At 66.5% G+C, this 226208-nt stretch carries 212 protein-coding genes, 1 tRNA gene, 3 pseudogenes and 2 riboswitches (2 of these 218 running past the window's edge); of the genes and pseudogenes, 93 read left to right on the forward strand and 123 right to left on the reverse strand.

Annotated features, from left to right (window positions below; translation table 11 throughout):
- Nucleotides 1-53, reverse strand: partial view of an MFS transporter gene (locus BWQ92_RS05080; protein ID WP_076798575.1) — the start only. It extends 1462 nt beyond the left edge of the window; the window shows 53 of its 1515 coding nt (coding positions 1-53); its start codon is at nucleotides 51-53; its stop codon lies beyond the left edge, outside the window.
- A gap of 340 nt (nucleotides 54-393) precedes the next feature.
- Here BWQ92_RS05080 and BWQ92_RS05085 point away from each other — a divergent pair, with 340 nt between their 5' ends.
- Both BWQ92_RS05085 and BWQ92_RS05090 read left to right on the forward strand, forming a co-directional pair.
- Nucleotides 394-1032, forward strand: coding sequence for a hypothetical protein (locus tag BWQ92_RS05085; RefSeq protein WP_076798576.1), 639 nt, complete (start codon nucleotides 394-396; stop codon nucleotides 1030-1032).
- Nucleotides 1033-1039: 7 nt separating this feature from the next.
- A complete protein-coding gene (locus BWQ92_RS05090) occupies nucleotides 1040-1363 on the forward strand; it encodes a hypothetical protein (RefSeq protein WP_076798577.1) in 324 nt (107 codons plus the stop codon).
- A 161-nt stretch (nucleotides 1364-1524) separates the two neighbouring features.
- On the opposite strand, the gene BWQ92_RS05095 is transcribed toward BWQ92_RS05090, so the two are convergent.
- Complete coding sequence (locus BWQ92_RS05095) at nucleotides 1525-2289, reverse strand: excalibur calcium-binding domain-containing protein (RefSeq protein WP_076798578.1); 765 nt, start codon at nucleotides 2287-2289, stop codon at nucleotides 1525-1527.
- Between the two features lie 47 nt (nucleotides 2290-2336).
- The gene (locus tag BWQ92_RS05100; RefSeq protein ID WP_335633099.1) at nucleotides 2337-3593 is read right to left on the reverse strand and encodes a GmrSD restriction endonuclease domain-containing protein; all 1257 of its coding nucleotides are present in this window, start codon (nucleotides 3591-3593) and stop codon (nucleotides 2337-2339) included.
- Nucleotides 3594-4056: 463 nt separating this feature from the next.
- Between BWQ92_RS05100 and BWQ92_RS05110 the strand changes: the two genes are divergently transcribed.
- Nucleotides 4057-4935, forward strand: coding sequence for a hypothetical protein (locus tag BWQ92_RS05110; RefSeq protein WP_157365105.1), 879 nt, complete (start codon nucleotides 4057-4059; stop codon nucleotides 4933-4935).
- A gap of 23 nt (nucleotides 4936-4958) precedes the next feature.
- Here the strand turns inward: BWQ92_RS05110 and BWQ92_RS05115 are convergent, their stop codons facing one another.
- Nucleotides 4959-6344 (reverse strand): MFS transporter, encoded by a 1386-nt coding sequence (locus BWQ92_RS05115; protein ID WP_076798582.1) that lies wholly within the window; start codon nucleotides 6342-6344, stop codon nucleotides 4959-4961.
- Between the two features lie 176 nt (nucleotides 6345-6520).
- On the opposite strand from BWQ92_RS05115, the gene BWQ92_RS23465 reads away from it, so the two are divergent.
- Nucleotides 6521-7150, forward strand: coding sequence for a hypothetical protein (locus BWQ92_RS23465; RefSeq protein ID WP_157365106.1), 630 nt, complete (start codon nucleotides 6521-6523; stop codon nucleotides 7148-7150).
- Between the two features lie 73 nt (nucleotides 7151-7223).
- Here the strand turns inward: BWQ92_RS23465 and BWQ92_RS05125 are convergent, their stop codons facing one another.
- From BWQ92_RS05125 to BWQ92_RS05135, 3 genes are read right to left on the reverse strand one after another with little or no spacing between them, the layout of a single operon-like run.
- Nucleotides 7224-8006 carry a carbon-nitrogen hydrolase family protein gene (locus tag BWQ92_RS05125; protein WP_076798584.1) on the reverse strand — a complete coding sequence of 261 codons (783 nt, stop codon included), beginning with the start codon at nucleotides 8004-8006 and terminating at the stop codon, nucleotides 7224-7226.
- Between the two features lie 37 nt (nucleotides 8007-8043).
- Complete coding sequence (locus BWQ92_RS05130; protein WP_216639971.1) at nucleotides 8044-9396, reverse strand: APC family permease; 1353 nt, start codon at nucleotides 9394-9396, stop codon at nucleotides 8044-8046.
- A 10-nt stretch (nucleotides 9397-9406) separates the two neighbouring features.
- The gene (locus tag BWQ92_RS05135; protein WP_172804250.1) at nucleotides 9407-10285 is read right to left on the reverse strand and encodes a carbon-nitrogen hydrolase family protein; all 879 of its coding nucleotides are present in this window, start codon (nucleotides 10283-10285) and stop codon (nucleotides 9407-9409) included.
- Between the two features lie 95 nt (nucleotides 10286-10380).
- Between BWQ92_RS05135 and BWQ92_RS05140 the strand changes: the two genes are divergently transcribed.
- Nucleotides 10381-11157: a FadR/GntR family transcriptional regulator gene (locus BWQ92_RS05140; RefSeq protein WP_076798586.1), complete on the forward strand. Its 777-nt coding sequence runs from the start codon at nucleotides 10381-10383 to the stop codon at nucleotides 11155-11157.
- On the opposite strand, the gene BWQ92_RS05145 is transcribed toward BWQ92_RS05140, so the two are convergent.
- Complete coding sequence (locus BWQ92_RS05145; protein WP_076798587.1) at nucleotides 11158-11913, reverse strand: TetR/AcrR family transcriptional regulator; 756 nt, start codon at nucleotides 11911-11913, stop codon at nucleotides 11158-11160.
- Nucleotides 11914-12023: 110 nt separating this feature from the next.
- Here BWQ92_RS05145 and BWQ92_RS05150 point away from each other — a divergent pair, with 110 nt between their 5' ends.
- The 3 genes from BWQ92_RS05150 (at nucleotide 12024) to BWQ92_RS05160 (ending at nucleotide 14871) form a co-directional block, all read left to right on the forward strand.
- Nucleotides 12024-13085, forward strand: a complete 1062-nt coding sequence (locus tag BWQ92_RS05150) for an NAD(P)-dependent alcohol dehydrogenase (RefSeq protein WP_083706218.1) — start codon at nucleotides 12024-12026, stop codon at nucleotides 13083-13085.
- Between the two features lie 9 nt (nucleotides 13086-13094).
- The gene (locus BWQ92_RS05155) at nucleotides 13095-13841 is read left to right on the forward strand and encodes a DUF2306 domain-containing protein (RefSeq protein WP_083706219.1); all 747 of its coding nucleotides are present in this window, start codon (nucleotides 13095-13097) and stop codon (nucleotides 13839-13841) included.
- 100 nt (nucleotides 13842-13941) lie between these two features.
- Complete coding sequence (locus tag BWQ92_RS05160; protein WP_076798588.1) at nucleotides 13942-14871, forward strand: NADP-dependent oxidoreductase; 930 nt, start codon at nucleotides 13942-13944, stop codon at nucleotides 14869-14871.
- A gap of 90 nt (nucleotides 14872-14961) precedes the next feature.
- On the opposite strand, the gene BWQ92_RS05165 is transcribed toward BWQ92_RS05160, so the two are convergent.
- Nucleotides 14962-16056 (reverse strand): TerC family protein, encoded by a 1095-nt coding sequence (locus BWQ92_RS05165; RefSeq protein WP_076798589.1) that lies wholly within the window; start codon nucleotides 16054-16056, stop codon nucleotides 14962-14964.
- A gap of 188 nt (nucleotides 16057-16244) precedes the next feature.
- Between BWQ92_RS05165 and BWQ92_RS24695 the strand changes: the two are divergent.
- A pseudogene (locus tag BWQ92_RS24695) lies at nucleotides 16245-16989 on the forward strand (CNNM domain-containing protein); the annotation flags it as partial.
- 38 nt (nucleotides 16990-17027) lie between these two features.
- On the opposite strand, the gene BWQ92_RS05180 reads toward BWQ92_RS24695, so the two are convergent.
- Nucleotides 17028-19382, reverse strand: a complete 2355-nt coding sequence (locus BWQ92_RS05180; protein WP_076798592.1) for a chromosome segregation ATPase — start codon at nucleotides 19380-19382, stop codon at nucleotides 17028-17030.
- 339 nt (nucleotides 19383-19721) lie between these two features.
- Here BWQ92_RS05180 and BWQ92_RS05185 point away from each other — a divergent pair, with 339 nt between their 5' ends.
- Complete coding sequence (locus tag BWQ92_RS05185; protein WP_076798593.1) at nucleotides 19722-20192, forward strand: DUF4383 domain-containing protein; 471 nt, start codon at nucleotides 19722-19724, stop codon at nucleotides 20190-20192.
- Between the two features lie 125 nt (nucleotides 20193-20317).
- On the opposite strand, the gene BWQ92_RS05190 is transcribed toward BWQ92_RS05185, so the two are convergent.
- Nucleotides 20318-20638: a GYD domain-containing protein gene (locus BWQ92_RS05190; protein ID WP_076798594.1), complete on the reverse strand. Its 321-nt coding sequence runs from the start codon at nucleotides 20636-20638 to the stop codon at nucleotides 20318-20320.
- Nucleotides 20639-20939: 301 nt separating this feature from the next.
- Between BWQ92_RS05190 and BWQ92_RS05195 the strand changes: the two genes are divergently transcribed.
- The 3 genes from BWQ92_RS05195 (at nucleotide 20940) to BWQ92_RS05205 (ending at nucleotide 24179) form a co-directional block, all read left to right on the forward strand.
- Complete coding sequence (locus tag BWQ92_RS05195) at nucleotides 20940-22613, forward strand: helix-turn-helix domain-containing protein (protein ID WP_076798595.1); 1674 nt, start codon at nucleotides 20940-20942, stop codon at nucleotides 22611-22613.
- Between the two features lie 119 nt (nucleotides 22614-22732).
- Entirely contained in the window at nucleotides 22733-23056 is a 324-nt protein-coding gene (locus BWQ92_RS05200) for a hypothetical protein (RefSeq protein ID WP_076798596.1), read from the forward strand.
- Nucleotides 23034-24179 carry a flavin-containing monooxygenase gene (locus tag BWQ92_RS05205; RefSeq protein WP_076798597.1) on the forward strand — a complete coding sequence of 382 codons (1146 nt, stop codon included), beginning with the start codon at nucleotides 23034-23036 and terminating at the stop codon, nucleotides 24177-24179. Before BWQ92_RS05200 ends, BWQ92_RS05205 begins: the two co-directional genes overlap by 23 nt.
- A gap of 15 nt (nucleotides 24180-24194) precedes the next feature.
- Here BWQ92_RS05205 and BWQ92_RS05210 read toward each other — a convergent pair whose 3' ends face one another.
- Complete coding sequence (locus BWQ92_RS05210; RefSeq protein WP_076803519.1) at nucleotides 24195-25031, reverse strand: oxidoreductase; 837 nt, start codon at nucleotides 25029-25031, stop codon at nucleotides 24195-24197.
- 118 nt (nucleotides 25032-25149) lie between these two features.
- Between BWQ92_RS05210 and BWQ92_RS05215 the strand changes: the two genes are divergently transcribed.
- On the forward strand, nucleotides 25150-25827 hold the full coding sequence (locus BWQ92_RS05215) for a TetR/AcrR family transcriptional regulator (protein WP_076798598.1): 678 nt from the start codon (nucleotides 25150-25152) through the stop codon (nucleotides 25825-25827).
- Between the two features lie 92 nt (nucleotides 25828-25919).
- Here the strand turns inward: BWQ92_RS05215 and BWQ92_RS05220 are convergent, their stop codons facing one another.
- From BWQ92_RS05220 to BWQ92_RS05230, 3 genes are all read right to left on the reverse strand, one after another.
- On the reverse strand, nucleotides 25920-26204 hold the full coding sequence (locus tag BWQ92_RS05220) for a DUF1540 domain-containing protein (RefSeq protein WP_076798599.1): 285 nt from the start codon (nucleotides 26202-26204) through the stop codon (nucleotides 25920-25922).
- A 129-nt stretch (nucleotides 26205-26333) separates the two neighbouring features.
- Complete coding sequence (locus BWQ92_RS05225) at nucleotides 26334-27266, reverse strand: siderophore-interacting protein (protein ID WP_076798600.1); 933 nt, start codon at nucleotides 27264-27266, stop codon at nucleotides 26334-26336.
- A gap of 146 nt (nucleotides 27267-27412) precedes the next feature.
- The gene (locus BWQ92_RS05230) at nucleotides 27413-28417 is read right to left on the reverse strand and encodes an ABC transporter substrate-binding protein (protein WP_076798601.1); all 1005 of its coding nucleotides are present in this window, start codon (nucleotides 28415-28417) and stop codon (nucleotides 27413-27415) included.
- Between the two features lie 127 nt (nucleotides 28418-28544).
- On the opposite strand from BWQ92_RS05230, the gene BWQ92_RS05235 reads away from it, so the two are divergent.
- Genes BWQ92_RS05235 through BWQ92_RS05245 form a run of 3 tightly spaced genes read left to right on the forward strand, consistent with a single transcriptional unit; the run spans nucleotide 28545 to nucleotide 31509 of the window.
- Entirely contained in the window at nucleotides 28545-29612 is a 1068-nt protein-coding gene (locus tag BWQ92_RS05235) for a FecCD family ABC transporter permease (RefSeq protein ID WP_076798602.1), read from the forward strand.
- On the forward strand, nucleotides 29609-30700 hold the full coding sequence (locus BWQ92_RS05240; RefSeq protein ID WP_076798603.1) for a FecCD family ABC transporter permease: 1092 nt from the start codon (nucleotides 29609-29611) through the stop codon (nucleotides 30698-30700). The genes BWQ92_RS05235 and BWQ92_RS05240 overlap by 4 nt, the downstream gene beginning before the upstream one ends.
- Complete coding sequence (locus BWQ92_RS05245; RefSeq protein ID WP_076798604.1) at nucleotides 30697-31509, forward strand: ABC transporter ATP-binding protein; 813 nt, start codon at nucleotides 30697-30699, stop codon at nucleotides 31507-31509. Before BWQ92_RS05240 ends, BWQ92_RS05245 begins: the two co-directional genes overlap by 4 nt.
- An 11-nt stretch (nucleotides 31510-31520) precedes the next feature.
- On the opposite strand, the gene BWQ92_RS05250 is transcribed toward BWQ92_RS05245, so the two are convergent.
- On the reverse strand, nucleotides 31521-32459 hold the full coding sequence (locus BWQ92_RS05250; protein WP_076798605.1) for a LysR family transcriptional regulator: 939 nt from the start codon (nucleotides 32457-32459) through the stop codon (nucleotides 31521-31523).
- 241 nt (nucleotides 32460-32700) lie between these two features.
- Between BWQ92_RS05250 and BWQ92_RS05255 the strand changes: the two genes are divergently transcribed.
- The 4 genes from BWQ92_RS05255 to BWQ92_RS05270 all read left to right on the forward strand — a co-directional run bounded on the left by BWQ92_RS05255 (nucleotide 32701) and on the right by BWQ92_RS05270 (nucleotide 37772).
- Nucleotides 32701-33819, forward strand: a complete 1119-nt coding sequence (locus BWQ92_RS05255; RefSeq protein ID WP_076798606.1) for a PrpF domain-containing protein — start codon at nucleotides 32701-32703, stop codon at nucleotides 33817-33819.
- Between the two features lie 29 nt (nucleotides 33820-33848).
- The gene (locus tag BWQ92_RS05260; RefSeq protein ID WP_076798607.1) at nucleotides 33849-35294 is read left to right on the forward strand and encodes an SLC13 family permease; all 1446 of its coding nucleotides are present in this window, start codon (nucleotides 33849-33851) and stop codon (nucleotides 35292-35294) included.
- Nucleotides 35295-35748: 454 nt separating this feature from the next.
- On the forward strand, nucleotides 35749-36663 hold the full coding sequence (locus BWQ92_RS05265) for a GmrSD restriction endonuclease domain-containing protein (protein ID WP_076798608.1): 915 nt from the start codon (nucleotides 35749-35751) through the stop codon (nucleotides 36661-36663).
- A gap of 29 nt (nucleotides 36664-36692) precedes the next feature.
- Nucleotides 36693-37772, forward strand: coding sequence for a hypothetical protein (locus BWQ92_RS05270; protein ID WP_076798609.1), 1080 nt, complete (start codon nucleotides 36693-36695; stop codon nucleotides 37770-37772).
- A 47-nt stretch (nucleotides 37773-37819) separates the two neighbouring features.
- On the opposite strand, the gene BWQ92_RS05275 is transcribed toward BWQ92_RS05270, so the two are convergent.
- The 3 genes from BWQ92_RS05275 to BWQ92_RS05285 all read right to left on the reverse strand — a co-directional run bounded on the left by BWQ92_RS05275 (nucleotide 37820) and on the right by BWQ92_RS05285 (nucleotide 39801).
- Complete coding sequence (locus BWQ92_RS05275; protein WP_076798610.1) at nucleotides 37820-38620, reverse strand: DUF2182 domain-containing protein; 801 nt, start codon at nucleotides 38618-38620, stop codon at nucleotides 37820-37822.
- The gene (locus tag BWQ92_RS05280; RefSeq protein WP_076798611.1) at nucleotides 38598-39215 is read right to left on the reverse strand and encodes a DUF1326 domain-containing protein; all 618 of its coding nucleotides are present in this window, start codon (nucleotides 39213-39215) and stop codon (nucleotides 38598-38600) included. The genes BWQ92_RS05275 and BWQ92_RS05280 overlap by 23 nt, the downstream gene beginning before the upstream one ends.
- 187 nt (nucleotides 39216-39402) lie before the next feature.
- Entirely contained in the window at nucleotides 39403-39801 is a 399-nt protein-coding gene (locus tag BWQ92_RS05285) for a DUF1304 domain-containing protein (protein ID WP_076798612.1), read from the reverse strand.
- Nucleotides 39802-40002: 201 nt separating this feature from the next.
- On the opposite strand from BWQ92_RS05285, the gene BWQ92_RS05290 reads away from it, so the two are divergent.
- The 5 genes from BWQ92_RS05290 to BWQ92_RS05305 all read left to right on the forward strand — a co-directional run bounded on the left by BWQ92_RS05290 (nucleotide 40003) and on the right by BWQ92_RS05305 (nucleotide 44061).
- On the forward strand, nucleotides 40003-41040 hold the full coding sequence (locus BWQ92_RS05290) for a helix-turn-helix transcriptional regulator (RefSeq protein ID WP_076798613.1): 1038 nt from the start codon (nucleotides 40003-40005) through the stop codon (nucleotides 41038-41040).
- Nucleotides 41041-41070: 30 nt separating this feature from the next.
- A complete protein-coding gene (locus BWQ92_RS05295; protein ID WP_236783110.1) occupies nucleotides 41071-41808 on the forward strand; it encodes a potassium channel family protein in 738 nt (245 codons plus the stop codon).
- Nucleotides 41809-41901: 93 nt separating this feature from the next.
- Nucleotides 41902-42765: a sugar phosphate isomerase/epimerase family protein gene (locus BWQ92_RS05300; RefSeq protein ID WP_076798614.1), complete on the forward strand. Its 864-nt coding sequence runs from the start codon at nucleotides 41902-41904 to the stop codon at nucleotides 42763-42765.
- A 143-nt stretch (nucleotides 42766-42908) separates the two neighbouring features.
- Nucleotides 42909-43058, forward strand: coding sequence for a hypothetical protein (locus BWQ92_RS23470; protein ID WP_157365107.1), 150 nt, complete (start codon nucleotides 42909-42911; stop codon nucleotides 43056-43058).
- Between the two features lie 52 nt (nucleotides 43059-43110).
- Nucleotides 43111-44061 (forward strand): SAM-dependent methyltransferase, encoded by a 951-nt coding sequence (locus BWQ92_RS05305; protein WP_076798615.1) that lies wholly within the window; start codon nucleotides 43111-43113, stop codon nucleotides 44059-44061.
- A 19-nt stretch (nucleotides 44062-44080) separates the two neighbouring features.
- Here the strand turns inward: BWQ92_RS05305 and BWQ92_RS05310 are convergent, their stop codons facing one another.
- The 5 genes and pseudogenes from BWQ92_RS05310 to BWQ92_RS24700 all read right to left on the reverse strand — a co-directional run.
- Nucleotides 44081-44614, reverse strand: a complete 534-nt coding sequence (locus tag BWQ92_RS05310) for a flavodoxin domain-containing protein (RefSeq protein ID WP_076798616.1) — start codon at nucleotides 44612-44614, stop codon at nucleotides 44081-44083.
- A 409-nt stretch (nucleotides 44615-45023) separates the two neighbouring features.
- Nucleotides 45024-46580, reverse strand: coding sequence for an IS1182 family transposase (locus tag BWQ92_RS05315; protein WP_076798510.1), 1557 nt, complete (start codon nucleotides 46578-46580; stop codon nucleotides 45024-45026).
- A gap of 482 nt (nucleotides 46581-47062) precedes the next feature.
- Entirely contained in the window at nucleotides 47063-47416 is a 354-nt protein-coding gene (locus tag BWQ92_RS05320; RefSeq protein ID WP_236783111.1) for a metal-sulfur cluster assembly factor, read from the reverse strand.
- A 350-nt stretch (nucleotides 47417-47766) separates the two neighbouring features.
- Nucleotides 47767-48090: a transposase gene (locus tag BWQ92_RS23955; RefSeq protein ID WP_236783112.1), complete on the reverse strand. Its 324-nt coding sequence runs from the start codon at nucleotides 48088-48090 to the stop codon at nucleotides 47767-47769.
- 10 nt (nucleotides 48091-48100) lie between these two features.
- Nucleotides 48101-48181 (reverse strand): annotated as a pseudogene (locus BWQ92_RS24700) (hypothetical protein); the annotation flags it as partial.
- 401 nt (nucleotides 48182-48582) lie between these two features.
- Here BWQ92_RS24700 and BWQ92_RS24705 point away from each other — a divergent pair.
- From BWQ92_RS24705 to BWQ92_RS05360, 6 genes are all read left to right on the forward strand, one after another.
- Nucleotides 48583-48786 carry a (2Fe-2S)-binding protein gene (locus BWQ92_RS24705; protein WP_076798617.1) on the forward strand — a complete coding sequence of 68 codons (204 nt, stop codon included), beginning with the start codon at nucleotides 48583-48585 and terminating at the stop codon, nucleotides 48784-48786.
- Nucleotides 48773-49264 carry a bacterioferritin gene (bfr, locus tag BWQ92_RS05335; RefSeq protein ID WP_076798618.1) on the forward strand — a complete coding sequence of 164 codons (492 nt, stop codon included), beginning with the start codon at nucleotides 48773-48775 and terminating at the stop codon, nucleotides 49262-49264. The genes BWQ92_RS24705 and bfr overlap by 14 nt, the downstream gene beginning before the upstream one ends.
- Before the next feature lie 136 nt (nucleotides 49265-49400).
- Entirely contained in the window at nucleotides 49401-49772 is a 372-nt protein-coding gene (locus tag BWQ92_RS24570; RefSeq protein WP_335633101.1) for a glycerophosphodiester phosphodiesterase, read from the forward strand.
- 821 nt (nucleotides 49773-50593) lie between these two features.
- Nucleotides 50594-52165 carry a serine hydrolase domain-containing protein gene (locus BWQ92_RS05350; protein ID WP_076798619.1) on the forward strand — a complete coding sequence of 524 codons (1572 nt, stop codon included), beginning with the start codon at nucleotides 50594-50596 and terminating at the stop codon, nucleotides 52163-52165.
- 77 nt (nucleotides 52166-52242) lie between these two features.
- Complete coding sequence (locus tag BWQ92_RS05355; protein ID WP_076798620.1) at nucleotides 52243-52674, forward strand: DUF3592 domain-containing protein; 432 nt, start codon at nucleotides 52243-52245, stop codon at nucleotides 52672-52674.
- 155 nt (nucleotides 52675-52829) lie between these two features.
- Nucleotides 52830-53498, forward strand: coding sequence for a hypothetical protein (locus BWQ92_RS05360; protein ID WP_442856746.1), 669 nt, complete (start codon nucleotides 52830-52832; stop codon nucleotides 53496-53498).
- Between the two features lie 28 nt (nucleotides 53499-53526).
- Here BWQ92_RS05360 and BWQ92_RS05365 read toward each other — a convergent pair whose 3' ends face one another.
- Together BWQ92_RS05365 and BWQ92_RS05370 are read right to left on the reverse strand one after the other, a co-directional pair.
- A complete protein-coding gene (locus BWQ92_RS05365) occupies nucleotides 53527-53862 on the reverse strand; it encodes a LuxR family transcriptional regulator (RefSeq protein WP_236783113.1) in 336 nt (111 codons plus the stop codon).
- 230 nt (nucleotides 53863-54092) lie between these two features.
- The gene (locus BWQ92_RS05370) at nucleotides 54093-55043 is read right to left on the reverse strand and encodes a 2-hydroxyacid dehydrogenase (protein WP_076798622.1); all 951 of its coding nucleotides are present in this window, start codon (nucleotides 55041-55043) and stop codon (nucleotides 54093-54095) included.
- A gap of 142 nt (nucleotides 55044-55185) precedes the next feature.
- On the opposite strand from BWQ92_RS05370, the gene BWQ92_RS05375 reads away from it, so the two are divergent.
- From BWQ92_RS05375 to BWQ92_RS05420, 10 genes are all read left to right on the forward strand, one after another.
- Entirely contained in the window at nucleotides 55186-55731 is a 546-nt protein-coding gene (locus BWQ92_RS05375; RefSeq protein WP_076798623.1) for a gluconokinase, read from the forward strand.
- A gap of 158 nt (nucleotides 55732-55889) precedes the next feature.
- Nucleotides 55890-56522 (forward strand): RraA family protein, encoded by a 633-nt coding sequence (locus tag BWQ92_RS05380; RefSeq protein WP_076798624.1) that lies wholly within the window; start codon nucleotides 55890-55892, stop codon nucleotides 56520-56522.
- Between the two features lie 48 nt (nucleotides 56523-56570).
- Entirely contained in the window at nucleotides 56571-57920 is a 1350-nt protein-coding gene (locus BWQ92_RS05385) for an MFS transporter (RefSeq protein ID WP_076798625.1), read from the forward strand.
- Nucleotides 57921-58021: 101 nt separating this feature from the next.
- Nucleotides 58022-58825 carry a LamB/YcsF family protein gene (locus BWQ92_RS05390; RefSeq protein ID WP_076798626.1) on the forward strand — a complete coding sequence of 268 codons (804 nt, stop codon included), beginning with the start codon at nucleotides 58022-58024 and terminating at the stop codon, nucleotides 58823-58825.
- A 45-nt stretch (nucleotides 58826-58870) separates the two neighbouring features.
- On the forward strand, nucleotides 58871-59659 hold the full coding sequence (locus BWQ92_RS05395; RefSeq protein WP_076798627.1) for a carboxyltransferase domain-containing protein: 789 nt from the start codon (nucleotides 58871-58873) through the stop codon (nucleotides 59657-59659).
- A complete protein-coding gene (locus BWQ92_RS05400) occupies nucleotides 59646-60674 on the forward strand; it encodes a biotin-dependent carboxyltransferase family protein (protein ID WP_076798628.1) in 1029 nt (342 codons plus the stop codon). Before BWQ92_RS05395 ends, BWQ92_RS05400 begins: the two co-directional genes overlap by 14 nt.
- Nucleotides 60675-60766: 92 nt before the next feature.
- Nucleotides 60767-61564 carry an SDR family oxidoreductase gene (locus BWQ92_RS05405; RefSeq protein WP_076798629.1) on the forward strand — a complete coding sequence of 266 codons (798 nt, stop codon included), beginning with the start codon at nucleotides 60767-60769 and terminating at the stop codon, nucleotides 61562-61564.
- Nucleotides 61565-61689: 125 nt separating this feature from the next.
- Nucleotides 61690-62862, forward strand: coding sequence for a pyridoxal phosphate-dependent aminotransferase (locus tag BWQ92_RS05410; RefSeq protein ID WP_157365108.1), 1173 nt, complete (start codon nucleotides 61690-61692; stop codon nucleotides 62860-62862).
- A 5-nt stretch (nucleotides 62863-62867) separates the two neighbouring features.
- The gene (locus BWQ92_RS05415) at nucleotides 62868-63503 is read left to right on the forward strand and encodes a TetR/AcrR family transcriptional regulator (protein ID WP_076798630.1); all 636 of its coding nucleotides are present in this window, start codon (nucleotides 62868-62870) and stop codon (nucleotides 63501-63503) included.
- Between the two features lie 25 nt (nucleotides 63504-63528).
- The gene (locus BWQ92_RS05420) at nucleotides 63529-64134 is read left to right on the forward strand and encodes a TetR/AcrR family transcriptional regulator (RefSeq protein ID WP_076798631.1); all 606 of its coding nucleotides are present in this window, start codon (nucleotides 63529-63531) and stop codon (nucleotides 64132-64134) included.
- Between the two features lie 23 nt (nucleotides 64135-64157).
- On the opposite strand, the gene BWQ92_RS05425 is transcribed toward BWQ92_RS05420, so the two are convergent.
- From BWQ92_RS05425 to BWQ92_RS05455, 7 genes are all read right to left on the reverse strand, one after another.
- The gene (locus tag BWQ92_RS05425) at nucleotides 64158-64706 is read right to left on the reverse strand and encodes a hypothetical protein (protein WP_076798632.1); all 549 of its coding nucleotides are present in this window, start codon (nucleotides 64704-64706) and stop codon (nucleotides 64158-64160) included.
- Nucleotides 64690-64911: a hypothetical protein gene (locus BWQ92_RS05430; RefSeq protein WP_076798633.1), complete on the reverse strand. Its 222-nt coding sequence runs from the start codon at nucleotides 64909-64911 to the stop codon at nucleotides 64690-64692. Before BWQ92_RS05430 ends, BWQ92_RS05425 begins: the two co-directional genes overlap by 17 nt.
- Complete coding sequence (locus BWQ92_RS05435; protein ID WP_076798634.1) at nucleotides 64911-66026, reverse strand: L-idonate 5-dehydrogenase; 1116 nt, start codon at nucleotides 66024-66026, stop codon at nucleotides 64911-64913. Before BWQ92_RS05435 ends, BWQ92_RS05430 begins: the two co-directional genes overlap by 1 nt.
- Nucleotide 66027: 1 nt before the next feature.
- Complete coding sequence (locus tag BWQ92_RS05440) at nucleotides 66028-66801, reverse strand: SDR family oxidoreductase (RefSeq protein ID WP_076798635.1); 774 nt, start codon at nucleotides 66799-66801, stop codon at nucleotides 66028-66030.
- Nucleotides 66802-67287: 486 nt separating this feature from the next.
- On the reverse strand, nucleotides 67288-69786 hold the full coding sequence (locus tag BWQ92_RS05445; RefSeq protein ID WP_172804251.1) for a hypothetical protein: 2499 nt from the start codon (nucleotides 69784-69786) through the stop codon (nucleotides 67288-67290).
- A 201-nt stretch (nucleotides 69787-69987) separates the two neighbouring features.
- Nucleotides 69988-71061, reverse strand: coding sequence for a TM2 domain-containing protein (locus BWQ92_RS05450; protein ID WP_076798637.1), 1074 nt, complete (start codon nucleotides 71059-71061; stop codon nucleotides 69988-69990).
- Nucleotides 71062-71461: 400 nt separating this feature from the next.
- Nucleotides 71462-71878, reverse strand: a complete 417-nt coding sequence (locus BWQ92_RS05455; RefSeq protein WP_076798638.1) for an ester cyclase — start codon at nucleotides 71876-71878, stop codon at nucleotides 71462-71464.
- 164 nt (nucleotides 71879-72042) lie between these two features.
- Between BWQ92_RS05455 and BWQ92_RS05460 the strand changes: the two genes are divergently transcribed.
- The 4 genes from BWQ92_RS05460 (at nucleotide 72043) to BWQ92_RS05475 (ending at nucleotide 76593) form a co-directional block, all read left to right on the forward strand.
- The gene (locus BWQ92_RS05460) at nucleotides 72043-72363 is read left to right on the forward strand and encodes a YegP family protein (RefSeq protein WP_076798639.1); all 321 of its coding nucleotides are present in this window, start codon (nucleotides 72043-72045) and stop codon (nucleotides 72361-72363) included.
- A gap of 180 nt (nucleotides 72364-72543) precedes the next feature.
- A complete protein-coding gene (locus BWQ92_RS05465; protein ID WP_083706221.1) occupies nucleotides 72544-74328 on the forward strand; it encodes a RecQ family ATP-dependent DNA helicase in 1785 nt (594 codons plus the stop codon).
- Between the two features lie 168 nt (nucleotides 74329-74496).
- Nucleotides 74497-75249, forward strand: a complete 753-nt coding sequence (locus BWQ92_RS05470; protein ID WP_076803524.1) for an ArsR/SmtB family transcription factor — start codon at nucleotides 74497-74499, stop codon at nucleotides 75247-75249.
- Between the two features lie 147 nt (nucleotides 75250-75396).
- Complete coding sequence (locus BWQ92_RS05475; protein WP_076798640.1) at nucleotides 75397-76593, forward strand: TerC family protein; 1197 nt, start codon at nucleotides 75397-75399, stop codon at nucleotides 76591-76593.
- A 109-nt stretch (nucleotides 76594-76702) separates the two neighbouring features.
- Here BWQ92_RS05475 and BWQ92_RS05480 read toward each other — a convergent pair whose 3' ends face one another.
- From BWQ92_RS05480 to BWQ92_RS05490, 3 genes are all read right to left on the reverse strand, one after another.
- Nucleotides 76703-77773, reverse strand: a complete 1071-nt coding sequence (locus BWQ92_RS05480; protein WP_236783114.1) for a serine hydrolase domain-containing protein — start codon at nucleotides 77771-77773, stop codon at nucleotides 76703-76705.
- A 35-nt stretch (nucleotides 77774-77808) separates the two neighbouring features.
- On the reverse strand, nucleotides 77809-78006 hold the full coding sequence (locus BWQ92_RS05485) for a hypothetical protein (RefSeq protein ID WP_076798641.1): 198 nt from the start codon (nucleotides 78004-78006) through the stop codon (nucleotides 77809-77811).
- Between the two features lie 231 nt (nucleotides 78007-78237).
- The gene (locus tag BWQ92_RS05490) at nucleotides 78238-78783 is read right to left on the reverse strand and encodes a YceI family protein (protein WP_076798642.1); all 546 of its coding nucleotides are present in this window, start codon (nucleotides 78781-78783) and stop codon (nucleotides 78238-78240) included.
- A 336-nt stretch (nucleotides 78784-79119) separates the two neighbouring features.
- On the opposite strand from BWQ92_RS05490, the gene BWQ92_RS05495 reads away from it, so the two are divergent.
- Nucleotides 79120-79854: an HNH endonuclease family protein gene (locus BWQ92_RS05495; RefSeq protein WP_076798643.1), complete on the forward strand. Its 735-nt coding sequence runs from the start codon at nucleotides 79120-79122 to the stop codon at nucleotides 79852-79854.
- Nucleotides 79855-79879: 25 nt separating this feature from the next.
- Here BWQ92_RS05495 and BWQ92_RS05500 read toward each other — a convergent pair whose 3' ends face one another.
- Nucleotides 79880-80176: a hypothetical protein gene (locus BWQ92_RS05500; RefSeq protein WP_076798644.1), complete on the reverse strand. Its 297-nt coding sequence runs from the start codon at nucleotides 80174-80176 to the stop codon at nucleotides 79880-79882.
- 142 nt (nucleotides 80177-80318) lie between these two features.
- Nucleotides 80319-81530 carry a formaldehyde dehydrogenase, glutathione-independent gene (gene fdhA, locus BWQ92_RS05505; RefSeq protein ID WP_076798645.1) on the reverse strand — a complete coding sequence of 404 codons (1212 nt, stop codon included), beginning with the start codon at nucleotides 81528-81530 and terminating at the stop codon, nucleotides 80319-80321.
- Between the two features lie 330 nt (nucleotides 81531-81860).
- Between fdhA and BWQ92_RS05510 the strand changes: the two genes are divergently transcribed.
- The gene (locus BWQ92_RS05510) at nucleotides 81861-82163 is read left to right on the forward strand and encodes a DUF1540 domain-containing protein (RefSeq protein WP_076798646.1); all 303 of its coding nucleotides are present in this window, start codon (nucleotides 81861-81863) and stop codon (nucleotides 82161-82163) included.
- A gap of 134 nt (nucleotides 82164-82297) precedes the next feature.
- Nucleotides 82298-86083 carry a TM0106 family RecB-like putative nuclease gene (locus BWQ92_RS05515; RefSeq protein ID WP_076798647.1) on the forward strand — a complete coding sequence of 1262 codons (3786 nt, stop codon included), beginning with the start codon at nucleotides 82298-82300 and terminating at the stop codon, nucleotides 86081-86083.
- A gap of 30 nt (nucleotides 86084-86113) precedes the next feature.
- On the opposite strand, the gene BWQ92_RS05520 is transcribed toward BWQ92_RS05515, so the two are convergent.
- Entirely contained in the window at nucleotides 86114-86416 is a 303-nt protein-coding gene (locus tag BWQ92_RS05520; protein ID WP_076798648.1) for an acylphosphatase, read from the reverse strand.
- Nucleotides 86417-86513: 97 nt separating this feature from the next.
- Nucleotides 86514-87281: a hypothetical protein gene (locus tag BWQ92_RS05525; protein WP_236783115.1), complete on the reverse strand. Its 768-nt coding sequence runs from the start codon at nucleotides 87279-87281 to the stop codon at nucleotides 86514-86516.
- Nucleotides 87282-87505: 224 nt separating this feature from the next.
- Here BWQ92_RS05525 and BWQ92_RS05530 point away from each other — a divergent pair, with 224 nt between their 5' ends.
- Complete coding sequence (locus BWQ92_RS05530) at nucleotides 87506-88702, forward strand: mechanosensitive ion channel family protein (protein ID WP_076798650.1); 1197 nt, start codon at nucleotides 87506-87508, stop codon at nucleotides 88700-88702.
- A 73-nt stretch (nucleotides 88703-88775) separates the two neighbouring features.
- Here BWQ92_RS05530 and BWQ92_RS05535 read toward each other — a convergent pair whose 3' ends face one another.
- Nucleotides 88776-89651: a pullulanase X25 domain-containing protein gene (locus BWQ92_RS05535; protein ID WP_076798651.1), complete on the reverse strand. Its 876-nt coding sequence runs from the start codon at nucleotides 89649-89651 to the stop codon at nucleotides 88776-88778.
- A gap of 271 nt (nucleotides 89652-89922) precedes the next feature.
- On the opposite strand from BWQ92_RS05535, the gene BWQ92_RS05540 reads away from it, so the two are divergent.
- On the forward strand, nucleotides 89923-90222 hold the full coding sequence (locus tag BWQ92_RS05540; protein WP_076798652.1) for a hypothetical protein: 300 nt from the start codon (nucleotides 89923-89925) through the stop codon (nucleotides 90220-90222).
- 119 nt (nucleotides 90223-90341) lie between these two features.
- On the opposite strand, the gene BWQ92_RS05545 is transcribed toward BWQ92_RS05540, so the two are convergent.
- A complete protein-coding gene (locus BWQ92_RS05545) occupies nucleotides 90342-90623 on the reverse strand; it encodes a DUF2630 family protein (protein WP_076798653.1) in 282 nt (93 codons plus the stop codon).
- A 299-nt stretch (nucleotides 90624-90922) separates the two neighbouring features.
- Here BWQ92_RS05545 and BWQ92_RS05550 point away from each other — a divergent pair, with 299 nt between their 5' ends.
- Complete coding sequence (locus tag BWQ92_RS05550) at nucleotides 90923-91816, forward strand: glucose 1-dehydrogenase (RefSeq protein WP_076798654.1); 894 nt, start codon at nucleotides 90923-90925, stop codon at nucleotides 91814-91816.
- A 188-nt stretch (nucleotides 91817-92004) separates the two neighbouring features.
- Here BWQ92_RS05550 and BWQ92_RS05555 read toward each other — a convergent pair whose 3' ends face one another.
- Nucleotides 92005-93027: an adenosine deaminase gene (locus BWQ92_RS05555; RefSeq protein WP_076798655.1), complete on the reverse strand. Its 1023-nt coding sequence runs from the start codon at nucleotides 93025-93027 to the stop codon at nucleotides 92005-92007.
- Between the two features lie 150 nt (nucleotides 93028-93177).
- Between BWQ92_RS05555 and BWQ92_RS05560 the strand changes: the two genes are divergently transcribed.
- On the forward strand, nucleotides 93178-95859 hold the full coding sequence (locus tag BWQ92_RS05560) for an excinuclease ABC subunit UvrA (RefSeq protein ID WP_076798656.1): 2682 nt from the start codon (nucleotides 93178-93180) through the stop codon (nucleotides 95857-95859).
- Between the two features lie 226 nt (nucleotides 95860-96085).
- Nucleotides 96086-96754 (forward strand): transglycosylase family protein, encoded by a 669-nt coding sequence (locus tag BWQ92_RS05565; RefSeq protein WP_076798657.1) that lies wholly within the window; start codon nucleotides 96086-96088, stop codon nucleotides 96752-96754.
- A 237-nt stretch (nucleotides 96755-96991) separates the two neighbouring features.
- Here BWQ92_RS05565 and BWQ92_RS05570 read toward each other — a convergent pair whose 3' ends face one another.
- Nucleotides 96992-97618: a hypothetical protein gene (locus tag BWQ92_RS05570; RefSeq protein WP_076798658.1), complete on the reverse strand. Its 627-nt coding sequence runs from the start codon at nucleotides 97616-97618 to the stop codon at nucleotides 96992-96994.
- Nucleotides 97619-97784: 166 nt separating this feature from the next.
- Here BWQ92_RS05570 and BWQ92_RS05575 point away from each other — a divergent pair, with 166 nt between their 5' ends.
- From BWQ92_RS05575 to BWQ92_RS05585, 3 genes are all read left to right on the forward strand, one after another.
- Nucleotides 97785-98762, forward strand: coding sequence for an MSMEG_6728 family protein (locus BWQ92_RS05575; RefSeq protein ID WP_076798659.1), 978 nt, complete (start codon nucleotides 97785-97787; stop codon nucleotides 98760-98762).
- Between the two features lie 134 nt (nucleotides 98763-98896).
- Nucleotides 98897-99781: a nuclease-related domain-containing protein gene (locus tag BWQ92_RS05580; RefSeq protein WP_076798660.1), complete on the forward strand. Its 885-nt coding sequence runs from the start codon at nucleotides 98897-98899 to the stop codon at nucleotides 99779-99781.
- A 48-nt stretch (nucleotides 99782-99829) separates the two neighbouring features.
- Complete coding sequence (locus tag BWQ92_RS05585) at nucleotides 99830-100690, forward strand: SDR family oxidoreductase (protein WP_076798661.1); 861 nt, start codon at nucleotides 99830-99832, stop codon at nucleotides 100688-100690.
- 542 nt (nucleotides 100691-101232) lie between these two features.
- Here the strand turns inward: BWQ92_RS05585 and BWQ92_RS24190 are convergent.
- Nucleotides 101233-102259, reverse strand: a pseudogene (locus tag BWQ92_RS24190) (IS110 family transposase); the annotation flags it as partial.
- An 826-nt stretch (nucleotides 102260-103085) separates the two neighbouring features.
- On the opposite strand from BWQ92_RS24190, the gene BWQ92_RS24195 reads away from it, so the two are divergent.
- On the forward strand, nucleotides 103086-104705 hold the full coding sequence (locus tag BWQ92_RS24195) for a DUF222 domain-containing protein (RefSeq protein ID WP_236783118.1): 1620 nt from the start codon (nucleotides 103086-103088) through the stop codon (nucleotides 104703-104705).
- A 132-nt stretch (nucleotides 104706-104837) separates the two neighbouring features.
- Here the strand turns inward: BWQ92_RS24195 and BWQ92_RS05605 are convergent, their stop codons facing one another.
- From BWQ92_RS05605 to BWQ92_RS05615, 3 genes are all read right to left on the reverse strand, one after another.
- On the reverse strand, nucleotides 104838-105158 hold the full coding sequence (locus BWQ92_RS05605; protein ID WP_076798662.1) for a hypothetical protein: 321 nt from the start codon (nucleotides 105156-105158) through the stop codon (nucleotides 104838-104840).
- Nucleotides 105159-105283: 125 nt separating this feature from the next.
- Entirely contained in the window at nucleotides 105284-107191 is a 1908-nt protein-coding gene (locus BWQ92_RS05610) for a gamma-glutamyltransferase family protein (RefSeq protein ID WP_076798663.1), read from the reverse strand.
- Nucleotides 107192-107288: 97 nt separating this feature from the next.
- The gene (locus BWQ92_RS05615; RefSeq protein WP_442856762.1) at nucleotides 107289-109985 is read right to left on the reverse strand and encodes a Tex family protein; all 2697 of its coding nucleotides are present in this window, start codon (nucleotides 109983-109985) and stop codon (nucleotides 107289-107291) included.
- 170 nt (nucleotides 109986-110155) lie between these two features.
- Here BWQ92_RS05615 and BWQ92_RS05620 point away from each other — a divergent pair, with 170 nt between their 5' ends.
- From BWQ92_RS05620 to BWQ92_RS23480, 3 genes are all read left to right on the forward strand, one after another.
- The gene (locus tag BWQ92_RS05620; protein ID WP_076798665.1) at nucleotides 110156-110452 is read left to right on the forward strand and encodes a hypothetical protein; all 297 of its coding nucleotides are present in this window, start codon (nucleotides 110156-110158) and stop codon (nucleotides 110450-110452) included.
- 90 nt (nucleotides 110453-110542) lie between these two features.
- Nucleotides 110543-111514, forward strand: coding sequence for a hypothetical protein (locus tag BWQ92_RS05625; RefSeq protein ID WP_157365109.1), 972 nt, complete (start codon nucleotides 110543-110545; stop codon nucleotides 111512-111514).
- Nucleotides 111511-112191 (forward strand): hypothetical protein, encoded by a 681-nt coding sequence (locus tag BWQ92_RS23480; RefSeq protein ID WP_157365110.1) that lies wholly within the window; start codon nucleotides 111511-111513, stop codon nucleotides 112189-112191. Before BWQ92_RS05625 ends, BWQ92_RS23480 begins: the two co-directional genes overlap by 4 nt.
- Nucleotides 112192-112227: 36 nt before the next feature.
- On the opposite strand, the gene BWQ92_RS05635 is transcribed toward BWQ92_RS23480, so the two are convergent.
- From BWQ92_RS05635 to BWQ92_RS23485, 15 genes are all read right to left on the reverse strand, one after another.
- Nucleotides 112228-113070 carry a triose-phosphate isomerase family protein gene (locus tag BWQ92_RS05635; protein WP_076798668.1) on the reverse strand — a complete coding sequence of 281 codons (843 nt, stop codon included), beginning with the start codon at nucleotides 113068-113070 and terminating at the stop codon, nucleotides 112228-112230.
- Nucleotides 113071-113127: 57 nt separating this feature from the next.
- A complete protein-coding gene (locus tag BWQ92_RS05640; RefSeq protein WP_076798669.1) occupies nucleotides 113128-114531 on the reverse strand; it encodes an MFS transporter in 1404 nt (467 codons plus the stop codon).
- Between the two features lie 209 nt (nucleotides 114532-114740).
- A complete protein-coding gene (locus BWQ92_RS05645) occupies nucleotides 114741-115508 on the reverse strand; it encodes an SDR family NAD(P)-dependent oxidoreductase (RefSeq protein WP_076798670.1) in 768 nt (255 codons plus the stop codon).
- Nucleotides 115509-115662: 154 nt separating this feature from the next.
- A complete protein-coding gene (locus BWQ92_RS05650; protein ID WP_076798671.1) occupies nucleotides 115663-116631 on the reverse strand; it encodes a 3-hydroxyacyl-CoA dehydrogenase family protein in 969 nt (322 codons plus the stop codon).
- A gap of 2 nt (nucleotides 116632-116633) precedes the next feature.
- Nucleotides 116634-117116 carry a ribose-5-phosphate isomerase gene (locus BWQ92_RS05655; RefSeq protein WP_076798672.1) on the reverse strand — a complete coding sequence of 161 codons (483 nt, stop codon included), beginning with the start codon at nucleotides 117114-117116 and terminating at the stop codon, nucleotides 116634-116636.
- On the reverse strand, nucleotides 117113-118882 hold the full coding sequence (gene dhaL / locus BWQ92_RS05660) for a dihydroxyacetone kinase subunit DhaL (RefSeq protein WP_076798673.1): 1770 nt from the start codon (nucleotides 118880-118882) through the stop codon (nucleotides 117113-117115). The genes BWQ92_RS05655 and dhaL overlap by 4 nt, the downstream gene beginning before the upstream one ends.
- Before the next feature lie 52 nt (nucleotides 118883-118934).
- Entirely contained in the window at nucleotides 118935-119930 is a 996-nt protein-coding gene (locus BWQ92_RS05665; protein WP_076798674.1) for a sugar phosphate isomerase/epimerase family protein, read from the reverse strand.
- 293 nt (nucleotides 119931-120223) lie between these two features.
- A complete protein-coding gene (locus tag BWQ92_RS05670) occupies nucleotides 120224-120955 on the reverse strand; it encodes a GntR family transcriptional regulator (RefSeq protein ID WP_172804252.1) in 732 nt (243 codons plus the stop codon).
- 52 nt (nucleotides 120956-121007) lie between these two features.
- Entirely contained in the window at nucleotides 121008-121484 is a 477-nt protein-coding gene (locus BWQ92_RS05675) for a hypothetical protein (protein ID WP_076798675.1), read from the reverse strand.
- Nucleotides 121481-122128, reverse strand: a complete 648-nt coding sequence (locus tag BWQ92_RS05680) for a signal peptidase I (protein WP_076798676.1) — start codon at nucleotides 122126-122128, stop codon at nucleotides 121481-121483. The genes BWQ92_RS05675 and BWQ92_RS05680 overlap by 4 nt, the downstream gene beginning before the upstream one ends.
- Nucleotides 122115-122717: a hypothetical protein gene (locus BWQ92_RS05685; protein ID WP_076798677.1), complete on the reverse strand. Its 603-nt coding sequence runs from the start codon at nucleotides 122715-122717 to the stop codon at nucleotides 122115-122117. Before BWQ92_RS05685 ends, BWQ92_RS05680 begins: the two co-directional genes overlap by 14 nt.
- A gap of 74 nt (nucleotides 122718-122791) precedes the next feature.
- Nucleotides 122792-123331 (reverse strand): alternate-type signal peptide domain-containing protein, encoded by a 540-nt coding sequence (locus BWQ92_RS05690; RefSeq protein WP_076798678.1) that lies wholly within the window; start codon nucleotides 123329-123331, stop codon nucleotides 122792-122794.
- Between the two features lie 185 nt (nucleotides 123332-123516).
- Nucleotides 123517-124590: an alkene reductase gene (locus BWQ92_RS05695; RefSeq protein WP_076798679.1), complete on the reverse strand. Its 1074-nt coding sequence runs from the start codon at nucleotides 124588-124590 to the stop codon at nucleotides 123517-123519.
- A gap of 79 nt (nucleotides 124591-124669) precedes the next feature.
- Nucleotides 124670-125599, reverse strand: coding sequence for a PKD domain-containing protein (locus BWQ92_RS24200; protein WP_236783119.1), 930 nt, complete (start codon nucleotides 125597-125599; stop codon nucleotides 124670-124672).
- 11 nt (nucleotides 125600-125610) lie between these two features.
- Nucleotides 125611-126285 carry a DUF6318 family protein gene (locus BWQ92_RS23485; RefSeq protein WP_076798680.1) on the reverse strand — a complete coding sequence of 225 codons (675 nt, stop codon included), beginning with the start codon at nucleotides 126283-126285 and terminating at the stop codon, nucleotides 125611-125613.
- A gap of 182 nt (nucleotides 126286-126467) precedes the next feature.
- Here BWQ92_RS23485 and BWQ92_RS05710 point away from each other — a divergent pair, with 182 nt between their 5' ends.
- Together BWQ92_RS05710 and BWQ92_RS05715 are read left to right on the forward strand one after the other, a co-directional pair.
- On the forward strand, nucleotides 126468-126902 hold the full coding sequence (locus BWQ92_RS05710) for a pyridoxamine 5'-phosphate oxidase family protein (protein ID WP_076798681.1): 435 nt from the start codon (nucleotides 126468-126470) through the stop codon (nucleotides 126900-126902).
- Nucleotides 126903-126928: 26 nt separating this feature from the next.
- Nucleotides 126929-127354, forward strand: a complete 426-nt coding sequence (locus BWQ92_RS05715; RefSeq protein WP_076798682.1) for a very short patch repair endonuclease — start codon at nucleotides 126929-126931, stop codon at nucleotides 127352-127354.
- A 21-nt stretch (nucleotides 127355-127375) separates the two neighbouring features.
- Here the strand turns inward: BWQ92_RS05715 and BWQ92_RS05720 are convergent, their stop codons facing one another.
- A complete protein-coding gene (locus tag BWQ92_RS05720; protein ID WP_076798683.1) occupies nucleotides 127376-128131 on the reverse strand; it encodes a response regulator transcription factor in 756 nt (251 codons plus the stop codon).
- Between the two features lie 101 nt (nucleotides 128132-128232).
- Between BWQ92_RS05720 and BWQ92_RS05725 the strand changes: the two genes are divergently transcribed.
- Nucleotides 128233-129900 (forward strand): sensor histidine kinase, encoded by a 1668-nt coding sequence (locus BWQ92_RS05725; RefSeq protein WP_076798684.1) that lies wholly within the window; start codon nucleotides 128233-128235, stop codon nucleotides 129898-129900.
- Between the two features lie 54 nt (nucleotides 129901-129954).
- Here BWQ92_RS05725 and BWQ92_RS05730 read toward each other — a convergent pair whose 3' ends face one another.
- Nucleotides 129955-130503, reverse strand: coding sequence for a TetR/AcrR family transcriptional regulator (locus tag BWQ92_RS05730; protein WP_076803528.1), 549 nt, complete (start codon nucleotides 130501-130503; stop codon nucleotides 129955-129957).
- A 347-nt stretch (nucleotides 130504-130850) separates the two neighbouring features.
- Between BWQ92_RS05730 and BWQ92_RS05735 the strand changes: the two genes are divergently transcribed.
- Nucleotides 130851-131270 (forward strand): hypothetical protein, encoded by a 420-nt coding sequence (locus BWQ92_RS05735; protein WP_076798685.1) that lies wholly within the window; start codon nucleotides 130851-130853, stop codon nucleotides 131268-131270.
- Here BWQ92_RS05735 and BWQ92_RS05740 read toward each other — a convergent pair.
- The 11 genes from BWQ92_RS05740 to BWQ92_RS05790 form a co-directional block, all read right to left on the reverse strand.
- On the reverse strand, nucleotides 131267-132463 hold the full coding sequence (locus BWQ92_RS05740; RefSeq protein WP_076803529.1) for a 5-methylcytosine restriction system specificity protein McrC: 1197 nt from the start codon (nucleotides 132461-132463) through the stop codon (nucleotides 131267-131269). The two genes, BWQ92_RS05735 and BWQ92_RS05740, sit on opposite strands and share 4 nt — an antisense overlap.
- Nucleotides 132464-132638: 175 nt before the next feature.
- Nucleotides 132639-134870, reverse strand: a complete 2232-nt coding sequence (locus tag BWQ92_RS05745; RefSeq protein ID WP_076798686.1) for an McrB family protein — start codon at nucleotides 134868-134870, stop codon at nucleotides 132639-132641.
- Between the two features lie 54 nt (nucleotides 134871-134924).
- Complete coding sequence (locus BWQ92_RS05750) at nucleotides 134925-135197, reverse strand: hypothetical protein (protein WP_335633102.1); 273 nt, start codon at nucleotides 135195-135197, stop codon at nucleotides 134925-134927.
- A gap of 2 nt (nucleotides 135198-135199) precedes the next feature.
- Nucleotides 135200-135628, reverse strand: a complete 429-nt coding sequence (locus BWQ92_RS05755) for an acyl-CoA thioesterase (protein WP_076803530.1) — start codon at nucleotides 135626-135628, stop codon at nucleotides 135200-135202.
- Between the two features lie 56 nt (nucleotides 135629-135684).
- Nucleotides 135685-137745, reverse strand: a complete 2061-nt coding sequence (locus tag BWQ92_RS05760; protein WP_076798687.1) for an ABC transporter ATP-binding protein — start codon at nucleotides 137743-137745, stop codon at nucleotides 135685-135687.
- Nucleotides 137742-139475 carry an ABC transporter ATP-binding protein gene (locus tag BWQ92_RS05765; RefSeq protein ID WP_076798688.1) on the reverse strand — a complete coding sequence of 578 codons (1734 nt, stop codon included), beginning with the start codon at nucleotides 139473-139475 and terminating at the stop codon, nucleotides 137742-137744. The genes BWQ92_RS05760 and BWQ92_RS05765 overlap by 4 nt, the downstream gene beginning before the upstream one ends.
- 242 nt (nucleotides 139476-139717) lie before the next feature.
- Nucleotides 139718-141796, reverse strand: a complete 2079-nt coding sequence (locus tag BWQ92_RS05770; RefSeq protein ID WP_076798689.1) for an MDR family MFS transporter — start codon at nucleotides 141794-141796, stop codon at nucleotides 139718-139720.
- On the reverse strand, nucleotides 141789-142283 hold the full coding sequence (locus tag BWQ92_RS05775) for a MarR family winged helix-turn-helix transcriptional regulator (protein WP_076798690.1): 495 nt from the start codon (nucleotides 142281-142283) through the stop codon (nucleotides 141789-141791). Before BWQ92_RS05775 ends, BWQ92_RS05770 begins: the two co-directional genes overlap by 8 nt.
- A gap of 197 nt (nucleotides 142284-142480) precedes the next feature.
- Nucleotides 142481-144187 (reverse strand): thiamine pyrophosphate-binding protein, encoded by a 1707-nt coding sequence (locus tag BWQ92_RS05780; protein WP_076798691.1) that lies wholly within the window; start codon nucleotides 144185-144187, stop codon nucleotides 142481-142483.
- Nucleotides 144184-145290: an agmatinase gene (gene speB / locus BWQ92_RS05785; protein WP_076798692.1), complete on the reverse strand. Its 1107-nt coding sequence runs from the start codon at nucleotides 145288-145290 to the stop codon at nucleotides 144184-144186. The genes BWQ92_RS05780 and speB overlap by 4 nt, the downstream gene beginning before the upstream one ends.
- A 168-nt stretch (nucleotides 145291-145458) precedes the next feature.
- Nucleotides 145459-146034, reverse strand: a complete 576-nt coding sequence (locus BWQ92_RS05790; protein ID WP_076798693.1) for a helix-turn-helix domain-containing protein — start codon at nucleotides 146032-146034, stop codon at nucleotides 145459-145461.
- Nucleotides 146035-146327: 293 nt separating this feature from the next.
- Here BWQ92_RS05790 and BWQ92_RS05795 point away from each other — a divergent pair, with 293 nt between their 5' ends.
- A complete protein-coding gene (locus BWQ92_RS05795) occupies nucleotides 146328-147851 on the forward strand; it encodes a sodium:solute symporter (protein WP_076798694.1) in 1524 nt (507 codons plus the stop codon).
- Between the two features lie 138 nt (nucleotides 147852-147989).
- Here BWQ92_RS05795 and BWQ92_RS05800 read toward each other — a convergent pair whose 3' ends face one another.
- Entirely contained in the window at nucleotides 147990-148217 is a 228-nt protein-coding gene (locus BWQ92_RS05800; protein ID WP_076798695.1) for a hypothetical protein, read from the reverse strand.
- A gap of 249 nt (nucleotides 148218-148466) precedes the next feature.
- Here BWQ92_RS05800 and BWQ92_RS05805 point away from each other — a divergent pair, with 249 nt between their 5' ends.
- The gene (locus BWQ92_RS05805) at nucleotides 148467-149639 is read left to right on the forward strand and encodes a VIT1/CCC1 transporter family protein (RefSeq protein WP_076798696.1); all 1173 of its coding nucleotides are present in this window, start codon (nucleotides 148467-148469) and stop codon (nucleotides 149637-149639) included.
- Nucleotides 149640-149780: 141 nt separating this feature from the next.
- A complete protein-coding gene (locus BWQ92_RS05810) occupies nucleotides 149781-150833 on the forward strand; it encodes a matrixin family metalloprotease (RefSeq protein WP_076798697.1) in 1053 nt (350 codons plus the stop codon).
- A 32-nt stretch (nucleotides 150834-150865) separates the two neighbouring features.
- On the opposite strand, the gene BWQ92_RS05815 is transcribed toward BWQ92_RS05810, so the two are convergent.
- The 4 genes from BWQ92_RS05815 to BWQ92_RS05830 all read right to left on the reverse strand — a co-directional run bounded on the left by BWQ92_RS05815 (nucleotide 150866) and on the right by BWQ92_RS05830 (nucleotide 155258).
- Nucleotides 150866-151999 carry an LOG family protein gene (locus tag BWQ92_RS05815; protein WP_076798698.1) on the reverse strand — a complete coding sequence of 378 codons (1134 nt, stop codon included), beginning with the start codon at nucleotides 151997-151999 and terminating at the stop codon, nucleotides 150866-150868.
- Between the two features lie 108 nt (nucleotides 152000-152107).
- Nucleotides 152108-152884 (reverse strand): SDR family NAD(P)-dependent oxidoreductase, encoded by a 777-nt coding sequence (locus tag BWQ92_RS05820; RefSeq protein WP_076798699.1) that lies wholly within the window; start codon nucleotides 152882-152884, stop codon nucleotides 152108-152110.
- A 36-nt stretch (nucleotides 152885-152920) separates the two neighbouring features.
- Entirely contained in the window at nucleotides 152921-154288 is a 1368-nt protein-coding gene (locus BWQ92_RS05825; RefSeq protein ID WP_442856747.1) for an MFS transporter, read from the reverse strand.
- Between the two features lie 262 nt (nucleotides 154289-154550).
- Nucleotides 154551-155258 carry a FadR/GntR family transcriptional regulator gene (locus BWQ92_RS05830; RefSeq protein ID WP_076798700.1) on the reverse strand — a complete coding sequence of 236 codons (708 nt, stop codon included), beginning with the start codon at nucleotides 155256-155258 and terminating at the stop codon, nucleotides 154551-154553.
- A 94-nt stretch (nucleotides 155259-155352) separates the two neighbouring features.
- Here BWQ92_RS05830 and BWQ92_RS05835 point away from each other — a divergent pair, with 94 nt between their 5' ends.
- The 3 genes from BWQ92_RS05835 to iolB all read left to right on the forward strand — a co-directional run bounded on the left by BWQ92_RS05835 (nucleotide 155353) and on the right by iolB (nucleotide 158297).
- Nucleotides 155353-156348, forward strand: coding sequence for a gamma-glutamyl-gamma-aminobutyrate hydrolase family protein (locus BWQ92_RS05835; protein ID WP_083706224.1), 996 nt, complete (start codon nucleotides 155353-155355; stop codon nucleotides 156346-156348).
- 158 nt (nucleotides 156349-156506) lie between these two features.
- Nucleotides 156507-157247, forward strand: coding sequence for a GntR family transcriptional regulator (locus BWQ92_RS05840; RefSeq protein ID WP_076798701.1), 741 nt, complete (start codon nucleotides 156507-156509; stop codon nucleotides 157245-157247).
- Nucleotides 157248-157379: 132 nt separating this feature from the next.
- On the forward strand, nucleotides 157380-158297 hold the full coding sequence (gene iolB, locus BWQ92_RS05845) for a 5-deoxy-glucuronate isomerase (protein WP_076798702.1): 918 nt from the start codon (nucleotides 157380-157382) through the stop codon (nucleotides 158295-158297).
- Between the two features lie 6 nt (nucleotides 158298-158303).
- On the opposite strand, the gene BWQ92_RS05850 is transcribed toward iolB, so the two are convergent.
- Nucleotides 158304-159569, reverse strand: a complete 1266-nt coding sequence (locus BWQ92_RS05850; protein WP_076798703.1) for an MFS transporter — start codon at nucleotides 159567-159569, stop codon at nucleotides 158304-158306.
- Nucleotides 159570-159740: 171 nt separating this feature from the next.
- Between BWQ92_RS05850 and BWQ92_RS05855 the strand changes: the two genes are divergently transcribed.
- Nucleotides 159741-160190, forward strand: a complete 450-nt coding sequence (locus BWQ92_RS05855) for a MarR family winged helix-turn-helix transcriptional regulator (protein WP_076798704.1) — start codon at nucleotides 159741-159743, stop codon at nucleotides 160188-160190.
- Between the two features lie 87 nt (nucleotides 160191-160277).
- Here BWQ92_RS05855 and BWQ92_RS05860 read toward each other — a convergent pair whose 3' ends face one another.
- The 15 genes from BWQ92_RS05860 to BWQ92_RS05930 all read right to left on the reverse strand — a co-directional run bounded on the left by BWQ92_RS05860 (nucleotide 160278) and on the right by BWQ92_RS05930 (nucleotide 178311).
- Complete coding sequence (locus BWQ92_RS05860; protein ID WP_076798705.1) at nucleotides 160278-161756, reverse strand: sugar porter family MFS transporter; 1479 nt, start codon at nucleotides 161754-161756, stop codon at nucleotides 160278-160280.
- Entirely contained in the window at nucleotides 161753-162628 is an 876-nt protein-coding gene (locus BWQ92_RS05865; protein ID WP_076798706.1) for a sugar phosphate isomerase/epimerase family protein, read from the reverse strand. The genes BWQ92_RS05860 and BWQ92_RS05865 overlap by 4 nt, the downstream gene beginning before the upstream one ends.
- Nucleotides 162629-162742: 114 nt before the next feature.
- A complete protein-coding gene (locus BWQ92_RS05870) occupies nucleotides 162743-163756 on the reverse strand; it encodes a Gfo/Idh/MocA family protein (RefSeq protein ID WP_076798707.1) in 1014 nt (337 codons plus the stop codon).
- Nucleotides 163757-163807: 51 nt separating this feature from the next.
- Complete coding sequence (locus BWQ92_RS05875) at nucleotides 163808-164719, reverse strand: sugar phosphate isomerase/epimerase family protein (protein ID WP_076798708.1); 912 nt, start codon at nucleotides 164717-164719, stop codon at nucleotides 163808-163810.
- Nucleotides 164720-164806: 87 nt separating this feature from the next.
- Nucleotides 164807-166318, reverse strand: a complete 1512-nt coding sequence (locus BWQ92_RS05880) for a CoA-acylating methylmalonate-semialdehyde dehydrogenase (protein WP_076798709.1) — start codon at nucleotides 166316-166318, stop codon at nucleotides 164807-164809.
- Nucleotides 166319-166361: 43 nt separating this feature from the next.
- Nucleotides 166362-168311: a 3D-(3,5/4)-trihydroxycyclohexane-1,2-dione acylhydrolase (decyclizing) gene (iolD, locus tag BWQ92_RS05885; protein WP_172804253.1), complete on the reverse strand. Its 1950-nt coding sequence runs from the start codon at nucleotides 168309-168311 to the stop codon at nucleotides 166362-166364.
- A gap of 3 nt (nucleotides 168312-168314) precedes the next feature.
- A complete protein-coding gene (locus tag BWQ92_RS05890; protein WP_076798711.1) occupies nucleotides 168315-169250 on the reverse strand; it encodes a Cgl0159 family (beta/alpha)8-fold protein in 936 nt (311 codons plus the stop codon).
- Complete coding sequence (iolC, locus tag BWQ92_RS05895) at nucleotides 169247-170278, reverse strand: 5-dehydro-2-deoxygluconokinase (protein ID WP_076798712.1); 1032 nt, start codon at nucleotides 170276-170278, stop codon at nucleotides 169247-169249. Before iolC ends, BWQ92_RS05890 begins: the two co-directional genes overlap by 4 nt.
- A 218-nt stretch (nucleotides 170279-170496) precedes the next feature.
- Nucleotides 170497-170901 (reverse strand): tautomerase family protein, encoded by a 405-nt coding sequence (locus BWQ92_RS05900; protein WP_076798713.1) that lies wholly within the window; start codon nucleotides 170899-170901, stop codon nucleotides 170497-170499.
- Between the two features lie 222 nt (nucleotides 170902-171123).
- Nucleotides 171124-171597 (reverse strand): SRPBCC domain-containing protein, encoded by a 474-nt coding sequence (locus BWQ92_RS05905; protein ID WP_076798714.1) that lies wholly within the window; start codon nucleotides 171595-171597, stop codon nucleotides 171124-171126.
- Nucleotides 171598-171739: 142 nt separating this feature from the next.
- On the reverse strand, nucleotides 171740-172642 hold the full coding sequence (gene sucD, locus BWQ92_RS05910; RefSeq protein ID WP_076798715.1) for a succinate--CoA ligase subunit alpha: 903 nt from the start codon (nucleotides 172640-172642) through the stop codon (nucleotides 171740-171742).
- 30 nt (nucleotides 172643-172672) lie between these two features.
- Nucleotides 172673-173839 carry an ADP-forming succinate--CoA ligase subunit beta gene (sucC, locus tag BWQ92_RS05915; RefSeq protein WP_076798716.1) on the reverse strand — a complete coding sequence of 389 codons (1167 nt, stop codon included), beginning with the start codon at nucleotides 173837-173839 and terminating at the stop codon, nucleotides 172673-172675.
- Between the two features lie 224 nt (nucleotides 173840-174063).
- Complete coding sequence (locus BWQ92_RS05920; protein WP_437177192.1) at nucleotides 174064-174822, reverse strand: hypothetical protein; 759 nt, start codon at nucleotides 174820-174822, stop codon at nucleotides 174064-174066.
- A 2-nt stretch (nucleotides 174823-174824) separates the two neighbouring features.
- The gene (gene pcrA, locus BWQ92_RS05925; protein WP_076798717.1) at nucleotides 174825-177353 is read right to left on the reverse strand and encodes a DNA helicase PcrA; all 2529 of its coding nucleotides are present in this window, start codon (nucleotides 177351-177353) and stop codon (nucleotides 174825-174827) included.
- A gap of 109 nt (nucleotides 177354-177462) precedes the next feature.
- On the reverse strand, nucleotides 177463-178311 hold the full coding sequence (locus BWQ92_RS05930) for an inositol monophosphatase family protein (protein WP_172804254.1): 849 nt from the start codon (nucleotides 178309-178311) through the stop codon (nucleotides 177463-177465).
- An 88-nt stretch (nucleotides 178312-178399) separates the two neighbouring features.
- Here BWQ92_RS05930 and BWQ92_RS05935 point away from each other — a divergent pair, with 88 nt between their 5' ends.
- Entirely contained in the window at nucleotides 178400-179044 is a 645-nt protein-coding gene (locus BWQ92_RS05935) for a hypothetical protein (RefSeq protein WP_076798718.1), read from the forward strand.
- On the opposite strand, the gene BWQ92_RS05940 is transcribed toward BWQ92_RS05935, so the two are convergent.
- Entirely contained in the window at nucleotides 179041-179826 is a 786-nt protein-coding gene (locus tag BWQ92_RS05940; protein WP_076798719.1) for a DUF998 domain-containing protein, read from the reverse strand. The genes BWQ92_RS05935 and BWQ92_RS05940 overlap by 4 nt on opposite strands.
- An 87-nt stretch (nucleotides 179827-179913) precedes the next feature.
- Here BWQ92_RS05940 and BWQ92_RS05945 point away from each other — a divergent pair.
- From BWQ92_RS05945 to BWQ92_RS05955, 3 genes are all read left to right on the forward strand, one after another.
- Nucleotides 179914-179986: transfer RNA gene (locus BWQ92_RS05945), tRNA-Arg, on the forward strand.
- Between the two features lies 1 nt (nucleotide 179987).
- Nucleotides 179988-180542, forward strand: coding sequence for a DUF6314 family protein (locus tag BWQ92_RS05950; protein WP_076798720.1), 555 nt, complete (start codon nucleotides 179988-179990; stop codon nucleotides 180540-180542).
- Complete coding sequence (locus BWQ92_RS05955; protein WP_076798721.1) at nucleotides 180539-180943, forward strand: NUDIX hydrolase; 405 nt, start codon at nucleotides 180539-180541, stop codon at nucleotides 180941-180943. The genes BWQ92_RS05950 and BWQ92_RS05955 overlap by 4 nt, the downstream gene beginning before the upstream one ends.
- A 10-nt stretch (nucleotides 180944-180953) precedes the next feature.
- On the opposite strand, the gene BWQ92_RS05960 is transcribed toward BWQ92_RS05955, so the two are convergent.
- Nucleotides 180954-182867, reverse strand: a complete 1914-nt coding sequence (locus BWQ92_RS05960; RefSeq protein ID WP_076798722.1) for an ABC transporter ATP-binding protein — start codon at nucleotides 182865-182867, stop codon at nucleotides 180954-180956.
- Nucleotides 182864-184528, reverse strand: a complete 1665-nt coding sequence (locus BWQ92_RS05965) for an ABC-F family ATP-binding cassette domain-containing protein (RefSeq protein WP_076798723.1) — start codon at nucleotides 184526-184528, stop codon at nucleotides 182864-182866. Before BWQ92_RS05965 ends, BWQ92_RS05960 begins: the two co-directional genes overlap by 4 nt.
- Nucleotides 184529-184726: 198 nt before the next feature.
- On the opposite strand from BWQ92_RS05965, the gene BWQ92_RS05970 reads away from it, so the two are divergent.
- The 7 genes from BWQ92_RS05970 to BWQ92_RS06000 all read left to right on the forward strand — a co-directional run bounded on the left by BWQ92_RS05970 (nucleotide 184727) and on the right by BWQ92_RS06000 (nucleotide 190313).
- Nucleotides 184727-185464 (forward strand): hypothetical protein, encoded by a 738-nt coding sequence (locus tag BWQ92_RS05970; protein ID WP_076798724.1) that lies wholly within the window; start codon nucleotides 184727-184729, stop codon nucleotides 185462-185464.
- Nucleotides 185461-186195: a hypothetical protein gene (locus BWQ92_RS05975; RefSeq protein ID WP_076798725.1), complete on the forward strand. Its 735-nt coding sequence runs from the start codon at nucleotides 185461-185463 to the stop codon at nucleotides 186193-186195. The genes BWQ92_RS05970 and BWQ92_RS05975 overlap by 4 nt, the downstream gene beginning before the upstream one ends.
- Before the next feature lie 36 nt (nucleotides 186196-186231).
- On the forward strand, nucleotides 186232-186963 hold the full coding sequence (locus tag BWQ92_RS05980; protein WP_076798726.1) for a hypothetical protein: 732 nt from the start codon (nucleotides 186232-186234) through the stop codon (nucleotides 186961-186963).
- Entirely contained in the window at nucleotides 186960-187697 is a 738-nt protein-coding gene (locus BWQ92_RS05985) for a hypothetical protein (RefSeq protein ID WP_076798727.1), read from the forward strand. Before BWQ92_RS05980 ends, BWQ92_RS05985 begins: the two co-directional genes overlap by 4 nt.
- Nucleotides 187698-188005: 308 nt before the next feature.
- The gene (locus tag BWQ92_RS05990) at nucleotides 188006-188842 is read left to right on the forward strand and encodes an amino acid ABC transporter substrate-binding protein (RefSeq protein WP_076798728.1); all 837 of its coding nucleotides are present in this window, start codon (nucleotides 188006-188008) and stop codon (nucleotides 188840-188842) included.
- A complete protein-coding gene (locus BWQ92_RS05995; RefSeq protein WP_076798729.1) occupies nucleotides 188843-189508 on the forward strand; it encodes an amino acid ABC transporter permease in 666 nt (221 codons plus the stop codon).
- Nucleotides 189495-190313 (forward strand): amino acid ABC transporter ATP-binding protein, encoded by an 819-nt coding sequence (locus tag BWQ92_RS06000; RefSeq protein ID WP_076798730.1) that lies wholly within the window; start codon nucleotides 189495-189497, stop codon nucleotides 190311-190313. Before BWQ92_RS05995 ends, BWQ92_RS06000 begins: the two co-directional genes overlap by 14 nt.
- A 289-nt stretch (nucleotides 190314-190602) precedes the next feature.
- Here the strand turns inward: BWQ92_RS06000 and BWQ92_RS06005 are convergent, their stop codons facing one another.
- The 10 genes from BWQ92_RS06005 to BWQ92_RS06050 form a co-directional block, all read right to left on the reverse strand.
- On the reverse strand, nucleotides 190603-193629 hold the full coding sequence (locus tag BWQ92_RS06005; RefSeq protein WP_076798731.1) for an alpha-mannosidase: 3027 nt from the start codon (nucleotides 193627-193629) through the stop codon (nucleotides 190603-190605).
- A gap of 168 nt (nucleotides 193630-193797) precedes the next feature.
- Nucleotides 193798-194670, reverse strand: coding sequence for a formate dehydrogenase accessory sulfurtransferase FdhD (gene fdhD / locus BWQ92_RS06010; protein ID WP_076798732.1), 873 nt, complete (start codon nucleotides 194668-194670; stop codon nucleotides 193798-193800).
- 59 nt (nucleotides 194671-194729) lie between these two features.
- Nucleotides 194730-196331, reverse strand: coding sequence for a molybdopterin molybdotransferase MoeA (locus BWQ92_RS06015; RefSeq protein WP_083706226.1), 1602 nt, complete (start codon nucleotides 196329-196331; stop codon nucleotides 194730-194732).
- Entirely contained in the window at nucleotides 196328-196675 is a 348-nt protein-coding gene (locus BWQ92_RS06020; RefSeq protein WP_076803537.1) for a DUF6457 domain-containing protein, read from the reverse strand. The genes BWQ92_RS06015 and BWQ92_RS06020 overlap by 4 nt, the downstream gene beginning before the upstream one ends.
- A 36-nt stretch (nucleotides 196676-196711) precedes the next feature.
- On the reverse strand, nucleotides 196712-197305 hold the full coding sequence (gene mobA / locus BWQ92_RS06025; RefSeq protein ID WP_076798733.1) for a molybdenum cofactor guanylyltransferase: 594 nt from the start codon (nucleotides 197303-197305) through the stop codon (nucleotides 196712-196714).
- 35 nt (nucleotides 197306-197340) lie between these two features.
- On the reverse strand, nucleotides 197341-197841 hold the full coding sequence (locus tag BWQ92_RS06030; protein ID WP_076798734.1) for an HNH endonuclease: 501 nt from the start codon (nucleotides 197839-197841) through the stop codon (nucleotides 197341-197343).
- Nucleotides 197842-198061: 220 nt separating this feature from the next.
- Nucleotides 198062-198874 (reverse strand): NlpC/P60 family protein, encoded by an 813-nt coding sequence (locus BWQ92_RS06035; RefSeq protein ID WP_076798735.1) that lies wholly within the window; start codon nucleotides 198872-198874, stop codon nucleotides 198062-198064.
- A gap of 101 nt (nucleotides 198875-198975) precedes the next feature.
- Nucleotides 198976-199686, reverse strand: a complete 711-nt coding sequence (locus tag BWQ92_RS06040; protein ID WP_236783120.1) for a C40 family peptidase — start codon at nucleotides 199684-199686, stop codon at nucleotides 198976-198978.
- Nucleotides 199687-199738: 52 nt separating this feature from the next.
- Nucleotides 199739-199908, reverse strand: a riboswitch (cyclic di-AMP (ydaO/yuaA leader).
- Nucleotides 199909-200044: 136 nt separating this feature from the next.
- A complete protein-coding gene (locus tag BWQ92_RS06045; RefSeq protein WP_083706436.1) occupies nucleotides 200045-200872 on the reverse strand; it encodes a M23 family metallopeptidase in 828 nt (275 codons plus the stop codon).
- A gap of 11 nt (nucleotides 200873-200883) precedes the next feature.
- A riboswitch (cyclic di-AMP (ydaO/yuaA leader) is annotated at nucleotides 200884-201127 on the reverse strand.
- 148 nt (nucleotides 201128-201275) lie between these two features.
- Nucleotides 201276-201971, reverse strand: a complete 696-nt coding sequence (locus BWQ92_RS06050) for a metal-dependent transcriptional regulator (RefSeq protein WP_076798736.1) — start codon at nucleotides 201969-201971, stop codon at nucleotides 201276-201278.
- 345 nt (nucleotides 201972-202316) lie between these two features.
- Here BWQ92_RS06050 and serC point away from each other — a divergent pair, with 345 nt between their 5' ends.
- Complete coding sequence (gene serC, locus BWQ92_RS06055) at nucleotides 202317-203447, forward strand: phosphoserine transaminase (RefSeq protein WP_076798737.1); 1131 nt, start codon at nucleotides 202317-202319, stop codon at nucleotides 203445-203447.
- Between the two features lie 185 nt (nucleotides 203448-203632).
- Here serC and BWQ92_RS06060 read toward each other — a convergent pair whose 3' ends face one another.
- Together BWQ92_RS06060 and BWQ92_RS06065 are read right to left on the reverse strand one after the other, a co-directional pair.
- The gene (locus BWQ92_RS06060) at nucleotides 203633-204283 is read right to left on the reverse strand and encodes a DUF3027 domain-containing protein (protein WP_083706227.1); all 651 of its coding nucleotides are present in this window, start codon (nucleotides 204281-204283) and stop codon (nucleotides 203633-203635) included.
- A gap of 8 nt (nucleotides 204284-204291) precedes the next feature.
- Nucleotides 204292-204675: a cold-shock protein gene (locus tag BWQ92_RS06065; RefSeq protein ID WP_076798738.1), complete on the reverse strand. Its 384-nt coding sequence runs from the start codon at nucleotides 204673-204675 to the stop codon at nucleotides 204292-204294.
- A gap of 183 nt (nucleotides 204676-204858) precedes the next feature.
- On the opposite strand from BWQ92_RS06065, the gene BWQ92_RS06070 reads away from it, so the two are divergent.
- The 6 genes from BWQ92_RS06070 to BWQ92_RS06095 all read left to right on the forward strand — a co-directional run bounded on the left by BWQ92_RS06070 (nucleotide 204859) and on the right by BWQ92_RS06095 (nucleotide 212043).
- Nucleotides 204859-205092 carry a hypothetical protein gene (locus tag BWQ92_RS06070; RefSeq protein WP_076798739.1) on the forward strand — a complete coding sequence of 78 codons (234 nt, stop codon included), beginning with the start codon at nucleotides 204859-204861 and terminating at the stop codon, nucleotides 205090-205092.
- Nucleotides 205093-205102: 10 nt separating this feature from the next.
- Nucleotides 205103-207595: a helicase-associated domain-containing protein gene (locus tag BWQ92_RS06075; protein WP_076798740.1), complete on the forward strand. Its 2493-nt coding sequence runs from the start codon at nucleotides 205103-205105 to the stop codon at nucleotides 207593-207595.
- A 13-nt stretch (nucleotides 207596-207608) separates the two neighbouring features.
- The gene (locus BWQ92_RS06080) at nucleotides 207609-209252 is read left to right on the forward strand and encodes a DNA repair helicase XPB (RefSeq protein WP_076798741.1); all 1644 of its coding nucleotides are present in this window, start codon (nucleotides 207609-207611) and stop codon (nucleotides 209250-209252) included.
- A 61-nt stretch (nucleotides 209253-209313) separates the two neighbouring features.
- The gene (locus tag BWQ92_RS06085; protein ID WP_076798742.1) at nucleotides 209314-210027 is read left to right on the forward strand and encodes a response regulator transcription factor; all 714 of its coding nucleotides are present in this window, start codon (nucleotides 209314-209316) and stop codon (nucleotides 210025-210027) included.
- Between the two features lie 2 nt (nucleotides 210028-210029).
- Nucleotides 210030-211628 carry a sensor histidine kinase gene (locus BWQ92_RS06090; protein WP_076798743.1) on the forward strand — a complete coding sequence of 533 codons (1599 nt, stop codon included), beginning with the start codon at nucleotides 210030-210032 and terminating at the stop codon, nucleotides 211626-211628.
- A gap of 127 nt (nucleotides 211629-211755) precedes the next feature.
- On the forward strand, nucleotides 211756-212043 hold the full coding sequence (locus BWQ92_RS06095; protein ID WP_076798744.1) for a WXG100 family type VII secretion target: 288 nt from the start codon (nucleotides 211756-211758) through the stop codon (nucleotides 212041-212043).
- A gap of 27 nt (nucleotides 212044-212070) precedes the next feature.
- Here BWQ92_RS06095 and BWQ92_RS06100 read toward each other — a convergent pair whose 3' ends face one another.
- The 6 genes from BWQ92_RS06100 to BWQ92_RS06125 form a co-directional block, all read right to left on the reverse strand.
- A complete protein-coding gene (locus BWQ92_RS06100) occupies nucleotides 212071-213057 on the reverse strand; it encodes a ribonuclease HI family protein (RefSeq protein WP_076798745.1) in 987 nt (328 codons plus the stop codon).
- 107 nt (nucleotides 213058-213164) lie between these two features.
- Nucleotides 213165-214793, reverse strand: a complete 1629-nt coding sequence (groL, locus tag BWQ92_RS06105; RefSeq protein ID WP_076798746.1) for a chaperonin GroEL — start codon at nucleotides 214791-214793, stop codon at nucleotides 213165-213167.
- Between the two features lie 290 nt (nucleotides 214794-215083).
- Entirely contained in the window at nucleotides 215084-216373 is a 1290-nt protein-coding gene (locus tag BWQ92_RS06110; protein ID WP_076798747.1) for an ABC transporter substrate-binding protein, read from the reverse strand.
- Nucleotides 216373-216576, reverse strand: coding sequence for a cold-shock protein (locus tag BWQ92_RS06115; protein ID WP_140416381.1), 204 nt, complete (start codon nucleotides 216574-216576; stop codon nucleotides 216373-216375). Before BWQ92_RS06115 ends, BWQ92_RS06110 begins: the two co-directional genes overlap by 1 nt.
- A 158-nt stretch (nucleotides 216577-216734) precedes the next feature.
- Nucleotides 216735-217373, reverse strand: a complete 639-nt coding sequence (locus BWQ92_RS06120) for a LytR C-terminal domain-containing protein (protein ID WP_076798749.1) — start codon at nucleotides 217371-217373, stop codon at nucleotides 216735-216737.
- Between the two features lie 49 nt (nucleotides 217374-217422).
- Nucleotides 217423-217809, reverse strand: coding sequence for a DUF3263 domain-containing protein (locus tag BWQ92_RS06125; RefSeq protein WP_377957347.1), 387 nt, complete (start codon nucleotides 217807-217809; stop codon nucleotides 217423-217425).
- Nucleotides 217810-217972: 163 nt separating this feature from the next.
- On the opposite strand from BWQ92_RS06125, the gene BWQ92_RS06130 reads away from it, so the two are divergent.
- Nucleotides 217973-218740: a uracil-DNA glycosylase gene (locus tag BWQ92_RS06130; protein ID WP_076803541.1), complete on the forward strand. Its 768-nt coding sequence runs from the start codon at nucleotides 217973-217975 to the stop codon at nucleotides 218738-218740.
- 24 nt (nucleotides 218741-218764) lie between these two features.
- Entirely contained in the window at nucleotides 218765-219604 is an 840-nt protein-coding gene (locus BWQ92_RS06135) for a siderophore-interacting protein (RefSeq protein WP_076798750.1), read from the forward strand.
- Nucleotides 219605-219640: 36 nt separating this feature from the next.
- Here the strand turns inward: BWQ92_RS06135 and BWQ92_RS06140 are convergent, their stop codons facing one another.
- Together BWQ92_RS06140 and BWQ92_RS06145 are read right to left on the reverse strand one after the other, a co-directional pair.
- Nucleotides 219641-221137: a threonine/serine ThrE exporter family protein gene (locus BWQ92_RS06140; RefSeq protein WP_076798751.1), complete on the reverse strand. Its 1497-nt coding sequence runs from the start codon at nucleotides 221135-221137 to the stop codon at nucleotides 219641-219643.
- 60 nt (nucleotides 221138-221197) lie between these two features.
- Nucleotides 221198-222271, reverse strand: a complete 1074-nt coding sequence (locus BWQ92_RS06145; RefSeq protein ID WP_076798752.1) for a lipid II:glycine glycyltransferase FemX — start codon at nucleotides 222269-222271, stop codon at nucleotides 221198-221200.
- 151 nt (nucleotides 222272-222422) lie between these two features.
- On the opposite strand from BWQ92_RS06145, the gene BWQ92_RS06150 reads away from it, so the two are divergent.
- A complete protein-coding gene (locus BWQ92_RS06150) occupies nucleotides 222423-222995 on the forward strand; it encodes a TspO/MBR family protein (protein WP_076798753.1) in 573 nt (190 codons plus the stop codon).
- Nucleotides 222996-223017: 22 nt separating this feature from the next.
- Here BWQ92_RS06150 and BWQ92_RS06155 read toward each other — a convergent pair whose 3' ends face one another.
- The 3 genes from BWQ92_RS06155 to gcvH all read right to left on the reverse strand — a co-directional run.
- A complete protein-coding gene (locus tag BWQ92_RS06155) occupies nucleotides 223018-224430 on the reverse strand; it encodes an L-serine ammonia-lyase (protein WP_076798754.1) in 1413 nt (470 codons plus the stop codon).
- Nucleotides 224431-224546: 116 nt separating this feature from the next.
- Nucleotides 224547-225881, reverse strand: coding sequence for a serine hydroxymethyltransferase (gene glyA, locus BWQ92_RS06160; RefSeq protein WP_076798755.1), 1335 nt, complete (start codon nucleotides 225879-225881; stop codon nucleotides 224547-224549).
- Nucleotides 225878-226208: the 3' portion of a glycine cleavage system protein GcvH gene (gene gcvH / locus BWQ92_RS06165; RefSeq protein WP_076798756.1), read on the reverse strand. It continues 53 nt past the right edge of the window; 331 of the gene's 384 nt are visible here — the last part of the coding sequence; its start codon lies off the right edge, out of view; it ends in the stop codon at nucleotides 225878-225880. Before gcvH ends, glyA begins: the two co-directional genes overlap by 4 nt.

Raw genomic sequence — 226208 nt, forward strand, 5'->3', positions numbered from 1 at the left:
ACGTTCACGTCGGATACGCGCAGTCGCCGTTGCTTTAAAGGGTGCTCTGTCATGGCTCGGTCACCGTCCCTGTCTGTTCGGACTGGACACGCGCCGCCGTTCTGCCGGCACCCCCTCTTAGTGCCCAACTCCCCACCATCTTCCCACCGGCCAACTGACACAACAACGAAAACCGCAGCCTATTCACACGACTCTCGCTGCCGCCGTCGTCCGTTCCCCGTCTTATCCCTGTTCACGCGGCGGGCGGCCTAAAGACGCCAAGATCAGTTGGCCGCAACGACGGCGTCACTGGTGCGTGATTGGGCAGCGACTGGGATAAGCTCGCTTGCGGCCTGAGCAGACATCAGCATCAGCCATGAGGGGACGGGGAATCCTTTGGATCTACTGGGCGGCATGAGCCGCGACCAACTCAGCATCACTACTTGGGTTGCGGCCGCCGTCTTCGCGCTTGCGGTGGGTGTTTGGCGGCCCCGGAAGCTTCATTGGACTGTGCTTGGTGCCGTCCTGCTCTTCGCGGCCCTCAATGCCGGCGCCGGGATCTACGTTATGAACCACGTCGGTGACCCGCGCTGGTCTGCAGGGGAACAGCCGTTGAGCGCACCGTCGTTTTCCGGGACGCCCATGGTGGGGCAGTTTTTGGGTCCCCTGGACTCGGCCCTTAACTCAGTGGTTGGGCAAGTGAACACGTTCCTGGCATTCAAACAGGCACTGCCCGTAGCGCTGGGCTTCCTTGGCACATCCGGCTGGGCCCTGCTGGTGTCGTTCCCGCTCGGCATCCTCGCCGCCGTCGTCAGCTACATCCAGGAGAGGCGCCGAAAGGCCGAGTTCGACAGATACCGGGCCACCGTTGACCAACTCAAGGTGGAGCTTGAGCAGATCAAGCGGCAGATCTCGTCAGGGAACGCCGACAGCACGGCTCTCCCTGCAAGCGAGGGCGGCCCTGATACGCGGCCTCGCGCTGACTCGAATAGGACGGTGACAGGGTCCAATAGGGGATTGGGCACAGAGCAGGCGCCCCACGGCGCGGGATAATAGAAGCATGACCGACCGCGATCACGACGAGGATTTGTGGCAGGAGTTCGACCGGCTCCCGCCCGCAGGTCACGACCGCGTCCAGGGACTGCCCGGCGGACTGCCGCAGGGCTTTGGCTTCCGCACCGGCGTGCGCAGCGCAAAGGTGGCCCTCGGATTCGCCGTGTACGCCCTGGCCCTTGGGACCGTGTTGGTCCTCACCGGCGCGATCGTGTTCATCAGCCAGGGGCAGTGGCTGATGCTCGGATTGATGGTGCTGATCGAGGTCGTGTTCGTCTTTGCGTTTAGGCGGCTAGCGCGTCTGGCCCGCCTCCGTCGCGCCGCCCAGTAGCTGGCGGGAGGCACAAACTCCGGTTGGCGGACTTCCCGTGGTCAGCCCGTGATCGCCACGCGGACGGCCGCCCCGCCGTTGAAGCTCGCGACGAGCAAGCGTGAAAGCCGTGGATACCTTCGAAATGAGAGTATCCACGGCCTTGTAGTCAGCGATTACTACTACTCGCAGGCCACGCCGTCGCGATCACGGTCAAGACTGGTGCTGTAGCCAGCCTGCCCCGAATACAAGGGTGCGGCACCTGCAGCCCGGGCGGCAGCACAGTTGGGGTAGTACGCGGCCGCCGGCGGTGCAGCGGGTGCGACAGGAGCGATCTGTGCAGGGGCTTGCTGCGCTGCTGCCTGTTCGGCCGCCTGTTTCGCAGCAGCGGCATTTGCAGCGGCCTTCTTGGCTGCCGCAGCTTTGTCAGCGGCCGCCTTATCTGCAGCGGCCTTCTTGGCTGCCGCAGCTTTGTCCGCAGCGGCCTTCTTGGCTGCCGCAGCTTTGTCCGCAGCAGCCTTCTTGGCTGCAGCGGCCTTTACCGCCGCAGCTTTGTCAGCCGCTGCCTTGTCGGCGGCCGCCTTTTCCTCCGCCAGCTTTTCCAGGGACTTGACGCCGAGGTGAATGGTGGAGCCCTTTGCCACCTGGGCACCTCCCGCGGCCTCCTGGGACACCACCTGCCAGTTCTGCTTCAGGACGATCGTTTTGCCGTCGAGGATGTCCACGGAGTCGACCTCGAACCCGAAATCTTCCAGTTGATCCGTGGCCTTATCCAGGGTCAGGCTGATCACGCCTGGAACAATCGCCATCTCTGGAGTGGCCGTAGCCGTAGCGGTTTCCGCCGGCTGCGGTGCCGCCTGCGCTGCCGCCTGTTTCTCCGCCTGCTGGCCACCGCATCCAGTGAGCATGAGGCCTGCCAGCGCGAGGAGTGTCAGTGTCTTTTTCATTTTTCCCCCTTGGAAAGATTTTGAAACTGTGGAGTGATGGGATGGGTCTAGCGTTCGCAAGCAATGCCGTCGGAGTCTCGGTCCAGCGCTGGCCGGTAGCCCGGTGACCCGACGTACAGCGGCGCGGCACCTGCGGCCTTCGCCGCCGAGCAGTTGGCGTAGTAGGCAGCTGCCGGCGCGGCGGAAAGCGGTGCAGGCATCACAGGTGCGGAAACTACAGGAGCCGGGGCCGGCGCAGCGGCGGCCGGAGCGGGCGCTACCGGGGCAGGCGCGGCAACGACGGGTTCAGGTTGAGCGACTGCAGGTGCCGGTGCCGCGACCACCGGCGCCTTCTCGTTTGGTGACGCCAGTTGCCCCGAGCAGTTGGCCAGAATCCTCGCCATGGCGTCGTGTTCCGCATGGGTAACCCACAGGCTGTACGTCGCCTTCACCGTGATCTGCCGGGAAACATATTCGCACCGAAAGCCCTTGTTCGGCGGCAGCCAGGTGGCCGCGTCGCCGTCGCCCTTTTGCATGTTGGTGGGACCGTCCGTCGCCTGGAGATTCAGCGGATCGTTGGCGAACGCCCTCCGCTGTTCCGCGGTCAGCTGCTGTGCGCCCTTCTGCCAGGCGTCGCTGAGGGCAACAACGTGGTCGATCTGCACGGCGCTGCTGGTGGCGCTCCCCCGCAAGAAGTTGATGGCGGTGCCGGTGTACGGGTCCGCCAGTGTCCCGGACCGCACCTTACAGGGCACGCTGTTTGTGTAGCTGATGGCTGTCAGGTCACGCTTGAGGATGTCGTTCCGCGTGTCGCAGCCGTTGCGGTCAACGTCAGCCCACGTCTGTCCGAACATTGCCCGGTCATAGCCTGTCTTGGGCGCGCGGCCCTTGACGGGAAGGGCCGCCAGCAGGTCGATGGCCTTGGTTGCGTAGGCAGGCTGCAACTTCGGCGCTGCTACGTCGGCGCCCTGCGCCACGAGATCGGGGCTGTCCGGATCCAGAGGAGCGCCTGTCTCCTGCGCGGTTGGTGCGGCCGACGGCGTCGGCGTCACTTTGGCAGTTGTGCTGGCTTCGGCCGGGGCTGGCGAGGCAGCATTCCCCGCCGAGGCGGCCTCACGGGTTCCCGTACTGGTCCGCGGCAACGCGGCAGCACCGCCTATAAAGAGAGCAAAGGAGACGGCAAGGGCGATGGCCCCCGCTCTCCTCCTCGCCGGGAGCCACGCCCAGGAACGGCGGCCGGTCGCCAAGACATAGAGACCGGTCAAGGCCACCGTGATGGCCAGGAAGACTAGTGCGCCACCAAGGCCGCCGCTGAACGCCCCCATGACCATGAATATCGCGGTACTGCTTCCAACAATGAAGGTGGAAGCGCGTGGCTTTTTGGGCGGTCTCGGGCCCGGTGCCGTACCGGTTGGCCCTGACCGGAAAAGGGTCTCGTGCATTGTCATTCCCCATGAATAAAGGCCCGGCGAGTCGCCGGGCCCTTTGCTAAGCCGAAATCTTGCTAGTGAAAAGCCTATTTCTCGGCAGCGCAGGAAAACGAAAACTTCGTCGATCTTGGGACAACGCTGATGGAGTCTTGAGCCGATCTTGAGGGTGCTCGACACAATGGAGTTTCATTGCTTAACGCGATACCGAGCTGGGTGCTTGGTGGACAGGTCTGCTGGAAGTCGCTGCTTCCTTGGACCATTACCAGCAGCCAGCCATCCCCGCGCTGGAGGGGTGAGCACGGTGCTAATCTAACTGCGTCGCAGCAGCGGCCATAACTTTTTCCTGGGGGAAATACCAATGACTCATGATCCAAACCAGCCGCCTGCGCAGCGCCCTGACCAGCAGCACTGGCACCCGCCGCAGTTCGGCCAATATCCACAGCAAGGTGCATTCGGTTCCAACCAGCCGTACCCACCGCAGCAGGCTAAGCAGCCCCATTTTGCTCCTCCCGGATTTCCTCCCCCGCCAGCTGGGCTGTCGCACCCCCGAAAAGGCCCGTTCGGGGCTTCATTCTGGATTGTCTCCACGCTGCTTGCGGTGTTGGTTCTGGTCAACATGATGCTGGGCCGTGGCGAGGCGATTCTGATCATTTTGGGCATTGCGGCTGCTTTGACGGGGCTAATCTCAATGGGGTCTGAGCGACGGACGTGGGCAAACCTCCCGAACCGGAAATTCGCGATGAGCGTCTGCCTCGCCGGCGTTGCTTCCGTGCTGGTCGGCAGCGTGGCTGCAGGCACAGACGCCTCCCACGATGCACGGATAGTCCGTGAGGCTCAGCCCGCGACGAGTGCCGAACTGGAAGCAGCAGCGGCCGCCAAATTGAAGGCTCGCGAGGACGCGCTAGCCAAATCGGAGGCCGAATCTGCTGCGAAATTGAAAGCTCGTGAAGACGCGGTCACTGCCCGGGAGACTGCTGCCCGCACCGCCGAATCCAAAGCCGCAGTCAAGTCCTTCGGCCAGGGAGTCTGGACCGTGGGCAAGGACATCGAGCCTGGCGACTATAAGACAACGAAAACCGTTGTTGGTGACTGCTCTTGGAAGATCACGCGCACAGGGAGCAACGGCGGCGACTACATCGATTACGACTTTTCGGTCTCTGGGGGTCGCCCCATGGTTTCACTGGTGGAGGGCCAGACATTTGACTCCGACGGGTGCGGCGACTGGGCTAAACAGTAGCCACTCTGCGAGCCACGGGATCTTCATACTTTCCGTTCCTGCCACAGCAGCGACACCACGAACGTAAGCGCGGAGAGCGCCAGCATCACCAGCACCACGCGGCCCCAGTTGTCCTGGTTCACGCCGGTGCCGTAGAAGATGCCTATCATCACCGTGGCACTGATGGCCCCGACGTACCGGCAGGTCTGGAAGATCCCGGCGGCCACCCCCCTTTCCTCCGGTGCCGCAGAAAGGTACAGCCCTTGATTGTAAGCGATGCTGACCGACCCGTACGGCACGCCCATCAGGGCGGTCAGCAGCAGCACCAGTGGGGGGAAGAACGACGCGGTCAGGAGCCAGAGTGCCGCTGCCGCAATGCCAAGAAGGACCACGCCGGCCAGCAGCACCCGCCGCACGCCGAACCGGTCGATCGCACGGACGGCGAGCGGCGTGACGACGACGGACATGGCCGCCAGCGGCAGCATCAGCGCACCGACCAGTCCGGGGTTGTAGCCGCCGGCCTCCTGCAGCAACTGGGGCAGGCCGAAGAACGCGAAGTAGTAGACGCCGCTGAACACGGTAAAGCCGAGGTAGACCATCAGCAGGGGCCGGTTCCTGCCGAGCAGCCGCAGGTCCAGGAACGGCCGGTCGAAGCGCAGCTCGCGCCAGGCGAACAGGACAGCCAGGACCATCGCCCCGCCGAGCAGCCACCAGCGGTAGCCGGGCAGCGCGTTCAGCAGGCCCATGAGCAGCAGCACCAGGCCGCCGGTGAAGGCGAGGATGCCGGGAATGTCCGAGTCGCGGAGCAGGGTGGCGACGCTGCCCTGCTCCTTGTGCTCGTCCGGCGGGGCGACCTTCCGCACGATGAGCAGCGCGGCGAGGGCCAGCGGCACGTTGATCAGGAACAGGGCCTGCCAGCCGACCAGGCTCACCAGCAGCCCGCCAACTACCGGGCCCACCGCTGCCCCCGACGTGTTGGCCATCTGGATGCGGCCGAGCGGCCTCGTTGAAGTGGTGTCCGCCAGCCGCGCCAGGGTGCCGACCATGACCACGGCACTCGGGTACGCCGTCGCCGTTCCGAGCGCCATGAGGGCACGGGCGATACAGACGAACACGAAGTTGGGCGAGAAGGGCGCCAGCGCGCAAGACACCGCCACCAACCCCATGCCGAGCATGAACAGTTTCCGCGGCCCGAACCGGTCGGCGAGACGACCCATCAGCGGCTGGCCAGCCGCCGAGGTGATGTAGAAGGCGGTGATCACCCAGGTCACGGTGGCGACGTCGAGGCTGAAGTCCTCGCGCAGCACCACGAGCGCTACGGCGATCATCGACGAGTTAAGCGGATTCAGCGCGGTGCCGAGACTGAGACCAGCCACAGCAAGGCCGGTGCGCTGGCGAGTTCTGTTGCCTGTGCGGGGAGAGTTGCTCACGGCAACAGTCTTCCGTATCAAATGCTGGTCCAGCGAAAAATTGATGCGAAGAGTGTGCACATGGAAGTTAGACGGGCTGCTACGCCGTAACCATTGCGTCTTCAACGATTATTGTCCGACTCGTCCCATATGCTGACTGAGCAATTCCGTTCGTACTCACCCAATGGGGAACACCAATGAATAAGAAAATCACCGCGGCACTGTCGCTGTCGGTACTGCCGCTGTTGCTTGCCGCCTGCGGAAGCTCACCGCAAGCGGCCCCCACAGCACCCACGGTCGAACCTGCGACAGGCAGTCAGTCCGCTTCAGCCAGTGCTACCGCATCCCCGACGGCTACGGCGGAAAGCACGAAGTCTAGCAGGGGAAACCTGGTTAAGAAGGTCGGGGAAGGCGCATCAGTGACCGACAACGGCAAAACTGTGGCAAGCTTCGTCATCAAGTCCATTCAGGTGGACCCCAAGTGCACTAACCCCTCAGCAATGCCATCGAAGAACGGGCACTTCGTAGCGTTGGAGGTTTCTATGCAAACTGATGCCGCCCTTGCGGAGTCTGTGAACCCGCAGTTCGGTCTGGCCGGATATGCATGGAAAGCAATCGCCGCCAATGGGACAACGTTCAACGGTGATCTGATGAGCTTCGAATCGATCATGTGCCTGCCAGAGGCTGAGAACTTTCCCTCAGCGCTCGGCCCCGGAGAAAAGGCAACCGGAAAGATCATCCTGGACGTCCCCACTCCGACAGGCGTCCTTGTCCACAAACAGGGTTTCATGCCCACCGGCTGGGAATGGCAGTACCCGGCTAAGTAAAGACGAAATGAGCGGCCCCTCGTATGCAAGTTGAGCCGGGGGGTTGCTCGTTCGTACGATTTTCTCCGCAGCCCTACCCCAGCCGCCGCTGCCGGAACATCGGAAACTGCTCCCGCACCCGCGCCACGGTAGAGAGCGACACCTCCACCGCCCGCACCCCCGGCGCCAGCCCGAGGTCGGCCTCGACGTACCCCATCGGATCCACCAGCAGGCTCCGCCCCACGGAGACCGGCGGGGCCTGGCAAACGCCGACGACGTAGACGCTGTTCTCGATCGCCCGGGCCGCGTTCAAAGCCAGCCACTGCTCCGTCTTGTGTGTGCCCGGCACCCAGGACGAGCAGACCAGCAAAACCTGCGCGCCGGCGTCGGCCAGGGACCTGGCCAGCTCCGGGAACCGCAGGTCATAGCAGGTCATCAGCCCGAACCGCGCTCCCCCGGCCTCGAAGACCACGGGCTCGGTGGACGGCCCCGGCTTGATGTACGTCGACTCCCCGAAGCCCTGAGCGTCGAACAGGTGGATCTTCCGGTACACGGCCAGCCGCTCACCGGAAGGACCATAGGCCACCAGCGTGTTGTACGCCCGGCCCTCCTCGTCGGACGTCTCCACCACGCCCGCCACCAGCGTGATGCCGTGGCGGGCCGCGGTGGCCGCAAGTTCCCGGCAGACGGGGCCGTACAGCGGCTCTGCCATCGCCGGGAACGAGGCGTCCACGATCTTTTTCTCGTAGGTGGCGTATTCCGGGAAGGCCACCAGCGTGGCGCCATCAGCAGCAGCGGACGCGGCGAACCCGTCGATCGCGGCCAGGTTCGCCCGGATGTCCGTGCCGGACTCCAGCTGCCCGAGCGCTATCCTCACGCGCGTCCCTCCAGTTTCCTAGAAAGCCAGTAAAACCCTAGGCCGCGGCCTCCACGGTGGCCTTCTCCGTCGTCGTCATTTCCGGCGGAGCGGCGCGGAAGCCGCGGGTGATCAGCGCCAGGACCACCACGCCCAGTGCCAGCCAGGACAGTCCCAGCGTAATGGCGTTGCTGTCCAGCTGGGAGAGCAGGTACGCGCAGATGATGGCGCCCACCGCAGGGACCACCACGTACGAAACAAAGTTCAGCTGCTCCCCCGCCCGGCGCCGGCGCACGTAGTGAAACACCACGGCAACGTTGACCAGCGTGAAGGCGGTGAAGGCGCCGAAGTTGATGAACGACGTCGACGTCGCCACGTCCAGGAAGATCGCGATCAGGCCGACGGCGCCCGTGACCACCAGGTTCACCACCGGGGTGTGGAACTTCGCGTTCAGCCGGCCGAACACGGCCTTGGGCAGCACCGAGTCGCGGCCCATGGCGTAGACCAGGCGGGAGGCGCTGGCCTGCGCGGCGAGGCCCGAGGCGAACTGCGCCACCACCAGCCCGGCGAGGAACACCGCGCCGAAGAGCTGCCCGCCGATCTGCAGCGCGATGGCGCTGGCCGCGGACGCCGAGTCCTCGAACACGCCGCCGGGGTGCACCAGCTGGGTGACGTAGGAGACGGCCACGAAAATGCCGCCGCCGATCAGCGCGATGAGCATGATCGCCCGGGGGACGTTGCGGCGCGGGTCCACGGTTTCCTCGGTGAGGGTGGTGACGGCGTCGAACCCCAGGAACGAGTATGCCGCGATGGCCGCCCCGGCGGAGATGGTGGCGAAGCTGGAGGTGCCGTTGAAGAACGGCTCCGTGCTGGCCAGGCCGCCGGCGCCGGAGGCGGACACCACGCTGCCGATGGCCAGCGCTACGAAGATCACGATCACCAGCAGCTGGAACGCCATCAGCACGTAGTTGGCCTTGTCCGCCACCTTGATGCCCAGGATGTTCAGCACCGTGGTGATGAGGATGAAGCACACAATCCACAGCCACATGGGCACGCCCGGGAACTGCGCGTTCAGGTACGAGCTGCCGATCAGCCAGATCACCATGGGCAGGAACAGGTAGTCCAGCAGGATCGCCCAGCCCACCAGGAACCCCATCCGGGAATCGATCGACTTCCGCACGTACGTGTAGGCGGAGCCGGCCACCGGGTAGGCCACCGCCATCCGGCCGTAGCTGTGCGCGGTGAACAGCATGGCCAGCATCGCCACGAGGTAGGCCGACGGCGCCGCCCCGCCCGTGGTCTCGGCGATGAGGCCGAAGATGGCCAGGACGATCAGCGGGGTCAGGTACGCCAGGCCGAACAGCACCAGCGAGGGCAGCTTCAGCGTGCGGGTCAGGGTTGGTGTGGTCACGTGGGTTTCCTTAGGCATTGAAAGTGGGGGGCGTCCAGGTCAGCGGATTGATCCGCCCCTGGTAGACGGGAAGTTCGACGGCGGCCTCGCCGTCCCGGAACTGGGACCAGGGACGGTTGAGGTTCTCCGTCCCGTGGGTGCGGACGTGCCCGACGGCGGCCAGGTCCAGGTCCGCTGTCAGCAGCACCTCTGCGTCGCCGTCGGCTTCCGTGATGGTGTTGCCCTCGGGGTCGACGATGAGGCTTTTCCCTTGGCCGGTGGGGCCGGCGCAGTTGACGCTGACCACGAACACCTGGTTCACGATGGCGTTCGCCTTGGCCAGCACCAGCTCCTGCCGCCGGTCCGGGGTGGTGGTCTTGACGACGTTGAGGATCACCTCGGCGCCCATCCAGGCGAGCTGGCGGGACACCTCCGGGTACCAGGCGTCGTAGCAGATGTTCAGGCCCACCCGGCCGATCCCGGCCAGGTCCACGGTGGTGAACCGATCACCGGGGTCGTACGGCTCGAACGGGCGCCAGGGGAAGATCTTCCGGTAGTAGCCGGCCAGCTCCCCCTCCGGGGACAGCACCAGCTGGGTGTTGAACAGCTGGCCTCCCGGGCCACGCTCGCAGACGCTGCCCGGCACCAGCCAGATGCCCAGGTCGGCGGCGAGCTCCTTCAGCTCCTTGACTCTTGGTCCGTCCAGCGGTTCAGCCGAATCCTGCAGCGCCTCAGTGCGCTGCCGGTCCGGGTTGCCGTCGCCGAAGAGATGGAGCTCCGGGAAAACCACCAGCCTGCTGTCCGGCTTGGTGTCCAGGGCTGCCGCGACCTCGTCCGCGAAGGCCGAAACGGGTTCGCCGATCAGCCGCGGCCGGGCCTGGGCAGCAATGAGGGGAAGGATGCGTTGCATGGGTTTACTCCAGAACTGGGGTGTGATCTGGAATATATTAGATCAGAATGATCGAATTATGGGAAGGGGTGCCGATGGGCCGTAAAGTAGCGGATATGACCCGACAGCTGGAGGACGCCCCCCCCCCCGCCGGCGCTTCCTCCGCCATCGGTGGCGGCGCCCTGGCCGGCATCGACCGCCGCAGTGCCATCGATGCCGTCCGGCTGCGCATCGGCATGGCCATTTCGCTCGGGCTGCTCAAACCCGGCGAGCGCCTGCCCGATCAGGAGGACGTGGCGCTGGGCCTGTCCGTCAGCCCGATCACCGCCCGCCGTGCGCTGGCAAGCCTGGCGGACCAGGGCGTGGTGGTGCGCCGCCGCGGCCGGGCCGGCGGGACGTTCGTGGCGGACGAGCCGCCGCGGGACGTGCTGGCGGAGCTCACGGCATCACCGGCAGAGTCGCAGGCGGTGAACCGGCTGGTGGACCGGCGGCTCCTGTTCGAGTGCGCGGTGACGCACTATGCGGCTGTGAATGCTTCCGGCGAGCAGTTGGACGAGCTGGAGCGGCTGACCCGGGAGATGGCGGAGTCCACGGACTGGTCGGCGTACCACCTGGCGGACGAGCAGTTCCACCAGCTGGTGGGCACGGCGTCCTGCCTGGGGACCGCCGTCGGGGTTTATCACGAGACGCTGGCCGAGCTCTACGCCTATTTCATCCCCTACCCCATCGAGCTGCTGCACAAATCCAACCGCGACCACATCGCACTGGTGGCGGCGCTGCGCGCCGGAGACGGGGACACCGCCGTCGAGATCTCCCGGAAGCACGTGGACATCCTGCACCGGACGATGTTCATGGGCCTGGCGGAGGGCGGTCCGGGGTCACCGCCCGGGTAATCAACTCCCCTTAGGCCGGTTCTTTTTGGCTTGCCGTGATGTCCAACCCTGCCGGTGGAGCCTTTCGAAGCCGTCCAGGAGCAGGTCAAGCGCAAACTCAAACTCGAACTGGTCGTCGCAGCCATGGCCCACCACGGAACCTTCGTCATGGCTCGCGGCGGTGGCCACCTGGAGGATATTCGGGTAGCGCGCCGCCATCTCCTCGAAGACCGCGGCCTGCGCCTCGGGCGACATCCCGCCGCCCGCTCCCCCGCCGGGGCCGACAGAGTCATCGAACAGCTCCTGGGTGAAACCCCAGATGCGGCTGCCCATGGCGTGCATGACGTGGTGCGTGAGATCCACCGAGAAGCCGCCGGCCAGGAACATGGCGATGAAGGAGTCCATGTACCCCAGGACGGCCGGGGTCTGGTTGGTCCGTGATTCCAGAACCTGCCGGGCCCACCGGTGCCGCTGGAGCACGGCCCTGGCCGACAGCACCCTCAGCCTGACTGCCTCCTTCCAGCCTTCGCCGCCCGCCGCCGGGTCAATCACTGCCGGGTCGATCTCGGAGATGATCACCTCGACCATGCCGTCGAGAAGCTCCTCCTTGTTGGCCACATGCTTGTAAAGCGCCATTGGCACGACGCCCAGTTCCTGCCCCAGCCTTCGCATGCTGAGCTCGTCGATGCCGGCCTCGTCGGCCAGCGAGACGGCAGCCTGCAGCACGCGCTGCCGGTTCAGGCGTCCGCGCCGATGCTCTTCAGTCTGCTGGGCCATGAACCCTCCCTTTCGCAGATTCAAATCTACGCCATTGACAGGTGTACGCCGTACACCTAACCTGCTTCCATAAGGTGTACGCCGTACACCAATCGGTGGAGGAGCTTCCCATGAAGACTCAACAGGCAACAGCAGACTTGGACCGGCGTCCGGCGCGGACAGGCGGCCACGGCAACCCGGGCAGCACCATGCGGGCTGCAACCTACCGCCGGTTCGGCCCGCCGGACGTGGTCCGCGTGGAAGAAGTCCCCAAACTGGCACCGCGGCCGGATGAGGTCCTCATCAGAGTCCACGCCAGCACGCTCAGCGCCGCCGACCACCGCGCCCGCAGCCGCATCGTCCCCTCCGGCCTGAAAATCCTCACAGCTCTGGGACTGGGCATCGTCAGGCCACGGCACCGTGTTTTGGGCATGGACGTCGCCGGCGTGGTCGAGGCTATCGGCTCGGACGTGGACCGGTTCGGCGTCGGCGACGAAGTGGTCGCCATGCTCGGGGCTAACTTCGGCGGCCACGCCGAGTACGTGACGGTATCCCAGAGCTCAGCCATCACCGCCAAACCGCGCACCATGGGTTTCCAGGAGGCCGGCACGCTCGTTTTCGGCGGCCTGACAGCCCGCGGTTTCCTGGCCCGGGCCGGTATCAGGGCCGGTGACGCCGTCCTCATCAACGGCGCCTCCGGCGCGGTGGGCACGGCAGCGGTGCAGCTGGCCAAGAACCTGGGCGCCCACGTCACCGCCGTCTGCAGCAGCGGAAACCGGGAACTCGTGACCGCCCTGGGCGCGGACCGGGTAATTGACTACACCATGGAGGACTTCGCCGCCGGGGACCGCACCTACGACGTGATCTTGGATTGCGTGGGCAACGCCCCCTTTAGCCGGGTATCCAGCCGACTGAACCCGGGCGGAAAACTGCTCCTCGTCGTCGCCGATCTGAAAGGGATCCTCCTGGCCTCCGCACACACCCGCAGAAGCGGAAACCTCGTCACCGCCGGCAACCTGAAGCTCCGGTACACCGCCGAAGACCTCGCATCGCTCGTCCGCCTCGCGGAAGCGGGCCGCTACCGGGCCGTCATCGGCCGGACCTACACCCTCCCCGACATCGCCGAAGCGCACCGTTACGTGGATGCCGGACGCAAGAGGGGAAACGTCGTCATCCAGGTCTTCGGCGAGTAGGAGACTCCCGTGAACACCACCAGAAATGCCACACAGGTTTCCGGTCAAACCATCACCTCCCGGCCCGGCTCCCAACGACGACGGCGGCACGGCTGGCTGGTGCCGGCCGGCCTGATCTTCCTCACCCTCATCCCGGCGCTTGCCGGAGCGGCACGTCTCACCGAACTGACCGGCGGCGCTGCCATCACGCCGCGGAACGAGAGGTTCTTCACCTCCCCCGTCCCAGTGGTCGCGCACATTATCAGCGCCACGGTCTACTCCCTCCTGGGAGCCTTCCAGTTCAGCCCTTCCCTCCGCCGGGGCAGGCGCAACTGGCACCGGGCGGCGGGACGCATCCTCATACCCGCCGGTTTCCTCGTGGCCCTGTCCGGCGTGTGGATGACCCTGTTCTACGAACTTCCGCCCAGCGACGGGTTCCTTCTGCTCATCCTCCGGCTGGTCTTCGGCAGCGCCATGCTGGTGAGTCTCATCCTGGGAGTCCTTGCCCTCTGCCGGAGGGACTTCGCCCAGCACGGCGCCTGGATGACCCGCGCCTACGCCATCGGAATTGCGGCCGGAACACAAGCACTCATCCTCATCATCCCGGAGCTCCTCACGGGCCCGCCCGACGTGACAACCCGCGCCCTCCTCATGGGGGCTGCCTGGCTCATCAACCTGACGGTGGCCGAGTACGTCGTCCGCCGCCGCACCCGGCGCAACAGGAAGGCACCGCCAACCCGCGCCGACCGGACGCCGACAACCTTCCCGGAGCGATAGATACCTCCGCAAATACCTGCGAGCGCGAGCTGCCGGTGCGATACAACACTTCATGTCCACATCCGGAATAGCGAAGTCCGGCCACGCGGTTGTGGCAAACATGAAGGCAATCACCTACAGCACATACGGAAATCCGGACGTCCTCGAATACGGCGACCAGCCGATGCCTAAAGTCGGGCCCGGAATGGTCCTGGTCAAGGTCAGGGCAGCCGCTGTGAACCCGGTGGACTGGAAGATCATGGCCGGCTACCTGGACGCAGCAATGGACCTGGAGTTCCCCGCGATCCCCGGATGGGACGTGGCGGGGGTCGTGGAGTCGGTAGGCATCGATGCCCGGCAGTTCAAGCCCGGCGACGAGGTCATCGCCTATGGCCGCAAGGACTACGTCCATGGCGGAAGTTTTGCCGAGTACATCGCGCTGCCGGAGCGGGTCCTGGCGCGGAAGCCTGCCTCGCTGGGATGGAATGAAGCGGCTGGCCTGCCCCTGGCCGGGCTGACCGCCTACCAGGTCCTCAACCGGTTGGGCGTGAAAGCGGGCGAAACTGTTCTGATCCACGGTGGTTCCGGGGGCGTGGGGGTGCTTGGCATCCAGATCGCCGTAGCCATGGGCGCCCGTGTCATTGCCACCGCCTCGGAGAAGAACCACGACTTCCTCCGCTCACTGGGTGCCGAGCCGGTTGCCTACGGGGACGGACTCGCAGACCGCGTGCGCGCGCTGCGCCCTGACGGCGTGGACGTCGTTGCCGATTTCGTGGGCGGAAACCTTGAAGCAACGCTGGCGGTGCTGGCGGAAGGGGGCCGGCATGCTTCGATCGCCGACAGTGAAGCGGAGAAGCATGGCGGCACCTGGATGTGGGTCAGCCCCGTAGGTGCCGACTTGCAGGAACTGGCCGACCTGGTGGACAGCCGGAAACTCCATGTTGAAGTTGCCGAAGTCTTCCCGCTGGAAAAGGCCGCGGATGCCTTCCGGTCCAACATGGAGGGACATACCCGCGGCAAGATCATCGTTGCCGTGGACCAGAATTCCTGATCCCGCAGCTGGGGACCGGCACGCCGGCGACGGCGGCACCCAAGCCTTGGTGCCGCCGTCGTGCGTCCTGCAGGGGTAGCCAGCCGGGGCCTACCGCCTGCTGCGGGCCGTGGAGTCCGTGTCCTCATCCACGCCAGCGTCCGCATCGTGGTGTGCGGCCGCCGCGGAGGTGCGGTCATGGACCACACTGTCACCGCGGGCACCCTCGCCGCCGTCGCCAACCCGGCCGCTGCGGGTCTTGACCAGGCTGGCCACCGTGGCCACCAGGATGGTGGCAGCGATGAAGAGCAGTGAGAACCAGATGGGGATCTCAGGCACCCACAGGAGCGGCTGGCCACCGTTGATGAAGGACACCTCGTTGACGTGCAGGGCGTGGAAGACCAGCTTCACACCGATGAACGCCAGGATGACCGCCAGGCCCTGCGCGAGGTACACCAGGCGTTCCAACAGTCCTCCGATGAGGAAGAACAGCTGCCGCAGGCCCATCAGGGCGAAAGCGTTGGCGGTGACGACGATATACGCCTCGCCCGTCAGGCCGTAGATTGCGGGAATCGAGTCGACCGCGAAGATCAGGTCCACGAAGCCGATGGCAATGATGGTGAGCAGCATCGGCGTCACGAACCGCTTGCCGTCCAGGTTCACAGTGAGCCTGTCCCGATGGTAGTCCGGGGTGACCGGCAGGACGCGGCGCACGAATTTCATGAACCTGCCATCGGCCGGGTTGCTGTCATGGCCGCCGAAGGCCTGCCGGTACGCGAGGAACAGCAGCAGGGCGCCGAAGATGTAGAACACCCAGGAGAAGTTCTCAATCAGCGCGGCCCCGATGGCGATGAAGCCGCCGCGCAGGATAAGGGCGATGATGATGCCCACCATCAGCACCTTCTGCTGGTACTTCTTGGGGACAGCGAACCCTGTCATCACGATGAGGAAGACGAACAGGTTGTCGACGGACAGGGCCTTTTCGGTGAGGTAGCCGGCGAAGTACTCGCCGCCGAACGTCCAGCCCGAGACCATTCCGATCCCGACGCCGAATAGCAGCGCGAGTCCGATGTAAAACGCCGACCAGCGCGCCGATTCGCCGATTGACGGTTCGTGGGGTTTGCGGACGTGCGCGAAGAACTCGTAGACGAAGAACAGGATGGTCACGGCTATGGTGACGATCCAGACCAGAGGGGTTGCCTGCATGGTGGGTACTCCAAAGGGGTAGGCGCTGACATGTACGCCAAGGTCTCCTCCGCCCGGTAGAACCGGCGCCGGTAGCCCGGGATGCACCGCTGCATCCGTATTGACGGGCCACTCACAGACGGGAGTACTCCCCTTGATGGGTTAATCCTAACTGATCAACGGGCGACGGCGGCTGCCGTTTCGGCGGTGCATTCGTTTCCCTGCGCGAGAGCCAGGTACAGAGGATGGAAAAGGCAGGAAAACACGGAGCCAAGATTGCAGCCCTGGCCGGGAATCCCAACCTTTTCTCTCCACTGTCCAGATCGGCGTGACGCTCTCCGGCTTTTTCTCGGCCGCCTACGGCGCCTCCACTATCTCGCCTGACGTTGCGCCCCTCCTCGAGGCCGCGGGCATGGGCCCCGCGGCCGAGACTGTGGCTTTCGTTGGCATGACGGTGCTGGTGTCCTATCTGTCCCTGGTGCTGGGTGAGCTGGTGCCCAAGAGGCTGGCCATGCAAAGCGCTGCCGGGTTCGCCAAAGTCCTGGCCCCGCCCCTGTTCGCTCTCTCACAAATCATGCGGCCGGCCGTCTGGCTGCTGTCGGTGTCCACGGGATCGTCACCGTGGAGGACCTGCTGGAGGAACTCGTGGGCGAGATCTACGACGAGTACGACACCTCGGCTGAGCCCGAGGACCGCGTCACCATGGAAGACGGGGCGGTGGAGGTCGACGGCGGACTGATCCTGCAGGAATTCGAGTCGGCGGCAGGCATAGCGCTACCCGAGGGTCCCTATGAAACGGTGGCCGGCTTCGTCATTGACCAACTGGGCCGTCTGCCCCGCGCGGGCGACCGGGTGGAGGTGTCCGGGCACGTGCTGACGGTGACGGCGATGAACCGGCTGCGTATCGCACGCATTCGGGTGACTCCCTCGGGCACGAAGGCGGCGGCAGAATAGGTGCTGGCCATATCTCCCAGCCCGCCTGCCAACGCCGGTCACGCGACGCAGCCGCCCAGGATGATCTGGCCGTCGATGGCCTTGATCTTGTTCCGGACAGCGCCGAGCTGGTCTTCGAGTCCCAGGACGGTTGCCCGCTGGGCCGTGACGGCCAGCTTGTTCTGCTTCTTCTGCGACTCAAGCCCGCGAAGCACGATTTGGGCGTCGGTGAGCTGCTCGTCGAGCGTCGTCAGTTGCGCCTGCAGCGTTTTCATTAGGGCTTCGGTCGCGCTGATCTGATCGTTCAAGCTGGCCAACTGGGCCAGGAGCGGGGCAACCCGGTTCTGAAGGTCGAGGACTTCGGCCTCCTTGGCGGAAATCTGGGAGTTGAGTCCGGTGAGTGTGGCGACCAAGGCATCCAGCTCCGAAGTCAGGCCGGCGATTTCGGCCTTTTTCGCGTCAACCGCAGCGTTCGCGGTCGACACGGCTTCCTCCAGCCCGGGAAGCTCGGCGTTCAGCGCGGCGATGTCGGCTTTCTTCGCGTCCACCGCCTGGTTGGCCTGCGTGAGTGCGGACTGGGCCTGTACCAGCTCAGCATGAAGTCCGGCAAGCACCGTCTTCTGGTCGGTTATGGCCTTTTCGGCCGCGGCTACGCCGTCCGTGAGGCCCGGCAGCGCCGCCTCCAGGTCGCTGATCACCTTTTCCTGCGCGGCCACCGCCTGATCGGCGCTGGCGACGGCGGCCTGCAGGGCTGGAAGTTGGCCCTGCAGGTTTGCCAGCTCGCCTTGTTTGGCGGTGACGGCGGAGTCCGCAGCAGTCACCGCGTCCTGTAGCGCGGGAAGCTGGCCCTGCAGGGTGGCGATTTCGGCTTCCTTCGCCGCCACTAAATTGTTCGTGGCGGTCAGGGACGCCTGGAGTGGGGCCGCCTGCTGCTGCAGCGCGCTGCTTTCCTGCTGCTTGGCCAGGAGTTGGGTGTTCAAAGTATTGACTTGTGCCTGGAGCGTGGTGAGGTCGCCGGACAGAGTTGCAATCAGCGTGTTCTTGTCCGTGATCTGGGCGTTCACCGTATTGAGTTGGCCCTGCTTCGCGTCCCGTTCGGCGACGAGGTCACGCTTCAGCCTTGAGTTGCCGTTGATGTCGGCGATCCGGGCATCAAGTTCGGCAATAAGGCTGGCGAATGTCGCCTGCTGCGACTGCAAGGCAGCAAAGTCGCCTTGGGCCGCGGTCAGGGCCGCCTGCTTGGCCGTGATCTGCGTGTTGAGGTCATTGATTTGGGACTCGAGTCCGGCAATGTCTGCCGCCGCATCGTCAATGGCGGCGGCGTTCGCCGTAACGGCCTCGGCAGCCGCCGTGGCATTCGTCTGCAGCGTTACCAATTCGGCCTGCGCCTGGCTGATCTGCGCGTTCTTGGCCGCCAGCGCGTCAGCCGCCTGGGTGGCCGCCGACTGCAGCGCCGCCAGCTCGCCCTCGGCCTGGGTGACCTCGGCATTCTTGGCGGCCAGCGCCGTGGCAGCCTGATCCGCCTCCGACTGCAGGCCGGCGAGCAGGGCCTTGGCTTCGGCCACCTTCTCCTTTTGGGCGTCGAGCTCGGCCTGCGCTGCCAAACCGGCAGCCTGCAACCGCGCCAGCTCCGCCTCGGCGTCGCTGACAGCCTGGGCCGCAGACGAGGCCGCCGCCGCTGCAGCTGTTGCAGCGTCGGTAAGCGCTGCAAGATCGGCGTCCGCCTGGGAGATCTCGGCCTTCTTTACCTCAAGGTCATCGGAAGCGGCCTCCGCGGCGGCCTCCAGCGCCGACTGTTCTTCCTGGGCGGCCTTGATCCGGTCTTCCTGAGCCGAGATGTCCCCCTGAACGGCCTGGGCCTGGGCGGTCAAATGCTTGAGGTCGGCCTGCGCAGCCGACAGCTGGTCCAGGAGAGGCGCCAGCCGGTTCTCGATGTCGTTCCGCTGCTCCTCCAGGTCTGTCAACTGCGCGGAGGTATCAGCCGCAGCAGCAGCGGTGGACGCTTTCGTGGCTTCAAGGGCGGCAAAGGCATCCGCAGCGGCCTTGAGGTCGCCGTCGAGCTTCGCCTCTTCCGCTTCCATTGCCGCGATGGCGGCGTTATCCGCATTGATTTGCTGCTGGAGATCCGCCGAGGTGTCCTGCAGGGCTGTCCGTTCAGCTTTGAGCGAGGCGATCAGCTCGGCGTTCTTGCGGGCGGCGGCCTTGAGCAGGTTCTCCTGCACCGTGCCCCGGTGGGCGGTCTGGTTCACCACGCCGTTGCAGATGGCGGCCGGTGCGGGAGCGGTGTCGGCACTGGCCGGCGGAGCGAAGACCAGCATTCCCGTGATGATTCCCGGAATGACGACGGCGGCCGCGAGCCGGCCCGCGCGGACAAACGAATGTGTGCGGACAACGGAAGAACGTGCACTGCGCATTAGGACCCCAGCGAGTAGATGTGTGGAGGTGGTCGAAGTCGACCGCCGCGGAAGGCCAATGTATCGGCCGTCCTACTGGGAAGGCACCGGGGGCAGATACCCGACTTTTGCCGCGCATCCACCTGTTTTCCCGACGAAAGGACCGTTGCTACTCGGGTACCCCTTCCAGGGACAGAATGCGAACATGTCCCCCGCCCGGAATGCTCTGGCAAGCGCTTTTTCCCTGCACACGCGCGGTTTTCAGGAGTAGGCTGTGGACGTCGGCAGGTTTCCTGCGACTCCTGCCGCGAGGCCGGTTCTCCACCCGGAGAGCCGGTAACCCGCGTGAAAGGGAGACTAATGACTACCGCTTCACCTCACGCGCACCACCACGCCATGGGGTTGTCCCTTCACAACACCGCCATGGGTCTTGGTGCGGTTTTCCTGCTGGTTGGCGTCCTCGGGTTCATCCCGGGAATCACCACCAACTACGGCGCCATGAACTTTGCCGGGCATGAGTCCGGGGCCATGCTGCTCGGCGTGTTCCAGGTGTCCGTGCTGCACAACATTGTCCACCTGCTGTTCGGGGCGGCCGGCATTGCCATGGCCCGGACAGACCGGATGGCACGCATGTTCCTGCTGGGCGGCGGCGCCGTCTACCTGGTGCTGTGGATCTATGGCCTCATCATCGACTGGAATACGGCAGCCAACTTCGTCCCGTTCAACAGTGCCGATAACTGGCTTCATCTGATCCTCGGCCTCGCCATGGTCGGCCTAGGCGTGTGGCTCGGCAGGGATGTAACGGACCGGACGCGCGGAACCGTTCCATAGCGCGACCCACAGTTCGGGAAAAACCAGTTCACGGAAAACCAACGACGGCGGCCGTCACCCGGGCAGGAAATCTGCTCAGGGGGCGGCCTCCGTCATTTACTCCAACAAACAATCGCGCCCTGATCCTATTTACCGGGAGCCCTGTACGACGGCGTCTTCTTGGATGCTTCGTCAATCTCTTCGGGCGTCAGGAGCGGCTTCAGGCGCACGTATACATTGCCCGACGAATTGATCATCAGCGCAAGGGCTGCCGCGCTGGCCGTGTCCGGGACATCGAAGACACCCAGGACATCGGTGCTCCCGAAGGCGTAGTAGAAACTCTCGAGTGAGCCGCCCACGGAGCTGAGGGCCTCCTCCAGCGCGGCACGCCGCTGGGTGCCGCCTTCACGCAAGAGCCCCTTGATTCCGTCTCCCACATAATTGGCTTCAAACAGGTACTTGGTCATGGTTTTTCCTGTCCATTGCAATCCAGGACGCGGGCACCCGAGGACATGCCTGACACCCAGGGCGAAGGGTCCTGGAACGGTCCCCCAAATGGGGCTGTGCGCACAGCGTAGGCCCACATCCCTGCACTGACAACGGCCCCCTGACAACGGCCAGGGCAAACTCCGCGGAGGGAGTACCAGCCGGGCCTGACGGAAAGCGGAGCCCGGCGGTAGCCTGAAGGGAAAATACGGGCCGCGGCCGCCGGCACAAGCCCGGCAACGCACTCCGGTTGCGGTCCATCACCCGGGACGGGAGACGCCGGTGTTTTCACTCGCAGAGGGACGGGAAGCCTACGCCGAACGGCGCTGGCCGGACGCCGTCGGGCAGTACACGGCAGCCGAGCGCGACACCGAACTGCCGGCCACCGACCTGGAACAGCTGGCCACCTCCGTCATCCTCGCCGGCGGGCCTGCTGAGGGCACGGAAATTCTGGCCCGGGCGCACCTGAGGTACCTTGCCGACGGCGACTACGACGCCGCCGCCCGGTGCGCGGCCTGGACCGGGCTGAACCTCATGCTGCAGGGAGAACCGGCGCGCGGCGCAGGCTGGTTTGCCCGGGCCCGGCGGATCGTCGAGGACCTGCCCGCGCCCTGCCGCTTCGAGGGCCTGCTGTTCGTCCCCGTCGGGCTGGGCGCCCTGTACCAGGGAGACGGACAAGCCGCCGCGGAAGCCTTCGCCCGTGCAGGTGAACTCGGACGGCAGCGTGGCGATCCGGATGCTGCAGCGCTCGGCGTGCTGGGCCTTGGCCAGGCAACCATCCTGCTCGGCCGGTTCGAGGAAGGCCTGGCCCTGCTGGACGAGGCCATGGTGGCCGCGACCGTCGGGGAAGTGTCCCCGTTCCCCGCCGGGATCATCTACTGCGCCGTGATTGAGACCTGCCGCCTCGCCTTCGACCTGCACCGGGCGCAGGAGTGGACCCGCGCGCTGGACCGGTGGTGCCAGGCACAGCAGCACCTGGTGTTCTTCAGCGGTCAGTGCCAGATGCACCGTGCCGAACTCTACCGGCTGCACGGCGCCTGGTCCGAGGCACTGGACGCCGCCACAACCGCCCAGGATCTTGCCGTCCGCGGGGATCCGATGGCCATCTACGGCAGCTTCTATGAGCAGGGCGAAATCCACCGGCTGCGCGGCAACTTTGACGACGCCGAGGCCTGCTACCTGCACGCCCTCGAGACCGGCTTTCCGCCGCAGCCCGGGCTGGCGCTCCTGCGTCTGGCCCAGGGCAGGCCGGCCCAGGCCCAGACCCTGCTGCGGCAGGCCATGACCGGAGTCGGGCCCGACTACCGCCGCCGGATGCTCGCTGCCTGTGTCGACATCGAACTCGCCGCCGGCGATGCGGAGGCGGCACGGGCCGCCGCCGACGAGCTGGCCTCGCTGTCCGGCGCGCTTGACATGCCCATGCTGCATGCCCTGGCCGACCAGTCCCGGGCCGCCCTGCTCCTCCACGACGGCGACGCCGCGGCCGCCCTCGTGCTGATCCGCCGCGCCTGGTCCCGCTGGTTCAGCCTCGACGTGCCGTTCGAAGCAGCCCGCTGCCGCGCCCTGATGGCCAGCGTCTGTGCCGCGCTCGGCGATGAGGAATCCGCAAGGCTGGAGCGTGCGGCGGCACGGGCCGTCTTTGCCGAGCTAGGCGCGGCGCCGGCACTCTCGGAGCTCGAGGAGCCGACGCCGGTTGGCCGGGCAGTGGCGGCCGGGGCAGCGGCTGCCGGAGCAGCCGCCGTGCCATCCACCGATATCGACGCCGGGCCGCTCACCACGCGCGAAACCGAAGTTCTGCACCTGGTCTCCACCGGACTGAGCAACCGGGACATCGCCGCCGAGCTGTTCATCAGCGAGAAGACGGTGGCGCGGCACCTGAGCAACATCTTCACCAAGCTGGGACTGACCTCCCGGGCCGCGGCCACGGCCTACGCCTACCAGCACGGACTGGCCTGAACCGCCCCCGCACAGAAACCCCTGCGCAGAAATACCCATTCTCCGCCACCCGAATTCCGCCGCGGAAATGGGTAATTCGCCCGATTCGCCGACAGGCTGCGAAAAATAGCGTTAGTGGCATGAACGCTTCAGTGCTCGCAGGAACGGTTTCCAGCATCCTCTTCGCGGTGAGCTACCTGCCCATGCTGCTCAAGGCCCTCCGCACGAGGGATCTCGACTCCTACAGCCTCGGCTACCTCGCGCTGAGCAACGTCGCCAATGCAGTGCACTCCGTCTACGTCTTCAGCCTTCCGCCGGGACCGATCTGGCTGCTGCATTGCTTCTACGCCGCCGCCTCCGCGCTGCTGCTCATCTGGTTCCTGCAGTTCCACAGCGTTCATACCCGCCCAACCGCACCTGCAACATCAAGGAGGAACCACCATGAACACCACCTCAGCAACTGACACCGGCGGCACCGCCAGCACCACCGCCGTCGACACCGTCATCATCGGCGCCGGACAGGCCGGCCTGGCGCTGGGCTACTACCTGACCCGGCAGCACCGGAACTTTGTGATTCTCGACGGCGGCACGCGGGTCGGCGACGCATGGCGCACCCGCTGGGATTCCCTGCGCCTGTTCACGCCGGCCAAGTACAACGGGCTGCCCGGCCTGCCCTTCCCCGGCGATCCGCTCGCCTTTCCCACCAAGGACGAGCAGGCGGACTATCTGGAGGACTATGCCGCCAGGTTCCACCTGCCGGTCCGGCCCAACACCGCAGTCACCCGGGTGAGCCACGACGGGCAGCGGTTCCATGTCGCGGCGGGGGCGCGGCGCTGGACGGCCGCCAACGTGGTCCTCGCCACCGGCGCCTGCCATCTGCCCAGGATCCCGGGCTTTGCGGCGGACCTGCCGTCCGACGTCGTGCAGCTGCACTCGAGTGCGTATAAGAACCCGGCCCAGCTCCGGCCCGGCCCTGTCCTGGTGGTGGGCTTGGGCAACTCCGGAGCGGAGATCGCGCTGGAGACCAGCAGGTCGCACGAGACCTGGCTGGCCGGCACGGCCCGTGGAGCGGTCCCGTTCCGGCACGGCCGGACCGCGGCCCGGTTCTTTATCCCGGCGGTCCGCTTCGCCGGACTCCACGTGCTGAACAGGAATACTCCGGTGGGGCGCAAGGTGCTGCCCAAGCTGGCCGCCATGGGCAGGCCGCTGATCCGCACCAAGGTCCCGGACCTCATCGCGGCCGGGGTCCAGCTGGTGCCCCGGGTTTCCGGGGTGCGGGACGGCGAGATAGTGCTCGACGACGGGCGGCGGCTATCCGCGGCGAACGTCATTTGGTGCACCGGCTTCCGGGAGGACTACTCGTGGCTGGATCTTCCGGCCCTGCCGGCGGACTGGCGGGCGCAGCAGCACCGCGGGATCGTGGATGCACTGCCGGGCCTGTACCTGCTGGGAAACGACCTCCTCTTCGCCGCAGCCTCCGAAACCCTGCCCGGTGTGTGCCGGGACGCCGGGTACCTGGCGAAGCACCTAGCCACCGCGCGGGAACCGCGGAAGGACGCTGCCGTTCGGGCCGGGCTGGCCGCCTGACCGTCGTCGGGCTTCTCAGGCACGTACGCCGGCGAAGCGCTTGATAAGCGAGTCGAACGTGCGGTCGGGCAGGGTCCGGCTGAGCCAGATCAAGGGGGTTGCCCCGATGCCGACGCTGTAGCGGGTGCGCGGCTTGCGGGCGGTGGCCGCCTTTACGATAGCGCGGCCCACGACCTCGGGCGGCGACGCTAGCCGGTAGCCCGGCTCCGAGCTCGCGGAGAGCGTCTTACTCATGGCCTCCGCCTGCACTCGGTACGGTCCGTGTCCGGAGGTGGCGCGCAGCTTGCCGGCGGCGATGGCACCCCATTCGCTGCGGGTCCCGCCGGCCTGGATGACGACGACGTCGATGCCAAACTGCGCCAACTCCAGGCGCAGCGCGTCGCTGAGGCCCTCCACCGCGTACTTGCTGGCGTTGTACCAGGCACCTAGCGGCGTGGCGAACCGGCCGCCCATCGAGCTGATATTGATGATCGTGCCGCTCTTCTGGGTCCGCATGTGGGGCACCACCAGCTGCGTCAGCCGCGCGAGCCCGAGCACGTTGACGTCCAGCTGGGCCTGCGCCTCGGCGAGCGGGGCTTCCTCCAGGGAGCCGTAGGAGCCGTAGCCGGCATTGTTCACGAGGACGTCGATGCGCCCCTCGTCCGTAATGATGCGCTCGACGGCGGCCCGTGCCGACGCGTCGTCCGTGACGTCGAGCGAGAGCGTCCGGATGCCCGCCTGCTCGAGGGCTGCCATCCGGTCCGCCCGCCGCGCTGCCGCGTACACCGTGAAGCCGGCGTCCTTGAGCTGGCGCGCGGCGACCTCGCCGATTCCTGACGAACCGCCGGTGACGAGTGCAACCTTCTTGTCCATGTCCATTCCCAATCCCTTGTCCTGGCTGACTCCGGCCCACCCCTAAAGGACCGCTGGTCTCTAACATAAGAGACCGCTGTTCTACAGTCAAGAGACCTCCGGTCTGTAAAATGTGGGCATGAGTACTTTTCAGCGCGCCAGAAGCGAGGACCAGCGGGAGGCCAGGCGCCAGGCCATCCTGCAGACGGCGGCGGGGATGCTGGCCGAGATGCCGGTCTCTGCGGTCAGCCTCAACGAGCTCAGCCGCCGGGTGGGGCTGGCGAAGTCGAACGTGCTGCGGTACTTCGATTCCCGCGAGGCGGTGCTGCTCGACCTGCTCGTGCAGCTCGCAGGAGACTTCTTCACGCAGGTCGGGCAACAGTTGCCCGAGGCCGTCGAGGCGCATGGTCCGGTTCGGGCACGGGCCGAAGGCGTAGCCGCGGCACTGTCAGCGACGCTCGCGGCGCATCCGACGCTGTGCGAGCTGCTCAGCGTCCAGGCGGGCGTCCTCGAGCACAACGTCTCCGCGGAGACGGTGGCGAAGTACAAGCGGGACGGCTACAACAGCCTCGCCGGATTCACGGGCGTACTTCGCCAGGTCCTCCCGGAGTTCAGCGAGGAGGAGGCCGCCGAAGCAACGAGGACCATCGTGGTGTTTGCCGGCGCGCTGTGGACGCACGCCAATCCACCCCGGAGCGTCCGGGACGCGTATGCCGCCGACCCGTCCCTCGTCTTCCTGCCCGAGGGTTTCGCGGGGTCCCTGGAGCGGACCATCAGCATCGTCCTCATGGGGCTGCTGGCGGACAAAGCGGAATAGCCGCCGGGACATTGAGATGTCCCGGCGGCAGCTCTGCTTACCCGGCCCAACTGCTTATCGGCAGGGGCGGTGGCTACTGGGCCCTGTGCGGATTACCGGTGGGCGTAGGTCAGGCAGTCGGCGTTGTCCTTGCCCGGGCCCACGTGGACTTCGGGGGCCTGGCACATCAGGTGGTCGTTGTGGACGCACTCAGTGCGCTGGCAGGCTCCGACGTCGGCCAGCACCTTGGGCAGCCCGCCATGGCTGCCGGTGTCGATGAAGGTTGCACAGTGGGCGTGGTCTTCGGCCCCGCCGACCGTGATGGCTGCGGCGTTGCAGTTGGTGTGGTCGTTGAAGGAACAGTTGGTTACGCTACAGTCCGCGACGTGCGATGTCATGTTCGGATCCTCCGTACTCCGGCGCCCGGTCTGGCCGCTCGTTGTTCCTAACGTAGGCCTGCTGGCGCCCATCAAAAAGACCCAATTGTTTGACGTAATTGCGGTGCCGGCCCTAGCCGGCGACGCCCGTCAGCGGCTGCAGAGCTCCGGTCCCGCCACCGGTGTCCCGTTGACTCCGGATCCAGCCTTGCCCAGGCTCCAGTAGCCGCGGAATTCAGACATTTTGGGGTTCAGGCCGACGCGGTCCACCAGGTACCGGCGGAGTGTTTTGACCGTTCCGGCTTCTGCCCCAATCCATGCGTACAGAGTGCCCGGATCCGTTCCGGTCTGCTCCGTAGCGGCAGGGAGGGTGTGCTGGACGGCGTCGAACAGCAGGTCCCCACGCTGTGCCTGCACGGGTGTGCGAGGCAGCCACGCCACTTCGATGCCGGAGTTGGTGGCGATGTCCTGGATGTCCGCCGCGTCCGGGACTTCCAGGAACGCGTGGCCGCTGATGCCGGCGGGAAGTGCTTCCAGCACGGAGCAGATAGCCGGGACGGCGGTTTCATCGCCCGCCAGGAAAACCCGGCGGGCTTCCTGCGGCGCCCATCTGATTCCGGTTTCGGACGGCAGCCGGGCCGGGACGGTGGCATCGGGTCCGATGAGCAGGGCAGGCTGTCCCGGAGCGGCGCCTGCCGCCCAGTCGGAGCCCGGCCCGCTGCCGCCGCCGTGGGCATGGAGGACAAAGTCAACGTCCAGTTCCGTGCCGCTTGGACTGGTTCGTTTGGTCCGCACGGTGTAGCTGCGGATGAAGCCGCGCGCGGGCTGTTCCATCCTCAGCCAGTCCTGGTACCAGCCTTCGTAAAGGGTGCCGTCCGGCGCCCCCGGCCTGGACAGGGTGTGGCCGGGCACCGGCAGCAGCAGCTTGATTCTCAAATCCAGCGTGGGTCCCGGGACGCCAAAGCGCTGCAGGGACGGCCCCGTGAAGGTGATGCGCCGAAAGGTCGCGGAGATGTCCTGCACCCTGCTGACGGTTACATCGAAAACCCGTGCCGGGTAGCAGGCCGGTAATGCGGCGGTCATCAGGTACTCCTTTTCCGGGCGGTCGGTCCGGGCAGGCCGGTCGAAATGGTGCAACGACAGGGCGGGCGGGCCGGCCGAAACGGTGCAGGGACGCGGCAGCCGGGCCAGGTGTGTGGTTCCTGGCCCGGCCGCTGCGTTCGGCGGGGCTACGGCAGGTGGGGGTCCACGCCGTAGTGCTCTGCCAGATCGGTGATTACCGCGTGGGCGCCCTGAATGCTCACGGACGCGAGGAAGGTGGCGTCCTCAACAGGCTTAACCTCACCCTGCAGCTTCTTCCACAGAGGGTTGGACTGGAACTTCTCCTGCTGGGCGCGGGCTTTGTCCCCTTCTTCGCCCGGCGGGGTGAAGGCGCTGACCATGACCAGGCCGGCGTCGCCCTTCAGGATCTGCTCCGAGGACAGCGGGACGAAGATTTCGGACTCGCTGTCCGGGGCATCCTTCGGGCGCGGGATGCGCATATCGGCCATGATCTCGCCGATGAAGGAGTTGGAGGAGTACAGGCGGGCGGTGTCCCCACCGGTGAACCGGATCAGGGAGTACGTTGCGTCAGGCTTCTTGGCGAGGATTTCGGCCCCAACCTTCTGGGCCCGCTCCTCATAGGCCTTCACCAGCTCCTCGGCCTTGGCCTTCTTTCCGAGGGCCTCCCCGAGGAAGACGACGTTCTCCTTCCAGGTGGGGCCCGTGCTGACGGAGAAGATGGTGGGGGCGATCTTGGACAGCTGGGGGTAGAGCGCCTCATGCCGGACCTTGGCGGAGACGATCAGATCCGGCTGCAGTTCGAGGATCTTTTCCAGGTTGGGTTCTGCCAGCGTGCCCACGTTGACGGCATCCTTGGTGGCCTCGGCAACGTCGCCGAGGTACGGGGCGAAGGGGGCCTTCGGGTCCTGGCGGTACTGCACGTAGCCCACCAGGTCGGCTTCGAGCAGGAGGGCGGCATCGATGTAGCTCGGGTCAAGCGCAACGACGCGCTTGGGGGCCGCGTCGATGGTGGTTGAGCCCATGGTGTGTTCCATGGTCAGCGGGTAGCCGGCGGCTTCTGCCGCCTGGGTCGTGGGCTGGGTGGACGCCGCCGGGGCGCCGCAGCCTGCAATGGCAAGCAGGGCCAGGGCGGCAGTGGCAGCACCGAGCTGCTTGAGGATGCGTGTTTTCACAGGGTTACTTTCGAAACGGTGTGTCGGGGATGAGACATCTTAGGAGAGGCTTACCTATGTCTGCCGTAGACTGTAGCAGGCTTTGGGGATTTAGCTCACACATTAGTGACCTAATTAGAAGGATGACGTGAAGACAGTCGAGACAGCGGCGACGGCGGCTGCCACAGCGCAGCGCACTGCCGCTCCCCCGGTCGGCCGGGGCGCCCGGAAACGCGGCGCCTGGTGGCTGGCCATCACCGGTGCAGCCTTTGCCGCCGCAGTGATCCTGAGTATCTGCATCGGCGGCCAGCCGTCGTCGTTGCAGGATGCCTGGCACGCGGTAGTGACCCCCGACGGCAGCGTCATGGACCTCACCATCCGTGAATTGCGGTGGCCCCGGACCCTCCTGGCCGTCGTTGCCGGAATCTGCCTGGGCCTGGCCGGAACCCTGGTCCAGGGCCATACCCGGAACCCCGTGGCAGACCCCGGATTGCTGGGCATCAACCAGGGCGCGGCGCTGCTGATCGTCGCGGCGACGGCCCTGGCAGGTGAGTTGCCGGCACTGACCCAGGCCGGGCTGGCGTTTGCCGGCGCCCTGGCGGCGAGCGTCCTGGTGTTCGCCATCGGCTCGGCCGCCCGCCACGGGTCCACACCGGTCACCCTGGTGCTCGCCGGGGCCGCCGTCACCGCCCTCTGCTCCGGACTAGTGGCGGGAATCGTCCTGCTCAACGACCAGGCCCTGGACACGCTCCGGTTCTGGCAGGTCGGCTCCCTCGTGGGGCACAGCGGCGTAATCGTGGTGATTTGGCCCTTCGTGCTGGCGGGAGCCGTGCTCGCTGTCCTGAACATCCGCCCGCTGAACGCCCTCGCGCTCGGGGCGGACACCGCCGTCTCGCTCGGGATCTCGGTCTTCAAGGCGCGTGCCACGGGGATCGCGGCCATCACCCTCCTGGCGGGGTCGGCCGTAACCATGGCGGGCCCCATCGCGTTCGCAGGGCTGCTGGTCCCGCATCTCACCCGCGCCCTCACCGGACCGGATTACCGCGTCTTGCTCCCCGTCTCGGCCGTCACCGGCGCCACCCTGCTGCTGCTGGCAGATACCGCGGGCAGGGTCATCGCCCGGCCCGGCGAACTCTCTGTCGGCGTGGTCCTGGCGGTCATCGGGGCGCCGTTCTTCATCCACCTGGCCCGCCGACGCAGACTGGCGACAGTATGACCGCCACGGAAACCGCGCCGCGCAAGGGCACACTGCCCATCAGGGCCGTGCGGATCGGCCGGGTGTCCTTTCGACTCAACCTTCGGGTCGTCGTCGTTGCCGCTGTCATGGCGGCGGCCCTTCTTGGAGCGATGGCCCTGCACGTTGCGTTCGGCGGAACTCCCCTGCCGTACCCCGATGTCCTCAGGGCGCTGCTGGGCGACACCACCAATCCCCGCACCCATCTGGCGGTCACCGAATTCCGGGCCCCGCGGATGGTGGCGGCCGTGGTGGTGGGCGCATCCCTGGCCGCGGCAGGAGCCATCACCCAGACCGTGGCCCGCAATCCCCTCGCCAGCCCGGACCTGCTGGGGGTCACCGCCGGGGCGTCCCTCGGGGCCGTGACTGTCCTCGTCATTGCCGGCGGCGGGCATGCCGGACTCAGCGGGATCGCTGCCACCGTGGGAATGCCTGCAGCCGCCTTCGCCGCCGGGATCGTCAGCGGCGTTGCCGTGTACCTGCTCGCCTACCGCCGGGGCCTGGACAGCTACCGGCTCGTCCTCGCAGGGCTCGGCATCACCGGCCTCGCCACAAGCCTGACCACCTGGATCCTTACCCTGGGCGACGTCACCAGCGCCGCGCAGGCGCTGACCTGGATGACCGGCTCACTGAACGGCAAAGACTGGGCGACCGTCCAGCCCATGGCGATTGCCGCCGTCGTTCTCATCCTTGCCGCCGTTGCCAGAGGCCGCTGGCTGCTGCTGACCGGCTTCGGTGAGGACACCGTCGTCGGACTCGGTGTACGGATCGGTGCCGTGCGCCTCACAGTCCTGACCATTGCGGTGCTGCTGGCCTCGATTGCCACTGTCACCGCCGGTCCCGTTGCCTTCGTGGCCCTTGCCAGCCCGCAGATTGCACGGTCGCTGACCGCCGGTGTCACGCCGCCTGTGGGGGTATCGGCCCTGGTCGGCGCGGTGTTCGTCCTGCTCGCAGACACCGTCTCGGCCAACGCGCTGGCCGTGCCGCTGCCGGTGGGCGTTGCCACCGCCGTCCTCGGCGCGCCGTTCCTGATCCACCTGCTCCTGAAGTACCAGCGGAGGCTGAGTTGAACACCACCACCACGGGCCAGGCCGGCCTGAAAGCCGATAACCTGAGCCTCGGATACGACGGCCCCGCCATCATCCGGGACCTGACCCTGAACATCCCGCATGCCCAGGTGACCTCCATCATCGGACCCAACGGGTGCGGCAAATCCACACTGCTCCGCGGACTCGGCCGGCTCCTTCCGCCGCGTTCCGGGGACGTCCTCCTGGACGGTACCTCCCTTGCCGCGCACTCCACCCGGCACGTTGCCACCCGGATCAGCGTCCTCCCCCAGGCGCCGTCCGCGCCCTCGGGACTGACCGTGGCCGACCTGGTGTCCAGGGGCAGGCACCCGCGGCAAAAGTGGTACCAGCAGTTTTCCCTCGCGGACCAGGGCATCGTCGAAGGCGCGCTGGAAGCCACCGACATCCGCGAACTGGCAGATACGCCGCTGGAGGACCTCTCAGGCGGGCAGCGCCAACGGGCCTGGATTTCCATGACGCTTGCCCAGGAAACCGGCATACTCCTCCTGGACGAGCCCACCACGTACCTGGATCTCGCGCACCAGGTGGACGTGCTGGAACTCGTCCGCCGGCTGAACCGCCGGCACAACAGGACCGTGGTGATGGTGCTCCACGACATCTCGCTGGCGGCCCGCTACTCGGACCACATCGTTGCCATGAAGGACGGCCGGATCATTACCCAGGGCGCACCGGCCGACGTGATCACCCCCGAGCTGCTCCGGGAAGTCTTTGACCTCCATGCCCACGTGGTCAACGAGCCCACGGAGGGCCGGCCGCATGTCATCCCGCTCGGCCACCCGGCGCCGGCCTGATTTACCCCTTACTACAGGTAGTCACCGGCCCGTTCGCGGGCAATCTCCAGCAGGGTGGAGTGGAAGGCAACCTCTGCCGGAGCGTAGACCTTGTCCTGGCGCTGCGCGAGCAGAACCCGACGCAGGGGGGCGGCGGAGCCGAGGCTGACCACCCGGACGTCGGGGTGCTGCAGGGCCACGGCGGTCTTCGGCACCATGGCCACGCCCATCCCGACACTGACCATCGCCTGCGCTTCCTGGTAATCGTTGGCCAGGAACCCGATCGTGGGTTCGAACCCGGCCTCATGGGCGGAGCGCTGCAGCACCTCCACCACCGGATGGGCCTCCGCCCGCACGATCCATGACTCCTTGCGGAGCTCTTCCATCCGGATCTCTTCACGGTCGGCAAGCGGGTGCCCGCGGGACACCAGCAGGACGGTGCTTTCCTGGAAGACCTCCGTGATCCGGATGGAATCGTCATGGAAGCGGTTCCAGGGGTAGTCCCAGAGCAGACAAAGCCCGGTCACGCCGGACTGCAGGTCCGCCACAAGCTCATCAAAGCGTGCGCTCCGCAGGGACAGACCAATGGCCGGGTACCTCTTCTTGAAGGCCCTGATGACAACCGGCAGGAATGATCCGGCGAGAGTCGGAAACGTCCCGACTGTCAGGGAGCCGCGTTTGAGCCCGGCGATCTGGTCCAGGTCGGCCTGGGCAGCCCGCATTTGCCCGATGATCTTCCGGGCATGGCCGGCGAGCACCTGCCCGGCTTCGGTGGGCACCACCCCGCGGGAGCGACGGTTGAGGAGGGGCTGGCCGACTTCCTGCTCGAGCTTGCGCAGCTGCTGCGAGACGGCCGAGGGCGTGTACAGCATCAGATCGGCAGCCGCGGTGATCGATCCCTGCTCGACGACCTCCACCAGCAGGGCAAGCCTCCGGATATCGAATAATTCCTGGGCTTCATCGTTAAGCATCCGTTCACCCTTCTCCTTTAATGGTTCATTCTATGCAGGCGGCAGTGGCGGTGCAGGACTTGGGGACCCTCCGGGGTTTAGCATACGCAATCTGAAGTGGCATTCGTCGGCTCTACCTCAGTGAATGAAGAAGCACTACATAGGACGACAGAAATCCAACATTGTCTTCATTTGTGATGTGGCTCATTCTCGAATCAACCCCCTTGAACACGTCGGGGCGGAAAAGAAGCAAGGACGGACCATGAAGATCGAAGCGGAGTGGATGCGCGGAGGCACCAGCAAATGCTGGGTGTTCGAAACGGAACAGCTGGGTGAGACCGGAACGAGCCCGGATGTGCTGCTTCCCCGGCTGTTCGGCAGCCCCGACCACCGGCAGATCGACGGTGTGGGCGGGGCGACGTCCACCACCAGCAAAGCGATGATCCTTCACCGTCCCGCCGGCGAGGATGTCGACGTCGAGTTCACTTTCGCCCAGGTCGGCATCGAAGAGGCCGTCGTGGACTGGGGCAGCAACTGCGGCAACTGCTCCGCCGTCGTTGGTCTTTACGCCATCGAAAAAGGCTGGGTAGTGCCCACCGGCGACGTCACCCGGATCATCACCCGGAACACCAACACCGGCCAGATCATCATCCAGCGGGTATCCACGCCTTCCGGCGCGCTACCGATCGTCCCGGAGGCGGAGATGCCGGGCGTACCGTTCCCCGGATACCGGGTGGGCCTCGGCTTCCAAGACCCTGCCGGCAAAACCACCGGCAGGTTGCTTCCCACAGGATCAGCCTCAGACGCCGTCACTGCAGACGGAACACCCTGGACTGTCTCCATGGTCGACGCCGGAGCGCCGGTGGTGATCCTGCGTGCTGAAGACCTTGGCCTTGACCCGGAGCGCTACGACAACTGGTTCGCCGGGGCTGAGCTGCAGCTGGAGACGCTGGAACACATCCGGCGCCAGGCCGCAGTACGCATGGGGCTCGCAGCGACCCCCGCCGAGGCGGCCCGCGCCGTCCCGAAGGTCGCAATCGTGGCTGCACCGGCCCAGGCCGACGTGGAAAGCGACGTCAGCGTCATGATGCTCTCGATGGGCAAGCCGCACCCGGCGCTGGCCATCACCGGAAGCATCGCACTGACCCTGGCCGCCCGCACCCCGGGCACCGTACTGCACGACATCACCGGCGGCACGGTCCGGCCCACCCTGCGGCTGCGCACTCCGGCCGGGGTCATCGAAACCTGGAGTGAGGAGCGGGACGGATCGCTGCTCGTCGGCGTCGACCGGACAGCCCGCACCCTCGCCACCACCACCATCCACCTCCCCGAGGCCCTCGGCAGCGCCGTCGACGCCTCCCTCGCCAGCGCCACCAACTGACCAGCGCCACTCAATGAGGAGACAGCATCATGACTAAAACGGCAGAACGAACCGCACCCCTGGATACGGACACCCGCGACGATCTCCCCCAACGCCCCGTCCGTCGACGCCGCATCCTGCTGATGACGGTGGTCGCCACAGCTATTCTGGGTCTGGCCGCCCTCCTGTTTGGGGGTGTCTTGTTCAACCCCGCGGCCGCCTCGGAATCGGAGCCGACCATGACCGCCACCCAGATCATCCCGCTCGTCATCCTCGTGGTGATGTTCGTCGTCGCCACCAAATGGCCACTGAACATCGGAGTGATGGGGCTGGTGGCGTCCTTCGGCGTCGGCTACTTCATGCTGGGAATGACGGACAAGCAAATCCTCGAGGAGTTTCCGGCCAGCATCGTCCTGACGATCATCGGCGTCACCTACTTCTTCAGCATGGCCCAAAGGAACGGGTCCATTGACATCATCGTCCAGGCCTGCGTGCGGCTGGTCAGGGGCAAAACCGCGCTCCTCCCGTGGGTGTTCTTCCTGATGGCTGCCGCCCTGACGGCACTGGGCACCTTCTCCCCCGCCGCCGTCGCACTGCTGGCCCCGGCCGCCCTCGGACTTGCCTACGAGTCACGCATCCACCCGGTGGTCATGGGGGCGTTCGTCATCAACGGAGCCCATGCCGGCGGCTTCTCGCCGCTCTCGGTCGCCGGGGTCCTGGTGCACGACATCGCCGGGAAGAACGGCTTCCCCATCTCCCAGGGCGTCCTTTTCTCGGCCAGCTTCGCCCTCAATTTCATCCTTTCAGCGCTGACCATCGTGCTGTTCGCCCTCCTGGGCAAGCTCCGCGAGAAGCACGCCAACGAGTACGTCGGTCTGGACACCCCTCGCATCGGACGGCCCCACGGCCAGCAGATCCTAACGCTGGCACTGATCGTCGCGATTCTCGTGTGCACCCTGGGCTTCCACATGCCCATCGGATTCGTCGCACTGTCCGCCGGCCTCCTCCTGGCCTTCGTGAACATCAAGGAACACAAGACGTTCATCGGCGGTGTTTCCTGGTCCACTGTCCTGCTGGTGGCGGGCATGATCACCTACGTCTCCCTGCTCCAGCACGTCGGCGTCATCGACACCCTCGCCGAGCAGGCCCTCGCACTGGGTGCACCGCTCCTGATCGCCCTCGTTCTCTGCTATGTCATCGGCGTCGGATCCGCCTTCGCGTCCTCCACCGCATTGCTGACCGCCTTCATCCCCATGGCCGGACCGCTGCTGGCCACCAGCACGCTGAGCGCTTCCGGAACCGTTGCGGCGCTTGCCATCGCGGCCACCGTGGTGGACGTCTCCCCGTTCTCCACCGACGGCGCCCTCGTCGTCGCCAACGCCCGGGACAACGACCGCCAGCGCGTCTACAAGCAGCTGATGATGTACGCCGGCGGAGTGGTCCTGGTGGCCCCGGCCCTGGCCTGGGCACTGCTGGTACCCACCGGCATCATGTGATCCGCCCCAGGCGGAACCCAAAAGGGTTGCTGCCTGCCGGTGACCGCCGGCAGGCAGGATGCCGGATCCGCATCCGGCAGGCGGACGGGACCGCAACCCTGCATTCCCATCGCAACAGGTAGCCCGAAAGCCGGGCGCAGGAACGGACCCGTACGCACCAATGGCAGGGCGGCTTTCACAGCCGCCCTGCCTTTTGCGGTTCAAGCCACCAGGTGCCATGGATTCATTATTAAGGGCTATTGCAGCCAGCTGTGGCGGAGTAGGATCCGGGCACAATCATGACGCGCAAAGGGCCGGGCACTGCGATGAAGCGAGCTGTGAAGCACTGCACAACATTGGTAGCGGCCAGCCTCTTGGCGCTCTGCGGCAGCGGCGCTTCCAATCCAGCCGGGCAGTTTCCGGAGTCGGCTGGCAGTCAAAGCGTGGTCTCGCCGAACCGGTACCCTTCGAGGGCGTGACCACAGGCAAGGCGCTGCTGAACACCCTGGTCCGGCAGGCGCCGCGAGGTCCCGAATTCGATGAGTCCGCCTTCGAATACCCGACCGTCGGGCCTGACGGCTGCACCACCCGCCAAAGGGTGATTATCGACGGGGCCAGCGAGAATACGCTCGCCTCTCGCTGCACCGTGCGCTATCCGCAGTGGGTGTCCGTATGGGACGCGAACGTCCTGGTGGACCCGGACGATGTGGACGTCGCGCACATGGTCCCGCTGGAAGAAGCCTGGTACTCCGGGGCCTGGGCGTGGACCGCGAAACAGCGCCGCGACTTCGCCAACGACCTGTCCAACAGCTACTCGCTGAGGGTCCTGACCGCGAGCACGAACGCGGAGCGGGGGTCCTCGGACCCGGCCCGCTGGTGGCCAACAATTGACGGCTACCGCTGCAATTACGCCGCGGAATGGGTGTGGGTGAAAGCCCGGTGGAATCTCACCGTTGATTCCGCCGAGTACGAGGCGCTCATGACCGAACTCGACGAGGCCGACTCTAACTACTGCCGCGACAAGCCCGTCTATGTCCCGGACCTCGACCTGAGCCCTGGCCGAGGTCCGGCATCCATCATCGGAGGCATCGGCGCGCCGTCCGGCACGCTGTACAGCCTGGTGGGGGTGCAGGCCTACGACGCAAGCCATGCACTGGTCCGGGAAACCCGCGTCCGGGTGGAGGGGAATTACGAACTGACCGGGCTGCCGCCAGGCAACTACACCGTCAAGTTCCTCGGCGGCAGTAGCGGCACATCGGACCAGTGGTACAGCGACCTACCTGGCGGCCCGCGCACGGTGATCTCGCTGAAGGCCGGGAGCATCGCCAGCGGCATCACGGTGGGGATGATCGCCGCGCCGGGCTCAGAACCGCCGGTTCCAGCGCGGTGACAGAATAGGTTCCGTGGAGGTGGGCAACGATGCTCGAAACTGCGCACAACACCAGGACAGATAACCGCCGCGACCTGGTCACCGAATTCCTGGGGCTGTGGCTGGTGCTGGCCGTTTTCCTCGACGGCTGGGCGCACATCAACCTACCGGGCCTGGAGACGTTCTTCACGCCCTGGCACGCCGCCCTTTACTCCGGCATGCTGGCCACGGCGGCGTGGACCGCCGTCGTGATCTGGCGCAACCGGACTCCCGGGCAGCCGCTGCTGCAGGCAATCCCGCCGGGCTACCGCGGGACCGCGGCGGGCGTCATCCTGTTCGCCACCGCCGGCGCCCTGGACCTGCTGTGGCACGAGATCCTGGGCATCGAGGTCTCGCTGGACGCCCTGGTCAGCCCCACGCACCTGCTCCTCGGCTTCAGCCAGTTCCTCATCCTCGGAACGGCCGTGCGGAGCGCCCGTGCGGCCGGCCTGTCAGGAGAACTGAAGCACACCGGGAACCGCAGCCTGACCCCGGCGGCGATTTTCGCCGTCGTCCTCATGACCGGGCTGGGGGCGTTCTTCCTGGTCTACTGCTCTGCGTTCGTCCGGCCGGGGCCGACGGCGCTGTTCGTGCCGGCGCCGGTGGGCACGCCCGGCCGCATCCAGTCGGAACTGCCGGTGGTCATCACCCTGACGAGCTACTTCCTGACCACCGCGCTGATCATCGCGCCGTTCCTCTTAACGCTTTCCGCTGCCCGGCGCCCGGTCCGCGGCATCGTCACCCTGCTGGTGGTGGCGGCGTCGTGGCTGCCGGTGGTGATGGTGGGCCTGCACCCCTACTCGATTTCCGGCGCCGCGGGGGCAACCATCGCCGCCGTCGTTGCCGATGTGCTGCTGGCCCGGGTGCCCGGCGCGTGGCTGGGCCGTCCGCTGCCCGCCGTCACCGCCGGCATCACGGTGCTGCTTTGGACGGGCCAGCTCGTCGCCTTCGCCGTGACGGACGCGATCCGCTGGCCGGTCTCGCTCTGGCTGGGCGCCGTGGTGCTGAGCGCCGCGGTGGCGGCGGGCCTCGCGCTGCTCAGTTCGTGTGGGCCGGTTCAGGCCCGCGGGACCGCCGCGTCCGGCGCCTGACGGCGCCGGTGCCGTCGTCAAGTGAGGCCCCGTCGTAAACTGAGGGCTTACATCGTCATGCCCGGCGCCGCCGCCCCGGGCACCAGCACGATGCCCACTGCAATGAGCACCAGCGCCGCCGACACCGACCGGTTGGCCAGCCGCTTCCACGGCAGCATCTTCTCCGCCGCTATGAACGCGCCTACCAGCGCCATCCATCCGATGCTCATCATGCCCAGCGCAAACAGCGCCACCATCAGCGCCCAGCAGCAGCCGACGCACCAGGCGCCGTGCTCCATTCCCATGCGCAGCGCCCCGCCGAGCCCCGGCCGCATCCGGTGCAGGATGAAGTCCAGCGGCGTGCGGCACTTGGTCAGGCAGACGTTCTTCGCCGGGGTCAGCTGGTACACCGCTGCCGCCAGGATCACCCCGGCTGCGGCGTAACGTCCGCCGGCATCAGCGGCGAACGCCGCCGGCGCCAGCTGCAGAACGGCCTGGTAGAGCCCGTACGCCACAAGCCCGAACGCCGTCCAGGACAGCAGGTAGCCGGCCACGAACAGCGAGGTGGAACCGCGCGGGGCGTATCGTCCGCTTTCCCGACGGCGGCGGCTGATTTTCGCGTACGCCGTCACCATGGGCGCAACCGACGGAAACATCATCGCGGCCAGCATCACCACCCAGGTGGTGAGGAAGAAGTCCAGCGGCCCGGGGTGCGTCCAGCCGCCCATGTCCATCCCGCTCATCCGCTCGGCGGTGAACCACCAGCCCGCCGCCGCGAGGATGAGCAGGACTGCGATCAGCCCGGCCTCCCGCGCGTCGATGGCGCGCAGGGTGTGCTGCCGGGGCTCAGGCGCGGCCTTTGGGTGCACCTTCAGCCATCTCGCTTGAGAAGGTGTAGTCCGCCGACTCAGCGTAGACCGACTGGTAGTCGAGGCCGAAGAAGTCCGAGCCGCCCTTGCCCTTGCCGATCACGAACTCGGGGGCGAATCCGTACATCGCGTTCTTGACGGTGGTGACTCCCCCGTCCGGGCCGGCGAGCGGTTCGATTGCCAGGTTGATGCGCCCGTCCACCGAAGCCGACGGTGTGTCGCTGTCGGAGAAGGTGACGTTCCCGCGCTCGACGCCGAGCCATTCGCCGTAGAGCGCGGCGAAGTCGGCAAACGGTCCGCCCTCGTCGCCATGGAGGATCCGCTCCAGGGCCTGCGCCTGGCCGTCGGAGGCGCCGCTGTCGACGACGATGCCCACCTTCCAGTTGCCGGCGGTGAGGTTTGACGGGAAGAAGTTGCAGAAGGCGAAATCAACACCGGAAAGGTCGGTGTCATCGAGCCGGCCGCTGGCGATGTGGAAGACCGCCGCACCCCGGCATTCCCCGTTCTTACCGGTGGGTGGGCCGTCCATTGCGCAGGCGCAAATCAACTGGCAGTCGCAGTTGGCGACATATTTGCCCGAAATTTCCCATGACATTGAGGACTCTCCTTGCTGGCGCCATTGCCAGGCAGAAGCGGCGATGGCGCCGAAACTACTGGAAAAACAGGGCGAAAGGGTCCTGCTAAGGAGGAGATTACTCAGCGCGGATTGCGTGTCAATAAGCTGTTGCTTCGGCCAAAACCGCCGGCCACCGGATCGTCCCAACGCCTGCTCAGAACGGTGGTCAGAACGCCAGGGCGACCAGCGCGATCAGGGCCGGCACGGTCGAGGCAAGGGTTCCCGGCACGCTGTCGCCCTTCTTCGGATAGTGCCCCAGCCAGTCCGCCAGCCCCATGGTGGCGCCGCTGAGCACCATGTTCGCGCAGCAGTAAATAACCAGCGTGTGCCCCACCACCGTGTGCCCCATGTTCGCTGCCACCACCCCTGCGACCGCGCCGAGGCCGATGAGGAGGTTCCGGAACCCGGTGGGGATGGCCCACATCATCACCGCCGGGACGTTCTGCGCCGGCGTGCTCAGGAACTTCTGCACCGCGGGATGGCGCATGAGGAAGCTCTCCAGCGGGAACACCAGAATGTAGATGAGCGCCGAAAGCAGCGCGAAGACCTGCGCCGCGGCGTTCATGGCCTGTTCCTGGTGATGTACGGACTGAAGCGGAGCATGTTCGCCTCCCGGCTGGTACTGGACGCCAGGCTTGGCGCCTCTGAACAAAAAGTACGACGGCGGTGCGAGGGCTTCCCATCCCCGGCGCCGGGGTTTGGGCTGCTGGCCGATATCCCCCGGGAAGGGGATTGCGCCCGTGCGGGCCGAACGGATACTGGACGTATGTGGGAGGAACGCGCGGAGCGCGTCCGGCGTGAGATTGCGGCGCTGGCCGCCAGCGGTTTGGGCGTGAGCGAACTGCATGCCGCGGCACAGGCTGCGGTGCAGCAGTCGGTGCCTTTCGAGCAGGCCTGCTGGGCCGGCGTCGACCCCGGCACAATGGCGATGACGTCCGTGACCAACTGGCAGGAGTGGCCGGTGCCGGAGGAGTACGCGCTCCGGTTCGCCGAGTCCGAGTACACGGGCTCGGAACCGAACACGTTCGCCCAGCTGGTTCTCCGCCCGCGTCCGGTGGCCCGGATCTCCGACGCCGCGCACCGGGACGTGGTCCGGAGCGTACGCCTCAACGACCTGCTGCGGCCGCAGGGCCTGGAGCACGAACTGCGCGCGGCCTTCCGGGTGGACGAGGCCTGCTGGGGTGTGGGCAGCCTGTTCCGCGGGCAGGGCCAGGACTTCACCGACCGCGAGGTGGAGTTCCTCGGTGCGCTCACCGCGACCCTGGCTGCGGCCAGCCGGATTGCGGTGCGGGCCGGGCACCGGGCTCAGCGGAGTGCTGAGGGTCCGGTGATCGTGCTGGTGGGGCCGCATGGCGAGCTGCGCGCGGGCACCTCGGCGGCGGCTTCCTGGCTGGCGGAGCTTGAGGACGCGGCGCCGGGCCGGTTCAGCATGGTCCTGTACGGCGTGGTGGCGGGAGCCAGGGCGGCGCCCTCCGGCACGGCGCGCGGGAGGATGCGCGACGCCGGCAACAACTGGGTGGTGCTGCAGGCCAGCCGCCTCATCACCGGGGACGACCCCGGGCAGATGGTGGTCACTGTGGAGCCGCTCACCACGCATGACCTGGTGAGCCTGCTGCTCGCCGCGTATGGCGCCACCGCCCGCGAGCGCGATGTGTGTTTGGAAGTCATCGCCGGGGCGACGACGGCGGAGATGGCCAGCCGACTGTTCATCTCCCCCTACACAGTGCATGACCACCTGAAGTCGCTGTTCGAGAAGGTGGGCGTGGGCAGCCGCGGGGAGCTGGTGGCGAAGCTGCTTGCCTGAGTCCTCTTTGGGTCCGGTGCCCGGGGCGGCGTGCCGGAATCCGAAGATGAGGCCATGGACTTCTGGGACGTCTTGTGGACCGTGACGGGGGCCGGGCTAATCCTGCTGATGCTCGTCAACGTCTTCTACACGCTGCTTTACCCGCACGGTTCCGGCCCGGTGTGCAGGACCATCATGCGCGGCTGCTGGCATCTGTCCAAGCTGACCCGCGGCGGCGCCTCGTCGATCGCGGCTCCCGTGGCCATGGCATCCGTCATCGGCGCCTGGGCCACCATGGCTGTCCTGGGATGGGCGCTGCTCTACCTCCCGCATCTGCCGGAGCATTTCATCTACGGTGACGGCGTTCCCCGGCAGGCCGATTTCCTCGAAGCCGCATACATCTCCATGGTGACTCTATCCACCGTCGGGTTCGGGGAGGTCGTGGCAGGCCATCCCCTGCTCAGGCTCGCCTCCGCGGCCCAGGCAGTCACCGGGTTCGGCCTGCTGACGGCCACCGTCTCCTGGATCCTCCAGATGTATCCCGCCCTGAACCGCCGCCGCGCCCTGGCCGCCACGGTCACCTACGCCCAGGAACTTGCTTCGGAAGCCAAGGCCAGCGACCACCCCGATCTGCAGTTTGCCGGGCGGATGCTGGAGGCCGCGCTCGAGGATCTCGCCAGGGATCTGCAGGGCAGGTTCGGGCATGCCGGGACCACATCGTCCGAGGTGTTCGAACACTATTCCACGCACCACAGGCACCGCCGGGACCGGGAGTCGAATACCCGCTAGCTAAGCTCCATTGACACCCTTGATATGTACTGACAAACTAACAAAGTTGCGACGCGCCTCGCGCACCTGGTCACGCACTCCTGAAGGGTAAACATGAAGATCTCCATGAATTCGACGGCGGCGTTCCACGGGACCACCATCCGGGACATTGCGGTGGCAAAGGCGGCCGGTTATGACGCCGTCGAACTCCAGACGCCCAAGCTGTTCCGGTTCCTCGACGCCGGCTACACGGGACATGATCTGGTGCCGCTGCTGGACGGATTCCCGGTCTCGGGTGTCGGCGCCATCCAGGAGGCCCCGGACGAGCAGTTCAAGCGCGACGCCATCCGGCTGTCCGAGGTCGCAAGCATCGTCGGAGCCCCGTTCGTGCAGATGTGCACCGGCCCGGTGGACGTGCGGGTGGTGAAGGAGTTCCGCGCCGGCTCACTCGGCGACGATGACCTGCGCTTCCGCGGTGCCCTGGGCATGGCTGACAAGGAAGCGCTCGCCGAGACCGCACAGCGGGTCGCCCTGGCCGCGGACATCGCCGCCGACCACGGCGTCAGCCTCTATCTGGAGCCGCTGGCCTGGTCGCCTATAAACCGCCTCAGCCAGGCACTGCAGATTTTCGAAGCCATCGACCGCCCCAACGCGAAGCTGTGCGTCGACTTCTGGCACTTCTGGGCCTCCGGCGACACCCCCGAGGACATCGCTGCCTTGCCGGCGGACCTGATCGCGGCCGTCCACGTGTGCGACGGCCTGCACGTGCCCCCGGGTGAGATCCCTGACCAGTCAATCTCCCGGAACGTCTGGACGGGTGCAGGCAACATCCCGCTGCAGGAGTGGATCGACGCGTGCAAGGCCACCGGCTACGACGGCTGGTACTGCCCGGAAATCTTCTGCGACAAGGTGGCCGAACTCGAGGACACCTTGGTTGCCTCCACGCTGCGCAACACGGTCCGGATGCTTTTGGCCTGACCATTCTGCAAGGGTTCTGCATTGCCGTGTGAGTAGACGGATACAAAAGCGAAACGTTGGATCGACGCCACGAAACATGCCGTGGCTACGCTAATTCCTACCTAAGAGCGGTTCATCCGCAGGTCACTTGAAAGGAACTAGCCATGCTTTGGAATACCTTGAACCTGTTTTTTACCGCGCGCATTGACGGCAACTCCTCTTATGCGGAAGCCGGACCGAGTAGTGATTTTCCGCAGGGCAAGCTCACTTCCGCGCCTTGGGAAGGTTGGTGGGACAGCGCCACGCAGGCCTGACGGGCCGGCGGAGTAAGCTCGCCAACACGGTCCGACAGGCGGAAGGGCAACCATGGCAGAGCTCGGCAGCAGCGCAGCACTCGAGGACGAGGGGCTGCCGCTGACGGCACTTGCGGTGGCTGCGGGCCGTGCCGTCGAAACGTCGCGGCCCGACCCGCTCGTGAGCGATCCCTTCGCTTCAGCCCTGGTGGTGGCCGCCCGCTCCCACCTGGACCTGCCCACGCTCTGGCCCGCCGACCCGGCGGCCGCTCCCCCGCTGCAGCAGCCGCTCCTGCTGGCATCCGTCTACATCGGGATGCGGACCAGGTTCATCGACGATTTCCTGCAGTCTGGATCACCTCCGGCGCAGACCGTGGTTCTCGGCGCGGGCCTCGACACCCGGGCCTTCCGGCTTGAGTGGCCGGCGGGGTCCAGGATCATTGAGGTCGACAACGCCAACGTCCTGGAATTCAAGTCACACGTGCTGGCCCGCCTTTCCGCGCAGCCTGCATGCGATCTGATCTCCCTGCCCGCCGATCTCTCCCTGCCGTGGCGGGAGCCGCTTCTGGCCGCCGGCTTTGATCAGCAGGAGCCCGCCACCTGGGTTCTTGAGGGCCTCCTGCCGTACCTCGACGCCGCCGCCCAACATGCGGCGCTGGGGGAGGTTGCAGCCTTGTCGGCGCCGCGGTCCCGGGCTGTGATCGAGCGGGCCGTGCCCCTGCCGAAGACTGACGACATCGAGGCCAAGCTGCGCGAGTTCAGTGAGCAGACGGGCCTGCCGATGAGTCAGTTGCTGGCGCGGGCTGATCCGCCGGACCCCGTTGAGTTGCTTGAAGCAGCCGGCTGGCGCTGCACCGGGCACAGCGTGGCGGACCTGTGTTCGAGATACGGCAGGGTGCTGTCGCTGGATCCCGCCGTTGGCTCCGCAGATGGTGTTCGCGAGACAGGGCAGTCCGGCTCGGCTCCGGATCCCCAGGGCCAGGACCAGTCCCGGGGCGGCTTCGTGACCGCCTGGCTGCCGTAGCCCGCGCTGCTTTGCCGGGTCATGCCTCAGGGCGGGGCGATGCGGGTTTGGCGAGTTCAGCTGTGATCCCGTCCGTCCAGTCATCGATGGCCGCCCAGTCGCGCAGATCCCCGAACCGGCCGCCGGCGAGGCGGAACAGTGCCCGGAGCGGGGCCGACAACTGGCTTGCCTCGTAGACACCCGAAAACAGACCGTGGCCGCGAAGCGGAACTGCCTGGAACTGCGTTTGTTCCAGGCGCTGCTGCTGCAGGACCGCGCCACGACCCCGGAACAGTTTCGGCAGACCCTCGGACATCCCCACACTGAAGGCCCAAACAGGCCGTTTGGCCAACTCGGGTCCATGCTGTGCGAGGAATTCCAGGGCTGGGGGCAGCCACGCCTGGTTATGGATGGCGCTGCCGACCACGACTGCTCCGTAGCCGGAGACGGAATCGACCTCGTCCACGGACCGGCACTCGACGCCGGCCCGTGCAGCCTCCATGCGTGAGGCAATGTGTTGGGCTATCTCGCGGGTGGAACCCAGCGCACTTGCATAGGCAACAAGAACAGTCATGGCGGGCCTCCTGCTTCTCCTACCCCCATTGTGATTGGAAGATGCGCCGGCAGGAACCGGACATTGGCCCCTCGATGCAGTTAACCTCGCCGCCACCTTCCCGCAGGCGGCAGGCCACCTGGCCTCCCTAGGGTGAACGGGTCGGCGGCTCAGCGCCGACCACCGATTTCCGGGAGGAACCAAAACCATGCGCAAAGTCCTGACCGCAGCGGCCGCCCCGGCCATCTAGGAGACTGCTGAACTAGGGGCTTTTTGAGGGGTTGGGCGGGTGCGTGAGCGCTTTGCCCGGCTTCTCAGGCATGTGCGGGTGGTCGGAGCGGATTCTTTTGGAGGCCAGTCGTCGGTTCGGGCCCGTGTATCCGACCCAGGAAGAGCCTTTCCGGGTCCTTCCCGGGGTCCAGTGTGTCCCTCATGCGATGGCCCATGATCCTTTGTCGTTGGTGAGACCGAGGTTCAGGAGGCGTTTGAGGTTTACTGCGGCGATGCGCAGCTGCCACCAGGCGTGGTTCTTTGTCGTACCGCGGTAGCGCAGGCGCCGGTTGTCTTTCACGAGCCAGGCGATGGAGCGTTCGACCATGGGGCGGTGGCGTGTGTAGTCGGCGTGGAACCCCTCCGCACGTGATGCGGCGCGGTGTTCGCGCATCAGCGCGTGCTCCGGGTGCAGTTCGATCTTCCGGCCCCGGGTTGCGGTCGTGCAGCGGGAGCGCAGCGGGCAACCGGCGCAGCCTGCACCGAACGTGACATAGCCCTTCGCGGTGATCGTTCGGACCAGCCCGTTGGGGCAGGTCAGCGTCCCGGCCAGCTGATCGTAGGCGAAATCATCGATCGTGAACCCGCCCTCGACAGCCCTGGCCAAGGGCTTGGGCTTGATCAACGCGGTGTGTCCGGCCGCGGCGAGGGTCCTGAGCAGTTCCCCGGTCCCGTAGGCAGAGTCCGCCAACACCTGGACGTCTGAGGTGACCGTCCCGTCCTGGCCCAGCAGCATCGCCCCGGCGTCCGCATCGGACGTGCCCTCGCCCGCGGCCTTCGTGATCATCGCGGCGGTCACCAGACCGGTATCGGGTTCGATCACGATGTGGGCCTTGTATCCGTCCCGGCGCTCTTCCCGGGTCTTGTGGGCATGCCTGGAATCGGGGTCCACCGTCGAGATCACCCGGTCGGGGGCGACCCTGCGCGCGATCCGCCACCGCCCATCGGTCCCGTCCGAATCCTCGGCCGGTTCCACGTCCTGCCCGGCTACCAGGGCCAGTAGCGCGTACGCATCAGCCGCCTTGCCCTCGAGCGTTTCGGGATCGACCGCGGCCAGCAGCGCCAGCGCGTCCGTGACCAGCGCCGAGACCAGCCCGTCCCTGGCGTCCTGATCATCCCAGGCGATGTCAGGTTTGCCGGTGCGCGTGTAGTCATACCCGGTGCCGTGGGCCGCGATCAGGTCCTTGCCACCGGGCACGTCCCGGCCGAAGCGGCGGATCCCGGCGATCAGCTGAGTGACCGTGTCCTGCCGGGCCACCGCATCATCGAGGACCGTAGAATCCAATGCCCGGCGGCGCTTGCCTTTCAGGATTCCGGTCTCCGCGACGACCTCCGCGATCGCTTCCATGACCCGGTGAGGATTCCCCGACGCGGCCAGCCGCCGGCGCCAATACGTCAACGTGCTCGGATGGAACGCGGCCTGGTTCAGCCCGTACCCGCAGGCGGCTTTCCACCGCAGGTCAAACGTCAACGCCTCCGCGGTCTCGCGGTCCGAGAGCCCCTGCAACGCCTGCAGCACCAGAACCGAGCCGATCACCGGCGCCGGCACCGACGGACGCCCCCGCCCGGAGGGGAACAGATCCTCCATTATCGAATCCGGGAACAACCTCCCCCGATGTTCTGCCAAAAACGCGAAAACGCTGCCCGGGGCCAACAACTCCCCGGCCAGCGCTTCCACATCCAAATACCCACGCTGAGCATCCTCGCGACCCTGCATGACACCAGCATTAATCACCGGCCCCGAAAACCCGGCAGGCACGCCAGACCGTGACGATATATTCAGCGCGCTCCTAGGCCAATGGCCCTCCGTCATATCCCGCCTCGAACGAGGCCTGATCCGCAATGATGACCTCGCGACGACATACCGGCAATGGCTGACCCAGCAATCCACGCAAGATGAGAGCTAACGCCAAGGCGCCTCCCAGAGGAGAGCGCTCCACGCTTGTCGACACAGATTTCTGCAAAAAGGAGCTGCGGCTGACATGCTTTCCGCATAACGTTTGACGTTGAAAAAGTGCAGGAGGCGATGTCGCCCCGCTGGGGTGCGGTTACGTCCGGCTGAGTGGTGGAGTCCGCCACCCAGCCCCGCATGGATCAATCAACCACGGCAAACCACCGAAGAGAAGCAGCCCAACTCCCGTTGGTAGCGTCCAGCCTGAAAAATCCCGCCCTCAAACCCCGGGAGCTTGTACCGGGATCCTAGAGTTTGAAGCCAAAGGTACGCATCTGTTCTCGGCCTTCTTCGGTGATTCGATCCGGTCCCCAGGGCGGCATCCAGACCCAGTTTAAACGCCATTCCTGGACAACGCCGTTCAGCGCTCTGCCAACCTGCTCCTCGATGACCTCGGCCAAAGGGCAGGCCGCCGAGGTCAACGTCATTGTGATCACCACTATGCTGCCCTGCCCATACTCAAGACTGTAAAGGAACCCGAGATCGACGACATTGGCTCCCAGTTCCGGGTCAAAAACCTCCTTGAGGGCTTCCTCCACATCCTCAAGGGGCGTCGGGACGGAGTTTGCTGCAGTTCTCGGGCTGATCTCTGCCTCAGACACTGTTCCTTCTTATGCCGTGGCACGCTGCTACCGCGTAGCGGCCGCAGCCCGGCGGGTACCCAAGGCGCCGGCCGTCCACTTCTGCAGTTTCTGCAGTCTGAACCTGAAATTGAGCAACTCCCAGCAGGGTGTCGCCCCGCGAGATTCGGCTGCACGTCGGGGACAAGATCCGCGTCGAGTGTCTACAAACAGGCTCTTCCATTACGTCATGCGCTTGTCATGTAGCTCAAACACTCCTGCTACAGTCTACTGCGAAGCAAGGTAAGCCTAACCTAAGCGACCACCATCCTGTGATCATAGTTTAAAAGCGGCTCCTTGAAAACACGCGTCCTCGGCACTGCTGTCCGGGGTCAGACGAGGGTGTCGCGTACCCGTAGCGGCCGGTAGCCGGTGGGGCCGAGTTGGGCCAGGTCGCCTTCGATGTCGCCTTCGATGTCGACGTCGACGTCGGCGTCGACGTCGACGGCGCCGAAGAAGTCGATGTTCTCGCTGTGTGCCGGAGAGATGTGGGCAAGCACCTCTTCATCGATGCGCCGCCCGGTCCGGCGCATCGATTCCACTGCCAGGCCGTAGTATCCCGTTGTAAAGGTCACCACGGCGTTCGTGACAAGCGTGAGGCACCACTGCCTGTTCGGTTTGTTGTTCGAGGTGACGGGCCCGGATAGTGCCTTCATGGGCGTAGAGCAGATCCCGTTTCAGGGCGTGCAGTGACTCTCCTTTATTCAGTTGCAGCGAGATCTTGCGCCGGTAGGCCGGGTCGGCCAACCAACCTCGTGCGCGAGGGCCACGACATCGTGCTCGTCGCCGAACTCATGGGCCACGCCCGGCCGGAGACCACCCGCCGCCACACAAAACCATCCGAAACCGACCGCCAAACTCCATCAACACCCTCCCCACCGACCGATAAGTGCGGCGGGCACGGCAGGTTTCAGGCGTATCTGGATCCCATCCCTACTACATTCGCGTTTATGGGGCCCGGCCGCGTCGTCGGTAATGGTGTCGCCGGGCGGTCTGTTGATGTCTTCGTCGCCAGCGTGAGCGGCACAGGGCGTGCGGAGATGGCCCACAAGAGACCGACGGCTGCCCCACCGGGCGCATGCCGCATCCCCGAATGGACAAATAGGTAAGGCTTCCCTAACCTTGGAACCCGGAGGAAGGAGGGCACCGTGATCGTCTGTCACTGCAAGGTCGTCAGCGACCGTGACATCCAGGCTGCCCTCGCTGACTGCGCCGGCTCGCTCGGGGCCGTCTGCCGCAGCACCGGGGCCGCCCAGGATTGCGGTTCCTGCATCTTTACGGTGAAGGCACTGCTGTGCCAGTATCGGGAGCAAGAACAAGCATTCCTGGAGGTCGACGGTGCAGCCAGCTAGCCCACGGGTCACAGAGCTCCTCAACGACGCGCTCACCTTGGAGCTCACCGTCACGAACACCTACTTCCTCCACGCCCGGATGCTCGACAACTGGGCCCTCAGCACACTCGGCAAGGTTTTCTATGACCTGTCCATCGACGAGATGCGCGACGCCGACGACCTGATCAAACGGATCCTCCTGTTCGACGGCCATCCCAACCTACAGAAGCTGGGAGCCATCACCGTCGGAGAGACGGCGCAAGAGATGCTCTCCCTCGGGCTCGCCAGCGAGAAGGCGGCCGTTAAGCAGTTCAACGCCTCGGCGAAGGAGTGCCACGAGCTCGGTGACCATGGCACCGCCGCGGTTTTCGAGGAGATGGTCCGCGACGAGGAGAAGCACGTGGACTGGTTCGAGGGGCAGCTCGACGCGATCGAACGCGTCGGCGTCGAGGCGTACCTCGCCCAGCACATCGCGGCCGGCACCGGCCCGGAGGGCTGACCCGGCCGGCTGCCGGTCAGTCGATGCGGGAAGCGGCGCGACGTTAAGACCAAGATCGAGAAGACGGTTCCGAGACGACGGTCTGGACCGGGATACGAGCGTTCTTCATGCGTTGAGGCTTTTTGTCGGAGACGATTTGACTCCCATAGGAGCATCCGGACAGCGGTCGTCGAACGCTACCGGAACGACGACGCCCACGGCGAAAGAAACTGCCATCAAGACCAACGAGAGCAACGGCTCGTTCGACCTGCAGTCGCACCGCGGCGGCCGCGGCGAGTGGACGGAGGAGTCGCTGGAGGCCCACGTTCCGCTCCGTCACCCGCAGATGATCGCCGAAGCCCACGAGTTCGGCCTGCCGGTGATCCCGTGGACCGTGAACACCACCGCGGACATGGCCAAGCTGATGGACCTCGGCGTGGACGGCATCATCATCACCGACTACCCCACCCGCCTGCGCACCCTCATGGCGGAACGCGGGTACAAGCTGCCGAAGGCTTACTCGCTGTAGCTTCCAGCCAGAACGTACGACGGCGGGCTGTTCCCTTATGGGGGCGGCCCGCACTCTGCGGGCGGGCCGGGAAGCAGTCCCGGAACAGGTCAGTGTTGGTCAGCTGAGTGTTGGCCGGCGCCGACAGGTCCGCCGGTCGAGACCCAGGAGCCGAGGGGCTGAACGTCGACGTCCTGGTCCTCGTCTTCCGCACCGACGATAACGAGGCCCCTGGCCTGGTAGTTGGCGAGGGCAGCTGGTCCGTCGAGGGTGCAGGTGTGGACCCAAACCCTGGTGACCGGCGGAAGTTCGAACCGTTCCGAAAGTGACCAGGCCGCCTGAATCCCGTGTTCCAGGAGGCGTCCGCCGAGGCCGGGCCGATGGCTTGTTCCGTCAGGCCGAAGTAGCGGATCTCGATGTCCGTGCCCTGGTGGGCGGGCGTTGGGTGCAGGTGCACGTAGCCGAGGGGAACGCCTTCGCCGTAGAGGATCCAGAATTCAGCACCGGGGACACCTAGCTCGTCGGCCCATTGCTGCCTGGACCACTCGAGCCGGTCAGTCCAGTGCCATGGACCCCCGACCAGCCCGTAGAGGAACCGCGCGTACTCCGGGGACACGGCGACTGCCCGGTCCAACCGGACTTCCTCGGGAAAGGCCCGCGCCTCCTGTGTCGGCGGGGCAAGCGTTTCGAGCGTGGTCGTGGTGACTCTCATCGGGTCTTCTGTCTCCTGAAGGTTCGGGGTTGCTTGGTGCAGCAGGCAATATGCGCTGTTTCCACTTATTGTCTTCTACCCGGGCTGGCCCTACCGTGAAGTCACGGACAGCCCAAGGGCAGGTGCGGCCATGCGAATTCTTCAGAGGTCATCGCGCCGCTGGCTGGTGTGCCTGCTGGCTTCAGGGCTGCTCACCGGCTCCGGCCTGCTGGCGCCGGTGCCTCCCGTGCCGCCGGAGCCTCCGCCGGTGGCAAGCGACGAGTCCTTCGCTTTGGTGGACGCCTTTCTGCAGGACCGGATTGATTCCATCGGGATTCCCGGTGCCGCGGTGGTCGTGGTCAGGGACGGCCGGCAGGTGCACGCCGCGGCTCTGGGCCGCGCCGATGACTCGGGGCGCGCGATGACTATCCAGTCGCCGGTGCTGCTCGCCTCTACCAGCAAGACCCTCACCACCATTGCCGTGATGCAGCAGGTGGAGGCCGGCAGGCTGCGGCTGGACGAGCCGGTGCGGACCTACCTGCCCTGGTTCATCTTGAAGGACAGCCGTTCAGCCGCGATCACCGTCCGCCATCTGCTGCACCAGACCAGCGGCATGGCGTCCACGGACACGGCATTCGAAGCCTCCAGCGCCCAGGGCCCGGCGGCCCTCGAGGACAGCGTGCGCGCCCTGTCGGATTCCGCTCTGGCCGGAACCCCCGGTGAATCGTTCCGCTATGCGAGCGCGAACTACAACATCCTTGGCCTCCTGGTGCAGACGGTAACCAACCAGCCGTTCGGGGAGTACATGGAGGAGAATGTCTTCGGGCCGCTGGCCATGGCGCACAGCCACACCGCGCGGTCAGCTGCCGAGGCGGACAACATGGCGGCCGGACATTCGCTGTGGTTTGGTTCTTTCTGGCGCCAGACCGATGTGCCTGCGCCCGCCGCCGGCGTACCCTCCAGCACCATGTACGCCTCGGCGGAGGACCTCGGGCGGGAGCTGATCGCACTCCTGAACAAGGGCCGGACCGGCAACGGCCGCATCCTCCGGCCGGAGAGTGTGGACGCCCTGCTCGAGCGGCGGACACGGGTTGATGATTTCACGGGGTACGCCATGGGCTGGTACACCCTCTCGCTGTCGGGATCCGCCGGGCCGGCTAATGGGGCGCTGCCGATGGTGGAGCACCAGGGCGAATGGGGCAACTCGCACACCTACGTGGCCATGGTCCCGTCCTCCGGCATCGGATTCGCCCTGGTCATCAACGGCAATGACACCTCCGCCCCCTCGCGTCTGCGGGCAATAGATGCCAACGTCCTCCGGATACTCCACGGGCTTCCTCCGGAGCCTGCCGTGCTGGAGGAGGACTGGCTGCAGCGCTACAGCTGGGCGGTGGCGCTGGCGCTGCTGCTGGCGGAGCTGCTGAGCCTGTACCTGGCGCTCGCCGTCCTGCGGCGCCGGTCCGCAGCGGCCCGTCGCCCGTGCCGGCCCCTGGCCGGAGCAGTCGCCGCGCTCGCCCTCGACGCGTTCGTGCTGTGGCTGTGCTTCATCTATGCCCCGGCCCGGTTCGATACCAAGCTGCCCGTCATTGTCTACCAGTTTCCCGACGTCGGAATCACCCTGGTGCCGGCGCTCGCCCTGGCCCTCACCTGGCCGCTCGCGCGGACGGTCTGGCTGCTGTCCGAGGTGCGTGCCCGCTCACTGTCCCGATCGGCTGCTCCATAACGGCCGTTTTGCGACGCCATAACGGCAATTTCGGAGCAGCCGATGAACATATACTGCTGGGTGAGCTTGGGGGTCTCTTGAAAATCGTGCTGTACGTTATCTGGGCACTGTTCGTTGCCGGCGCCGCTTACTCCATCGTCCACACGGTCAGAAAGACCAGGCGCCACGAACTGCGGACCGCTGACTGGCCCCGTGTGCAGGCCACCGTCACCGGCAGCCGGGACGGCTGGAGCGGCGGCACCGGCAACATGACGCGGAACCGCCGTTTCTGGCCCAGGTACCAGTTCATCGGCCCGCACGGAACGCCCTTCACCGGTGAATCCGAGGTCTCGTTTGCCGAGCAGCCCGTGCCGGGATCCCCGATAGAGGTGGCCTACAACCCGGCCAACCCCAACGAGTCATTCCACGTCTCCTCCCAGACGAGAACCACACTGGGCTGCCTGATAGCGTTCTTCGCAGTCTTCGCCGTCGTCCTGTTCTGGTTCATTGGCGTCTTTCCGCTGGGCTGACCCTCTTCCCGCCACCCACCACAGAGAACCCGGAGCAACTTTGTGAAAAAGATTCCTCGCCGCCATATCTGGAGAGCTAAAAGGTCTCTTTGCCGCCCTGAGCCTCCTCGCCATTGACCACTCGGCGGCAGATGACACAGCAACAGGGGGATTTTGTGAGTAGCACGGCACGTCTCAACTCCAGGCAATACCGGGCTGGCGGTCGCCGACAGAACATTCCGGTCGTTGCCGCTCTGCTGGCGGCCGGCCTTCTCCTGAGCGGCTGCACCGTGACGAGCGGGCCGAGGACGCCCACAACGACGGCGACCCTTGCCCCGGGTGCCTTCTCAACTCTCGATGAGGCCGGCGTGGAACAGATCAAGGCGAGCAAGACTGCGCGGCTGGACATGCGCTCCGGGACCTTGGAGAAGTCCGCCGTCAAGGTGGGCGCAGGCGAAGTTTTTGGGCCCGAGGTCAACACCAAGGGCGCAGGCAAGATCGATCTCACGATTGTGGGACCGACCGGGGAGATCACCGCGCAGACGGACAGGCTCCGCTTTCTTTCCGGGAAAACCCGGACGGACTTCAGTTCCGTCACGTACTTCCTGACCGCCGGATCCGCGGAGGAGCTCTCCGAGCTCATCCGTGACGGGGTCAAGCGCTACGGCATTGATAATGAATCCGCCGAAAACTGGATCACCTCCACCGAGCGGGATCCTGGCGGCAAGAGCGACTTCTCCATTCAGCCGGGCTACGCCACGGGCCTGTTGGTGAACTACGACCTTCGCTACGACGGTTCCAAGGACGTGCAGGTCATCATCGTCCACGTCATGCCGGTCCCCTGAACCGGGGCCTTCTGAACCCCGACTCCTCTTATCGGCTTTCGTAGGCTCCGGTTCCGGCGTCGGTCTTGCCCACCGTGAAGAGGAATGCGGAGTCCTCCTCGGCTTCGACGCTGTACAGTCCGTCCGGGACGATCAGCAGGTCCCCGGGCTTTCCCTGCCACGATGCTTCGTCGGACAGGAGCCGGATGCATCCGTGGAGGACGAAGAGGGTTGCCTCCCCGGGGTTCAGGTGCTCGCTGTGCTGGACGCCGGCCTTCATGGCAATCACTGTTTGGCGGAGTACCTTCTCATGACCGCCGAAGACGGTGTCTGCCGCCCGCCCGTTGGGAGAGGCGACGGCGGCCTCGAGCTGCTGCCTTGCCAAGGCGTCGATCGATAATCTTCTGCATGAAGTTACGGTACCCAGATGCCGTTCTAGTAAACGGTCTTGCCAGAACGGTATCCGGTGGCTTCCGCCGGAGCCACTGAACCTCGGCGCCGGTTTACCAAAAACGGCCGCCTGATTGCGTCTCCAGCGGCCATTTTTGGCGATTCGTCGCGCGGCGGAGCCTGGCTTTCGGCAGGCTCAACCAGCGGGACCCGGTTTCGACAAGCTCAGCCGGCGGCGAAGGGGCCTTCCTGGACCAGGTTTGCCGGGCGTTTGCCTGCGGCGAGGGCTTCGAACTGGCTGGCCAGGAGCTTGACGATCCGCGGTTCGAACGCAGAGGCGTTGCCGCCGACGTGGGGTGTGATCAGCGCGTTCTCGGACCTCCACAGCGGGTGGTCACTGGGCAGCGGCTCCGGGTCCACGACGTCGAGCGCGCAGTGCAGCCGCCCGGAAAGCACCTCCGCGGTCAGGGCTTCGGTGTCCACCACGGGCCCGCGCCCCACGTTCACCACCAGGGCGCCGTCCGGCATAGCAGCCAGGACTTCGGCGTTGACCAGCTTGTGCGTCGCGTCCCTCAGCGGCGTCACGGCCACCAAGACATCATGCGTCGCGGCCAGGGAAACAAGGTCCGCGGCGGCGTGAACCTGGCCGTACTCGTCCGAGCGGGCACTGCTGCCCACCCTCGTCAGCTCCACCTCGAACGGCGACAGGCGCTTGGCGATTTCGTGCCCAATCCCGCCGACGCCGAGGAGCAGCACCCGGCGGTCCGCCAGGGATGGGCGGCGCTGCGGATTCCAGTTGCCCGCCTGCTGGTCCCGGACCGCGGCATCGATTCCGCGGAGTTTGGCCAGGATGAGCCCGACAGCGAGTTCCGCCGTCGCCGCAGCATGGACCCCGGCAGCGGTGGCGACGGCGGCCGCCGGACCTGCAGCCTCCGGCACACCGTCGTAACCGGTGGATTGCGTCTGGACCAGCTGAAGGTTGCTCGCCTTGGAGAGTGAACCCAACACGGCACCCGCATTGAGGTAGGGCAGGACCACGGCGTCAATCTCCGCCAGGGCGACGTCCTCCGGGTCTGATTTGAGGTCCCACACAGCTCCCTTGATGCCCTTCGGAAGCGGCGACAGGCGGGCGAGGAGGTCCTGGTCAGGAAAGCTGACGGTGCTGATGGGAGGCATTCGGAGTCCTTTGTCGGAAGTGGCAGACCGCGGGAAAGGCCCTGTTGACCACCCGGTTCGAATCTGCGAAACTTTTCTCATATGCGATCATCATCGCATCCAGACGCAGGCGTGGCAAGGGTGCCGCCGGAAGGATTCATCAATGACGAAGACGACTTTTCCACCCATTGTGGTGATGGGCGTATCGGGCTGCGGCAAGTCAACCGTGGGCAGCCTGCTCGCCCGGCGGCTCGGCCTGACATTCATCGACGGGGACGACCTCCACCCCGCCGCCAACAAGCAGAAGATGGGCTCGGGCATTCCCCTGGACGACGCCGACCGCCACCCCTGGCTTGCCGAAATCGGCAGGACCCTTAGGGACGGCGCCGGTGGCGGCAGCGGTATCATCGTGGCCTGCTCCGCCCTCAAGCGCCGCTACCGCGACCAACTCCGGGCCGCAGGGGGCGAGGTGCTGTTCCTGCACCTGACGGGCAGCGCCGAAACGCTGACCAGCCGCGTGGCCGGCCGGCAGCACGAGTTCATGCCGGCAGCCATGCTCGCTTCCCAGCTCGCCGCGCTTGAGCCCCTCGAGTCCGACGAACCGCACATCCTTTTGGACATCCGGGAGTCCCCCGCCACCCTCGTGGAGCAGGTGCACCTGGCGCTAACAAACGACGGCGGCACCACCGCCAGCCGGTCAGTCGCCTAATCAAAACCCCCGCAGGCCCCGCCCGCAACCTTTTACATCCCGGAAACAGAAAAGGGTTGACGGATGGAAAAAGAAACGCGAAACTTTTCTCATATGTGATTGGCATCTCAAGTATCCGCCAGTGCATTCCACCCTCCAGAACCAAAGGCTGAACCCCCATGGCAACAACGCTCGAACTCACCGTCCGCACCGCGCAGTGGACCCGCCCGTCCCGTGAGCTGGTCAAGGCCTTCGAGAAGTTCCCGGTGGCCAACATCGGCGACGCGATGGAACGCCTCGGCCTCGTGGACGGCAACATCAACCCCGTCTGGGCCGGCGCACGCTGCGTCGGCTCGGCACTCACGGTCCTGGGTGCGGCGGGCGACAACGCGGCCGTCATCGAGGCGCTGAACTACATCGAGCCCGGCGACGTGGTGGTCATCAACGGCTTCGGCCACGAGCACCGCGCCCTGGTGGGCGAGCAGCTGTCCCAGCGCTTCGAGGCCGCCGGCGCCACCGGCGCCGTCATCGACGGCTACATCCGCGACCGCGCCACCATCACCGAAATCAAGTTCCCGGTCTTCGCCCGGGGCACCACCCCCGCAGGCCCGTTCAAGAACGGCCCCGGCGTCATCGGCGAACCGGTGGCCATCGGCGGAATCGTCTGCTCCCCCGGCGACATCGTCGCCGCCGACGACGACGGCGTCGTCATCATCCCCCAGGCCCGCGCCGCGGAAATCCTGGAACGCGTTATCGAAGTCGCCGCGCACGAGGCCGAAATGACGGCCGAAGTCACGCGCGAATACAGCTAATCCAAGCTTCTCCCGCAACAGGGACCCTCCTAGACTGAGAGAACTCCAATGACTAATTCATCGACGGATTCAGTGGACCTCAACACCGCTCAAGTACAGGTCGTCACAGCTGACGGCAAGATGGTGCGCAAGGCAACCTTCGCCGGCACCATGGGCTCCTTCGTGGAGTGGTACGACTATGGCATCTACGGCCTCCTGACCACGTACCTGGCCATCAACATCATGGGCTCGAAGGACCTCGGCTCCCTGCTGCTGACGAACGTCGGCTTCCTGGTGAGCTTCCTGGCCCGCCCGTTCGGCAGCGTCATCTGCGGCTATCTTGGCGACAAGCTGGGACGAAAGAACCTGCTCGCCATGCTGCTGCTGCTCATCTCGGGCGCCACCGCCTGCATCGGCCTCATCCCGTCCTCGTCCGTCATCGGCTGGGCCGCACCGGCGCTGCTGATCCTCTTCCGCATCCTGCAGGGCTTCTCCGCCGGTGGTGAAGTGGCCGGCGCCATGGCCTTCGTGGGCGAGTATGCCCACAACCGGCACCGTAACTTCAGCATGAGCTTCATCGCCGTCGGCTCCTTCTGCGCCCTCCTGTTCGGCAGCGCACTGTCCGCAACACTCATCACCACCCTCGGCGACGCCACCATGGAAAGCTGGGCGTGGCGCATCCCGTTCCTGTTCGCCCTGCCGCTGGGCTACATCGGCTACTACATCCGCTCCAAGATGGAAGACACGCCGCACTTCGACGCACTGCGCAAACGCAATGAGGTGGAGCGTAACCCGCTGCGTGCAGCCCTGACGTCCAAGCGCCACCTCAAGGCCATCGCGCTGACCATCTTCCTCCCGGCAGTCAACGGCCCCGGCTACTACCTGCTCTTCGCCTACATGCCCACCTACCTGAAGACCCAGCTGGGCAGCGGCAACAACTTCAGCATGGTCCAGGCCCTGACCGTGACCGCCTTCAGCCTGATCGCCATCATCATCTCGATCCCCCTCATGGCCCGCCTCTCCGACCGGATCGGCCGCAAGCCGGTGCTGGCACTCTCCGCGGTCCTCATGGCGGTGGTGTCCTACCCGATGTTCGCGATGATCACCACCGGCAACATGGTCCTGGCCTGCGTCGCCACCGTGGTTATGGCCATCGCCTTCTCCGGTCACGCCGCGGTTGTCCACACGGTCCTGACCGAGATGTTCCCGACCACCGTCCGCTACTCCGCCTACAGCATCGGGTTCAGCATCAGCACCATCATCTTCGGCGGCAGCGCCCCGCTGGTCATGACCGAGGTCATCAAGGCAACGGGCAACAGCATGGTCCCCGCCTACGCCGCCATCGGCACCGCCATCATTACCCTGGTGTCCGTGTTCTTCCTGAAGGAAACCAAGGGACTGCCGCTGCAGACGCACTAGGCAACAACTGCAAAAACGTACGACGGCGGCCTGCCGCCCTAGCCGGCCGGCCGCCGTCGTCGGACTATAAGCACCACAATCTGAACCACCGGGAGCAAACCTTGAGCATCAATTCAGTGGCCGTCGTCGCAGACCTCGGCGAAAGCTACGGCAATTACACCATCGGCGACGACGAAGCCCTCCTGGGCCTGGTCACGGCCTCCAACATTGCGTGCGGCTTCCATGCCGGCGATCCGCGCGTCATGGATGCCACGGTGAAGTCCTGCGTGGAGCGCGGCATCGAACTCGGCGCGCACCCCGGCTACCCCGACCTGGTGGGCTTCGGCCGGCGCCTGATCGAGGCCAGCGAAGAGGAAATCCGCACCGACGTCCTCTACCAGATCGGTGCGCTGGACGCCTTCGCCCGCATCCACGGCGGCAAGATCAGCCACGTGGCCCCGCACGGCCGGATGGGCAGCATCGCCCAGACCGACGCCAAGCACGCCCGCGCCATCACCGATGCCATCAAGGCCTACGACCCCTCCTACATCGTGATCTGCCAGAACGGTCTGCTGGCCGATGAGTCCCGCAAGCGCGGCCTCGAGGTGGGCTACGTGTTCCTGGCCGACCGCGGCTACGGCGAGGACGGCATGCCGGTCTCCCGCAATACCGAGGGCGCCCTCCTGCACGACCCCGAGGAAATCGGCCGCCGCGTGGTCCAGGTGGTCACCGAAGGCACCGTCCGCGCCGTCACTGGCAAGGTGGTTCCGCTCGGGCACGACGCCGACGTGGTCCTCCTCCACGGCGACCATCCGCAGGTCCTCGAGAACGGCACCGCGCTCCGCAAGGCGCTCGAGGCCGCCGGCATCACGGCCACCGGCCTCCAGGAAGTCCTCGCCGAGAAGGCACGCCGGGCCGCTGCCTAGTTTTTAACCTTCACCACCTGCACACCTGATACAAACCAAGGAACCATGAACACCCAGCCAGCGCCCGAGCAGCCGACGCAACGATTATTCGAGATCGAGGCGACACCGTTCGGCGACTCGGCGCTGATGCTGAAGGCGGCTTCCGGCACGGCGGAAGAACGCCAGGCCGGAAGCCGCCGCCTGCGCGAGCTGGTGTTCGAACTGCAGCCGCACGGGCTGCTGGACGTGGTGGCCGGCGTGGATTCGGTGCTGGTGGAGTTCGACTGCCTGGCCGTCAGCCACGGCCAGCTCGCGCAGACCATCCGGCTGGCCGCTGCGGGCAGCGCTGCTGTCGGCAGCGCTGCTGCGGGCGGCGCCCCGGGACGCTCTCCCGAATTCTTCGAGATCCCGGTAGTGGTCAGTGAGGCCTTCTCCCCCGACCTTCCCGGCGTCGCGGACGAGCTGGGCATCAGCCAGGAGGCCGTGCTGGGGATCCTGGAGACCACGGAGCTCTCCATCAACCTGCTCGCGTCCGCGATGGCTCCGATGATGGGGACCCTCCCGTTCCCCGGCCAGGTCAGCCGCTGCCGGGAACCGCGCACCAACGTGGACCCTGGATCGCTGATGGTGGCCGGAACCAGCGCCATCATCCAGCCCTTCCCCGGCCCGAGCGGCTGGAAAGTCATCGGCCGCACCCCGCTGACCGTGTGCGACATCCGGGAAGACCCGGCCACGTCCTACATCCCGGGTGACCGGGTGCGTTTCCGGGTCATCCCGGAAAGCGACTGGGACGCGCTCGAAGGCCGGTTCCTCCGGGCATCAACTTCCAGGGAGACCACCGATGGCAACCGCTGAACTCACTGTTGGGCTGAAGATCCGGGAGGCCGGCTGGCTTTCGACATTCCAGGACCTTGGACGGGAACACTCCGAGTACATGGGCGTGCCTTGCGGAGGCGCGGCCGACCAGCATTCCGCGCCGGTGGCCAACATCCTCGTGGGGAACCTCCGTTCCGCCACGTGCATCGAGATCATGGGCGGCAGGTTCAGCTTCATTCCAGACGCTCCGGTGCTGCTCGCCGTCACCGGCGCCCCTGCGGACGTGACCGTCAACGGGGAGGCCGCCGCGATGTGGGAGCCGGTCTGCGTCCCCGCCGGCGCGCGGGTGCTCATCGCCAATGCCCGGGGCGGTATGCGCAACTACCTGGCCTTCAGCGGGTCCCTCGCCACCGGACTCTTCATGGGCAGCGCCGCACCGGAAGCGCGCATGGGCTTTCCGCAGCAGATCGGCGTCGGGCAGGATCTTCAGCTCACCAGCAGCTATGCGGGGTTTGAGCATCCCTACCTGTCCCAGCCCCTCTTCCGGCTGCCCGTGCCCGTCCCGTCCTTCAGCCCGGGCACATGGCGCATCGACATCGTCGAGGGCCCGGAAACGGCCGCCGCACCCGGCATCACGGACCTGCTGGCCTCCCGCGAATACACCGTCACCGCCAAATCGAACCATGTGGGCCTGCGGCTGGACGGCCCCGTGGTCCATCCGGAGGGACTCGGCGAAATCGTGTCTCACGGCGTCCCCATCGGCGCGTTCGAGATCCCCCACGGCGACGAACTCATCATTCTGGGCCGGTACCGGACGCTTACTGCCGGCTACCCGATCGTCGCCTTCGCCACCAAGGCATCCCTGCCGATGCTGGGCCAGGCCCGCCCCGGCCAGAAGATGACTTTCCGCTGGGTCAGCAACGACGAAGCGGTCGCAGGCTACCGCGAACAGCAGCGTCTGCTCGCCGCCCTCGAGGACCGGGTCCGCAGCCTGTTCTCCGCCGTCCGGCTACCGCACGCGTCCGTGCTGGCCGCCGCCCCAGCCGCGGCCTGAGCCCGACAAAGGGGCGCTTGACCCAGCCAACCAAAAGATGAGAAACTTTTCTCATATGAAGCATCAATCTCACTGCATTTAGGAGCGGTAAAGTGGCACTTCTCGAAGGCAAGGTGGCCGTAGTCACCGGTGCAGGCACCGGCATGGGGCGCTCCACCGCCGCACTTCTCTCCGCCGAGGGCGCGAGCGTGGTCCTGGTGGGCCGGCGCAGTGAGGTGCTCGACGACGTCGCCTCCGCCATCACAGCCGACGGCGGGCACGCGATCGTCAAGGCCGCCGACATCTCGTCGAAGGCCGAGGTCGACGCCCTCATCGAGGACGTCCGCTCCTCGCTTGGTCCCGTGGACATCCTGGTGAACAACGCCGGCAGCGCCAGCAAGGTTCTCAACGTCCGCTGGATCAGCCAGGAGGAATGGAACGAGGTCCTGGACGTCAACCTCAACGCCGTCTACCTCCTCACCCAGGCCGTCCTGCCGGACATGCTCTCCCGGAACACCGGCACCATCATCACGGTCTCCTCGCTGGCGGCTGTGAACCCCAACCTCCTGGGCGGCGCCGCGTACGGCGCGGCCAAAGCAGCCGTCCGGAATTTCATGACGTACCTGCACAACACCTTCCGCAACGAGGGGCTGCGCGCCGTCACCATCCTTCCCGGTGAAACCGCCACCCCCATCCTGGACAACCGGGCACGCCCGCCGCACGCTGAGGAACGCGACGCCATGGTCCAGCCCGAGGACGTGGCCCGCGCCATCCACCTCGTGGCCACACTGCCGCAGCGCACCGTGGTCCAGGAACTGATCATCGCCCCGACCGTGCAGCGCGACACCTCGGGAGATATCGAAATCAGCCGCTGGACCGGCGCCCCCGCCGGGGACATCCCCCAGCGATGAAGCGCCGCCGCATCTCCGTCACCACGGCAGCCGTCTCCACGTCCCCAAACACCGCGTCTTCGAACACCAGGGGCGCCGCCGCCGTCGCCCCATCAACCCATCCCTCTACTTCAGGCAGGACCACCATGACCCTCGAACCAGCCGCCACCCTCGTCAGCGCCTTCCAGCCCTCGGAGGCAGTGCTGCGCGTCCAGCGCACGTCCCTGCGCGTCCAGCAGCCGCAGTCCAAGGGGGACCTCGTGTCCCTGGCCATGGGCGAACCGGACTTCGACACCCCCGCCCAGGTGCGCGCCGCGGCCGCACAGGCCCTGGAAGAGGGCCACACCCACTACTCGCCGCTGCTCGGCGAGCAGGTGCTTCGCGAGGAGCTGGCCGCCCGTATCGGCCGGCTCCTCGACGGAGTGGCCAGCCCGGGCAACGTGCTCATCACCCAGGGCGGAACCGCCGGCCTCTCCGCCGCGATCCTCGGCATCGTCAACCCCGGCGACAAGGTCGTCATCCCGGACCCCACCTACTCCCTCTATGCGGACCTGGTGAGCATGGCCGGCGGCACCATCGTTCCGGTGCCGCTCGCTGAGGACCTGCACTGGGATCTGGAAGCACTGGCCACGGCACTGGAAGGCGCCAAGCTGTTCGTCTTCTGCAACCCCTCCAACCCGACGGGTATCGTCCACTCCCGCCGCGAGCTCGAGGCCCTTGCCGACATGGTGGCCGGCACCGAGACCCTCGTGCTGTCCGACGAGGCCTACAGCGACCTTGTCTACACACCGGAGCCCTTCGTCTCCGCCCTGGAAATCGAGGGCCTGCGCGGCCGGACCATCTACTGCCAGACGTTCTCCAAGAGCTATGCCATGACCGGGTGGCGCGTAGGCTATCTGTGGGGCCCGTCGGAGGTCATCGCCTCGGCCGCCCGCGTCCACAACACGTTCAACGGGTCCATGAACACCGCTGTCCAGCTCGCCGCGCTGACCGCCCTGAAAACCTGCGGCCCGGACATCGAGCGCATGCACGCCTCGTATTCGGAGCGCCGGGAGCTGATGGCGAGCGGCCTGCGCAAGATTCCCGGACTCACCGTCAGTTCACCGGAAGGCGCCTTTTACCTCTTCCCCAAGTACGACGTCGACCTTCCGGCGGCACAGATGGTGGCGCACCTGCGCGACTTCGGCGTTGCGGTCCGTCCGGGCAGCGAATTCGGCCGGAACGGCGAATTCCACCTCCGCCTTTCGTACGCCGCCAGCGCCGAAGCCATCACGGCCGGCGTCGAACGCCTGGCGGCCGGCCTGGCCGCCCTCCGGTAACCGCGATGACGGTCGCCGATCCCGCCGCGGGGCTCCGCCCCTCCGATCCCGCCGCGGGGCTCCGCCCCGACACGCTCCGGAGCCGGACGCTCCTGGTCAACGCCGCCGGCGCCCTTTTCGGCGCCGGCTCGTCGGCGTCCATGGCCGACGTGGCCGCCGAGGCAGGCATTTCCACCGCCACGGCGTACCGCCATTTCGCATCGGTGGATGACGTGCTGGCAGCGTACCGCTTCGAGGTGGGGCGCGAGCTGCTGACGTTCAGCGCTGCGCAGGAAGCGCAGGGCTACGAACTGCTCGAGCTGGTCTGCCGGAAATGGGTCCAGCTGGTGGTTCAGCACGGCGGCTCGATGGTCCACACACGCTCCGCCGAAGGCTACCTTGCCCGCATGCGGGACAGCGCCTACTACCTCACCGTGCAGGCCGACGCGCTGGCACGGCCGCTGGAGGAGGTCACCCGCGCCCTCGGAGTGGAGGGCCAGGGCGACGAGGCGCTGTTCCTGTGGAACGTCTTCTTCGATCCGCGTGAAATCTTCGACCTCATTGGGAGTCTCGACCTGACGGCTGTCCAGGCGTCGGAGCGGCTGGTCCGTACCTTCACCGCGGCCCTCAAAGGATGGGCCGCCGCAAAGGCCCTAAGCTAGGTGAGTACCGAGAGGGGACCCAACCATGCGTAGCGACACCCAGCGCAACCGACGACAACTCGTAAAGGCCGCGGGCCAGCTCTTTGCTGCCCGGCGGGGTCCCATCAGCATGACCGACATCGCCAAGCATGCGGAGATTTCAACTGCCACGGCGTACCGCCATTTCCCCTCGGTCGAGGACGTCCTGGCGGAGTACCGCTTCGGCGTGGGTGAAAAGTTGCGGGACTTCAGCCTCAAGCAGGAAGCCACGGGGCTGGAACTGCTGACCGCCGTCAGCCGCAAATGGGTGGACCTGGTCACCAGGCACGGCGGCGCCATGCTCTACACCCGTTCCGGTGAGGGCTACCTGGCCCGCTTGCGCAAAGGTGCTTTCTACCTGACTGTCCAGGCGGAGGCTCTCGAACGGCCGCTCCGCGAAACCTGCGACGAGCTCGGCCTCGAGCCGCTCGGCGACGAGGCGATGTTCCTCTGGAACATCCTGTTCGACCCCCGTGAAATCCTCGACCTCATCAACACCGTCGGCCTGACGAAGGACCAGGCAACGGAGCGCCTCGTCGCCGCACTCAAGGGTGCCATGACCGGCTGGAGCGCGGACCGCTCCCGCGCGGAAAGCCCCGCTTCCGACGGGTAGGACGTCTTTTCTGCATTGAAACTTCAGGCGCGGAAGTTTTCCGTGCGCAGTCCCGTTCCGCGCGTTAGCTCGCGCAGCCGCTCGGCCGTTACGGCCGTCAGTGCGGCAATCCGGAAGACGTCCATTTTCCCGCTCCGCAGGACATCGACGACGTCGGCCCGCAGCTGCCGCTCGGCACTTTCCTTTTCTTCCTCCACCGCCCGCAGCTGTTCCGCCAAGGCGGACAGCACGGCAACGTGCTGCTCCCGGGAGAGGTCCGGCGCGTACGAGTCAGAGTAGGCACGGCCGAGCTTCTTCACCTCGGTCAGCTTCAGCCCAGTGGTGGCGGCAATGGCCGCTGCCGGCACCCGGCCCGTCAGGGCCGCACCGATGGCTTCATTCCTCTGGTTCAGGAGGGTGCGCAGCCGGCTCTGCCGGTGGGCGCGCGACATCCTGGCCGCTGCAAGCCGCTGTTCGGCTTCCGTGTACCCACTGGCAACTGCGCCCACGGCAGCGCCGCCCAGGGCTGTACGGCCCTGGGCGGCACTGATCCGGACGGCGCGGCGGGGCCGTGCCTCAGGAACGTAGGTCACGTCTGCGGAGGCCTTCGAGCAGTTTCCACTGTGCGGCGGTGTTGCGGAAGGCCGGCATGACAGTGCCCTCCAGGAGGCGGCGGCGTCCGCCTTCCTCGCCCGCAGGTTCCCACATGCCGCTGACCGGGCAGTGGTTGCCGGTCAATGCTGTTACCCGTTCCCGGCCGGCAGGTGCGCCCGGCGTGGTGCCCATGCTGTGCAGCATCAGTTCTCCCCTGTGTCCGTGACTGAGTTGTCCGTGCCGGCGGCACCGGTGCCGCCGGCATTCAAGTCGGCCGTGAACCGCAGGAGCACCTTTCCCGAGCGGCTGGCGTCCTTCGCGGTGGTGAATGCCTCAAGGGCCTCGTTGAAGTCATACTCGTGCGTGACCACGGGCTCCACGTGCAGGCTCCCGTCGGCCAGGGCGGCGAGGACCTCGTCCATTTCGCCGTTGAAGCGGAAGGAGCCGAGAAGGTCCAGTTCACGGGTGATGGCGAGTGAGATGGCCACCGGCTGGGCCCCGCTCGGGAGCAGTCCGACCATCACCACCTTGCCGCCGCGCATCGTTCCGCGGATTGCAGAATCCAGGCCGCGGTGGTTGCCGGATGATTCAATGGTGACGTCGGCTTCCACGCCAGCGATAGCATCGGCGTCGGACGCCAGGATGGTGCCGGTGGCACCCACCAGGCGCGCCCGCTTCAGCGGCTCCTCATGAACGTCGACGGCGACAATTTCCGTCGCGCCCGCACGCCTGAGGACGGCGACGGCGAGGCAGCCGATGGGCCCGCAGCCAATCACCAGGGCGCGCTTGCCCCGGACGTTGCCCGCGCGGGCGACCGCATGCCAGGCGACGCTGGCAGGCTCTGCCAGGGCGGCCGCCCGCAGCGTCAGCCCGTCGGGCAGGGGGCGGAGCATCCGGGCGGGCAGTGCCGCATACCGGCTGAATGCGCCCTGGGTGTGGGGGTACCGGGCTGCGCTGCCGAGGTAGGTGCACCCCGGGGACAGGTTGGGACGGTCCTGCGGATAGCGGGCGCCGTCGCCGCCAGGTGTGGCCGGATGGACGGCGACCCGGGTGCCTGCTGCCGGCCCCGACCCGTCGGCCGCCGCCTGGGTGACTGTGCCCACCACTTCATGTCCCAGCACCAGCGGCTCCCGAAGGATCGACTCACCGGCGGCCCCGTGCAGCCAGTAGTGCAGGTCGGACCCGCAAATCCCGCCGTAGGCGATTTCGACGACGGCTTCGTCGGTCCGCGGTTCCGCCGGCTCCACGTGGTCCAGTCGCAGGTCTTCGACGCCGTGCACTACGAGTGCCGCGCCTGCCGTCATGGTTTCCCCGCTCATCTCAGACCACCGCCGTCATTCCGCCATCGATGAAGATGGTCTGTCCGTTGACGTACGCCGAAGCATCAGAGGCGAGCCACTGGACCGGACCCATGAGGTCGTGCACGGTTCCCCACCGGCCGGCCGGGGTCCGCTTGCAGATCCAGCTGTTGAATTCCGGATCGTCCACCAGGGCCTGCGTCATCTCGGTGTGGATGTAGCCGGGTGCGACGGCGTTGACCTGCAGCCCCGCGCCCGCCCATTCGGCCGTCATGGCACGGGTCAGGTTCCGCAGGCCTCCCTTGGCCGCGGTGTAGGCGCCGATGGTCGGGCGTGCCAGGTCCGACTGCACGGAACCGATGTTGATGATCTTGCCCCGGGCGCGCGGCAGCATCCTCCGTGCGACCTCGCGGCCCACCAGAAAGGCGCTCGTGAGGTCGGTGTTGATAACCCGGTTCCAGTCCTCGACCGCGAGGTCCAGCAACGGGACCCGGTGCTGGATTCCCGCGTTATTGACCAGAATGTCCAGCCCGCCGAGGTTCTCCTCGATATGGGAAATGCCTTCCGCGACGGAGTCCTCGTCCGTGATGTCGAAGGCCACTGCATCGACGCGGTCCGGGCCGAAGCGCTCAGCGAAATCCTTGTGCGTCCGCTCCAGCCGTTCGGCGTCGAACCCGTGCAGCACCACGCTGGCACCGGCCGCGGCCAGGCCGCCCGCCAATGCCTGGCCGATGCCCCGGGAGGAGCCGGTGACGAGTGCGCGGCGCTCCGTCAGATCAAAAGGGGTAGTGTTCATCAGCGCTTCCTTCATGCCTGCCTCGTAAGGCGCCGTGCTTCCCTGCAGCGGCGAAATTTGGTTCCTTCCCAGCCTATGCGGGGGTTTAGTTAAATACAAGAATTTTTTCTCATTTGAGTATATATTCTTGCCGCTATCCACCTCGCCAGCGGTGCGCCGGCCGCTTTATGTCCGCCCCGGGGGTAACGAGTTCACGTACATCAACTACAGTCCCGACCCCGAGAATCCGGTGACAGGCAAGACCTTCACGGCATCGACCGCGGCATCGAGGACCCTTGCGGAATTCGAGGACGATGGAGATCGATCTCTGCGCAGCGCTCAGGTAGTTGGCGGCAGGACAGACATGACAGCGGCCCCACCGGACGGAGTAGTCCGGCGGGCCGCCGTCATTCGGAGCGCCTCCCGCGCGGACAAAAAAGTAGCTCGCAGTTGTTGTCGTTTTCGAGCGTCAAAACGACAACAACTGCGAGCTAGTTGGGGTCCGGTTCATGTTTCGTGAGTCCCCTTCAGCCGAAGCAACCAAGCCTTCAGATGAGCGGTGTCCGGAGCTATCAGGACCCGCTGTTCAATGCTTTTTCGGAGTCTCTCGACGAAATCGCCGGCGTCGGCGTCGAGTGCACCTGCACCTGGCACGGCCGCCTTGAGCCACTCGTCGTCAATTTCCTCAGGGGATTCGATGCCGGCCTGCACCAGCGCGCCCACCACTTCCACCCGGAAGGGGGAAACCTTGCCGGCTTCCCCTTCATCCGGCACAGCCTGGGCCCTGCGGACGAGCGCTGCCAGCCTGCACAGCCGCTTAAGCACCAGCGGACTCACCTTCAGGTAGGCGCTAATGCCACTCTGCCCCACTTCCTTCTGGTACAGGTCGCCTGGCCTTGCGATGCCGGCTTCCCGCAGGCGCTTCTCGTAGGGCTCGAACGCTTCCAGCTTCCAGAAGTCCCCCCGTGGCTTCACGCCGAGGAATTCAAGGAAACCTTTGTCCTTTCGTAGCTCCTCAAACTCCGGGTCCTTCCGTGCCCAGTCCTTCCATTCCTGATCGACAAATGCGTACCGGAGCCTCTCCTGCACTTCCTTTGGCCCGGCCATGCCTTCCCTCCTGGCAAGGCTGCAAGCCGCGCTGTAGGCGGTTCGGGGTGCAATCGAAGCGTGTGCTTCTTCATACAGGTCCCTGTAAGACTCAACAGGTGTGCCCGGAACTCCTAAAGCATGGAGGTCGTAGTACACCAGCGCCGCGTCCAGACGAATCGAGTGGGCCAGCGGTACAGGCAGGGGCATTCGCTTCCTCGGCGCGAGTTCCTGCAGCAAGTCCAGGGCGATCTTTTGTGCAGTCGGTCCCAACTGGAGGAAATCGTTCCCCTTCCGTGGCAGGTTGAAAACGATTCTGATAAAAGTCAGCTCAACACGGTAGAGCAGGCCAGTGAGGGCGGTTTCTCCGGGAACGATTTTCCCCTTGATGTCATCGGCCCTTTGCAGCAGCCAGTCGGCGTATTGCCGGATTTCCGCCTGCTCGGTGCTCTTGCGGTACATCCTGTTCTGGAAGGCAACCTCGACGAGCAGGCTGCCGGGGTCGTCTTCCACGGCAGCGCCGAGCATTTTCCTGGCCTGTTCGTCCTCGACTCCATGATCGGATCCTATGCAGTGCCATCCAAGACTCCGCCAACTGGTGGTGCCGCACAGTCCCTCGAACCCGTGATGCTTTCCGGCCAGTGTCACGAGGATGAACGCGGCAGCCATTTTGTGCAGATCAAGGGTTGCATCAGTCCCGCTCTTGGCCTGTGCATCCTGTCCTGCCGGGGTTCCCGCCGCCTTGCCGGCAGGCAGGCCAAGTGTTGCCCTGTCGATGTTCGCCGCCCCTACGCCCAAACCATTGCGGGACATGGCAACGGTCACCGAGTTGTCATTTCCGGACGCCACCACGGCGCGCCACGGTGTGACATTGAAGACGTAGGCCAGAATCTTTTGCAGTGCAGCCAGAACCTTATTGGTGAACATTACGGTCAGCACGCCGTTGCCCAGGTCAGTGGTGTCGGAACCTTCAGGAACCTCCATCCCGCGCGGCGGCTCGGAACCAAGCTCCAGCAGCAGAGCACCGACGCGTGACACATCAACCTTCCGGGTGTCGCCCTCCGGGTCGCGCACGTCCAGGGCTATCCGCAGCCTGCTGCTGAAATAGAGGGCCAGCGCGAGCGAGCCGGCCAGTGCCAGCAGGCCTGCAAGTGCCACTTGTATCTGCGTCCCGACCGCGAAAACGCCTTTGTCGTCGGCAAGCGACTTCACTATTGCGCACGAGCCCACAACGATGACCGCGAGCCCACCGAGAACCAAGGCAGCGCGGTAACCCGGCTTGATCTTGACCCAAGGGATTTTCGGCAAGTAAACCAGCAGCCGTCCAAGGAAGAGAAAGGCGGCGACCAGCCCAAGCAAACCAAGTCCAGCGCCGGTCGCTGGGTTAAGCACATTCTTCACGAACCCGTCCCAGCCAACGTTCAGGTCCTGAACGATGTTGGTGGGGGGCGTCGTAGCTGGAGATTGCTGCCGAGTCTTGGCTACCGCCGCGAGCCGCTGTTCCTCGCAGGCCGTTGTGGCGGTCAGGGAGGGACTGCGTCCCTGGCCCCGGACCTTTTCGATCAGGGCGAGAGCCTCCTCGGGCTTGTTGCCAGCCGTCAGCCCGGCGGCCTCTCCGCACAGAAAACTGATGCTGTCCGTTGCTGCCGGAGCGGAAGTCGCCGCCGGGCCGGAAGTCGGGGCAGGCGAGAGCGTTGAACCGGAAGTCGGCGTGGGTGTGGCTGCTGCTGCAACTGCGGCGGCACTGCCGGGAACTGAAGCGCTTCCCGTCAGCACTCCCACCGACAGGCAAAGTCCGGCCGATCCCAGCAGCACACCTAATGTCAGGGCCCTGCCTCCGGGCAGAAGGCGTCGTTCAGACCCGGTTCTTGAAGTCGCCTCGGCACCCGTAGCAGAGGCCCCGGAAAATTCTTCGCACATCTCTTTCGCCAGCCTCGAAGCCCCACTGCACTGTGCGGCTTGCATGCAAATTGTGCTCCCGGCCGGAGTAAAGGGAAAGACCGAATTGCTGTTTTTCCTTTAAGCAGATGACCCCGCCGGACGGGGAATAAGGCCGAGTCCGGCGGGGCCACTGGCCACTTCTACTGCGGGGCTCGGCCCCTGAGGCAGACCCCGTACGTGCTACTTCGGCGTGATGGTCCAATCGCCGTCGGAGTTCACCTGGACGAAGCCCGGGGTGAGGGTCACGGTGCCGCTGTAGTCACCGGCCTTGTTGACAGCGAGCTCGGGAACCTCACTGCCGAAGCCCTGCACCACGAAGGTGCCCTCACCCTTATTGGTGATGGCCGCTTTGTCGGTGAGCACGTCCCAGAACAGAACCTGGTCGCCATGGCCCGACACCTTTTCCGTCGAGGAGGGCACGCTGTCGATGTCCTCGATCTTCAGCGTCCACGCGGAGTCGGCGCTGATGTTGAATTCAGTCGTGGGCACGCCGGCGCTGGTGTCCACCAGGTGCGAGCCGGTGTACGCGCCGGTGGTGTTGACCAGCAGAATCTCGGCACCGTTGGTCTCGAGCGACGTGCTGCCGCTGCAGGCTTCGCAGGTGAACGTGACCACGGCCGGGAGTCCCTTAAGGTCAACTGTCTTGACGGCATCGCCGTTGCCGGTCAGTGTCTGCGCCTCGAGGTGCGGGCGGTCCTCCCCTGCCGCTGCGTCACCGGTGGCAGTCGGCTCCGCGGAGGAAGTGGCGCTCTCCTGGGTCACCGGCGCCGCGGACACGATGGGCGGCGTGGCAGCCTGCCGGACGAGCGCGGCAGCGGCAATGCCGGCCAACACGCCGATCACGAGGTTGACCACCAGCAGGACAACCGTCACCAGAAGAGCCATCTTCTTATGCTGCACGTACCCCGCCAGCGGCCGGCGGTTCTTGTCGGTCTGCCTTCCGGCCAGGGTAATGATCAGGTCCACGAGCGACCAGATGCCAAAGCCGCCCAGCGTCAGCAGCTTGGCGATGCCGGTGCCGATCTTGCCGAGGTAGAAGCGGTCTACACCGAAGCCGCCCAGCAGCAGCGAGAACAGCCAGGTGGCCAGGAAGGACTTCTGCGGCTCCGCTCCGTACTGCCCCGGGAAGCCCCCGTACTGCCCCGGGAACGCCTGCCCGGCGTCCTGCCCGTCCAACAACTGCCCGTTCGCATACTGCGGCGCGCCGTAGGTGGTGTAGTCGGAGGGCGGAGGGGTTGGGCCGGGGAGGCTCATTGCGGTCCTTTCAGGGCAGGCGACGGCAGGGGTCACCGAGGTGGCGGAGTGAGGAAGAAGGGTGGGCAGTGCTGAGGGGTGGGGCGGAAGGCTTGTTAGTTCACCGGATAAGAACGCCGCGCGAGCGGAAATTCTGTGGTGAATGACAAGTCCCCGGGCGGCGGGCACATGGCTTCAATAGGCCTGTTTTCTTAAGGCTTCATGGCTTGCACATCTGCTGCTGTCCCCCCGATTGACGCTTTGGCGTCACCGCCCCCTGAAGGGATGATACAGGCCTTCCGGAGGGCAGGCGGGGACGCCACGGCGCGTCCCCGGCGACGCGCCGTTAAGACGTACGACGACGACGGCCCCCGCCCGCCGTCGTCGTACTTTTTCTCTCTGTTCGGGCTGGATCCCGGCCTTACTTTGGAACCGCTCCGATCTGCTGCATGAGGCTCAGGGTGTCGGTGGAACCCCAGTGTTCGGTGACCTTGCCGTCCTCGACGCGAATAATGTCGGTGCCCGAGAATTCAACCGTCTTGCCGGACGCCGGGACGCCCGCGAAGTCACCGGAGTGCGTCCCGGCCAGCGTCACATAGCCGGCTTCCAGATTCCCGTCGGCGAGCGCCGGTTCGGTTGTCTTGACTGTGATGTCCGGGAAGCCGGTCCGCACCGCATTGGCATAGAAACGCACGCCCTCCTTGCCAGCAGGCTGCCCAGGCAGAGCTTCCTCATGATCGACGTAATCGTCCGCTACCAGCTCGTCGATGAGTGAGAAGTTCCCGCCGACGATTACCTCAGTGTAAAAGCGCTTGATCAGTCCATTTCCGCCAGCCATTTCCGTCTCCTTTCAGGTGTATGGCAGTTGCATTGTCCTCTCGCCCCGGTGCCGCATCAATGGCCAATTGCTTCCCGAAATCAGCGGCGCGTCCGGGCAGGAATGGGTTCAAAATGTACCTAGGGGACATACCAGGAAACGCACCACGAACGGAGGGCATTGTCATGGCTGGACACTTCGAAATCATCGATGCTTCGGGCGGCGGCTTCCGGGTCAGGCTTCTGGATGGCACAGGGAACCTGGTGGCGACCTCGGTCGAGTACCCCACCAAGCAGGCGGCTGTTGCCGGAATTTCCTACACGAGGGAGATCGCCGGAACAGGCCTCATCCGCGACATGAGCCGTGGCGGCCACGGTGAAATCATCATCCCCAAGTCCAGGCTCAGCCACGCAGCCGTAAGGCTCCACTCCCACACGCGGTTCCCGGCAGCGGACCGGGCCGAAGCGGTCCGAGGACCATCATTCCGAGGGGGCCGGCCGTACTGACGGGTCTCCCGTGACTGAGCGGGTCGGGTGGGCTTATCGGCCTGACACGGCGGGCTTGAACTGGGGCTGACCCCCGGGCGGCCTGACCCGGCCGGCATGACGTTGGGGCGGGCCTGGGACTAGGGTGGATTCACGGCTGAAGACACCCGGCCCCAGGAACGCCCCTATGGAGCTGCCACCATGACCGAAGCCCTCGCCCCTGCCACGGGAAGTCCCGAAGCCGCCCCAACTGGCGCAGCCTCTGAAGCCGCCGCCACCAGTGCCGACCCCGGTCCAGCCGAAGCCCTCCGCCGCATCGCCGCCGACAGGCTCGGCCTCCCCCACCTCCGCGACGGCCAGCTCGCCGGCATGAGCGCCCTTGTCTCCGGCCAGGACGTCCTCGCCGTAATGCCCACCGGTTACGGCAAGTCGGCCATCTACCAGGTGGCCGCGCTCTTCATCCACGGCGGCCACGGCGAAACCCGTGCAGACAGCGCAAGGCGCGGTCCCGCCGTCGTGGTTTCCCCGTTGATCGCCCTGCAGGAAGACCAGCTGGACGGCCTGCTGGAAGACCTGGGCGGGGCGACCGCCGTCGCCATTAACTCGGGCCGCAGGGATTCCGAGGTGGAGGAGGCGTGGGACGCGGCAGAGCAGGGCGAGGCCGCGTTCCTGTTCCTGGCCCCGGAGCAGCTGGCCAAACCGGAGACGGTGGAACGGCTCGTGGCGCTGGATGTTCCGCTGTTCGTGGTGGACGAGGCGCACTGCGTCTCCTCCTGGGGGCACGATTTCCGCCCCGACTACCTGCGCCTGGGCGAGGTCCGCGCGCAGCTGGGCAACCCGACCGTTGCCGCGCTGACGGCCACCGCCTCTCCCCCGGTGCGTGACGAGATCCAGCAGCGCCTGCGCATGAAGGACCCGCTGCTGCTGGTCCACGGCTTCGACCGGCCGAACATCCGGCTCGACGTCGTCCGGCACCTTGAGGACAGGGACAAGCAGCGCGCGGTGGTGGAGCAGGCCGCCGAGCTGCATGCCCGTCTGAAGGGTCCGGGACTGCTCTACGCCGCCACGCGCAAGGACACCGAAACCTACGCCGAGGAGCTGGCCGAGCACGGGCTGCGTGCCGCGGCGTACCACGCTGGGCGGAAGCAGAGCGAGCGGGACGAGGTGCACCAGCAGTTCCTCGACGACGAACTGGACGTGGTGGTGGCCACCACGGCGTTCGGCATGGGCATCGACAAGCCCAACGTCCGCTTCGTGATCCACGCCGACATTCCCGAGTCCCTGGACGCCTACTACCAGGAGATCGGGCGCTCGGGCCGCGATGGCGAACCGGCTTCCGCCGTCCTGCACTACCGGCCGGAGGACCTGGGCCTGCGCAAGTTCTTCGGCACCCACAAGCCGGACGAGGAAGCCTTGCTCGCCGTCCTCACCGCCCTGCGCGCCGCCGATGGCCCCATCACCCAGAAGGCGCTGGCCGAGGAAACCGGCATCCCCACGCGCCGGCTCACCGGCCTGCTGAACCAGCTGCAGGAGACCCGGTCCGTCAAGACCCTCAAGCGCGGCATCCGGCTGGAAACGGACACCAAACTGCCCAAGGTGGTGGAGCACGCCGTCGAACTCGCAGAAGCACGCCAGCGCGTGGACCGCTCGCGGATCGAGATGGCACGCGGCTACGCGGAGACTGACGCCTGCCGGCGCCAATTCCTGCTGGGCTACTTCGGCGAGGACCTGCCCGAGCCGTGCGGCAACTGCGACAACTGCGCCGACGGTTCGGCTTATGAGGAGGATTACGACGACGGCGCTGCCGCCGCCGCGGGCGGCGAACCGTTCCCGCTCCAGGCCGCGGTGGTGCACAAGGAGTGGGGCGCGGGCATCGTGATGCGTCACGAGGAGGACGTGATCACGGTGCTGTTCGAACAGGAGGGCTACAAGACGCTCTCCCGCCAGGCCGTCACCGACGGGAAGCTGCTGACGCTGGCCACGTGACGCCGTCGGCCTTCCCCCTTGTCACCCAACCGCCGCCTGCCCACCCAACTGACTGGCATTAGTTGTCGTTTTGGGGCGTCAAAACGACAACTATTGCGAGTTACTTGGGGACGTGGCGCCCATTTCGGGGCGTTGACATGTGACCAAATGGTCACCTATTCTGGCCGTGTGGACGCCGTATTCAAGGCTCTCGCCGACCCCATCCGCAGGGACCTGCTGGACGCGCTCTTCCGCGAGGACGGCCAGACGCTCGGCGCGCTGGAGGCCCGGTTCGAGATCACCCGGTTCGGCGTCATGAAGCACCTTAAGATCCTGGAAGAGGCTGGCCTCGTGGTGACCAGGCGCCGCGGCCGCGAGAAACTGCACTTCCTCAATCCGGTGCCCATCAGGCTCGTCCACGACCGCTGGGTGAGCAAATACGCAGAACCATGGGCCGCTGCGCTTAGCGACCTCAAGACCCGATTGGAAAGTCCCATGGAAAAGATCTTCGAAATCTACATCAAGACCACTCCGGAACGGCTCTGGGAAGCCATCACGGACAGCAACATCCGCAGCAAGTACCAGTTCGGCATGAACATTGAATCGGACTGGTCGCCGGGATCCCGGTTCGAGATGCGCCCCAACGGAGGTGACCTCCTGGGCGAGGGCGAAAACCTCGAGGTCGATCCCCCGCGGCGGCTGGTGCAGACCATGCGCGCGCTCTGGGGCGAGGACGTCAAGGCCGAGGGCACCTCACGGGTCACTTGGGAAATCGAGCCCGTGGGTGACGACTCCTGCCACCTCACCGTCACGCACGACCAACTCCGTGAAGGCGCCAATGACCAGCTCTACGGCGGCTGGCCGATGATCCTCTCCGGCCTGAAGACGTGGCTCGAGACCGGGGAAAGGCTCACCACGCCAGGCTCGCTGATGTACGGCTGAGGCACCTCCGTCTCAGCGGCCCCCAACTGACTGGCAATAGTTGCCGTTTTGGACCCTCAAAACGGCAACAACTGCCAGTCAGTTGGGAAGGCTCTGTAGGGTTGATTCCAAGCGCTCCGCCCGAATGACCTTCAGGAAAGAGGCAGCATGGAAGTTCCCCTTATCGTCTGGATCCTCACGATCGCCGGAATCGCCGCGCTTCTGGTGTTCGATTTCTTCTTCCACGTCCGGAAGGCCCACACCCCGTCGCTGAAGGAATCAGCAATTTGGTCCGCCCTCTACGTGGGCCTGGCCCTGGCGTTCGGCCTGGGTGTCTGGCTCTTCGGCGGCTCCAAGATGGGCACCGAGTATTTCGCCGGCTACGTGACGGAGAAGGCGCTGTCCGTGGACAACCTCTTCGTCTTCCTCATCATCATGGCCAGCTTCAAGGTGCCGCGCGCGGACCAGCAGAAGGTGCTCCTGTTCGGCATCGTGTTCTCGCTGCTCGCCCGGACCGGGTTCATCTTCCTCGGTGCGGCGCTGATCAACAGCTTCGCCTGGGTGTTCTACATCTTTGGCCTGATCCTGCTGGTCACCGCAGGCAACCTGCTCAAGCCGGACAACCACGACGAGGAAACCGAAACCCTCACCGTCCGGCTCGCCAAGAAGTTCCTCCCGGCATCCGAGCACTTCGACGGCGACAAGCTCTTCACCGTGGTGGACGGCAAGAAGGTCCTCACCCCGATGCTCCTGGTAATGGTGGCCATCGGCGCAACGGACATTCTGTTCGCGCTGGACTCCATCCCGGCCATCTTCGGCCTGACGCAGAACGTGTTCATCGTCTTCACGGCCACGGCGTTCTCGCTGATGGGCCTGCGGCAGCTGTTCTTCCTCATCGACGAACTCCTCGACCGGCTCATCTACCTCTCCTACGGCCTCGCCGCCATCCTCGGCTTCATCGGTGTGAAGCTGATCCTGCACGCCCTGCACGAAAACAACCTGCCGTTCATCAACGACGGCCAACATGTCAACGTCATCGAGATCAGCACCGGCACCTCGCTCAGCGTGATCCTCGGCGTCCTCATCGTCACCATCGTGGGCTCCCTGCTCAGCCCCAAGGGCAAGGCCAAGACCATGGTCTCCGGCGCCAGGCGGCACGCCACCACATATGTGGACCTCAACTACGAGACGGACATTGCCGAACGCGAGCGGATCTTCCAGAAGCTGGTCCACGAGGAGCAGGAGCTCAAGAAGCTCCCGGAGAAGTACAAGCGCCTCATCCGGAACGAGACGGAGTTCATGAACCTCATCCGCCAGGCCCACGCGGAGCACGACCAGGCACTCGAGCGCGCCGGCGAAAAGTAACCCCCACACTATCCGGGGCCCGTCCCGCAGGTTCCCTGGCTGTGGAGCCGCTCCGGCGAGGGCCCCAGCCCGAGCTTGCGAGGGCAGGGGCCGGTGCGGACTTGCGAGGTTAGGGCGCGGGTGGGAGGTCCGCCAGGAGCCGGAAGCCGTGGCGGTCCACGGGTGCCGCCGTCGCCGTCAAAAGTACGACGCCGGTCCCCGCCTTCCGGTCCAGTCCCACCCAGGAGCGGAAACCGCCGGTGCCGCCGTTGTGCCAGGTGACCGTGCGGCCCTTCGTCTCCAGGGTCATCCAGCCGGCTCCGATGCGGGCGGCCGGTCCGGCGAAGTTCGCCACCGGATTCAGCACGGAAAGGCCCGGCACTCCGCCCTCAGTCCCTGCCCCGTCCTGTCCTGAACCGCGGAGCAGGGCCTGCACCAGCCAGGCCATGTCGCTGATGGAGGCTCGGATACCGCCGGCCGGGGCAACCGCCTCACCGGTCCACGGCTGCATCACTCTGCCTGACCGGCTTCGGCCGGCGACCGCCGTCGGACGCACTTCAGCGGCAGCGGCGGGCGCGTAAACGGAGTCCAGCCCGAGCGGTACCGCGAGCCGCTCGCGGAGAAGGTCCTGGAAGCGCATGCCGGCTCCGGCGGCGACGGCGTGGCCCAGGAGTTCGAAGCCGAAGTTGGAGTAGCGCGGGCGCGGAACGGAGAGACTCACAGTCCGGGCCTGGGCGAGCAGTTCCGCCAGCGTCTCGCCGTAGGGATTGGCGCCGCGCAGCATCAGGGCAAGCGTGCGCCGGAGTGTGCCCGACTGACGGGGCAGCCGCGGCAGTCCGGAGGAATGCCGGCTCAGGGAGGCCAAGGTGACGGCCGCGGCCGGGCAGTTGCCGAGCGGCAACCGCTCCCCCAGCACGGTGTCCGGACGTAATTCGCCCCGGTTTAGAGCGTCAACATAGAGCAGCCCGGTGATCCCCTTAGATACCGAACCGATCTCGAAGTCAGCAGCAAGGGAGGCGCCGCGGCTCGCCACGGCAGCCTCCCCTGCGGAAACAGTGGCCGCGGCAAACACCGGGTGTCCGCGGCCCAGGGCCTTTCGTACTTGTTCGAATAGTCGTGCGTCGCCATGGACCTCTGCGTCGCCGGCAGACCGTTCGCCGGCCATGCGGTCACCGACGTTTTCACCGTGCAATTCGCTCACGGTGCCATTCAGTCACGGCGACGCGGGCATGGCAATTAGTGCCTGTGGAGGAAGTGGCGGATCTTGTCGCCGAGTCCTTCAACGGTGCGGCCGCGGCCCATGGAAGGGGTGCGTCCGGTGGTGTAGGGCCTGGTGCCCCGCGTGTATCCGCGTGTGTATCCGCCGGTGGTTCCGTGAGTGGTCCGTCCGGAGAGTTTTCCTGCGGCATTCCTGATCATGTTGCCCAAGTTCATGGTGAACTCCTTTGGTTGTGCGTCTGTTCAGGCTGCGACCGGTTTTGATGCGGTCTTTCCCGACTCTACGCCCGACCACCCGGCATGGCTACCGGCGAGTTTTAGCGGCAGAGCCCCGCCGGAAAAGCAACGCGGGGTCACTTTCCGCCCAATTCGGCCCGGTGTATTGGGCGGAAGGTGACCTCGCGTTGGGTGTTCCGCGATCGGCGCCGGCCTCAGCGGTGGGCTGGACTACGCCTGCTTCACCAGTGCGGCCTCGAGGTTGATCTTCACCTTGTCGCTGACCAGGAGTCCGCCTGCTTCGAGCGCGGCGTTCCAGGTCAGGCCGAACTCCTTGCGGCTGATTTCGGCCTCGGCCGAGAAGCCGGCGCGGGTGGCGCCGAAGGGGTCGACAGCAACCCCGCTGAACTCGACCTCGAGTTCAACCGGTTTGGTGATGCCCTTGATGGTGAGGTCGCCCGTCAGCGTGTAGTCCTCGCCGTCGCCATCGATGTGCGTGCCCTTGAAGGTCATCTCGGGGAACTTCGCGACGTCGAAGAAATCCTCGTTCTTCACGTGGGCGTCACGGTTGGCGTCGCCGGAGTCGAAGCTGGCGGTGTTCACGGTGGCGTGCAATGACGAGTCGGCCAGGGAGTCCCGCACATGGGCTTCGCCGGTTGCTTCACGGAACCGCCCGCGGACCTTGCTGATTCCGGCGTGCCGGACGCTGAAGCCGATTTCACTGTGGGACATATCGAGTGTCCAGATGCCGGGGGTCAGGCCTGCGGGAAGAGTCATGGCGCATCTCCTTTGAAGGAAAAACCTGCTGGTCAGTGCGGTTTCAACACTGGTTTAGGCGGGCGGGGAAGTCAAGGATGAGAACCTTCACCAGATACTCCTAGCCAATTTTCAGGAAACCTCCCCTAGGCTAGGAGCAGGCCCACCGCGTATCCCCCATCCGGGGTGGTCCTGCCGCTAGGAGTAGCCCCGCAAGCCGATTTGGCAGTGCGGGGCTCTCCGCGTTTTGGGCACATCAGTTTTGGGCAGCTATCCGCGTGGCACCGCCAACTCCATCCGGCCGGCCAGTACAGTCGATCGTTGAATCGAGAACCAGCGCCACGGGAGTAAACCGACTTGCACCATGCACCACCCCGCGGAAGGAACTGGTTCACGGCCGGGGCCCTGGCCGCCGTCATCCTGGCCACCACCGCCTGTGGCGGGGTCATCAGCGCAACCCGGCAGCCGACGTCGGACGCTGTTCCTGGCGGGTCAGCCGGCAGCACAGCAGGGTACGCCAAAGCGGCCGACCTCCTCGCCGCCCTGCCCGTCAAGGGCCGCGCACCGAAAACCGGCTACGACCGGGAGGAATTCGGCCCGGCCTGGTCAGACACTGACCACAACGGCTGCGACACCCGCAACGACATCCTGGCCCGCGACCTCAAAAGGACCACCTTCAAGCCGGGAACGAAGGACTGCATCGTCCTGACCGGATCCCTGGCGGATCCCTACACAGCCACAACCATCGCCTTCACCCGCGGCAACAAAACCAGCAGCGCGGTCCAGATCGACCACGTCGTTGCCCTCAGTGACGCATGGCAGAAGGGCGCCCAAGGGCTCAGCAAGGCGCAGCGGACAGCGTTCGCCAACGATCCCCTGAACCTGCTGGCCGTTTCCGGCCCCGCCAACCAGCAGAAGTCCGACGGCGACGCCGCCACCTGGCTGCCGGGCAGCAGGGCCTACCGCTGCCCCTACGTGGCGCGCCAGATTTCGGTCAAAGCCAAGTACAAGCTGTGGGTGACCCAGGCCGAACGCACCGCGATGGCCACAGTCCTGGCCCAGTGCGGCGGCACGGTCGCGGGAAGCAAATAAGGCGCCGGAAGCAAGTGAGCGCCGCTCAGCCCTGCTCCGGCACCTCACCCGCGAACGGGTAGTCTTCCTCGTCGTTGCCGGGCGTACCCGCGGCCTGCTCAATGGCGTCTGCCTCAGCCGCTTCCTCGGCGGAGAGCTCGGGGACTGCTCCCGGACCGTTGGACCTCAGCGGAGTCCGCTGCTCCAGGGCGTCCGCCTCGGGAACGTCCACAGGCAACGGCTGCTGCTCCTCCTCCCCGGACTCCCCGCCCGCCGCTTGGCGCTGTTCAAACGCATCGGTCTCCGGCACTTCGAGGGGTGTTTCATCAGGCTGGCTGTTCATGGATCTCCTCCTGTGGCTAGGTGGGCCGTTCCATGAGTCTGGTCCTCCTCCGCCATGACGGCAATGGGGCCGCCTGCTCCCCGGCCGCTCGGCCGGAACTGCAGGCGGCCCACCGCTGCCCTGTGTCAGCTCCGTTGCTGTGTCAGCTGAGGTATCCGTTCGGGTTCAGCACGTACTTCGTGGCTGCACCGGCGTCGAACTCGGCGTACCCCTTCGGTGCCTCCTCCAGCGGAATCGGCTTGGCGTTGACGTTCTTGGCGATGCTCACGCGGTCGTTCAGGATGGCCATCATCAGCTGCCGGTTGTACTTCATCACCGGACACTGCCCCGTGGTGAAGCTCAGCGACTTCGCCCAGCCCGTGCCGAGGCTCAGGCTTAGTGCACCCTTCTTTGCTGCCTCGTCGATGCCGCCCGGGTCACCCGTCACATACAGCCCGGGAATACCCAGCGCGCCGCCGGCCGCCGTGATGTCCATCAGCGAATTCAGCACGGTGGCCGGTGCCTCCTTGGCACCCTGGCCGTGGCCCTTCGCCTCGAAGCCCACGGCATCCACGGCGCAGTCCACCTCGGGCACCCCCAGGATCTGCTCAATCTGCTCCTGCGGCCCGCCCTTGGTAAGGTCTACCGTCTCGCAGCCGAAGCTGCGGGCCTGCGCCAGCCGGTCGCTGTTCATGTCGCCGACAATTACGACGGCGGCACCCAGCAAATGCGCGCTTGTCGCCGCTGCCAGGCCAACAGGACCGGCACCTGCGACGTATACGGTGGAACCGACGCCGACCCCCGCCGACACGGCGCCGTGGAAGCCCGTGGGGAAGATGTCCGAGAGCATGGCAAGATCCAGGATCTTCTCCATGGCCTTGTCCTTGTCCGGGAACTTGAGCAGGTTCCAGTCCGCGTACGGCACCAGCACGTAGTTGGCCTGGCCGCCCACCCAGCCGCCCATGTCCACGTAGCCATAGGCACTGCCCGGCCGGTCCGGGTTCACGTTGAGGCAGATCCCGGTCTTGCGCTCCTTGCAGTTCCGGCAGCGGCCGCAGGAAATATTGAACGGCACGGAACAGATGTCCCCGACCTTGATGAATTCAACGCCGGGCCCTACTTCCACCACCTCGCCGGTGATTTCGTGGCCCAACACCAGGTCCGGCGGCGCCGTGGTCCGCCCGCGGACCATGTGCTGGTCCGACCCGCAGATGTTGGTGGCTACTGTCTTGATGATCGCGCCGTGGGGAACCTGGCGCCCCACGTTGGCCGGATTAACACCCGGCCCGTCCTTAAGTTCAAAAGTGGGGTAATCGATGTCGATGACCTCCACCTTGCCGGGTCCCTTGTAGGCAACGGCTTTGTTCCCTTCCATCTCTTTCCTCCTGGCGTCACAGACCCTTCCCCGTGAAAGGTCGGCGGTGAATTCATGAGTGTTGTGATGCGCCCTCCAGGGCATTCCCCTGAAAGGCCGGACGACGCCGTCGGGCCTTAAAAGGTGGAGGGTGACGCCAGTCTAGAACGGACCGGCCACATGGTCCATGGGTGCCGGGCAGTAAATTGAGAGCGCGCACTCAAGGGCTTCGAATGCAGTAATTAGGGCAATTACGCAACACAATTGGGTCTTTTTGATCCGGCCCGGCGGGCCTAGGTTGGGAAACAGCGAGTCGCCCAGCCGGGGCGTCCGAAACCTTGGAGGAATTCTATGAGCACGCATGTAGCAGATTGCAGCGTCACCAACTGCTCCTTCAACGACCACTCCGAATGCAACGCCGAGGCCATCACGGTCGCCGGAACCACTGACCACGCCTCGTGCGCCACGTTTATCGATACCGGCATCCACGGCGGCCTCCCGAAGGTCCTCGCCGGCGTCGGAGCCTGCCAGCGGTCGGAATGCGTCCACAACGACCACCTCATGTGCCAGGCACCGGAAGTCCATGTTGGCCCCGGGCCGGACAACGCCGACTGCCTCACCTACTCCCACAACGGCAAGAATCCCGTCCACTGACCCGCGCAGGCATGTAGGGTCCCCCATTGGCTGCAGGTCCCGGCCGGCGGCGCTTGATTGTCATAGCCTCTTGCTAGATTCGAATCAGCGCACCGGGAACCGTCCCGGAGCAAGGCTGCCAATGGGGAGGCCCCATGTTCCTGCTCGATCCAACCACGCCGGGAGCACCTGCTGACCTGGTGTTCTCCGCCAGCGATCTCGTGGCTGCGAGCGAGTGTGAGTACCGCACGCTCCGGATCCTCGACGAGAAGCTGGGCCGCTCCCCCAAAGCCGATTTTCCCGCCGACGAAATGCAGGCGCGAGCCGGCAAGCTCGGCGACCTCCACGAGCACAAGGTGCTTGCCAGCCTCATCGACGCCCACGGCGCCTGGGATGAGGCGAGCGGCACGGGGGTTTACTCGATGGACCGCGGAACCACCAGCAGGGCGGATCTCGCGGACAAAGCCCGGGAAACTGCCGCTGTCCTCCGTGCCGGTGCCGACGTCGTCTTCCAGGCCACGTTCTTCGACGGCGAGTTCCTGGGTTACGCGGACTTCCTGGTGAAGGAGGACCCTGCGTTTGAGGACGCCGTGCGGGAGGAGGCTGGCCCGGCAGGCCCGTCCTTGTCTGTTCAGGAGCGGGGTGCCCACCCGCGGTACGCGGTCTGGGACACCAAGCTGGCGCGCCACGCCAAAGTGGGCGCCCTGCTGCAGCTGGCCGCGTACGGCGACCAGCTGATCGGGCTCGGGCTCGATCCCGCCCCGCGCGTCACCCTGGTGTTGGGCAACATGGAGCGCAGTTCCCACTCGCTGGCCGATCTGCTGCCTGTGTACCGCGAGCGGCGGGCTCGCTTCCGTGAACTCACCGCGGCCCACCGGAACACGGACGCCCCTGTGGCGTGGCAGCAGCCCGGCGTGACTTACTGCGGCAGGTGCGATTACTGCGCCGAGCAGGTGGCCGCGCACCGCGACCTGCTGATGGTCGCGGGCATGTCGTCCGTCCAGCGGAAGAAGCTGGCTGCAGACGGCATCACCACCATCGATGCCCTCGCCGAACTGCCTCTGCACCTGGCCGCAGGTTCACGCCGGCGCCTGCGTGACCAGGCCAGGATGCAGACCGGGCTGGAGAAACCCGACGGCTCCCGGACCTTCGTGAAGGACGGCCAGCCCCACACCGTGACGTACAAGGTGCTGGCGGACAACGCGCTGGGCGGCATCCCTGCCCCGAGTGAAGGCGACATCTTCTTCGACTTCGAAGGCGACCCCCTCTGGCAGGACCCGGCCGGACAGTGGGGCCTGGAGTACCTCTTCGGCGTGATCGAGGCACCGCTGCCCACTGATCCGCCGGGCCAGGACCCGGTCTTCCGGCCATTCTGGGCCCACTCGCGTGCAGGCGAACGGCAGGCCTTCCTGGACTTCCTCGCCTACGTGGAGGAACGCCGGGCGCGGTATCCGGACATGCACGTCTACCATTACGCGCCCTACGAAAAGACAGCCCTGCGCAACCTTTCGCTGAACCACGTTGCCGGCGAGGATGTGGTGGACTCGTGGCTGCGCGACGGACTCCTGGTGGACCTCTACGCCACGGTCCGGCACTCACTCCGGATTTCCGAGGCCTCGTACTCCATCAAGAAACTCGAGCCCCTGTACATGGGTGACCACCTGCGGTCCGGTGACGTCAAGGATGCCGGCGCTTCCGTCGTGGCCTACGCCGCCTACTGCGAGGCGCGCGACGCCGGCCCGGAAACGCAGGCGGAGGCAGCTGCCACCCTGGCCTCAATTTCCGATTACAACCAATACGACTGCCTCTCCACGCTCCGCCTTCGGGACTGGCTGCTGGAGTTGCGCGGTAATGCGCCTGCCACTCCTGAGCGGGTCAGCGCCGGGACGGCACCCGGCGCGGCGGTGGCGGCGGCTGCGGGGACAGCCTCCGGAGCGGCGACGGCGGACGGTTCCCCAACGCCGTCGGACGCTGTTCCGGACGGGGAACCGTCGCCGGAGGAAGAAGCCCTGCGCGCCTTCCTGGACGCCATTCCTGACCACCGCGAGCTGACGCCCGACGAGCAGGCAGTGGCCATGGTCGCCGCGGCCACCGGCTATCACCGCCGGGAGCGCAAGCAGTTCTGGTGGGAGCACTTCGACCGCCTCGATGCCGAGGTCGACAGGTGGCGGGACCAGCGGAACGTGTTCATCGTCGAAGCCGCCGAGGTGGTCTCGGACTGGGCGCCGCCCACCTCCCGGGCCCGGACGGAGTCCCGCACCCTGCGGCTCACGGGCATCATGAGCGAAGGCTCGGAGTTCAAGCCCGGCTCCACCTGGTTCCGGATGTTCGAGGACCCGCTGCCCGACGGGCTCGGCGAGGTCGACGGCGGGCGGACCCCGCGCCGCGCTGCAGGTCAGCCGGCAGGCACCGCTGCAGCGCCCGGCGCGGCCGGCACGCCGCCCTCCCGCGACGGCATCTTCGGGACGCTGGTGGAGGCCGTCGAGGACCATCCCCAGCAGCCTGGCCGGACTGTCATCACCATCACAGAGAAGTCCACGGGAAAGGTACCGCCGTACTTCCAGCTGCCCATGGCGCTGACGGACGACCGCCCCATTCCCACCGTCAGCATCGAGGCGGCGCTGGCGGAACTCGCACAGCTCGTCGGTTCATCCCTGCCCGAGCTTCCCAAGCATGCCGGCGTGGACATCCTCCGCCGGTCGGCACCCCGGCTGGCCGGCGTCCAGGGCCTGCCCGCAGTGGGCACCGACGCCAACGGCAACGCCGACTACGTGTCGGCCATAACCTCGGCACTACAGCACCTGGACCGCTCGTACCTCGCGGTGCAGGGACCTCCGGGTACCGGGAAGACGTTCGTCGGCTCCCACGTCATAGCCCGGCTCGTGCAGGCCGGCTGGAAGGTGGGCGTGGTCGCCCAGTCGCACGCCGTCGTCGAAAACATGCTCTGCACGGCCATCGAAAAGGCGGGGGTGGACCGCGCCTTGGTGGCCAAGAGACTTTCACAGCCGCACGATGTGCCGTGGACGTGCGTGGCCGACGAGGACATCGCCCGGCTCCTGGAGACCGACGGCGGCTGCCTGGTGGGCGGAACGGCCTGGACCATGACCGGCAGGCACGTGCCTGCGGGGGCGCTGGACCTGCTGGTCATTGACGAGGCCGGCCAATACTCGCTGGCCAACACCCTGGCCGTGGCCCGGTCGGCCCAGCGGCTGCTGCTGCTCGGAGACCCGCAGCAGCTTCCCCAGGTCACCCAGGGCTCCCATCCGGAGCCCGTTGACGAGTCCGCGCTCGGATGGCTGTCCGCCGGGCATGCCACGATGCCCGCCGAGCTCGGCTACTTCCTCGCCGATTCCTGGCGGATGCATCCGGAGCTGTGCCGCAAGGTCTCGGTCCTCAGCTACGACGGCCGGCTGGAATCCGCACCGGCGGCATCCCGGCGCCATCTCGACGGCGTGCCGCCCGGCGTGGAAACCGTCCTCGTCCAGCATGCAGGCAACACCACAGGTTCAGCGGAGGAGGCGGCAGCGGTCGTCGGACTGGCACGCGAGCACATCGGGCTCAAGTGGACGCCGGGAAAGGACGAGCCGGTCCGGCGGCTGGAAGCCAGGGACATCCTGGTGGTGGCCGCATACAACGCCCAGGTGCAGGCCATCCGGCACGCCCTGGACCACGAGGGCCTGGCGGATGTGCGGGTGGGAACGGTGGACAAGTTCCAGGGCCAGGAGGCGCCCGTGGTGCTGGTGTCCATGGCGTGCTCGGCGATTGCTGAGGCACCGCGCGGAGCCGAGTTCCTGCTCAACCGCAACCGCATCAACGTGGCGGTGTCCCGTGGCCAGTGGCGGGCCGTGATCGTCCGCTCCCCCGAGCTAACGAACTACATGCCGTCACGGCCGTTCGCGCTTGAGGAACTCGGGGCGTTCCTGGGACTCAGCCCGGGCTGAACCGGCTGGTTGAACCCAGCCTTCAGGAACTCAGCTGACCACTTGGAAGCTCCGGAATCCGCCTTCGGCCGGCGAAACCTTCTCGTCGACGTGCGCCACCCTGCCCGGAGCCTGGGGTGAGCCCAGCCACCGCCGGAACTCCACGATGTCCGGCTGGGGGCCCTCGGCGACGACGGCGACCGAACCGTCGTCGTCGTTCCTGACTGAACCGGTCAGCCCCAGCTCGTCGGCCTTGCGAGCAGTCCAGTACCGGAACCCCACTCCCTGGACCATTCCGGTAACCCGTGCGGTGAGGCGGACGCTGTCCGGGTCGGCTGCCTTCGAGTCAGTCATGGAACCAATGTAGCCCCGGCCGGCAGGGTCCCGACAGGCTCGGCCAGCGGGACCCGGCAGGGCACTTATCCGGCCCGCCACTTATCCGGCAGAGCAGTTATCCGGCAGGGCGGAGGGAGGTGATCATGCCGCGGATGTTCTTGTATTCGGGGGTCTCCATGTAGGCCTGGGGCGTGTCGATGTGCGGCGGGTTCCCCGGGGTCGTGTCAAAGGGGTCGTAGACGCCGCCGAACATTGCGCCGCTGGGCGGCCAGCCGAAGAAATGGGCTATCGGGCAGGCCGTGGGACCGGTTGGTTCGGGCGCCGAGGTGATGCCGTAGGCCAGCAGCGTCATCTTGGCGGGATCGGTGACGGTGTCGTCCTGCCGCGATTCGAACGTGAACCTCGGCGTGCTCCCAGAATGCTTCAGCGCCGGGAGCGGCTCCGATTCATACATGGCATAGGGCTGCTTCTTGGTGCATTCCGCGCCCGTCACCATGTTGGTACGCAGCGTGGCCATCGACTTGCCTGCGGGGGTGCGCACCTCCACGAACACGCCGCCGCCCTGCGGCGTCTCTCCGGCAGGGTCCTTGATGATCCACTCGGACGGAAGATCAAACGCCAGCGTGCCGTCCGACGTCGTAAACGTCTTCCAGCCCTCAGGCAACGTGGCGGACGCCGTGGCGGTGGCCGACGCCGGGCTGTCAGTCGCCGTTGCCGTTCCGCTGGCCGTTGCAGTTCCGCTGGCCGTTGCAGCATCCGAGGATGCTGATGTTTCCGGTGCCGCAGACCCTCCGCCGCCCGGCGAAGCAGGCGCCCCGCAGCCGGCGAGTGCAACGACAGCAGCCAAAACGGCGGCCCCGGACAAAATCCCTGAATGGCGCAAGGCTCCTCCTTGAGTTGCGAACGTGCTCCCCATTCTGGGCTTCCATCCCTTGGCCGGGAAAGTGATCGGAGACTACTGAATCCAAAGTGTTGTGGTCGATAACGAACCGGACCGCAAGGGCCCGGCACCGCCGAATAGGCAGCAAAGCCGGTGGAGTGCAAATTTCCACTCAAACGAAAAAGGTTGGTAGTGGTTGATACATGCCAGACCTTCTAGACCAAGCAATGCCTTTCCTCGCAATCGCAGTGGCCCTGGCCGCCGGACTGGTCCTCTCCTGGCTGCTCCGGCGCGCCGTCCTGCGGCTCAACCGCCGGCTCACCGCGCTGCACGATTCCTCGCGCCGGGCCAAAGTTCCGCTGCGGCTCACGCTGTGCCTGATCGGCGTCAGAGTCGCCCTGGCCCTCACCACGGAGGACGCGCCATGGCGCCGAACGGTGGACCAAGTGCTGCTGATCGCGCTGATCGCGGCCGCAGCCTGGCTGGTGGTGGCAGTGCTGCTGATCATTGAATCACTCATGCTCACCCACTACAGCGTGGATGTTGCGGACAACCGCCGCGCCCGCCGGCTGCGCACGCAGGTGCTCCTTGCCCGGCGCGTGGGCGTGGCGCTTGTTGTGATCCTCGCACTTGGCATCGCCCTGCTCACCTTCCCGGATGTGCGCGCACTTGGTGCCGGCATACTGGCCTCCGCCGGACTGCTCTCCATCGTGGCAGGCCTCGCCGTGCAGTCCTCGCTCGTCAACGTCTTCGCCGGAGTCCAGCTCGCCTTCACCGACGCTATCCGGGTGGACGACGTGGTGGTGGTGAACAAGGAATGGGGCCGGATTGAAGAAATCACGCTGACCTACGTAGTGGTCCACATCTGGGATGACCGCCGCCTGATCCTGCCGTCGACGTACTTCACCACGACGCCGTTCGAGAACTGGACGCGGCGGCGGTCAGATGTCATGGGCACTGTCGAGTTCGATCTCGACTGGCGCGCCCCGGTCGAGGCCATGCGAGCGGAGCTAAAGACCCTCCTGGCCGGCACCGACCTGTGGGACGAGCGTGTGGGCATCCTCCAGGTCACCGATGCCACCAGCGGCTTTGTCCGGGTCCGGATCCTCGTCAGTGCTGCGGACAGCGCCTCGCTCTTCGATCTGCGGTGCCTCATCCGCGAGGAGCTGGTCCGCTTCCTGCAGCAGGAACACCCGCAGGCGCTGCCGCATCTGCGCTGGGAGACCGTCGGCTCGGCACAGCCCCAGGCTTCGCCGCAGCGGCCTCAGCCCCAGCTGGAAGCCCATCACCGCCAGCCATCCGACCCGCACGATTCCCAGCTCTTCACCGGCTCCATAGAGGCCGTGCAACGATCCCGCGCCTTTACCGGACCCGGCGAGCAGGCATTCGAGGACCGCGAAAAGACGCTCTCCGCCCACGGCTAGGGAGCCCAGGCCCCGTGAACGCAAAAAGCCCCGCTGCAGCGTCAGCTGCAGCGGGGCTTCGAGCCGGAGGGAATCAGTTGACGGTGATGTCCCGGGTCCGGTGGTCGTAGCGGATGGTGAGCTGGCCGCCGACGTGGTGCAACTCGTGGTTGGCACCGTCGAAGGCGCCGAACGCACCGTAGTTCTCATCCCAGGAGCGGTTGAGGGCGATCTTGAAGTTGTAGTAACCGGCCGGGATTTCCGCCGAGAGCTTCCAGAGCTGGTCCAGCGTGTCCAGCTTCATCTGTGCTTCGTCGTACTGCGGCGCCCAGTTCTCCGGGGCTCCCAGCAGGGTGTTGAAGTCGCCGGCCACAGCCACGGCCGCGGGCTGGTCGACGGTTTCCAGGGAGTTTTCGACGGCGGGTGCCTGCGCTTCGGCGTCAGCCTCGGCCTTGTGCTGCACAGCCTTGGCCACGGGAGCCACTGCGCCTTCGATCAGCTTGGCGGCCTTGTCCGCAACCTTGGCGACCTTGGACGGAGCCTTCTCTGCCTTTGTGGCTGCGACCTTCGCCGGCGCCTTCTCGGCAGCGGGCTTGGCGGGTGCGGCCACCGGAAGGGGCGTATCGGCAGGGACCGGAGTACCGGCGTCGAGCGCTGCCGAGAAGCTGGCGGCGTCCGGGAAGGCGACGGTAGCGCGCTGCCCGTCCTCGGTGATGGTCCAGCCGGAGCGTCCCTTGACCAGCCAGCCGGCCTTGACCAGCTTGGCCGTGGCGGTGGTCAGCGACTTGTGGCCACGGGGAATGCCGCCACTGAGGAGTTCAGCCTCGTAGGCGTTCAGCGGAACCCGGACGAGGGCTTCAGCCAGCACGGCGCCAGCGTTCTGCGACTCACCCGACAACACCCCCTCTGACAGAACGTCCAGCACGGCCTTAAGGCGGATGTTGGTGTTTTCAGCGGCAGTCTTGCGCATGGTTCCCCTTACAGAGCGATTGTTCCCACAGTAGTTTGCCAAGCGCTGGGCGAATCTGGCGACTTTAGTAGGTAAACATTGTGTGTCGTGACCGACTATGACGGAGATTACACCCGAACTGAGCCACAGATCTCGCTTGTGGCAGGCCCGCGACGCCCTTCCCGGCCCGCGCGCCCAGGCCCGCTTCCCCCATCCGGGCGAGCATGCCATTTCCCGGCGGCGGGAATAGAAAGTAGGCTTACCATATAGAGCGAAGCACCAAACGGAAGGGATGAATTCAGTGAGTGACCACAGCAGCAACCCAGACGGCTTTATCGTTCCGGACCCTTCGAAGCTCCGTGACGACGTTCCCGGCGACGCGGGTGATGACGCCAACGCCATCCGCTTCAGCGAGGAGCAGGCACTTATCGAGGAGCAGTCGCACGGTATCCGCCCGGAGCGCTACAGCGTTCCGTCCGGCGGCCCCACCATGGAAGAGGCCCGCGGCAGCATGGACCTTTCCGACGACACCCGGGACACGGCCGCCGCGGACAGCAGCGACGACGGCCTGCACAGCGGCCAGGAGCAGTAGCAGTAACTGACGCCGGCAGTAATTGACACCGGGCAGTAGCCAGCTGCAGGCACAGGCAGACGCCTCAGCAACGTTGAAGGGCAGCCGTCCGCGGCCGCCCTTCGGCGCTGCTGACCAGGCTACTGCGCATAACCTTCCACTTCGCTCGGTGGACGGGCATCCGCCTCATTGGGATCCTCGCCGGCCTTCGCCTTCGCCCGGCGCTGCCGCAGCAGATCCCAGCATTGGTCCAAGGCGGCCTCAACCTGCGCCAGGCGGGCAAGACGGTCCTGATCACCCGCAGCGCCGCCCGCGCCGGCATCCCCCGAGCCGCCGGCGGAACCTGCCGCCGCCGGCTCACGGAGTTGATGCTCTTCGTCAACCAGCGCCTGGATGCGCTGCAGAATGTCCTGGTTATCCATCGCCTTCACTCCTTGGTTTGCCGGTGCACGCTCATGGGAGCCGCAGCCTGGGACCGCCGCCCTAACAACCGCCGCCCCAACCATTCGAGGGGGCCGGGACTGCCAGCCTAATCAGCTGATGCGGTCGGCGGAAGGGCTTCCCGGTCACCCTTTCGCAATGGCCACAAGGCACCACTGGCGGCACCGCCGTCGTCTGGCTAGGGTAGACGGTAAGCATGCTTAGCATTGCCCTTGAACATCAGGCACCGAGTCGAGCCCGATGTTCCTGTCCGCGTTCAACACCACCCCGGAGCAGAACCATGACCGACCAGTACACCTTCAAGAACCCCGTCACCGCTTACGAGCACATCGAGCCGCCCAAGCAGCACCAGCCCGAGCCCGGCCTGGACGCGAAGCTTGACCCCAAGGCCGACCTGGGCGAGGACACTTACCGCGGCACCGGCCGCCTTGATGGCAGGAAAGCCATCGTCACGGGCGCAGACTCCGGCATCGGTGCAGCGACGGCGATAGCCTTCGCCCGGGAAGGGGCCGACGTGGTGCTTTCCTACCTCCCCGAGGAGGAAGAGGACGCCGCCAGGATCGCCAATCTCATTGAGAAGGCCGGCAGAAAAGCTGTGAAGATGCCCGGCGACCTCAAGGACGCCGCGACCTGCCAGAAGCTGGTAGACGCCGCGCTGCAGGAACTGGGCGGCCTGGACATCCTGGTGAACAACGCCGGCAAGCAGGTGGCCCAGGAGGACATCGGCCAGATCACCGACGAGCAGTTCGACCACACGCAGAAGACCAACGTGTACGCCATGTTCTGGCTCACCAAGGCCGCGGTGCCGCATCTTCCGGCCGGCTCCACGATCATCAACACCACGTCCATCCAGGCATACAACCCGTCGCCGACGCTGCTGGACTATGCCACCACGAAGGCCAGCATCAACAACTTCACGAAGGGACTGGCACAGCAGCTGGCGCCGAAGGGCATCCGGGTGAACGCCGTTGCTCCCGGCCCCATCTGGACACCCCTGCAGGTCAGCAGCGGCCAGCCGAAGGAAGCCCTGCCAGAGTTCGGCAAGGACACCCCCCTGGGCCGCGCCGGACAGCCTGCCGAGCTCGCCCCGGCGTACGTGTTTCTGGCCTCGGCGGAGTCCAGCTTCGTGGTGGGCGAAACGCTGAACGTCAACGGCGGCAGCCCGACCCCGTAGCGACCGGCCGCGGGCCGCGGACATTTTCTGCACCGCTTTCGGATAGCAGCGCCGCCGCCGGACCCGGGAAAACCGCGTGACCGAGCGGATGACCCGGGTCCGGCGGCGGCCCAGCCCCGGAAAAGTGGAGCAAGAAGGCTGCGGCCCGGCTGAGCCTTAGCTGGATTAAGCCTTAGCTGGAGCGAGCCTTAGCTGGACAGTTCGTCCAGGAGTTCCTGCTTCCGTTCCTCACTGGCGAACGAGGACCTGATGGAGTTCGCGGCGAGCCTGACCCTGTCGAATTCGGACAGCCCCAGGACCGACTCGAGCTGTTCGAAGTTGTTGTCGACGTAGCCGCCGAAGTAGGCCGGGTCATCCGAGTTCACGCTGACGTTGAGCCCGGCCGCCAGCATGGCCGGCAGTGGGTGGACCGCCAGCGTGTCCACGGCGCGGAGCCTGACGTTCGACAGCGGACAGACCGTCAACGGCACACGGTCGGTGACCAGCCGCTCCACAAGGTCCGGGTCTTCCATGCACCTGATCCCGTGGTCGATGCGCTCCACTCCCAGCACATCCAGCGCCTCCACAATGTACGACGGCGGGCCCTCCTCCCCTGCGTGGGCAATCTTCCGCAGGCCTGCTTCGCCCGCCCGGGCAAACAGCCGGGTGAACTTCGACGGCGGGTTCCCCACCTCCGCTGAGTCCAGGCCGATGCCGGCGATCGGTGCGTTCATCGCGAGCAGCCCGTCCAGGACCTCGAGGGCGGAGTCTTCGGAGAGGTCCCGGAGGAAGGCGGCAATCAGCAGGGTGGAAATGCCGAACTCCTCCTTGGAGGTGGCGAGGACCGAGGCCACGCCGTTCACGCAGGTCTCCAGGGAGACACCGCGCGAGAGATGGGCCTGCGGATCCATCATGATTTCCGCGTGCCGCACCCCGGCCGCCGCGGCCCGCGACAGGTAGGACCGGGTCATGTCCGCGAAGTCCTGCTCCGTCCGGAGGACCGCCATGTTGGCGTAATAGAGATCCAAGAAGGACTGCAGGTCCGTGAACTCGTACCGGCTGCGCAGCTCGTCGAGGTTCGCGTAGGGCAGCTCGATCCCGTTGCGCTCCGCGAGCGCGAAAATCAGCTCGGGCTCCAGCGTCCCTTCGATATGCAAATGCAGCTCAGCCAAGGGAGACGGGAACGGGGGCGCCGTCACCTCCGCTTCGTCCGATGGCGCTGATTCTGTCACCGGCGCAGTTTCTGTAGTTCGCGCCGTTCCAGGTGAAGGCGCAGTTCCGGCCGAGAGGACAGTGGAATCAGTGGATTCGGCGGCGCCGTCGTAAGTGTTCACCCCGACAGAATAGTCCCCGGACCGGGCCCAACCGCTAGAGTCGATCAGATGCGGACTGAAGAGTATGCTGACCCGTTGGCCGATCTGGACTGGTCCCTGGACAGTGGCCCGGGAGCCGACCATTCTGTTGACGGCTTCGTCCGGGTGCGCGGTGCCCGGGAGAACAACCTTCGCAGTGTGGACGTGGCCGTCCCGCGCGACGCCATCGTTGCGTTCACGGGCGTCTCGGGCTCGGGCAAGTCGTCGCTGGCGTTCGGGACGATCTACGCGGAGGCCCAGCGCCGGTACTTCGAGTCCGTGGCCCCCTATGCCCGCCGCCTCATCCAGCAGGGCCACAATCCCAAGGTGGAGATGATCACGGGGCTGCCGCCCGCCGTCGCACTTCAACAGCGCCGCGGCACACCGAGCAGCCGTTCCACGGTGGGGACGGTGACCACACTGTCCAACTCGCTCCGCATGCTCTTCTCGCGCGCCGGCAGCTACCCGGCCGGGGCCAGCCCGCTGGATTCGGACGCGTTCTCACCCAATACCGCAGCCGGCGCATGCCCCGAATGCCACGGCCTCGGCGTGGCACACACCGTGACTGAAGCCTCGATGGTCCCCGACCCGTCCCTGAGCATCCGGGAGGGAGCCATCGCGGCCTGGCCCACGGCATGGCAGGGCAAGAATTTACGCGACATCCTCATCCACCTGGGCTACGACGTCGACACCCCGTGGCAGGACCTGCCCCGGAAAGACCGCGACTGGATCCTCTTCACCGACGAGCAGCCCGTCGTCGAGATCACGCCCCAGCGGGACCGGGTGGAGAAGCCGTACAAGGGCAGGTTCTGGAGCGCCAAGAGCCATGTGCTCCACACGCTTTCAGACTCCAAGAGCAGCACGATGCGCGAACGGGTACTCCGCTTCATGGAAACCGGCCACTGCCGCCGGTGCAGCGGCAGCGGACTCACCCCCGAGGCCCTGGCCGTGACATTCGCGGGCAGGACCATCGCCGAACTCAACGCAATTCCGATGGCCGAGCTGGCGGACATCATCCGCCCGACCACCGAGCTGAAGGACGTCGGCACCGCCTCGCGGAAGCTGAATCCCGGCAAGGAGTCCGCCGGTGAACGCAACGAGGTGGCCGTCGCCATCACGCGCGACCTCCTCCAGCGGATCACAGTCCTGCTGGACCTGGGGCTCGGCTACCTTGCGCTCGGCAGGTCGACGCCGACCCTCTCGCCGGGCGAGATGCAGCGCCTCCGGATCGCCACCCAGCTGCGCTCCGGTCTGTTCGGCGTGGTCTATGTGCTGGACGAGCCGTCCGCCGGGCTGCACCCCGCCGACGCCGAGCCCCTCCTGGCGGTGCTGGAACAGCTCAAGTCGTCGGGCAACTCGGTCTTCGTGGTGGAGCACAACATGGACATTGTGCGCCGCGCCGACTGGCTCGTCGACGTGGGGCCAAGGGCAGGAGAGGCCGGCGGCGAAGTGCTCTACAGCGGCCCCGTGGCCGGCCTCGCCGACGTCGAGGCCTCCGTCACCCGCCCGTTCCTCGTTCCGGACGACGCCGCTGGCGGCGCTTCGCCGGGTGGTACTGAACGGCCCGGTAGTGAACCGGGCGGCGGCGGGCCTGACAACAGCGGGCCTGACAGCAGGGACCAGACCAGCCGCCGTCGGGAGCCTGCCGGCTGGCTGGAACTGAAGGACATCACGCGCCACAACCTCCGCGGCCTCGATGCTTCGTTCCCGCTGCAGGTGCTGACGGCGGTCACTGGCGTCTCCGGTTCGGGCAAGTCGACGCTGGTCAGCCACGTCCTGGCCGGGGTGGTCGGATCTGAACTGCACGGAGGCGCGGGCACAGATTCCGCGGGGTCCCTTGGCACCGACGACGACCAGCCCATGAACGGCGGCGACCCCGGCACGCCGCTGAGTGTTGGAAACGTGACCGGCCTGCACCACGTGGACCGGCTGGTGACCGTGGACCAGAAACCGATCGGCCGAACGCCCCGGTCCAACCTGGCCACCTACACCGGGCTCTTCGATGCCGTACGCAAGGAATTCGCGGCCACGGACGAAGCCCGCGCACGGGGCTACGGGGCCGGTCGCTTCTCCTTCAATGTGGCTGGCGGGCGGTGCGAGACCTGCCAGGGCGAGGGATTCGTCGCCGTCGAACTGCTGTTCCTGCCGGGCAGCTACGGCCCCTGTCCGGAATGCGACGGGTCGCGCTATAACCCCGAAACGCTGGAAGTCACCTACCGCGGCAAGAACGTGGCCGAGATCCTGGGCATGACCGTGGACGCCGCCGCCGAATTCCTGCAGGACATTGCCCCGGCGGCGCGCAGCCTGCAGACGCTGCGGGAAGTAGGGCTGGGCTATCTGCGGCTCGGACAGCCCGCCACCGAACTGTCCGGCGGCGAGGCCCAACGCATCAAACTCGCCACCGAACTGCAGCGGGCACGCCGCGGCCACACGCTGTACCTGCTGGACGAGCCCACCACCGGGCTACATCCGTCCGACGTCCGGCTCCTCATGGCGCAGCTGCAGCGCCTCGTCGACGCCGGGAATTCAGTGGTTGTGGTGGAGCACGAGATGGACGTGGTGGCAGAAGCAGACTGGGTGATCGACCTCGGGCCGGCCGGCGGAGACGCCGGCGGCAGGATCGTGGCCTCCGGAACGCCCGCCGACGTGGCCGGTTCACCCGACAGCCGGACTGCCCGTTATTTGGCATCCGCGCTCGGGGGACGGAACTAAACCCTGGATCGAACCCAAACATCTCGATTTGATAACGGAGCGCGACCCGTTTAGGGTGGGACACATGCCCGCGCGCGACGCGGGCCCATGAATGCCCGGTGCCGCCTCCACCATTTACTGCCCGGCCGGCGGACACCGAAATGACCTCTAGTTCGTCAGGGGCGGGCAGTAGCGCGACAACGTCCGGGGACGGACCGAGCGCGGGTGGCCTCAGGAGCATCCCAAAATGAAGAAATCCACCATCAGCACTGCCGCGCGCCGTGGAGTGACCCTGGCCGCCGTTTCCGCCGCATCCCTGGCCCTCTCCGCCACCGCGGCCAACGCCGCAACGCCCACCACTACGAGCGCCTCCACCTGGGACGCCCTCGCACAGTGCGAGAGCGGCGGCAACTGGGCCATCAACACGGGCAACGGCTTCTCCGGCGGCCTGCAGTTCACCCCGCAGACCTGGGCTGCTTTCGGCGGAACCGGTGCGCCGCAGGACGCTTCCCGCGCCCAGCAGATCGCCGTGGCCGAAAAGGTACAGGCAACCCAGGGCTGGAACGCATGGCCCGCCTGCTCGGCCAAGCTCGGCCTGACCGGTGGCGGTGGCGCTCCTGCACCGCAGATCCAGCCGCAGAGCTCGACAGTACAGGCCGCGCCCGTCCAGGCTCCGGTCCAGACCGCGCCCGTCGCCCAGGCTCCCGTGGCCGAAGCACCGGTCCAGGCCCGTCACGCTGCCGCCATCAACGTAAGCGGCGAGACCTACACGGTCCAGGAGGGCGACACCCTGAGCAAGATCGCCGACAAGCTCGGCATCCACGGCGGCTGGCAGCACCTTGCCGACGCCAACGCTGACACCATCAGCGACCCGAACCTCGTGTTCGTCGGACAGGTTCTGCAGCTGCCGGCCTAATCTGGCTGATCAGGCCGCTTAGCGGCTAAAGCTCGACGCCGGGCCGTCCCTTACGGGGCCGCCCGGCGTCGCTGTGTCTGGGGGTTGTGCCCGGCTTCGCTGAAGCTGCCGTCGCTGCGCCTGCTTTCTTGTCGCGTCCCTTCGAATACGACGACGCCGGGCGCCCCCTTAAGTGGGGACGCCCGGCGTCGTACTTTTATTCTCTACAGCGTGACGGCCGGAGCCGCCGGTAAACGGCTACGCCGCGGCAGGAAGCTCCCGGACGATGCGCACTTTCCAGGCGGCGTCGTCGCTGGTGTCCAGGAGGGCAACGGTGCCGGAGGCGATGTGCAGGGCAACCCGCTTGGCGTGCAGCAGCTCGAGGTAGAGGTGCTCGTTGACACGGGCGGGGCTGTCGATGACGAACTTCACGGCATCGCGCATCTTGCGGTAGTTGTCGCTGCGTTCGCGGTGCAGGTGCAGTTCGAGCGCATGGCGCTGCTTGACGCGCGGCTCATGCTTGTTCAGCCAGTTCACGGCAGCGTGGACGCCGATGACCAGGGCCAACGAAACGGCGTAGATCCACCAACCGGTAGACATCAGGAACAGCGGCAGGTTGGCGACGGCCACCACTGCGATGAAAACGCGCAGGGCGACGAGCCGGCGCAGGGTCAGTGCAACGGAAGCAAGCGCGGTGCGGAAGCGGTGCTGGTCCTTGCGCGCAGCAGCCGGGTCCAGCGTAAACTCGTCGAGAATGAGGATTCCGTTCGCGTCGGCGCCCAGCATCTGACCGTACTTTGGGACGAACAGCTGAGGCTCCTGTGAAAGGTGTGAATTCGCCTCTGCAGGGACGGACGACAGGGGCGCGGGAGAGGTAAGAGTCATGAATTTGCTTCCGGACGCTGTTGAGGTTTCGGATATCTTAGTGGATTAATCAACCTTCCGCATCCAGGCGTCCACATTGTGAGCAGCCGGATGTCCATTTTGGCTGCTGTCTGTGCCGCGCGGCACTTCAATTGGCACATCGCGTCAGGGACGGCAGACTGAAGGGATGCAAACCTTCCTCCCCTATCCCGATTTCCGGCAAAGCGCGGCCGCGCTGGACACACCCCGGCTGGGCAAGCAGCGCGTCGAAGCACTGCAGACACTCCGCGCGCTGGTCATCCCGGAATACGGATGGCAGTCACACCCCGCCATCCGAATGTGGATGGGGCACGTCCCTGCACTCACCATGTACGGCCTCGCCATGGTGGACGAATGGACCAAGCGCGGCTTCGCCGACACCACACGGGACAATATCCGCGAGTTCGCTCCGCAGGCTGCGCATCCGGACTACGCCGCCAAGATCCTGCTTCCGCCGTGGCTCGGGGACCCCGAGTTCCACCTCAGCCACCGCTCCAACCTGATCCGCAAGGACCCGCACTTCTACGAAGAGGTCTTCCCCGGGACGGAGCATGGGCTGGAGTACGTCTGGCCGGAGCCCCGTCACGAGTTCCTGCCGGAGGACCCCGAGGGTGACGTTCTCTGGATTCTGCGCGAGCACGTTGGCCACGGCGACCCCGAACAGCTGGACAAGGTTGGGCTGCCGGCTGTGGGCCGGGCTTCCGCTGCTGGCGCCCCGGGCGGTGCGGGCGCCGGTGCCGGTTCTGGGGCTGGTACCGTGTCTGGTTCCGGGGGCGCCGGCGATTCCGACGACGATTACCAGTTCGTCTACGCGGAGGAAACTTCGCGCCGGCCGTCCAAGGCGGCGAAAAAGGCCCCGGCCAGGCCGCTGGTCAAGAAACCGTCCCGCAAGCGGCAGCGCCAGGAGGCAGCCTTCTCAACTCTGCCCGGCAAGTCGCCGGTGGCCGTACCGTTCGACGGCGGCAGCAAGTTCGCCGTCGGAATGGTTCTGGGCCGTCCCATCACGCTCGACGACGGCCGCTTTGGACGCAATTTCAAGGTCACCGACATCATCGACCGGTCAGAGTTCGACTACCCGGCGCTGCTGCAGGACCCCCGCGTCTTCTTCCCCGTCCCGGCGCTCTGAGTCTTCGCTGACCCTTGAGGGGTCGGTGCTGAAGCTTTCCCTAGGGAACGATGTGATAGGCCTCATGCACTTCGTTTACAGTTGCTGTGTGGCCCGCGGCACTGCGGGAACCGTGCGAACTGGGGGATTCAGATTTGGCAGGCGAAGGAGCAGCCGAGCAGGCACGGCTGGCGGCCGAGCGGGTGGCAAAGCTCAGGCAGCAGCTGGAACAGGCCGAGCGGAGGGAGAGGGCCTGGGCCAAAGGCGCCGAGGGGGAAGCCCGCGTCGGGCAGGTGCTGGACGAGCTGAGTTCGAAGGGATGGCTCGCCCTGCACGACGTCCACTGGCCCGGCCGGCCAAAGGCCAACCTGGATCACATCCTCGTTGGACCCGGCGGCATCATTGTGATCGACGCCAAGAGCTGGTCTGGGGACGTCCAACTGCGGAACGGGGTTCTCCGCCAGAACGGATATTCCAGGGAGCGGGAGATTTCCGCCGTAGCCGATCAGGCCGCCGCCGTGGCCGCACTGCTCGAACCTCAGCACCGCCGGTTAGTTCAGGCCTGGCTGTGCATGGTGGACCAGCCGGACATGGACGGGCAGTCCGCGACCGGGGTGCGAATCCAAGGCCTCGCCACTTTGGGCCGCGCCGTGGAGGCGCTGCCGAATGAACTCGACCCGGCCACGGTGCAGGTCGTTCACAGCTACCTGCTCGGCCTCCTTTCCGGAAAGAACAGCCCGCCCCTGCTCACGACGAGGGTCTGGAACGCCGGACCCGCGGACCTGGGACTTGGTGCGGGTCCTGCGGTTGCCCTGGACACCTGGCGGTCGCGGCAGAATACCGTACCTGCACCGGCCATGTCCCGCAGGAACATGAGAACCCGCAGCAAGCCCACGGGCTGTCTGGCGGTCTTCCTCTACCTTGCATTGGCACTTTTTGTCCTGGGCGTTCTCCTGAACGCCGGGTCCTACGCGCAAAGGCAGGCCCCTGACGTTCCACGCCCATCGCCCACGCTGTTCCAGACCGCCCCGCCCAGATGAATTAGTCGGATTCCGGCGCGGGGTCTTGGAGATGGCAAACTGACCAACATGACTATCCTGCTGGCCGGCTGCGGCGACCTCGGCACGGAAGCGGGGCTGCAGTTTGCCGCTGCCGGACACCGGGTTGTCGGCTGGCGCCGTTCACCCGACAAACTGCCAGCTGAGATCGACGGCGCCGCTGCGGACCTCAGCACAGCTGAACTGCCGCCTGTCCCGGCGGACACTACCGCCGTCGTCATCGCAGTGGCTGCGGACGGCCCCACGGAAGAGGCATATCGAAGCGCCTATGTGAACGGGGTTGCGCATGTTCTCGACGCGCTTGCCCGGGACCGCGTAACGCCGGAACGCGTGCTCTTCGTTTCATCCACAGCCGTGTACGGCGACGCCGCCGGCGCGTGGATCGACGAAAGCGTTACGCCGGAGCCTGGCGGGTTCTCGGGCCGCATCATGCGTGAAGCCGAGGACCTGCTGCTGAAGCGGCTCGATGGAACCGGCACGACACCTGTCGTGCTGAGGCTTGGCGGAATCTACGGGCCGGGCCGCACCAGGCTCATCGACCAGGTACGAACCGGTACCGCCGTGATTCCTGCCGAACCGCGCTTTACCAACCGCATCCACCGCGACGACGCCGCCAGCGCCATCGTGCATCTGTGCACTATGTCTGGCGAGCCGGCTCCGGTGTACCTGGGCGTGGACAACGATCCGGCCGAGTTGGGCGACGTCCTGCGCTTCCTGGCAACCGAATTGGGGATGGCCGTCCCGCCGACGGCTGCCCTCGGCGATGCACGGGGCGGCAACAAGAGGTGCAGCAATGCATTGCTTCGGGGAACCGGGTTTTCCTTCAAGTACCCATCCTTCCGCGAAGGCTACCGAGACATTCTGGCCGGCGTCGGAGTCCGCCACCCGTAACTTAGGCACCGCCCTATGAAGGGGTGAGGCCGAACTGGCGGGCACCGAAAAAATTTTTCAAAAAATTTTTCCCTTTTCGTCCCAAGTGACCCTTATCACGTCTAAAAATGATGCTCCTATTGGTGTCAACGGTTCGGCGCCCCGCGTCGTGACAGGGGTGACCGGGGAACTGCCTAGTGGCGTCAAGGGTCTATCGATCGCTGCGCGACGGCCTCCGGCCGCCCTTGACCCCAGAGCGTCCCCGGTCATTACTGCAGGGGTCGCGGGGCGCCGAGCCCGGTCACCGTTGGTCCGTGCCCCTTCTAGGCGCCAGCCGGCCGGATCCGCAACACAGAAGGTGTTTTTGCGGTTTCTGCGGACGGCGAGTTGAGCCAGTCTTCGTACCGTTGGTAGAACTCGTCGTTGCGCGTAATTCCGCGTTCGAGGCGGGAGAGCGAGGTGGGCCAGACGTGCAGGCTGTCCGCTGCGGCTTGGAGGGTGATGTTCTTGGTCTTGCGCAGTACGCGAAGTGACCCGGCGTCCGGTGCCGGATGCGGATGGATGATTTGGTCGTAGATTTCGCGGGCGATGTAGCGTTTGAGACACCGGATGATCTCGGTGGTGCTTTTGCCTTCGGCCTGGCGCTTAGCCACGTAGTTCCTGGTACGGGCGTCGGTTCTCATCCGGACCAGGGCGACGTGGTGGATGGCTTTGTTGGCCTGCCTGTCACCACCGCGGCTGAGCCGGTGCCGCGTCGTTCTTCCTGAGGAAGCCGGTATCGGCGCGACACCCGCGAGGGCAGCGAATTTGGCTTCAGAGGTGATCCGTTCGGGGTTATCGCCGACGGTAACCAGCAGTTGGCTGGCGACGTCCGTTCCTACGCCCCTGACGTCGCGGAGCATCGGGGCATGAATTCTGATGATCGCGTCGAGCTCGGCGTCGATCACGGGCCACTTCCTGATCCAAGGCGCGGTAACGGATGGCGAGGCGTTTGAGCACGGCCGCGGTGGCGTTCACGGGTTTTGTCATGTCCCCTGCGGGGCGGGTTTTCTCCAGGGCGGCCATCATGGCGGCGCGGGTCAGGTGCCGGTATTTGGCCCGGAGCGTCTCGGGTGCTGCCGTGAGGATGCTTTTGATCTGGGTCATGACCGCTACCCGGGCGCGCATGGCCGTTGCCCGCTCGGCGCGCAGGACCCGCAGGGATTCCACCGCGCCATCCCTGGATTTTGGTGTTGCAACGTTCCGGCCGGCCAGCGCAGCCTCGGCCGCCTGGTACGCGTCCAGGGGATCGGATTTGCCCCTGAGCCGGCGTCCCTGCCGGTTCGGGCGCATGACTTCCAGAACCCGGATGCCTTCCCCGGTCAGGACACGGGCGAGTTCGGCACCGTAGCTGCCGGTGCCTTCCACCCCGGCGGCAATGACCTGGCCGAACCCGATGATGAAGGCCGCAATGCTCCGGTAGCCCGAACCCACAGCGAGAAACTCTTTGTCCGTAATGTGTCTGCCGGTCTCGTCGATGATTGCGACGTGGTGGGTGTCGGCGTGAGTGTCGATCCCGGCGATGACTTTCAGATGTTGGTTTGCCATGATGAAGCTAGCCCTGCCTTCCGTTGCGTGCGGTGGGACACAAAGGGGCACGCCGGCCGGGTGGGCAGACAAGACAGTAATGGGATTCTTCGAGCAGGCTCCTATGAGGTCATGTCCACCTGGCCGCCGCGTTTACTGCAGCCTGTGCCGACGGCCGGACAAATCATTTTCAAGACAAACCCTTCGCGGGGGGCGTCAGTCAGAACCAGAGCCACACCGGCAGCACAAGCCAATTTCATCATTACTGTCAGTCCCCGCTGACAATCTAGACCTATGGAAGCTATCGGGGAGCATGGAGCGGACATCGCGGGCGGGACTGACGTCTCCGGCCTGAATGCTGCTGCTCCGCTGCGGGGCCGCGGGCTTCACAGCGTGCCGGCCGCGGCTTCCCCGTCCAGCGCCCGTATCGAGGGCACGTCCGACGGCGGCGCTGCGCTGGCAACTGCTGACCTGCGGGCGGGCCTGGTGCTCCTGGATTCCGCTGCGGCGGAGGAAGAGCTCGCCGCAGCCAGTTTCCCTGAAGCAGCCGACTTCGCAGAACTCACAGAACAGCTCTCCCGCCGCATCGAATACCTTCAGCTACAGGCTGCCGCGGCCGTGGAACGGACGCGGGCCGAGGCGATCAGCGCCGCCGAAGCAGCCAATCGCGCGGCCGGCTGGACCACAGGCTGGGGCAATGAACCCGAAACCGCTGCAGCCCCAGACGCTCAGCCCTCCGAGGCCGCCGCCGTCGGCAGCCCTGCTGAGGCCCCGTCTTCCGCTGACCCGCTGACGGTCCCTGCCCGCGCGGTGGCCTGGTCCCCGGCCGACGACGGGTCCCGCAACACGGTTGATTTCCTCCGCACCCGGCTTCGCATCAGCAGCGCCGAAGCACGCCGCGCTCGCCCTGGCCGGCGACGTGCTCCCCCGCACCGGACTCGCCGGCCGGCCCATGCCGCCCATACACGAGGAAACCGCGGCCGCGCTCACCGCCGGGATCATCTCCTCCCGCGCCGGCACCATCATCACCACCGCCCTGGACAAAGTCCGCCACATCCCCGATCCAGACGCGCTCGCCAAAATGGAACGCAACCTCACCCAAACCGCGATCGAAAACGACCAGGACTTCCTCACCCGCATCGCCCACCGCTGGATCGACGCCCTCGACCAGGACGGCACCGAACCCTCCGAAGAAAACCTCCGCCACCGCCAAGGCGTCTTCATCCGCCCCAAACGCGGCGGCCTCTACCACCTCGAAATCCACGCCACCACCGACCAATACGAAGTTCTCACCACCGTCATGAACACCGCCACCAACCCCCGCACCACCACACCCGACACCACCAGCGCGGCACAACGGAAGCGGCCGGCAAAAAGACGGCGGCGGCAACGACGGCTATGGCGACGGCGAAAACACGGGCAGCGCCACCGCTGTCGACCTGGACGAGGCCTTCAACGCCCCTGCCCCGCTCCCGGATCTGGACCGGCGCACCCTGGCCCAACAACGCCTCGACGGCCTCGTCGGCGCCAGCAAGGCGGCCCTCGCCACCGGAACCCTGCCCGCCACCGGGGCTCCGCCCCCAGGTCATGGTCACCGTCTCCTACCAGGACCTCCTCAACAGCATCGAAGCCACCGCAGCCAATGGCCCCCGCTACAACAGAAACCGCGCCAGCACCCGGCCAACAAACAGCCCCGCACCAACAAACGACACCGGGCACACCACCACGAACCAGCCACCAGGCACCCCCGGCTGGCCGGCCACCGGTCCAGCACTCCTGCCGGGCACCTGGCAGGTCAGCCCTCCCGAACCGCTCGCAGCCACCACCCCGGACATCTGCCAAACCAGCGGTCCGGAATCGCCAACGGAAACCGGGCAAACCGGCGACGCCGGATCCTCGCCCGATTCGGCTACCGGCCAGGACAAGTGGCCCGGCGGCGAAAACCAGCCCGCCCCCGCAAACGCTCTCCGGCATCAACCAGTCAGGCATCAATTCGCCAGGCATCAACTGGGCAAGCGCCGGGTTCAACGGCCAACCCGGCACACCCCCCGGCAGCGGGACCTTCACCTACACCGGCCCCGTCACCGCCTCCACCATCCGCAAAATCGCCTGCGACGCCGACATCATCCCCGTCCTCCTCAGCAGCCAAGGACGCATCCTCGACATCGGCCGCACCACCCGGATCTTCCCGCCCCACATCCGCAAAGCCCTCAACGCCCGCGACCAAGGCTGCGCCTTCCCCAACTGCACCATCCCCGCCACCTGGTGCGAAGCCCACCACATCACCTACTGGTCACAAGGCGGACCCACCAGCACCGACAACGGCGTCCTCCTCTGCACAGCCCACCACCACCTCATCCATAAAGAACAATGGAAAATCCACATCAAAAACGGCACCCCCTGGTTCATCCCGCCACCCCACATCGACCCCCGCCAACAACCCCGACAAAACCACCACCACAAAACATGAACACCCGGAATGACGCCGCGTTCAACACGCGGAATGAACTCGCGGCCGATGAAAACAGGGTCGAAAAACGCGGAAGCGCCAGCCCCAAAGAACCGGGACCAGGCGCTTCCGATGGAACGAAACTTGCGGCTGCTATACGTCCTGCCAGCCGCTGCCTTCCGTGAATGTGGCAACTAGGGTGCCCACGCCTGCCTGCAGCGAATTCGATGGATCTTCGTACAGCGAAGCCTCGGTTGCCCGGCTGTGGGTGATGAGCTGCTCGGCTTCCAGCTTCGCCTCCGGCACGGTGGCTCCGATGATCCCTGTGCGGGCCGGAAGGGCGGGGGTGTGCACTACCTCGGCATTGGTCTCCGAGAGCGGGATGGTGGTCCCGGTTTGAATCTCGTCGTGCGGGAACTCGAATTCGGCGTCATCGGGGGCAGGGGGAATCGTGTACTCCAGGAAGTAGTTCATTCCCCCAGCCTTGCAGATAACCGGCGCGCCAGAAACCCTGCCCCGCCGCTGATGGGGAATGAGCCGCTTGTGGGGAATGAAGAGCACCCGCGGCACACCGAACCTCCCTGGGAGAGACTCCGTTCCTACCGTCCGGACGCGTATCCCTGTGCACCGCGCGGGTTAGCGGCAGCCTGCAGCACGCCGGTCCCGGGATCGCGTACGACGGCGGACAGCCGTCCCAGCGTCCAGTCGCCTGCCCTGGTGATCCGGTGTCCCCGCCGCTCGAGCCCTGCGATAACGTCATCGCCCAATCGATCCTCGACGACGGCACCGCCAGGCTCCCAGGTGCGCGGCCAGAAGGACCCGGGCATCGATGTCGTGTGGAACGCCGGTGCGTCGATGGCCTGTTGCGGCGAGTACCCGCCCACGATGGTCCGCAGCAGGTACAGCAACTGCCACTGGTCCTGCTGGTCTCCCCCCGGCGAGCCCAGCGCCGACACCGCAACGCCGCCGCGCAGCACCAGCGTCGGCGTCAGCGTGGTCCGCGGTCGATTGCCCGGCGTCAGCGTGGACGGCGTGCCGGGCTCGAGCCATGTCATCTGCAACCGGGTCCCCAGGCAAAACCCGAGTTCGGGGATCGCCGGGGAAGACTGCAGCCAGCCGCCGGACGGCGTCGCCGCAACCATGTTGCCCCAACGGTCCACCACGTCGATATGGCAGGTGTCGCCGCGGGTCTCCCCGTTGCGTGCCACGTCTGGTTCGCCGATCGTGGGTTCCCCTACGCCGGCGGCGGCAGCCGCCGAACGTCCGCGGCCGGAAGAGGCAGAACCACCCAAAGCGGCTGCGCCGCCGTCGTCATTCGACAGCGCAGGCGGGACGTACTCGGTGCGAAGCGCGGGAACGTACGGCTCACGGCCGGGAACTGAACCCGGACGGAACTCGTGCGACGCCTCGTCCCTGATCAGCTCCCGGCGGGATGCCGCGTACTCTTCGGACAGCAGGTAACCGAGCGGGACGTCGTCGTCGCCGTAGTAAGCCTCGCGGTCCGCCAGGGCGAGCTTCTGGGCCTCCAGGATCGTATGCGCTCCAAGTTCCGTGGACGGATCGAGGCGCTCCTCGTCAAAGCCGGCCAGGATCGCGAGCGTCTGCAGCAGGGCCGGTCCCTGGCCCCACGGGCCGGTCTTGGCGATCGTGTGCCCGCGGAACTCGAACATGGCCGGTTCCTCGTACGACGCGCGGAAGCCGGCCATGTCGGCCATGGTCATGACGCCGCGGTGGTCAGTTCCGGACGAGTGGCGGTGCGGCGTGCGGACGCTTTCGGCCACGGCCCGGGCCACGAAACCCTCGCTCCATTCCCGGCGGGCAGCGTCGATGCGCTCCTCGCGGGTGTGTGCCGGCTCTGCCGCAAATGCCTCCCCAAGGCCGGCGCCGGCCTGCACAAGTCTCTGCAGAGTGCGTGCGAGCGCCGGATTCCGGACCAGGTCGCCTTCCTCCGGGATGCGCCCCTCTGGCATCCACAGTTCGGCAGACGCGGGCCAGTGCTCCCGGAACAGCTCCGCCACAGCCGAGATCGTGCCGCACACGCGCGCCAACACCGGGTGGCCGTCGCGCGCGTACCGGATGGCGAAATCCAAAACTTCGGCCAGTTCCCATGTTCCGTGGTCCCGCAGCAGCAACAGCCAGGCGTCGACGGCGCCGGGAACCGCCGCGGCCAGCGCACCCGATCCGGGCACCAGTTCCAGGCCTTCCCCACGGAAGTGCTGGACCGTCGCGCCCGCCGGGGCCGGGCCCTGGCCCATCAGGATCACCGGCTTCCCGGGCTCCTCGGCCGTGTTGAAGACGCCGGTCATGTCGCCGCCGGGCCCGTTGAGGTGCGGCTCCACCACATGCAGCACGAAGGCGGCCGCCGTGGCCGCATCGAACGCGTTGCCACCCCGCTCCAACACGGCCTGCGCAGTGCCGGTCGCGAGCCAGTGGGTGCTGGCGGCCATGCCGAACGTGCCCTGCAGCGTAGGACGGGTGGTAAAAGTCTCCGGCCTCGTAAAACTCATAGGGGCTACTGTAGTCACCGGTTTCCGCCGCACCACGGATAGGGCGCGCGCGACACGCTCCGCCCGACAGGCCAGAGACTACGTGAACCGCGCGACCCTACTTGCCCAGGCCGGCCCGCCGCAGAGCTTCGGCCATGGCGGTATCAGCTTGGGCTGGCTGGCCGGACTGCTTCGGCTGCCGCCGGCTGCTGTTCCGGTCGCCCGCCGAGCGGCCCGGATCATTCCCCTGGCGCGGTCCGGGCTTTCCGCTGGCATTGCCAGAATCGCCCGTCCGGTTCCGGCCGCCGTCGCGGTCGGCGCCTGCCGGGTGGCCGGCGGCGCGGCCCCCATCGGCGGCGCGGCCCCCGTCGCGGTCCCTGCCACGGTCACGGTCCCGGCCGCCCCGTCCCCCAGGCTGCGATCCCCCAGCCGGCCGTCCCCCAGGCTGCCTGCCCCCAACCGGCCGATCACCGGACGACCCGGGTTCGTCGTCGAGCCTGAGCGTGAGCGAAATGCGTTTCCGCTCCGGATCAGCCTCCAGCACCTTCACCCTGACCACCTGTCCGGACTTGACCACCTCGCGCGGATCGGCGACGAACCGGTTGGCGAGGGCCGACACGTGGACCAGCCCGTCCTGGTGGACCCCGACGTCCACGAACGCGCCGAACGCGGCCACATTGGTGACGGTTCCCTCGAGGACCATTCCAGGCTTCAGGTCGGAGATCTTCTCGATGCCCTCAGAGAACGCCGCCGCCTTGAACGCCGGGCGAGGATCGCGTCCCGGCTTCTCCAGCTCGGCGATGATGTCGCGCACCGTCGGAAGCCCGAAGGTTCCGTCCACGAAATCGGCAGGGTTCAGCCGGCCGGCGTCGGCCAGCGGAGCTAGCCCGCCCGCCCCTCCCGAAGCCCCCGAACCACCAGAACCACGCCCGGCACCGGCCGCCGTCAGGATCTTCCGCGCCACAGAGTAGGCCTCCGGGTGAACGCTGGAGGCGTCGAGCGGCTCCGCTCCCCCGGTGATCCGCAGGAAGCCGGCACACTGTTCAAACGCCTTGGCACCCAGCCGGGGCACCTTCTTCAGCTCGCTGCGTTTGGCGAACGGCCCGTGCTCGTTGCGGTACTTCACGATGTTCTCGCTCAGCAGCGGCCCGACGCCCGCCACCCGGCTCAGCAGCGCCGGCGAGGCCGTGTTCACGTCCACGCCCACGGCGTTCACGCAGTCCTCCACCACGGCATCCAGGCTTCGGTCGAGCTTCGATGCCGTGACGTCGTGCTGGTACTGGCCCACGCCGATCGACTTCGGATCGATCTTCACCAGCTCTGCCAGCGGGTCCTGCAGCCTTCGGGCGATGGACACCGCACCGCGCAGCGAGACATCCATCCCCGGGAGTTCGGCGGCGGCAAGAGCGGATGCCGAGTACACGGATGCACCCGCCTCGGACACCACCAGCTTCTGCGGCGCCGCCACACCGGTACCCGGGCCCGTGCCGGAGTCACCAGCGGAGGCAAGCCGCTTAATCAGTTCGGCCGCCAGCTTGTCCGTTTCGCGCGACGCCGTCCCGTTGCCGATGGCCACGAGTTCGACGGCGTGCTGCCGCGCCAGCCGGGTCAGCGTCGCCAGCGCTTCGTCCCACTTGCGCGCCGGGGCATGCGGATAGACCGTGTCCGTGGCCACCACCTTGCCGGTTTTATCGACCACGGCCACCTTCACGCCGGTCCGCAGCCCGGGGTCGAGGCCCAGCGTGGCGCGGTTTCCGGCGGGCGCTGCCAGCAGCACGTCCCGCAGGTTGGCGGCAAAAACGCGCACGGCCTCGTCTTCCGCGGCGGCGAACATCCGTCCACGGAGGTCAGCCGTGAGCCGCGCAAGAACCCGGGAGCGCCACGCCACCTGCGCGGTTTGCAGCAGCCAGGAATCGGCGGGCCGGCCGCGGTCGGCGACCCCGAGGAACCGGGCTACGGCGGATTCGTACCGGGAGCGCGCGGCGGCAAGTGCGTCGTCGTCGGCCGGGTCCGCTTCGGCGAGGTCCAGCTCGAGCACGCCGTCCTTCTCCCCGCGCAACAGAGCGAGGACACGGTGCGACGGCATCCCCGACGGCGCCTGCGAAAACTCGAAGTAATCCGCGAACTTCTGCCCCTCGGACTCCTTGCCCTTCTTGACCCGCGACACCATCCGGCCCTGCGTCCACAGCCGTTCACGCAGGTTCTCCGCCAGATCCGGGTCCTGGGCGACGCGCTCCACGAGGATGGCCCGCGCACCGGCGAGCGCCGCAGCGGCATCGTCGACAGCGTGGTCCGGGTTCAGGTACTTGGCCGCCTCGCGCTCGGGGTCGAGTTCCGGGCGCTTGAGCAGCGCGTCTGCCAGCGGTTCGAGCCCGGCCTCGCGCGCAATCTGCGCCTTGGTGCGCCGCTTGGACTTGAAGGGGAGGTAGATGTCCTCGAGCCGGGACTTCGTATCGGCGGCCACGACGGCGGCTTCGAGTTCCGCGGTCAGCTTCCCCTGCGCGGCAATTGCCTCCAGGACAGCACGACGGCGGTCCTCCAGTTCGCGGAGGTAGCGCAGCCGCTCGTCGAGCTCGCGGAGCTGGCCGTCGTCGAGCGTCCCGGTGGCTTCCTTGCGGTAGCGGGCGATGAACGGAACGGTTGACCCGCCGTCGAGCAGTTCCACGGCCGCCCTAACCTGCCAGGCCTTCACCCCGAGCTCGGAAGCGATCTGTTCGGCTATGCGGGCGGACACGTGATCATCGGGCTGGCTGCCCGGCCGGGGCGCGGGGGTGTCCTTCGGCTTGGTCCCGGCGGCGGTGGCGGGGCTTGGCATGGGCGTTGCAGGGTGCTGCGGCTGTTGAGTCACCAGAACATTTTGCCCTACGCGGCCCCATCCGGGCCGATCCCGGGTTGCATCGCGGGACCAAACCGCACTACCCACGGCCGACCTTAAGTGGTGTAGTGACTGTATGCAGCGGAGGTCATCGACTTAGGCGGTGCATCATGCAGGAATTGCTCATCATTCTTCAGGACGGCTTCGATGACGATGAAGTCGCCATCACGGTCAACGGCAAGGAGGCCCGGTACGACCGCGATGTCACCACCCGGGAGCTCCTGGGGATGGCCGAGGAAGTCTCCATTGAACTTCCGGCGAAGGGCGCAACGGTGGGGGTTGAAGTCACCAGCCGCAATCTCAGTGCGGAAATGAAGCTCCACGGCAGGCCGCGGAGCCTCCTTGTGTCGATTGAGGACGGCGAACTCGTGCTCAGCGAGGGGACGGGCCGCGAGGCATTCCTCTGAGGGAGTCTGATGGCACCGCCGCGCCGGAAGGGCGACATGAATGGTCTTCACGAGTTTCCCAGGGGTTGATGCCCGGTGAGAAACCAGCGGGTGCGTTCAGCGAAGCGGCCGGCCACCGATGGTCCCGCACGGCGCTCCTCCCGGGATTCTGTCCGGCCGTCGCCAGCGGCTGACGTTGAAACCGCGGCCGCCCGGGCCAGTCATACGCTGCTCGAGTGGCTGGGCGTCGCCATTCCGGCGCTCTCAGCCGTCACCGGCCTGCTGTTCGTGTTCGGCTGGACCTACACGAGCTCCCGGCTCGCCCACTTCGGCATCGACCACACCATCCTGGGACTTACCACCGCCGATTACGTGCTGCGCAGCGTCGACGCCATCTATATTCCCGCTGCGGCAATCCTGTTCCTGGTACTGGCGGCGCTGCTGCTGCATGCTGGAATCTCAGGGCTGCGCAGACGCGGGCGCGCGCTTCCCGCGCTGCGGCGGACTGGCATAACGGCGCTTGTTGCCGGCATATCCGCCGCCGTCCTGGGGATCTGGGCAATGTTTGTCCCGGTGCAGTTCGTGTCCCCCTATCTGGTGCCTTCGTTCCTTCAGGGCGGGGGGCTTGCGGTGGCAGCCTTCGGGTTTTTCCTGCTGCGCCGGCTCTACGCTGCACAGCAGCACCCGCCCCGGACCGGTATCCCCCGGTGGGAGTACCGCTGCTATTGGCTCGTGGTTTCGATCGTGGTCCTGAATCTTTTTTGGGCGTCCGCGCAATTCGCGTCGGCGCTTGGCAGCAACCGGGCCCTGGATGTAGTCCGCGATCTTGGCAAACGTCCGCTGGTGACCGTTTTCAGCAAGCAGTCGCTGGCTATTTCCCGTCCGGTGATGGAGCAAAGGATGCCGGGTGGTGACGTCGCTTACCGGTTCAGGTACACAGGGCTCCGGCTCATCATGACGGCCGGCGGGAAATACCTCCTTCTGTCCGAGGGCTGGTCCAGGGAGTCGGGTACAGCTGTTGTTCTTACGGACAGTCCGGATATACGCCTTGAGTTCGCTCCGGGAGGAGTCACCCGCCGATGACCATAATTTCGCCGCTGTTCGTATTGTCTGGCCTCGCGGTCCTAACCATGGTGTTGGGTGGCTGCGATCCCGGCCAGGCTTCGAGCCAGGTGACTCTCATCGCCGGTGGACAGCCGACCGGCGGTGTCGTTCCGCCGTGGCCCTCGGGAGAACCCGAGCCCAGCGGCATACCTCTGCCGCAGGGCGCGCCGCCCCCACGCACGCTCGCCTTTGCTGCGCCGGCTGACTCCCGGACTCCGGAGACGGAATCACTGGAGGTGAAGGCAGGCGACGAAGGCCTGTCCATATCGTCGGTGACCTTGTCCACTCTCGCCGGACAGGACAACTTCTCCATCACAGGCAATACCTGCAGTGGCGCTGATCTCGGTTCAGGCCAGAGCTGCAGAATCGAATTCTCGTTCCGGCCCGGCGGTGATGGCCGTTCGAAGGCTGAAGTGGTTCTGCGCTCGAAAGAGGAAAAACCGCTGGCAATCGTTTACCTGGACGGCCGGACCACAGCAGCCACCGCCACACCAGGGCCGGTTATCACAACGTCAGCTGACACACCGGAACCGTCACCGACTACGGGCACCAGCACCCCTGGCCCGGATCCCACCTACACCGGCACTGACGTGCCCTCGCCGCCGGCAACATCGGTTGACCCGCCATCGACGCCCCAATCCACTGTCACGCCGTAACGCAGCCAGCCGCCGCATTTCCTGGGTGTGGGAAGGCTATGCCCCGCCGCTAACCTCGGCTAGCGCTTCATCCAGCACCTTCCCGAAGTTCGCGGCGTCGTGAGCGAACCGGCCGAGGAAGAGGCCAGAGACACCGTCCAGGGTGGGCAGCAGGCCGGGTTTCGCGGAGCCGCCGTAGATGACGGGGAGGTCCTGCAGCGCGTGGGCACCGAGCAGCTCCCGCAAAACACGTACGACGGCGGACACGTAGTCCGCGCTGGCGGGCTCGGCTGCGCCGATGGCCCAGACAGGTTCATAGGCGATGACCAGGCGGGCTGCCAGGTCCCAGTCGCCGTCGGCGGCGGCCCCGATCTGGCCATAGACGAATTGGGCGGCGGCTTCCGCGCCGGCCGTGTTGCCGCCATCGGTGCTGCCGGCGCCGGCACCGCCATCAGATAAAGCGCGCGTCTCCTCCCCCACGCAGAGCAGCGGGGTGACGCCGGCGCCGTCGGCCGCCCTGACCTTGAGCGCGATCATGGCGTCGTCCTCAGCGAAGTGCCGCCGTCGTTCTGCGTGCCCGATCTCCACCAGTCCCACGCCCAGCTCGGCGAGCAGCGACGGTGAGAGCTCACCAGTCCACGGACCGTCGGCCCAGCCGCAGTTTTGGGCACCCAGGACCAGCGCCGACCCGGCAAGGATTTCCCCTGCCGCTGGAAGCACGGGGAAAGAGGGAATCACAAACGGGACCACCCGCCCGGCCGCGAGGGCCGGGCGGGCGTCCACCTGTTGGCGCAGTTCATCCAGCCAGCGCAGGCTGTCCCGGTAGCCGAGGTACATCTTGGTGCTGACGCCGACGAAAGTCGTGCCGGGGTCCTTGATGGCCTGGCTGAGCTGGGTCACGGGGTTTCCTGCCTTTGCTGGTGGTGCTGAATGGTGTTGCTGCGCCTTTGCTGCTGGCTACTTTTCCAGCACGGGCTGCTTTTCTGCAGTGCCTGCGATGCCGGCAGCGTCGGTTCCGAGCAGGTCGTCCGCCTTGTTCTTGAACTTCCGGGTGCCGGACATCAAGATCGCTGCGAGGAACGGCAGCACACCGAGCGCGTAGACGCCCATGGTGCCGGTGTCCGAGGCGGTGACCTGGTTGACGGTGGTCCGCAGGATCGGGGCGACGAACCCGCCCAGGTTGCCCAGCGAGTTGATGAGCCCGATGCCCGCTGCGGCGGCAGTTCCGGTGAGGAACGCCGTCGGGTAGGACCACGCGATGGGGCCGATCGAGAGGAAACTGCACACGGCGAGGGTGATGAACACGATGCCCAGCGCCGGCAGGTGGTTGGCTCCCGCCCAGGCGGAACCGAAGATACACAGGCCCGTGGAGATGAACAGCCCGGTGCCCCAGGTGCGGCGGCGGATCACGGTGTTGGCAGCCTTGCCGATGAAGTAGCAGGCGAAGATGCCGAAGAACCACGGGATGGCGGCCATAAGTCCGACGGCGAGACCCACCTTCTGGCCGGTCAGCTGGGCCACCTGCTGCGGCAGGTAGAAGGTCACGCCGTAGACGGCGATCTGCAGGCAGAAGTAGATGACGGTGAAGTACCAGACACGGCCGTTCTTCATGGCGGCAAGGACGCCGCGGGGGCCGGACTCTTCCTTGACGTTGTCCTCGAGGGCCATGACGTCCTGCAGGGCCTTCTTCTCGTCCCTGTTGAGGAACTTGGCCTCCTGCGGGCTGTTGATCAGGAAGAAGTAGGCGGCGATGCCGGCCACGACCGCGAGCATGCCTTCGACGAAGAACATGACCTGCCAGCCCTGCACGCCGGGAACCTGGTCGCCGATGTTGATCAGCCAGCCGGACAGCGGGGCGCCCATCATCTGGGAGAAGGGCTGGGCCAGGTAGAAGATGGCGAACATCTTGACGCGGACCTTGTTCGGGAACCAGGCGGCTAGGAACATGATGACGCCCGGGAAGAGCCCGGCCTCCGTCACGCCGAGGAGGAACCGCAGGATCACGAAGGAGACCTCGTCCTGGACGAAGGCGAAGCAGGCGGAGACGATGCCCCAGGTGACGGCGATGCGGGCCAGCCACACCTTGGCGCCGAACTTGGTCAGGAGCAGGTTGCTGGGGATTTCAAACAGCGCGTAGCCGATGAAGAAGATGCCGGCGCCCAGCGCGTAGGCGCCTGCGGTGATGCCTTTGTCCGCCTCAAGCGCAGCCTCGGCAAACCCCACGTTGGTGCGGTCCAGGAAGGCAACAATGTACAGGATGACAAGCATCGGCATGAGCCGGAAGGATGCCTTGGAGATGGCCGATTTGAGAACCGGTGACTCCAACAGCTCCTTCGTGGCGGATGTGGATGTGACAGTCATTCAAACTCCTCTTTGAGTAAAAGTGAGCAAATCAGGGCACAGCGAACGGACCCGTCCGGGAGGAACGGATTCCGGGTAAATCAGGTTGTTACAGCGAGAAACTCAGATCCCGAAGGCGATGAGCAGCACGCCGGCCAGGCAGGCGAGGACGCCGACGGCCAGGTAGATCTTGCGTTCCTTGGTCCACGAGCTAAGCATTGTGGTCCTTCCTAGTGCATGTAGAGGCCGCCATCCACATTCAGCGTCTGGCCGGAGATGTACCCGGCGTCCTCGCTGATGAGGAAGGCGATGGCTGCGGCGATGTCCCGGGTGGAACCGACGCGGTTCACCACGAGGTCCTTGACCAGTTCGTCCTTGCGTTCCTGGCTGAGGGTGCCGCCCATGATGTCGGTGTCGATGGGGCCGGGCGAGATGGCGTTGACGGTGATGTCGTACTCGCCCAGTTCGCGGGCCGTGGAGCGGGTCAGGCCGATCACGCCGGCCTTGGCCACGGAGTACGGGGTCTTGGAGAACGTTCCGCCGCCGCGCTGTGCGGAAACGGACGAGATGTTCACGATGCGGCCGATCCCGTTCTTCACCATGGACTCCGCGACGCGGCGGGTGGCGTAGTGGACACCGTTGAGGTTGATGTTGAGCACGCGGTCCCATTCGGCGGCCTCGAGTTCCAGATACGGGACCGGCGAGCTGACGCCGGCAACGTTCGCGAGGGCCACGATCTGCGGCAGCTCAGCCTCGATCGAGTCGATGGCCGCACGGACCGACGCCTCGTCGGCGACGTTCGCTCCCACGCCGTGCGCCTTCACACCGTACTGGCTGGCGATCTCCTTGGCCGTGGCCTGGCAGAGGGCGTCGTCGAGGTCGATGATGCCGATGTTCCAGCCCTGCTCCGCCAGGTAGTTCACCGTGGCCCGGCCGATGCCGCGCTCGGAGACGGCGCCTGTGACGATGGCCGTGCGTTCGGACGGAAAAGTGCTCATATATGTTCTCCTGAGTGGTAAGGGACCGGTTGCTGCCGGGCGGAATCACCGGCAGCAACCGGAGGAAATCGGGCAGCACAACAGGAGGGCAGCTGCCCGGGGCAGCGCCCGCCTGCTGTGGTGTTTAGTGGATCGGTGTTTAGTTGATCGGTGCTTAGTTGATCGGTGCCGGGCCGAGTTCCTCGATCAGCTTCTGCATCGCAACGTAGGCCTTGTTGCGGTAGGCGATCAGTTCGGGCGTCCGTTCGGCCGGAACGTTCAGGAACCCTGCACCGGTCTTGGTGCCCAGCTTGCCCGCCTCGACGAGGTCCGTAAGGATCTTCGGGGTGGCGAAGCGCTCCGGGAAGTCGGTCTGCAGCGACTTGTAGCAGAAGTTGTAGACGTCCAGGCCGGCCATGTCGGCGATCGCGAACGGGCCGAAGAACGGCAGCCGGAAGCCGAAGGTGGTGCGGACCAGGGTGTCCACGTCCTCCGCCGTCGCAATGCCCTGCTCCACCAGCTGCGCGGCCTCGTGGAAGAGCGCGTACTGCAGGCGGTTCAGCACGAAGCCGGTGACGTCCTTGACCACGGCCGTCTCCTTGTTGGCGGAGTGGACCAGGTCGCGGACCGCGGCAACCGTCTCGGTGGAGGTGCCCTCGTGAGGGATGATCTCCACGCCGGGGATGAACGGCGACGGGTTGGAGAAGTGCACGCCGAGGAAGCGCTCCGGGTTGGCGACCGGCTGGGACAGCTCGGCGATGGAGATCGTGGAGGTGTTGGAGCCGATGATGGCGTCCGGACGGGCGGCAGCGCTGATGCGGGCCAGGGTCTCGTGCTTGATGGCGATGACCTCAGGCACGGCCTCCTCGATGAAGTCGGCGTCCGCCACGGCCTCCTCGATGTCCTTCGCGGCCCAGAGGTTCTGCTTCAGGATCTCGGTGGAGCCTTCGGGGAACAGGCCGTCGGCGACGAACTGGTCGGACTCGGTGAGCAGGCGCTCGTAGTTCTTCTGCGCCACCTCGGCGGACACGTCGGCGAGGGCGACGCGGGCACCGCCAAGGGCGAGCACCTGGGCGATGCCGCCGCCCATGTAACCGGAGCCGACGACGGCGAACTTGCGTGAGCTGGTGGGTGTTTCAGTCATGTTCAGTCGGCCTTCGTGTAGTCGGGTTCGTACGAGCAGATGGCGTCAACCTTGGCGGCTGAGGAGGAGTTCACATCGAAGCGGTGCCCCAGCCATTCGCCCACGAGCTTCTTGGCAAGTTCCAGCCCGATGACGCGCTGGCCCATAGTGAGGACCTGGGCGTTGTTGCTGAGCACGGAGCGTTCCACGGAGTAGCTGTCGTGAGCGGTGACGGCACGGATGCCGGGCACCTTGTTCGCGGCAATGGCCACGCCGAGGCCGGTGCCGCAGATCAGGAGCGCGCGGTCCGCTTCGCCTTCGGCCACCTTGCGGGCGGCAGCCACAGCCAGGTGCGGGTAGGCGGTGGAGTCGTTGGCCGCCACCCCGATGTCCTCGACGGAGGCAACGCGCGGGTCGGCCTCCAACAGGGCCTTCAGTGCTTCCTTGTATTCGACGCCGGCCTCATCGTTGCCGATGACAATGCGCCAGCCTTCTGTGTTGCTCATTCTGTTGCTCCGTTTCCGGCCGTCGGGGCCATGTGGGATACGGCCGGTGTGGAATCGGCCGTTTCAGATGCGAGGTAGGTGGCAACCCGTTCGACAATCAGTCCGAACGAAATTGCACCGGGGTCCGGGTGGCCGAGGCTCTTTTCAGCCAGCGGGCGGGCCCGGCCCTTGAGGGGGCGCAGGTCCGCGGTCCGGCGGGCCGCCTCGGTGGCGGCGGCAGCGGCACTGGTGAGGGCTCCGGCAAGGGAGGTCCCGCCGTCGAACGCATCCTTGAACGCGTCGCGGAACGGCAGGAGGGCGTCAACCATTGTCTTGTCCCCCGGCTCTGCCTTGCCGAGTTCGGTGATGGCGTTGGTGAAGGCGGACACGGCGGCGGCCGCGTCCCCGGCGTCGTACGACTCCCGGTTGCCCAGCGCGAGACCTGCGGCCATCACGGCCGTCCCCCACAGCGCGCCGGAGGTTCCGCCGGCGCGCTCGCTCCAGGCTTCGCCCGCGGCGGTGAGCACGCGTTCAACCGAGGCTCCGGCGTTCTGCTCGCCGGCGGCGGCGGCCGCGTCAACACCGCGGCGCATGCCGATGCCGTGGTCGCCGTCGCCGGCAATCGCGTCCAGGTCGCCCAGTTCCGCTTCATGTTCGACGACGACGTCCCGCACCTGGGCGAGGACGGCGGCTGCCAGCCGGCCCAGGTTGGCGGACGCCGCGGTTGCCTTTTCGGTCTCCGCTTCCGCCGACTCGTCAGTGCCGGTGAGTTCGCGGCGGGGACGCGGCGCGGTGTTGCCCTTGCGGTATGCAGGGGTGTCTGCCGGTGCGGCCCAGAACTGCTCGAGTTCGTCGTCGAGCCACAGCAGGGTAAGGGAGAGCCCGGACATGTCCAGGCTGGTGACCAGCTCGCCGCACTCCGGCTCAACGACCGTCAGGTTGGCGGCGTTGAGGAGCTTTTCGACCTTGCCGAACAGGAGGAACAGCTCGTCGTACTTGACGGTGCCCAGACCGTTGACGATGGCAACCACGCGGTCGCCGGCGTCGTCCGGCTTGTCCTCGAGCAGCCGGGACACCAGCAGTTCAGCAAGCTCGGAGGCGGTGGGCATGGGGTGCTCGGAGATGCCCGGTTCGCCGTGGATGCCCAGGCCAAGCGACATCTGGCCGGCCGGCACGTGGAACAGCGGCTCGGTGGCGCCGGGCAGCGTGCAGCCGTCGAAGGCGACGCCGAGGGACCGCGTGCGGTAGTTCGTCTTGATGGCGAGGCGCTCCACCTCGTCGAGGCTCAGGCCCGCCTCGGCCGCGGCGCCTGCGATCTTGAAGACCGTCAGGTCGCCGGCGATGCCGCGGCGCTTCTCGATCTGGTCCAGCGGGGCACTGGCGATATCGTCCGTGACCAGTACCGTGCGCGTCTCGATGCCCTCGGCGTTCAGGCGAAGCTGTGCCTGGCCGAAGTGCAGCACGTCGCCGGCGTAGTTGCCGTAGCTGAGCAGCACGCCGCCGCCGGCGTTGGCTGCCTTGGCCACGCGGTAGACCTGTCCGGCGGCCGGGGACGCGAACATGTTGCCGCACGCGGAACCGGCGGCCAGGCCGGGCCCGACCAGGCCGGCGAAGGCCGGGTAGTGGCCCGAGCCGCCGCCCACAACCAGGGCCACCTGGCCGGCGGGGATCTCGGTGGAGCGGGCTACGCCGCCGTCCACGCGGGCAACGTACCCGCGGTTGGCGGCGACGAAACCGTCCAGCGCCTCATCTGCGAAATCAGCGGGATTGTCGAAGATCTGAGTCATGGTTCCTCATTGAATCCGGGTTGGATGATCGGTTGCTTCTAGTGAGGCGCCTCTAGCGGGCGACGGCGGCGGGCTGCTGCCGTCCCTGCGCCACCTGGCTCTGGCCGAGGGCGTAGCCGTCCTTCTTGGGCAGGACGTGGCGGCGCAGGTAGTCCTGGTTGCTGGCCGTCACGGAGAGGCCGTCGCCGCCGTAGTGCTCGGTGCACAGGATGCCCTGGAAACCAACGGAGAGCGCCACCTTGAACGCCTCGCGGTAGTTGATCAGGCCGCTTTCCATCGGGGCGGGCATGGCGACGTACATGTCGCGGGCCACGTCCTCGTCCCGGATGTAGTTCTTCATGTGCCAGTAGTTGGAGTACGGCAGGGTCTTGGCAACCATTTCCCGCCAGTCCTCGATGGGCCGGTGCAGGCGGATGAGGTTGCCGAGGTCCGGGTTGAGGCCGACGTTGGACAGGCCGATGTCCTGGACGAACTGCACGGAGGAGTCCGCGGTGCCGATGTAGGTGTCCTCGTACATCTCGAGCGAGAGCAGGATGCCAACCTCAGCAGCGTGGCGCCCAAGTTCCTGGAAACGCGAGACGGCGTTGTTCCAGGCCTCCTTGTCCCCGACCGGGTCCTTGTAGCCTTCGACGGTCCAGAACCAGAGCTGCTTCTGCTGCTCCGGGGTGATTGCCTGGTGCAGCCCGAAGGAGACGACTTCACAGCCCAGTTCTGCTGCCGCATCGATGGTGCGGTGGCTGTAGGCCAGGTTGTCCTCCCACTTGCCCTCCTGAATGATGCTCTGGCGGATGGCGGAGATGACCGGGATGCCGATGCCGACGCTGTCAGCGGTCTGCTTGAACTCGGCGAGGCGCTCCTTGCTCAGGTCGCCGGGGCGGACCCAGCTGTCGGTGAGGTCGGCATTGGCGAAGCCTGCTTCCTTGACCTCGGTGAAGACCTCGGCCCAGGCGGAGGCATCGGCGTCGTTGATGTGGGTGCCCTGAGCGTCAACGCCCGGGAACTGCAGCAGAGCGGCGGTGATGGGCCAGTTGTCGGCGGTGTAAGCCATTCGTGTTCACTCCCTCGTGGAATCCTGTTTCCTATAGGATTTACTATCTAGTAGCAGTTGTCAAGGTCACACCTTCAAGAAGCGCATTCTTCTGAGCGATCATCGAAGATCCTATAGGGATGACGCCGGCCTGTGAAGCGGCCCACATCGGAAGCCGTGCGCCACTGCACCTTCCACGCTACGCTTCTCCCAGCCACGTAGCAGCAGAGGCCGTTCCCAGACCTGGAAACACCCTCTGCTGCTTCTTACATTGGCGGCGGCACCGGCCCTTCTCCTCCGGGGCGGGCCCGGCTCTACTCCTCCGGGGCGTCGGCCATTGCGCGTTCGCGGACCTTCTGGATGTGCGCCGCCATGGCCGCTTCTGCCTTGTCCGGGTCGCCGCTCGACAGCGCGTCCAGGACGGACTGATGCTCGGCGATGGCGTATTCCGCGTCGGTGATGCCCACCCCGCCAAAAAGCCGGAAGCGCTGGACCTGTCCGCCCAGGGCCGCATAGGCACCCACCATGAACTGGTTGTCGGTCTGCTGTGCGATCAGCTGGTGGAAGCGCTCATCGGCTTCGAGATAGTCCTTGTACTCCACAAAGGACGGGCCGCGCGGCGCGGATTTCAGGTCCTCGACTGTCTGTTCAAGCTCGGCAAGGCGGTGCGGGTTCAAGCGCGCGCAGGCGAGGCGGGCGTTGACGGGCTCGATCGCCAGCCGGGCCTCCATGAGATCCGCAAAGTCCTCCCGGGTGAAGACCGGCGCAACGCGATACCCCTTGAGCGCCACCCTGCGGACCATGCCCGTGTGTTCCAAGCGGGCCAGTGCTTCGCGGACAGGAGTCGGGGAAACGTCCAGCTCACGGGCAGTTCCGTCAATGCTGACGGCGGCCCCTGGTTCCAGCCTGCCGTCCATCAGCGAGGCGAGCAGCTCCTCGTAAACGTGGTCGGCCAGGACCTGACGGCTGACCGTCCGGCCTCCCTTGCGCCCGGTCTGATCCTCGGGCCGGCTGCCGGCGCGGGTGCCGTTGGACGCTTTTTGCATGATCAGATCCTATAGGGAGGCCTCAGGGAGGGCTGCACCCGTGACATTGCCATCAGGCGCAGAAGATCTTGGAGTTATTTGTGTTGACCGACAGTGTGGTGATTTCAGCGGACACCCACTGCCCGTCAACCTGGGCTCGTACCCGGACAGCAAATCCCGCGCTGGCTGAGCCTATGGCGGACGTCACCAGCGGTGACGACGGCTGGAGGACAATGGACGATCCCACGCTGGATTCGGTCCCGTAGGAGCCGGAGAGGCTGCGTGAGGAGATGAGTGGCGGCTGATTGACCGTTCCCACCGTGGTTATGGTCAGGGTCAGGGACCTGTTGCTGTTGTTTGAGCCCTCGGTGCAGGCGATGGAAATCGGGGACCAGTCGGCGGCGGAGACTGTCAGGTTCGCCGTCGCTGACTGCTGCCAGAGTGCGACGGCGGAGCTCCCGCCGATGCCCAGCAGCACCGTCAGCATGAAAGCGAAGAGCGCCAGCATTGCGCCGGGGACCTTGGCCTGGACGACGTCCGGGGTTTTCATGCCGCCGTGCCTGCTTCGCGGCGCCGGCTGCGGACGTTCCGGAAGATGAGGAGTGCGCCGTATCCGATGAGGCCGGCAGCGCCCACCGTCACCCAAAGGCCACGATCGGAATTCCCCAGCGCGTTGGCGACATAACCGGCGTAAGGGACGGCGTAGAAGAGCTTGCCATTCACCTGTGGCTCACGAACGGGGTTGGGATCGCTGGTGTCGTTGTTGTCGCCCTTGGTGATGAGGGTCTTCTCCCCCGTCTGGGTGGTTCCGAAGCCAACGATGCGGTGCGTCTCCACCGCGGGCTTTCCCGACTCCAGTTGGAACGTGATGACATCCCCGGCCTGCAGTTCGCTAAAAGCCGTGGGCTTGACCACGAGGTAGGTACCCGGTGAGTACTTGGGGGCCATGGAATTCGTCAGAACGGCGTAGGTTTGGGAGCCGGTGGCCTTCGGAGCGAGGATCAGGACCAGGGCGGCGAACAGCGCGACCATCAGCAGCACGAAGTTGACGGCTCTGCCTGCCGCCGCGAGCCAGCGGAGGGGCGGGCGGACTCCATCGCGGGTGTTGTCCGTGCCGGAGTCGCCTGGATCCGCACCGTCAGCGGGACGGGCAGCGGACGCATCCGCCGTCGTAAGAATGCTAGGCGCAGCCACTGGGCACCCCGCAAAGTTGCGTTGCAGTGAGGGGAATCGAGATGCTCACGGCTTGTCCTTTCACGGCGGCTGGAGCGTTGGAGGCGAGCCTGACTTCAAAGCACAGCGTCGTGCTGGCGCCCTTCGGGACAGTGACCGGAGTGAGGCCGGTGTACCCCGTCGTGCCGCACGTGGCCGCGCTTGTTGCGGACTTGGCGCTGACGGTGAGGTACGTGGCCAAGCTGCCTCCCCCGGCGTTGGTAAGCACCGGCGCGCCTGAGGTGACGCTGATGTTGAACTGGCCACCGGCGTCGGAATTGTTCGTGGCGGTAATGCTGGCGTAGACAGCGGTTCCGGGCATCAGCGCGGCCAGGGGAATTGACTGGGTAGTGACCGCCAGGTTTGCGGGAGTCCCTGCCACTGTCATGCTTGTGAGCTGGTTGGAAGGCGCCCCGGCGAGGTTGACGTCGAAAGATGCTGACGTCACCGTGCCCGGCGCTGCGGCAGCAGCGGCCGACCAGAGTGCGTAGCTGCCCTGAACGGTCAGGAGGCCCAAGAGCACCGCCGCGGCGACAAGTGCCGCGGCCCGCAGGTGGCGCGGGATGCTCATGGCTCCTCCTGACCCTAGTTTGGTGGTACTGGCGTTTGGACTTCCGGCCGCCTCGAGCGGCGGCCGGAAGCGGCTTAGGTACCGGCTACGACGGGGACGATCTGGTTCAAAGTGAAGGCGACCCTGCCGAAGTTGTAGCTCTTGGTTACGTCGGCGCGGTTTGCAGTGCCCGACTTGAACTCAAAGGTGATTGTGGCGGTGACCGTCCCGCTGGTGGTCAGCGGGTTGCTCACAACCGCGCTCGGGGAACCGGCGGTCAGGACAGGGTTGGTCACAACGACGTTGTCGGCGGTAAACCCGTTCACGGCACCGGTGCCTGTGGCGGCGATGCTGGCAGCCATCTTGTCGCCGACGAGGGTGACGTTCAGGACCTGGGTGTACGTCAGCTTGTCGCCGGGAACCACCCTGTAGTTGCCGATGTTGGCGATGGTGAGGCCGGCGTCGTCCGTCCAGACACCTGTGTCTGCCACCACGTTCAGGTCGCCGGCGACGACTGTGCCGGGAGTGGCGGACTGGGATGCGTTCCAGGAGGCCAGCGTGCCGCCTCCACCCAGCAGCAGCGCCGCACCAACGGCGATGGCGGCGGTTCCCTTGATTAGTGCGCTGTTCTTCATGGTGAGACCCTTCAAGAAGTGATGGATAGATTTCCCCTGGAAAGAACAATGCCGTCCCCCGCTCAGGTATCCATGCGCCAAAGCGTCAAGATTCACTCAAGAACGTTGCCCCTTAAACCAATGGAGCCGCCCCCGGCGAAGGGGCGGCTCCATCAGTGGATCACGGCTCGTTCGAGCAGAGGAGGCTAGGCCGGCTGGTACACCGGGTAGTCGGTGTAGCCCTTCGCACCCTCGGCGTAGAACGTGGACTGGTCAGGTTCGTTCAGCGGCAGGCCCTCACGCCAGCGGCGGGCGAGATCCGGGTTGGCGATGGCGGGCCGGCCCACCACGACGGCGTCCGCGTGTCCATCGGTCACGAGCGAGAAAGCCTCCTCGCGGGTGGTGATGACGCCAAAGCCGGTGTTGACCAGGAACGGCCCGTTAAAGCGTGACCGCAGGTCCTGGACCAGGTCGCCGGTCGGGTCGGCGTGCAGGATGCTCAGATAGGCCAGGTCCAGCGGGGCGATCGAGTTGACCAGCACCTCGTAGGTTGCCCGGACGTCGGCGGAATCCGTTTCCTCGATGCCCTGGACATTGTGCTCGGGCGAGATGCGGATTCCGACGCGGTTGGCGCCGAGTGCCTCCACGACGGCGTTCACCGTCTCGATCACGAAGCGGGCGCGGTTCTCGGGCGAGCCGCCGTAGCTGTCGGTGCGGACATTGGTGTTCGGCGCCAGGAACTCGTGGAGAAGGTAACCGTTGGCGGAGTGCAGCTCCACGCCGTCGAACCCTGCCTCGATGGCATTGCGCGAGGCCGCGACGATTTCCTCTCGGACGATCGGCAGCTCGTCGATGGAGAGCTCGTGCGGGACCGGGTGCGGCTGCTTGCCGTTGTAGGTGCGCGTTTCACCTTCGACGGCGATTGCACTGGGAGCCACGACGCGGTGGCCGCCGTTGATGTCCTCATGCGAGACGCGGCCGCCGTGCATGATCTGGGCGAAGATCCGGCCACCCTCAGCATGGACGGCGTCGGTGACCTTCTTCCAGCCTGCAATCTGCTCGGCGGTGACCAGCCCGGGCTGTCCGGGGTAGGAACGGCCGGCGGGGCTGGGGTAGGTTCCCTCGCTGACGATGAGGCCGAGGGACGCGCGCTGGCGGTAGTGCTCCACAACGAGCGGGCCGGGTACGCCTTCCTTGCCGGTGCGAACACGGGTCAGGGGTGCCATGACGAGGCGGTTGGGGAGTTCGTGCTCGCCGAGTGTCAGCGGGGAAAACAGCATGCGGAGTTCCTTTCACAATGCATCAGGTTCACCAGCTGTAACTGTGGCGCGCGTGCAACTATTCCGTGTGTGCCGCACTTCACCTCCCCAAGGGACAGCCTTCGCCGCGGGGGTTTGCGAGGCAATCGTCGGCGTAGTTGCGCGTGACGGATCGCCAGACACTCACCGTTTGGGGTGGAGAGCTGAACTGACCTTGATTCGGTATGGGAAGGTTCGGGCCGCCGTTCACGGAGTACGTTCCTTGGAAGTATGTAGTGAGGACGACATTGAAGTCACCGGTCGCTGCGTAGGCGTGACTGGTACGGGTCTTCTCACCCCAGCGGTTTTGAGGGAGCGGCCCGCCCATGGTGGTAGTCGGGCCAAGCGAAGTCCCGTCACCATAGTCCCACCGGTATTGGACGGGCTTGGCGATGATGTGGATTCGCTGGGCCAAGATGGTGATGTCGAAGGGCTGCTCTGTGGCCTTTGCGTAGAAGTTGGTTTCCGCGCCACGAAGAGTGTGGGGGCTCGGTTGCGCCGTCAGCGTTCCCGGCGCAATAGGCAGGTTTTCGAACGCCTCTTGAATCCGGGCAGCGATCCTCGGCAGCAAGTCCTCGGGGTTCCGATCATAAAGGCACGTCGGGCCGCCACCGTTTCCTGTCCAGTCCGTCCACTGAGGTTTCTCTATCTCCCGAGGAGCAACCTTCCAGACCACAGGGGTCCCCGGCTTCCCATCGGCCCTGGGCGGACAAATGCGTTGATTTGCCAAGCAATCGATAGCCAAGTTGCCGTCGTCCACTTGGCACTGGGGAAATGCGTTGTACTGGTTCGGATCGTTGCTGACATAGCCCGGCGGGGCGGGAACCATCTCCCCACTGTCCTCGTCCGGGACCCAAGCGCCAACAACGAGGTGTGTTTCGCCGTATGTGGCCGAACCACCGTAATCGTCGTCCAGTGCATAACCGTGCTGTTGGAAACTAAATGCCAGCAATGCGGCAAGCGTAACTGAAATAATCGCCCGCTTTGTCACGATTTCGCCGATCAGCGAACGGGATGCAGGTCAGCCACGGTCCAGCGATTGCCCGAATACGTCGCTATAACTACCGAAGCGGTATTCGATCCAGCAGCAGGACTTCTTCCGACGCTTTTATCCGCCTTATAGAACTGCGTTTCTTCCTGGATGACCTGCACGAGAACCTGCTGACTCCCCGCTCCCGTCTTGAAATTCGCCTCAATTGAAGGAGCCGAAAGACGACCACCAACCTGCCAACGCCCCTCTTTGTACCCGATCGCAATACTTTTCTTGAGAAGGTTACAAAACTCGCAAGAGCCGGAAGTTAGCTCCGCCCAAGACGACAAGTCACCCGTCTCGAAGCCGTAATTCAGTAGGGCGTACCAATACTTCGTGAACGCCTCCAGGCCCTCCTTCGTATTCTTGTCGGCCAGGGGCGGCTTGACCGGTACAGGCACGTTCTGCGCCCGGCCCTTGGCATCGGCCGGCTTGTAGACGGGTGTCGGCTTGGGCGTCGGAGTGGCGCTGGGTGTGGCGGATGCCGAACCGGAAGTGGACAGGGCTGGCGACGCCACAGCAGAGGCAGTCGGTCCGGCCTGAGGCTCGCCTCCACCGCTACAGCTGGTGAGCACAAGGACGGACACAGCTACGGCAGAGATCAAAGGCAGACGGAGGCGTTCAGAAGAGCAGGTACGAGAAGTCATGCGCTAATCCCCCCGGATAGGTTTCAAGACATCTGTGTCCGAACAATGGTTAAAGGGTAACCGAGGTCACACTTTCCGGCTCAAAGTTATCCACAGGCCGCCCATGGCGCCTCACCGTGGTTGCTGGGAAAATCTCTCCGTACCCCTATCCTTTTTCTACAGCCCGTAGAAGAATGGAGCGCATGATGTTCAACCACACCGACGGCGATCCCATCCTGATCCTCGACGAAGAGCAATGCTGGCAGCTTCTGGAAAACACAAAGCACGGCAGGCTCGTGGTCACTGTGGCGGGCGAGCCGGATATCTTCCCCGTCAACTACGTGACCAGCCGCCGAAAGCTGTACTTCCGCACGGCGCCGGGCAACAAGCTGGCCCAGGTCACCATCAACGACAGGGTCCTCTTCGAGACGGACGGCATCATGTCGGACCAGGCGTGGTCGGTGGTACTCCGCGGCACTGCGCGCGTGCTGAGCAAGTCAGCGGAGATTGCCGAGGCCGAGGAGCTGGGACTCGCATCCTGGGTGCCCACGCTCAAGGACTTCTACGTCGAGATCGATCCGGGCTCCGTGACCGGCCGGCACTTCCAGTTCGGCGAGCAGCCGGAGCGCGATTTCTAGCGGGGCCGCCGGCCTAAACTGGGAGCATGGCGGACCGGCTGACACCTGAGCAGCGCAGCTGGAACATGTCCCGGATCCGGGGCAAGAACACCAAGCCCGAGCTGCTGGTGCGCCGCCTCCTGCATGCCAAGGGCTACCGGTATCGCCTGCACGGGGCCTCGCGCGGCGTCAAGCTGCCGGGAAACCCCGATCTCGTCTTCGCCGGCCGGCGCAAGGTGATCTTCATCAACGGCTGCTTCTGGCACTTCCATGACTGCAAGGTGGGCCAGCACTCCCCCAAGGCCAACGCCGAATTCTGGGAAACGAAACGCACCCGCACGCGGGAGCGCGACGCCAGCCAGCGCCGTCAGCTCGAAAACGACGGCTGGGACGTACTCACCGTCTGGGAGTGCGAGCTCAGGGACCTCTCCGCCGTGGAGCAGCAGCTGGAGACGTTTCTCGCAGCAGGCTGATCGGGAGCGAGGCCACGGGCCTCAGTGCTCGGCGGGAGCCAGCCGGTAGCCCACGCCGCGGACGGTCTGCAGCCAGCGCGGATTCTGTGCGGAATCGCCGAGTTTCTTGCGCAGGTTGCCCATGTGCACTTCCACGGACCGCTCGTCCGCTTCGCTGATGTAACTTCCGACGTCGTATGGTTCGTCCCGTAGACGGCGCACCAGGTCCGCTTTGGTACGGACCATGCGGCCCGCCTCGAGCAGGGCATGCAGCAGGTCGAACTCGGTGCGCGTCAGGCTCAATTCATGGCCGTCAACGGCAACGGTGCGGGATTCGTAACTCAGATCCAGGCCGTTGTGGGTGTACTTCCGCGCCTCACTCACAGCGGCGGCAGGTGAGCCGCCCTCTTCGGCAAGGTCCGGCGTCGAACGTGGGCGGCGCATCATGGCCGCAACCCGGGCACGCAGCTCGCGCGGCCGGAACGGCTTGGTGAGGTAGTCGTCTGCACCCGACTCAAGTCCGATCAGGGTATCCAGCTCTTCTGCACGGGCAGTGAGCATAACGATGTATGCGTCGGAGAACTGGCGGATCTGCCGGGCGACTTCGAAGCCGTCGATGTCCGGCAGTCCGAGGTCGAGCGTGATGACCGCCGGGTCAAGTTCCTTGGCGGCGAGAACACCCTCGGCTCCGCTGCTTGCCGCACGCACTTCAAAGCCCGCCTGCGTCAAAACAACGCGCACCAATTCGCGAATATCGTGGTCATCCTCAATGACCAGTCCTACGCGTGTATCACCCATCGCAGCCCCCTCAGCCCGCTACATCCCGTCTGCAGTATAGCTCCCGGCGGATATCCTGCTCCTATGCGTTTCTCACGCCCCGTCCAGATGGACCATCGCCCATGAGCAGTACCTGGAAAGACTCATCCGGACGGATCCGGTTCTTCCGGCGGCCTTTCCACGAGTATTCCCTGCGGGGCAGGGTGATGCTGAGCCAAATGCCGCTGTCCGTCACGGTAGGAATCACGGCTTTTCTTATCTTGGCGTTCTTCCCAGAAACGCTGCTAAATCCCCTTTTCATCAGTTTTCTGCTGTCACAGGCGGTAATACTGATCCTCTGTTTTGCCGTGCCCTGGCAGCAGCTTCCCTACCCCTCTTTCCTGGTGATACCGCTCTTGGATCTGGTTTCGATTTCCCTCGGCAGGGAGGGAGGCCAGGACAGCCTGACGGGACTGAGCCTGATGGCGGTTTTTCCGGTGATCTGGCTATGCGCGTCCGGGCTGTTCCCCAAGACGGCAGTGGCACTGTCCTTCTTCGGCCCTTTGGGAATCATCTGGGTACCGCTGTTTCTCCGCGGCGACGTCTCAGGTCCGGGCCTTGCGCGCTCCTTCCTGCTGCCAGTAATGATGCTTGGTATTGGAGTCACAGTGTCCGTCATGACGCTCAGCATGGTCCGGCAGCAGCGGGATCTCGAGGAGAAGGACTCCCAGCTTCGCGGTGTGCTGACCGGAAGCAAGCGCCAGGAACGGCTGTTGAACACTGTTCTGGACACGGTGCACCTGGGCGTCCTCGCCGTCGACGCCCAGGGCAATGACATCCTGATGAACCGCAAGCAGCGCAAGCATCACCAGCTGGCCACGCCGCCAACCATTGACGATCCCAACGAATCCCAGCTGCTGGTGTTCGCCGCCGACCGGACCACGCTGGTCCCCACCGACCAGCGGCCCGTCCGGCGCGCGATCCTCGGCGAGGAATTCACCGACTACCTGGTGTGGCTCGGAGCGGGAGCCGAACAACGCGCAATATCCACCAGCGCGCGGCCCATGCAGGACCAGGACGGCAATTTCGCCGGCTCCGTCATTGTGTTCAGCGACGTCACCGAGCTGGTGAACGCGCTGACCGCCAAGGACGACTTCGTCTCCAACGTCTCGCACGAATTCCGGACTCCACTCACTTCGATTCTTGGTTACGTTGAGCTTCTGCTGGACGACGACGACGATCTCACCGACTCCCAGCGCGGCCCGCTGGAGATCATCCGGCGAAACTCCGAACGGTTGCTCACACTGGTCTCGGATCTGCTCTCCAGCCGCAACGGCCAGCTGCTGGTCACCCCGGAGGCGGTGAACGTGGCTGAGCTGGTACGCACCAGCGTCACCGCCGCCCTGCCGCGTGCCGCAGAATCGGGCATCCAGCTGCGAGCCGACGCGCCGGCCACGCTTGAGGCCCAGATCGATGCCGCGCGCATCTCCCAGGTGCTGGACAACCTCGTCTCGAATGCGATCAAGTACTCTCCCGACGGCGGCGACGTAGTGGTGTCGCTGCGGTCCGAGGACGGCCACATGGTATGCAGCGTTAGCGATACGGGCATGGGCATGAGCCAGCAGGACCAGGAGGAGGTTTTCGCCAAGTTCTTCCGGTCCGCGGCCGTCCGCAATTCGACGATTCCCGGCGTCGGGCTGGGCCTGTCCATCAGCAAGGCCATTGTGGAAGCCCACGGTGGGCGCGTCTCGCTCGCCAGCGAGGTGGGGAAAGGCACCACGTTCACGTTCGCGGTGCCCGTGCAGAACTGAGTTCTGCATCGAGCTATCCATAGCGGAGAGATCCGGGTGCTGCGCCCTTCGCTGCTATGCCCGGTGGTCCTCGATCAGCCATCTGCCCAGCCGGCGCGCACGCCGGGCCGCGTCCAGGTCGCCCTCCGCCGCCGAGATGATCGAGCCCTTCATCAAAATGTGCCATGAGCGGGAAAAATCGTCAGTCCGCTGCAGCCCGGCCTCGTCCGCGAGCTGCTTCACGTGTTCCCGGATCTTGGCGAGGTAGTCGATGCTGGCCCGACCCAGCGGGTGGGAGGCGCCCATTTCCAGCAGCACATTGATGAAGGAACAGGCTTCAAAGTCCGTGCGGTGGAACCAGTCCGTGAAGACGTCAAAGATGGCGAGCAGCTGCTGCTCGGGAGCGTCCGCCCTGCGCCGGGCCTCCCCCATGATGGAGTTGACTGTCCAGACCTGGTCGCGTTTCTCGAGGAACGCCAACACGAGCTCATCCTTGGAAGCGAAATGGCGGTAGAAGGTGGCTTTTGCGACGCCCGAGCTGCTGATGAGTTCATTGATGCCGACATCCCGGATGCCGCGCCGGGCGAAGAGGTCGTACGCGGAGTTCACGATCCGTTCGCGCATCCTGGCAACACCGGACGCCGCAATCTCCTCGCCAATCGTCCGTCCTCCCGTTGTGAACGGGAAACCTTCAGTGGCGGCCGGCTGCGGCCCAGTCTGAAGCATTCCGGAAGGTGGTCTCCCGGCGCTCCACTGCTGGGAGCTGGGTACCTCTGCCATTGCGATTATTCTATCGCAAAAGGCGAGACAGACCTGTCTGTCTTGGGATATTGTTCTTAGTAAGTCCGTACAGTTTTCGGGTGCTTCTGCTCCTGTTTGAGTGCATGGTCTTCAGTTGCAGGCGCCTAGGCAAATGGTCCTGCCCGGTCACTGCCCCACACTGAGGCATACCTGAAAGTTGGACTGTCAGCATGGCAGACTATCTCCGGTGGGACGCCCACAACTTTCTCCACTCTGATGCGTATTTCCACGCGGCCGACTTCCGGGTGGCTGAGCCGTTCTCATCCCCGTCAGAGAATGCGTGGCCAGATGGCCCTCCCGACCAAGGCGTGGACGTGGACCGCCCCAACAACAACTCCTTGCGGTGGCAGGTCCTGGGCATCATTGCGTCTGTGCTGGAGGACAGCGATCCAGCCTGCGCCGGTGCCAGGCAACGGCTTCGGCAGTGTCTTGCGCACAACGTCGGGTCCCCGGAAAAGGCCCTCCTCGAGCATCTTCATGCCCTTCACGATTCAGAGCTGCACACTTCCGAGCTGCACGATTCTGAGGTGGAAAGCACCGAGGTGTACGGTTCTGCACCTCACGGCGAGCCGGAGGAACAGCGGGCCTAGCGGCCCAGGCTCGCCTGGCGCACCACTTCTCCCCAAGACTGCTGGGCAAGGTCGGCGACGGCTGCCAGGATCTCCGACGGCGGCCGTGAAAGATCCAGCGGAAACTCCACAATGTCGATGTCGGTGTTGAGGATGCGCCTCAGCTTCATCTCGCCCGCTCCGGCGTAGATCAGCCATGCCGTGGGAACGCGCAACGCCGTGCAATAGGCCAGCATCTGGAAATGGTCCGCCGTAAGCGACGCGCCCTGATCGCTGCCGGCGCGGTACTGGGCGTCGTACACCACCACCGGCCGGCCGCCCAGCAGGTGCACGGCGTGCGGGTTCACGGTCAGCCGGTCAGAGTCCCGGACGGCCTCGTTCAGCATCGCGTTGTACTGCAGCCTCATCTCGCCGGGGAAGGCCGCCATGGCCCGGCGCAGCGCCGCACCGACGAAATCCTCAAAGACCTGGGCCATGTCGACGACGAACGATGCCGTCTGCTGCTTCCCCTCCCCCGCTTCCGCGGATGCATTGCGCAGGATGACCTCCGAGAGCCGCAGGGCGGCGTGGTAGCGGAGGTTCAGCCGGCTGGCCCGCCACGGCGGAAGCGGAGCGCCCGCGTGGAGGCGGGTGACGTCGTCGAGCTTTCCCTTGAGCTGCCGCAGGCGGCTAAGGACATCCGGGCGGACTCCCGGGACGCGGGACATGCGGTCCAGGGCGGCGCGCAGGATGCGGTTTTCCGGGATGTCCTCAGTGAACTCGTCGTACGACACTTCCAGCGGCACCAGCATCCCCGGCCGGCGGGAGATCTGGTCCGAGATCCGGATGCGGCCCTTGACCGTGCGGAGCGAGTCGTGCACGGTCACGTACCCCTGCAGGACGCCACGCTGGAGGGCGCGCTCGGCGAGTTGCGCCAGGGATGCCGCCAGGGCACTCCACAGCTCGGCGTCCTCGTCCGCCTCCACGGTATCGTCGCGGAAGCCCTGGTCCCCGGCGTAGCTCAGGAGGAAAAGCAGCCGGTTCAGCCCCAGCCGGCCCTTGGGCCGCACGTCCAGCTGCACCTGCGGAGTGCGTACCGACCCCACCCTGCCGAGGGTCTCGATCCGGAACAGCCCCATGCCCATGGGTGTTGCCTTGGCCAGGCCGCTGGAGTTCACGAAGGCGGCGCTGTCCGGGTCGAGCTTCTCCACGGTGCCGCCGGAGAGCTCATCCAGGACGATGTGCCGCCTGCCCGGGGCGGAGCCAAGGCTGCCGCGGCTGCCGCGGGCAGCGGCGCCGGAACCGGCCGCCGCCGGGAACCCACCTGCCGTCGGGGAAACGGCCGCCGAGCCCGCCGTCGGGAAACCCGCGGGGGCACGGAAGCCGGCCGTCAGGCCGAGGCCGGCGGGACTAGCGAGCCGCAAGGCGTCCCAGCAGCTGGTCCAGCCCGAAGCGTTCCTCAAGCTGGGCCCGGTTCAGCTGTCCGTGGTAGTGCTCCTCCAGCAGCGGCATGAGTTCGTACTTCCAGATGCGGCGCAGGCCGGCAGGGGTCTGCGCGGCCTTCTTCATGAAGTAGGAGGGCCCGATCATGAGATCGCGGTCCCATTCATCGATCGCCTGGTTGAGCGCATCGAGGAGCAGCGCCGGCGTGGTGTCCAGCTGCCGTGCTTCCAGGAACCGCAGCAGCGATCCCTTCACCGGTTCGGTCTGCGGGTGCAGTTCGATGAACGCGAAGCGGCGGCGGATTGCGGCGTCCATCATCGCGATGGAGCGGTCCGCCGTGTTCATGGTGCCGATGATGTACAGGTTGTCCGGGAGCGTGAACGGCTCGTTTGGGCTGTACTGCAGGTAGATCCGGTCATCGCGGTATTCCAGCAGGAAGTACAGCTCGCCGAACACCTTGGCCAGGTTCGCCCGGTTCATCTCGTCGATGATGAGGAAGTGCGGCTTCGACTCGTTGCCCGGCTTCGCCGCCTCCTCCGCGAGCCGGCGCAGCGGACCGGCCACGAGCTTGAAGGAGACCTGGCCCTCGTCCGTCTTGTCCGGCCGGTACCCCTCGAAGAAGTCCTCGTAGGCATAGGAGGGGTGGAACTGGACGAGCTTCACGCGCTCGTCGGTGCTGTCCTGCGCCAGTTCCGCAGCGAGGTGCTTGGCCAGGTAGGTCTTGCCGGTTCCCGGCGGCCCGTACAGGACCAGCTGCCGGTTCTCCTCCAGCAGGTCGGCAATCTCCTGAAGCGGCTCCACCTCCATGTGGAGGGAGTCCGCGAACTCCTTGGTGACGGGGCGGAAGCCGCCCAGCACGGGGAGGGCGACGGTGGCCGGTGACGCGTCTGCGTCGGGCTCGGTTTCCGCTTCCGCCGGGAGCAGCGCCTGCAGCGCCTGCACCACCCGGGTCACGTCGACAACGATGCCCGACGTGGCCAGCTGGCGCTGGATGTGCCGCGGCAGGTCGGTCATGGCGTGCGCCTCGTCGAACCAGCGCACCTTGCGGCGCAGCCGCCGGTTGTCGCCGTTGTGGTCCGGCTCCCCGAGCACGACGCCGATGCGCACCGTACCGGCGCTCTGGTACAGCGCGAGGTCGCCCGGCTTCATCACGGTCAGGAAGGCGAAGATGGCGGTTTTGGTGTCCTCCCGCTCCACGTAGCCGAGGTGCTTGTAGTCCTCGTCAACGGCGTGCTGTACCAGCCCCGCCGTTACGCCGGGGTCAAGCAGGCGGAGGTGTTCGACGTCGAGCGTCACCTTCTCCTCTGCATGCCAGGCAGCCAGGAGCTCGGCGTTGTCGTGGTGGGTGCGCAGCAGCCAGGCACGGCGGCCCGGGTCCCCGACCTTGCGCCACTGGCTCACCAGCTGCCGGGAGTACCAGTCGATGCGCTGGCCTGCCTGCTCGTCCAGGTGCAGGCGGATGCGGCGGATGTCGGCGGTGATTTCCTCCTCGCTGTCCCCCTTCGCGCCGCCGACGAGGGAGGCGAAGGCGTCCCTGATCTCCTGGCGTTCGATGTCGGCCACCACCGGCTCGAAGTAGCTGGGCCAGGCGAGGTATTCGATGCTGCGCCGGATGGCCGGCTGATCTTCCGGCGTGCCCGCAGCCAGCTGGTGGAAGGCCAGCGGATCCTTCAGCGCCTGGCTGATGACCGCGGTGGACTGCCGGTCGACGTAGTGCACAAACCGGCACAGCCACTTCAGGTGGTCCCAGATGGTCCAGTTGAACTCCGCAGTCCGGTCGCGGATGACGCCGTGGTCGGTCATGCCGCGGTACAGCTCCTCGGGGAGCTCGAGCGGCGGCTCCAGCCAGGACGCTGCCTCGGCGACCCGCGCCCGCTTGACCTTGAGCGACTTGACCTCGTGCGCCAGCGGCAGCGACTGCAGGAAGAGGAGCTCCACGGCCAGTTGCTTCGCGGAAGGGGACGCGTCCGCCAGGTTGTGCCGCAGGTTGGTCATCATCGGCGCCTTGGCGTCGGCGACTCCCCGCTCGAGCCGTTCCAGCAGCTCCGCCGCGGCCTCCGCTGTCCACGTCTGCGTGCGGCCGTCCAATGCCGACGGCCTGCCCTGAAGACCGGCACCAAGCACGAACCAGGCGGCTTCCTCGATCTCTTTGGAGACTCCGAGGGCGCGGTGCATGGCAGGCTTTGGGGCGGGGGTCATGCGTTCAAATTTACAGGGTTAAGCTGAGCGCCAGCACCATGCCCGAAGGTAAGGCTACTTCCGGGTAGGAGCGGGCAGCCGCTTCCTGCCGAAGGCGAAATAGCAGCTCGGGCCGATGAAGTTGATAAGGGTTGCCAGCCGCCAGAACAACTTAGAGCCGCGGACCTGCTCGGCCGGGCGGCGTGAAAGGTCGCGCTGGGCCGCCGTGAGGTAGGCGAGCTGCGCAGCTCCGATGACGATCGTGCCGATGCGGGCGGCAGGGGGAAGTTCCTTCCAGGACTTCTTCTTCCAGGCCATGTCTTTCCTTCCCAGGTTCCGCTTTCCCACGGTCAATGCTCCTTGCGCTCAATGAAGGGCTCCAGCAGCTGCTTCTGTTCCGGAGTCAGCCGCAGCACCCTTCCGGTGGCTTCATCAACGAAGGCCAAATGGCTTGAGGCCTTCACACAATCGTCGCCAGTTACCGGGTCCTGCACAAGGTAGTGGATATCGAAGCTGGCGCCCTTGACTGCGCCGACCCACACTTGGACCACCGCCGGAATGTTGCGGTACTCGAGGGTCTTCACGTACCGGATCCTGTGGTCCACCACGAGCGCCATGGTGCCCTGGGGAACCGTGTTGAACAGCGACACGTGGGGATCGATCCCCGGCAGCCCGGCACCGGCGGGCGGGCCGAAGGCGGCGATGCGGGCCTCCTCCAGCATGCGCACGATCTGGACGTTGTTGATGTGCCCGTAGGCGTCCATGTCCCCCCAGCGCATGGGCACGGGCACCTCGATGCGCCGGGGAGCCGGGTGGCCTCCGGGCTTGTGCGCGCTCAGCTGCGCACCGCCGTCGAGTCGTCCACGGCCGTCTCTTCGGCATCAGCGCCCGCAAACTGCGACATGTACAGCCGGTAATAGGCGCCTTCGGCGGCGAAGAGGGTGTGGTGGTTGCCCTGCTCCACGATCTTGCCGTTCTCCATGACCAGAATGGTGTCGGCGTCGCGGATGGTGGAGAGGCGGTGGGCGATGACGAAGCTGGTCCGGTCCGTGCGCAGTGCAGCCATGGCCTTCTGCACCAGGAGTTCGGTGCGCGTGTCCACGGAGCTGGTGGCCTCGTCCAGGATGAGCAGCGAGGGGTTGGCCACGAACGCGCGGGCGATGGTGATGAGCTGCTTTTCACCCGCGCTGACGTTGTTGCCCTCCTCATCGATGACGGTGCTGTAGCCGTCGGGAAGTGCCCGGACGAAGCGGTCCACGAACGTGGCCTTCGCCGCCGCCATGACCTGGTCCTCGGTGGCGTCCAGGTTGCCGTACCTGATGTTGTCGTAGATGGATCCGCCGAACAGCCAGGCGTCCTGCAGCACCATGCCCACCTTGGACCGCAGCTCGGCGCGGCTCAGCTGGGTGACATCCACGCCGTCGAGCGTAATGGAGCCGGAGTTGAGCTCGTAGAAGCGCATGACCAGGTTCACCAGGGTGGTCTTGCCCGCGCCGGTGGGGCCCACGATGGCCACGGTATGGCCCGGCTTGGCAGTGAAGGACAGGTCCTCGATCAGCGGCTTGTCCGGCGTGTAGCTGAACGTGACGTTTTGGAACTCCACATGGCCATCGGTCTTGGCCGGCAGATGCTGCGTGGCGGTCTCGGTGTCCTGCTCATCCGCGTCCAGGAACTCGAACACCCGCTCGGCCGATGCCACGCCGGACTGCAGCATGTTGGCCATGCCGGCCATCTGCCCCAGCGGCTGGGTGAACTCGCGTGAGTACTGGATGAAGGCCGTGGCGTCGCCGAGGCTCATGCTTCCCGAGGCGACCCGCAGGCCGCCCACCACCGCGATGCCGACGTAGCTGAGGTAGGAGACGAACTGCATCACGGGGAAGATGATGCCGGACACGAACTGCGCGCCGAAGCTGGCCTTGTACAGGGCCTCGTTGCGCTCCTCGAAGCGCTCCAGCATGTCGGCTTCGCGGCCGAAGACCCGCACCAGGTCGTGCCCGGAGAAGGACTCCTCGATCTGGCCGTTCAGCTCACCGGTGTTCTTCCACTGCGCCGCAAACAGCTTCTGGCTCCGCGCGCCGATCACACCGGCCGCAGCCCCGGACAGCGGCAGCGCGATGAGGGCGATCAGCGCCAGCTGCCACGAGACGATGAACATCATGATGACGATGCCAAGCACGGTCAGCACCGAGTTGATGAGCTGGGCGAACGCCTGCTGCAGCGCCTGCTGGACGTTGTCGACGTCGTTGGTCACCCGGGAGAGCACGTCACCGCGCTGGCGGGTGTCGAAATAGTTCAGCGGCAGCCGGTTGAGTTTCTTCTCGGTGTTGTCGCGGAGCTGCCGGATCACCTTCATGACGATCCTGTTGAGGATGTGGCCCTGGAGCCACAGGAAGATGTTGGCCACGAAGTACATCAGCAGCACGGCTGAGATCAGGACGGTCAGCTTCTGGAAGTCGATGCCGGTTCCGGGCACGAGCTCCATCCGGGAGACCATGTCCGCGAAGTTGTTCTGCCCCTGCGCCCGCAGTCCCTCGACGAACTGGTCCTTGCTGACGCCGGCGGGCAGCTGCTTGCCCACGACACCGCCGAAGATCACATCCATTGCCTGGCCCAGCACCTTGGGGGCAATGACGTTGAGGATCACCGACACGATCACCATGCCGACGACGACGTAGATGCCGGCGGCTTCCGGTTTCAGCAGGCCCATGAGCCGCTTGGCCGAGGGCCAGAAATGCTGGGCCTTCTTGGCCGGCATCGCACCAAACATGCCGCCGTCGGCCTCACCCGGCTGGTACTCCTCCTCCACGAAGTCGTCATCCTCCAGCACTGCGCCCTGGTCTGCTGCCGTCGTGGAGTTTTCGGCGGGGTTTTGGCCGCCCTTCTGGTCGGCGCTCATGCCACTTCCTCCACGCTCAGCTGGGACTCAACAATTTCCTGGTAGGTGGGCGACGTTTCGAGGAGTTCCTGGTGCGTTCCCCGGTCCACGATCCTGCCGTTGTCGAGCACCAGGATCTGGTCCGCTTCCGTGATGGTGGAGATGCGCTGCGCGACGATAATGACGGTGGCATCAGCGGTGGTGCGTTTGAGCGCGGCACGCAGCCGGGCGTCCGTGGCGACATCCAGGGCGGAGAAGGAATCGTCGAACAGGTAGACCTTAGGCCTGGTGACCAAGGCGCGCGCGATGCAGAGCCGCTGGCGCTGGCCGCCGGACACATTGGTGCCGCCCTGGGCGATGCGGGATGCGAGCCCGTTTTTCTTCTCTTTCACGAAACCGTCACCCTGGGCCACATGAAGGGCGTCCCAGAGTTCGTCGTCGGTGGCTTCCGGATTTCCAAACCGGAGGTTATGTCCGATGGTTCCGGAGAACAGGTAGGGCCGCTGCGGAACCAGGGCAACGCGCCTGGTGATTTCCGCACGGTCCAACTGGCTGACGGGGACGCCATCGAGGAGTACTTCACCGTCCACGACGTCGTAGAGCCGCGGCAGCAGTGACAGCAGGGAGGTCTTGCCTGCACCGGTGGAGCCGATGATCGCCACGGTTTCCCCGGGCCGGGCGGTGAAGCTGATGTTGCTCAGGACCGGCGCCTCGGCCCCCGGATAGGCGAAGCTGACGTTGCGGTACTCCACCACGCCTTCCAGCTGTCCTGGGGTGACCGGCTGCCGGGGCTCATGGATGGAGGGTTCGACGTCGAGCACCTCGCCGATGCGGTCCGCGCAGACGGACGCGCGCGGGATCATCATGGCCATGAAGGTGCCCATCATTACGGCCATCAGGATCTGGAGCAGGTACTGCAGGAATGCTGTCAGGGCGCCGACCTGCATGTCGCCCGAGTCCACCCGCTGGCCGCCGAACCAGAGCACCGCCGCGGTGGACAGGTGCAGGATCATGCCGATGGCGGGAAACATCAGAACGAACAATGCGCCGATCTTCAGCGAGACGTCGGTCAGTTCCCTGTTGGCCTGGCCGAACCGCTCCGTCTCGTAGGGTTCCCGGACGAAGGCCCGGACCACGCGGATGCCGATGATCTGCTCGCGCAGGACCTCGTTGATGCGGTCGATCTTTGTCTGCATGGAGCGGAACAGCGGAATGAGACGCACGACGAGGTAGCCCACCACCACGAAGAGGACCGGGACCGAAACCCAGACCAGCCAGGACAGGTTGATGTCCTCACGCAGGGCCATGATGATGCCGCCGATGCACATGATGGGTGTGGACACCATGAAGTTCAGGCCCATCAGCACGAGCATCTGGACCTGCTGGACGTCGTTGGTGCCGCGGGTGATCAGGGTGGGCGCGCCAAACGCGTTGACGTCCTTGGCGGAGAAGCTGGTCACCTTGCGGAAAACACCGCGGCGGAGATCCCGGCCCACGGCCATGGCCGTCTTTGACCCGAAGTAGACCCCGGCAATGGCCGTGCCCACCTGCAGGAAGGCCACCAGGAGCATGAGCGCCCCGGTGCGCCAGATGAAATTCGTGTCGCCGCGGGAGACGCCCTCGTCGATGATCTGTGCGTTAAGGCTGGGCAGGTAGAGCGCCGCGATGGTGGATGCCAGCTGGAAGGCGATCACAGCAAGGATGTACGGCAAATACGGTTTGGAGTAGCGCCGTATCAGGGTGACGAGCATGCTCACGGGTCCTTCGGGAGAGCGCGAATGAGTCAAGAGAAGTAATAGCAGACGGGTCTGACAGCAAAGCCATCCAACTCTACGAAATCCGTTGCCCGTGCGAAACGTCTCGGGCAAAGATCATCCCAGCGGACGACGCCGGAACCCACCCCAGACTCACCACCGGGCCCCAGCGCGAACGTACACTTGGGGCCCCAGGAAAGCGGTTCCCAAGGGCCACAAGTGTACGTTCGCGCTATTGGTTACTCGCTCCGGTGCTTGCCGTGCGAGGCGATGTAATGGGCAGCGGCGCTCTGGAGCTTTCGTTCCTTGGCCAGCCGCCGGCTCAGTGCCTTAAGTTCTTCGCCCACCCGGGCCTGCTCCTGCGCGACCAGCCGCTGCTGCTCCGCCTGCAGTGCAACGGTGTTCAGGGCCTTGGCGAGCTGAAGCTGCTGCTCCGCGAGGAGCCCCTGCGTTTCCTGGATAAGGGGAAGCAGGTCCGCAGGCCGGCTGTGCATCTCGGCGAGCAAGGTCCGCGCCCGCGCCGGCGGTTCATTCATGGGCAGGACGGGTTCCGGCATACTCTGCCGGGCGGGATAGGACGCCGCCTTGGCATTGCCGGCCAGCTGGCGGTTCAGCACCTCGGCGAACTCACGCTCAAGGTCGTCGTCGGAATAGTCGGCCGCGGCGAGCCCGGAAACCGGGTCAGAAGCCGCACCGGAAACCGGGGCAGCGTCCCCTGAACCGCCGTCGGCAGAATCCGGAGCCGCGTCCGGCCGGATGTCCACGGTCCGGCGCAGCGGCTGTTCCTTGATCAGGAGCACAGCGAGGAGGGCAACCACAGAGATGGCGCCGGCGATCAGGAAAATCTCGGCCGTGGCGTCACCGTAGGCGGCCCGCATGATGTCCCGGATCGGGGCAGGCATGTGGACCAGGTCGAGGCTGGCCCCGGACGAGCCCGAGCCGGCCTTGATTCCGGCGTCGGCGAGGCCCTGCGTGGCCAGTTCCTTGACCCGGTTGCTCATGACCGCGCCCAGCACGGACACGCCGATCGCGCCGCCCACGGAGCGGAAGAACGCCACAGATGCACTGGCGGTGCCGATGTCGCTGGCGCTGACGGTGTTCTGCACGGCCAGGACGAGGTTCTGCATCAGCATGCCGAGCCCGAGGCCAAGGATGGCCGTGAAGACTCCGGAGTGCCACAGTTCCGTGGTGTGGTCCATGGTGCCGGCGAGACCCAGCCCGGCGATCAGCAGCACGGAGCCGGCGATCAGGTAGCGCTTCCACTTGCCCGTCCGGCTAATCAGCTGCCCGGAGAGTACGGAGCCGATCAGGTTGCCGGCAATCATGGGCAAGGTCAGCAGGCCGGCCTCGGTGGGTGTTGCGCCGCGCGCCACCTGGAAGTACTGGCCCAGGAAGGTGGAGGAGCCGAACATCGCCACGCCCACGGCCACGGAGGCCCAGATGGCCAGGGCCGTGGTGCGCTCGGAGATGATCTTGAGCGGGATGATGGGCTGCGGAACCTTGGATTCGACCACCACCAGCAGCGCCAGGAGCACGACGCCGCCGCCCACCATCAGCAGCGACTGCCAGGACCACCAGTCGTAGTAGTCGGGGTTGCCGGCGAACGACACCCAGATGAGGAGAAGGCTGACGCCGGAGGTCAGGAGGATGGATCCGAGCCAGTCGATCCTGGCCGGCCGCTTGACGTGCTGGATCTTCAGCGTGATCTGGAGCAGGATCAGGGCGACGACGGCGAGCGGCACGCAGACGAAGAACGTCCAGCGCCAGCCCAGCGGGCTGTCGACGATGAAGCCGCCCAGCAGCGGCCCGCCGGCGGTGCCGACGGCCATGACTGCGCCCATGTAGCCGGAGTACTTTCCGCGGTCGCGCGGCGGAATCATGGAACCGATGATCGCCTGGGCCAGGGCCGTAAGGCCGCCCATGGCGATGCCCTGGACAACACGGGCCGTCAGCAGCAGCGGGATGTTTTCAGACAGGCCGGCCATTACCGATCCCGCCACAAAGATCACGATGCTGAGCTGGACGAGGACCTTCTTGTCGAACAGGTCAGCGAGCTTGCCCCAGATGGGTGTGGTGGCCGCGTTGGCCAGCAGCGCCGCCGTGATGACCCACGCAAAGTCCGTCTGCGTGCCCTTGAGCTCGGACATGATGGTGGGCAGCGCGTTGGCCACGATGGTGCTGCTGAGGATCGCGGTGAAGAAGGCGGCGAGGAGCCCGGTCAGGGCCTCCATGATCTGCCGGTGCGTCATAGGCGCCTCTGGCGTGTGGGCCGGGGGCCGGGGCGTGGCCGTCCCGGAGACGGCGGCGTGGCTAGCCATTGATGTGCTCCTTGCGTTTGGTGGTTGTGTTCGGCCCGGCCGCCGTGGCCCGGGCGGATTCCCTAAGGGACTCCGAGAGTTTGTGGAGTACTTTCGCCGTCTCCTCGGCGTCTTGCTGGCTCCAGTCCCGCAGGAATTCCTGCAGCGTGGCGACGCGGTGCTCCTCGATGGCGATGAGTTTCGCGCGGCCGGCGTCGGTGAGGGCCACCAATTGCGCCCGGCCGTCGTCGGGATCGGGCCGGCGGTGCACCAGACCGAGTTCCTCGAGCTCTGCGATGTGCCTGCTGAGGACCGGCGCGCTGACGCCCAGCCGTGCGGCGAGGTGGGTGGCGCGCGATTCCTGCTCCCCCACGAACCGCAGGACGCCCTGCAGCGCAACACCGGCTTCCAGACCACGGGAGGTCGAGACGGTCACGCACCGCACGGCGCGCTGGAGGTCGAAGATCTGCCGCATGAGTTCGGCGGCCGTGTTAGGTGCAACTGCCATAGTGGAAAACCCCTCATTGCTTGCCTTAGGCAACTATAGCAATAAATGGTTGCTTTAGGAAACTAAGTAATGGGTGCTGCCCGCGGTCCCCTTTAAATGACAGAAGCGCGAACGTACAGTTGTGGCCCCAAATCCGGGTGGAAATGGGGCCACAACTGTACGTTCGCGCTGGGTGGGGGTGTCAGGTGGTCGAAGGGTCAGGTGTCCAGGTGGGTCGGGGCGAACATCTTCAGCAGCGTTTCAACCACGACGACGTTGGGCCCGTCCGCGGTGAAGGCGGCCTTGAGCGCGTCCCCCACGTTTTCCGGGGCAACCCGGGTGGCGGGAACGCCGAAGGATTCGGCCAGCTTCACGAAGTCCGGGCGGGCGAGTTCGGTGGCCGTCGCCTTGCCGAAGGCGCCCACCATGTATTCGCGCAGGATGCCGTAGCCGCCGTCGTCCACGATCAGCCAGGTGACCGGCACGTTGTGCTGCTTCGCGGTGGCGAGTTCGGCGATGGAGTACATGGCCGAGCCGTCGCCGGAGACGGCGAGCACCCGGGCTGAGGCCGCTGACTTGCCCACGGTTTCCAGGCCCACGGCCCCGCCGATCGCCGCCGGGAAGCCGTAGCCGAGGCCGCCGGCGCCCTGGGCGGAATGGAACTGGCCCTCGCGGGCGTCCCAGCAGCTCCAACCCCAGTACGCCGAGATGGTCATGTCCCAAAACGTCTGCATGTCCGCCGGAACCGCCTCGCGGATGTCGGCCATGAACTTCAGTTCCTTGGCCAGGTCCTGCGACTCCAGCCGCTCCCGCACCTTGCGCAGTGACTCCCGCACCAAGTCCTCGGGAGAGATGCCGTGCCAGTCAACCCGCGGTTCGGCCGGGGCCGACAGGGAAGCGTCAAGGGCCGCGAGCGCCTGTCCGGCGTCGGCGCGGATTCCCAGGCCTGGGCGGTTGGATTCCAGGACGCGCGGTTCGGCGTCGATCTGGATGATGCGGCCGCGCGGTTCGAACGTGAAGTAGTTGGAGGTGACCTCGCCCAGCGAGGAGCCGATGACCACCAGGACGTCGGCGTCCTCCAGGAGGTCCGTCATGTGCCGGTCCTCGATCCACGACTGCAGCGACAGTTCATGGTTCCACGGGAAGGCGCCGTTGCCGCCGGGCGTGCAGATGACGGGGGCACGGAGCTTTTCCGCGATCGAGAGCAGCGATTTTTCCGCCCGGCCGCGGCGGGTTCCACCGCCGGCGATAATGGCGGGACGCTCCGCCGCCGACAGCCATTTCACCGCTTCCCGAACCAGCTCGACGCGCGGCGGGTTGTCCGCTGCTTCGGCCAGCGCGTCCTCGACGGGCGGCACCACGATGGGGTCCAGCAGCACGTTCTGGGGGATTTCCAGCCACACCGGCCCCTGGGGCGAGGAGATCGCCTCGGTCCAGGCGTCCTGGATGGCGGACGGAATGCCCGAGGCATGCTGGATCAGGCGCTGGCTCTTGGTGACGTTGGCAGCTGACGCCTTCTGATCATCCAGCTGGTGCAGCATGCCCTTCCGCCGCGCGCCCAGGCCCTCAAGCGGGATCTGGCTGGCAACCACCACCATGGGCACACCCGTGGCATAGGCCTCCTGCAGCCCGGCGAGCGAGGTCAGTGCGCCCGGCCCGGTGGACAGGAAGAGCACGCCCACCTCCCCCGTGGCGCGCGAGTAGCCGTCGGCGGCGAAGGCGCTGTTGTTCTCCACTCGGGAGGACACAAACTTCAGGTTGCCCCGGCCCATCGCATCGAAGAGACCCAGCGCGTGCTGGCCGGGAATGCCGAACACCGTCTTGGCGCCGAGCGCCTCGAGGGTTTCGACGACGAGGTCCCCGCCATTGCGCACACCCTCCCCGGAGCCTGATCCCGAGGCAGCGCCGGGTTCGGTGCCGGTCATTTGGAGCCTACGGCGGCGCGGACAGTACCGTTGTCGGCCGGCGCCGGGGAGGCTGCCGCGAACCCTGCAGGACGCCGGACTTCCCGGCCCAGCGCCTGGGCAGCATAGCCGGTCTCGGCGCCGAAGCGGTCGCCGGCTACGGTGTTGTCCGCCATGAGGGTGACAAGTTCGTAGGCAACGTGGCTTGCAGCAACACCAGTGATCTCGGCATGGTCGTAGGCCGGGGCCACTTCGACGACGTCGGCGCCCACGAGGTTCATGCCGCGGAAACCGCGGATGATCTCCAGCAGTTCACGGCTGGTGATGCCGCCGGCTTCCGGCGTGCCGGTTCCCGGGGCGTGGGCGGGGTCCAGGACGTCGATGTCGACGGAGATGTACAGCGGCCGGTTTCCGATCCGGTCCCGCACCTTGGCCACCGTCTCCAGCACGCCCTGGTAGTAAACGTCCGCGGAGGTGACGATCCCGAACCCGAAGCGGTGGTCGTCGTCGAGATCCTTCTTCCCGTACAGCGGGCCGCGGGTGCCGATGTGGCTGATGGCCTCCGTATCAAGGATGCCCTCCTCCACGGCACGGCGGAACGGCGTGCCGTGGGTGTACTCCGCACCGAAATAGGTGTCCCAGGTGTCCAGGTGGGCGTCGAAGTGCAGCATGGCGATGGGGCCGCCGGCCCGCTCGGCGGCGGCGCGCAGGAGCGGCAGCGCGATGGTGTGGTCGCCGCCGAGGGTGAGCAGCTTGCTGCCGGCCGCCGTCAGATCGAGGGCGTTCTGCTGGATGGTTTCGATGGCCTCGTTGATGTTGAACGGGTTCACGGCCATGTCACCGGCGTCGGCCACCTGGCAGTTCTCGAAGGGGCTGACATCCCAGGCCGGGTTGTACGGGCGGAGGAGCCGGCTGGCCTCGCGGACGTGGTTGGCGCCGAAACGGGCACCGGGCCGGTAGGAGACCCCGGAGTCAAAGGGCACGCCCACCACGGTGATGTCGGACTTCGCCACCTGGTCCAGGCGCGGCAGGCGGGCGTAGGTGCCGGCCCCGGCGTAGCGGGGAATACGGGATGAATCGATGGGGCCAAGGTTGCCGTTGGCTTCGATGCGCAGCTCTTCCAAAGGAACGCCTCTCCTTCGAGGATTGAATGTCGAGGGTGGGTTGTGACAGCCATCATACACTCGAAGTTGCCCAATGTGCACCGGCTGTTTACATCAGGCCTCGAAGCCGGGGCATAAAAAACCCGGGCCCCACAGCAGACATGCGGGCCCGGGCATCAACCGAAAGCCCTACCGGCTGGCGGCCGGCACCAGCACCCAGAGGACTTCGACAGACTCATCGGTGGGGTTGACCCAGGTATGCGGCTCCCGCCCGGGGAAGGTGACGGTGTCACCGGTGGTCAGTTCGTACTCCTCATTGGTGAGGATGAGCTTGATGGTCCCTTTGATCACGTGCAGGACATCGACATCGCAGTCCACGGCGTAGAGCTCTGATTCGCCGCGGCCCCGGGGGTCGATAACCGCCTGGATGATCTGCACGCGGCGCTCGGACCGGGCGGTCAGCAGCCGCTCGACGATGCCCTGTCCGCCGAGGGAGATGCGCGGCCCCGCATCGCGTTTGGTCAGGTGCGTTTCGGGCGCGGCAAACAGGTCTCCAATGGAGATCGACAGGACCTGGCACAGCGTGACGAGCGAGGCCACCGACGGCGAGGTCAGGTCGCGCTCCACTCGACTCAGGAAGCCTTTGGTCAATCCGGTGGCGTCGGCCACCTGCTCGATGGTGAGCCGCTGGGACTGGCGCGCGGCACGGATTCTTGAACCGATGGCAACGGGAACATTGCTCGGCTCAACTGGAAGTGCCTTCATTTACGAACCTTTCACGGCCGGCCGCACGGCCCCAACATTGGAGCCATATTATCGGCCTGGCCCTTCTGTGACGCGGGCCAGGCGCGCCTTGCGGGCTTTGCGTCTTGACTGTTACTGGAATCACAGCCTACGCTTTTATGCAACATGTGTTGCTTGTGGAACAACTCCCACGAGGAGAGGCACACCAAGGAACCCAGCGTTTCCCCAGATTTCCGTTCAATGCAGCGCCGTCCCGGAGGCCCCGTTTCCAGGACCGGTCCGTAAGCTGCCAAAGCTCCAAGGATCCCCCAATCATGGACGCAAGTTTCGTCAATATCGCCATCGTGGTGGCCTACCTGGCCGCGATGTTGGCCTTCGGCTGGTGGGGCAAGTCCCGCACCAAAAACAACAGCGACTTCCTCGTGGCCGGCCGCCGCCTGGGTCCGCTGCTCTACACGGGAACCATGGCAGCCGTGGTTCTGGGCGGCGCCTCCACCGTCGGCGGCGTCGGCCTGGGCTACAAGTTCGGCATCTCGGGCATGTGGCTCGTGGTGGCGATCGGCGCCGGCGTCCTGCTGCTGAGCCTGCTGTTCGCGGGCACCATCCAGAAGCTGAAGATCTACACCGTCTCCCAGATGCTGTCCCTGCGGTACGGCAGCGAGGCCACCCGGACCTCCGGAATCGTCATGCTCGCCTACACCCTGATGCTGTGCGCCACCTCCACCGGCGCATACGCCACCATCTTCGTGGTGCTGTTCGGCTGGGACCGCGCACTGGCCATCGCCATCGGCGGCGCGATCGTACTGGTCTACTCCACCATCGGCGGCATGTGGTCCATCACCCTGGCCGACCAGGTCCAGTTCGTCATCAAGACTGTGGGCATCTTCGTCCTCATGCTGCCCTTCACGCTCAACGCCGCAGGAGGCATTGACGGCATCCGCAGCCGGGTGGAGGCCAGCTTCTTCCAGATTGACGGCATCGGCGTCCAGACGATCATCACGTACTTCGTGGTCTACACCCTTGGCCTGCTGATCGGCCAGGACATCTGGCAGCGCGTGTTCACGGCAAAGACGCCGCGGGTTGCCCGCTGGGGAGGTGCCACCGCCGGCATTTACTGCATCCTGTACGGCGCCGCCGGCGCGCTGATCGGCCTCGGCGCGAGGGTGGCGCTGCCAAACATCGATGTCGCCACCGAGGGCAAGGACGTCGTCTACGCCGAGGTGGCACAGAACCTGCTGCCCATCGGCATCGGCGGTCTGGTGCTCGCCGCCGCCGTCGCAGCCATGATGTCCACCGCATCAGGTGCCCTGATCGCCGCCGCCACCGTGGCCCGCGCCGACGTCCTGCCCTTCGTCGCCGGCTGGTTCGGCAAGACTATCAACACCGACGACTCCGACAACCCCGAGCACGACGTCAAGGCCAACCGCATGTGGGTCCTCGGGCTGGGCATTGTGGCCATCCTGATCGCCATCATCACCAAGGACGTGGTCGCGGCCCTGACCATCGCCTACGACATCCTGGTGGGCGGCCTGCTCGTGGCCATCCTCGGCGGCCTGGTCTGGAGGCGCGGCACCGGCATCGCCGCTGCTGCCTCCATGGCCGTGGGTTCCGTCGTCACGCTCGGCACCATGATCGTTCTGGAGATCAATGCCAAGGCACCGCTGGAAGGCGTCTTCGCCAACGAGCCGATCTACTACGGCCTGATCGCTTCGGCAGTGGTCTACGTTGCAGTGTCGCTGCTGACCAAGCCCACGGACCCCGCGGTCATGAACCGCTGGTTCCTTCGGGTCACCGGCAAGGACACCGAGGAGGTGCCGGTTTCGGCCGGCTCCCTGTAAAGCGTCCGGTGATCTGCCGCTGGCAGATTAAGTACAAGCACGACGACGGCGGTGCCTCCCAGCGCGGGGAGGCACCGCCGTCGGGGTTTAACGAGTTGGGCTAAAGCGGGACGGAAAGGATCAGCGCTAGAAGGCGCTTTAGGCTTCGTAGCCTTCGTCCGCACGAAACTCGTCGTCCGCGTCCAGCGGAACCACCCGTTCGTCGCCGTCCGCTGCCTCGGAGTTGCCGGGAACAACCCGCTCCTCGGAATCAAGGAATTCGTCTTCCGCGTCCCAGTCTTCCACCGGCGCGTCCTCGGCAAAGTCGTAGGCGGGATCGGAGTCGATGCGGGTGTCCGGCTCGGGGTGCGTTCCGTTGGTGTTCATCAGGCAGACCTCCGTGTGGTTGGACTACTTCAATACCCCGCCGTCGGCGCGGCACATTTTCATCAGATCACCGCCGGTGCAGGGGGTCAAGGGCGTTCAGGCAGGCAGGCGGGATTGCCTCCGCAGACAGGGTTATTGAGGTTTCCCTAAACTTCCGGCTAAGGCTTACCGGCCGAAAATCCGCGGAATTCCGGGGTAAAGTGGGCGATGCAATGGGGCCGCATCCGTCCCATCTACCCAGGAGTTCCCGTGTCTCAGCACGCAAAATCTGACCCCCACACCACCGGCGACGCGCCCGGCTCGACCAACCGCCTTCCCGCCGGTGCCCAGGCATCCCGCCCGGAACCCAGCCCCGCCGACATCAAGCGCTGGCGCCAGTACCTCGCGGACGAACGGGCCGAGGCTGCCGTCTACCGTGACCTCGCCCAAAACCGCTCCGGCGAAGAGCGCGCCATCCTTCTGGCCCTGGCCGAGGCCGAGGGCCGGCATGAAGCCCACTGGCTGAAGCTGCTCGGGGAGCATGCCGGCAAGCCCCGGCACGCCTCCTTCCGCAGCCGCCTGCTGGGCTTCCTCGCCCGGCACTTCGGCTCGGTGTTTGTGCTCGCGCTGGCGCAGCGGGCCGAGGGCCGCTCCCCCTACACCAAGGAACCGTCGGCCACCCCGGCCATGGCGGCCGACGAGCAGATTCATGAGGAAGTGGTCCGGGGGCTGGCAACGCGCGGCCGCAACCGGCTCGCCGGCACGTTCCGCGCCGCTGTCTTCGGAGCCAACGACGGCCTGGTCAGCAACCTCGCGCTGGTGATGGGCATGGCCGCCACGGGCGTTGGCAGCGGCGTGGTCCTGCTCAGTGGCATCTCCGGGCTTTTGGCCGGCGCGTTCTCCATGGGCGCGGGCGAATTCGTGTCCGTCCGTTCCCAGCGGGAGCTCCTCGACGCGACCCGCCCCACCCAGGTGACGCTGGTGGCGGCGCCGCAGCTGGACATTGAGCACAACGAACTCCTGCTGGTGTACCTGGCGCGCGGCATGTCCCGGGAGGCTGCCGAACACCGGGTGGCCGAGCGCATGGGCCTCTTCACGTGCGACTGCGATCCCAGCCTCTCGCTGCATCCTGAACTGCCCGAGACCGAGGACGAGCACGAAGCCGTCGGCACGGCCTGGGGCGCCGCGCTGTCCAGCTTCTGCTTCTTCGCTTCGGGCGCGATCGTGCCCATCATTCCGTTTATCTTCGGCATGACCGGAGTCAGTGCCCTCATCGTGGCGGCAGTCCTGGTGGGCGTCGCACTGCTGGCCACCGGCGGGACTGTCGGGCTGCTGTCCGGCACGTCGCCGCTGACCCGCGGCCTGCGGCAGCTCGCCATCGGGCTCGGAGCAGCCGGCGTCACGTACCTCCTGGGAATGGTATTCGGCGCCGTCATAGCCTGACTCACCGGCATTTCGGCCAATTTACCGGCCTGGCGGGCGGAACTGTAAAGTAAGCTTGCTTAGTGATTGTTGCCTTGTTTGCCCCGCGCCCGGTTCCGTGGTGGGGGCGGCGTGGCAGGAGAATGCCGCGAAAGGGGTGCAGTGGAGCGTCAGGATCCGGGAAACAGCCAGCCCAGACACCGGCACCGGCCGCGCCATTCCGGCCCGGCCACGGCAGCGGCAAGGTTCATCCGCAGTCTGGTCGTGCTCGCTGCCCTCGGTTGTGCCGCATTCCTCGCAGCGGGGATGGCCTACGGCGACCCCCGTTTTGCCGGCGCTCTGAACTTCCGCATCGGTTCCGGGGATCCGTCCGCGTCCCGGCAGGAGGATGCCCCGCAGGACGTCCAGCAGCAGGACACCGGCCAGGACCAGGCAGGGCACGACCATACGGAACAAGACCCGTCCGCGGTACCTGCCCAAGCCGGACCAAGCCCGCAGCCGAGGCGGGCGGAGGCCGGTGTGCCCGGAGGCACGGGCGCTGCCGCCGGCGCGCCCCCGCCGGGCCTCGGGGAGGCAGCCACTCCCCTGGGCCGGCCGCAGGCGCCCCCGAAGCCCAGCAAGTCGTTCAAGTTTCTGGCCGTGAACGCCGACGGCTCCCCCGTGGGCTACTCGCCGTGCCGCCCGTTGCACTACGTGGTGGATGCCAGGCTTGCCCCGGAAGGTGCTGCAGGCCTGGTTCCGGCAGCGATCCAGGCCATCTCCCGCGCCACCGGCATCCAGTTCGTCAACGACGGCGTCACCGACGAGCAGCCGTCGGCCCGGCGCGCCCCGTACCAGCCCGAAAAATACGGCGACCGCTGGGCACCCCTGCTCATCAGCTGGACCACGCCGGAGGTGGCCCCGAAGCTGGGCGGCAAGGTCATCGGCACTGGCGGCAGCACCCTGTACAGCTACGGGAACGGGCCCCAGAGCTATGTCACCGGGAGCCTGGAACTGGATGCACCCCAAATGGCTGTGGAGCTGGGACGCCCGGACGGTACCTCCTACGCCAGTGCCGTCATCCTCCATGAACTGGCCCACGTGATGGGGCTGGAGCACGTGAACGACCCCTTCCAGCTCATGTACCCGGAGATCGGCTCGCCGGAGGGCCTGGCGGCCGGCGACCTGAACGGCCTGTATCGGCTGGGCAAAGCACCCTGCCGCAAGGACCTGTAAGCCGGCGCAGCCCGTTCACCCGGCCCGCCGGTTTACCCGCCGAGGACCGCGAGCGCCTCGTCCACGCTGTCCACCAGGAAGATCCGCTGCTCCATGGCCCGGCCCGCGGCGAGGCTTTGCAGCATGGGCCAGGCCGGAAATTTCTGCTCCCAGTGTTCCCTGCCCACGAGCACCATGGGGGTCATGGTCTCCGGGACGCCGTAGTAGTTCTCGCAGGCGTCCTGGAAGATCTCCTGGACCGTACCCGCGGCGCCGGGCAGGAACACGATCCCTCCGTTGCAGACCTCCAGGAGGATGGCCTCGCGGACGGCGTTGGCGAAGTACTTGGCGATGTGGGTGGCGAAATAGTTGGGCGGCTCGTGCCCGTAAAACCAAGTGGGAATGCCCAGGGAAGGGGTCCCGGCCGGAAAGCGCTCGACGGCGGCTGCCGCAGCACGTGCCCAGGCGGACACCGAGGGACGGAAGCCGGGAACGGCTGCCAGGTCACGGAGCACGTCCTGGAAGTCGGCGTCGCTGGCGGTGCTCAGGTAGGCACCCAGGTTCGCGGCCTCCATGGCGCCGGGGCCTCCGCCGGTAGCCACCAGATGGCCGCGGCGGGCCAGGAGCCGTCCCAGCAGGGCCGCGGCGGCGAAGCCGGTGGTCCCCCGCTGCAGGGCATGGCCGCCCATGACCCCGACGATGGAACGGCCGCCGCTGTTGAGGGTGCGGACAAATTCCTCCAGGGAGTCCCCGACGGCGTGATCGTGCAGGGCTGCCGCCAGGGTGGAATCGAGGCGGTGCCGTTGGCCTGGCCGCATGCTCCACTGATAGACCAAAGCGTCCGGGGTTTTCTCGTACGGCCCGTCAAGGATGCCTGCGTACAGCTCCTGCGGAGTGTAAAGCCCGGCCCGGTACGGGTTGAAAGGAACGCCGGTGAGCTTTGGAAAAATCAGGGCACCCCGGCTGCGGAGTGACGCCTCCACGCCCGGGTCGAACGTACAGCCCAGGAAAATCGCCCCCTCGGCGTCCAGGGCAGCCAAGGCAGTGCCCCGTCCGCGGAGATCAAGCGACTGCGCGTGCCAGCCGTGCATCGCCGTGGCCCCGGCGCTCACCAGCCGGTCGAACCTGGCGACGCTGTCCACCTCAAGGGTCCGCGGGCTGGGGTTCAGGCTGCCGGAGGGGTTCATGATGCCTAGCCTAATGCGGTGCCGGGAGCGCACAGGGCCCAAAAGCGAAGTGCCCCGCCGGGAGACCGGCGGGGCACTTCGGGAAAATCCAACGGCTAAGAAACCAGGTCAGGAGACCTGGAGGCCGCCGTTGATGTCGTAGGTCGCGGCGGTGATGTAGCCCGAGTCCGCACCCAGCAGGAAGGAGATCAGCGCAGCCACTTCCTCGCGGGTGCCCACGCGGCCCATCATGATGCCCTCGGACATCTGGGCCTTGCGCTCCTCGGTCAGGGTTCCGCCCATGATGTCGGTGTCGATCGGGCCCGGGGCGATCGCGTTCACGGTCACGCCGAACTCGCCGACTTCGCGGGCCAGGGCACGGGTGAAGCCGATGATGCCGGCCTTGGAGGCGCTGTAGGCCACCTTGGAGTAGGTGCCGCCGCCGCGCTGGGCGGAGATGGAGGAGATGCTGACGATGCGGCCCAGCTTGCGTTCGATCATGCCCTTGAGCACCCGCTGGGACACCACGAACGTGCCGCGCATGTTGATGGCGAAGACCTTGTCCCACTCGGCAACCGTGGTCTCCATGAAGGGGGTCGGGGAGCTGATGCCGGCCAAGTTGGCCAGTGCCACGATCGGCGGCATCGACTCTTCGATCTCGGTGGTCGCCCGGTCCACGGATGCTTCGTCGGAGACGTCTGCTCCGACGCCGATCGCCTTCACGGCACGGTTCGACCCGATCTCCGCGGCGGCGGCCCTCGCGTCCTCGGCGTTGATGTCCAGGATTGCGATGGACCAGCCCTCGCTGGCCATGCGGTCAGCCGCTGCCCGGCCAATGCCGCGGACGGATGCCGCGCCGGTCAGCACAACGGTGCGTTCTGCGGGGAAGGGGGTGGTTGAGCTCATTGCGGGTATTCCTTCGGGTGGTTCTCGGATGGGTCTTTAGCGGTTGGCCGGGACGTCTGCGGTGACCTTGACTGCCGGGTCCAGTGCCGCATCGCCTTCGGGGCGCTTACGGGCATACAGGTAGGTGGCCACAGCCGTGACGCACAGGCAGAAGGAGAGGAACAGCAGGCCGCTCTGGTTGTTGCCGGTGGCATCCTTCAGGATCCCGACGGCGTACGGGGCCACGAAGCCGCCAAGGTTGCCCAGCGAGTTGACCAGGGCGAGGCCGGAAGCGGCTGCCGCGCCGGTGAGGGCGGCGGACGGCATGGAGAGGAACGGGGCGATGGCTCCGTAGATGCCCATGGCCGCTGCGGTCAGGGCGATGAGTGCCAGGACGGGGTTGACCTGCAGGAGGTAACCGGCGGAGAGGAGTCCAAGACCTGCCAGCACCATGCTGACGGAGGTGTGCCAGGCGCGCTTGCCGGTCTTGTCGGCGCGCTTGCTCCAGAAGTAGACGAAGACTGCTGCGATGGAGTACGGAACCAGGACGATGAATCCGACCTGCGCGGTGGAGAAGTCACCCAGGGCGGCCACGATGGTGGGAAGCCACAGGCCCAGGCCGTAGATGCCGCAGACGAGGCCGAAGTACAGGGCAGAGTAAACAACGGTGCGCTTGTCCTTGAGGCCAGCCAGGAAGTTGTGGTTGCCGCCCTTGGACTTGGCTGCGAGTTCGGCGTCCATGGTGTTGGTCAGCCATTCGCGCTCATCGGCGTTGAGCCACTTGGCGTCGCGGGGGCGGTCCGTCATGAGGATCGGGGTCAGCAGGCCGAGCAGGACAGCCGGGATGCCTTCGATGATGTACAGCCACTGCCAGCCGTGCAGGCCCCAGATGCCGTCCATCTGCAGCAGGAGGCCGGACACCGGGGCGCCGAGGGCGTTGGAGATGGGCTGGGCGAGGATGAAGATGCCCAGGACGGTGACGCGCTGCGCGGCCGGGAACCACAGGGTCAGGTAGAAGAGGATGGCCGGGAAGAAGCCGGCTTCGGCGGCGCCGAGCAGGAACCGGATGATGTAGTAGGTGGTTTCACCGTTCACCAGGGCCATGGCCGTGGCGAAGATGCCCCACGTGATCAGGATGCGGGCCAGCCATTTGCGGGCGCCGAACTTGTACATCCCGGCGTTGCTGGGTACTTCCAGGAGTGCGTAGCCGAGGAAGAAGATGCCCGCACCCAGACCGTAGGCAGCAGCGGTCAGGCCGATGTCCTCGCTCATGGTCAGCTTGGCGAAGCCGACGTTGTTGCGGTCCAGGTATGCGATGAAGTACAGGAGCACGATCAGCGGCATGACGCGGCGGCGGACTTTGCGGAGCGTGCGGTCTCCAAGCTCGCCGAGTCCGGAGGACGTTTTGGTTAATGAAGTCATCATCGACCTTCTGTCTGGCGGTTCCCGGCCCGGCGGCTCTGCGGGTGGGTTTCCGCTGCTTATCTTTGTGGATTCCGATCAGCGATTATGTCTGCTTTATCTGATGTCAGACATCTGACGGAAGAACATGACCAAAAGCTTAGGAGGGTGACGAGCGTTACGTCAAGGCGGAAGGGCGAACCCGCCCAAAGACACGCCCAGTCACTCCCGGACCTGGAGAAAAGTCGGGAACAGTGGGTGGAGCCGGGGAAGGAGAAAAGGGGGCTTAGGAGCGGCTGCCGTGAACGTAGCGCTCGTAGTCCTCGAAGGTCTGGTCCATGTGCTCATCCATGGCTTTGCGGGCCAGCTCCGGGTCACCGGTGAGGATGCTTTCCAGCACGCGCTGGTGGAAGGCGATGGCGTGGCGCTGGATCTCCTCGATGGCCGACGTCTCGCGGCGCGCGCGGTAGAGGGACTGGCCCAGCTGGGCCAGCAGGGCACGCACAAACGGGTTGCCGGAGGCCTTCAGGACGGTGTCATGGAAGGCTATGTCCGCGGCCACGAACCCGTCCAGGTCGCGGTCCTGGTGAAACCGCTTCATGTCCGCGATGGACGCCCTCATCTCCTCGGCGTGTTCGGGGGTGTGGCGGCGGGCGGCGAGCGCAGCGGCACCGGTTTCCACCATGCGCCGCACCTCAATGAGCCCGCGGGAAACCTGGTCGTCCGCGTTGCCGTGCGAGGCTGCCTTGATGATGGCATCGAGGCCAGTCCAGTTGTCGGCAGGGTTTACGAACGTGCCGCGGCCGGCCTTGACGTACAGGATGTTCTGGGCCCGAAGTGCTTTCAGGGCTTCACGGGCGGTCAGCCGGCTGACGTCGTAGGCCTTGGCGATGTCGGCTTCCGGCGGCAGTGCATCGTGCGGCTTCAGCCTGCCATCGAGAATGTCGTCCAGCAGACCGTCAACGAGGTCGTCAACAAGTGTCCTGCGCCCCATCGACTGCCCTACTTTCGCCTTGCCTACTGCTCCCAACACTACCGAACCGCGGCAGACCCAGTAAAAAGGATCCGTCATGGGGCAGAATTTGAGGATGCAGGATTCAACGCGGAATTCAGGAACAGTGCAGGATCCGGAGGCAGTGCAGGATTTGGACACAGCGCAGAACCGGGATGCGACAGACAGCACGACGCCGGGCCATGGGCGCCGGCCCCGAATCGGTATCCCTGTCCGGCTCAATAACACTTCGGATCCGGATCCGCGGGTGGCAAAGGCCAACCGCCTCTTCGGCTGCATCGTCAGCCTCATCCGCGATGCTGGCGGGGAGCCGGTGCTGCTCACCCCTGAGTCGCTGGAGCCGGGAGTTCGCGGAACCCCCAACAGTGGAACGGCCGACGGCGGAACCTCCGGCGGCGAAAAGGCGCCGGACGCGCCCGGGGCGCTTGACGGCGTCGTACTTCCCGGCGGCGGTGACATTAGCCCCCGCCTCTACGGCGAGGAGCCGGGACCTACGCTCTACGACGTCAGCGAGGAGCAGGACCGGCTGGACTTCGCGGTGGCGCGGCACGCGCTGGATTCCGGCATGCCGGTATTGGGCATCTGCCGCGGACACCAGCTGCTCAATGTGCTGTACGGCGGGACGCTGATCCAGGACATGACGCCAGGAACCGTGCCGCACCGCCAGATCCCGGCAGCCGCCAACAGGCCCTGGGTCTGGCACGAGGTGACCATCAACCCGGGCTCCAAGGTGGCAAAGATGTATGCCGCCGTCGACAGTCCGGACGGCGGGACGGCGGCCTCGGCGGGCGCAGCCTCTGCGGACGCGGGTAAGGCAGCTGCGGGCAATGCAGCCGCAGGCGACACTGCAGCGATGGGCGTCAAGATCGCTTCGGGCCACCATCAGGCCGTTGACCGGGTGGCTCCGGGGCTGCTGGTGACCGCCGTCGCGGATGACGGCACGGTGGAGGCACTCGAGGATCCGGAGCGGTGGGTGGCCTCGGTGCAGTGGCACCCGGAGGCCCTGGAACTGACCGAAGAGCAAAGGCTCGCCCCGTTCCGTGTCTTCGTGGAGGCCTGCGGCAAGCCCTGACCGGCGAAGCACCTCGGCTGCCGTGCGGACCGGTTCCGCTCCTTGACTGGCGGCCGCGCCCTGCTATGATCAAAATCAGAGTATGTCCTAACAAACGGACATGCACTGACATACAGGCTTCCTGGACGCAGGAACCTGCGGCACAAAGGGAGCATTCAATGGCGAACCAACTACACCTCAGCATCGACCGGTCGTCGCCGGTGCCGCTGTACCATCAGGTGGTCCAGGGCATTGAAGCTGCCATCCATACCGGCCTGCTGGAACCCGGCAGCCGGCTGGAGAACGAGATCGACCTCGCCGCCCAGCTGAACCTCTCGCGCCCCACCATGCGCAAGGCCATGGACGAACTGGTCCGTTCCGGGCTGCTCGTGCGCAAGCGGGGTGTCGGCACTCAGGTGGTGTCGAGCCAGGTCCGCCGTCCGCTTGAACTGTCCAGCCTGTACGACGACCTGACGAACAACGGCAGCAAGCCGACCACCGAGGTGCTCACCTTTGCGCATATAGAGGCCGACGCCGCAACCCGGGAGGCCCTCCACCTCACCGCCGGGGCCAAGGTCTACCACTTCACGAGGCTCCGGAAAGTGGCCGGCAAGCCACTGGCCCTGATGGAGAACTGGGTGCGCGACGACATCACGCACATTGATGAGGACCTGCTCAAGACGCAGGGCCTGTACAGCATCCTGCGCAGCGGCGGCGTCAACTTCCGGCTGGCAACGCAGCGCATCGGCGCCATGGTGGCCAACGATTACCAGGCCCCGCTCCTGGACACCCAGCCCGGTTCCGCCCTGGTCACCATGGAACGCACCGCCGTCGACGACACGGGGCGCAACGTGGAGACCGGACACCACGTCTACCGGGGAGACTCCTACAGCTTCGAAATGACACTGGTCCAGCGCTAGCGCGATTCAGCGCCGGGCCGGCAAAGCAAGGACGGTTCAGTCCCCCGCCCGCGTGGGGGCAGCCGTTGGCCTGGCCTTTTGCCGACTGCCGGCGGGGCGCCATTTCCACCTATCCGAAAGGGACACGAACTTATGGCCGAATGGGTATACCCCCTGGGCAGCGCCGCCGAAGGCTGCTGGGACGTTTCGCTGGGAACGTCGGACTCGAAACTTGCCGTGCAGGGCTGGGAGCACACTGGGCTGAAGGTGGCCACGCTGGCGCCGGGCGCCGCCGTCGAACTCCCCGCGGCCGCCGAGGAACGGATTGTCATCCCGCTGAGCGGGGCGTTCACGGTGACGGTTGACGGCCTGGATCATCCGCTTGCCGGGCGGGCCAGTGTCTTCAGCGGCCCCACCGATGTGCTGTACTCCGGGACGGACAAGGCGGTTACCGTCTCGTCGTCCGACGGCGGCCGGGTTGCCATCGCTACGGCTCCCGCCAAGGTCCAGTACCCCACCCGGCTGGTCACTGCGGCGGAGACGCCCGTGGAGCTGCGCGGTGCCGGAAACTGCTCGCGCCAGGTCCACAATTTCGGCACCCCCGCCGCACTGGAGGCGGACCGGTTCATCGTCTGCGAAGTCATCACGCCGGCGGGCAACTGGTCCTCCTACCCGCCGCACAAGCATGACGAGGAGAAGGAGGGCGAGACCCGGCTCGAGGAGATCTACTACTTCGAGACGCGGGTGGCCAACGGAGCCGGTTCGGCAGGTCCGGGTCCGGCCGGGCCGGGCGGGGATGCGGATGCCATCGGCTACCAGCGGGTCTACGCCTCCGACGACCGCCCGATCGACGTCGCCGCCGAAGTCCGCACCGGCGACGTGGTGCTGGTCCCCTACGGCTGGCACGGCCCGGCCATGGCCGCGCCCGGCTACGACATGTACTACCTCAACGTCATGGCCGGACCCGGCCGCGTCCGGGACTGGCTCATCAGCGATGACCCGCACCATGGCTGGGTGCGCCAGACCTGGGAAGGCCAGAACATCGACCCGCGGCTGCCTTTCAAGGCGTAGGTGCGCCTAGCGCACAGAGACGGGTTCGACGTCGGCCGGTTCAGCTTCGGTTGAACCGGCCACTTCCGCCTCCATCCCCGTCTGGGACGCGGCCGTTAGCCCGGTAGCCGCAGCCCGGCGGGCACTTGCCTTTGCCCCGGCGGCGGCACCGGCCATCACCAGAAGGCCCAGCACGGTAATCGCTGCCCCGGCCCAGATGGGCGAGGTGTAGCCGAGGCCGGCAGTGATGGTGACCCCGCCGAGCCAGGCACCCAGGGCGTTGCCCACATTGAACGCGCCGATGTTGGCTCCGGACGCCAGCGTGGGCGCCTTGGCCGCGTACTTCATGACGCGCATCTGCAGGCCCGGCACCGTTGCGAAGCCGAAACCGCCCAGGAGCAGCAGCGAGGCGATGGTGAGCATCTGGTTGCCTGCACTCAGGGCGAACGCCACCAGCACAACCACAAGGACGGAAAGCACGGCGAGCAGGGTGCGGTCCACGTTGCGGTCGGCCGCCCGGCCGCCGAGGGTGTTGCCGATGAACAGGCCCACGCCGAAGACAATCAGCAGCCAGGGCACCGTGGAGGCGGCGAATCCGGAAACCTCCGTGAGCGTGAAGGCGATATAGGTGAAGGCGCCGAACATTCCGCCGTAGCCCAGGACGGTCACCAGGATGGACAGCCACACCTGCCCGGAGCGGAAGGCTCGCAGCTCGCTGCGCAGGCCGCCCGGAGCCGCCTCGCCGCTCCCGGCCTTGGGCACCAGGGCCAGGATGCCTGCCAGCGCCAGCACACCGATGCCGGTGATGGCCCAGAAGGTGGAACGCCAGCCTGCCGCCTGCCCCAGCAGGGTGCCGAGCGGAACCCCGAGGACGTTGGCAGCTGTAAGCCCGGTGAACATGATGGCGATGGCGGCCGCCTTCCTGGTGGGAGGAACCATTCCGGCAGCCACCACCGCACCGATGCCAAAGAAGGCGCCGTGCGCAAGGGCTGCCACCACCCGGCCTGCCATCATCGTCCAGTAGTCGGGGGCGACGGCGGAGAGCAGGTTGCCGGCAATAAAGAGCACCAGCAGCACGGCCAGGACCGGCTTGCGCTGGAAGCGGGAGACGGCGGCGGTGAGCCCCAGGGCTCCCACCACGACGGCGAGGGCATAGCCGGAGATGAACCAGCCGGCTGAGGCTTCACTGACCCTGAAGTCGGCAGCCACTTCGGGGAGCAGCCCCATGATGACGAACTCGGTGAGTCCGATGCCGAACCCGCCGAGGGCTAGGGCTATCAGGCCAACAGGCATGGATGTGCTCCTTCGGAACTGTACTGAATGGGAAGCGCCGCGTAAGCTATTAGTTGCAAGCGCGCTATATTTCGTTGCAGAAGCAACTATTGCATGAAAAAATATACCGCGCAAGCAACTATTTGTGCGGTGCTCCCTTCTGGGAGCCGTAGAGCTGAAGGAGTGGGGCCTGTGGGGATCAAGGACGACGCCGTGGAGGTGCGTGCCCAGGGCTGGCGCACACTTGCCGCCCTGCACGGGCTGATCGAGGCGGAGCTGGAACGGTCGCTGCAGGGACAGGCGCAGCTATCCGTCGTCGAATATACGGTGCTGGATGCGCTCAGCCGGCAGGACGGTTGGCATATGCGCATGCAGCAGCTTGCACGGGCCACCGCCCTCTCCCCCAGCGCGACCACGCGCCTGGTGAACCGGCTGGAGGACCGCGGCCTGCTGACACGGATCCTGTGCGCGGATGACCGGCGCGGGATCTACACCGAACTCACCGGCAGCGGGAGCAAACTGCTGGCAGACGCGCGGCCGGTCCACGACGCCACACTGGAGCGGACCCTGGCCGAAGCGCAGCAGGTGCCGGAGCTGGCGCCCCTGGTGGAAGCCCTCCCCCGGCTCCACGCCGGCGTGTAGTTTCACGCCGGTCCGGTCCTTGAACGGGTAATGCCCCCTCGAGGACCTTGAGGGGGCATTACCCGTTCGTAGAATTCAGTGTTTCTGTCAGTGGACGGGGGTGCGCGTTTCGCCGGCGGTCCCGGCTCCGGCAGTCGCCGCCTCCGTGGGGACACCTGCCTGGTGCTTGAAGTAGTGTTCCACGTCCTCGAGGCTCTTGTCCTTGGTCTCCGGAACGTACTTTGCGGCGAACAGAATCGCCCCCACCCCGAGGATTGCAAACACGAAGAACGTGTTGGAGATGCCCACGGCTGCCAGCAGCTGCGGGAAGCCGAAGCCGATCAGGAAGTTCACGATCCAGAGCACGAAGGCGGATGCACCCATGCCCAGGCCGCGGAGCTTCAGCGGGAAGATCTCCGAGAGCATGAGCCACGTGACCGGCGAAATGGCGCCCTGCTGGAAGGCCAGGAACGTGACGGTCAGTGCCAGGATCACGTAGCCGCGGGCGGTGCCCGCGGGCAGGACCAGCGAGAACAGGCCGATCAGCAGCAGCGCCGAGGTGGTTCCGACCTGCCCGGTGATGAGCATCCGCCGGCGCCCCACCTTGCCAAGGAGCCAGATGCCGGCGAACGTGGCCAGCACGGAGATGACGCCGTTGGCGATGTTGGCGCTGAGGGCCGCCTCCCGGCCGAAGCCGGCATCGGCGAGGATCTGCGTGCCGTAGTACATGATCGAGTTCACGCCGGTGATCTGCTGGATGACCGCAAGGCCGACGCCCACGAAAAAGATCCGGCGCAGCCAGGGAACCTGCAGGTCCTTCCAGGACCCCATCTTGGACTTGTAGTCCTCCACCGCCATGGCCTTGACTTCTTCGAACTCCGCCGCTGCCTCGGCCTTGGACCGGATGCGCTGGAGCACGCCGAGCGCCTCGCCGAAGCTGCCCATGGAGGCCAGCCAGCGGGGGCTTTCGGGCATGAAGGCCATGCCGATCCACAGCGCGACCGCCGGCAGCGTGGCAATCACCAGCATCCAGCGCCAAATGCCGCCGGCCTCGCCGAAGGTGTTGCCGAGGTAGGCGTTGAAGATGAAGGCCAGCAGCTGGCCGGTGACGATCATGAGCTCGTTCTGCGTCACGATCCGCCCGCGGCGGGCCGACGGCGACACCTCGGCCAGGTACACGGGCACCGTCACGGACGCTCCGCCCACGGCCAGGCCCAGGACGAACCGGGCCGCGACCATGAACTCGGTGCTGGGAGCCAGCGTGCAGGCAAGCGTGCCCACCAGGAAGATCACGGCCAGGACCATGATCATCTTGCGGCGGCCGTTCCGGTCCGCCAGCCGGCCGCCGAACAGGGCACCGAAAGCGGCGCCGAACAGCAGTGACGACGTCACCATACCCTCGGCCAGCGGGGTCAGGCCCAGGTCCTCCTGCATGTACGGCAGGGCACCGTTGATGACGCCGGTGTCGTAGCCAAAGAGGAGGCCGCCGAACGTGGAGATGATGGTAACGGTGCGGAGCGCCCGCTTGTGCTTCAAGTGTGCCCGCTTGTGCCTTAAGTCGGCCTTCCCAGAAGGCGCGGCCGTCATACGCTGACCTTCTGCACGTACTGCTTCATGGTCTCGAGCTGGAAGCGGGATACCTCGTCGGCGTTCTCGTTTTCGGCGAAGACGCTGGAGACCATCACAGTGTTATCCCGGTCCAGGAACCCGATTTCCTTCAGACCGCCGAAAAACTCGTCCCAGTTCACGTCGCCGTCGCCGATCTTCAGGTGCTGGTGCACCCGGACGGCGTTGCCCGGCGGATTGGTGATGTAGCGCAGGCCGTGTGACGCGTGGTGGTCCATGGTGTCCGCAACGTGGACCAGGCGGAGCTTGTCCCCCGCCGCGCGCATGATGTCCAGCGGCGAGTTCTTCATGTGGAAGCTGTGCGAGGCCACGTAGACCATGCCGACGTTCTTCGAGTTCAGGCCACGGATGACGCGGATCGCGGCCAGGCCCTCCTCCACGAAGTCGTCCGGGTGCGGGTCGATGAGGAGGTCGATGCCTTCGCGCTCGATGATGGGGAGCAGTTCCTCCATGGAGCGGTAGAAAGCGCGCTCGGACTCCTCAGCCAGCTCCGGCCGGCCGCTGAACTCGGTGTTCATGGTGCTCACGCCCAGGTCCACGGCGATCTGGATGGCGCGCTTCCAGTAGCGCACCGCTGCCTCACGGGCGTCCTCGTCCGGACCGGACCAGCGCAGCACAGGCAGGATGGACGCGATTTCGATTCCGGCGTCGGTGCACGCCTTCTTCAGCTGGCCCACCAGCTCGTCGTCGGCCTTGGGGTGGTTGTAGAAGGGGATGAAATCCGGATGCGGCGTCATCTGCATGTACTTGTAGCCGAGGTCCGCCACCACCTTCGGGAACTCCAGCAGGCTGTGGCTGTGGTGGAACGGGGTGGGGTCAAGGGCGATTTTCACGAGGAACACTCCATTGTGGAAAGAGTCGGATAACAGAAGGAGTTTTTGTCCAGATAACGCGGCCGTGAGCGGGCATGAAGGCGCATTATCTGGACAAAAACTCCAGGTGCAGTGCTAGCTGTAGAGGGCAGGCTTGGCGTTCAGCTTCACGGCGACCTTCTCGCCGTTCTTCTGGGCTTCCACGCCCGCTTCGCAGCAGGCCGCCGTGGCGTAGCCGTCCCAGGCGCTGGGTCCGCCGATTTCACCGCGGAGGGCGGCGTCCACCCAGGCCTGGATTTCGACGTCGTAAGCGGCGCCGAAACGCTCCTCGAAGCCGGGCGTGACCTTGCCGCCCCAGCGGCCATTGCTGCGCAGGTACGGGCCGCTGTCGCCGCCGATGCTCACGATGCCGTCCTCGAAGGACGCCTGCGTGGCCACTTCGTAGCCGAACTTCGCGTTCACGTAGATTTCGACGTCGGCCAGGACACCGGACTCGGTTTCGATCAGGACGTGCTGGGGATCGTGCTGGCCGGCCGGGGCGTTCTTCGTGGCCTTGCCGAGCCGGACCTGGACCGAGGTGATCTCCTCGCCGGTGAAGAAGCGGATGGCGTCGAACTCGTGGACCACGGAATCGTTGATGAGCATCTCGTTGGTGAAGCCCGCCGGGGTGCTCGGGTTCCGGTGCTGGTGGTGCAGCATCAGCAGCTCGCCGAGCTCACCGTTGCGGATGACCGAACCCAGGGCGGCGTATTCAGCGTCGAAGCGGCGCATAAAGCCCACCTGGATGCGCTTGCGGCCCAGCTTCTCCTCGGCCTGGACGATCTTCCAGGACGACTCCGCGTCCGGCGTCAGCGGCTTCTCACAAAGGATCGGAATGTCCTTGGCGATGGCCTTGAGCAGGATTTCCTCGTGCAGGAAGCCCGGGGTGGCAATGAGGACGGCGTTGACGTCGCCATTGTTCAGTGCCTCTTCGGCGTCGGCCAGGGCAACAGCCCCGGGGATTCCCTCGATGGCGGCCTGTGCACGGGCCAGGTCAACATCGACGACGGCGGCAACTTCAGCGCCGTGGATGCGCTTGCTGAGGCGCTGGATGTGGTCCGCGCCCATGCGGCCGGCGCCGATGACGGCGACGCGAAGGGTTTCAGTCATTGTTCTTCCTTTTGGTTCGGACGGATCGGGTGTTGCTGGTCGACCGCTTTGTCAGTTGACCGCAGTGCGGGAGCCGCAGGACAGCAGGTAGTTGCGGGTCCGCTTGGCGATGGGCATCGGGACGTCGAAGGCCACCGGGTACATGTCCTGCTCCACGATGCCGAAGATCGGCCGGTTCAGGCCCTCGACGGCCTCGATGACCGCGCGCAGGTCCGGCAGGCCGTTGGGCGGTTCCGTCATGACGCCGGCCAGGTTCGCCGCTGCCCAGGTCATGTTCTCCTCGTTGACCTTCTTCAGGACGTCCGGGTTGATCTGCTTCAGGTGCAGGTAGCCGATCCGGTCCGGGTAGTTCTTGATGAGCTCCAGGCTGGAGGCGCCGCAGTATTCAGCGTGTCCGGTGTCGAGGCACAGGTTGAGGTACTGCGGGTCGGTCGCACCCAGCAGAGTTTCGATGTCCTCCTGGGCTCCGACGTGCGAGTCGGCATGGGAGTGGAACTGCTGCTTGAGGCCGAAGTCCTCGAGCAGCGTCTTGCCGAGGCGGTTGTGGCCGGCGAACAGGTCGCCCCATGCCTTGTCGCTGAGCGTGCCGCTCTCCACGGCCTCGCCGGTGACGTCGTCACGCCACATGGCCGGGATGACCACGATGTGCTCGCCGCCCATGGCTGCAGTCAGTTCGGCCACCTTCCGGGCCGGCTCCCAGGCCGTCTCCCACTGGTCCAGGCCGCGGTGGAAAGCGGTGAAGACCGTTCCGGCACAGACCTGCAGGTCACGCTGCTTCAGTTCTTCGGCCAGACGTGCGGGGTCGGTGGGCAGGTAGCCGTAGGGGCCCAGCTCGATCCACTTGTAGCCGGATTCGGCCACCTCGTCCAGGAAGCGCTCCCACGGGGTCTGCTTGGGGTCATCCGGGAACCAGACACCCCAGGAGTCGGGCGCGGTGCCGATGATCAGCTTGTTCTCAGTCATTTGTCTGTTCCTTTGCGTCGATTGCTCCGCAGGTGCCGTTTTGGACGCTCAAAACGGCGTTTACGGAGCAATCGACGGTGGTGGGGATTAGTTGGAGGGGAAGTTGTAGGAGGCGCCGGAGGCGTGGGTGGGTTCGGGCCAGCGGGAGGTGACGACCTTGCCGCGGGTGTAGAAGGAAACGCCTTCGGGACCGTAGATGTGCTTGTCGCCGAAGAGGGAGGCCTTCCAGCCGCCGAAGGAGTGGTACGCGACCGGGACGGGGAGGGGGACGTTGATGCCGATCATGCCGACGGTGACGGAGCGCTGGAACTTCCGGGCGGCGGCGCCGGAGGAGGTGAAGATCGCGGTGCCGTTGCCGTAGGGGTTGGAGTTGATCAGCCTGATGCCGTCTTCGAGGGTGTCGACGCGGACGACGACGAGGACGGGTCCGAAGATCTCCTCGGTGTAGGCGCTCATTTCGGTCTTGACGTGATCCAGGACGGTGGGCCCGACCCAGAAGCCTTCCTCGTGGCCGGGGATGACGAGGTCGCGGCCGTCCACGACCATGGCAGCGCCTGCGGCTTCGGCTTCGGTGACGATCTTGACGATGCGTTCCTTGGAGGCCGGGGTGATGACCGGGCCCATTTCGGCGCCGGGGACGGTGCCGTTGTTGACCTTGACGGCGGTGGCGCGTTCTTCGACCTTCTTGACCAGCAGGTCGGCGGCGTCCCCGACGGCGACGGCGACGGAGATCGCCATGCAGCGCTCCCCGGCCGAGCCGAACGCGGCGGCGGCCAGGTGGTCGGCGGCGTTGTCCAGGTCGGCGTCGGGCAGCACGATGGCGTGGTTCTTCGCCCCGCCCAGGGCCTGGACGCGCTTGCCGTGCTTGGTGGCGGTCTCGTGGACGTACTTCGCGATGGGGGTGGAGCCGACGAAGGAGATCCCGTCGACGTCCGGGTGGGTCAGGAGCCCGTCGACGGTTTCCTTGTCGCCATGCAGGACCTGGAACACACCGTCCGGCAGGCCCGCGTCCTTCCACAGCTTCGCGAGCAGCAGGGACGCAGAGGGGTCGCGTTCGGAGGGCTTGAGGATGAAGGCGTTGCCGGTGGCGATCGCCATCGGGGCCATCCACAGCGGCACCATGACCGGGAAGTTGAACGGCGTGATCCCGGCGACGACGCCGAGGGGTTCGCGGAAGGAGAAGACATCGATGCCGGTGGAGACCTGGTCGGAGTAGTCACCCTTGAGCAGCTGAGGGATGCCGCACGCGAATTCGATGACCTCCAGGCCGCGGCCGATCTCGCCCTTGGCGTCGGAGAGGACCTTGCCGTGCTCGGCGGTGATCAGCTGGGCGAGTTCGTCGACGTGCTCGGCGACGAGTTCACGGAACTTGAACAGCACGGCGGTGCGCTTGGCCAGGGAAATGTCGCCCCAGGAATCGGCAGCGGCACGTGCGGCGGCGACGGTGGTGTCCAGGTCTGCCCGGTTGGCCAGGCGCAGCTCCGCGCTGACCTGGCCGGTGGCCGGGTTGTAGACCGGGGTGGTGCGGTCGCCCTCGCCAGCGGTCTCGGCACCGTTGATGAAGTGGTTGATGGTGGTGGTGACGGTCGTCGTTGACATGTATGACTTCCTTGGTCTGTGGCTTGTCGGAAAGCAGTTGGGGTTAGCCGAGCAGCTTGCGCTGGCGGTTCTTGTGGTCTGTGTAGGTCTTGTAGGCCTGCTGGGTGGACTCCAACTCCGAGACTTCTGAGACGGGCACGTCCCACCAGGATTCGGAGGACGGGGCGTCCAGCAGCGGGTCGGATTCGACGTGGATCACGATCGGGCCGCCGTTTTCCGGGGCGGCCTTGGCGTCACGGATGGCCTGTTCGAGTTCGGCGATGGCCTTCTCACCGGGTTCGATCCGGATGACCTTCACGCCGAGGGATTCGGCGTTCAGGGCCAGGTCCACCGGGAGCCGGTCGCCATCGTCGAAGGAGTGGTGTTCCTCGTCCAGGGCCCGGTACTGGGTGCCGAAACGCTGGGAGCCGAGCATCTCCGAGAGCGAGCCGATGGAGGCGTAGCCGTGGTTCTGGATCAGGACCACGATCAGCTTGATCCGTTCGGCGACGGCGGTGACCAGTTCGGTGTGCATCATCAGGTAGGAGCCGTCCCCCACCATCACAACGACGTCGCGCTTCTCACCGCCGGCTTTGGCTTCGGCGATGGCCGCGCGCTTGACGCCCAAGCCGCCCGGAATTTCGTAGCCCATGCAGGAGTAGGCGTATTCGACGTGGTAGCCGAACGGGTCACGGACCCGCCACATCTTGTGCAGGTCACCCGGGAGGGAGCCGGCGGCGCAGATCACGACGTCCTGGGCGTCCATGGCCCGGTTGGTGGCGCCGATGATCTCGTTCTGCGCCGGCAGGGGCGTGTACCGGGTGTCGAAGGCCTCATCCACGGTCGCGTCCCAGCGCTTCTTCTCGGCCGCGACCTTTTCTTCGAGGTCGGCGCCGACACGGTAGCCCCCCAGGGCCTGGTTCAGCTTGACTAGGGCCTTGCGGGCGTCGGCGACGATCGGCAGGTGCGTGCCGTGCTTGTACGCATCGATCGGGGCGACGTTGATGTTGATGAATTTCAGGTCCGGGTTCTGGAACGCGGTCCGGGAGGCGGTGGTGAAGTCCTCGTAGCGGGTGCCGATGCCGATGATCAGGTCCGCTTCGGCCGCGAGGGCGTTGGCCGCCGTCGTGCCCGTGGAGCCGATCGCACCGAGGGAGTACTTGTGATCCCAGGGCAGCACGCCGACGCCGGCCTGGGTGTTGCCGACCGGGACGCCGGTCAGTTCCGCGAACCTGGCCAGTTCCTCGTTGGCGTAGGCGTAGAGGACGCCGCCGCCGGCGATGATCAGCGGCCGCTTCGCGGCCCGGATGGCCTCGGCGGCGCGGGCGATGTCGTCGTCGTCCGCTTCGGGGCGGCGGATCCGCCACTCACGCTCGGCGAGGAACTCCTCGGGGATGTCGAAGGCTTCGGCCTGGACGTCCTGGGGCAGGGAGATGGTCACCGCGCCGGTTTCGGCCGGGTCGATCAGGACGCGCAGGCCGTGGTGGAACGCGGAGAACAGCTGCTCCGGCCGGGTGACCCGGTCGAAGAACTTCGACAGCGGCCGGAACGCGTCATTGACCGTCAGGTCGTAGGCATAGGGCTGTTCGAGCTGCTGCAGGACCGGGTCCGCGGCGCGGGTCGCGAAGGTGTCGGACGGGAGCAGCAGGACCGGCAGGCGGTTCGTGGTGGCCAGCGCGGCGCCGGTGAGCAGGTTCGAAGAACCCGGGCCGATCGAGGTGCTGACCGCGTAGGTCTGCCGGCGGCGGGTGTGCCGGGCGTACCCGACGGCCTGGTGCACCTGGGCCTGTTCGTTCCGGCCCTGGTAGTACGGCATCACCGACGGGTCCTGGGACTGGTACTGCTTCAGGGCCTGGCCCACGCCGGCCACGTTGCCGTGCCCGAAAATACCGAACGTGCCCGGGATCAGCCGCTCACGGAAATCGACCCCACCCACGGAATCAACGGTGTACTGCTTGGAAAGATACTCGACCACGGCCTGCGCCACGGTCATCCGGCGGGTTCCAGTTCCCATCGTTTACTCCGATACTTCAGTGGTGTGGTGAAGGAGCGACGCGGCCGCTGCCACAGCCCCGGCAACGTCGCCGTCGGCCGGGTAGAGCAGGGTGCGCCCAACCGTGAGGCCCTGCACGCCGGGAAGGGCGAGGGCGGCTCCCCAGGTGGCGAACACCTCGTCCTGCGTGCCGGCCGGGTCTCCGCCCAGCAGCACGGTGGGCATGGTGGTCGCGGCCATGACGCGTTCCATCTGGTCCACGACCGGCAGCTTCATCCACGTGTAGGCGCTGGTGGACCCCAGGCCCTCGGCGATGCCGATCGACTTGATCACGGCGTCCGTGGAGAGGTCGTTGCGGACCCGGCCGTTCTCGCGGACGGACAGGAACGGCTCCACCATGGCGATGAGCTTCCGCTCGGCCAAAGAATCAATGGCCTTCGCGGTCGCCTCGAGGGTGGCCACGGTGTCCGGGTCGCCGAGGCAGATGCGGGTCAGCATCTTGCCGCCGTCCGCGCCCAGTTCCTCCAGCGCGGCGGCGGTGTGGCCGGTGAAACGGTCATCGAACTCGTTGACCAGCCCGGCCAGGCCGCCGCGGTTCATCGACCCGAAGACCAGCTTGCCCTCCAGCGCCCCCAGCAGCAGCAGGTCGTCCATGATGTCCGGGGACGCCAGGATGCCGTCCACGGCCGGGTTGGCCAGGGCAATCTGCAGCCGGTCCAGGAGCTGGCGGCGGTCCGCCATCGCCACCGGGTCGTTACCGACGGCGAGGGCGCCGCGGGCCGGGTGGTCGGCGGCAACGATGAAGTTCTGCCGGCCGTACTTCAGGCCGGAGTGGCGGCGGCGGGCCTTCGCGGCACGTGCCACAGCGGAAGGGTCTTCGAGCCGGATCGTGCTCAGGTGCTCGTAGCGGCGGGGGTCGTCATCCACCGCGATCGTCGCGGTGCCGGGGTGGAGGCTCACAGGGCCGCTCCTTCAGGGGTAAGTGCAGTGGAATCCTGGCCGGGAACAGCAGCATCGGGAACGAGGCGTCCGCGCTCAGCCAGCAGCGAGGTGACCTCCGCCGGCGTCGGCATGGCATCCGCGCAGGACAGCCGGGAGGCGACAATGGCGCCGGCGGCGTTGGCGTAGTCCAGGACCTGGGCCAGCGGCCAGCCGGAGAGCAGGCCGTGCACGAAGGCGCCGCCGAAGGAGTCGCCGGCGCCCAGACCGTTGACCGTCTCCACCGGAACCGGGGCGGAGACGACGCGCTCGGTGCGGGTCTTGGCCATCACGCCTTCCGGGCCGAGCTTCACGACGGCGATTTCAACGCCGGCGTCCAGCAGCCGGTCGGCCTGCTCATCAGGGGTGCCCGGGCCCACGGCCACGGAGCATTCCTGGTCGTTGCCGATCGCGACGGTGACGTGCGGCAGGATCCGGGCCACCTGTTCCCGGGCTTCCTCCTCGGAGGCCCAGAACATCGGGCGGTAGTCGAGGTCCAGGATGGTGTGCTGGCCTTCGGTCAGGCCGGTGCGGGGCCGTGCCTCGTGGGCCTTGATGTGCGCCTCGCGGCTGGGCTCCTGGCACAGGCCGGTCACCGTGGACCAGAAGATCTGCGCGTTGCGGATGGCGTCGGTGTCGAGCTCGTCGGCTTTGATCTGCAGGTCGGGTGCCGTCGGGAACCGGCCGTAGAAGTACAGCGGGAACTCATGGGTCTCGGGCATGATGGCGCAGAACGTGGCCGGCGTCTGCAGGCCCTGGACCGGGGAGACGAAGGAATCGTCCACGCCGAACTTCTCCAGTTCGCGGTGCAGGTACGTACCGAACGGGTCATCGCCGGTGCGGGTGATAACGCCGGTGCGGCGGCCGTGGCGGGCGGCGGCAACAGCAACGTTGGACGGGGAGCCGCCGAGGTACTTGCCGAAGGACGTCACATCCTCCAGCCCCACCCCGATGTCGTTCGGGTAGATATCAACGCTGATTCGCCCGATCGTGAGCAGTTCGTGGGTCACGGTAATCGTGGACCTTTCTTTTGGATCTCAACCTCTAAGCAGCCGAACGGCCAGAGCTCCGTTCCGCGACCCCGTGAGCGGGGCCACAAGAACTACTGTGCCCTAGAATTTATGTCCTGTCAAAGGTTTGTACTGACATATTTACAACAAGCAGAATGGCACTTCCAGCGCGACTCTTGCAGCACGGCAAAAGACGGCCTGAGCGGGATTTTCCGCCCCTATTTCTTCGGAACGGCAAGCTCTCCGGTGACGTACTGCGCGCGGCCAAACCCGAAGGACCAGTCCCCCGCAGTGTTCTCGACGTAGCCAATGAAAACGTCCTCGCCGGCAACGCCCAGGGTCCCCAATTTTTCAGCGACGGCAGCGAAAAGGCTCTGCTTCGCCCCCTGGCTTCGCCCGCCCTGCGTGAAGATCTGGATCATGACGACGTCGCGCGTCCGCTCGAAGCCCAGCCCGGCATCCTGGGCCACGATCTGCCCCGGGCCGTGCTCGGTAACGATGTGGAAGTAGTCGCGCTCCGGGATGCCGTATTCGGCCAGGATCGCGTCGTGGATGCCCCTGCTCAAGAGGTTGAGTTCATCATGGCTGCGTCCCGAGTGGACGTCGATTCGCACGAGCGGCATTGCATCTCCTTTGACAGTTTGTTCTGACATACTATCAAACCTGAATCATCGCGCAAGGGCTTGCCTCGCACCCTGCCCAACCAGCTCGCAGTAGATGTCGTTTTCAGCCCTCAAAACAGCATCTACTGTCAGTCAGTTGGGTGTTAAGACGGACGACGGCGGCCGGTGACCTTCGAACTGAAGGTCACCGGCCGCCGTCGTAATGTTCTTTGACTGTCGGCCCTACTTGGCGAGCATCTCCTCAAGGCGCTCGTAGCTGTCACGCATGCCGCTTTCCATCTCCTGCGGGGCCATGCCGTCGCGGGCCTCGACAGTGGGGCATACCAGGTGGCCACGGAGGCGGGAGCGGCCACTGCCGAGGTCCTCGAAGTTCGTGAACTCGATCATCACTACATCCGGATACCCGCTGAATTCGAACGTCTGGACGGTGAACTCGTTCTCCCGCACCGTGTGGAACATGCCGTTGGCTGTTTGCATGACACCGTCTGCACCGGCGTGGTTGTACAGGTAGCTTCCTCCGGAGCGGAAGTCATAGTGGCCGATATCCACGTTGGTGCCGCGCGGGCCCAGCCACTGGGCAAACAGCCCGGGCTCCTTGTGGGCGCGGAACACCTCCGCCGCCGGAAAATCGAACTCCCGCTGCCAGTCAATGAAGGGGACATTGTCCGGGACGGTGAACTGGAGTGCGTTGCTCATGATCGGTCCTTCCTGGCTGCAGCCACACGCTAGACCTCAAACCGTCCGGGCGCAACAGTTAAACAGAAACGCGGGGTCACTCGTCGCCCAATCCGGGGGGTGGATTGGGCTGGGAGTGACCCCGCGTTGGCTGAGGTGCGGCCTAGAGGGCTGCGAAGACCTCGCGCAGCAGGCGGGCGGTCTCGGACGGCGTCTTGCCGACCTTCACGCCTGCAGCCTCGAGGGCTTCCTTCTTGGCCTGGGCGGTACCGGCGGAACCGGAGACGATGGCACCGGCGTGGCCCATGGTCTTGCCTTCCGGAGCCGTGAAGCCGGCCACGTAGCCGACGACCGGCTTGGTGACGTTGGCCTTGATGAAGTCGGCGGCACGCTCTTCGGCGTCGCCACCGATTTCGCCGATCATCACGATGGCCTTGGTCTCGGGGTCGGCCTCGAACGCGGCCAGGGCGTCGATGTGCGTGGTGCCGATGATCGGGTCACCGCCGATGCCGATGGCGGTGGAGAAGCCGAGGTCGCGCAGTTCGTACATCATCTGGTAGGTCAGCGTGCCGGACTTGGACACCAGTCCGATGGGGCCCTTGCCGGTGATGTTCGCCGGGGTGATGCCCACGAGGGCCTCGCCCGGGGTGATGATGCCGGGGCAGTTCGGTCCGATGATGCGGGTGACCTGGTTGCCGTCGGCGTCGACCGTGGCCTGTGCCAGTGCCCAGAACTCGGCGGAGTCCTGGACCGGCACGCCTTCGGTGATGACGACGACCAGGCCGATGCCGGCCTCGATGGCCTCGACCACGGCGGCCTTGGTGAATGCCGGTGGCACGAAGACGATGGAGACGTCGGCGCCGGTCTCCGCCATGGCTTCCTTGACGGTGCCGAAAACGGTGATCTCGTTATCGCCGTGCAGGACCGTGGTGCCGGCCTTGCGGGCGTTGACGCCGCCAACGATGTTGGTGCCGGCCTTGAGCATGAGGGCGGTGTGCTTGGTGCCCTCGCCGCCCGTGATGCCCTGGACGATGACCTTGGAGTCCTTGTTCAGATAAATAGACATGTTTTCTTTCCTAGATCTCGACCGGCTCGATCAGCGGGCGTTGGCGAGCTCGGCGGCCTTGTCGGCGCCCTCGTCCATGGTGGCGGCCAGGGTAACCAGCGGGTGGTTGGCCTCGGCGAGGATGCGGCGGCCTTCTTCGACGTTGTTGCCGTCGAGGCGGACGACCAGCGGCTTGTTGGCGGAGTGGCCCAGCTCGGCCAGCGCGCCCACGATGCCCTTGGCAACAGCGTCACAGGCGGTGATGCCGCCGAAGACGTTGACGAACACGGACTTGACCTGCTCGTCACCCAGGATGACGTCCAGGCCTGCGGCCATAACCTCGGCGGAGGCTCCACCGCCGATGTCCAGGAAGTTGGCGGGCTTGACGTTGCCGTGCTTCTCACCGGCGTAGGCGACGACGTCCAGGGTGGACATGACGAGGCCTGCACCGTTACCGATGATGCCGACTTCACCGTCCAGCTTGACGTAGTTCAGGTCCTGCGCCTTGGCCTTGGCCTCGAGCGGGTCCGCGGATTCCTTGTCCTCAAGCTGGACGTGCTTCGGGTGGCGGAATTCCGCGTTCTCGTCGAGCGAGACCTTGCCGTCGAGGGCGACGATCTCGCCCGCGCCGGTCTTGACCAGCGGGTTGACCTCCACGAGGGTGGCGTCTTCCTTCTTGAAGACGTCCCAGAGCTTCAGAATGACGCCGGCGACCTTGCCGCGCAGTTCCTCAGCGAAGCCGGCGGCAGCGACGATTTCGTCGGCCTTGGCCTGGTCGATGCCCACGGCGGGGTCAATGGCAACCTTGGCCAGGGCCTCGGGCCGCTCAACGGCGAGCTGCTCGATCTCCATGCCGCCTTCAACCGAGCACATGGCCAGGTAGTTGCGGTTGGCCCGGTCCAGCAGGACGGAGAAGTAGTATTCCTCGGCGATGTCCGCACCCTGGGCGATCATCACCTTGTTGACGGTGTGGCCCTTGATGTCCATGCCCAGGATGTTGGTGGCGTGCTCAAGTGCCTCATCGGCGGACTTGGCGACCTTGACGCCGCCGGCCTTGCCGCGGCCACCGACCTTAACCTGTGCCTTGACGACAGTTACGCCGCCGATGTTCTCGGCAGCTGCCTTTGCTTCTTCAGGAGTGTGCGCCACGATGCCGGCGAGCACGGGTACACCGTGCGCTTCGAACATATCGCGCGCCTGATATTCAAACAGGTCCACGGTTTAGTGTCCTTCTACGTCGAAGTAGTTTCTGTACAGCCGGACAACACCCAAGGGTGGGGACCGGGCTGCGGAATTTATGCGCCCTGCGGCAGGTCCGGAAACGAGCCACGCGGCGTAATGCTCCTCTCGGAACTTTAGTCCTTTGGAGGGACCGGCCGGTTCCAGACTACCTGTTCTGTGAGTAACGACACTATTCTATGGATCGTAGAAAAACCGCGGGATTACGGGGTTTTTGGGGCCTTGGCGGGCGCCGTTTGGGCGTTTTTACCCTTCGCCGGCATGAGTTCGTAATGATCCCGGCTGAGGAAGAAACCGACGCCCGCTGAGACGTTTCCGCACGCCACCCCGGAACGGTACGCGGAGCACCGCAAGCCGTTGCGTTCGAGGTTGCCGCCGTCGGGCAGGACGGGCAGCTTTGAGATGGGCCCGCCGGGCCTCCCCTTCGGCCCGTACTCGGCCTCCATCTGCGTGACGCCCGACCTGCATTCGCCGTACCGGGCCCGGTCAGGCGTCAGGAGTGCGGCGCCGCCCAGGAAACCCAGCCCGGTCCCCGAGCAGTCGTCGGTGACGTCGGCGGCCGCCGGAGCGGGATATACGGCGAGCTGGCAGTGCGCCACGGGCACGGTTGCCAGTTTCGCGTTGTCAGGATCGCCGAAGTTGTTGGGTTCGTACGGCAGGTTCAGGTGTGGCCCGCGGGCAGAGGTCAGTGCGCACACGACGTTCCGGTCCGCGGTGACAAACGCCAGCACGTCCTCCCCCGCAGCGAAGTCGGCGGGGTCGGTGAGCGGCGCCTGTTTCAGCTGTTCGAGGGCCGGCAGCGGTGGCGGCGGCGTGTACTCAGGATCCGCGACGGTCACGGAACACCCGGCCAGGGCCATAGAGACCAGGGCCATGGCGATCCGGGCCGCCGGGGAGAACCGGGCCGCCGGGGAGAATCGTGCCAGGCCGGCGGCAACGCGTTCGGGGCGCCGCACCGGCACGCTCAGGCGTCGATCTTGGTCAGCGGCGCGTACCGGAGCAGCAGCCGCTTCTCGCCGACGTCGAACTTCACCTTGGCCACGGTCTTGTCCCCGGCGCCTTCGACCGCGAGCACCGTGCCGTTGCCGAAGCTGGTGTGGTTGACCTTGTCCCCCACGCTGACCGCAATGACTTCCTTCTGCGGCTGCACGCGGTTTTTCGCGACGGCGACAGGGACGTCGGCGTTGAACCCTGCGGAGGAATCAGCCCTGTTGCCCCGGGCCGTTCCCGCGCCCCAGAAGGATCCGCTGTACCGGTTCGACCCGATGGACGCCCCGCTCCCCCAGCCCCCAACCTGCCGGCTGGTGCCCTCGCGCTTCCATTCGACCAGCTCGGAGGGAATTTCCTCCAGGAACTGGCTGGCCGGGTTGTACTGGCTCTGCCCCCACATGTTGCGGACCTCGGACCGCGTGACGTACAGCCGTTTCCGGGCGCGTGTCAGTCCCACGTAGGCAAGCCGGCGCTCCTCCGCCAGTTCCTTGGGGTCCGTGGCGGAGCGCTGGTGCGGAAAGAGTCCGTGCTCCATGCCGGTAAGGAACACCACCGGAAATTCGAGGCCTTTGGCCGTGTGCAGCGTCATGAGCGTGACCACGCCCAGCCGCTTCGCCTCGGCCACCGCGGCGTCGATGTCTGCGCCGGGGGCGTCCGGAATCTGGTCAGCGTCGGCCACCAGCGATACCTGTTCCAGGAACGCCTCGAGGGAGCCTTCGGGGTTCTCCTGCTCGTATTCACGCACGACGGCGACGAGCTCGGCGAGGTTTTCCACCCGGGACTCGTCCTGCGGATCGGTACTGGAGCGCAGTGTGGCGAGGTAGCCGGTCTGTTCCAGCACGGCCTCAAGCGCAGCCGCGGCTCCCGAGCCTGCGGCCACCTCAGCGAGGTCGTCCAGGAGCTTGACGAAACCGAGCACGGCGTTGACGGAGCGGGTGGCCATGCCGGGTGCCTGGTCGGCGCGGCGGGCAGCGGCCATGAACGAGATGCGTTCCCGCTCTGCCAGCGCGGCCACGGCACCCTCGGCCCGGTCCCCGATGCCGCGCTTGGGTTCGTTGAGGACGCGACGGAGGTTGACGTCGTCGTCCGCGTTGACCAGCACGCGCAGGTAAGCCAGGGCGTCCTTGATTTCCTTGCGCTCGTAGAACCGGGTGCCGCCCACCACCTTGTACGGCAGGCCCACGCGCACCAGGACGTCCTCAATGGAACGCGACTGCGCGTTGGTGCGGTAGAAGATGGCGACGTCGCCGGGGCGGAGGTTGTCCTCGTCCTGGAGCCGGTCGATTTCCTTGGCGATGAACTGGGCTTCGTCGTGCTCGTTTTCACCCACGTAGCCGATGATCTTGTGGCCTTCGCCCTCCGCGGTCCACAGCCTTTTCTCGGGGCGGTTGGGGTTCCGGGAGATGACGGAGTTGGCCGCGCTCAGGATGTTCTGGGTGGAGCGGTAATTCTGTTCCAGCTTGATGGTGTGCGCGTCGGGGTAGTCGTTCTCGAACTCTACGATGTTGCGGATGTCAGCGCCGCGGAACGCGTAGATGGACTGGTCGGAGTCGCCGACGACGGTCAGCTCCGCCGCTCCCGGCCCCTCGCCGACGATCTCCCGGACCAGGGCGTACTGCGCGTGGTTGGTGTCCTGGTATTCGTCCACCAGGACATGCCGGAACCGGCGCCGGTAGGAATCGGCGAGCGCCGGGAAGGCCCGGAACATGTAGACGGTCTCGGCGATCAGGTCATCAAAGTCCATCGCGTTGGCCTGGCGCAGCCGCTGCGTGTACCCCTTGAAGACATCCGCCACGGCGCTTTCGAACGGGTCACTGTGGTTGGCAGCGGAGGCGAAGGAATCGGCGTCGATGAGCTCGTTCTTGAGCGCGGAAATCTTGTGCTGGATGGCCTTGGGTGCGAACTTCTTGGGGTCCAGGTCCAGGTTCTTGGCCACCAGTGTGATCAGCCGCAGGGAATCGGCGGAGTCATAGATGGAGAAGTTGGATTTCAGCCCGACGTTGGCGGCCTCGCGCCGCAGGATCCGGACGCAGGACGAGTGGAACGTGGAGATCCACATGGCTTTGGCCCGGCCGCCCACGAGGGCCTCGATGCGTTCACGCATTTCCGCGGCGGCCTTGTTGGTGAACGTGATGGCCAGGATCTCGCCGTGGTGGGCGCGCTTGGTGGCGATGAGGTAGGCGATCCGGTTACTGAGCACACGGGTTTTTCCCGAGCCGGCGCCGGCCACGATCAGCAGTGCGCTGCCGGAATGTTTGACCGCTTCTTCCTGCTGCGGGTTCAGGCCTGCCAGCAGCGCCCCGGCGTCCGGGAACTGGTGCCGGGCGTGCTCCCCTGCATGTTCGTCTGCCTGGCCGGCTGCAGGGTGGCCCGCGGGTTCGCCCGGGCCGGCGCCGAATGCGGGTGTCATCAGCCCTGTTTCGGGGCGCGACTTGGTGATGGCACCGGCGTGGGAACCAGCCTTGAACGGACCGTCAGCGTAGGGGTCAAACAACATATCCATGGTGACTACAAGTCTAGGCGGTGGGACTGACACCCGAAGCCGCCCTGTGGATAACTCAGGCGGCGGGCCGCCAAAGCAGGCCACCCAAAAATGTACGGCCAGCGGAAACTTAGTCGACCGAGCCGGACTCGAGGGCGGCACGCAACTGGTGCACCGCCGTCGTTCCTCCCGCCATGAACCATTCCAGGCCGTTGACGCGGACGGTGCCGGCCATGCCGCCGGCGGCCGTCACGATCGCTTTTCCGGGCAGCCAGTCCCATTCGGGGCAACTGTGCTGGAACCAGCAGCCGAGCTGCCCGTCGGCGACGCGCCCCAGGTCGCAGGAGCCGGATCCGAGCATCCGCAGCGTCGCGGCGGAGACGGCGGCGGTGTGCCACGGCATGGCGCACATCGGGTCGGAGAGCCAGCGCGGATGGATGTACGTGGCGGCGCCGAGGTGGGAAATGTCGACGGCGTTGCGGTTGGTTCCGTCCTCGCGGTAGGTGGTGACGGGGTCGCCGTTGAGGGTGGTGGCGCGCTGCTTGCCGCCGATCCAGAGCTTGTCCTCCTCGGGCTGGAAAATGGCGCCGAGGAGCACATCGGACTCGTCCTTGAGCGCGATGGCTGAGCACCAGTACGTGGACCCCTGCAGGAAGTTGTAGGTGCCGTCCACCGGATCGATGACCCAGGTCCGGCCGCTGCTGCCATGCACCGCGGCGCCTTCCTCGCCCAGGACGCCGTCGTCGGGGCGGCAGCGCCGCAGCTGCTCGAGGACGTACGCTTCCGCGGCGTGGTCCGCGGCGGTGACGACGTCGGAGATGGAGGTCTTGCGCTGGGCGTCGAGGCCGCCCTGCCGCATCAGCAGTGCCAGTTGCCCGGCCTCGCGGACCAGTTCGGCGGCCAGCTCGTAGTCATCGAGCCCGGGGCTCAGGTTGGTGGCGCTGTGTTTGCCCAGTTTGTGTCTGCCCAGTTCCGTCACGGTTCCCACCCTATCGGCGCCGGGCCTGCCCTGCACAGCACGCCGGGTGGGGAGGGGCGGGTGCATCGGGGCGGGCGATAATGGACGCATGGCCAAGACACCTGCACAGCGGATCAAGAAGCACGGCGCAAGGGCCGCAGTTCCCCAGCACGAACTGCCGCCGGTGATCAACCCCGGCACCAGCCGCTCGCCCGCGAAGGCACAGAACAACGCCAACCTGATTGTCATCGCGGGCCTGGTGGCGAGCCTGTTCCTGTTCTGGTACCTCCACCTGCTCACGCTTAACCAGCTCACGCAGCTCTCCGGCGGGCTGGCCATGCCCGACTCCCTGGTGGGCGGCTTCGACACGGGCTACGTCGAAGAGCTCCGCCGCGCCCTTGACGGGGACGCCCGAGGCCAGCTCAACTACGTCCACAAGACGGCAGGCACCCTGTTTCCGCTGATCTTCGGCTTCACCTGGCTTCTGGTGATTGGCACCAACGTGGCCCGGAAGTCGCTGCGCTGGGCGCTGTGGGCGCTGCCGCTGCTATTCGTGGTGGTCCGGCTGTGGGGCAACGTCACCATAGATTCCATGATCGCCGCCGTTAACCTCGACGCCGGCCAGGTCGCCTTGGCGTCGGGCCTCACCGTGGCCGGCTGGGTGCTGTTCGTGGCCAGCCTCCTCGCCGGCGGCGCCGCCATGTTCCTGGGACGCCGGTCTTCGAAGAAAGCCGCCCCGCAGCAGGAAGCCTAGCCGCCGGACGCCGCCCGGGCCCGGGCGGCGAAGGCCTTGCGCACCTGCCGTTCCTTCCGGACGCGCTGGGCGACAACAAGGCCGGCGGCGGAGAGCCCCATAGTGATCGGATAGGCCATCAGCCGCTCCAGAGTTCCGGGCTCGGGGACGTCCAGGCCAGCGACGGCGGCCGTGACCAGCGCAGCCGTGGACACGCCGCCGGCGGCCAGGACAAACCAGCCAAGCGGCGACTGGCGGAGCCACAGCGTGCCGAGCAGCAGCAGCGCCAGGGAGCCGGCGATGAAGTACATCACGGCGCCGGCGTAGTGCCAGGCCGATTCCAGGTCCTCCGGGACCAGCCCCACAATGATCGTGCCGGTGCCGGCGGTCCCGGTCAGGATGCGCACCGCCACTGCCGTGTACCAGGGCACTTCGCCGGTATGGCTCGCCGCCACCCGCACACCGGCCCGGGCGGCCACCCGCAGCAGCGCCGAGCTCAGCAGCAGCGCACCCAGCAGCATTCCCAGGCCCTGCACAACGAAGGAGGTGTTCATCAGCACGTGCAGCGGCGAACAGATGCTGCGGCCGTCGTAGATTCCGCAGGTGACGGCTCCCAGATCGCTGATCAGCCCGGTCCGCCGGCTGTAGGGGGCCGGTCCGGCCCAGGCGCCGATGACCGCGGCCTCCGCCACGAGATACTGCACGACACTGAGCACCGCCCACGCCCCGATGTACTGCCGCGTGGAGGCGGTGTCTGGCAGGAACGTTGCCCTAAAGGCGGGAACTTGAGCTGCGGCGGCCATGGCAAGAGCGTAGTACGCGCCGTCACCTTGTATGCTTATAGGCGTGCGCGAAGGGGCCGGTCCACCAACCGGCCGCGGCGGGCGCCCGCCCTCGTAGCTCAGTGGATAGAGCACGGCTCTCCTAAAGCCGGTGTCGTTGGTTCGATTCCAATCGAGGGCACTTGAATCTGCAGCACCCGTCCGGGCTCCGCGACTATCTGCTGGGCGCACCACAGGCGGACCCATCATCCTCCGGCCCTCCCCGGGCAGGGCGGTGGTCCGTGGAGCGGACCATGCTGGACCGGGCCGCGGGCACCCGCGGCACCTTTACCGGCGTCGTAATTTTTTCCCCCGACGGCGACGGCGGGCTCCGCTTCCATGAGGAAGGGACAGTGGTCTGGCCTACTGTGAACTGGCCTGCCGGGGACAATGACACCTTCACCGGCCCGGCCACCCGCGACTACCTGCTCCGGCCCGCCGACACGCCCGACGCCATGGACATGCTGTTCCCCGACGGCCGGCCGTTCCACCGGATGAGTTTCTCGCCGGAGGCGAGCCAGGACCGGCACTGGTGCGATCCGGATACCTACCGGGTCACGTACGTGCGCCGCGGCGACAACGAATTCAGCTACGTGTGGGATGTCACCGGCCCGCGCAAGGACCTGCTGCTGGAGTCCGTGCTGTGCCGGCTTCCGGCCGCCACAGCACAACCTGACGGGCTAGGCTCAAACCCGTGAATCCGCGCATCATCGTTTCCGCCGTGTGTGTCTACGACGCCGCGGGCCGGCTCCTGACAGTCCGCAAGCGCGGGACCGACAAGTTCATGCATCCCGGCGGCAAGCCCGAGCCCGGGGAGACCGCGGTGCAGGCCGCCGCGCGGGAGCTGCAGGAGGAAGTCGGCATCATCGTCGACCCCCGCGAACTGACGCTCATGGGCGTGTGGCTGGCCGACGCCGCCAACGAGGCGGCCACAGAAATCGAGGCGACCGTCTTCACGGCCCCAGGCACCTGGGTGGCCCACCCGTCCGCCGAGATCGCCGAGATCCGGTGGCTGGACCTCGCGGCGGAGTGGCCCGGCGACCTGGCGCCGCTGCTCACGGACCATATCCTGCCGGCGCTGGCGGAATCCGGCCGCTGAACGGCGAGGCTCAGTACTCCGGGACCGCCTCCTCCGCGACGGCCGTGGCCTCGGCGAACTGTGTGCGGTACAGCTCCGCGTAGCGGCCGTCTGCTGCCAGCAGCTCCGTGTGGGTGCCGCGTTCGACGATGCGGCCGTCCTCCACCACCAGGATGGCGTCGGCGGCACGGATCGTCGAGAGCCGGTGCGCAATGACGACGGCGGTGCGCCCTTCCAGCGCAGCGCCCAGCGCCGCCTGCACGGCGGCCTCGTTCGTGGAGTCCAGCGCGGCGGTGGCCTCGTCGAGGATCACCACGCGGGGCTGGGCGATCAGCAGCCGGGCTATGGTGAGCCGCTGCCGTTCACCGCCGGAGAGCCGGTAGCCGCGCTCCCCCACCACGGTTTCGAGGCCGTCGGGGAGGGAACGGACCATGGTTTCAAGCCGGGCCTGGCGCAGCACCGCCCACATGTCCTCCGCGGTGGCCTCCGGGCGGGCCAGCCGAAGGTTGGAGGCGATGGTTTCGTGGAACAGGTGCCCGTCCTGGGTGACCATGCCGAGGGTGGCGCGGATGGAGCCGAACGTCAGGTCCCGCACGTCCAGGCCGCTGGCGGGCCCGAAGCCGCCGAGGCGCACGGCGCCGGAATCGACGTCGTACAGCCGGGTCAGCAGCTGGGCGATGGTGGACTTGCCGGCCCCGGAGGATCCCACGATGGCGACGGTCTGTCCGGGTTCCACCCGGAAGCTGATGCCGTGCAGCACCTCCTCGCCGCCGCGGGTGTCCAAGGTGGCGACCTCCTCCAGCGAGGCCAGCGAGACCTTGTCCGCGGAGGGGTAGGAGAAGCGCACGTCGTCGAACTCCACGGCCACGGGCCCGGGCGGGACTTCCAGCGCACCGGGCTTCTCCCTGATCAGCGGCTCGAGGTCCAGGATTTCGAAGACGCGCTCAAAGCTGACCAGGGCGCTCATGATCTCCACCCGGGCGTTGGACAGCGCGGTGAGCGGAGCGTAGAGGCGGGTCAGCAGCAGTGCCAGCACCACGACGTCGCCCGGGGCGAGCTGCCCGCCGATGGCCAGCCAGCCGCCCAGTCCATAGACCAGAGCGAGGGCCAGCGCGGAGACGAGCGTCAGCGCCGTCACGAAGGTGAACTGCAGCATGGCGGTCCGCACGCCGATGTCGCGGACGCGGCCGGCGCGGAGGGCGAACTCGCGGGACTCGTCGTCGGGCCGGCCGAAGAGCTTCACCAGGGTGGCGCCGGGGGCGGAGAAGCGCTCGGTCATCTGGGTGCCCATGGCGGCGTTGTGCTCGGCCGCCTCGCGCCGCAGGTCGGCCAGCCGGGAGCCCATCCGCCGGGCCGGGATCAGGAAGATCGGCAGCAGGACCATGGCCAGCACGGTGACCAGCCAGGAGGTGTTCAGCATGACCACCAGGGTGAGGATGAGGGCGACGGCATTGCTCACCACGCCGGACAAGGTTCCGGCAAAGGCAGACTGGGCACCGATCACGTCGTTGTTCAGGCGGCTGACCAGGGCCCCGGTACGGGTCCGCGTGAAGAACGCGATGGGCATTCTCTGCACGTGGTCAAACACCTTGGTGCGCAGGTCCACGATGACGCCCTCGCCGATGGTGGAGGACAGCCAGCGGCTCACCATGCCAAGGCCTGCCTCGGCCACCGCGACGCCGGCGATGAGGGCCGCCAGCCGGATCACCTCACCGGCATCGGCACGGGCCACGATCGTGTTGACCACCTGCCCGGCCAGCACCGGCGTGGCCACGGCAAGCAGAGCCATGGCGATGGAAACGGCCACGAAGGCCACCAGCCTGCCGCGGTGCGGCCGGGCGAAGCCCAGGACCCGTTTGAGGGTCTCTTTCGAAAACGGCTTTGAGCCGCTCTTGGCCCGGGTGATCTGATGCAGCGAGCGCCAGGCGACGCCATCCATGCTCATTGGTTCTGCTCCATCTTGCCTGCCACCAGTTCGGTGACGACGCCGTTGTCCACGTTCCAGCGCACATCCAGCCGGACGTTTTCCAGCAGCCGCCGGTCGTGGGTGACCAGCAGCAGGGCGCCGTCGTAGCTTTCCAGTGCCTCTTCAAGCTGCTCGATTGCCGGGAGGTCCAGGTGGTTGGTGGGTTCGTCCAGGACCAGCAGGTTCACGCCCCGGGCCTGCAGCAGGGCCAGGGCCGCGCGGGTCCGCTCCCCCGGCGAGAGCGAGTCCACGGTGCGCGGGGTGTGGTCGGCCTTGAGGCCGAACTTCGCCAGCAGGGTCCGGACCTCGGCGGAGGTGTGGTCGGTCAGGACGGATTCGACGGCGTCGGCCAGTTTCAGGTGTCCGGCCAGCAGTCCGCGGGCCTGGTCAATCTCGCCGACGGCCACGGACACGCCGCGGGAAGCGTCGCCGGAGTCCGGTTCCTGGGTTCCCAGAAGCAGCCGGAGCAGCGTGGACTTTCCGGCGCCGTTGGGTCCGGTGATGCCGATCCGTTCACCGGCGTTGAGCTGCAGGTTCAGCGGCCCCAGGGTGAAGCTGCCCCGCCGGACCACGGCGTCGCGCAGCGTTGCCACCACTGAACTGGAGCGGGGCGCCTGCCCGATGCTGAACTGCAGCTGCCATTCCTTGCGCGGTTCCTCCACCACGTCCAGGCGGGCGATGCGCGATTCCATCTGCCGGACCTTCTGCGCCTGCTTCTCGGATGACTCGGTGCTCGCGGCACGGCGGATCTTGTCGTTGTCAGGGCTTTTCCGCATCGCGTTCCGGACGCCCTGCGAGCTCCATTCGCGCTGGGTGCGCGCCCGGGACATCAGGTCCGCCTTCGTGGCGGCGAATTCCTCGTACCGTTCACGGGCGTGCCGGCGCGCGACGGCGCGTTCCTCCAGGAAGGACTCGTAGCCGCCGTCGTACACCGCCACAGAGTTCTGGGCGAGGTCGAGTTCCACGATGGAGGTCACACAGCGGGCGAGGAACTCGCGGTCATGGGAGACCAGCACCACGCCGCCGCGAAGCCCCTGCACGAAGGCTTCCAGTTTGGCCAGGCCGTCAAGGTCAAGGTCATTGGTGGGCTCGTCCAGGAGCACGACGTCGAAGCGGCTCAGCAGCAGGGCGGCGAGCGCCACGCGTGCGGCCTGCCCGCCGGACAGCCTGGTCATTTCGGCGTCGGGGCCGACCTCCAGGCCCAGGTCTGCGAGGACGGGCGCAATGCGTTCGTCCAGGTCCGCGGCGCCGGAGGCCATCCAGCGGTCAAAGGCCGTCGAATAGGCGTCGTCGGCGCCGGGCGCCCCCGAGCCCAGGGCCTCGGCCGCGGCTTCCATCTCCGCGGTGGCCTTCGCGCAGCCGGTGCGCCGGGCGATGTAGGCGGCGACTGTTTCGCCGGGGATCCGTTCGTGTTCCTGGGGCAGCCAGCCCACGAACGCGTCCGACGGGGCGAGGCTGACTGTGCCCTCCTGCGCCTGCTCCACCCCGGCGAGGAGCCGCAGCAGCGTGGACTTGCCTGCACCGTTGGCGCCGACCACGCCAACAACATCCCCGGGGGCTACCGTAAAGGACAGCCCGGAGAAGAGGGTGCGGTGATCGTGACCGCCCGAAAGGTCCTTCGCAACAAGGGTTGCAGTCATCAATCCATCCTCTCACCGCTGCCCGTCTTCGCCTGAAAATCCGGGCGGGCATGAAAGAACCCGCTGGTCCGGACTTGGGGGGTGTACGGACCAGCGGGTTCGACCAACTAGCATAGTTGAAGCGGCGGGCTATGCAAAATCGAGGCTGGCGGCCGCCCCTTTGTACCGTCAGCCTGTACCGTCAGCAGAGAGCGTTCCATGCCCCTACCCGCCAAGGCCTTCCAGCGCTGGCTGCATGAGGTGGCGCCGGACACCAGCATTGCTGATGTGGCCAGGGCGTCGGGGGTCAAGCGCACCACCCTTGCCCAGCAGCTGGTCCGCGGCAAGGTGGCCGAAACGACCGTGGTGGGCATCAGCCGGGCGTTCCACATCAACCCGGTGGCGGCGCTCGGCTCCTTCGACACCTACCGGGATCTGGGGAAGCCGCCGGTTCCGCCCACGCCGCAGGAACTGGTCAGCCAGATCGCAACCGCGGACCTGCTGCACGCCATCATTGCCCGCAGCGAGCAGGACGGGGATAGCGCGACAGCCGCAGGGCCGCCTGCGCTCAGCCCGCCGCCGCACGCCACCTCCGTGAAGAACTGGGTGGACGCCATCGACGACGGCGAACTCCGCCACCGCGTCTCCGCCGCCACCGGCGTCGCTCCCCAAAACTACTCCGCCCAGCTGACCGCCAACCGGCTCGCCCCCGAACTGGCCGTCGCCACCTCCCGGGCTGCCGGCGTCGGACCCGCCAGCGGACTGGTAGCCACCGGGCTCGTCACCGAAGCCGAAGCCGGCTGGCCACCCGGCGCCCGGCAGGCAGCCCTGGACCGGCTGACCGACGGCGAGCTCACCGCCCTGGCCGGCGACCGCCTCCAAGCACTGGGCAAATCCCTGCGCCGGCAGGAACACGACCAACGACAAACCGAACAGATCTGGAAGAACCTCGGATGATTGAGATCCTGCAATGGACCACCCTGATCGCGTCCGGCGCCGCAGCGCTGAGCCGGATCCCCAACCTGGTCCGCCGGAAGAACCCGTCCATCTTCTATGCGCTGGCGCTCCTGACACTGGCCATCCTGCTGAGCATCCACGGCCCCTACATGGCGATCGACGCCGCGCTTGGCGGGACCAACCTTGCCAACCTCCTGTTGCGGTTCATCATCTTCGGAGCCATCTTTTTCCTTGCCCTTCGGATTGCCGCCGGCTTTGGCGACAGCCGCGGAAGGCAGCTGATCAGGGGAAACATCGGCACGGCGGCCCTGGCATTGATTTCTGTCGCGATGTTGGTTTGCTTTGCCCTCATGGACACATCGGGGTCGTCGGCAGGAATGGCGGAAGTGGCGGCAAAGAACCCGCGGAACGCTCTGCTCGTCGAGTACTACGGTGCCGCCGGCCGCGCCTACCCTGCCTATGTGTGCCTCGCGATCCTGCCGGGACTGCTGCGGGCCGTCAAGGGCCAGCTGCCCGCCCTGCTGCGGATAAGTGCGGCGCTCCTGGCCGTGGGTACCATCGCGATCCCCCTTTCGCTGCTGTTCCCGGCCATCCCGCCGGAGCTGGGTTTCCTGCGTTTCATCATCAACTACACGGCCATCCTTTGCTTCGTCGTCGGCCTGGCGCTCATTTGGGTGGCCGGCAGCCGGGCACGCCGGAAGCCGGGACCGGTGTCCGCCCGGCGCCGCTAGTATGAGTCCAACATTTCGTTCAGCAGAGAGCGTTTCATGCCCCTCCCCGCCAAAGCATTCCAGCGCTGGCTTAGTGGCGTAGCACCGGATACCAGCACTGCCGATATTTGCCGGGTCTCAGGCGTCAAGCGCACCACCCTCGCCCAGCAGATGGTGCGGGGAAAGGTTGCCGAGGCCACCGTCGTGAGCATCAGCCGGGCCTACAACATCAATCCGGTCGCCGCGCTGGCCACCTTCGATAGCTACAGCGCCCTCGCCGGTTCCCCGGTCCCTCCGACCGACAAGGAACTGGTAAGCCAAATTGCCACGGTCGACCTCCTGCGGGCAGTCATTGCCCGGACCGCCCCCGAGGGGTTCGCCGGCGGGGCCAAGACTGCGCTCAGCCCGCCGCCGCATGCCACCTCCGTGAAGAACTGGGTGGACGCCATCGACGACGGCGAACTCCGCCACCGCGTCTCCGCCGCCACCGGCGTCGCTCCCCAAAACTACTCCGCCCAGCTGACCGCCAACCGGCTCGCCCCCGAACTGGCCGTCGCCACCTCCCGGGCTGCCGGCGTCGGACCCGCCAGCGGACTCGTGGCCACCGGGCTCGTCACCGAAGCCGAAGCCGGCTGGCCACCCGGCGCCCGGCAGGCAGCCCTGGACCGGCTGACCGACGGCGAACTCACCGCCCTGGCCGGCGACCGCCTCCAAGCACTGGGCAAAACCCTGCGCCGGCAGGAACACGACCAGGAACAGACCGAAAGAATTTGGGAGAACCTGGTATGAGCGAAGTTCTTCCGTGGATAACGCTGGTTGTCTGTGCGGGCGCCGCCCTGGCCCGGATCCCGAGCGCCCTTCGCGGGGTCAATCCAACCTTGTTCTTCATCTTCCTGCTGGCGACGGCTGCCGCGGTCCTGAGCATCGAACAGTTCTACGTGGCCATTGACCGCGCCCTCGGCGGCCTGAACATTGCCCACCTCCTCCTGCGCCTGGTTGTTTTTGCAACGATCTACCTCATTGCAGTCCGGGTCACGAAGGGGTTTGGTGCCCCGGATGCCCACCGCATGATCGCCGGGCGTCCCGGGCTCGTCGTGCTTGCGGTTTTCTGTGCTGTCCTCGTGGCCGTCTTCCTCCTGATGGACCACTCCGCGACGTCGGCAGGCTTCAGGGACGTGGCCGGCGCAAGCGACCGGAATGAGGCGCTGATGCCCTACTACTGGGCCGCGGCCCGGGGCTACCTTGCCTACGTGGCCCTTGCGCTGCTGCCCGCCCTGCTCCGCAGCGTGAGGGAAAAACTGCCCCCGCTTGTCAGGACCGGGGCAGCGCTGATGGCGGCGGGGGCAGCGGCCACTGTTGCCGGATTCTGCCTCGAATTCGCGCCCCTCCGGCTGTTTGCCGCGGCGCCCGCGGTGAACAACGGAGCCGTGGTTTTCTTCATATCCGGCCTGGTGCTGGTGTGGCTTGCCAGGGTAAAGGCAGCCAAGCACGGCAGTCATGGAACGTCATCTACCGAGGGGTAGCAAATCCGGATTCACAAAATCATTAGACCGTGAGAGAATCATGAATGTGTGAAAGCAGTTGCTGCCTGGCTCACAAGCCGTGGCGCCTGCCGGAGCATACATTGGGGGGATGAGTGGTGGCGGCCGTTGGGGACCGCCCCCACTCAGCCTATTTAAGGGCACGCCGGTACCTGCACGTTGGCGGCGTTGCCACCCCCGTATGATGGCGAAATAAAACGTGTTTTCCGATGCGTTGCATGGATTGGCGTCGCAGCGGCCCCGGCCGCTGCGCTGCCCGCCGCTGCCGCCTGAAGAAGAAGGTACCCGCCATGAAGAAGGTCCATTCCCGCCGCTCCGCACTCGCCGCCACCCTTGCCGGACTGGCCCTGGCTCTGACGGCCTGCGGGGGCGGATCCCAGGCTCCGGCCGCCAGCAGCCCGGGTACCGCCGCCGGCTCAGACACCTCACTAAGCGATGTGAAATCGAAGGGTGAGATCGTCATCGCAACCGAAGGCACGTACAAGCCGTTCAGCTTTCATGCAGAAGGAGCCGGCGACCTCACGGGCTATGACGTCGAGATCGCCCGCGCCGTGGCCGAGAAGCTCGGAGTGAAGGCCACCTTCCAGGAGACGCAGTTCGACGGCATCTTCGCCGGCCTGGACGCCAAGCGCTTCGACACTATCGCCAACCAGATCTCCATCAACGATGAGCGCAAGGCCAAGTACGACTTCTCCAAGCCGTACACCGTTTCCACGGGCGTGATCGTGACGAAGGCGGACAACAACAGCATCACCGGCTTTGACAGCCTGAAGGGCAAGACCACAGCCCAGTCGCTGACCAGCAACTTCTACAAGATGGCCGTCGACGCCGGCGCCAACGTCCAGTCGGTGGAGGGCTGGGCCCAGGGCGTGGCGCTGGTGCAGCAGGGACGCGTGGACGCCATCGTCAATGACAAGCTCACCTACCTCGACTACGCCAAGACGAATCCGGACGCCGGGCTGAAGATCGCCGCCGAGACCACGGAGAAGTCGGAAAGCGCCTTTGTGTTCCGCAAGGGCTCCACGGAACTGACCGCCGCAGTGGACAAGGCGCTGGATGACCTCCGCGCTGACGGAACGCTGGCCAAGATCTCCGAGAAGTACTTCGGCACTGACGTCACCAAGTAGATGCCGTTCAACTGGGATCTCGTCTGGAGCTCCTTCGGCCCCCTCGTCGTGGGGGCGGTCACCGGCACCATCCCGCTTACCCTGGCGTCCTTCGCAATAGGCCTTGCGCTGGCCCTGGTGGTGGCGCTGATGCGGCTGAGCCGGAATACGGTGGTGTCCGGCATCGCCCGGTTTTACGTTTCAGTGATCCGCGGCACTCCCCTGCTGGTGCAGCTTTTCGTGATCTTCTACGGCCTGCCGACCGTCGGCGTGAAGCTTGATCCGTGGCCCAGCGCCATCATCGCCTTTTCGCTCAACGTGGGCGGCTATGCCGCCGAGGTCATCCGTGCCGCGATCCTGTCAGTGCCCAAGGGCCAGTGGGAAGCCGGCCACACGATCGGCATGTCACAGGGCCAGTCGCTGCGCCGCATCATCCTGCCGCAGGCTGCGAGGGTGTCCGTGCCTCCGCTGTCCAACACCTTCATTTCGCTGGTCAAGGACACGTCGCTGGCCTCGCTGATCCTGGTCACCGAACTCTTCCGTGTGGCCCAGCAGATCGCAGCCTTCAGCCAGGAGTTCATGGTGCTGTACCTCGAGGCTGCCCTGATTTACTGGGTCATCTGCCTGGCGCTCTCCTCCGGGCAGTCCGTCCTTGAAAGGAGACTGGACCGCTATGTCGCCCACTGACGGAGCAGCCCGCGCCGCCTCTTCCGGCGCCGCGTCCCAGGCCAGGCCGGTATTGTCGGTCCGCAACCTCGCCAAGGCCTTCGGCAGCAACGTGGTGCTGCGGGACATCGACCTGGACGTGCGCCGCGGCAACGTGGTGGCCCTGATCGGGCCGTCGGGTTCGGGCAAGACCACCGTGCTGCGCTCACTGAACGGGCTGGAAATGCCCGACGCCGGCACTGTCACCTTTACGGGTCCCGGCTCCGACCTTGTCCTGGACTTCTCTGCCAAGGTCTCCAAGAAAGAGATCTCGGAGCTGCGGGACCGCAGCGCCATGGTGTTCCAGCACTACAACCTGTTCCCGCACATGACCGTGCTGCAAAACGTCATTGAGGGGCCGGTCCAGGTGCAGAAGCGGAAGCGGACGGAGGCGGTTGCCGAGGCCGAAAAGCTCCTGGCCAGGGTGGGGCTGGCAGACAAGCGCGACGCGTATCCTTTCGAGCTGTCCGGCGGCCAGCAGCAGCGGGTGGGCATTGTGCGTGCCCTGGCCCTGAAACCGCAGCTGCTGCTGTTCGACGAGCCCACCTCGGCGCTGGACCCGGAACTCGTGGGCGACGTGCTGGGCGTGATCCAGGAACTCGCCGACGAGGGGTGGACCATGGTCATCGTCACCCACGAGCTCGCTTTTGCCCGGCAGGTGGCGGACGAGGTCATCTTCATGGACGGCGGCCTCGTGGTGGAGCGCGGACCGGCAGCAGAAGTCCTGCGTGCCCCGCGGCAGGAGCGGACCCGGCAATTCGTCCGGCGCCTGCTGCACGAGTTCTAAGCCGGGGTAGCTGCCGGCAGCGCTGGCCTCCGCCATTTCGCCAAAAAAGGCCGCCCAGCAGCCAAGCTACGCGGCCCTTTTTGGTAAATCCTTGGACCATCGCCCCTCGAGCGGCCCTTTTGGGTAAATCAACGAGCCCCCAGCAAAGTGACGGCTCGCCAGCCCACACGAAGCACGAAGCACGAAGCACGAAGGCAGCCTCCCCGACCTTCGCCATTTCGCCAAAAAGGGCCGCCCAGCAGCAAGCTGAGCGGCCCTTTTTGGCAATTCGCCCGTGGCGAGTCACCGTTTAGCGGGCGAGCCTCAGGGTCACCAGCTGGAACGGGCGCAGTGTGAGTTCCGCGGAGTCCGCCCTGGCCAGAACGCCTGTGGTCTCAACCGGCCGCTCCAGCAGGTCCACGGCCTGGATTCCCTTCGCCGGGAAATTGGCGGTGAGCCGGCCGGCAGAGCGCTGGCCCAGTGATTCGTACAGCCGGACGATGACATCCCCGGAGCCGTCCTCCGCGAGCTTCACGGCTTCAATCACCAGCGCCGTGTTGTCCACGGAGACCAGCGCCTCGGCCGGGTGCGCGCCCCGCACCGTCCTGGGCGCGAGGTTGGCGCGGTAACCCTCCTCCACGGCCTCGGCGATTCCCGCCGCCGGCCGGACCCAGACGTCCAGCACATGCCTGCCGCGGTCGGCCTTGGGGTCGGGGAACTTGGCCGCCCGCAGCAGCGAGAGCCGGACGGTAGTGGTGGTGCCGCCGTCGTCCCGGACAGACCGGGCAACGTCGTGACCGTACGTGGAGGCGTTGGCGATGGCCACTCCGTACCCGGGTTCGGCGACGTGGATCCAGCGGTGCGCGCAGATTTCGAACTTCGCCGCCTCCCAAGAGGTGTTTACGTGCGTCGGCCGGAAGACGTGGCCGAACTGGGTCTCCGCCGCCGACCGGTCGGCCCTGAGGTCCAGCGGGAAGCCCAGCTTGAGCAGCTTCTCGCGTTCCTGCCAGTCCACCTCGGTGGAGATCCGCAGGGACGGGCTGCCCGCCGCCAGCGTTATGCGCTGGATGATCCGGGAGGAACCGGTCAGGCGTTCCACCACGACGACGGCGTCTCCGCCGTGCCGCTCCAGCCTCACCTCTGCGGCGTCGTCCAAAGAGACAACGTTGCGCCGGTAAAACTCGTCGATGTCCCAGGCATCCCATTCGTTGGGGGTGTCGCGGTGCAGTTCCAGATGGTTTCCGAACTGCCCCGGGGCGATAGCCTCGCGGCCTGTCCCGTGATCCCGCAGGGAGGTCAGCAGCCCGTTGTCATCGAGCACGGCACGGATGATGCCGTTGTCCAGGACAAAGCCGCCGTCCTGTGCCGTGGCCTGGACCGCATCCCCGGAAGTGTGCGCGGCAGCTGCAGCGAGCGCGGGGACTCCGAGCCGGGCATGGGGACTGGCGTTGAGCAGGAACTCCTGCGTCCCCTCACCGAGGAGGGCCGCGGCTGCCTCTGCGATGAGCGCCTCCAGCCCCTTGGCCACGGCCGCGTAGTTGCGCTCGGCGTCCTGATGCACCCAGGCGATGGCGCTGCCGGGCAGGATGTCATGGAACTGTTGCAGGAGCACCAGCTGCCACAGCCGCTTCAGCTCGGCCGCGGGGTACTGGTACGTCCCGCCGGAGCGCACGGCCGCGGTGGTGCACCAGAGCTCTGCCTCGCGGAGGAGATGCTCGGACCGGCGGTTGCCCTGTTTGGTCCTGGCCTGGCTCGTATAGGTGCCGCGGTGCAGTTCCAGGTACATCTCGCCCACCCAGACCGGCAGTGCGGTGTATTCCGCCTCGGCCTGTTCGAAGAAGCTGCGCGGCGCACCGATCCGGACTTTCGGCGAGCCTTCCAGGTCGGCTGCCCGGTGCGCGGCAGCGACCATCTCCCGAGTGGGTCCCCCGCCGCCGTCGCCATAGCCGAACGGAACCAGCGAGGTGGTGCCGTACCCGTGGTCCCGGTAATTGCGCTCGGCATGCGCCAGGTCCCGGGCACTGAGTTCCGAGTTGTACGTGTCCACCGGCGGGAAGTGCGTGAACAGGCGGGTGCCGTCAATGCCCTCCCAGTTGAAGGTGTGGTGCGGCATCCGGTTGATCTGGTTCCAGGAGATCTTCTGGGTCAGGAACCAGCGGCTGCCGGCGGCCTTGACGATCTGCGGCAGGGCAGCGGAGTAGCCGAAGGAATCCGGCAGCCAGGCTTCCCTGCACTCGATATCGAACTCCCTGAGGAAGAAGCTCTTGCCTTCCACGAACTGCCGGGCCATGGCCTCCCCGCCGGGCATGTTGGTGTCCGATTCCACCCACATGCCGCCCACGGGAATGAACTGGCCGGACTTCACTTTTTCGCGGATCCGGCCGAAGAGCTCCGGGTAGTACTCCTTCATCCAGACCAGCTGCTGGGCGGAGGAGCAGGAGAACACGAAGTCCGGATCCTCGTCCATCAGCGCAACCACATTGGAAAACGTCCGGGCGCACTTGCGCATGGTCTCCCGAACCGGCCACAGCCAGGCTGAATCGATGTGGGCATGTCCCGTGGCGAGCAACTGGTGGGCGGAGGCGTAGGCGGGCCTGGCCAGCACCTCGGCGAGCGCTGCCCGTCCGGCGGGCGCTGTGCCGGCGACGTCATCCGGGTCCATGACGTCCATCATGCGTTCCAGGGCGCGGAGGATCTCGTGCCGGCGGGGCAGTTCGGTGGGCAGCTCATGCATCAGGCCGCTGAGCGTCAGCACGTCCTGCTGGAGTTCCCACACGGCGCGGTTCAGCTCGGCGATGGCGATGCTGCCCAGGCGGTACTGCGGTTCGTTTCCAGCGGTGGCCTTGTCCCCGTAGGGAGTTGCCGCGAAGCTCCAGCCCTGGGCGACATCAGGATTGGCTGCCGCCTCGACGTAGAAGTCGACGGCGAGGCCGCTGCCCAGCAGCTTCAGCGGGATGTGCTGGTTGCGGGGCGAGATGGCCTTGATGATGCTGCCGTCCGGGCGCCATGCGATCCCCTCACACTGGAAGCCGGGAATTTCCGTGGTGAAGCCGAGGTCCACTACGATCTCCACCTCGGTGTCCGGCGCGGTTCCCCAGGCGTCCGGCACCTCCCCCTGCAGCCGCAACCATTTGGTGCTCCACGGACGACCCCACGCAGCACCGTGTTCCTGCGGCACGAACTCCTGGCGCAGGGCCTCCAGCACCGGGACGGGTTCATCCGGAACGTCCCAGCTGCTGAGTTCCAGGGGCACGCTGCGCCCATAGACGGCAGGGGCGATCCGTTCGCGGACAAAGCGGTCAAGGCGGACTTCCGTGATCCGGCGGTCGTCGTGCAATGTGTACCTCTTTAGTACGTGAAAGCGGAAGCGGGGTGTGCTGGCTTTCGTGCGGGCATGGGCGGCGCGGTCAGCTCGTGTCCGGGCAATTCGCCCCTGAGCGGAGCTACGCTTCCATTCGATGGATAAAATCTACTGCGTTGGTGTCCCACCGCCAAGGGCACGCCCCTACCGCGCCGCCGGTGCAGGGGCGGAAATGCGGCCGGGACCTGCGTAAACGTTCAGGCTGGTCCCGCGGCTGAACCCGGCGAGCGTGACGCCGGTGGACTCGGCAAGCTCCACCGCGAGGCTTGAGGGGGCACTGACCGCGGCGAGCACCGGAATGCCGGCCAGTGCGGCCTTCTGGACGAGCTCGAAGGATGCCCGCCCGGATACCTGAAGGACAGTGTTGGCCAGCGGCAGCTTCCGTTCGCGCAGTGCCCAGCCAACCACCTTGTCCACCGCGTTGTGCCGGCCCACATCCTCCCGCAGGCAGAGCAGCTCGGCGCCGCCGCCGTCGTCGATCCTGAACAGTCCGGCAGCGTGCACTCCCCCGGTCACCTCGAACACGGCCTGGGCTTCCCGCAGCTTGTCCGGTAGGGAGGCGAGCGTTTCGACCGGAACGGTAAGCCGGTCCGCGGCGGGGTTGAAGTGTGAGGACTTCGTGACCGCTCCAATCGAGTCGGTGCCGCAGATCCCGCAGGAGCTGGACGTGTAGACGCGCCGGCCGGTGTCCGGCAGCGGCACGTCGGGCCGCAGCTGGGCCTCCACCACGTTGAAGGTCTGGACGCCGTTTTCGTCCTCGCCGGCGCAGAACCTGAGCGAGACCAGCTGGTCGGCGTCCCAGATGACCCCCTCGGAGACGAGGAAACCTGCCACAAGGTCAAAGTCATCCCCGGGTGTGCGCATGGTGACCGAGTAGGAAAGGTTTCCGAGCCGGATCTCAAGCGGCTCCTCCACGGCGAGCACGTCCTCACGGTGCCGGACCGGGAACTCGAGTGCGGCTGCCGACCCGTCCAGGACGTAGCGGTGCACCTTGCGTCGTTGCGTTACACGGCCCATGAGGTACTCCGCGCTGAGTGGCTGTTCATGACTCCATCATTGCATCTCACGGACAGTTCTCAGTCGAGCAGGGCACTCCAGTCCACCGGCCCGCTTTGGGCCCCCTGCCTGGATGTGCGGGAGGCAGACTTCCGCGCCGGGCCCTTGGCCTTGGACTCGGCGGCCTTGGGTTCGGGGATGGGCGGGCCCCAGGGCAGTGCGAAAGCCGGCACCATCTCGCCGAGCTGCACTCCGTGCGGCGGAACCACCATGACCCCGTCGGCTGACGCCAGTCCGCGCATCATGCCGGGGCCGGTGTGCTGTGCGGGCGAGGCCATGCCGTAGAGAAGCCGGAAGGGCAGAAGCCGGGTGCGGCCCGGCTCGGGTTCAAGCATGGTGCCGCAGGGAACTTCCCGGACCGGCGGCAGCTGGCCGTGCCCGAGGGCGGCCAGAAGCGGCGCCCCTACCGTGGAGAGGGCCATCATGGCGGCCAGCGGGTTTCCTGGCAGCCCGAGCACGAAGCGCCCGTCCGGCAGTTCGGCAAGGACCGTGGGGTGCCCCGGCCGCATTGCCACGCCGTCGATGACCAGCCGTCCGCCCAGTTCAGCCACGGCGCGCCGGAAGTGGTCGGTCCCGGAGACGCCGGTGCCCCCGGTGGTGATGACGACGTCGGCCGGCAGGTTTTGTGCCTCGGGGATGCCTAAGTCTTCCAGGCCTTCCAGCCATTCCGTATAGCTGTCCCCGATCCGGGCCTGTTCACGGCACAGCCCGCCTAGCATTTCCACCACTGTGCCCAGCTGAGGTCCGAAAGTGTCACGCACGCGCCCGGGCTCGGGAAGCCCCTGCTCCACGACTTCCGCACCTGTCAGCAGCAGCTTCACCACCGGTTTGCCGAGGACCTCCACCTCGTCGTACCCAGCCAGGGCGGCAAGCGCAACGTGGGCCGGATTCAGTACCACGCCGCCCCTGACCAGCACGTCCCCGGCGGTCGCCTCTTCAGCGGCCTTGCGGATGTGCTGGCCGTTCCGCGGTTCGCCGGGACGGGCGGTGCCGCCGAGCGTCAGGACAGGGAGTCCGTCGTCGTCTGTGGAAATTACACCGCTCTCTTTGCGCAGCACTGCCTTGGCGCCGGGGGGAATCAGTCCGCCTGTGACGATCACGCTCGCTTGGTGCGGAGCCAGCCGTTGGCCCGGTTCGGCCAGGATCCAAGGGCCGGTTCCATTAACGGCCCAGCCGTCCATGGCCGACGACGCGTAGTGCGGCATGTCCTGGCGGGCGGTGATGTCCGCGGCCAGGGTCCGGCCCACGGCGTCGCGCAGGGGTACCGGGGCGGCCGGAATGGGGGTGGCACAGTCAAAAGCTGCCTGCCGGGCTTCCTCCCAGGTGTGCGCCAGGTGCTTCGCGTGTGCATCCTGCTCCCCCGACGCCTCGGGTTCGCCATCCCCGGCACGTTCACCATCCGCGGCAGGTTCGTCATCCGCGGCAGGTTCAGCGTCCGAAGCTGCTTCGCCCTCCGGTACAGCTTCGTCATCCGCGGCTGGTTCGCCGTCCGGGACCGCCACGTCCCCGGATGGAGGGGCGTCCTCCCCCGGGCCAGCATTCCCATGGCCCGCGTCCCCTGCGGAGTTCGGAGTGCCGGCAGAGGTGGAGTTGTCGGAGCGGTGCTCGGGTGCGGCTGTCATTCCCCCGGTGTCCCGGTGGGCACCGAAGCTCCGCCGGAACCCTCGGCCGGGGAACCTGCCACAGTTTGGGCCTCATCGGCCGCATAGGCCTTGGCCACGGAACGCGCCACGTCCATGGCTTTCTGCATGGAGGAGGGATCGGGCGCCTGGCCCGGACCGGAAGCGAGCCCGACGGCGAGGCCGGCTATGAAGGTGGTCAGAGGCGCCGCCGGGCGCACCACGGAGTGGGCAGCCACTCCCGCAACGGACAGTACCTCGTTGATGTCCACGTCCACATCCTCGAGCTCAAAGGCCCGCAGCAGCAAACGGCACCATTCCTCAAGCGTCTCGTCCTGGGTTTTCATGCCTGCCTCCAAATCCACTGCGGTCCGGGAAGCGGTTCATTGCTCCCGGACAGCTACTCCCAAAGCGGCCGCATCATCCCAGGTATCCACATCGTCCGTGGAACCGGCAGGGACAGCCACAGCCTGCACGTCAAGACTAGCAAGGAGGGCGAATACCGAGCCGTGCACCAGGGCGTTGCGCGCGGCGGCTTCCTGCACCGCGCGTTCCAGCACAGCTGTGCCATAAAAACCGACCAGAGGCTGCAGCCGCCCGTCCGCTGACGCCGCCAGGACGCCGTCGGCCCCCGAACCCGGAAGGGCTTCCCGGAGGGCGCGGACAGCAGCCCCGACGCCGGGCATGTCGCAGGCGAGGACCAGGACCTTGTCCGCCGGGCCTGCGCCGCGGAGTGCGGCAAGGCCCGCGGCGATGGCGGCCGCGGGCCCCGCAAAGGGCGGATCCTCACGGCTGGTGAGCACCCAGGGCGGAAGGCCCGCCACTGCGGGACCCACCACAACAGTGTGCCGGGCACCTGCGGCCGCCGCGAGCGACCGCTCGAGGAGGGTGGCGCCGTCGAACATCAGGGCAGACTTGGGTGAGCCGCCGAGCCGCGAGGAGCGGCCGCCGGCCAGGATTATTGCGTCAAAGTCCACACACCCAGCGTAATGCTGGAATGCTCAGGCGATGGTCAGGCCGCCCTTTCCGGAAGCAGGAACGGATCCCACGCCGGTGTGGGCTTCTCCAGTTCCTTGATCTGCCACATCGTGCCCACCGGCGGAGCCGGCTCAAACCGGAGCTTCCAGCCCATCTCACTGGGCGTGTGGTCACCTTTGACGTTGTTGCAGCGGAGGCAGGCTGCAACGAGGTTCTCCCAGGAATCGGCACCGCCCCGGGATTTCGGCTGGACATGGTCTATGGTGTGGGCTGCTTTCCCGCAGTAGGCGCACCGGTGGCCGTCGCGGCGAAGAACGCCGCGCCTGCTTACCGCGGTGATCATGTTGTACCGTGGCCGGATGTAGCGGTTGAGGAGAATCACGGACGGACGGCCCATGATGTCCTGCGGCCCGACGACAGGATCGTCGCCTTCGGCCACCACGCTTGCTTTTCCGGTGAGCACAAGGACCAGCGCCCGGCGGAAGGTCACTACCGCCAGCGGTTCATATCCAGCATTCAGAACGAGAGTGCGCATGCACATACCTCTTCACGGCCGCACCCGGCAGAGGCGCGAGGGCCGGCTGCCCTCTGCATGTCCGGGCTATGGATCGACACCACAAGAGTAAACACTCACTAGGCAGATGAGCGAATCGAACACAAGCTTCGTCGTGGCGTGTCACCAAAAATTCATGCGCACGCAAGGCAAAAAAGGACCCCCGCCGCTGGCGGGGGTCCTTCTGTGGTGCTTGGGGGTCTTAGCCGCCGACGCGGATGAAGACCGGGCCGGAGCCGACGTTCACGCTGAACAGCGCGGTGGTTCCGCCGTTCCAGCCGCCGTGGACGGCCTGGCCGTTGCCGACGTAAACAGCGATGTGGGCCAGGCCCATGCCGCCGTTCTGGTAGTAGGCGAGGTCGCCCGGGCGGGCTTCAGCAGCGCTGACGGTGCGGCCGAGGGACAGGTAGCCGGCCGGCCAGCCGTGGTAGTTGATGCCCACAGCGGCCAGGGAGTTGGTGGCCAGCATCGTGCAGTCCTGCGAAACACCCAGCTGGGCGTAGGCGGCAGCTGCGATCGCAGCACCCTTGCCGCTGGCGGCAGTGGTCTTCGGAGCGGCCGGGGCAGCGGTCTCGACGGCGGCGGCGGTCTTGACAGCCGGAGCGGTCTCAGCAGCGGGAGCCGGAGCAGTCTCAGCAGCCGGAGCAGCTTCAACGGCAGGAGCGGCTTCCTGGACCTTGACAACAGGCTTGGGGGCCTCGACGACGGGGGCCGGCGTGGTGGAGACAGCAGGCTTCTCGAAGGAGATGGCGATGCTGGAAGCTGCGGAGATGGCGGCCGGGGCAGCGGACTTGACTTCCAGCGTGGAAGCTGCGGCGGATTCGCGCTGGACGTTGGTCTCAGCAGCGTTGGCGGCGATGCCGCTGGTCAGGACAAGACCGGAAGCAGCAGCGATAACTGCGGCCTGGCGGCCCATGCCACCGGCGTTGTCGCCGACGGCCTTGGCAATGACAGCCAGCGAGTTGGTCTTGGTGACCTCGGCGCGGTGCCGTGCAATGGTCGCACGTGTAGTCATTAAGTTTCTCTCTTTCGTGTTCCACGGACCGCGGTAGCAGGCCGTGGGTTATCGACGCGCCGGCATCTTGGGGGTAAGCCGGCCCGTCTCGAATCGGATTTTTAGCGAAGGGTGAAGAAAGCGGACGTGCCCGTTGCGGACACCGCGTGCAGGAGCGTGCCCTGCGAGGGGTTCAGCGCGCTGATCATCATGCCGTTGCCGACGTAGATGCCCACGTGGGCGCCGCCGTTCTGCATGACCAGGTCGCCGGGAGCAGGCGTGGAGGTGGGCTTCATGGCGTTCCACGCATTGACGCGGGGAATGCTGATGCCTGCCTGCGCGTAAACCCACTGAGTGAAGCCGGAGCAGTCCCAGCCGCCGGGGGTGGTGCCGCCCCAGACGTAGGGGCTGCCGATGCCGGTGTACGCGATTGCAGCCAGCCCGGACGCCGCGGCGGAAGCCGCACCATCGGTGGACTTTGCAGTGACTGCCTGGGCCGCGTCGGCGCTCTCATCGGTGGCGTCGCCTGCATCGGCCGTCTGGCCCTCATCGCTCGACTGCGGAGCAATGATCTCGGCGACCGGGGCTGCCACCGTGGTGACGGCAGGACGCTCGAAGGAGATGGTGGCGGTGGGCGCGGCGGTCACAGCAAGCTGCGTGGCCTGGGATCCGGTCTCCGAGGAGGCGGAAACACCGATGTTGGCGTCGGCTGCGTTGGCCGGCATGCCAACGCTCAGGATGAGTCCTGAAGCAGCTGCGATCACAGCTGCCTGGCGACCTACTGTGCCGGCATTGGCGCTAACCGCCTTGGACACGGAGTCCAATGGGTTCATACGAACCGTCTGCGCGCGATGGCGCGCGGCATTGTGGCGTGAAGACACGAAGGTAGCCTCTCCCAATGCCTACGAGGTGAGCTGTCGGATTCGGATGGGAGTCACCCGGCCGCGCTGCTTCCTGGGAAGCTTTGCGACTTAACCCCAAGGCCTTCTTGCGAAGACCAAAATTGGTTCCCCCGCCCCTGCCAGACGATGTAATGCGAACGGACCTTGAGCGGTGGCAGAGTTAGGCAATCCACTCAAGAGCGTCAACTTCGGCGAAGTTGACGCGGTTTAGACGGTACAGCAGTTCAGAGCGAAAGTCACATTCAGGTCACGGCGTGTCACAGGAATGAGAGTTCTCACTCGGCTTGGCTCAGAGCCAGCCGGCGGGATCAACGACGTCACCGTTGACCATCACCTCGAAGTGGAGGTGGCAGCCGGTGGAAGCGCCGGTGGTCCCGCTAAGGGCCACCACTTCGCCCCGGGTGACCTTCTGGCCAACCTGGACGCTGGAGGACGACAGGTGGTTGTACGTGGTTTCCAGGCCGTTGCCGTGGTCAATGACCACCCGGTTGCCGCCGCCGTACGGGTGCCACCCGGCGAAGGTAACCTTGCCGCTGGCCGCGGCCAGCACGGACGTGCCGCACTGGGCGGCGAAGTCCTGGCCGCGGTGGAACTCGCCGGCGCCGCCGGTGATCGGGCTGACCCGGTAACCGAACGGCGAGGACTTGACCATCGTGGACAGCGGCGCGCCCAGGCTTCCCAGCGACGCCGAGCGGCTGATGCTGCTGGCGGACTGGGCGCTGAGGAGCTGCTTGAGCTTTCCGTCCGGGTCACCCGTGGTGGAGACGGAAGTGCGGCTGAAATCGATCTTTGCTGCCGCTTCTGCAGAAACCTTCGGCTGGGCCGCCGGTGCGGCTGCCGAAGCGGACGCCCCTGACTGCTGCTCGCCGGCAGCCAGGACAGGGCTCGTGGCAGGGACAGTAACCGTCAGCAGCAGGCCGGTGGCCGCGAGGGCTACGCCGGCTTTCTGCCCAACTCCACTGGCCGAGGCGAAATCCGTGACCTGCCGGAACGCACCCCGGCGCTTGCGGCGCGCTTCACGCTGGGCGTCCCGGGGACGGTCCGCGGCAATGGCTTCCGCAGGGCGCGGCTCCGGAGCGGGACCGGTCGCGCGGCGGCGGCCCCGGGCATTCTGCATGGACAAGTACTGCTTCCTCTCTGGATAGCCTGCGAAGTTAGCTGTCGGATTCGGGTCAGAGAGTGCGTAGACCCGGTCCGCCATGGCAAGCCAATCCGGCACAGGGGTATCCCGGGAGGATTCCTTCTGCGGATAAGACTTGCTGCTGCGGACTTCACCCCAAGGCTGTAGATACAGCCGTTTGTGGTTCCCCCGCCCCTGCCAGTGGGTGACTCGTGCTACTGATCTGCTGGCAGGGTTCGGCTCCAGATCAGGTAACGCTTTTGCATCGGCGTTGCCGTTTAACTATAGGGGATTAAAGGGCACAGTAATAATTCCGTTATATTCACTGTGCAAAAGTGGTAGGTCATCCTGCCTGCAGATGTCTGACAGGAAGCCTCTCAAGCCCCGTAGCGCGAGGAAATCAGGCGACGTGTACGAACACGTGGGCAGCAACTTCCGGAGGCAGCTCAAGGGCACCTTCGAAGCCCGGCACGCGGACGGAGATGTACTCCCCCACGCGTTCAAGCGACACGGCTGCGCCGGGACGGATCCCGCCCTCATCCAGCTGGAGGAGCAGCTCCGGCTCCACCTGGATGGGTTCGGCCAGACGGCTGACGGTGACCTTGGAATTCGGGCCGTAGCCTGTCATGGCGTCCAGCAGATTCACCACACCGTCGGCGAACGGACGGGCCGGCTGCCCGCCCAGTGCCGCGAGGCCGGGAATCGGGTTCCCGTAGGGCGATTCGGTGGGGTGGTCGAGCATCTCGTAGATCCTGCGCTCCACCCGTTCACTCATGACGTGCTCCCAGCGACAGGCCTCGTCGTGGACGTACGCCCAGTCCAGGCCAATGACGTCGGCAAGGAGGCGCTCGGCGAGCCGGTGCTTCCGCATCACCTCGGTGGCGCGCTTGCGGCCCACCTCCGTCAGTTCAAGGTGCCGGTCGCCGGAGACGACGACGAGGCCGTCGCGCTCCATCCTCCCGATGGTCTGCGAAACGGTGGGGCCCGAGTGGCGGAGACGTTCGGCGATGCGTGCCCGAAGCGCCACGATGTTCTCTTCCTCCAGCTCCAGGATGGTGCGAAGGTACATCTCCGTGGTGTCGATCAGATCCGTCATTCAGCTCAGCTCCTCGAGCACAGTATTTGTGTCCGTCCCACCGTACCGCGGGCCCACCGCACCGGGAGCCGGCAAGCTGCTGCGGCGGTCGCTATTTCCGACGGCGGCGCAGCACCGGCTGTCTGCCCGTACGTACTGCCAGCTTAGCCTATTTTGAATAGCTCCGAATAATTCGTGAAGCCTCGCCTGGCAGTATCTCAGTGTCCGGACTATGACGGGTCCGTGTTCCCGCGGTATCCGCGCTTCGGGCAGAATAAGGAGGGTCTTCGTGGCGGTCACGGTTGCCTGCCGGCCATCGCCCCGTCCCAGCCGAACCGCACTTCCATGCCGAAAATTGGAGCCACTGTGAGCGACACCAGCATCACTATCCCCGCAAACCTCCTGCCCAAGGACGGACGGTTCGGCGCCGGCCCCTCCAAGGTCAGGCCGGAGCAGATCCAGGCGCTCTCCGCAGCCGCCACCACGCTCCTTGGCACGTCCCATCGCCAGGCGCCGGTGAAGAACCTCGTGGGCTCCGTCCGCGAAGGCCTCAGCACCTTCTTCCGTGCCCCCGAAGGCTACGAGGTGGTCCTCGGCGTCGGCGGCTCCACCGCTTTCTGGGACGTCGCCAGCTTCGGCCTGGTGGAGCAGAAGGCTCAGCACCTGTCCTTCGGCGAGTTCGGCTCCAAGTTTGCCGCAGCCACGAACAAGGCACCTTTCCTTGCGGAATCCACCATCATCAAGTCCGAGCCCGGCACATGCCCCGCACCCAAGGCGGAGGCCGGCGTCGACGTGTACGCCTGGCCGCAGAATGAGACCTCAACCGGCGTTGCCGCGCCCGTCCAGCGGGTGAACGGCGCTGATGAGGGCGCGCTGGTACTCGTGGACGCAACCTCCGCTGCCGGCGGGCTGGACGTCGACGTGGCCCAGACGGACGTCTACTACTTCGCGCCCCAGAAGAACTTCGCCTCCGACGGCGGGCTGTGGCTGGGCCTGTTCTCCCCGGCGGCGCTGGAGCGGGCCGAGCGCGTCAAGGCCAGCGGGCGCTGGATCCCGGATTTCCTGGACCTGAAGACCGCCATCGACAACTCCAAGCTCAACCAGACGTACAACACCCCGTCCCTGTCCACGCTGGTCACGCTGGACGCCCAGGTGCAGTGGCTCAACGCAAACGGCGGCCTGGACTTCGCCGCCGGACGGACTGCCGACTCGGCCGGACGCATCTACAAGTGGGCGGAAGCCTCCGAGTTCGCCACGCCGTTCGTTGCCAACGCCGCCGAGCGCTCCAACGTGATCGCCACCATCGACTTCGATGACTCGATCGACGCCGCTGCCATCGCCAAGGTGCTCCGCGCCAACGGCATCGTGGACACGGAGCCGTACCGGAAGCTGGGACGCAACCAGCTGCGCATCGCCACCTTCGTAGCCATCGAGCCGTCCGACGTCTCCGCCCTCCTGGAGTGCATCGACTACGTGGTGGGCGAGCTAAAGAAGTAGCCAGCCTGAATCATCGGTGACGCTGAAGCGTCAGCGTTCGACGGCGTCGTCCGGGCTTCTGTCCCGGCCGGCGCCGTCCGCTGTCTGGCTATTAAAGGGCTTGGGCGAGTTAACGAGAGCGGCCCCCGCGTTCGAAGAACGCGGGGGCCGCTCTCACATCCAGACCGGTTGATTCGGCGGTGTGGTTAGGCGTGCTCCTGGCTGACGGGCTCTGTTTCCCCTTCGGCCGCCGTCTCAGTACCAGACCCCGTGCCGCCGTCGGGCTCTGTTTCAGGACCAGCGGCGCCCTCCGCCGGAGCTGCATCCGCAACCGCTTCCCGGGCCGCGGCAGCGGCAGCGGCGCCTTCAGCGGCCCCTTCGTCCTGGCTGTCCTGATCCTGGGCGTCCGGTGCTTCCGGCTCCTGGGTTTCCTGGCTGTCCTGCTCCTGGTCGTCTGCTTCCTGCTCCTGAGCGTCTTCCGGGCGGACGCGTTCGGCCCACGGCACCCATTCCGGAGCGAGGATCGAGTTTTCGGACGGCAGCAGGCCCAGCTCGTTGACCGTAATCACTTTGGAACGCGAGTTGCGGGTCAGCACCGCGTACCACTGCCAGCCGACATACCCCGGCAGGCGCGATTCGAAAAGGTGCGTCACCACGCGATCGCCCTCGGTGCGGGCAGCGAGGTGGTCCCCGATTTCGGATGCCTTCGCAATGCCTTCGATGGCGGTCCGGGCGGTGCCCACGGCAGCGGCCAGCACGGCGTCGGGCTTCCCCGTCCGCCACACCGGGACACCGGCGCGCCTCTTGGGCGCCTTGGGTTCAGCCTTGGATTCGGCCTGTTCAGGTTCCGGATTCATCGAAGAGCCTAGGCGTCCAGCTCGTCGGCAACCTTACGCAGGGCCGCGGCAATGGCCTTGCCCTTGTTGCTGTCCGGGTACTTGCCGGAGGACAGCGTCCCCGACAGGTTGTCCAGGACCGTCACGAGGTCCTGCACCAGCGGGGCCAGATCCCGTGCGCTGGGCCGCTTGGCCTTGGCGATGGACGGCGTCTTTTCGAGGACGCGCAGGCCGAGGGCCTGGGCACCCTTGCGTCCGTCGGCGACGCCGAATTCAACCCGGGTGCCGGCCTTCAGTTCAGAAACTCCGGCGGGCAGCGCGGACTTGGGAAGGAACACTTCCTGCCCGTCCTCGGCTGCGAGGAATCCGAAACCCTTGTCCTTGTCGTACCACTTGACCTTGCCGGTAGGCACCTAATCAACCTTCTTCGTTCTGATGTTCTGGGACATGGCCGGCCGTCACCGCATCCGCACTGATGTGCGGGTTCAGGGTATGACTGCCTGGTCCATGTTGGTCTGCTCCTTCAAGGTTATCCTGATTGGCAGGCTAATCCTGCTTTGAGGCGCCGCCGCCGCGCTGCTGTTAGCGTTACGTTCATGACATCCGCGCGTATCCGGCGGCCACTGACGGCAGCCGCAGCAGTCCTTGCAGTTTTGTCCCTCGCAGCTGTGGGTGTGGTCATGGCGCTGGCCGCTGCGGGCCAGGCTGCCCCGCAGTGGGTCACGTCAACGGCGCTCTATGGTCTTCCGGCAGCGTTCCTGCTGATGCTCGTGCTGGTGGCCGACGGCGTTGCCGCCCGCCGCCGGGCAGGAACCTCCGGCGGGCGGTAACGTTGGACTGATGTCCCTCATTCGTGCGCTCAGCAAGGAACTGGAGGCACGCAGTGACGAGTCGCTGCGGGCTCTGTTCGCTGCGCGGCCGGACCTGATCTCCCCCGGCGTTCCGGACTTCCCGGCCCTGGCGGCCCGTGCCAGCGCGCGGGTCAGCGTGCAGCGCGCCCTGGAACGCCTAAACCGCCCGCAGATGCAGGTACTGGAGACCCTGCACCTGTGCACCAACACGGACACCGGGCACAGCGCATCGGCGGCGGTGCTGAAGAAGGCCATCGCAGGTTCAACGGTCGCCGCCGTCGAACAGCTCCTGCAGTCGCTGCATGACCTCGCCCTGATCCAGCGGGCGGAGCCGCCGCACAGTGCGGCCCCCGGCGCGCAGCGGCAGCGCTTCTACCTTCCGGTGAGCAGCCTGAAGGACGTCGTCGGCATCTACCCCGCCGGGCTGGGGCGCAGCTACACCGAACTGGTCAGGCTGCAGCCTGCCTTCGCCCAGCGCGTCGTCCAGCTTGTCGGGGAGCTGCACCGCAGCGGCGCGGCCGTGCGGGCGGCCACCACTCCGATGGATGCAGCATTGGCGCTGCAGCACTGGACGTCCTCCCCCGAGGCGCTGCATGCGCTCCTCGCCACCGCCCCGGAAAGAACGACGGCGCTGCTGGCGCGGTTCAGCAACTGGGCCATGGGCGCTGTACCCCAGGCCCAGCGGAAGGCTTCAGTGACCACTGAAGGTCACGACGTCGGGCCTGTCGACTGGCTGCTGGCCCGGGCTCTGCTGGTGCCGCTGGACGCCGCCCACGTCGAACTTCCGCACAGCGTAGGCATCTCCCTGCGCGGCGGGGCGATCATCGACAACTTCACCCTGACTCCCCCGACGCCAACGCTCGGCGTCACCACCGCGGCGCTCCGCCGCAACGCCGCACTCGGCGCCATCGCCGAGACGCTGCGCCTCACGGGCGAGGTGCTCCATGCTGTCAGGGACCAGCCGCTGGCCACCCTGCGCAGCGGAGGCGTGGGGATCCGTGAAATGCGCCGGCTTTCCGAGGCCCTCGGCGTGGACCAGCACACCACGGCTGTGCTGCTGGAGCTCTGTGCCCTGTCCGGCCTGATCCGGCTGGACGTGGACACCTCCTGCTGGGTGCAGCCGCCGCAGCTGGAGTGGCTCGGGCTGTCACGGCAGGAACAGTGGCTGTGGCTCGTCACCGCCTGGCTGGCCAGCGAGCGCGCCCCGTCGCTCGTTGGGCAGCCCATCAGTAGCCAGGCTGCCGGGACCGCCAACCACCGTTCCCCCGCTGCGGCCACCGTCAATGCCCTGTCCGCGGAGGCACAGCGGTCCGATGCGCCCGTCATCCGCAAGCGGATCCTGGAGATCCTCCGGGAGCTGACGCAGGAGGCCGAGATGCCCGACGGCGGGGCGCCGGTGCTCAACGCAGAAGCCGTCCTGCAGCGTGCCGAGTGGTCACAGCCCCGCATGGCGCGGCGGTTCAGTTCGCTGATCGCCGGCGTCCTGGCCGAGGCGGAGCTGCTGGGGCTGATCGGGTCCGGTGCGCTAAGCCAGCTCGGTGCCGCCATCGCGGCGGACGCGCCTGAGCAGGCCATGAACCTCCTTGGCGAACACCTGCCCGCGGCACTCAACCACGTGCTCCTGCAGGCCGACCTGACCGCCGTCGCGCCGGGGTACCTTGCCCCCGACCTGGCCGAACAGCTCCTGCAGATGGCCGACGCCGAAGGGCAGGGCCCGGCCACGACGTACCGGTTTTCCGTGGAGTCCATCCGGCGGGCCTTGGACTCGGGTAAGGACGCCGCAGCGATCCTCGATTTCCTCCGCCGGCACTCCGCCACTGCCGTGCCGCAGCCGCTGCAGTACCTCGTGGAGGACACCGCCGCCCGGCACGGCAAGCTGCGGGTCGGGGCTGCCGCCAGCTTCATCCAGAGTGACGATGAGGCCGCGCTCGGCGAGCTTTGCCGGGAAGCGGCGGCCGCGTCCCTGGGCCTGGTCCGGATCGCCCCCACCGTCCTGGTCTCCATGGCCTCTCCCCGGCAGACGGCCCTCGTGCTGCGGGGGCTGGGACTGTCGCCCGCCGTCGAAGAGGCCGGCTCCGCCGTCGTCCGCCTTGACCGCACCGCACCTGTTCCGGGCAGCGGGCGCCCCGTCTACAGCGCACCCCGCACCGCCCTTCCCGACGCCGACGTCACCGCGCAGCTCGCCGTCCTGCGCAGCCATGGCCCGGCGGGCACCAGCCCCAACGGCTCCCGCCCGGCCGGAGCCGGAAGCGAGGAGGCAACCCAGCTGGGCCTGGAGACCCTGCACAAGGCCATCAGGCTGAGGCAGAAAGTCGTGATGAACGTCGTGGACAGCCTGGGGAATGCGAAACTGGAAACAGTTGTTCCGGTCTCCGTGGCGGGTGGACGCGTCCGCGTGTTCGACCCCGCGAAGGACACGGAGCGGGTGCTCTCCATCCACCGGATCATTGATATCGAGGCAGCAGAGGAAATGCAGCAGTGAAGGTTCTACCTGCGTGAATGACGGACCCCTGATTGTCCAGAGCGACAAAACCATCCTCCTCGAAGTGGACCACGAGCAGGCAACGGAAGCCCGGCACGCCATCGCGCCCTTCGCCGAGCTGGAGCGCGCGCCCGAGCACATGCACAGCTACCGGCTGACGCCGCTGGGGCTTTGGAATGCCCGGGCCGCAGGGCTCGACGCCGAGAAGGTGCTGGATACGCTGCTCACCTATTCCCGGTTCCCGGTGCCGCACTCGCTGCTGATCGACATCGAAGAAACCATGTCCCGGTACGGCCGGCTGCGGCTGGAGAAGGACCCCCAGCACGGGCTGGTCATGCGCACCAGCGACTACCCCGTGCTGGAGGAGGTCAGCAGGGCCAAGAAGATCCAGCCGCTGCTGGGGCCGCGGATCGACGCCGAGACGGTGGTGGTCCATTCCTCCCAGCGCGGCCAGCTGAAGCAGCTGCTGCTGAAGATCGGCTGGCCGGCGGAGGACCTGGCCGGCTACGTCGACGGGACCCCGCACCTCATCATGCTTGACGAGTCGGACTGGAAGCTGAGGCCGTACCAGCGGCTGGCTGCGGAGAATTTCTGGGCCGGCGGCAGCGGCGTCGTCGTGCTCCCCTGCGGCGCCGGAAAGACGCTCGTGGGTGCCGCGGCGATGGCCACCGGCTCCACCACAACCCTCATCCTGGTCACCAACACCGTCTCGGCACGGCAGTGGAAGGACGAGCTGCTCAGGCGGACCTCGCTGACCGAGGACGAGATCGGCGAGTATTCGGGCGCCGTCAAGGAAGTCCGGCCGGTGACGATCGCAACGTACCAGGTCCTCACCACCAAGCGCGGCGGCGTGTACCCGCACCTTGAGCTCGTGGACGGCCACGACTGGGGCCTGATCATCTACGACGAGGTCCACCTGCTTCCCGCGCCGATCTTCCGGATGACGGCGGACCTGCAGGCACGGCGCCGGCTCGGACTCACGGCAACGCTGGTGCGTGAGGACGGCCGGGAAGGCGAGGTCTTCAGCCTCATCGGACCCAAGCGCTACGACGCGCCGTGGAAGGACATCGAGGCCCAGGGCTACATCGCCCCCGCGGACTGCGTGGAGGTCCGCGTCGACCTTCCCAAGGACGAGCGCGTGGCGTACGCCATGGCCGAGGATGCCGACAAGTACCGGCTGTGCGCCACGTCCGAGACGAAGACCCTCGTGGCCGAACAGCTGGTGGAACACCACCGTGGCGAGCAGGTGCTCGTGATCGGGCAGTATATCGACCAGCTGGACGAGCTGGGTGAGCGGCTGGACGCCCCGGTCATCAAGGGCGAAACCTCGGTCAAAGCCCGCCAGAAACTCTTTGACGCCTTCCGCGCCGGGGAGGTCCAGACCCTCGTGGTGTCCAAGGTGGCCAACTTCTCCATCGACCTGCCCGAGGCCTCCGTGGCCATCCAGGTCTCCGGGTCCTTCGGTTCGCGCCAGGAGGAGGCCCAGCGCCTTGGCCGGCTGCTGCGGCCCAAGCAGGACGGGCGGGCGGCACGGTTTTACTCGCTCGTCGCACGGGACACCCTCGACCAGGATTTCGCCGCCAAACGCCAGCGCTTCCTGGCCGAGCAGGGGTACGCCTACCGCATCATGGACGCCAAGGACGTCGAGTCCTGCTGACCCAAGCAACACACAACTTTCATCCAGAAAACTCCCAGATTCTGGGAGCATCATGGGAAATATGAAAAAGAACAGCGCCGAAGCGAAGCTCCTCGTGGTCGATGACGAGCCCAACATCCGCGAGCTGCTTTCCACGTCATTGCGCTTCGCCGGCTTTGAAGTGGTGTCCGCCGGGAACGGGCGGGAGGCGCTGGCCGCCGTCGAGGCGCACGCACCCGACCTTGCGGTGCTGGACGTCATGCTTCCGGACATGGACGGCTTCACCGTCACCCGCCGGCTGCGCGCGTCCGGCAAGCATTTCCCTGTCCTCTTCCTGACGGCCAAGGACGACACCGAGGACAAGGTCACCGGGCTGACGGTGGGCGGGGACGACTACGTCACCAAGCCCTTCAGCCTCGACGAGGTGGTGGCCCGGATCCGTGCGGTGCTCCGCAGGACGCAGCCGCTGCTGGAGGATGACGAGGCCGTCATCCGGGTCGATGATTTGGAGCTCGACGACGACGCCCACGAGGTGCGCCGCGGCGGCAAGGTGATCGAGCTGTCCCCCACCGAATTCAAGCTGCTCCGCTACCTGATGCTTAATCCGAACCGGGTCCTGTCCAAGGCACAGATCCTGGACCACGTCTGGGAATACGACTTCAACGGTGACGCCTCCATCGTCGAGTCCTACATTTCCTACCTGCGGCGCAAGGTGGACATCGATCCGGACGCCCCGGCCCTCATCCAGACCAAGCGCGGCGTCGGCTACGTGCTGCGGACAGCAGAAAAGCGCTGACGTTGCTGGAGCGCTGGAAGTCCGCCAACCTCCGGTCCCAGCTGGTGGCCATCATGATGGCCCTCCTGCTGGTGGCGCTGGCCGTCACCGGGACGGGTGCGCTGACGCTGCTGCGCGGGTACCTCGAAGGCCAGGTGGACGACAAGCTGGGCGCCGCCGTCGACGCGGCCCAGCGCCAGCGCTCCATCTCCCCCATAGCCAACCCGGCAGTGCCCACGGACTACACGGTGACCCTCTATTATCCGGGAGCCGAGGCCAGCGACCTGGACGACAAGGATGCCCGTCCCGCCATTGCATCCGTTTCCCTGGAGGAGGCACGTGAGCGCGACCTGAGGCCGTACCAGGTCCGGGGCACGGACGGCAAGAACTGGCGCGTGGTGGCCGTTCCCGTTGTCGTGGGCGGTGAACAGCAGCGCGCGGTGGTGGTCATCGGGCTGCCGCTGTCCCCCGTGGATGCGGTGCTGCGCCACGCCACCCTGGTGGTGGTGGGTGTGGGCCTGCTGACACTCATCCTTGCCTTCTTCATCGCCAACTGGACCGTGACCAGATCATTCCGCCCGCTTTCCAGGGTGGAAAAGACCGCCGCCGCCATTGCAGCCGGCGACCTGTCGCGCCGCGTCGATGTGGAGAACCCCGCCACGGAAGTGGGCCGCCTCGGCAGGTCCCTGAACGCCATGCTGGCCCACATCGAGGCGGCCTTCGCGGCCCGGATGGCCTCCGAGAACAGGATGCGCCGGTTTGCCGCGGACGCGTCCCATGAGCTGCGCACCCCCCTGGTGACAATCCGGGGCTATTCGGAACTGTACAGGCACGGCGCGCTGCAGTCGCCCGAGGACGTGGCCAGCGCTATGGGCCGGATCGAGAGCGAAGCCAAGCGGATGGGCTCCATGGTGGAGGACCTGCTGCTGCTGGCACGGCTCGACGAGCAGCGGCCGCTGCAGCGCAAGCCCATCGACCTGCAGCTGCTGGCCCATGACGCCGTGGTGGACACCCAGGCCAGTGACCGGAAACGCGCCATCCGCCTCACCGGCCTGGACAACGGCAGCGCCGAACCGGCGCCCGTGCTGGGCGACGAGGCGAAGCTGCGCCAGGTGATCGGCAACCTGGTGGGCAACGCGCTGCGGTACACCCCCGAGGGAACGCCCATGGAGCTCGCCGTCGGCGTCCGCCGGGCCGGCGACGGTTCCGCTCAGTCGGTCCTGGAGGTCCGGGACCATGGCCCCGGGATCTCCGACACGGAGGCGCCCAAGGTCTTTGAACGCTTCTACCGGGCCGATACCTCCCGCACCCGCGAGACGGGCGGCAGCGGGCTTGGTTTGGCGATCGTGGCCGCCATCGTCGGCTCGCACGGCGGCTCCGTCCGGGTCGAAGGTACCGACGGCGGCGGCGCAACGCTCGTAGTCAGCCTCCCCTTCCGCGAGGACTCCCCCGAGACCGACAGTCATGCGGCGGACGGCCCCGAGGCGGACGCTATCGGGACGTTCTCGGACAGCGGCGCAGGAGAGCGTGTTGCCGGGGAGCATATGGCCGGGGACCGCGTTGCCGGGAACCGCGCCGCGGGCGGAGGCCGGGCTGCCGGCGGGAACCGGTTATCCACATAGCCGAACCTGCCGTGGCGCCATCGGCCGCCGGGTTTCTAGGCTCGACATAGCGGACCGGAACGGCTGGTCCGCCACCCACAGCGACTGTCCGGCCGGGGCAGTCCTCCAAGTTGTCGAGAGGCCCGCCATGAGCATCATTTCCGTCGATACCGACCTGTTGCAGGCGAAATCAGCCAACGTGAAAGCGACTGTTGACCGCATCAGTGCCGACGTCCAGGCCATGAAACATGGCCTGGACGAACTTCAGGCCACGTGGCGCGGGTCGGCCGCCACCAACTTCCAGGCGCTCATCGCCGAGTGGACGCTGACGCAGGGCAAGGTCGAGGCCTCGCTCGCCTCCATCACGCTGGCCCTGTCCTCGGCGGCTGAGACGTATGCGCAGGCGGAGCTGGGCAACACGCAGCGCTTCAGCTGACGCCGGCGGAGCACTGGCGCGCGCAGGTCAGGCTTCGGGGGTGCCCTGGTGGAACCGCAGGCGCCACTGTCCACCGTCCAGGACCCACAGGGAGCTCCACAGCGCGGAACCGGTGCGGGAGTAGCTCCGGTAGGTCAGCAGGACCGTGTCGGTGCCGATCCGGTCGGCGCTGAGCACGTCCAGGTCAACAGGGCCGGCCGGGCTTTCCTCGAGGGACATCATCATGGCGTCCCGGGTCCAGAGGCGTCCGGCCGTGCCGATCTCCGTGAAGTCCGGGTGCAGGAGCTGGCCTATACGCCCGATGTCGCTGCGGACGTCCGGGCGCAGGAGTTCCCGTTCCAGTGCCTCGACGATTTCCTCGGGCGTGACGCCTGCCGGGGGTTCGGCAAACGCCTCAGCGTCCGATTCATCCAGTCCCAGTTCGGTGAACAGATCAGGTTCCCCGGATCCGAAGAGCGCCGGGACTTCGGGCTCCGGTTCCAGCAGCGGCGGGACACCGCCCACGCCGCGGCCCTCCTTGACGGCCCGCCGGGCCGTCGCCGGTTCCGCGTTGGGAAACCCGGGTCCGGAGCGGGCGGCCACGCCCTGCTGGTAGGCGAGTGCCACGGCCCTTGCCCGCTCGTCCGCGGCCTCGTTCAGCTCGTGCCCGGCATGGCCCTTGACCCACTCGAACCGGTACTTGCGCCCGGCCAGCTCGCGGTCGATGTCCTTGAGGATGTCCACGTTCAGCACGGGCTTGCCGTCGGCCTTCCGCCAGCCTTTGCGCTTCCATCCCGGCATCCACTTGGTCACGGAGTTGATCACGTACTGGCTGTCGCAGAGTATGTGCAGGTCCTCGTCGGGGAGGTGCGCGGTGGAGCGGAAGAGGTCCAGGACAGCCATCAGCTCACCCTGGTTGTTGGTGCCGTGCGGCCAGCCGCCGGCCCGCCAGCAGTCGTCGTTCACGTACCAGGCCCACCCTGCGGGACCCGGGTTTCCCAATGCCGAACCGTCGGCTGCTGCAGTAATCGTCACCGAACCATCCTGCCAGACTGCAAGGACAAAAATGCGCAGACAAAAAGAGTGCGGCCCCCTCGCCAGGAGGAGGCCGCACTCTTTAGCCAGCTGGGAGCAGCGGGAGGCTAGAAGCCGCCCATGCCGCCCATCTCGTCGCCGCCGCCGACGGCCGGAGCAGCCTTCTCCGGCTTGTCGGCCACAACGGCCTCGGTGGTGAGGAACAGACCGGCGATGGAAGCCGCGTTCTGCAGGGCAGAGCGGGTCACCTTGACGGGGTCGTTCACGCCGGCAGCCAGCAGGTCGACGTATTCACCGGATGCTGCGTTCAGGCCGTGGCCGGCGGGCAGGCCGCGGACCTTGTCAACCACAACGCCGGGCTCGAGGCCAGCGTTGAAGGCGATCTGCTTCAGCGGGGCGTCGATGGCAACGCGGACGATGTTCGCACCGGTTGCCTCGTCGCCTTCGAGCTGCAGGTTGGCGAATGCCTTGGCGCCGGCCTGGATCAGGGCCACGCCACCACCGGCAACGATGCCCTCTTCGACGGCAGCCTTGGCGTTGCGGACAGCGTCCTCAATGCGGTGCTTGCGCTCCTTGAGCTCGACCTCCGTGGCGGCACCGGCCTTGATGACTGCAACGCCGCCGGCCAGCTTGGCCAGGCGCTCCTGCAGCTTCTCGCGGTCGTAGTCGGAGTCGGAGTTTTCGATCTCGGAACGGATCTGGGAAACGCGGCCGGCGATCTGGTCTGCGTCGCCTGCACCCTCGACGATGGTGGTCTCGTCCTTGGTCACGACAACCTTGCGTGCCTTGCCCAGGAGGTCGAGGCCGGCGGTCTCGAGCTTGAGGCCGACTTCCTCGGCGATGACCTGTCCGCCGGTGAGGATGGCGATGTCGGCCAGCTGCGCCTTGCGGCGGTCACCGAAGCCCGGGGCCTTGACGGCGACGGACTTGAAGGTGCCGCGGATCTTGTTGACGATCAGGGTGGCCAGGGCCTCGCCCTCGATGTCTTCGGCGATGATCAGCAGCGGCTTGTTGGACTGCATGACCTTCTCGAGGACAGCAACCAGTTCCTTGACGTTGGAGATCTTGGAGTTGACGATCAGGATGTACGGGTCCTCGAGGACCGTTTCCTGGCGCTCGGTGTCCGTGACGAAGTAGGCGGAGATGTAGCCCTTGTCGAAGCGCATGCCTTCGGTGAGCTCCAGCTCGAGGCCGAAGGTGTTGGACTCCTCGACCGTGATGACGCCTTCCTTGCCCACCTTGTCGAGGGCTTCAGCAATCAGGGCGCCGATCTCGTCGTCACCGGCGGAGATGGAAGCCGTGGCTGCGATCTCTTCCTTGGTTTCGATTTCCTTGGCGGAGTCCAGCAGTTCTGCGGTGACGGCCTCGACGGCCTTCTCGATGCCGCGCTTGAGGGACAGCGGGTCAGCGCCGGCCGCGACGTTGCGCAGGCCTTCCTTGACCAGTGCCTGGGCCAGGACGGTGGCCGTGGTGGTGCCGTCGCCAGCGACGTCATCCGTCTTCTTGGCAACTTCCTTGACCAGCTCGGCGCCGATCTTCTCGTAGGGATCGTCCAGCTCGATCTCCTTGGCGATGGAGACACCATCGTTGGTGATCGTGGGGGCGCCCCACTTCTTTTCGAGGACGACGTTGCGGCCACGCGGGCCGAGGGTGACCTTGACGGCGTCGGCGAGGGTGTTCAGGCCCCGCTCAAGACCGCGGCGAGCCTCTTCATCAAATGCAATGATCTTGGCCATAACGGCAGTAGTCCTTTCGGGACAGTCGTTAAGAAGGAACCTTGCTGCGGTGCCCGCGACGGACGATCCTTCCCGCAGGCCTCTGTACGCCCGACAGTCCGGATCTCACCCCAACCAGGTGTTTCTTTCGCTCCTTGCGCCGCCGCCGTCGGTATGCCGGCCGGAACCGGACGACCCTTTAGCAGTCGGCACGCTGGAGTGCTAATCAATAATTAGCACTCCCCCGGGGAGAGTGCAAGCAGATGCCCTTGTTTGTCCCGTGCACCGGCAGCAGTATTCGCTGCCAGCGATCAGCCCGCAGACCTGCCGGCGGCCTCGCTGCCTGTGAGCTTGGCCTTGTTGTCGGCGCCGTAGGTGAACACCATGTACTTCGCCGCGGTGACGTCTCCGTTGGCATCAAAGCGGACGGGGCCGGACTCGCCGTCGTAGTCAATGGCCTTTCCGTCCCGTATTGCCGCCAGGCAGTCCTTGTACGTGGAACAGACGGTCGCCGGGCCGGACGGCGAGACGGACGCACGGCTGCCGGACGTGCCGCCGGAGACGGAGATGAGCGCACCGGCAATGGAGGCACCGGCGTCGTCCTCTGCCGCGGCGGCGGCCAGGGCCGCGAGGTTCACGGCGTCATAGGACTCAGCCGCGAACGTCATGTCCTTGAGACCCTCGTCGATGGCCACCAGTTCAGCCTGGAAGTGCGCCGAGGGGAAGACGCCGGGCACCAGGGCGCGCGCCCCCTCCAGCGCCTTGGAGCCGAGGGCGGAACCGTACTGCCTGAAGGCGCCGTCGCCCAGGATGAGTTTGTTGCCCGGCAGCCCGGCATTGGCGAGCTCGGCGATGGCACCCTGCGCGCCGTCCCGGGCAATGAGGACGACGGCGTCCGGCGCCGCGTCGCGGGCAGCGGCCGCAGACTGCCCGGCCTCGCCCGCCTTGAAGCCGGTGAGGGTCACGGGGTCCAGCCCGCCTGCCTTGGCCGCAGCAGAAACGGCCGCAGACAGTTCTTCGCCGTAGCTGCTGTCCTCATAGACCACCGCGAGGCTCTTGGCTCCGGCGTCCTTGGCCACCTTGACCAGGACGGGCGCCTGGGCAATGTCCGACGCGGCTGTGCGGAAGTAGTAGCCGCCGCTCTTGTAGCTGCTGAGCTCCGGGGCGGTGTTGGCCGGTGAGATGAGTGTGATCCTGGCTTTGGACAGCACGTCGATGGCGGCGGGTGCGCGGCTCGAATCGGTGGGGCCGATGACGGCGTCGGCCTTGGCATTGACCAGTTCACGGGCCTGGGCGGCTGTGTCGCCGCCGGTTGCTTCGGGCAGCAGCTCCACGGGCCGGCCCTTGTGCCCGCCCGCCGCGTTGATCTCCTGGACGGCCAGTTTGGCAGCGGCCAGCTGGGCGGCGTTCAGGAAGGCCTGGGGCCCGGTGTTGTCGAGGATCAGCCCGATCCGCAGGGTTCCGTCGCCGCTGGCTTCAGCCGGAGCCGTCCGGGCATTGTCCCCGGAACCGGAGCAGGCGCCGAGCGCCAGCACGGCGGCGGCACACCAGCCGGCGGCACCCCAGGCAGCAGGGCCCCGGAAACCTGTGCGGCGTGCCACTAGACGGGCCGGACCATTTCTGCCTGCGGACCCTTTTCACCTTCGCCGACTTCCAGCTCCACGCGCTGGCCCTCGTCAAGCGACCGGTAGCCGTCAGTCTGAATGGCCGACCAGTGCACAAAGACGTCGTCGCCTGACTCGTCGACGGTAATGAAGCCGTAGCCCTTCTCGGCGTTGAACCACTTCACGGTTCCCAATGCCATGATCCCCACACTTTCACGTTTGCTTCCGTAAGGCCCACGTCGGTGTGTGCCGTGAATTACGCCCTGAAGCTTGCCTTCACTCTATCCAAACAGGCCCTTGGCGGCGGAGGCCGGCGGCCCCGGAGGGAGGCAATAGTTATTCAGGCGTAACCGGATGGCTACTGGTAGCCGGGACCCAGCACCACTGCCACGGACGTTTCGAAGTCCGCGCTTTCCACCAGGGTCGGGATGTTCAGCAATGCACCGAGCGCCTCGGCGTTGGCGCGGTGGGCGGCGGAGTAGAAGATTACTGACTGCTGCTGGGGCGCGCCCTGCCAGTTGGCCACCTCGCCGAGCACCCAGCCGTCGGACTGGACCGTGGCACCCACCCGTCCTGCCAGGCCGGAGGTGAGCGTTCCGTTGAAGATGTCGACGGGCTGTGACTTGTCGGCAGCCGCAGGGGCGATGGTTTCCGAGGTGGCAGGCTCCACGGCGGAAGGGGAGGCGGGCTCGGAGGCAGAGGTGGACGGTGACGCCGACGCAATGGCGCTGGGTGTCGCACTTGCAGAGGGCGTCGACGTTGCACTTGCCGACGCGGAAGTGCCGGCCGCCGCGGCCGACGGCGGTGCGATGACGGGCTGGAAACCGAGCTGCGGCAGCAGGAGGAAAGCAACCAGGCCCACTGCGAGCGCCCCGATACCCACGGACAGGATCGGCCACAACTTCGGGCGGGACGGCGCGGCAACGGCGCGGTGAACGCCCTGCCGGGAGGAGACCTCAGGCACCCTGTCGAATTCGTCCCGAGCAAAATTAGTCATGGTAAACAGGCGTCCTTGTTGGTTTTCGCCGGCAGTCCGGCACTAGCAATTACGCGTCAGATCCAAGGCGGCGTGCAGTGCGGGCCCGCTGACGTGACGTACGTAGTCTACGCAATCTCTTCACCAGCATGGGGTCGTGGGCCAGCGCATGCTCGGTATCGATCAGGGCATTGAGGATCTGGTAGTAGTGCGTGGCGGACAGGTCAAAGAGCTCCCGGATGGCCTGTTCCTTGGCTCCAGCGTACTTCCACCACTGCCGTTCGAGGGCGAGGATCTGCTGCTCACGCTCGCTCAGCGGCGAGTCCCGGAGCTTGAAGTCGTCCAGCAGCGAGCCGCTGCGCAGCCCGTGCCCCGTCATTGCATCCTGCTCAGCGTCCTGCCCTGAATCCTGGTGTGATTCCTGAGCTGCGAGGTGGTCCTGCAACGGCTCGGCCACTGCGCTCTCCTTAGCTGAATCCGGTCAAAGTACCTCCCCTATGTTACGGAGGAATAACAGCCTTGTCATTTGCGGCGCGGCTGCCGGAGGCGGCCCCTTGCACGCTCCCAGAAAGGCTCCGGCAAGCGCCTGCGCGCGGCCTTGCGGAAGAATGGACGGCGTGATGGAACCCGAACCCCTCTTCGACCTGGAACCAGCCGGGACCGCCGGCCCGGATTTTGCGGAGCTCGCCAGGCTGCCGTTCAGCGAACTGATGGCGCCTGACTGGGCGGAGGCCCTGTCCGGGGTGGAAGCCGAGCTGAGGTCCGTCCTGTCTTTCCTCGCCGCCGAGGAGGCAGCCGGGCGCCGGGTGCTGCCGTCGGCGTCGAATGTCCTCCGGGCCTTCCGGCAGCCCCTGAAGGGTGTGCGGGTCCTGATCGTGGGCCAGGATCCCTACCCCACCCCTGGCCATGCGGTGGGGCTTGCCTTTTCCGTTGACGCCGGAACACGCCCCATCCCCCGCAGCCTGGCCAACATCTACAGGGAGCTTGAATCCGACCTTGGCCTGCCGCCGCGGATCCACGGTGACCTCGGCGCCTGGGCGGAGCAGGGCGTCCTGCTGCTCAACCGGGTGCTGAGCGTACGCGAGGGCGCCGCCGGGTCGCACCGAGGCAAGGGCTGGGAGGCCATCTCGACGGCGGCCGTCACCGCCGTCGCCGGGCGCCGGACAGCGGACGGAACCGCCGCCCCGCTCGTCGCGGTGCTCTGGGGCAAGGATGCCGAGAGCGTCCGCCCCCTGCTGGGCAGCACGCCTGTGGTGGCCAGCGCCCACCCCAGCCCGCTGTCCGCCTCGCGCGGATTCTTCGGCTCCCGGCCGTTCAGCCGCGTCAACGCACTGCTGAGGGAGCAGGGCGCCTGCCCGGTGGACTGGGAGATCCCCGCCGTCCCCTAAGGAGCTTAGGCTAGGCTTACCTGCATGAGTTCCCTCCCGGCCGCCACGGCCGCCACCAAGAAATCCCGCCCGCAGGTCACCCTGACTGTCCTTCGGCGCGAGCAGCTTTCCGCCCACATGGTGCGGATCGTTGCCGGCGGCCCGGGCTTCGCTGATTACATCAACAACGACTTCGTCGACCGGTACGTCAAAATCGTCTTTCCGCAGCCTGGCGTGGATTACCCGGAACCCCTGGACCTTTGGGCCATCCGGGAAACGCTGCCGCGGGAGCAGTGGCCCTACACCAGGACCTACACGGTCCGCTGGGTGGATACGGCGGCAGGCGAACTGGCCATTGATTTCGTGGTCCACGGGGACGAGGGCCTGGCCGGCCCCTGGGCCGCCAAGGCCGAACCGGGTGACAGCCTCATCTTCACCGGGCCGGGCGGCGCGTACAACCCCGATCCGGCCGCGGACTGGTACCTCCTGGCCGGGGACGAAGCGGCCCTGCCGGCCATGGCCGCCGTCATCGAGTCCCTGCCGGAGCACGCCCGCGGCCTGGCCTTCATCGAAGTGGGCTCGGACGCGGACATCCAGGAGCTCGCTGCGCCGGCCGGGCTCGAACTGGTCTGGCTGCAGCGCGGCGGCGTCGCCGCCGGCGAGAGTGACCAGCTCGTGGAGGCGGTGCGCAACGCCGCCTGGCCGGAGGGCCGGGTGAACGTCTTCGCGCACGGCGAGCGCGGCTACATGAAGGGCCTGCGGGACGTCCTGTTCCGCGAGCGGGGCCTGGACCGCAGCCAGGTTTCGCTGTCCGGCTACTGGGCCAAGGGCCGGGTCGAGGACGTGTTCCAGGCCGAGAAGAAGCTCCCCATCGGCCAGATCTAAACCGGCCAGGATTCAGCGGCGCCCGTCCAACCTGTCCTAGCGGCGGCGCGAACGCCGCCGCTCGTTGCTGGCCAGGTTCCGTGTAAGCGGGCGGGCCAGGGTGTCGCCAAGCACAATGCCGCCCGCCACGCCGAACACAATCGCCCCGGCGCTGAGCATTCCGCCGGCCCCGAGCAGGATCTCGGACTCCTCGATGGTCAGCACGTACATCGACCGGAAGATCGTGAGGCCGGGCAGGAGGATCAGGCCGGCCGGCACGGCGACCACCAGCTGCGGCGCCCCCATCTTCAGCGCAACCACACGGGCCAGCAGGCCAATCACCACGGCAGCGAGCGCCGGCGAGAAGCGTGAGCCAACGCCGAGCGCCTCCCCCGCGATCAGGGTCAGGTGCCCCACCACACCGACGGCCGCCGTCGGAAGCAGCAGCTTCCAGTTTGTCTGCTCGGTAATGCCGATTGCCACGACGGCGATGGCAACCAGGATCACCTGCGCCCACAACGGGTATGCGGGCGGGAACGTCTCGGTCACGTCGATCGGCTCCATGCCGATCCTGTCCCCCACCACAAACGCGACGGCGATTCCGGCGACGACAGCCCCGAACGTCAGCAGGGTGGACAGGAACCTGCCGGCCGCCGTGACGGGAAAGCCGTTGATGGCGTCCTGGACCGAGGACACGAGCCGCCCGGTGGGAAGCAGCAGCAGGATTCCGCCCACCACCACAATGGCGGGCGCTAGCCGGATCCCCAAAGGACTGCCGAACCGCCACAGCAGCAGCGCGATGACCGTCACCACAAACGAGCAGGCCGCCGTGATGAAGAAGTCAGGCGTCCGCCAGCGGCCCAGCTTCCGGGCCACCAGGCTGATCAGCAGGTTGGAGACGAACGCGACGGCGGAGGCGCCGGGACCGCCGCCGATGACGCCCACGAACACGGCCGAGAACACAGCGAATGCGACCGTCACCATCCAGCGCGGGAAGGGCTTGGGGCGGCGGACGATCTCGTCGAGCCGGCGGACGGCCTCGTCCCGGCCCACTCCCCCGGCAACGATATCGGTCACCAGCTGGTGGACCTGGGCCAGCCCCGCATAGTTGTTCGTCCAGGAACGGACCACGCGCAGGAGGGTGATGGGCGTCTGGTCCTTGGCCGCGTAGTTGATGCCCACGGACTGGTTGGTGATGTCCACCTCGATGTTCTTCAGCCCCAGCGCCGCCGTCACGGCGATGATGCTTGTTTCCACCTCGAGGGCGCCGGCGCCGTACCGGAACATGGACTCGGCAAGATGCAGCGCAAAGTCCATTGTCTTGCGGGCGGACTCGTCGATCCCGCCCACCTGGATCATGGGGTTGGCGTAGGGGCTTCCGGCGAGCCGGTCCACGATGCTCAGCGGCGCCGTCGGCGGGTTTTCCCCCTGCACCAAGCGGCGCAGCATGCGCTTGGCCGCCGCATTCTGGTGCAGCTGCGAGGCGGTGAGCGGCTCCGTCTTCGGCAGCCCGTCCGTGGGCGGCCGGTTGGCGCCGCGGGGTTGTTTAGTCATCAGGGCTCCCCTCTGTCAGTGCCTTAGCCGTTTCGGTGCCTTAGCCGTTAAACGTCCCGGTCAGTAGAACTGTTGCCCGGTGCGGCGGGTGTACAGCTGCCGGGCCACGCGTTCGCCGGCAGCAATCCATGCCTTGTATTTCAGCGGGCTGATGACCTGGTCATAGCAGCCCACAAAGTCCGTGACGGTCTTGCTGAAACTGGTCTTGAAAAGCCCCAGCCCGTGGAAGGGATTCGACGTGTCCTTCAGCTTGTCGCTGGGCGGCGTTCCACAGAAGTCGTATTCCGTGCAGCCCAGCTCCTTCAGCTGGTTGATGGCGGTCCACTGCACCAGGTGCGAATCGCCGTACTGGCTGCGCTTCTGCAGGGATCCGCCGTCCTTGTACGTGCCCTTGCGTCCGTAGTTGATGACGAAGGCACCCACGGAGGGAACGCCGTTCTCGTACACGAACATGAGCCGGCCCTGGCCGCGCTTGATGAAGTTGGTCCAGAACTGGCGGTAGTACTCGTATTCGCGGACGCGGACCTGCGACTTCGCCTGGACCGTGTCGGTCATCAGGGCGTACATGGCCTTGAAGTTTTCCTCGCTGGGGTCCACGTTGTGCACCTCGACGCCCTCGCGGATGGCGCGGCGGATGGCGTTGCGTCCCCGGGAGTGGAGGTTGCGGAGCAGCTGGTTCTCCTCCGGGGAGATGTCCAGCAGGGCCGTGGAGTCGTTGGGCTGCAGGTTATGCGTCTTGACCAGGCCGGCCCCCTCGATGACGGAGCGCGCGGCGTCGCTGAGGATGATGTCCGGCTCGATCTTGATGGCGAACACGCCGAGCCGTGCGCGCCTGACGAACTCGGCGTTCGCCGCGGCGATGCCCGGAATGTCCTCGACGCCGGCCACGTCCGGTCCCTTGATGAGGTACCAGAGCTTGCCCAGCACCGGGAAGCTCTTTTCCAGCACCAGGTTGTAGCTCGTGTAGTCGGCCGTCTCGTAAACGAGGTGCAGGGTCTTCCAGCCGAAGTGCTGCTTGACCTCGGCGAAGGCCTCTGACTGCAGCAGGTTTCCGCCGTTCGGATTCGCGGTGACGTGGGAGTCCCAGTTGGCAACCTCTTCGGAGGTGGCAAAGCGGGCAGTGAATTCTCGCAAGTGTGCCGTGTCCAATCTTCGCTTACGTTTCGTGCAGATGCCGGAGAAGCAGCCTCAAGTCTATCCGGCAGGCCTCCCTGCCCGCTCGATGCCGGCACGTGATCCTGGTCAGCAGCTTGACTCTGCCTGTGCCCTTGGCAACTGTAGTGAAATGGGCAGCAGGGACAGCGCACCGGCCGCGGGAGCCGGAACAGACGGCAAACGCACGGGTGGCGGCGCGCAGCCTGAGCCGCGGCGCACCGCCGTCGACCTGGCCGCACTCGTGGGGTTCCTGGCGGCCTCCGCCCTCGTGGCCTGGCTCGGTTCGCAGGCAACCATCACCAACGTCACCGGCTGGTACGCGGTGGCCGACAAGGCGCCGTGGTCCCCGCCCAACTGGGTGTTCGGTCCGGTCTGGACCATGCTGTACACGGCCATGGCCGTGGCGGCCTGGCTCGTCTGGCGCAGCCGCAGCCCGAACCGCAGGGCTGCGCTCACCGTCTACGGCATGCAGCTTGCCCTCAACCTGGCCTGGACGCCCGTGTTCTTCGGGCTTTATCCGGTGTGGGGTGCGGCCGCGCTCTGGCTGGCGCTGGGCATTATCGGTGCGCTGGCGCTGGCTGTGGCCGCCTGCGTGCTGCTGTTCGGGCCGATCCGCCGCACGGCCGGCCTGCTGATGCTGCCGTACCTGTCGTGGGTCGTCTTTGCCTCGAGCCTGAATCTCTGGGCCGCCGCCAACAACTAGGTCCCGGAAGGCGGGTGAGCGGTCAGCACTCGACGACGTTGACGGCGAGGCCGCCCATCGCGGTTTCCTTGTATTTGGAGCTCATGTCCTTGCCGGTCTCGCGCATGGTCACGATGACCTCGTCCAATGAGACCCGGTGCGAACCGTCACCCCACAGCGCCATCTTCGCCGCATTGATCGCTTTCGCCGCCGCGATCGCGTTCCGTTCGATGCACGGCACCTGGACCAGCCCGCCGATCGGATCACACGTCAGGCCCAGATTGTGCTCCATCGCGATTTCGGCCGCGTTCTCCACCTGCGCCGGTGTGCCGCCCATGACCTCGGCGAGCCCGGCGGCCGCCATCGACGACGCCGATCCCACCTCGCCCTGGCAGCCCACCTCCGCGCCGGAGATGGACGCCTGTTCCTTATAGAGCACCCCGATCGCACCCGCGGTCAGCAGGAAACGGACCACCACGTCGTCGCGGTCTTCCTGGGTAGCCTTGTCCATGCCCGGCGCGAAGTGCAGCGCGTAGTACAGCACGGCCGGAATGATGCCCGCCGCACCGTTCGTCGGAGCGGTGACCACGCGACCGCCCGACGCGTTCTCCTCGTTGACCGCCAGGGCAATCAGGTTCACCCACTCCTGCCAGTACCTGGGATCGTGATAGTCCCCTCCGTGGTCACGGCCTTCCTTCAGCAGGCGCTCGTGCCAGTCAGGGGCACGACGGCGGACCTTCAGTCCGCCGGGCAGCAGCCCCTCCCGCTTCAGGCTGACGTCCACGCAGCCCTCCATCACGGAGTAGATGTGGAGCAGGCCCTCCCGGATTTCCGCCTCGGAGCGCGAGGCGCACTCGTTGATCAGCATGATGTCGGCGATGGAGAGGCCCTGGGCACGGCAATGTTCCAGCAGCTCGGCGGCGGTCCGGAACGGCAGCGGCAGTACCTTCTTCGACTCGTCGAGCTCCTGCTGTGCAGCGTCCTCCTCGCCCTCACGGACAATGAACCCGCCGCCGACCGAGAAGAACGTCGCCTCGTGAAGCACCGTCCCCTCGGCGTCGGACACCGCGAAGGTCATGCCGTTGGTGTGCCGCGGCAGAACGGTGAGCGGGCGCAGGACCATGTCCTTCACGCCGTAAGGCAGGGGCACAGAGCCGGCCAGGTTCAGGATTCCAGTCTCCGCGATCGACGCCAGCCGCTCCTCAACCTCATCAGGCAGGATCAGCTCCGGGTGAAACCCCTCCAGGCCCAGCAGGATCGCTGTCATGGTGCCATGCCCGTGCCCGGTGGCCGCAAGCGAGCCGTACAGGTCCACCCGCAGCGAGGCCACGCTGTCCAGCTTCCCGCCAGCTTTCAGCTCCCCGGCGAAAACGGCAGCGGCACGCATCGGACCCACGGTGTGGGAACTCGAGGGTCCGATCCCAATGGAAAAGAGATCAAAGACTCCAACGGCCATAAATTAATCCTAACTAGGCATGGGGTCGGGTGAGGGTGGAGTTTTTGTTCAGATCATGGCCGCCAAAGGGCGGCACCCGAACCCGCGACATCTGTACAAAAACTCCACCCTCGGGGTCAGGCGAGGTTTGCGACGCCCGGGTAGAGGGGATGGGCTTCGGCCAGGGCCTCTACCCGGTTACGCAGTCCGGAGAGGTCCGCGCCGGCGTCGGCGGTCAGTGCCTCTGCGATGATGTCCGCCACCTCGGCGAAGGCGGCTTCGCCGAAACCGCGGGTGGCCAGGGCCGGGGTACCGATGCGCAGGCCGGAGGTGACCATCGGCGGGCGCGGATCGAACGGCACGGCGTTGCGGTTCACGGTGATGTCGATGGCGGCGAGGCGGTCCTCGGCCTGCTGCCCGTCGAGCTCACAGTTCCGCAGGTCCACCAGGACCAGGTGCACGTCCGTTCCGCCGGAGACCACGGAGATGCCCTTCGCGGTCACATCGGGCTGGACCAGGCGCTCGGCCAGGATCCGGGCACCGGCGAGCACGCGCTCCTGGCGCTCCTTGAACTCCGCGGACGCGGCGATTTTGAAGGCCACGGCCTTGCCCGCGATCACGTGCTCCAGCGGCCCACCCTGCTGGCCGGGGAACACCGCCGAGTTGATCTTCTTGGCGACGTCGGCGTCGTTGGTCAGGATGATCCCGCCGCGCGGACCGGCCAGGGTCTTGTGCGTGGTGGACGTGGTGACATGCGCGTGCGGCACCGGGGACGGGTGCAGCCCCGCAGCGACAAGGCCCGCGAAGTGCGCCATGTCCACCATCAGGTAGGCGCCCACGGAATCGGCGATCCGGCGGAACTCGGCGAAGTCCAGCTGCCGGGCGTACGCGGACCAGCCGGCCACGATGAGCTGCGGCTTGTGCTCCTGGGCCAGGCGCTCCACCTCGGCCATGTCGATCCGGTGGTCATCTTCACGGACCTGGTACGGGACCACGTTGTACAGCTTGCCGGAGAAGTTGATGCGCATACCGTGGGTCAGGTGCCCGCCGTGGGCCAGGTTCAGGCCCATGATGGTGTCGCCCGGCTTGATCAGCGCGTGCATCACCGAGGCGTTCGCCTGCGCACCGGAGTGCGGCTGCACGTTCGCGTATTCGGCACCGAACAGGGCCTTGACCCGGTCGATGGCAAGCTGCTCGATCACGTCAACGTGCTCGCAGCCGCCGTAGTACCGCTTGCCCGGGTAGCCCTCGGCGTACTTGTTGGTCAGCACCGAACCCTGCGCCTGCATCACCGCAGCCGCAGTGTGGTTCTCCGACGCGATCATCTCCAGACCGGAGCGCTGGCGGCCAAGTTCGTCATCGATCTTCACCGCGATCTCCGGATCCAGCTCCGCGAGGTCAGCGTTCAGGCTCGGCGACACAACCTGCTCAAACGCAACTGTTTCTGTGCCTGCGGCACCTGCGCCGCTCACAGCTCGCCGCCGTTCGTGGACGCGTACTCCTCGGCCGACAGCAGCGGCCCCTCGGACTCAGCGGCCACCTTGAACAACCAGCCCGCACCGTACGGGTCGCTGTTGATCAGCGCGGGATCGGAAACGACGTCGTCATTGATCTCGACTACCTCACCGGTGACCGGGGCGTACAGGTCAGAGACCGACTTCGTCGACTCCACCTCGCCGCAGGTCTCCCCCGCGGTCACGGCCGAGCCGACCTCGGGCAGGTCAACGTAAACGATGTCGCCGAGGGCGTCAGTGGCCACGGCGGAAATGCCAATGGACACCACATTCCCGTCCCCGCGG

This window comes from Arthrobacter sp. QXT-31, assembly GCF_001969265.1.
GTDB lineage: Bacteria > Actinomycetota > Actinomycetes > Actinomycetales > Micrococcaceae > Arthrobacter.

Bases quoted from the DNA above. Each gene is read 5' to 3' on its own strand.
- BWQ92_RS05085 (WP_076798576.1), top strand. From the start codon at position 394: ATGAGCCGCGACCAACTCAGCATCACTACTTGGGTTGCGGCCGCCGTC.
- BWQ92_RS05090 (WP_076798577.1), top strand. From the start codon at position 1,040: ATGACCGACCGCGATCACGACGAGGATTTGTGGCAGGAGTTCGACCGG.
- BWQ92_RS05095 (WP_076798578.1), bottom strand. From the start codon at position 2,289: ATGAAAAAGACACTGACACTCCTCGCGCTGGCAGGCCTCATGCTCACT.
- BWQ92_RS05100 (WP_335633099.1), bottom strand. From the start codon at position 3,593: ATGGGGGCGTTCAGCGGCGGCCTTGGTGGCGCACTAGTCTTCCTGGCC.
- BWQ92_RS05110 (WP_157365105.1), top strand. From the start codon at position 4,057: ATGACTCATGATCCAAACCAGCCGCCTGCGCAGCGCCCTGACCAGCAG.
- BWQ92_RS23465 (WP_157365106.1), top strand. From the start codon at position 6,521: ATGAATAAGAAAATCACCGCGGCACTGTCGCTGTCGGTACTGCCGCTG.
- BWQ92_RS05135 (WP_172804250.1), bottom strand. From the start codon at position 10,285: ATGCAACGCATCCTTCCCCTCATTGCTGCCCAGGCCCGGCCGCGGCTG.
- BWQ92_RS05140 (WP_076798586.1), top strand. From the start codon at position 10,381: ATGACCCGACAGCTGGAGGACGCCCCCCCCCCCGCCGGCGCTTCCTCC.
- BWQ92_RS05145 (WP_076798587.1), bottom strand. From the start codon at position 11,913: ATGGCCCAGCAGACTGAAGAGCATCGGCGCGGACGCCTGAACCGGCAG.
- BWQ92_RS05150 (WP_083706218.1), top strand. From the start codon at position 12,024: ATGAAGACTCAACAGGCAACAGCAGACTTGGACCGGCGTCCGGCGCGG.
- BWQ92_RS05160 (WP_076798588.1), top strand. From the start codon at position 13,942: ATGAAGGCAATCACCTACAGCACATACGGAAATCCGGACGTCCTCGAA.
- BWQ92_RS05165 (WP_076798589.1), bottom strand. From the start codon at position 16,056: ATGCAGGCAACCCCTCTGGTCTGGATCGTCACCATAGCCGTGACCATC.
- BWQ92_RS05180 (WP_076798592.1), bottom strand. From the start codon at position 19,382: ATGCGCAGTGCACGTTCTTCCGTTGTCCGCACACATTCGTTTGTCCGC.
- BWQ92_RS05185 (WP_076798593.1), top strand. From the start codon at position 19,722: ATGACTACCGCTTCACCTCACGCGCACCACCACGCCATGGGGTTGTCC.
- BWQ92_RS05190 (WP_076798594.1), bottom strand. From the start codon at position 20,638: ATGACCAAGTACCTGTTTGAAGCCAATTATGTGGGAGACGGAATCAAG.
- BWQ92_RS05200 (WP_076798596.1), top strand. From the start codon at position 22,733: ATGAACGCTTCAGTGCTCGCAGGAACGGTTTCCAGCATCCTCTTCGCG.
- BWQ92_RS05205 (WP_076798597.1), top strand. From the start codon at position 23,034: ATGAACACCACCTCAGCAACTGACACCGGCGGCACCGCCAGCACCACC.
- BWQ92_RS05210 (WP_076803519.1), bottom strand. From the start codon at position 25,031: ATGGACAAGAAGGTTGCACTCGTCACCGGCGGTTCGTCAGGAATCGGC.
- BWQ92_RS05215 (WP_076798598.1), top strand. From the start codon at position 25,150: ATGAGTACTTTTCAGCGCGCCAGAAGCGAGGACCAGCGGGAGGCCAGG.
- BWQ92_RS05220 (WP_076798599.1), bottom strand. From the start codon at position 26,204: ATGACATCGCACGTCGCGGACTGTAGCGTAACCAACTGTTCCTTCAAC.
- BWQ92_RS05225 (WP_076798600.1), bottom strand. From the start codon at position 27,266: ATGACCGCCGCATTACCGGCCTGCTACCCGGCACGGGTTTTCGATGTA.
- BWQ92_RS05240 (WP_076798603.1), top strand. From the start codon at position 29,609: ATGACCGCCACGGAAACCGCGCCGCGCAAGGGCACACTGCCCATCAGG.
- BWQ92_RS05250 (WP_076798605.1), bottom strand. From the start codon at position 32,459: ATGCTTAACGATGAAGCCCAGGAATTATTCGATATCCGGAGGCTTGCC.
- BWQ92_RS05255 (WP_076798606.1), top strand. From the start codon at position 32,701: ATGAAGATCGAAGCGGAGTGGATGCGCGGAGGCACCAGCAAATGCTGG.
- BWQ92_RS05260 (WP_076798607.1), top strand. From the start codon at position 33,849: ATGACTAAAACGGCAGAACGAACCGCACCCCTGGATACGGACACCCGC.
- BWQ92_RS05270 (WP_076798609.1), top strand. From the start codon at position 36,693: ATGCTCGAAACTGCGCACAACACCAGGACAGATAACCGCCGCGACCTG.
- BWQ92_RS05280 (WP_076798611.1), bottom strand. From the start codon at position 39,215: ATGTCATGGGAAATTTCGGGCAAATATGTCGCCAACTGCGACTGCCAG.
- BWQ92_RS05285 (WP_076798612.1), bottom strand. From the start codon at position 39,801: ATGAACGCCGCGGCGCAGGTCTTCGCGCTGCTTTCGGCGCTCATCTAC.
- BWQ92_RS05290 (WP_076798613.1), top strand. From the start codon at position 40,003: ATGTGGGAGGAACGCGCGGAGCGCGTCCGGCGTGAGATTGCGGCGCTG.
- BWQ92_RS05300 (WP_076798614.1), top strand. From the start codon at position 41,902: ATGAAGATCTCCATGAATTCGACGGCGGCGTTCCACGGGACCACCATC.
- BWQ92_RS23470 (WP_157365107.1), top strand. From the start codon at position 42,909: ATGCTTTGGAATACCTTGAACCTGTTTTTTACCGCGCGCATTGACGGC.
- BWQ92_RS05305 (WP_076798615.1), top strand. From the start codon at position 43,111: ATGGCAGAGCTCGGCAGCAGCGCAGCACTCGAGGACGAGGGGCTGCCG.
- BWQ92_RS05310 (WP_076798616.1), bottom strand. From the start codon at position 44,614: ATGACTGTTCTTGTTGCCTATGCAAGTGCGCTGGGTTCCACCCGCGAG.
- BWQ92_RS05315 (WP_076798510.1), bottom strand. From the start codon at position 46,580: ATGCAGGGTCGCGAGGATGCTCAGCGTGGGTATTTGGATGTGGAAGCG.
- BWQ92_RS23955 (WP_236783112.1), bottom strand. From the start codon at position 48,090: ATGAAGGCACTATCCGGGCCCGTCACCTCGAACAACAAACCGAACAGG.
- BWQ92_RS05350 (WP_076798619.1), top strand. From the start codon at position 50,594: ATGCGAATTCTTCAGAGGTCATCGCGCCGCTGGCTGGTGTGCCTGCTG.
- BWQ92_RS05370 (WP_076798622.1), bottom strand. From the start codon at position 55,043: ATGCCTCCCATCAGCACCGTCAGCTTTCCTGACCAGGACCTCCTCGCC.
- BWQ92_RS05375 (WP_076798623.1), top strand. From the start codon at position 55,186: ATGACGAAGACGACTTTTCCACCCATTGTGGTGATGGGCGTATCGGGC.
- BWQ92_RS05380 (WP_076798624.1), top strand. From the start codon at position 55,890: ATGGCAACAACGCTCGAACTCACCGTCCGCACCGCGCAGTGGACCCGC.
- BWQ92_RS05385 (WP_076798625.1), top strand. From the start codon at position 56,571: ATGACTAATTCATCGACGGATTCAGTGGACCTCAACACCGCTCAAGTA.
- BWQ92_RS05395 (WP_076798627.1), top strand. From the start codon at position 58,871: ATGAACACCCAGCCAGCGCCCGAGCAGCCGACGCAACGATTATTCGAG.
- BWQ92_RS05400 (WP_076798628.1), top strand. From the start codon at position 59,646: ATGGCAACCGCTGAACTCACTGTTGGGCTGAAGATCCGGGAGGCCGGC.
- BWQ92_RS05410 (WP_157365108.1), top strand. From the start codon at position 61,690: ATGACCCTCGAACCAGCCGCCACCCTCGTCAGCGCCTTCCAGCCCTCG.
- BWQ92_RS05415 (WP_076798630.1), top strand. From the start codon at position 62,868: ATGACGGTCGCCGATCCCGCCGCGGGGCTCCGCCCCTCCGATCCCGCC.
- BWQ92_RS05420 (WP_076798631.1), top strand. From the start codon at position 63,529: ATGCGTAGCGACACCCAGCGCAACCGACGACAACTCGTAAAGGCCGCG.
- BWQ92_RS05430 (WP_076798633.1), bottom strand. From the start codon at position 64,911: ATGCTGCACAGCATGGGCACCACGCCGGGCGCACCTGCCGGCCGGGAA.
- BWQ92_RS05435 (WP_076798634.1), bottom strand. From the start codon at position 66,026: ATGAGCGGGGAAACCATGACGGCAGGCGCGGCACTCGTAGTGCACGGC.
- BWQ92_RS05440 (WP_076798635.1), bottom strand. From the start codon at position 66,801: ATGAACACTACCCCTTTTGATCTGACGGAGCGCCGCGCACTCGTCACC.
- BWQ92_RS05445 (WP_172804251.1), bottom strand. From the start codon at position 69,786: ATGTGCGAAGAATTTTCCGGGGCCTCTGCTACGGGTGCCGAGGCGACT.
- BWQ92_RS05450 (WP_076798637.1), bottom strand. From the start codon at position 71,061: ATGAGCCTCCCCGGCCCAACCCCTCCGCCCTCCGACTACACCACCTAC.
- BWQ92_RS05455 (WP_076798638.1), bottom strand. From the start codon at position 71,878: ATGGCTGGCGGAAATGGACTGATCAAGCGCTTTTACACTGAGGTAATC.
- BWQ92_RS05460 (WP_076798639.1), top strand. From the start codon at position 72,043: ATGGCTGGACACTTCGAAATCATCGATGCTTCGGGCGGCGGCTTCCGG.
- BWQ92_RS05465 (WP_083706221.1), top strand. From the start codon at position 72,544: ATGACCGAAGCCCTCGCCCCTGCCACGGGAAGTCCCGAAGCCGCCCCA.
- BWQ92_RS05475 (WP_076798640.1), top strand. From the start codon at position 75,397: ATGGAAGTTCCCCTTATCGTCTGGATCCTCACGATCGCCGGAATCGCC.
- BWQ92_RS05485 (WP_076798641.1), bottom strand. From the start codon at position 78,006: ATGAACTTGGGCAACATGATCAGGAATGCCGCAGGAAAACTCTCCGGA.
- BWQ92_RS05490 (WP_076798642.1), bottom strand. From the start codon at position 78,783: ATGACTCTTCCCGCAGGCCTGACCCCCGGCATCTGGACACTCGATATG.
- BWQ92_RS05500 (WP_076798644.1), bottom strand. From the start codon at position 80,176: ATGAACAGCCAGCCTGATGAAACACCCCTCGAAGTGCCGGAGACCGAT.
- fdhA (WP_076798645.1), bottom strand. From the start codon at position 81,530: ATGGAAGGGAACAAAGCCGTTGCCTACAAGGGACCCGGCAAGGTGGAG.
- BWQ92_RS05510 (WP_076798646.1), top strand. From the start codon at position 81,861: ATGAGCACGCATGTAGCAGATTGCAGCGTCACCAACTGCTCCTTCAAC.
- BWQ92_RS05515 (WP_076798647.1), top strand. From the start codon at position 82,298: ATGTTCCTGCTCGATCCAACCACGCCGGGAGCACCTGCTGACCTGGTG.
- BWQ92_RS05520 (WP_076798648.1), bottom strand. From the start codon at position 86,416: ATGACTGACTCGAAGGCAGCCGACCCGGACAGCGTCCGCCTCACCGCA.
- BWQ92_RS05530 (WP_076798650.1), top strand. From the start codon at position 87,506: ATGCCTTTCCTCGCAATCGCAGTGGCCCTGGCCGCCGGACTGGTCCTC.
- BWQ92_RS05535 (WP_076798651.1), bottom strand. From the start codon at position 89,651: ATGCGCAAGACTGCCGCTGAAAACACCAACATCCGCCTTAAGGCCGTG.
- BWQ92_RS05540 (WP_076798652.1), top strand. From the start codon at position 89,923: ATGAATTCAGTGAGTGACCACAGCAGCAACCCAGACGGCTTTATCGTT.
- BWQ92_RS05545 (WP_076798653.1), bottom strand. From the start codon at position 90,623: ATGGATAACCAGGACATTCTGCAGCGCATCCAGGCGCTGGTTGACGAA.
- BWQ92_RS05550 (WP_076798654.1), top strand. From the start codon at position 90,923: ATGACCGACCAGTACACCTTCAAGAACCCCGTCACCGCTTACGAGCAC.
- BWQ92_RS05560 (WP_076798656.1), top strand. From the start codon at position 93,178: ATGCGGACTGAAGAGTATGCTGACCCGTTGGCCGATCTGGACTGGTCC.
- BWQ92_RS05565 (WP_076798657.1), top strand. From the start codon at position 96,086: ATGAAGAAATCCACCATCAGCACTGCCGCGCGCCGTGGAGTGACCCTG.
- BWQ92_RS05570 (WP_076798658.1), bottom strand. From the start codon at position 97,618: ATGACTCTTACCTCTCCCGCGCCCCTGTCGTCCGTCCCTGCAGAGGCG.
- BWQ92_RS05575 (WP_076798659.1), top strand. From the start codon at position 97,785: ATGCAAACCTTCCTCCCCTATCCCGATTTCCGGCAAAGCGCGGCCGCG.
- BWQ92_RS05585 (WP_076798661.1), top strand. From the start codon at position 99,830: ATGACTATCCTGCTGGCCGGCTGCGGCGACCTCGGCACGGAAGCGGGG.
- BWQ92_RS05605 (WP_076798662.1), bottom strand. From the start codon at position 105,158: ATGAACTACTTCCTGGAGTACACGATTCCCCCTGCCCCCGATGACGCC.
- BWQ92_RS05610 (WP_076798663.1), bottom strand. From the start codon at position 107,191: ATGAGTTTTACGAGGCCGGAGACTTTTACCACCCGTCCTACGCTGCAG.
- BWQ92_RS05615 (WP_442856762.1), bottom strand. From the start codon at position 109,985: ATGCCAAGCCCCGCCACCGCCGCCGGGACCAAGCCGAAGGACACCCCC.
- BWQ92_RS05620 (WP_076798665.1), top strand. From the start codon at position 110,156: ATGCAGGAATTGCTCATCATTCTTCAGGACGGCTTCGATGACGATGAA.
- BWQ92_RS23480 (WP_157365110.1), top strand. From the start codon at position 111,511: ATGACCATAATTTCGCCGCTGTTCGTATTGTCTGGCCTCGCGGTCCTA.
- BWQ92_RS05640 (WP_076798669.1), bottom strand. From the start codon at position 114,531: ATGACTGTCACATCCACATCCGCCACGAAGGAGCTGTTGGAGTCACCG.
- BWQ92_RS05645 (WP_076798670.1), bottom strand. From the start codon at position 115,508: ATGAGCACTTTTCCGTCCGAACGCACGGCCATCGTCACAGGCGCCGTC.
- BWQ92_RS05650 (WP_076798671.1), bottom strand. From the start codon at position 116,631: ATGACTGAAACACCCACCAGCTCACGCAAGTTCGCCGTCGTCGGCTCC.
- BWQ92_RS05655 (WP_076798672.1), bottom strand. From the start codon at position 117,116: ATGAGCAACACAGAAGGCTGGCGCATTGTCATCGGCAACGATGAGGCC.
- dhaL (WP_076798673.1), bottom strand. From the start codon at position 118,882: ATGACTCAGATCTTCGACAATCCCGCTGATTTCGCAGATGAGGCGCTG.
- BWQ92_RS05665 (WP_076798674.1), bottom strand. From the start codon at position 119,930: ATGGCTTACACCGCCGACAACTGGCCCATCACCGCCGCTCTGCTGCAG.
- BWQ92_RS05670 (WP_172804252.1), bottom strand. From the start codon at position 120,955: ATGCAAAAAGCGTCCAACGGCACCCGCGCCGGCAGCCGGCCCGAGGAT.
- BWQ92_RS05675 (WP_076798675.1), bottom strand. From the start codon at position 121,484: ATGAAAACCCCGGACGTCGTCCAGGCCAAGGTCCCCGGCGCAATGCTG.
- BWQ92_RS05685 (WP_076798677.1), bottom strand. From the start codon at position 122,717: ATGAGCATCCCGCGCCACCTGCGGGCCGCGGCACTTGTCGCCGCGGCG.
- BWQ92_RS05690 (WP_076798678.1), bottom strand. From the start codon at position 123,331: ATGAAGAACAGCGCACTAATCAAGGGAACCGCCGCCATCGCCGTTGGT.
- BWQ92_RS05695 (WP_076798679.1), bottom strand. From the start codon at position 124,590: ATGCTGTTTTCCCCGCTGACACTCGGCGAGCACGAACTCCCCAACCGC.
- BWQ92_RS23485 (WP_076798680.1), bottom strand. From the start codon at position 126,285: ATGACTTCTCGTACCTGCTCTTCTGAACGCCTCCGTCTGCCTTTGATC.
- BWQ92_RS05710 (WP_076798681.1), top strand. From the start codon at position 126,468: ATGATGTTCAACCACACCGACGGCGATCCCATCCTGATCCTCGACGAA.
- BWQ92_RS05715 (WP_076798682.1), top strand. From the start codon at position 126,929: ATGGCGGACCGGCTGACACCTGAGCAGCGCAGCTGGAACATGTCCCGG.
- BWQ92_RS05720 (WP_076798683.1), bottom strand. From the start codon at position 128,131: ATGGGTGATACACGCGTAGGACTGGTCATTGAGGATGACCACGATATT.
- BWQ92_RS05725 (WP_076798684.1), top strand. From the start codon at position 128,233: ATGAGCAGTACCTGGAAAGACTCATCCGGACGGATCCGGTTCTTCCGG.
- BWQ92_RS05730 (WP_076803528.1), bottom strand. From the start codon at position 130,503: ATGCGCGAACGGATCGTGAACTCCGCGTACGACCTCTTCGCCCGGCGC.
- BWQ92_RS05735 (WP_076798685.1), top strand. From the start codon at position 130,851: ATGGCAGACTATCTCCGGTGGGACGCCCACAACTTTCTCCACTCTGAT.
- BWQ92_RS05745 (WP_076798686.1), bottom strand. From the start codon at position 134,870: ATGACCCCCGCCCCAAAGCCTGCCATGCACCGCGCCCTCGGAGTCTCC.
- BWQ92_RS05755 (WP_076803530.1), bottom strand. From the start codon at position 135,628: ATGCGCTGGGGGGACATGGACGCCTACGGGCACATCAACAACGTCCAG.
- BWQ92_RS05760 (WP_076798687.1), bottom strand. From the start codon at position 137,745: ATGAGCGCCGACCAGAAGGGCGGCCAAAACCCCGCCGAAAACTCCACG.
- BWQ92_RS05765 (WP_076798688.1), bottom strand. From the start codon at position 139,475: ATGCTCGTCACCCTGATACGGCGCTACTCCAAACCGTATTTGCCGTAC.
- BWQ92_RS05770 (WP_076798689.1), bottom strand. From the start codon at position 141,796: ATGGCTAGCCACGCCGCCGTCTCCGGGACGGCCACGCCCCGGCCCCCG.
- BWQ92_RS05775 (WP_076798690.1), bottom strand. From the start codon at position 142,283: ATGGCAGTTGCACCTAACACGGCCGCCGAACTCATGCGGCAGATCTTC.
- BWQ92_RS05780 (WP_076798691.1), bottom strand. From the start codon at position 144,187: ATGACCGGCACCGAACCCGGCGCTGCCTCGGGATCAGGCTCCGGGGAG.
- BWQ92_RS05790 (WP_076798693.1), bottom strand. From the start codon at position 146,034: ATGAAGGCACTTCCAGTTGAGCCGAGCAATGTTCCCGTTGCCATCGGT.
- BWQ92_RS05795 (WP_076798694.1), top strand. From the start codon at position 146,328: ATGGACGCAAGTTTCGTCAATATCGCCATCGTGGTGGCCTACCTGGCC.
- BWQ92_RS05800 (WP_076798695.1), bottom strand. From the start codon at position 148,217: ATGAACACCAACGGAACGCACCCCGAGCCGGACACCCGCATCGACTCC.
- BWQ92_RS05815 (WP_076798698.1), bottom strand. From the start codon at position 151,999: ATGAACCCCTCCGGCAGCCTGAACCCCAGCCCGCGGACCCTTGAGGTG.
- BWQ92_RS05820 (WP_076798699.1), bottom strand. From the start codon at position 152,884: ATGAGCTCAACCACCCCCTTCCCCGCAGAACGCACCGTTGTGCTGACC.
- BWQ92_RS05825 (WP_442856747.1), bottom strand. From the start codon at position 154,288: ATGATGACTTCATTAACCAAAACGTCCTCCGGACTCGGCGAGCTTGGA.
- BWQ92_RS05830 (WP_076798700.1), bottom strand. From the start codon at position 155,258: ATGGGGCGCAGGACACTTGTTGACGACCTCGTTGACGGTCTGCTGGAC.
- BWQ92_RS05835 (WP_083706224.1), top strand. From the start codon at position 155,353: ATGCAGGATTCAACGCGGAATTCAGGAACAGTGCAGGATCCGGAGGCA.
- BWQ92_RS05840 (WP_076798701.1), top strand. From the start codon at position 156,507: ATGGCGAACCAACTACACCTCAGCATCGACCGGTCGTCGCCGGTGCCG.
- iolB (WP_076798702.1), top strand. From the start codon at position 157,380: ATGGCCGAATGGGTATACCCCCTGGGCAGCGCCGCCGAAGGCTGCTGG.
- BWQ92_RS05850 (WP_076798703.1), bottom strand. From the start codon at position 159,569: ATGCCTGTTGGCCTGATAGCCCTAGCCCTCGGCGGGTTCGGCATCGGA.
- BWQ92_RS05860 (WP_076798705.1), bottom strand. From the start codon at position 161,756: ATGACGGCCGCGCCTTCTGGGAAGGCCGACTTAAGGCACAAGCGGGCA.
- BWQ92_RS05870 (WP_076798707.1), bottom strand. From the start codon at position 163,756: ATGACTGAAACCCTTCGCGTCGCCGTCATCGGCGCCGGCCGCATGGGC.
- BWQ92_RS05875 (WP_076798708.1), bottom strand. From the start codon at position 164,719: ATGACTGAGAACAAGCTGATCATCGGCACCGCGCCCGACTCCTGGGGT.
- BWQ92_RS05880 (WP_076798709.1), bottom strand. From the start codon at position 166,318: ATGTCAACGACGACCGTCACCACCACCATCAACCACTTCATCAACGGT.
- iolD (WP_172804253.1), bottom strand. From the start codon at position 168,311: ATGGGAACTGGAACCCGCCGGATGACCGTGGCGCAGGCCGTGGTCGAG.
- BWQ92_RS05900 (WP_076798713.1), bottom strand. From the start codon at position 170,901: ATGCCGCTCGTGCGAATCGACGTCCACTCGGGACGCAGCCATGATGAA.
- BWQ92_RS05905 (WP_076798714.1), bottom strand. From the start codon at position 171,597: ATGAGCAACGCACTCCAGTTCACCGTCCCGGACAATGTCCCCTTCATT.
- sucD (WP_076798715.1), bottom strand. From the start codon at position 172,642: ATGTCTATTTATCTGAACAAGGACTCCAAGGTCATCGTCCAGGGCATC.
- pcrA (WP_076798717.1), bottom strand. From the start codon at position 177,353: ATGGATATGTTGTTTGACCCCTACGCTGACGGTCCGTTCAAGGCTGGT.
- BWQ92_RS05935 (WP_076798718.1), top strand. From the start codon at position 178,400: ATGGCCAAGACACCTGCACAGCGGATCAAGAAGCACGGCGCAAGGGCC.
- BWQ92_RS05940 (WP_076798719.1), bottom strand. From the start codon at position 179,826: ATGGCCGCCGCAGCTCAAGTTCCCGCCTTTAGGGCAACGTTCCTGCCA.
- BWQ92_RS05960 (WP_076798722.1), bottom strand. From the start codon at position 182,867: ATGAGCATGGATGGCGTCGCCTGGCGCTCGCTGCATCAGATCACCCGG.
- BWQ92_RS05965 (WP_076798723.1), bottom strand. From the start codon at position 184,528: ATGACTGCAACCCTTGTTGCGAAGGACCTTTCGGGCGGTCACGATCAC.
- BWQ92_RS05970 (WP_076798724.1), top strand. From the start codon at position 184,727: ATGCCCCTACCCGCCAAGGCCTTCCAGCGCTGGCTGCATGAGGTGGCG.
- BWQ92_RS05975 (WP_076798725.1), top strand. From the start codon at position 185,461: ATGATTGAGATCCTGCAATGGACCACCCTGATCGCGTCCGGCGCCGCA.
- BWQ92_RS05980 (WP_076798726.1), top strand. From the start codon at position 186,232: ATGCCCCTCCCCGCCAAAGCATTCCAGCGCTGGCTTAGTGGCGTAGCA.
- BWQ92_RS05985 (WP_076798727.1), top strand. From the start codon at position 186,960: ATGAGCGAAGTTCTTCCGTGGATAACGCTGGTTGTCTGTGCGGGCGCC.
- BWQ92_RS05990 (WP_076798728.1), top strand. From the start codon at position 188,006: ATGAAGAAGGTCCATTCCCGCCGCTCCGCACTCGCCGCCACCCTTGCC.
- BWQ92_RS05995 (WP_076798729.1), top strand. From the start codon at position 188,843: ATGCCGTTCAACTGGGATCTCGTCTGGAGCTCCTTCGGCCCCCTCGTC.
- BWQ92_RS06000 (WP_076798730.1), top strand. From the start codon at position 189,495: ATGTCGCCCACTGACGGAGCAGCCCGCGCCGCCTCTTCCGGCGCCGCG.
- fdhD (WP_076798732.1), bottom strand. From the start codon at position 194,670: ATGGGCCGTGTAACGCAACGACGCAAGGTGCACCGCTACGTCCTGGAC.
- BWQ92_RS06015 (WP_083706226.1), bottom strand. From the start codon at position 196,331: ATGACAGCCGCACCCGAGCACCGCTCCGACAACTCCACCTCTGCCGGC.
- BWQ92_RS06020 (WP_076803537.1), bottom strand. From the start codon at position 196,675: ATGAAAACCCAGGACGAGACGCTTGAGGAATGGTGCCGTTTGCTGCTG.
- BWQ92_RS06030 (WP_076798734.1), bottom strand. From the start codon at position 197,841: ATGCGCACTCTCGTTCTGAATGCTGGATATGAACCGCTGGCGGTAGTG.
- BWQ92_RS06035 (WP_076798735.1), bottom strand. From the start codon at position 198,874: ATGACTACACGTGCGACCATTGCACGGCACCGCGCCGAGGTCACCAAG.
- BWQ92_RS06040 (WP_236783120.1), bottom strand. From the start codon at position 199,686: ATGAACCCATTGGACTCCGTGTCCAAGGCGGTTAGCGCCAATGCCGGC.
- BWQ92_RS06045 (WP_083706436.1), bottom strand. From the start codon at position 200,872: ATGCAGAATGCCCGGGGCCGCCGCCGCGCGACCGGTCCCGCTCCGGAG.
- BWQ92_RS06050 (WP_076798736.1), bottom strand. From the start codon at position 201,971: ATGACGGATCTGATCGACACCACGGAGATGTACCTTCGCACCATCCTG.
- BWQ92_RS06060 (WP_083706227.1), bottom strand. From the start codon at position 204,283: ATGAATCCGGAACCTGAACAGGCCGAATCCAAGGCTGAACCCAAGGCG.
- BWQ92_RS06070 (WP_076798739.1), top strand. From the start codon at position 204,859: ATGACATCCGCGCGTATCCGGCGGCCACTGACGGCAGCCGCAGCAGTC.
- BWQ92_RS06075 (WP_076798740.1), top strand. From the start codon at position 205,103: ATGTCCCTCATTCGTGCGCTCAGCAAGGAACTGGAGGCACGCAGTGAC.
- BWQ92_RS06085 (WP_076798742.1), top strand. From the start codon at position 209,314: ATGAAAAAGAACAGCGCCGAAGCGAAGCTCCTCGTGGTCGATGACGAG.
- BWQ92_RS06095 (WP_076798744.1), top strand. From the start codon at position 211,756: ATGAGCATCATTTCCGTCGATACCGACCTGTTGCAGGCGAAATCAGCC.
- groL (WP_076798746.1), bottom strand. From the start codon at position 214,793: ATGGCCAAGATCATTGCATTTGATGAAGAGGCTCGCCGCGGTCTTGAG.
- BWQ92_RS06115 (WP_140416381.1), bottom strand. From the start codon at position 216,576: ATGGCATTGGGAACCGTGAAGTGGTTCAACGCCGAGAAGGGCTACGGC.
- BWQ92_RS06120 (WP_076798749.1), bottom strand. From the start codon at position 217,373: ATGACTAATTTTGCTCGGGACGAATTCGACAGGGTGCCTGAGGTCTCC.
- BWQ92_RS06130 (WP_076803541.1), top strand. From the start codon at position 217,973: ATGGAACCCGAACCCCTCTTCGACCTGGAACCAGCCGGGACCGCCGGC.
- BWQ92_RS06135 (WP_076798750.1), top strand. From the start codon at position 218,765: ATGAGTTCCCTCCCGGCCGCCACGGCCGCCACCAAGAAATCCCGCCCG.
- BWQ92_RS06140 (WP_076798751.1), bottom strand. From the start codon at position 221,137: ATGACTAAACAACCCCGCGGCGCCAACCGGCCGCCCACGGACGGGCTG.
- BWQ92_RS06150 (WP_076798753.1), top strand. From the start codon at position 222,423: ATGGGCAGCAGGGACAGCGCACCGGCCGCGGGAGCCGGAACAGACGGC.
- BWQ92_RS06155 (WP_076798754.1), bottom strand. From the start codon at position 224,430: ATGGCCGTTGGAGTCTTTGATCTCTTTTCCATTGGGATCGGACCCTCG.